Raw genomic sequence first — 230686 nt, 5'->3', positions numbered from 1 at the left:
ATATATCCTGTGGAGGAGAGTGCCGGATTGCTGTTGGCCAAGACCTGAAGTCCCCAGAGAATGCTGATGCTGCCCATTATCAAAACAAGGGCCGGCCATTGTTTCCGTTCAGCCTTTGTATAGTTGTTGCGTATCTGGCGGACGATGGTTGCAACCAGCGCCACTAAGCTGGAACAGATACAAGCAAGTCCTGCCATGACATGGCCTGCTACATAATATGCATTGTGCTCGCTGCTTTTTGACAATAGCCAGAAGGCCCATATCCATGCCATTACTGCCATAAGGGTGGCAACTGCTATCAGGATATATCCCTGGGAGGAATTGAATGCATCGGCAGGTTGTAGCTGGTCGGTACGTTCCGAGTTGGCGGGAATGAGGGTGAAGCGGGTGGAGGCTGTGGCTGTGGTAGCTACACAAGCTGTGATGAAACCGACTCCGCAAATCACGTGTCCTGCCACGAAATTGCTTGCCGTGGCAGTTTCGTGCATATAATTCCAACCATAGATTACTGTGAGTACGGCTGCCAGGTAACCAATAACCGGAAGTGCGTATCTGGCTATCGGATTGTAGGTATGAATAATTTGTCTAATGATTGTTGCCGCTGTGGCGAACAAGGCAATGCAAATCATCCCTAAGGAAAATACTACCGGACCGGCCACAAATTTTGCCGAATCCAGTCCTTCGTGGAGCACAAAGGCTCCGTAGCCGAAACAGAAAAGGGCCATCAACAAGGGTATAGCCCTGAAAAGAATACTGATACCGTAATTCATAACTGTTGTTTTTAGAGTTTCCCCTTCAAACAGCGTTTCTGTGGCTTTGTTCCTCCTTTTAAGATTTATTTGTGATGAGAAGTGTTTCCCTGTCCGTATTTAGGGAGCCAGCCTCTCCTTTTTCCAGCTGCCATCCGCTTGTTGGGAATAGAGGAAACGGTCGTGTAGCCTGCTTTCCCGTCCTTGCCAGAATTCAAAACGGAAAGGGGTGACGGCAAAACCTCCCCAGTTGTCGGGACGTTTGATACTTTGCCCTACCCATGTTGCCGCTTCGCAGACGAACGCGCGCATTATTTCCATACGGCTGCCGATGACGTGACTTTGGGGTGAAATCCTCGCCCCGATTTTACTTTTGTAAGGCCTGCTTGCAAAATAGGCGTCAGAATCGGCAGGAGCGCATCTTTCAGCTTTTCCTTCAATGTGTATTTGCCTTTCCAGTTTGTGCCATACGAAAGATAAGGATATATACGGATTTGCAGTCAGTTGCCGGCCTTTCCTGCTTTCGTAGTTGGTGAAGAAGATGAACCGGCCATTTTCCACCCCTTTCAGCAACACTGTGCGTGTAGAGGGATGTCCGTCTGACGAGACTGTAGCTACCGTCATGGCGGTGGGCTCGTACTCATCACTATGGATAGCATCGTTCAGCCAATGGTCGAATTGCTCAAAGGGATTGTCGTTGAGGTTACCCGGTGTCAGCCTGCCTTTCTTATATTCTCTTCTGATGTCAAAGAGTTGTGATTTCATTATCGTGTGGTTTTATCAGGAGTGATATATTGTTTTTCTATGTAACAGTCTGAGAGGGCTGAATGTTTTTGTTTTTCTGCGGAAAGAAAAATATGGAAGAAGGAAATGGCTGTGTTGATACTTAAAAAAATGGGGGTGTGTCAAAATTCACCACAGATTACACGGATTAACACAGAATGAGCTTAATCTACTGATAATCAAAGATGCTTATCTGTGCAAATCTGTGTAATCTGTGGTGAATACCAGTTTCGACACACCCTCGGATATTGGAGATTACCTTATGAAGACAAGTGGAAAGTGGACACTGGCATGTCTGCTATTGTAATTTAAACATTACGGGAACTGTGAATTTACAACGGACCGGTTTGCCTCGTTGCTCACCGGGTTTCCATTTGGGCATGGTGGAAATCACACGGATAGCTTCTTTGTCCAGATAGGGATCTACGCCTCTTACTACTTTTACATCTACGATGCTGCCGTCTTTGTTGACAACGAATTGTACTATTACGCGCCCCTGGGTTCCGGTCTCTTGTGCAATAGTCGGGTATTTTATACTCTTACCCAGATATTGCATCAGACTCATGCCATTATAAGAAAACTCGGGATTCTTCTCTACAACTTCAAAAATCTCATCCTCTACCGGAATCTCTTCATCTACGGTTGGAGATATGGGTTTGATGATTACAGCTTCACCGATTTCTTCGGAAGAGGCAATGGCTGTTTCTTTCACATTGTCATTATCATCCACAATTGTCAATACCTCGGCAATTGCAGGAGCTTGAGGGGGTGGCGGAGCTACTAATTCGGGTTGCTCCGTGATAGGAATTTCAATTTCCTGCTCAAATACGTTCTCGGTAATAGCACCGCTCATGTCAATCCTAACATCACGCTTCGACCATTCAAATGCAACGAACATGAAGACCAGCACAATTACATAACCTACAAGTAGCCAACTTGACTTCTTGTTTTCCAGGCTTGCTTTGGATGTTTTCTTGATTTCCATAATTTACAAGATTATTACCGTATAATGGTTGTCGCGAAACTAACATTATACAGATGTGATTAGTAAAATCATAAAACATGCGTGCCCACTTGTTTCTGTATTAAAGATAAGAAAATGAATGTTATGTTGGTGTTTGATATGTAGTTATATATAGTTTTTTAAATTTGCTTTGATAATTTTTCTGCTTGTGGATTAAATAGTGTTGATATGTAAAAAGCACTTCCAACGTTCGCTTACGGAGGAAGTGCTTCACACAAAAACTAAACTAGACTTAACTAAACTATTCTATTGGGGGAGTTTCACAACTCCTATCTGTTCGGTGCAAAGATAAAAAAACATATTTTAATATGCAAAAGGATTCTATAATAAATCGACGGTTTTTCCGATTTTATCGACGGATTGGTCGATTTTTTTAGCTTCTTTGGTCTAAAAATTCTTGAAAAGCCAGTTTATAGCTGTCGCTTATCGGGATGTAATTCTTTCCGAACACGATGCGGCCACGGTCTATAATACGTATTTTATTCTTCTGAACAATGTAGGAACGGTGGACGCGCATGAAACGCGAAGCAGGCAGAAGTTCCTCCATTGCCTTCATGCTCATGAGAGACAAGATAGGCTTGGGAGAATCCTCCTCGTAGATTTTGAGATAGTCTTTCAGCCCCTCTATGTACAGAATTTTACTCAGTTCGATTTGCACCAGCTTATACTCGCTCTTTACGAAGATGCTCTGAATCTCTTCCTTGGGCTGTTGCAGCAATTCAAACCATTGCACAGCCTTGTTGGCAGCCTGCAGAAAGTCGACGTAGGAGATGGGTTTCAGCAGGTAGTCCAGCGCATTGACTTTGTAGCCGTCTATGGCATACTGGTCGAAGGCGGTGGTAAAGACAATGCGGGTGCCGGAATCGACCATCTTCGAAAATTCCAGTCCGTTCAGTTCGGGCATCTGGATGTCGAGGAAAAGCAGGTCGATGTGCTTCTCGGGCAACTCCTTGATGGCTTGCACGGCACTGGAGTATTTACCGACCAACTCCAGAAACGGGGTCTTGTTGACGTAGCTTTCCAGCAACCCCAGGGCGAGGGGCTCGTCGTCTACAATGGCGCACTTCAGATTCATATCTTTATAATTAAAATAGATTTATACTCTTTCATGTCCTCACTCACTCCTTGCTGCCAGTCGTAATGGCCGGGATAGGTCAGCTCCAGACGCTTGCGCACTTGTTCCAGCCCGATGCCGCTTCCACTCTTGTCTGCCACGCTTTTGGGATGATAGCTATTGGTTATTTCGCAACGTATCTCTCCGGGGCTTTCACTGAAGTGGATACGGATAAAGCTGGGCTCGGTGGGGGAGATGCCATGCTTGAAGGCATTCTCTATGAGGGAAATAAAGATGAGCGGAGCTATTTCGGTACGGCTGTCCGGTCGGACGTCTATCTTTGTTTCCACACGGACGTTGGCGGAGAGACGGATGCGCATCAGTTCGATGTAGTTGCGGATGAAGTCCATCTCCTTGTCCAGGGTGACGAAGTTCTGCTGATTGTCATACAGCACATGGCGCAGCAGTCGGCTCAGTTCCTGCACGGCAGTCTGTGCCTTGTCGGCATCGAAGGCGATGAGGGCGTAGATGTTGTTCAGCGTATTGAGCAGGAAGTGCGGGTTGAGCTGGTTGCGCAGGTTCTTCAACTCGGCTTCCGTGCGGCTTTTCTCGGCTTCGCGGCGGGCGGCGTCCATCTGCGCCCAGCGGCGGCTCAGCTTGATGGCAGCGCTGAGGCCGGCGGTGAGAATCATGGTCGAGACGTCGCGCAAGATGAATATCCATTTGGGAGGCCCCATGTGCTGACCGTCATCATCGCCGCGCATATGGTTTTGGAATGTGTATTCTTGCCAAAGGTGGGCGCCGGTGGTAATGCAGATGATGAGCAGTGTGTTCAGCAGGAGATACTGCCGGATGCGTCCCTCGAACAAGTAGCGGGGAATGAGGAGGCAGTAGTTGATGTAGAATACAAGGAAGAATGAGAGGGTACTGCTGCTACCGTGGCGCAGATAGTCCGCAAGGCTGATATTGAAGCCGCTGCGTGTCATCATCAGAAAGGGGAAACCGATGACGATACCCCAGACAATGATGTGTATCAGGGTTTCGATGCCGCGGCGGCGTGGGTTAGGGAGCTGTTGTTTCATCATGATACAAAGATACGGATTTTAGGTGGATATTGGAAATATCCGCCGCCTGCGAAGCAAATCTCTGTTCGCAGGTTGCGGATAAGCGTTTCCAGGTTGCGGATATGTATCCCAAGCTTGCGGATGTCTATCCCAAGGCTTGGGATAGAGATTATCCTTGGTTTCGCATAACTTTTTTCCCTATTGCCGGAAACTTTTTTCCTAATACTTAAGAACTATTTGGCTAACTTCCGGCAAGGGAGAAAAGGTTATTCGTAGCGTATGGCCTCTATCGGGTCGAGGTCCGCAGCCTTCTTGGCGGGATACCAACCGAAGAACACTCCGGTGACGGTACATACGGCGAAGGAGAGGAATACACTCCACGGCTGGATGAAGATGGGCCAGTGGGCAACGCTCTTCACTATCCAGCTGGCTCCGCATCCGATGATGACGCCGATGATGCCTCCGGTGATGCTGATGAGGATAGCTTCGATGAGGAACTGGCTCAAGATGTCGACACCGCGGGCGCCTACACTCATGCGCAGGCCGATTTCGCGCGTGCGTTCCGTCACCGATACGTACATGATGTTCATAATGCCGATGCCGCCCACTACGAGCGAAATGCCGGCTATGCAGGCAAGCAGCGTGGTCATCAGGTCGGTGGTGGAGTTCAGCATGGTGCTGAGTTCCTGCTGGCTGCGAATGGTGAAGTCGTCGTCGTCACTCTCCTTCAGCTTGTGGTTGCGGCGCAGTATCTCGGTGATTTCGTCGGTGGCATTGTCCGTCATGTCCTCGGTGAGGGCGGAGGCGAAGATGCCGCTAAGGTAGGTCTGTGCCAGCAGGCGTTTCATCACGGTGCTGTAAGGGGCAAGCACTACGTCGTCCTGGTCCATGCCCATGGAGTTGTAGCCTTTGGACTTCAGCACGCCCACCACGCGGAAGGGCACTTGGTTGAAGCGGATGATACGTCCCACAGGGTCCTCTCCTCCGGGAAAGAGGTTGTCTTGGATGGTCTTTCCGATGACGCACACCTTGGCAGAGGTCTGTATGTCGGCTTCGGTAAACATCTCGCCGTTCTCCACGCTGAGCTGCCGGATTTCGAGATAGTCCGTGCCCACGCCGCTCACGGAGGAGGGGTAGTTGTTGTTGCCCGCGATGAGCTGCCCGCTGGAGGAGACATTGGGGCTGACGGCAGCCAGAAAGTTGGTTTCGTTTCGCAGGGCTTCGTAGTCGGTCAGCTTCAAGGTCTGCATGGCGCTGGGGTCTTGGCGGACACCGCCGCGCATGTCGGCACCGGGGTGAATCATAATCATGTTGGAGCCCATCTCGGAGATTTGCGCCTGGATGCTTTTCTTCGAACCTTGTCCGATGGCAAGCATCGTGATGACGGACGCCACGCCGATGATGATGCCCAGCATGGTGAGGAATGCGCGCAGCTTGTTGTTGTTCAAGGCTCGCAAGGCTATTTTGAAAAGGTTTGTTCCGTTCATATCGTTTTAATGGAAAGTTTAAAATTAATCCCTAATCCTTAATCCCTTATCCCTCATTCCTCCTCCTCTTGTTTAGGCAATGCTGCCAGGGCTTCGGCTGCATTCTGGATTTGGGTGTTGACGGTGTCGTCCTTGATTTGTCCGTCGCGCAGCACGATGTTGCGGCTGCTGTACTGGGCTATTTCGGGGTTGTGGGTGACGAAGATGATGGTGCGTCCTTCGGCATGCAGCTTTTGGAACAGTACCAGAATCTCGAAAGAAGTACGGGTGTCCAGGTTACCCGTAGCTTCGTCTGCCAGGATAACGGCGGGATTGTTCACCAAGGCGCGGGCGATGGCTACGCGTTGCATCTGACCGCCGGACATCTGATTGGACTTATGTTCCAGTCGGTCGCCCAGCCCCACGGCTTGCAGGGCTTCGATGGCACGTCTCCGCCTTTCGGAAGCCGAGACGGAGGAGTTATACATCAGCGGTAGCTCCACATTTTCCACGGCAGTGGTTTTGGGCAGCAGGTTGTAACTCTGGAATACGAAGCCGATTTTACGGTTGCGTAGTACGGCGCGTTGAGGCTTGCTCATGGTGCGTACGGAGATACCGTCCAGCAGGTATTCGCCGCTGGTGGGCGTGTCCAGGCAGCCGAGGGTATTCAGCAAAGTCGACTTTCCGGAGCCCGATGTACCCATGATGGTGACAAACTCGCCTTCACGGATGGTGAACGAGACGCCGCGCAGGGCATGCACGGTTTCGTCCCCCACCTGGAAGTTGCGTTTGATATTTTGAAGTTCAATGACTGCTTTATTCATAATTCTTTTTTTGTATTATTTTCCGCTCTTCTTCTTACTTCCCGGAGGGCCAGGCATGAACGGACTCTTCTCGCCGCCGGGAGCTTCCTGGCTCATGGCCGGAGCGCCGCTACCGGGCATGCTGCCGATGGTGGCTTCGGTCACCACTACGGTACCTTCGTTAATGCCGCTGATAATTTCCGTGTTGACTCCGTTGGAGATACCTATCTTCACCGGATGGGCGGTAAAGGTGTTGCCTTCGCGGGTCCAGAGTTTATGTTCCCCTTCGCAATCCTTCACGATATCATTGTCGCCGATAAGCGGTTTTTCGGGGTTGAAGCGCAGGGCACGGGCAGGAGCGCACAGTACGTCTTTGCGGTCGAGGGTGAAGATGGTGACGTTGGCTGTCAGGCGTGGTTTCAGTTTCAGGTCCGGGTTGTGGGCGGAGATGACTACTTCGTAGGTCACAACCGTGCTGGTGCTGGTGCTCGACGTGCTACTTGAGCTGGCATCTCCCAGACGAATTTGTGTGACCACTCCTTCGAACACGTCATTCGGGTAGGCGTCTACGGTAAACGTGGCGCGCTGTCCCTCTTCCACACCGCCTATGTCCGCTTCGTCCACGTCGGCCACAACCTGCATCTGCGTCAGGTCGGCAGCGATGGTGAACAGTGTCGGTGTCTCGAAGCCGGAAGCCACGGTCTGTCCTGCTTCCACGTCGCGGCTGATGACCACACCGTCGATGGGAGAGGTGATGGTGGCGTAGGAGAGGTTGCGTTCAGCCTTTGCCAGTGATGCCTGGCTGCTTTCGTAGTTGCTCTTGGCCTTCTCGTAGTTATAGACGGACTGCTCATAGTCCGTGGCGGCGATGAGCTGCTTTTCGTTCAGCGTCTTGTTGCGCTCGTAGAGTTTTTTCTGGTACTCGTATTCGGCCTTTGCACCGTTGTAGGCGGCGCGTTGCGAAGCGAGTTCGCTTTGCAGTGTCACGCGGTCCATCTCGGCAATGAGTTGGCCTTTGGTTACTACGGAATTGTAGTCTACATGAATCTTGTCGATGATACCGCTCACCTGGGTACCCACTTCCACTTCCGTCACCGGTTCGATGGTCCCCGTGGCGGTTACGGATTCGGAAATCTCGCCTTTATGGATGGTTGCTGTGGCGTAGGTCACCTTGTGCTTGGCCTTGGCACCACCGAAGAGCCATACGCCGCCGCCCACTATGATTACGGCAGCTACGGCAATGAGGATGATTCTTTTTTTGTTCATATATATATAAGGTATTATAATTCGATTTTTTCTCCTTGATAAAACTTCAGTAGCTGCATATTCAGTATGGCCATGTATTTGGCTTGCAGTGTCTCCTGCTGTGCGCTGAGCAGATTGCTTTTCTCAGTCAGCAGTTCTACGGTATTCTTCATGCCCAGGTTGAACTGCTCTTGAATCAGTTCATAGCTGGTCTGCGTACTTTTCAGTTTCTCTGTGGCGGCGGCGTAGCGCTGCTGGGCGCTGTTGGCATCGAGCCAGAGGGTTTCGATGGTCTTGTACAGCGTTTTTTGGTCGTCCAGCAGGTCCAGTTCGCTGGTCTGCTTCTGAATCTTGGCTTTCTCTACGGCACTCTTGGTCTGCCGGTTGCTGAAGATAGGCACGCTTACGGTGAAGCCCAGCGAGTTGTTCCAGTTCTGTTTGACTTGCTCGCTGAAGGTGAAGTCATTGCCGTTGGCATGGCTGGTTCCGATGCCGGCGCTGAGGCTCAGCGTAGGCAGATAGCCAGCGCGGGCAATTTTGATGTCGAGGTCGGATGTCTGTATATTCAGTTTGCCGGCTTCTATTTCCGGACGGAGCACGAGGGCAGAACGGTAAACGTCCGTTTTGGTGGGCAGGGGTGCCAGTACGTTTTCCGTGCCGAGTGTGGGGATGTAGAGGTTCATCTCGGATTCGCCGTCCAGTTCCAGGAGTTGTTTCAGTTGTAGTTTGTAGTCTTGCAGGGTGGCTTGTGCTGTCACCAGCTGGTACTTGTCGGTACTCACTTGCGCTTCCAGTTGTGCCAGGTCGCTTTTGGCTATGCTTCCTGCTTCGAGAAGTTGGCGGGCGCGTTCGCATTCGGCCTGGCTCACTTCCAGGGTCGATTCGTTCACTTTCACGGCTTCGGCGGCGTAGAGTATCTGTACGTAGGTTTGTGCGATACTTTCTTCGATGCTGTTCTCGCTCTGTGCTACGCTAAGTTCGGCAATGCGGTTGTTCAGTTGCTGTTGTTTGATGGTGTTGAGGCGTTTCCCGCCGTTGTAGAGGGTCCAGTTGGCATCGATGCCGTAGCTGCCGTTATAGGAAGTCTTGCTCTGGCTGCTGGTGATGTTGTCGCCGTCGATGATGGTGTTTGTCTCGCTCTTCGGGCGATTCACGACACGCTGGCTCACACTGGCCGAAAGGCTGGGGAAGAGAGCGGCTCGGGCGGTCTTTACATCTACCTGGGCACTTTCCGCACTGAGGCGGTTCTTGCGGATGGTGATGTTTTGCTGCAAGGCATAGTCGATGCACGCTTGCAAGTCCCATTGGGCGGGCAGGCTGTCGGCTGGCTGCTCGGAACTGCCGGGTATCTGCGTGGAAGTGCCGTTTTGGGCGGCCACTCCCATACAGCTTGCCATACATAGCGCTATCACTGTCAATCTTTTTACGTTCGTCATATCTTCGTTATTCTATGGTTTTACATTTGCAAATGTAGTAGGGTGGAGAAAGGATTGCAAAAGTGATAGACGTTGGGGAAATTTTCCTCGCCTAAAATCTTTTTTGTACCGATGAATGGGAGAAGTCTTTTTTCTGTTCAACTTTTCACCTTTTTATTTGTTCTTTATATAAAAGTATTTTATATTTGTAATCATTATAATTTTATCGGCATGAAACAGACTGCGGTAAACATTTGGCGTTTTTATTTGGAAGGTTTTCGAAGTATGACGTTAGGGCGTACTTTGTGGCTTATCATTCTTGTGAAGTTATTCATCATGTTCTTCATTCTCCGCCTTTTCTTCTTCCCACGGTTTCTGAATACCCCCGTGGTGGGCGATGACAAGGAAGGCTATGTCAGTAATGAGCTTATCCATCGGAGTCTGGGCGACTAAACACGGAGACACAGAGTTTATTTCCTTGCCCTTATAAATTCTCCGTGTCTCTCTGTTCTTACCCGATAACTTAAAAACTTAATAACTCATAACTTATAACTCATAACTCATAACTTGATTCTTATGCTTGGACACATTGACACTTCCCTGATTGACTGGTCGAGAGCCCAATTTGCCTTGACCGCCATCTATCACTGGATTTTTGTGCCGCTGACACTTGGACTGGCGGTAATTATGGGCATCATGGAGACAGCGTACTACCGTACGGGTGACGAATTTTGGAAACGTACTGCCAAATTCTGGATGAAGATTTTCGGTATCAACTTTGCTATTGGTGTAGCAACCGGTATTATTCTGGAATTTGAATTCGGTACGAATTGGAGTAATTACAGTTGGTTTGTGGGCGACATCTTCGGTGCGCCGCTTGCCATCGAGGGTATTTTGGCTTTCTTTATGGAAGCAACGTTTATCGCCGTCATGTTCTTCGGCTGGGATAAGGTGAGCAAGCGTTTCCACCTGGCATCTACTTGGCTCACGGGGTTGGGCGCCACGATTTCTGCCTGGTGGATTCTGGTTGCCAATGCGTGGATGCAGAATCCCGTAGGTATGGAGTTCAATCCCGATACGGCACGCAACGAGATGGTGGACTTCTGGGCTGTGGCAACTTCGCCGATGGCTGTCAATAAGTTCTTCCATAGCGTGCTGTCCGGCTGGGTGCTGGCTGCCGTGTTTGTAGTAGGCGTAAGCTGCTGGTATCTGTGGAAGAAGCGCGAGAAGAAATTTGCGCTGGCAAGTGTAAAGATTGCCGCATGGGTAGGTCTGTGTGCCGCTGTGCTCTCTGCCTGGACGGGTGATGGCTCGGGCTATCAGGTGGCGCAAAAGCAGCCGATGAAGCTGGCTGCTATGGAAGGCTATTATGAAGGGCGGCAAGGTGCCGGATTGGTAGCGTTCGGGCTGCTGAATCCTGCCAAGCAGACACCGCAGGACGGAGTAGACCCATTCCTTTTCCGTGTGGAAATTCCGAAGATGCTGTCGCTGCTTGCCGAGCGCAAGATGGATGCTTTTGTTCCCGGCATCAATGACCTGCTGAAAGGCGGATATCCGTTGAGGGACGGTACCGTAGCGCTTTCGGCAGAAGAGAAAATAGAAAAAGGAAAAACGGCCATCGGTGCGTTTGCCGCCTATCGTGCAGCCAAGGCTGCGGGCAATGAGGCGGATGCAGAGGTGGCTGCCAAAGTGTTGAAAGATAATGTAGCCTATTTCGGTTACGGTTATATCAAGGACGTGAACGAGCTGGTGCCCAATGTGCCCCTTACGTTCTACATGTTCCGTGTGATGGTGATGTTGGGTGGATACTTCATCCTCTTCTTTATTGTGGTGCTGTTCCTGGCCTATAAGAAAGACTTGTCGCGGATGTCATGGATGCATTGGGTGGCTATGCTCACCATTCCGCTGGGCTATCTGGCTGGACAAGCCGGATGGGTGGTTGCCGAGTGTGGTCGCCAGCCGTGGGCCATCCAAGATATGCTGCCCACGAGTGCCGCCATCTCTAAGCTGGATGTAGGCTCCGTGCAGACCACGTTCTTTATCTTCCTGGTACTTTTCACTGTCATGCTGATTGCTGAGGTGGGAATTATGCTGAAGGCCATTCGCAAAGGTCCGGAAACCGAAACGCACACACCGTCACATAACTCATAACTTATAACTCATAACTCACAATGAATGCTTATATATTTCTTCAACACTATTGGTGGTTTGTAGTCTCCTTGCTGGGAGCACTGCTGGTATTCCTGCTGTTCGTGCAGGGAGGTAATTCGCTTCTGTTCTGTCTGGGGAAGACGGAGGAGCAGAAGAAGATGATGATTAATTCTACGGGACGGAAGTGGGAGTTCACGTTTACAACGCTCGTCACGTTTGGAGGCGCGTTCTTTGCTTCGTTTCCGTTGTTCTATAGTACGAGTTTCGGAGGAGCCTATTGGCTGTGGATGATTATTCTGTTCAGCTTTGTGTTGCAGGCTGTCAGCTACGAGTTTCAGTCCAAGGCGGGAAATCTGCTGGGCAAGACAACGTATCGCACATTCCTGGTGATAAACGGAGTAGTAGGTCCGGTATTGCTGGGTGGGGCGGTTGCTACGTTCTTCACGGGGTCTAACTTCTATATCAATAAAGGGAATATCGCAGATGCGGCAATGCCGGTTATCAGCCAATGGGCTAACGGCTGGCATGGGTTGGATGCGCTGCTTAATCCGTGGAATGTGGTGCTGGGGCTGGCTGTGTTCTTTCTGGCACGTATCTTGGGAGCGCTTTATTTTATTAATAATATCAATGAGGATGATTTGGTGAAACGCTGCCGCCGGGCACTCTGGGGAAATACGGCGTTGTTCCTGGTATTCTTCCTGGCCTTCGTCATCCGCACGCTGCTTGCCGACGGCTATGCTGTACGCCCGGAAACGGGAGAGGTGTTCATGGAGCCCTACAAGTATCTGACGAACTTCCTGCAGATGCCGGTAGTGCTGCTTGTATTCCTGGTTGGTGTGGTGGCTGTGCTCTGGGGCATTATCCGCACGCTGTGGAAGCCGGCATTCGACAAGGGTATCTGGTTTGCCGGTGCAGGGACGGTGCTTACGGTATTGGCACTGCTGCTTGTGGCAGGCTATAACAATACGGCCTATTATCCTTCTACCCACGACCTGCAAAGCTCACTCACGTTGGCAAACAGTTGCTCGAGCCAGTTCACACTGAAGGTTATGGCTTATGTCTCTATCCTTGTTCCTTTCGTTCTTGCCTACATCTTCTACGCTTGGCGCAGCATCGACAATCGCAAGATTGATGCGAAGGAGATGGAAGAGGGAGGACACGCGTATTAATTAAAAATTAAGAATTAAAAATTAAAGGAGGATGTGTCATCTGTGTGCTATTAACTGTTTTGATACATCCTCTTCTTATTCTTTTGTCCGCTTCTCATTTAGCTGGAATTTGGGTACCAGTTTCATCAATCGTAGAATCTGTCCTTGCCTTTTCTTTATGTAAGGGGAGGGGTGTGCTGAGTCGAAGCGTATGGGGTTGGGCAATGTTGCCGCTATTAGTGCGCACTGTCCGGCAGAGAGCTTGGCGGCGGTGGTCTTGAACTTGTATTTGGCGGCAGCTTGTGCACCATAGATGCCTTTCCCCATTTCGATGGAGTTGAGATAGACCTCCATGATACGTTCTTTGGACCAGAAGAACTCTATTAGTACGGTGAAGTAGACTTCCAGTCCTTTACGTACCCAGGAAGACTGGGGCCATAGGAATACATTCTTTGCCGTCTGCTGGCTGATGGTGCTTGCGCCCCGTTTCCGTTTTCTTGTTTCATTCTCCTTTATCGCTTTTTGTATCTCGATGAAATCGAATCCGTTGTGTGTGGCAAACCGGTTGTCTTCCGAGGCAATGACGGCCATAGGCAGGTGAGGGGATATCTTGTCGGAAGATACCCAAGTGTGGTGCCAGCATGGACTTTCACCCTTAAAGACCTGTTGCACGCTGCGAATAACCATCAGTGGCGTGATGTAGACGGGTACAAAACGATAAGCCACTACCGCTAGGATAGTGGAAATAAAGAAGAATAATATGATGTTGCGGAGGAACCGCAAAGGCTTCGGGAGTTTCATGGAGAGAGTGCCAGTGTGATTAATGTGCTAATATGCCAATGTGATCAATGTGCCAATGTGCTAATTGGCACATTAATCACATTAGCACATTAATTATTCGCCTCCGCATTCTTAATCATCTGTTCGCTGGCATACATATATACCTCTACGCGTCGGTTCTGGTCGGCAGACAGACTTTCGTCGTATTCGTTGTATCCCACGCCTTCCACTTTCTTGAACTGGGCCGGAGATACGCCGCAATCCTGCAAATAGTTCTCTACGGCATAGGCGCGGTTCTTGGAAACTTTCATGTTGGCTTCGTAAGTACCCACTTTGTCGGTATGGCCGATGATGGCGATATCGGTTGTCGGGTCTTCCTTCAGAATCTGTGCGAGTTCGCGCAGGGAAGCCTTTGCCTCGTTGCTCAGTGCTGCGGAGTTGAAGCCGAAAAGAATACCTGCCGCAAAGGATACTTTGACAGCCGGCAAGCCGTTTGCATCCGTCACCTGCTCCACTTGGGCGCCTTCAATCTTGGCAGCTTCGGCAGCCTTCTTGTCCATCTTGTGTCCGATGGCAACGCCGGCACCCGTACCTACTGCAGCACCTACCGCAGCTCCAATGGCTGCCCCCTTGCCTTTACCTATCAGTCCGCCGATAATGGCACCTGCTGCTGCACCGGAGCCACCGCCGATTATTCCACCTTTGGCCTTGTTGTTCATTGTGCCGCAACTGCCCAGCAGCAATGCGCCGCACAAAAGTAATACTGTAAATTTCATCTTCTTCATAACTCTTTTTCTTTAAAAGTTGACTTTATCTTTAATGTTGCAAATTTATGTATATAATAACCATATTCTTCTTTCTAAAGTTCGCCAGTTCTGTCCTTTTTTAGAGAATTTTCCTTTTGATGAGGACGAACCAGGCTGTCAGTATAAGACCTTTGGCAACGGTCGTTCCACTTACTGCCCACCAGATGGCATCCACTCCCATACCCATGTGCACCAGCAATAACGCCACCGGAATACGCATGTAATTGCATCCGATGCTGACAATGGCAGGCGGCACTGTCCGTCCCAGTCCGTAGAACACGCCCTGCATGGTAATTTCCATCATCATGAACATTTGCGAATAGCCGTCGATGCGGAGGAAATCTCCGCCCACACGGTAGGCTTCGGCCTCGGGTACGAAGATAGAGAACACCTCGCTGCCGAAGAAGATGAACAGTAGTGAGCAGAGGCTTCCGAATACGCCCGTCATCCACATGGTGGTGCGCCATGCTTGCTTCACGCGCGACTTCTGCCCCGCGGCATAGTTCTGGGCGATGAACGTACTCAGCCCCGTGGAGAATCCTTGCGAAGTATTCCAGGTAATGGCCTCGATTTGTCCACCGGTGGTGAATGCCATCAGTCCGATGTGTCCTCCCTGCTCCGAGGCGGTGCGCGAGAGGAACATATTGACGAAGGCAAATAGCGTGTTCAGCGTAGCCACGGGCAGCCCGAGCTTGAAGATGCGCCGGGTGTACTTCTTTTTCAACGGAACGATAAAGGAGAAACCTCCGAGCACGGCGCTTTTCTCCCGGAGCTTGTAGACGAAGATGCCGAATACTGTAGCTTCGGAAAGCCATGTGGCAAGTGCCGCGCCCACTGTTCCCCAACCGAAGCCGAAGATGAACAGAGGGTCGAGGAGGATATTCATAATCAGTCCCGTTCCGCTGATGTAGAACGGAATCTTGCTTCGTCCTGCCGCGTTGTAGATGCCCGTGAAGGCAGCGGAGAGAAAGACAAACGGCAGTCCCGTCGACACGATGCGCAGATAAGTCACGGCGGCGTCCGTGATATGCTGTTTCAGCTCGAAGATGTTCAGAATGGGGCGGGCGAAAAGGAAGAGCAGACCTCCCCAGCAGACGGAGATGAGCAGGGCAATCGTAATGTTGTGCGAAGCAAAGCTGCGTGCATCCTCTTCGCTGCGTGCACCGATGGACTGGCCTACGCTGACTTCGGCGCCCACTTTATTGAGCAAGGCGATGGAGCCGGACATCCACGTCAGTATGCCTACCGCACCTACTGCAGCCACGGACTCACTGCCCAGACGCCCTACCCATGCCATGTCCGTCAGGCTGTAGGCCATCTGGATGAACGAGGTGGCCATGATGGGCATTGCCAGCGTGAAAAGCTGGCGGTTGATGGGGCCTTGTGTCAGATTCTTTGTTCCTTGCACGTTGACGGGTTTTTAGGTAAACAATGTGTTGTTCATCCCCTTTTCCGCTTTCTGCGGAGACGGTGGCGGCGTTTCTGCTTGTACTTTCGTATCTTGGCATATACCAGCCAGATGAAGAGCAGACCGAAAACGGCGAAGATGAGCAGCACGATGCCTGTGTTGAGATTGTCACCTTTCACGCGGCTCCACATCTCGAGCACCAGTTCCGTGCGGTCGCCGAAGTCGCGTATCATGGCGCAGCGTTCCACTACACAGCGGTCAGGGTACTGGACCGGGTCTATCTGCAGGCTGTCGGCTCCGGGCAGGGGGCCGAAGAAGTAGCTGAGGTCGGAGTGCACGTCGAGCGTGGTATCGGTCTTGGCCTCCATGATTTCCGGTGTGGCTACGGCGCTGACGTAGCCGATAGCATCCATGTTGCGCAGTGCCACGGAAGGCTGGCAGAGGTAGTTGATGAAATAGCTTGCCGCCTTCACGTTGCGGGCGTAGCGGGGGATTACCCAGCCGTCGTACCAGATGTTGCTACCTTCGCGGGGGACGGTGTAGTCCAGTTCCACACCCACGGCATCGGCCTCCTCGATGGCCCAGACGGCATCGCCGCTCCAGGTGAAGTTAATCCACGCCTTGTTCTTGGTCATCATTTCCTTGCCGAAGTCGGCTTCCCAGCCGGCGATGTTGGGTTTCATCTCCTTGAGGCGTTGCTCGGCCAGAGCGATGGCCTGCGGGGAGTTGTCGTTCATCAGTTGCTCTACGGTGACGGTGCTGTCGGCCAGCTCCCGGGCGTGGGCGTAGATGATGGCGGTACCGTAGGCATCGCGGTAGCTGTCCTTCATCAGTATTTTGCCTCGGTTTTTGGAGTCCCAGAGGATGTCCCATGTGCCGGCCTCTTCGGCGGTAATAAACTTTTTGTTGAAGAGGATGCCAGCGGTGCCCCACATGTAGGGTACGGCATAGTCCTCGGTCTGGCGTTCCGGTTGCGAGGTCTTGTTCAGCTCGTGGCGAATGTAGGGCGACACGTTGGGGATGTAGTCCGGCGTGTGGCCGAAGTTGCGGTCGATGGGTAGCAGGAGGTCTTTGCGAAGCATACGTTCGATGATGTACTCCGAGGGGCATACGACGTCGAAGTCCTCGTGCCCGCGCTCAATTTTGGTGAGCATGATTTCGTTGATATCGAACACCTGGTAGATGATACGGAGGTCTTCGCCCGTCTGCTGCTTGTACCAGTCGGGAAATTCGGCAAGCACATCTTCATCGATGTAGTCCGCCCAGTTGTATATCTTCAGTACACGGCTGCGCTCTTCTGTGGAGTTTCCACAAGAAGAGAGGGATGCGATACAGCACAGTAGAATCAGTATGTTTATTATCCTTTTCATCATCTTGTTCTTGACAATTGATAACTTATAACTCATCACTCACATCAATCGTTTTTCGTCCGTTCGGCCCGCTTGTTGATTACAATCAGCAGCACCAGCACTGTCACGAAGATGATGGTGGAGAGTGGCCGCAGTTCCGGCGTCAGTCCACCTTTGCGCGCATCGGCGTAGATGTAGGTGGAGAGCGTTTCCAGCCCCTGGTTGCCGATGGTGAAGATGGTCACGGCAAAGTCGTCGATGGAGAGCGTGAAAGCAAGGATGAATCCGCTTATCATACCCGGAAATATCTCCGGAAGAATAACCTTGCGCAGTGCTTGGAACGGTGTGGCGCCCAGGTCGAGTGCCGCCTCGTAGACATTCTGGTTCATCTTTTTGAGCCGGGGCATTACGCTGAGCACCACGTAGGGCGTGCAGAAAGTGATGTGTGCCAGTACCACTGTGGTGAATCCTTGCGATATGCCGAAGCTGACGAACAGCAGGAACAGCGACACACCGGTGATAATGTCTGCATTCATCATCGGGATGGCATTGGCGAAGTTCATTACCTGCCGTGTGCGCGAGCGCAGATTGAAGATGCCGATGGCTGCAATGCTGCCCAGCGCCGTACTGGCGGTGGCGGCAAGCAGGGCAATGGCGAATGTGTTCCAGATGGCATTTATCAGCGAGTGGTGCATCCCGCCCGTAAACAAGGAGCTGTACAGCTTGGTGGAGAATCCCGTCCAGTTGCCCAGCACCTTTGCCTCCGTGAAGGAGAATATCATAATAATTAAGATGGGCGAGTAGAGCAACGCCAGCAGCAGCCACAAGTAGCCGCGGGTTAAGATTCGTGTCATCATATCACACCTCCGCTTTCATTCGATGCCCCGTCCTCCTCGTTGGTAAAGAGGATGGTGATGCCTATCAGCAGCAGCATGATGAGCGAGAGGGCGGCACCGTAGTTCCACATTCCGTTGTAAATATTCTCTTGCACCGTGGTGCCGAACAGTTTGATGTTGTTCATTGTCAGCAACTCGGCAATGGCAAAGGTAGAAACCGTAGGCATAAACACCATCACTATGCCGCTCATCACTCCCGGCATGGAGAGCGGCAGAATCACCTTGCCGAATACGCGGGTAGGAGAGGCTCCCAAGTCCTGCGCAGCCTCAATCAGATTGTGGTCCATCTTCTGAAGGGTGTTGTAAATGGGGTATATCATGAACGGCAGGAAGTTGTAGACCATACCGAACACAAGGGCACCTTCGCCTAGCGGCAGGTTCAGGAAGTCGAACAGCGCCACTGTGGCAAGCGTACGTATCAAGATATTCACCCACATGGGGAGGATGAACAGCACCACCATGGTGCGTGAGGTGTTGAATTGCTTCTGGCTCAGGATATACGCTGCCGGATAGCCCAGCAGCAGGCAGACCAGCGTGGTGATAACGGCTATTCCGATGGAGTAGACAAACGTGTTCATCGCTTCGGGGTGCATCATGAACTTGCGGAAGTTGGCCAGCGTAAACGCTCCTCCGTCGTCCGTAAAGGCGTAGAGCACGATGAGCAGTAGCGGTACTATGACAAATACAAGCAGAAACAGCGCGTAGGGTACCGTCCAGTTGCGCCGGCGCATAAAGAAATGGGATAACTTATTGAGCACTTCCTTCCTTATTAAGAGATTGAACAATCCGTATATTTTGAGGGGCGATGGTGATACCTACACGGTCGCCGTCGTCCCACACGTCGTTGGTGTCGACAAAGATATCTTCGTCCCAGTCCGTAAACACGGTCAGGTGGTAATGGTTTCCTTTGTAGAGTATGAATTTCACTTCACCCGTCAGTCGGCCGTCCTCTTCGTTGTCCTCGAGGATGACGTACTGGAAGTCCACTTCCACTTGTACGCTACTGCCCGGTTCGATGCCTTGCACGGGCAGGCACTCGAAGTTGCAGCCTAGGAACTCTACATGTGTCTCGTCCACCAGCTTTCCTTCGAAGGTGTTGCAGGTGCGTTCCTTCTTCATCACATGGATGTCGAAGGGCTTCACCAGCAGACCGACTTCGCGTCCTGCCTCGAAGGCATGGTAGTCCTGCACCATCAGCTCGTAGCCTTCGCGCGTCTGCACCAGCATTTCGTAGTGCACACCCTTGAAGATGCAGCTGGTTACGGTGCCCGTCAGCTGTGCGGCGTCGGATACGTCGAAGATGTAGATGTCTTCGGGGCGAATCACTACGTCTACCTGCATCTGCTCGCCAAATCCCGTGTCCACGCATTCAAATTCGTGTCCGCAGAAGGTGACGGCTTTATCCTTTATCATAACTCCGTTCAAGATGTTGCTTTCACCAATGAAGTCTGCTACGAAGGAGTTGATGGGTTCGTTGTAGATGTCCGTCGGCACGCCTATTTGCTGGATGCGTCCTTCGCTCATCACGACGATGGTATCGCTCAAGGTCAGTGCCTCTTCCTGGTCGTGGGTCACATATACGAAGGTGATGCCCAGCTTCTGGTGCATCTCCTTTAGCTCCATCTGCATGTCCTTGCGCATTTTTAGGTCCAGGGCGGCAAGGGGTTCGTCCAGTAGCAGCACTTCGGGTTCGTTGACGATAGCTCGGGCAATGGCTACGCGCTGTTGTTGCCCGCCGGAGAGGGAGTCTACGTCGCGGTCTTCATAGTCCGTCATGCCCACCATGCGCAGGGCTTGCTTTACCTTCTTCTCGATGGTGGCACCGGGCAGCTTCTTCAGCTTCAACCCGAAAGCAATGTTGTTGAACACGTTGAGGTGGGGGAAGAGGGCGTACTTCTGGAACACGGTGTTCACCGGACGCTTGTGCGGCGGTGTCTGCGTGATGTCCTTTCCGGCAATGGTTATCACTCCTTCCGAGGCTGTCTGAAAGCCTGCAATGAGGCGCAACAGTGTTGTCTTTCCGCAGCCGGACGGTCCCAGTATTGTTACAAACTCGCCCTTACGGACAGACAAATTCACATCATTCAGCACGGCCTTATCTCCGAAAAATTTCGATACGTGCTCCACACCGATGATGCAATCGGACTTTTGCATAAGCGTCTTTTACTTTATCCAAACGAATTAAACAAATCTCAGAAGAAAGCTGAAATAAAATCAAAACAGTTTCTCGGGCTTTCAAAAAGCGGGTGCAAAGTTACATAATTTATCGGGATTTTTCGCCTTACTCTAAAATTCATTATTCCTATGAAGTTAAAATAATAAGTAATACCTTTGTTGGCAGTATTGATATTAAAACTTAATAACATGATGGAAAAGAAGATTGTACTCATCACCGGAGCCTCCTCGGGAATAGGGGAAGGCTGCGCGCGTAAATTTGCCATGAACGGTTACCGGCTTATACTCAATGGCCGTAATGTGGAGAAACTGAATGCTGTAAAGAAAGAATTGTTGGAGAAATATGGAGCCGATGTGTATCTGCTTCCTTTCGATGTCCGCGACCGGCAGGCTGCCCGTGCCGCCCTCGAATCCCTTCCGGAGGAATGGAAGGCGGTAGACATACTGGTGAACAATGCCGGACTCGTCATTGGGGTGGACAAGGAACATGAAGGTAACCTGGATGAATGGGACATTGTCATCGACACTAACGTGAAAGCCTTGCTTGCCATGACCCGCCTCGTGGTTCCCGGTATGGTGGAGCGAGGCCGTGGTCACGTTATCAATATGGGGTCCATTGCCGGAGATTACGCTTATCCGGGAGGCAGTGTGTACTGTGCCTGCAAGGCTGCCGTCAAGGCCCTTTCCGACGGACTCCGCATCGACCTGGTGGATACCCCGATACGCGTAACGAATATCAAGCCGGGGTTGGTGGAAACCAATTTCTCCGTCGTCCGTTTCCGTGGTAACCGGGAGGCGGCCGATAATGTATATAAAGGTATACGCCCGCTGACCGGCGACGATATAGCCGAAGTGGTCTATTTCGCCGCTGCCGTCCCCGAGCATATCCAGATTGCGGAAGTGCTGGTGATGCCTGCCAACCAAGCCACGGGGACAATTGTCAGCCGGAAATAGAATTTGTATAAGGATATGATAAAATGATACTATTTTATCTTCGGGGAAACGCCTACGTTTGCTCACAGCTAAATGAATATAGAATCTAAACAAGAAAAGCATGAATTTCAAGAAACGAACAAATTTTCTCTTTGGAGCACTGCTGCTGACCGGCAGTTTGTTGGCTCAAAACGTATGTGTATCCACTCCGAAAACCTCTTTGGTGCTTTCGGTTCCTGAAGGCGGTACACTGAGACACTTGTATTATGGTAACAGACTTTCTGAAGCCGACTTGCAGAATATCTCTGCGGCAGAAGCGAACCATGCAGCCTATCCCGAATATGGATTGAATGCTCCCGTGGAGACGGCCCTCGCTGTGAAGCATGCCGACGGTAACATGACCCTCCAGCTCGAAGTATTGAACGTGACTACCGAAAAGGAAGGGAATGCCGTGACGACTGTCGTGGCACTGAAGGATAAGGTGTATCCCTTCTTCGTCAACGTCTGTTACCGTGCCTGGCAGGATGCCGACGTGATAGAATCCTGGACTGAAATCTCCCATCAGGAGAAGAAGCCGGTGGTGCTCAATCAGTTTGCCTCCGGCTATCTGCCCATCCGCCGCGGCGATGTATGGCTGTCCCATCTCTCCGGTTCCTGGGCCAATGAAGGGGTTTTGACGCAGGAACCTCTCACTCCGGGCATGAAGGTTATCAAGAATAAGGACGGTGTGCGCAATTCCCATACTGACCATGCCGAAGTGATGTTCTCCCTCGACGGTCGTCCGCAGGAGAACACGGGCAACGTGATTGGTGCAGCCCTCTGTTACAGCGGCAACTACAAACTCCGCATTGAGACACACGATGATGAATACCACCATTTCTTTGCCGGAATCAACGAAGAGAACTCTACTTATTCCTTGAATAAGGACGAGCTTTTCCGCACTCCCGAACTTGCCCTGACTTATAGTAATGAAGGCTTGAGTGGCGGCAGCCGTAACTTCCATCGCTGGGCACGCCTGCACAAACTGGCGCACGGCACTACCCCCCGCAAGATTCTTTTGAATAGTTGGGAAGGCGTGTACTTTGACATCAACCAGCAAGGTATGGATCAAATGATGGCGGACATTGCCTCCATGGGTGGCGAGTTGTTCGTGATGGACGATGGCTGGTTTGGCGACAAGTATCCCCGTAAGAACGACAGCTCATCACTCGGCGACTGGGTGGTGGACAAGAACAAGCTTCCGAACGGCATTGGAGGCTTGCTGAGTGATGCCAAGAAACATGGCGTCAAGTTTGGCATCTGGATTGAGCCGGAGATGGCGAACACTACCAGCGAACTCTACGAGAAGCATCCCGACTGGGTACTTAAGGCTTCCGAACGTGACGTTGTGTTGGGACGCGGCGGCACGCAGGTAGTGCTTGACCTTGCCAATCCTGCCGTGCAGGACTTCGTTTTCGGTGTGGTAGACAACCTGATGACCTCTTATCCTGAAATAGATTACATCAAGTGGGACGCCAATATGTCTGTCCAGAACCACGGTTCGCAATATCTGACGAAGGATAATCAGAGCCACATGTACATCGAATTCCACCGCGGCTTCGAGAAAATCTGCCAGCGCATCCGTGCCAAATATCCCGACCTTACCATCCAGGCATGTGCCAGTGGCGGCGGTCGTGCCAACTACGGAGTGCTGCCTTACTTCGACGAGTTCTGGGTAAGCGACAATACCGATGCCCTGCAACGTGTCTATATGCAGTGGGGAACTTCCTATTTCTTCCCCGCCATCGCTATGGCATCGCATATCAGTGCTGCCCCCAATCATCAGACGTTCCGCACCATCCCTCTGAAATATCGGATAGACGTTGCCATGAGTGGTCGTTTGGGTATGGAAATCCAGCCCAAAAATATGACGGAAGAAGAAAAGGCTCTTTGCAAGAATGCCATTGCCGAGTACAAGACCATTCGTCCCGTAGTACAGTTGGGAGACATTTACCGCCTGCTCTCTCCTTATGACAAGCAAGGTGTGGCTTCTCTGATGTACGTGGCTCCGGAGAAGGACAAGGCAGTCTTCTATTGGTGGAAGACGGAACATTTCTGTAACCAGCACCTGCCGCGTGTGAAGATGGCAGGGCTCTGTGCCGACAAGCAATACCGGGTACATGAGCTGAACCGTATAGATAATGTTCCCTTGAACTACGAAGGAAAGAGTTTCAGTGGTGCCTACCTCATGGCAAACGGGCTGGAGATTCCCTACAACCATAAGGTGGACTATCACAAGCAGAACGACTATTCGAGCCGTGTGCTTTATCTGGAAGAGGTGAAGTGACATAAGCAAAGGTGAGGTTGGGCCGTGTAAAGGTGAACTTGAGCGGCGTAAAGGTGAGGTTTATGGGTACAGTGGGTACAGCGTCTCTTCTATCTCACACACGCATGTATATAGATAATGTACGCGTTATGAAGTAATGTACATAAGCACATGTGTGTGAAGCAGAAGAGGCGCTGTACCCACTGTACCAATTGTACCACTGTTTGGATGTCCAACTTTTCTTTTCGTACCCTTTTGGGACTTTCAGGTAAGATGGAAACATAAAAAAAGTCCCACAATACATTGATATTGTAGGACTTTTTTCTTTTTGTCGCCTTCTGACTTTGTTTCTATGTGAACCGCTTGGGGCTCGAACCCAAGACCCCAACATTAAAAGTGTTGTGCTCTACCTGCTGAGCTAGCGATTCAATCCTTCATTGCTGTTAAGCGGATGCAAAGATAGATACTTTTTTGAAAATTGCAAAATAATATCATCTTTTTTCTTATCTTTGTCCCCATTAATCCTTGATATTAATCATTATCACTGAACATTAATCATTAAATACATGGCAACAGTAGACGATAAAAAGATTATCTTTTCTATGGTTGGGCTGAATAAAACCATTCAGCAGAACAACAAGCAGGTACTGAAGAACATTTACCTCTCGTTCTTCTACGGGGCAAAAATCGGTATCATCGGTCTGAACGGTTCGGGTAAATCGACCCTGCTGAAGATTATCGCCGGATTGGATAAGTCCTATCAGGGCGAAGTGGTGTTCTCGCCGGGATATTCTGTGGGATATCTGGCTCAGGAACCGTACCTCGACCCCACCAAGACCGTGAAGGAAATTGTAATGGAAGGCGTGCAGCCCATTGTGGACGCGCTGGCAGAATACGAGGAAATCAACCAGAAGTTCGGCTTGCCCGAATATTATGAGGACCAGGACAAGATGGACAAGCTCTTCTCCCGTCAGGCCGAATTGCAGGACATCATCGACGCGACCGATGCCTGGAACCTCGACAGCAAGCTGGAGCGTGCCATGGATGCCCTCCGTTGTCCGCCCGAAGACCAGTCCGTAGAACATCTTTCCGGTGGTGAGCGCCGCCGTGTGGCCCTTTGCCGCCTATTGTTGCAGAAGCCCGATGTGCTTCTCCTCGACGAGCCCACTAACCACCTTGATGCCGAATCTATCGACTGGCTGGAACAACACTTGCAGCAGTACGAGGGTACGGTGATTGCCGTGACGCACGACCGTTATTTCCTTGACCATGTGGCAGGCTGGATTCTTGAACTGGACCGTGGCGAGGGCATCCCCTGGAAGGGGAACTACTCCAGTTGGCTGGAACAGAAAACTAAGCGCATGGAGCAGGAAGAAAAGACAGCCAGCAAGCGCCGCAAGACACTGGAACGCGAGCTGGAATGGGTACGTATGGCTCCCAAAGCTCGTCAGGCAAAGGGGAAAGCCCGTCTGAACTCCTACGACAAATTACTGAACGAGGACGTGAAAGAGAAGGAAGAGAAGCTGGAAATCTTTATCCCGAACGGCCCCCGTCTGGGCAACAAGGTGATTGAAGCCAAGCAGGTGGCAAAGGCGTTCGGCGACAAACTGCTGTTCGACGACCTCAACTTCATGCTTCCACCCAACGGCATCGTGGGTATCATCGGCCCCAACGGTGCCGGTAAGACCACGCTTTTCCGCCTTATCATGGGACTGGAAAAGGCAGACAAGGGCGAGTTCGAGGTAGGGGAAACCGTAAAGGTGGCCTACGTGGACCAGCAGCATAAGGACATCGACCCTAACAAGAGTGTATATCAAGTCATTTCCGGTGGAAACGACCTGATTCGCATGGGTGGACGCGACATCAATGCGCGCGCCTATCTGTCCCGTTTCAACTTCTCCGGTGCCGACCAGGAAAAGCTCTGCGGAGTGCTTTCCGGTGGTGAACGCAACCGCCTGCACCTGGCGCTCTGCCTGAAGGAAGAGGGTAATGTGCTTCTGCTGGACGAGCCTACCAACGACATCGACGTGAACACGCTCCGCGCCCTCGAAGAAGGTTTGGAGGACTTTGCCGGATGTGCCGTGGTTATCAGCCACGACCGTTGGTTCCTCGACCGTATCTGTACGCACATCCTCGCTTTCGAAGGAGATTCCAATGTGTTCTTCTTTGAAGGTTCTTATTCAGAATATGAGGAAAATAAACAGAAGCGCCTTGGGAAAGAAGAACCCACCCGTGTACGTTATAGAAAGTTGATGAATGACTGATTTGAGTATTTCAAAGAACAAATAGGAGAGAGGGAGGTCAGCCATAAGGCAAACCTCCCTCTCTCTTCTTATTATCTACTCGTCACTCAGGGAGTGTGTAATATACCATTATTCATGTTCAGATTCACGAATATTCATTCGTAGCACATGATACTACCAGGCCCAATCGGTGAGATTATAGCTACTCTCCACTTCATCCTCAATATAATCGGGAAGATTGCAGAAGAAGTCTATGCCAGTCTTGCTTTCAAGTTCATCAATGCTGATGGCATTTGCTTTGGTGTCATCCCTATTCAGCGGATGTTCAAAAGTATAGCCGTAGTCATCACGATGTTCCACCCAAAAACCTATGGTCTGATAGGATGTAGCTATGTCAACGGGCTGATTGGCACGATGAGCCAATACGGCAATGAAGTAATATTGTGGAACAGGCAATCCTTTTGATGTGAAACCCTTTGAGTCAGTAGCGGGCATCACTCCATCTCCTCCTGCCTTGGTTCCCTTATAATCTATCAATAGCTTGTCGAGCGTTCCACCTTTTGCCACATAGATTTTATCGTACACACTTCCAAAGGCATTGTCCTTGCGCACCCATGAATTGAGTAACTGCTCGAAGGTAACCCAGTAACCGCCATTGAATGAGTTGAGTTGTGGACTCATGTTGCTGAAGTAGAAAGTCTGCTTATTGGCTTCTGTAGAAAAAGAACGGTCATCGGAAGCACAGAGGTGTCCTCGGTCGAATCCGTCATTGGTATGCCAGCTATTGTCAACCCTCATACTCTCCGGCAGCAATGGGTCTACTGCCCAGGCGTCATCACTTCTGGTTACATTTTTCACCCCCGTAATGGCATCGTAGCTATAGGCCACCCAGCGAGAATGTTTCATGTGGTCGTTCCATTCCATTGCATAGTTAAGCACCTTGTTGCCACCGGCCGTAACTTCATGCTCCACGTAGGTATTGCCCTCCATCAGATGTGGCATTTCGTATTCTGTCACGTAATTTTGTCCTTGGGCGGATACATTCGCATTTTTGTTTTCTATCACAATTTTTTGGGCTGCATTATGCTCCACTCCTACATTTATCCCATCAACGTATGCGATGCGAAGTTTGAACATGGCAACTTGTGAAGGAAGCTGATAGCGTACCCAATAAGAAGTTTTTGCTTTGGCCACAGCCTTGTCACTCCATTGCTTTACGGTGGAGTAATCGGGAAGTGACGATAGATTATCAGTATCAAATTCTTCTGAAAAGGTGAATCCGTCACCGGAAATAGTCTTATTGGCTGCAATACTGATTTGCGAACGGATTGATTCATCCAATGTCAAGCCTTTGCTACCATCAATAGCATATAGTACTTCACGCTTGGAACCTTGTTCAGTGAATTGAATGTCATTGATAGTGGGATGTTCATTCATTTCTGAAGAATCATCTGAGCTACATCCACAGAACAATGGCAGCAACAGGCAAATCGCTAAAATCAAATTGTAATATCTTTTATTCATATCATATATAAAATTGAAAAAGAAATCCGCAATGTCATCTACATATACTGTGATGGCAGTGCGGATTTTACTTTATTATAAAAAATTCTTTATTCAGTCACTTTAGAAATGAAGAATGCGCTTCCCACTTGATCGGAATCTTTGTAGCTGGTACGAACACCGCATATAGTAATCTTATCACCTTCAACAATACCCAGTGATTCGAACTGTTTGCTTGCGCCTTTCCAGCCTGTAAGAAGACCATAAACATATACCTTGCCGCTTTCATCTGTAATATCAAAATTACCATAAAGGGTACTTGCGATATTTGATACAGTACCGGTCAACTGGTAATATTGTGAAGGGCTTTCCTCTGCTGCAAGGAAATCAGCAACAGTAACTGTTTTTACACTCTTCACGTCCTCTGCAACGGCATTGGTCATCTGCGGAGTACCTTTGTATTCGGCACGTGGACCAACGAGAGTTACAATGTCACCTTCCTTGATATTAGAATCAGCAAAATCTTTGATGCCATGGATATATACATCACCCGAGAAATCCTTGATGTAGATATTGCCATATTGGGTATTAGCAATCTTGGTCACTACACCACTAATGCGGTATTGTGTAGCACCAACCTCGGCGGCAATGAATTCAGCAACAGTAGCTTCAACGATGGCGCCCTGCTGTGAGAGTTCAGTCTTGCTTGTGTAATCTTTTTTACCGTCAGTAGTGCGGAATGTAATGCTGGTTGAACGGTCACCACCTTCGTTTCGGGCAGCCTGGAACTTCACGCAAGCATCTGTTCCTTTCTGGTCGATAGAGACAATAGACAACCATTCTTTGGCATCCTCAGGAATTTCTACAGAAACGCCGTTGCCTTTGGTTATGATGTATGCCTCAAAGATACCACCCTCAACCGGAAGTACATCATTGTAGACAGAGTCGACCTTGATGAGCGATTTGTTAATCTTGAGCACAGTAACATCAACAAGCTCAACTGTAGTACCGTAGGTGGTTTTGGGACCTTGTATTGTTACCTCATCGCCTTCTTCCAGACCCAGGCTGGCAAAATTCTTCGTATTGCCTTTGGCGTCCAAAGTTCCATAGACGTAAACCTTACCGGTGGCATCCACAATGTCCCAGTTGCCGTAAACGGTGTTGGAAATATTTGAAACAACACCGGTCACTTTATAAGTCTTCTTGTCGGGACCGGCTATTACCTCGGCACAAGTAGCTTCCGAAATGACTGGCAAGCCTTGCATGATAGTCAAGTTCTGAGTTTCATTGGCGCTGCTCAGCTTCAGTTCCACTGAACGGCCATCCACAGCTTCATCAGCAGAGAATGTGATTTTGCTTTCGCCTTGAGGACCTTGAGTTGTAGAGATGGTAAGCCAATCGGCCTTGTCGTTACCTGTGATAATCCATTCGGACTTCGATTCAATTGTAATGTCAGTGCTACCTCCTTCAACCGGCAGCGCAACGTACGACTGTGAAACCTTCAATCCTGACAAGCCTATTGCTGCATCATCTTCAGCACAGCTTGAGAAAAGGGAAATCACAGCAGCAAGTACTATAAATAGATATTTTTTCATATTCTTCGATTATATTTAAATTGATAATCAGTTAAAGCAATACTTAATACCGATAGAAGCATACCAGCACTGACCAATAGCATGGTTGAGAGTCCAAGTCTTGGTGTTGCCATTTATAGACTCCGGAGTTGAGAATGTAGCAAAACCTTCAGCGTCTACACCTTCATACTTCAAGATACGGGCTTCGTTACCGATAGCAGGATTCAAATGCTTACTTACTCCCCAGCTTGAATTGAAGAAATTAAGCACGTTCTTCATATCAAAGCTCAGCTGCAATTTGTGCTTGGCACCACATACATTCAAGTTGAAATCGTGCTTATAAGAGAAATCTACACGGTGTACCCAAGGAGAATAAAGACTGTTGGGCTCAGCATATTTACCCTGATTATTCTTAAGGTATGAGTCGTTGTGTACATAATCCATGAAGCGTGTCTTGTCATCCTCGCTGACGAAACGGAATGAACCATCGGCAACCTGCTTGTCTGTAGGGATATAAATGGCATCGTAGTTGTAACCGTCACCGTTCATGTCGTTGGCAAGCATGTAAGAGTAATTGTAACCGCCACGCCAAGTCTCGTAAATCAAACTAAAGTGGTTGCCGCTCTTGTCGTTGATAGTGGCACTTGCAATGAAACGGTCGGGAGTAACGTTTAGGCCATTGTGCAAACGGAAGTTGTTGACACCTTCGTATGTAGAAAGGTAGTTGAGTACTGAAGAAGCATTGGAACCCGGAAGTGAAGTCACCTCCTTAGATACTGTATGCGTATAAGCAGCCATCAAATTGATCCATTTGGCAGGCGCTGCGTTCACGGTAACGCTGGTCGACCATCCGTAACCGCGGCTTGTATTCTCAAGCATGTAAGCACTGGGCAGACTCTTGCCCGCCTCGTCCGTATAAGTAGCGTCAGACGGGAATACAGGACGGTTATCAGCACCATTGAAGCGTGTAAAGCCGTTTATATCTTTCTGGCTCCAGTCTTTCAACATGGCGGCATTAAGTGTCTTGTTATAGATTCCTTCTACCGTCACGTTCAATGGGAATGATACGGGTACTGTATAATCCACGGCAATTGAAGACTTCCAGACCTGTGGCATTTTAAAGTCGGGATCGACGCCGCAAATGCTTGAAGGAACTGTACCGTCTTCCGGTTTGATTGTCTGAGGATAACCCAAATCATAAAGCTTTTGTTTCAGAGCTTCTGTAGAAAGGATTCCACCTTTGAATTCATCCATAGTGAAACCTTTGTCTTTTGCATTCTTGGCATTGACTTGCGCCTGATATTGAATCATACCGCCATTGGTAGGCATATTGGTAAAGAATACCAAAGGCAGACGTCCGGAGAACAAACCGCTACCACCACGCAGCTTCAAAGTATTGTTGCCAAGTATATCCCAACTGAAACCTATACGAGGAGATACTGTCAATGAGTTTCCGGGCCATTTGCCGGTATCGATATGACGACCGTTGTAGTCAAGGTCAAGAATAGCATTGTTGGTCATCAAGTCACCATTATCAAAGAAGAGTCCGTCGAAGCGCAGACCGGCTGTAACCTTGAAATCGGAACGTACGTTCCATTCGTCTTGCAAGTAGAAGCCCAATTTATTGTACTGAACACGTGATGCAGGTTCGTTTTCACCGTTATAGCCATAAGTCAAACATACAATTTCCGGAGCAGCTCCTTGAACAAAGTCATCCAGGCTGGTATAGCGATAATATCCTGTACCGTTACGGAGATACTGGTTGTCGGCCATTTGATGCTCATAGTTCAAGCCAACCATGATTTTATGATTGCCGGTATAGTAAGTTACGTCATCTTTTATATTCCACACTGTGTTGTGGACTGCGTTATTGTAAGTGAAAAGTTCTTCACCAAAAGAGATGTAGTTTTGATTGTCTTTCAAAATATCGACAAATGGGAAAATACTGGAATTAGTACCACGTACGTCATCCAACTTGGAGAATGTTGCCAAAAACTGGTTGGACAAGGTAGCAGAGAAGCGGCTGTTAAGGTCGAAAGACAATGAATGTACCAAGTTATCCAAGGAATACATGGAGTTGGCATACGACATGGCATACTGTGAAGTACGACTACCCGACATACGAGTACCACCGTCCATAGAGGAAGCGTTAGGGGCATTCCATACGGTATTCTTGGTATAGTTATAACGCAAAGCCAAGCGATGGTTGTTGTTGATGTTCCAGTCTATACGTGCCAATAATTTAGTGTTCTTATTGTCAGACGGGAAGCTGCTGAATGAACCGGTGTCATAGCCATATCTTTCTTTCGCTATATCGGACACATTCTGAAGATCGGCAACGGTTGCACGTGAGATGTATGCATCTGCATTGGCCACACCGTCTTCGGAAGCACGCCAGCGATTGGCAATTGCAGGAGTATTCTGCAGCTCGCCGTTTGCAAAGAAGAAGAGCTTATTCTTGATTATCGGACCGCCAATAGTAAAACCATATGTAGTTGACTGGTCTTTCTCGCGAGCACCTAAGATTGTTTCACGATCAATGGCATCACCGCGCATGTTTTCATTCTGGTGATAAATATAAGCTGTACCTTTGTAAGTATTGGTACCTGATTTGGTAATGGCATTGATACCGCCACCGATGAAGTTGGTCTGGCGTACATCAAACGGAGATATGACAATCTGAATTTCGTCAATCGCCTCTATAGAGACCGGATTACCGCCACCAGGCAGGTTGGAACTCAAACCGAAGTTGTTGTTGAAGTTGGCACCGTCGATTGTGAAGTTGGCTGTACGACCGTCAGATCCGGCAAACGACATCCCATTACCACCGTAAGCAGACAAACGAGAATAGTCGGTAATGCTACGGCTTACAGAAGGCATGCTGGCAATCTGTGTATTGGAAATGTTGGTTGTTGCTCCGGTCTTTTCGGAAGCAAATTTAGTCTTTTGAGCTGTAACAACTACTTCCTCAAGAAGCTCTGATGATTCTTTCATCTGTACATTCAAATTGTAGACTTCACCTAATTGAAGAGTCACATCCTTGTACATCATTGTTTGGTAGCCGATGTAAGAGACTTCCACACTGTAAGGCCCGCCTGCCCGCATACCTTGAATGGTATAACGACCATCAATGTTTGTAATTGCGCCATATCGTGTCCCGGAAGGCTCGTGTATAGCCTGAACTGTTGCACCGATAATGGCTTCTTTGTCTGGGTCTGTTACCTTTCCACTTAATGAGGAGGTAGTCACCTGAGCCTTAGCTGTCATTGCGACTATCACCATAATTGTGGAAAGAATGAATCGCATTCTTTTTGCCATGAGATTTTAATTAATATGATTAAACTATTAAAAAACGTTGCAAATTTAAACAATAACTTTCAGATTACCGTTACATATCAATTACAATTTTATATTATATCTTTGGCATAAAAATGTATTTGTCAAAAGAAAACGGTGATTTTGTCAAGGACGTGCTCAATCAACCTGTTTCCTCAGGTAGATTGAGCACGTCCTTGACAACCTCAATATCTTTACTTCCCCAAAATTAAAGTGGGAGAAAACGACTTTAATTTTCTCCTATTCGATTGACGGGCATGTCATGATTTTAGGTAGCTTTCTTAAAAGCTGTTTTCGTTTTGATGGAAACTGACTTCTTATCCGTATCTTTGCATATTGATTAAAAAAAGAGATATTCATGGAACTTTCGGATATACTTCATAATTTGAAGATACAAGAACTTACTCCGATGCAGGAGGCTGCTAAGGAAGCCTATCAATCAGCTAAAGATTTAGTACTTCTTTCGCCCACCGGTTCGGGTAAGACACTGGCTTTTCTCCTTCCGCTGGTACAGACCTTGAAAGCGGATATACAAGGTGTGCAGGCTCTTGTACTAGTACCTTCACGCGAATTGGCTTTGCAGATAGAAACTGTGTTCAAGTCTATGGGAACTCCTTTCAAGGCTATGAGCTGCTATGGCGGACGCCCTGCTATGGAAGAACACCGGACAATGAAAGGCATTCATCCCGCCGTCATTATCGGTACTCCGGGACGTATGAGCGACCATTTGAGGAAAGAGAATTTCAATGCCGCCACTGTCGTCACTCTGGTGATAGATGAATTCGACAAGTGTCTTGAGTTCGGTTTCCATGACGAGATGGCAGAGGTTATCGGGCAGCTTCCCTCACTGAAAAAGCGTGTGCTTCTCTCGGCCACCGATGCAGAGGAAATACCGCAATTTGCCGGAGTAGGAGGTGATTCCCCGTCTTCCGTCTCCCGGCTCATGAAGCTTGATTTTCTTGCTCCGGAAGCCCTTGCTCCGCGTCTGCGGCTGCATAAGGTCGTTTCTCCGGAGAAGGACAAGCTGGAGACCCTCTATAACCTGCTTTGTACTCTCGGCTATCATTCCACTCTGGTATTCTGCAATTATCGTGAAAGCGTGGAGCGTGTTGCCGGGTACCTGCAAGCCAGGAAGTTCCCTTGCGACATGTTTCATGGCGGTATGGAGCAACCCGACCGCGAACGTGCGCTTTACAAGTTCCGTAATGGCAGTTGCGCCGTGCTGATATCTACAGACCTTGCCGCCCGCGGACTGGATATTCCGGGTATTGAGAATGTGGTGCATTACCATCCTCCCGTAAACGAGGAAGCCTATACACACCGTAATGGACGTACCGCCCGTTGGGAGGCATCGGGAAATGCATATCTTGTCCTGCATGCCGAGGAGCGGGTACCCGAGTACATTTCTGAAGACATCGAAACGTACGAGTTTCCGGAGACGCTTCCCAAACCGGCCAAGCCCCGATGGGCTACCTTATATATAGGTAAAGGGAAAAAGGATAAGTTGAACAAGATAGATATTGTCGGCTTCTTGTATAAAAAAGGAGGGATGGCGCGTGAAGATGTCGGGCAGGTGGACGTAAAGGAACACTATGCCTTTGTAGCCGTGCGCCGCAGTAAAATGAAACAATTGTTGACGCTGGTACGCGGTGAAAAAATCAAGGGAATGAAAACTGTTATCGAGGAAGCAAAATGATTTATCTTATAAATATTCATTTTATTTGCGCTTATTCTTTTGAATATGAAGTAATGAAACCGCCTTGCTTTTAGTTTCTCTAAAAGTATTATCCTTGATAAGTAAAGATAACAAAATGGTGTATATATCTTGTATAAACCATTAAAAAGTAAGCTAAATGCGGCTTAAAAATAGAATTTCATCAGGAAAGGTTTGTTTTGAAGAAATATTTCCGTAATTTCGCAAAGTCGAAAGACATTAATGAACGAAATTGTATAACCAAAACAAACTTCAAATGAAAAAGCATAATTTCAATGCAGGACCTTCTATCCTTCCTCGTGAGGTGATTGAGAATACGGCACAAGCTATTCTTGATTTCAATGGCTCAGGCCTCTCACTGATGGAAATCAGCCACCGTGCCAAAGACTTCCAACCCGTTGTGGACGAAGCTGTGGCATTATTCAAAGAATTGCTCAATATCCCCGAAGGATATTCGGTACTGTTCTTGGGCGGTGGTGCCAGTTTGGAATTCTGCATGGTACCCTTCAACTTCCTTGAAAAGAAAGCTGCTTACCTGAATACGGGTGTATGGGCCAAGAAAGCCATGAAAGAAGCTAAGGCATTCGGTGAAGTAGTTGAAGTCGCTTCTTCCGCTGAATCTACTTATACTTATATTCCGAAGGACTATACAGTGCCTGCTGATGCAGACTATTTCCACATCACTACCAACAATACAATCTACGGTACGGAACTGAAAGAGGATTTGGACGTAAACGTTCCGATGGTGGCCGATATGTCTTCTGATATTTTCTCCCGTCCCATCGACGTATCCAAATATATCTGTATCTATGGTGGTGCGCAGAAGAATCTGGCTCCTTCCGGTGTTACATTCGTCATCGTGAAGAATGACGCGCTGGGTAAGGTATCCCGCTATATCCCGACCATGCTGAACTATCAGACGCATGTGGATAGCGGCTCTATGTTCAATACTCCTCCCGTTGTCCCCATCTATGCAGCCCTGCAGACATTGCGCTGGATTAAGGCAGAGGGTGGCGTGAAGGAAATGGAACGCCGTGCCATCGAAAAGGCCGATATGCTGTATGCTGAAATTGACCGTAACAAAATGTTTGTGGGTACGGCTGCCAAAGAAGACCGTTCACGCATGAACATCTGCTTTGTGATGGCTCCCGAATACAAGGAACTGGAAGCTGACTTCCTGAAGTTCGCTACCGAAAGAGGTATGGTAGGTATCAAGGGACACCGTTCTGTAGGTGGATTCCGTGCATCCTGCTACAATGCCATGCCAAAGGAAAGCGTGCAGGCTTTGATTGACTGCATGCAGGAATTTGAGAAACTTCATTAATAATATTGTTTTTCACCACAGATTACGCAGATTTGCACAGATTGTTTTTATGATTAAACTCTGTGATAATCTGTGTCATCTGTGGTGAGTCTTTTTAATATCATGAAATTATGAAAGTATTAGTTGCAACAGACAAACCGTTTGCCAAAGTGGCAGTAGACGGTATCCGTAAAGAAATAGAAGCAGCAGGTTACGAACTCGTGCTGCTGGAAAAATATGGTGAAAAAGCCAAGCTGCTGGAGGCTGTGAAAGATGCCAACGCTATCATTATCCGTAGTGACATCATTGATGCTGAAGTGCTGGATGCCGCCAAGGAACTGAAGATTGTGGTGCGTGCCGGTGCCGGTTATGACAATGTGGACCTGGAAGCAGCTACTGCCCACAATGTATGTGTAATGAATACTCCGGGACAGAACTCCAATGCTGTGGCCGAGTTGGCTTTCGGCTTGATGGTGATGGCTGTCCGTAATATGTATAACGGTACTTCCGGTACTGAACTGATGGGCAAGAAACTGGGTATCCACGCTTATGGTAACGTGGGGCGCAACGTAGCCCGTATTGCCAAAGGCTTCGGTATGGAGATTTATGCGTTCGACGCTTTCTGCCCGAAAGAAGTAATCGAGAAGGATGGAGTGAAGGCTGTGGGTTCTGCCGAAGAGCTTTACTCTACTTGTGATGTCGTTTCCCTGCATATTCCTGCAACTGCCGAAACGAAGAATTCCATCAATTATGCATTGGTGAACAAGATGCCGAAAGGTGGACTGCTGGTGAACACAGCCCGTAAGGAAGTCATCAATGAAGCCGAGCTTATCCAGCTGATGGAAGAGCGTACCGACTTGAAATACATGACCGACATTATGCCTGCTGCCAATGAAACATTTGCAGCCAAGTTTGCCGGACGTTATTTCTCTACACCGAAAAAGATGGGTGCCCAGACTGCCGAAGCCAATATCAACGCAGGTATTGCCGCTGCCAAGCAGATTGTAGGCTTCCTGAAAGACGGTTGCGAGAAGTTCCGCGTAAACAGGAAATGAGATGAATAGTAAGACTACCTATAAATGTTCAGTTCTTTATTTAGCAATAGGTGCTGGTATATTTTCATTAAGTAGTATATTCAGAAATGAATTGTCAGATTTCGCCCTCGGTTTTTGCGAGGGCGTATCTATTGTACTGATATTAGGTAGTGCAATTTATCTGGTAAGATATTTCGTGAAAAAGAAACCTCAATAATCCATATAAAACACTCTCTTATGGCTATAATTAAACCCTTTAAAGGGATTCGTCCCCCTCAGGATTTGGTGGAACAAGTAGCGTCCCGTCCTTACGACGTATTGAATTCTGCAGAAGCACGTGCAGAAGCGGAAGGTAATGAAAAATCCCTATATCATATTATCAAGCCGGAAATAGATTTTCCCGTCGGTACGGATGAGCATGACGAACGTGTTTATCGGAAAGCTGCAGAGAACTTTCGTATGTTCCAAGAGAAAGGCTGGCTGGTGCAGGATGATAAAGAAAACTATTACGTCTATGCCCAGACCATGAACGGCAAGACACAGTACGGTCTTGTTGTCGGTGCCTATGTTCCCGATTATATGAACGGTGTTATCAAGAAGCACGAGTTGACTCGTCGTGATAAAGAGGAGGACCGTATGAAGCATGTCCGCGTGAACAATGCCAACATTGAGCCCGTGTTCTTTGCCTATCCCGATAATGCTGCGCTGGATGCCATCATTTCCCGTTATACAGCCGGGAAACCGGTATACGACTTTATCGCTCCGGGTGACGGTTTCGGTCATACCTTCTGGATTATAGACAAGCAGGAGGACATTGATGCCATTACCCAAGAGTTTGCCCAAATGCCCGCCCTCTACATTGCCGATGGGCATCATCGCAGCGCCGCTGCCGCTTTGGTGGGTGCGGAGAAAGCCAAGCAAAATCCCAATCACCGTGGTGACGAAGAGTACAACTACTTCATGGCTGTGTGCTTCCCTGCCAACCAGTTGACTATTATTGACTATAACCGGGTGGTGAAGGACTTGAACGGCATGACTCCCGAAGAGTTTCTGGCTGCTGTGGGCAAGAATTTCATCGTGGAGGAGAAAGGTGAGGACATCTATAAGCCGTCCGAACTGCATAACTTCTCCCTCTATTTGAACGGAAAGTGGTACAGCCTTACTGCCAAACCGGGTACTTATAATGATAACGACCCCATTGGAGTACTGGATGTAACCATCTCCTCCAATCTGATACTGGATGAAGTGCTCGGCATCAAAGACCTCCGTTCCGACAAGCGTATTGACTTTGTAGGCGGCATCCGTGGTCTGGGAGAGTTGAAGAAGCGGGTGGACAGTGGTGAGATGAAAGTGGCATTGGCCCTCTATCCCGTTTCCATGAAGCAGCTGATGGACATCGCCGATACGGGCAACATCATGCCTCCCAAGACAACTTGGTTTGAGCCGAAGTTGCGTTCGGGACTGGTGATTCATAAACTGGACTAAATGAATTGATATAAACTGAAACGGGGATGTCTTCCACTAAAAGACATCCCCGTTTTTCGTTCAGAACTCTGGAAGCTTAGGAGTGTGATGTTTGAAATACAGTTTTCTCATCCACCGGTCAAACAGGATGAAAAGCGGAATGGTCAGAATCAGTAGGAGATAAAAGCAAGGAATCTGGATACTTTCTGACTGTGGGAGGGTGGTGGGCGTAAAGGCTTCCCGGATGCTGTCTCCGAAGTACAGAACCAATCCTGTCCCACTGACACCTATCAAGAAGATAGCAGCGGCAATAGTTGCAAGCAGAATTCTTCTTTCTGATTTCTTCTCGCGCAGACGTATGGCTTCTTCTACCTTCTGCATGGTGCGGTAGGTAAAATTGGACGGCAGGCGGAAAGTAGTCTGTTCTCTTACCGCCTTTTTCAATCCTCTATCTTTTAGTTCTTCGTTCATACTTTTTCTTGTTTCATCAACACATAAATCTTTTTACGTATACGGTGTAGCTTCACTTTTGCGTTGCTTTCCGTCAGTCCCAGGATGAGAGCGACCTCATTCAATGTTTTTTCTTCATAATAGAACAGGCTTATCAGTGCCTGTTCCTCGGAATCGAGTTGCTCCATGGCTCTGTTCAATTTGGCAATTTGCTCTTCCCCTTCATCATTTAAGGCTTCATCTACTTGTGTATCGGATATGTTGGCAAGCAGTGTATCATCCATGACAAAGGTATCAAATTTCTTTTTCCGTGCACTCGAGATGGCCGTATTATATGCAATCGAATAAATCCACGTCGAAAAAGAACTGGTGCCCTTGAAAGACGAGAGATGCTGGAAGGCTTTCAGGAAGACATCTTGGGTCAGTTCTTCGGCATCTTCCTGGTTGGAGACGATACGGGCCACCAGGATGAATACCTGCTGGCCGTATGTGTTGAGAAAATGCTCGTAAAGAGCAGTCTCTCCCCTCAAGATGCGCTGGATGATATGTCTCTCGTCGTCTTTCATTTTGTCTGTTAGACGCAAGTTTGTTTGGTTGGTTACAGATTTTCGGAAGAAAAAATATTTTTCCGGAAAAGTGTAACCTCATGTAAACTGCCGCGTCTAAAGGGTACAAAGAAACGAAATTACTAATTTAAATTGAAACGAATATGATGGATTTTATTATGGTGCCTGCGGTGATGACAATCATTACTTTAGGAGTTTACAAATTGTTTGAGCTGTTTGTTTGTAAGAAGGAAAGAATCATGCTGATTGAGAAGATGGACGAGCGGGGACTACTCCCTCAGATGGATACGCCTAAATTACGTGGAAGTAGCTTTTCGTTCTCTGCCCTGAAAATAGGATGTCTGTTGGCTGGTATGGGACTTGGGTTATTGCTGGGTTATCTTATCTGCTATGCGACGATTCCCAATTACTTTACTGCGGACAGAGACTGGATGTATAGGGAGACTGTTTCCCTTATTTATGGGGCTTGTGTGCTGGGTGTTGGTGGAATCGGACTGATAGTGGCTTTTATTACAGAACTAAAACTGAACAAGAAGTAAGGTTATTATGTAGAAAATGCCGACCTTTGCTGAAAAATTAAGAGTATGCAATGAAGGTATTGATTCTTAACGGTAGTCCTCGTCGTCATGGCAACATGTCGAAAATGTTGGAGCTGATGAAGCAGGAACTTGAAGGCTGCGGAGTTGGAACAGTTTATATAGACGTTCCACAGTTGCAGGTACATCCCTGCATCGGTTGCATGAAGTGTCGCAGTTCATTGAAGTGTTGTCTGCCCGAGGATGGGGCACAGAGAGTGTTGCAGTCTATGAAAGAAGCCGATGCAGTGATAATCGGTGCCCCTTGCTATTGGGGAAACATGCCGGGAGAAGTGAAAGTGCTTTTCGACCGTATGGTTTACGGTATGATGGGGGAGAACTCCTGGGGAATGCCCCTTCCGCTTCATAAGGGCAAGAAAGCGATTGTGGTAAGCACTTGTACTACCCCTTATCCTTTCAATATTCTCTATAATCAGACGCACGGTGTGGTGAAAGCTTTCAGGGAGATTCTGAAATGGAGTGGTTTCAAGATTGTGAAAACCATTGAGAGGGGAGGTACTAAGAAGCATCCTGAGCTGACGGAAAAGGATATGCGGAACTGCAAGAAAGCAGTGCACAAATTATTGTAAAGTATTGAAAAAGTCAATATGAGTAGAAAAGAAGAATATAAATTGCAGAACGAACAGTTTCTGGAGCAGTTGCGTACGGCAGAAGGAATCAAGGAATTGCCTTGCGGCATACTTTATCGGGTATTGGAGGAAGGCAGAGACGGTCCGACACCACGTCTCAACAGTGTAGTATCTGTGCATTATAAAGGCACGCTTATTAATGGGCGTGAGTTCGATAATTCGTGGAAACGGAATTGTCCGGAGGCTTTTCGTCTGAATGAAGTGATTGAGGGCTGGCAGATTGCCTTGCTACGAATGCATCCCGGAAGTCGTTGGATTGTATATATCCCTTACACCATGGGATACGGTACACGTACCAGTGGACCCATTCCGGCGTATTCCACACTGATATTTGAAGTGGAATTACTAAATATCTCGTGACACTGCTGAACAATTTGCTTTTTTATCTTGTTCTCATATAAGAATTTAGAAAAACTCAATAGGTATGAATATAGATAAGAAAGCAGGGCATATTGACCCGAAAGTAGCATTGTCCCAGGCAGAACATGAAAAGGGAACAGTACCCGGACAACAGATTGGCCTTTACGGTAATGCAGACAAGAGAGATGTTCGTCAGGTCGTAAAGATTCTGAATCCTGACAAAAACAGTATGGAGAGCAGAGGTTAACCCTCTGCTTTTTTTATTACATGCCTCTTTCTTCGTCGAGTCCAGATGATTTGTTGGAGGGTTTTGTATCTTTGTACCCGGAAATGAAACTCTTAAAAACAAAAGCAGGATGCTACGGAAAGGAGACCTCACCCAAGGAGGCATAACCGGTACTTTATTACATTTTACCCTACCCATGATGGTAGGGTCTTTTTTGCAGCAATGCTACAACATTGCAGATACGCTCATTGTAGGCCAATGCATTGGTGCAGGGGCGTTGGCGGCGGTCGGTTCGGCATACACATTGATGGTTTTCCTTATATCCGTTTTGCTGGGACTGGCGATGGGCAGTGGCACTGTGTTCTCTTTACATTATGGTGCCGGAAACCATGTAGCACTGCGTCGTAGCATATTCAGTTCGTTTGTACTGATAGGTATCGTGACACTGATACTGAATGTAGCCGTTTTTATCTGGCTCGGTCCTATTCTCCGGCTGTTGCAGGTTCCGCAAGACATATACGGCATGATGCACAGCTACTTGTGGATAATCTTCTGCGGTATAGTTTTCACCTTTATCTATAACTTCTACGCATCTCTGCTGCGTGCAGTAGGGGATTCTGTCACTCCGCTTTGGTTTCTGGCAGTTTCTGTCGTTCTGAATATAGCGCTCGACTTGTTTTTTATCCTACAACTGGATTGGGGGATTCAGGGTGCGGCTGCGGCCACTGTCCTCGCTCAAGGAGTAGCTGCTCTGGGCATCATCATTTATACTTACAGAAGGCGTCCGGAACTGCGATGGCATCATGAAGATATGTGTTTTGACCGTACTTGCTTGAAGGAAATAGCTTCCTTCTCTACACTGACTTGCGTCCAACAGTCGGTGATGAATCTGGGAATCCTGATGATACAGGGACTTGTCAACAGCTTTGGAACAGCGGTAATGGCAGCTTTTGCGGCAGCTGTGAAGATTGACTCTTTCGCCTATATGCCCGTGCAGGAATTTGGGAATGCCTTTTCCACCTTTATTGCACAGAACTTCGGGGCCGGACGTTACGACCGTATCCACCGGGGTGTTCGCAGTGCATTTGTCACGGCTGTTGTTTTTTCGCTCCTTGTGTCCGTATTGGTTTTCATCTTTGCCAAACCGTTGATGCTTATCTTTGTCCGTCCGGACGAAACGGAGATTATTGCGGTGGGAGTGGCGTACCTACGCATCGAAGGTGCTTTCTACTGTGGCATCGGCATCTTGTTTTTGCTGTACGGATACTATCGGGCCATCCGTATGCCGGGCATGTCTGTTGTGCTGACCGTGCTGTCACTGGGCACCCGTGTAGTTCTTTCTTACTGGCTTGCTTCGATACCTGAGATTGGGGTGACGGGCATCTGGTGGTCCATCCCCATCGGCTGGCTGATTGCTGACGTGGTCGGTATCTGGTGCTATCGGTATGTTAAAGGAGTTAGAGGGAGTTAAAAGAAAATCCGGCAAATTTGCTCCACTGTCCTTCGGATATTTTCTTGAGCAAATTTAGGCTGCATGGCCTGCTCCAAAGAGACGGGAGAGGGGGTAATGGAGAATACGCCCCGGAATCCGGCTGCATTCAGTATCCCGGCATCCTCTATCGCTCCTGCCAGCAGGATGACGGGAATATGTTGCCTTCTTGCTTCCTGCAAGATGCCCGAAGGCACTTTCCCCATAAGAGTCTGCCGGTCCGATTTCCCTTCTCCAGTGATGATGAGGTCGGCATCCTTAATCTTTTCTGCAAAGTCCAGAGTTTCCAAAAAAAGCTCTATGCCGGGTTTCAACTGTGCATCCAAAAATGCGTGGAGACTGCCGCCCATGCCGCCTGCCGCACCGGCACCGGGATGCAAGGATACGTCTTTGCCGGTAGTGTGGAATATGACGTCTGAAAGATGCTGCATAGCAACATCCAGTTCCTTTACCATATCTGCGTCTGCTCCTTTTTGGGGAGCGAATATGTGGGCTGCTCCATTGGGACCGAAGAAAGGATTGCGTACATCACACGCCGCCGTAAAACATGCCTTTTTCAGTGCGGGATGGGCGGAAGAGCTGTCAATGGAGCTGATTGCCGATAGAAGGGCACCGCATAGGGCGATGCCTTTTTTCATGCTTCCCACTTCGTGTCCTTCTTTATCGAAGAAACGGAATCCCAATGCTTGCAGCATTCCCAGACCGGCATCGTTCGTGGCGCTCCCTCCAAGTCCGATGACGAAACGGAGGCATCCCCGTTCCAGGGCATCGCGTATCAGTTCGCCCGTTCCGAAGGTGGTGGTTTTCATCGGATTCCTTTTGTCGGCAGGAACCAGAGGCAGTCCGCTGATGGCGGCCATCTCTATGAATGCGGTATTGCCGTCTCCGGAGATGCCGTAACTGGCATCGCACGGTTGCATCAACGGGTCGTGGGCACGGACGGTGATACGTTTTCCGTTACTGGCTGCAAGCAGGACGTCGAGCATGCCTTCTCCACCGTCGGCCACAGGGAGCACGATGGTCCGGCATTCGGGATATGCGGCATGTACCCCTTGGGCGGCAGCTTCTCCGGCTTCTGCCGAGGTGAGACATCCTTTAAAGGAATCAAGGGCAATCACTATCTTTTTCATAAATGCGGTCTTTTATAATTTCGTCATGCTTCGGATGACAAGTTGTACAATTACAAAGGTATATACAAAATTTCATTTCTTTTTCATGCAAGCATGAAAGTTCTCTCTTCGGTTTGCATTATCTTTGCAGCATGAGCGAAGATACGTATAAAACCATCGTTGCCCCTTCCGAGGGCATTTACACTGAAAAGCGCAGCAAGTTCATTGCTATTGCCCTGCCGGTGCGTACAGTAGAGGAGGTGAAGGCGCATCTGGAAACTTACCAGAAGAAATACTACGACGCCCGCCACGTGTGCTATGCCTACATGTTGGGCCATGAGCGGAAGGACTTCCGTGCCAACGACAACGGCGAACCATCGGGTACGGCAGGCAAGCCGATTCTGGGACAAATCAATTCCAACGAACTGACGGATATTCTCGTCATCGTAGTGCGCTACTTTGGCGGTATCAAGTTGGGTACGAGTGGACTGATTGTAGCTTATAAGGCTGCTGCCGCCGAAGCCATTGCCGCTGCCACCATCATTGAAAAGACGGTAGATGAGGAGGTGACTTTCCTCTTCGAATACCCCTTCATGAACGATGTGATGCGGGTGGTGAAGGAGGAGGAGCCGGAAATTCTGGAACAGTCGTATGATATGGACTGCCGTATGACGCTCCGCATCCGTCAGTCCATGATGCCGAAGTTGCGGGCACGGTTGGAGAAAGTAGAAACATTAAGGTTTGAATAATACAACAAATGGGATAAGAGCCCCTTTTAATAGGGAAGTTGTTCGTTTCCTTTAACGGAACAAGTTGTTTTGTCCTTCGGAACAGACTGTTTTCTTTGCGGAAACGGTACCACTTCTTATGAAAGGCTGACTCCCCCCCTTTAAACAAAAGAAAGTTTATGGCATTTAGTGCAACAAAAAGAGAACTGGGCGAGCTCTACACCTTCTTTCGCCTGCTGGCGGATGGAGCCGTGTCACTGGGTACACCGAAAGCTGAAAAAGACGAAACCCTGCGCTGGCCTGTTGCCTTGATACAGAGGGAAGAGCATGACGGTACGCGCCGTTACTATATCGAAGCGCAGGAAGTGCGCGTTGTCAGCGGAACTGCCGGGAAGGACGGTTCGTTTGTTCCGGGCGAGAAGGAGGAACTGCGTTTCCCCCGCGAAGACTTTGGTGATGCGGCAGAGTTGGTTCTGCATCTGCTGAAGAACGTTTCGGGCGAGGAAGTGGAAGTGACTGAAGGCTTGGAAGCCTTTCTGGATGCTGTCAATATCTTCGACCTGGAAGCAAAGACGGAGGACCGTACCGACTTCTCCGTTGCCTTCTGGCATCCCGAAGCACCTCTAACGGGCTTCAATGTCCGTTGTCGTCTTACCCCGATGAATCCGTTGCTGGACGGAGGGCGCACGGCGAATCTGAAGCTGGAGCAAAGCGGTGTCAAGTTTGCCGTGCCCACGGTGAACAAGGTGAATGCCCTGCCGGAATCTCCTACGGAAGTGGCAGAACGCATGATGATGATTGAGCGACTGGGCGGCGTGCTGAAGTATGCCGACGTTGCCGACCGCGTGTTCCGCTGCAACTTGCTGATGATAGACCTCCACTTCCCCCGCATGCTTGCCGAGATGGTGCGCTTGATGCACTTGGACGGTATCACCCGCATCAGCGAATTGACGGAGCGCATCAAGGAGATGAATCCGTTGAAGATAAAGGACGAGTTGATAAACAAGCACCGCTTCTACGAGTTCAAGATGAAGCAGTTCCTGCTGGCACTTGCCCTCGGCATGCGCCCTGCCAAAATTTATAACGGTACGGACTCTGCCGTCGAAGGCATCTTCCTGACGGACGGTAGCGGGCAGGTACTTTGCTACCACAAATCCCGTCCGCAGGTCTTTGCAGATTTCCTCTATCAGAATACGCGTTTGGAGAAAGGTGCCGTAGAGAAAGATAAATACGGCTTCTTGGAGCGCGAGAACGGCGTCTGGTACTTCAAGCTGAATGTGAAGATTGGACTGGTGAAACGATGAAACAGCCCTACTGAATACGCACCGATTTGCATTATCAATAATCAACTATCAATTCTCAATTAAACAAATGAACGAGACATTACAAACTATCAAGGCACGCCGTAGCGTCCGTGCCTATATGGAACAGCAGGTTTCCGCAGAAGATTTGAATCTTATCCTTGAGGCGGCTACTTATGCCCCCAACGGTATGCATTTGGAGACGTGGCACTTCACTGCCATTCAGAATAAGGAAGTACTGAAAGAGTTGAATGATAAAATCAAAGGCGCCTTTGCCAAGAGTGACGACCCTCATACACGGGAACGTGGACATAGCCAGACTTATTGCTGCTACTATCATGCCCCCACGCTGGTCATTGTCTCCAACGAGCCTACCCAATGGTGGGCTGCTATGGATTGCGCTTGCGCCTTGGAGAACATTTTCCTTGCAGCCAAGTCCCTCGGCATCGGTTCCTGCTGGATTAACCAGTTGGGGCAGACCTGCGACGACCCCGATGTCCGCGCTTTCTTGACAAAGCTGGGTGTACCCGAGAGCCATAAGGTATATGGCTGCGCAGCCCTGGGATATGCTCCCGCCGATGCTCCGGTGAAGGAGAAAAAGGTGAAGGAAGGTACGGTGACCATCATCCGCTAAACAGAGATACCCGCAGGAGAGGTGGCGGTCAGGTAATTAATCATACATGAAGCAACATAAAGTATAATTCCGTCACTCTCCGTTGGGCTTCCTCTTCATAGAGGAAATGGGTTATCGCTGCATATTGATGATGCCGCTGTCCGTATCACTGTTGTTCAGCCCCTTGTTGCCTGCCTTGTGCTTGCGTCCGAACTCGAATGTATAGCCCACGCGCAGCACGACCATCTGTCCCGTTTCCCTGACGAATGTCTCGGAACGGAAAGGAGCCACTTCACTGATTCTTTCTTTTCCCACCTTATAGTTATTGGTGAAAGGAAACATAATGCCGATTCCCGCCTGAAGGTTCCGCCGGGTGTACATTGCCATGAATGCCGTCTGGTTTTCGTTCTTTTTAATGGTTTCGCCGAAGAAATTGTTCTGCACTTTCCGGAACTGCCCGAGCAGCGAGAGGCCTTTATATTGCACTTGCGCCATCACGCTGTAATAGAATTCATCGTACATATGGCTATAGTTCAGGCCTTCCGACCAACTGCGCGTATATCCTCCCGAAGCATAAAGCGTCAGGAAATCTTTCAGTCCGAACAGTGTAGCGCCATTTATGCCGGCCATCAGTTCCGTATTCAGGCTTTGGAACGACCGCTGGTTTTCATCCTTCAGTATCAGTTTGCCGTCCTCCACGAAGATGCTTTCCATGATGGGATTGTCATAATACTGGTGGCGCACGCTCAGATTGGCATTGAACTGCTTCTTCGAATAGCTGTAAGACAAGGAGTTCGTGAACTGTTGATACGTTTTCAGCAACGGGTTTCCGCGGACTATCTGTATCGTGTCCATCGCCTGCTCCACATCAGTCAGCGAGCCGAGCGACGGTATGGCAGGACTGATGTTGAACCGGTAGCGCAGGAATCCCGCCTTCTTCAGATTATAGCTCAACCGCACGGTGGGCGTGAAGGTATAGTAAGCATGGTCTTCCTCACTTTCCTTGAACCAGGCACGTGTCATTCCTACACTGCCCGCATAGCTGAAGTCCTTTACCTTGCCTTGCACCTCGAAGAAAGCGGATGTCTGCGACTGGTCCATCTTCGAAGTGGTAGGGTTGGAACCTTTATACTCATTCTCTGTCCGCATCTGATAGTGGCGGGCACCGCCGCTCAGCTTCACCTCCTTGAAGCTCTTTTCATAGATGGCTTCGCCGATGACGGAGCGCTTGTCGCCGTCCACTAATGTCTGGATGTCTGCCAGCGGTGCGTTCTCGTCCTTGTACTCCTTGTATTTCCGGTTGTTCTTGGTATGGATGAGCGTTCCCGTCACATTCATCTGGATGCTCTGCTGATGGGGCAGGGTATGCTGGAAGTAAAGGTCGAGCGCCGGAGAGTAGCTGGATGTGTGGTTGTTGACGTACGAATAGATGGACTCCGTGCTGCCCACTGCCCACATCTTGTTCAGTTCATTCTGGTAGGGGGCATTGCTGAGGTTGTTACGGAAGATGGCATTGAATACATATTTGTCCGCTTTCGTCAGATTGTACGTCAGATTCAGGTTGTTGATGAAGCTCAGAGAGGGCGACTCGTCTTCGATGCCTTCCTTGATGCGGTCGATGGTGCGGTCGCCCAGATAGAAGGTTTCGTGGGATTCGAGGCGGCTGTGATACTTGCCGTTCTTGTTGAAGTAGTCGATGCCCCATTCGGAGTTCTTGTAATTGAACTTCGCGCTCAGGAAATTCTCTCCCCATAGGGTGTGGGGCGAATCGGAGAGTTGGAAGTTCACAACACCGCCCGTTTCGCGGCGGCGCAGGATAATGTTGACTACGGCGCCCAGCTCATCGTCTCCGTACTGCTTGCCGGGGTCTTCGATGAACTCCACACGCAGTACGTCTTTGGCTCTGACGGCCGCTATCTCCTTGTCTGTCACTTTAATGCCGTTGATACGGGTTTGTACGGCCCCGCCACCGCTGACGCTCATGCTGTTGCTCAGATTGTCCACTTGCAGACGGGCAATGCCGAGATTGTTCAGCAGGTCGTAGGCACCGAACGAGCGTTTGAGCTGGCTTTCGGAAGGCAGGATGATTTGCCGGTCTACCCGCTGCAGCACATTGCTGGCAGATACCGTCACTTCACCGAGGCTCACGGCATCTTCCTGCAACTGTACATCGCCCAGGTCGAGGCTTTTATTCAGTTTCAGCAGTATGTTTTCACTTTGGAGGCCGATGAAGGAGATGGAAAGGCGGTAATCGCCTGCCTTGATTTTAGGGAGGGCGAACTTGCCTTGTGCATCCGAGGTTACTCCGGTCACCAAAGTAGAGTCTATGGTCCATAATGACACATTGGCGGCTATAACTGCTTCTTGCGAGGCGTCCGTGACGCGTCCTTTGATGGAGAGGCTCTGTGCCTGCGTACGGAGTACGGAGAGGGCAAGCAATAGTAAAAAAAGTTTGGTTTTCATAATCGTTTGTATTAGTCTGTTACTGTTGGATAGGGATGTAAAAGTCACTCTTCCCGCTAAGGGAAGATGCTGAAGCTTGTATATCAGTTGTTTATACTTTCCTCGTCTGTCCGATGAAAGTTAGGAATGCATGAAGGAATAAATCTCGTACATCAGTGTCGAAACTTTGACAATCGTAAGTCCGAAGAGGAGTCCGAAGGTAATCCATAATGCAGTCTTTGCGTATCTCTTCATGAACCGTCTTTTTTAAGTTTGTTATATCGTTCTGTTATTTCTTCTATACTGATGCCGAGCAGCTCCATGCTGTGGAACATGTCGGCAAGCTGGTTGTCAAAAAACTCTTTCTTCTGTATTCGCATCACTTTCTTCACCGCATCTTTGGAGAGGTAGAACCCCATTCCCCGTTCCGGGTAGATGATGTCCTCCGTCTGGAGGTATTCATAGGCCTTCAGCACGGTGCGCGAGTTCACTGCCAGTTGTGTGGAGAGCTCCCTCACGGATACCACCCGCTCTTCTGCCCGCCATTCGCGGGTGAGAATCTTGCTGAAACAGAAGTCTACAATCTGCTGGTATATCGGTTTGTTGGTCTTGAAGTCCATAGGCTAAAGCTGTTTTTCTTTGAGCAGGAAGTAGCTCGATACCCATGAACCGAGCAGCACACTGATAGGAGCCGCATAATTGCAGAAAGTCACGATGGCTTGTGCACCGGCCGACAACGGATAGTTGGTGTTGGGCCATGTGGCAATGTTATCCATCCAATATCCGTCCGCTCTGGCTTCGGGCATGAGGGAGGCCACAAAAGTTACAATTCCTATGCAGACGGCAATGGAGCCTACAAAGATGGTAAAGCTTTTCAGCAGGACTTGCCGGCTGAAGGCGAAGTAGCCGATGAAGGCGGAAGCATGCAGGATTACATAGGTCAGTATCTGGGTGTTGTGTATCCGGAACATCGTGATGTGCGTTGCGAAATACTGCAGGAACTCGCTGCCGCTTAAGGACAGCAGACCTTTGAGGCAGGCTATCAGTAGACCGCAGAATAGGGGAAGCAGCAGCAGGTATTTTATCCAGACATGCAGGAACTTCTCGAATGCCGATGCCGGCAGCAGTATATCGAGAGTGGAGCTGCGTTTGCTGAAATTTGTTTCCAGCAGGCAGGGGGCCATGAGGATAAACCATAGTACGTAGCGGGAGAATTCGGTGGCAGAGGTATGTTTGCCGTAGTAACTTCCACCGCGGTTTATGTCGTAGAGGATGCACAGGATGCAGATGAACGATACAACGGCTGCCGACCAAAGCAGGTGTCTGCCGGTCTCATTCCTTTTATATTGTTCCAGTAGCAGGAAGCGTTTCAGATTAAAAGTTGCGTTCATAGTTCTGTTTGTATGATAGATTTTCATTGAAACATGCTCTGTATCTTTTCCGGTTGTTGCAGCACCGCTTTATACAGCAGCTCGATGTCCGGTGTGTTCTCCTCTCCGTCCTCGTTGGGAATGATGGAGAAATAACCCGATAGATTCTCTTCGCTGTAGATGCTTTCTTCCGGCAGAATGCTTGTCCGGGCAAAGAGAAGCCGGTTACTGATTTCGTCCAGCGAACGGTTCAGTAATATTTCGCCTTTGCCAAGGATGATGAGGTGGTCCAGCAGGTTCTCGAAATCGTGTGCCTGATGGGTGGAGATGAGCAGCGTGCTTTCATCGTCCATGCTGCGGCTGATGATACGCTTCAAGGCTTGGCGAGAGGTGATGTCCAGCCCGTTTGTCGGTTCGTCGAGTAGGATGTATGGAGTATGCAGGGCAAAGGCGTATGCCAGCATTGCCTTCTTCTGTTGTCCGTAGGAGATGGAAGAGAGTTTTTGTTTCCGGTCGATTTTCAGTTCTTCCAGGTTCAGCTCGAATTCTTCTTGATTGAAATGTGGATAGAATACGGAATGGCGTGCAGCGAAGCTGGCGATACTCTCGGTTGGCATCTGCAACTCTTCGGGCAGGAAGAAGTAACGGTTCAACCCTTCGGGCTGTCTCTCCGCCGTGTTTCTTCCGTCTATACTGCACTTTCCGTTTTTGGGGAAGAGTAGTCCGCAGATGAGATGCATCAGCGTCGTTTTGCCTACACCGTTTTCCCCCAGAAGTCCATATATACCGTTTCCTATTTCCAAAGATATATTGTTGAAAATAAGTGGATTGGACTTGTAACCGTAGCTTGTGTTCTCTATCGTTATCATAACTTTATTGGTGTTGTACTGATGTACAACACTGCAAACGTAGGGTAAGTTATGGAGAAAAGCAAGGGGGAGAGATGCTTATTAACTTCTTTTAGCAGTTGTGCGCTTGTCGTTTGCTTACAGCATCTTCACCAGTATGTCCCATACAGCCACCATGTGGCAGGCTGAACCGCCCAATACAAAGAAATGGAAAACCGAATGCATGTACCGTGCCTTGCGCAAGGAGTAGAAAGCAGCTCCCGTGATGTAGCATACTCCTTCGGCAATAATCCAGTAGCAGGCTGTAGGGGAGAGGGCGAAAAGCTGCTTGAATACTACCAGTACGGACAGTCCCATCAGGATGTAACACACTGTTTCCACGTAACTGTGCTCCTCCATCTTGCGGAAGCTGACAACAGTACCGATGATGGCGCATAGCCAGACGAAGCCGAAAAGTCCCCAGCTCCAACCGCCGTCCTCTCTCAATGCAATGAGTGTGATGGGGGAATAACTGCCTGCAATGTGCCAATAGATGGCTGCATGGTCCCAATGCCGCAAGCGTCGTTTCCACGGATTATGATGTTTCAGGGAGTGGTAGAGTGTGGAGGCAAGATAGGAGCCGCCCATACCGAACAGATAGAGCCATACACCGAATGCTGCCCAAAGATTCTGTGCTTGGTAGCATTTTATCAGGAATAGTGTACTTACAATTACTCCCATGGCAATGCCGATGCCATGGGAGATGGAATTGATGGTTTCTTCTTTTTTACTATAAAATAGTCCGTTACGCTTTCTTTTCATCAGTCGAAGCATCCATAGCATGTAGGCAACAGTTTACGGTCTCCCAACGTATTATCCACGCGTGCCACGTTCACCCAGAACTTGTTTTCGCGTACGCTTTCTATCGGGTAGGCTGCCTTTTGGCGGGTATAGCTGTGCTCCCACGTATCGGCTACCACTTCGTATTCGGGATGCGGGGCATTCACCAGCACGTTGTCCGTCTTGTCGGCTTCGCCGTTCTTCACTTCCTGAATCTCGTCCCAGATGGTCAGCATCACCTGCACGAAGTTATCCAGTTCGGCAAGGCTTTCGCTCTCCGTCGGTTCAATCATCAGCGTGCCGTGTACCGGGAAGGAGAGGGTGGGGGCATGATAGCCGTAGTCCATCAGACGTTTGGCGATGTCGTTTTCGCTGATGCCCGTCTCTTCGTGCACCTTACGGCATTCCAATATCATTTCGTGTCCTACGAAGCCGGTAGCACCGCGGTAAACGATGCCGTATGTATCCTTGAGGCAGGCTGCCAGGTAGTTGGCGCTGAGGATGGCTATCTTTGTGGCCCGTGTCAGCCCTTCTGTTCCCATCATGCGGATATAGCCATAAGTAATGGGGAGGATACCTGCACTGCCGAAGGGGGCTCCGGACACCTGGTTGGCTGCATTGCCGAACAATTTGTGTCCCGGAAGGAACGGAACCAGATGCTCTGCCACGCAGATGGGGCCTACGCCCGGTCCGCCGCCGCCGTGAGGAGAGGCGAACGTCTTGTGCAGATTCAAGTGGCAGACGTCCGCACCGATAAAGCCGGGATTCGTCAAGCCTACTTGGGCATTCATATTGGCACCGTCCATATATACCTGCGCACCGCAGGCATGTATGATGTGGCAGATTTCCACTATTTCCGTTTCAAAGATACCGTGTGTGGAAGGGTAGGTAATCATCAGGGCGGCGAGGTCATCCTTGTTTTCTTCCGCTTTGGCACGCAAGTCGGCCATATCCACATTGCCTTGTGCATCGCAGGCGCAGGTCACGGTGGTGAAGCCAGCTTGGATGGCGGATGCCGGGTTGGTGCCGTGTGCGGATGCCGGTATCAGCACCTTGTTGCGGTGTCCTTGCCCGATGCTTTCCAGATAGGCGCGGATGACGCGGAGTCCGGCATATTCGCCTGCCGCACCGGAGTTTGGTTGCAGGCTGACGCCGGCAAAGCCGGTAATTATTTTCAGCTCTTCACTGAGGTTGCTTATCAGTTCGCGGTAACCTTCGGCCTGGTCTTCGGGCACCAGGGGATGCATGTTCATGAATTCCGGACGGCTGAGCGGCAGCATCTCTGCGGCAGCGTTCAGCTTCATGGTGCACGAGCCGAGGGAAATCATGGAGTGTGCCAGTGAGATGTCCTTGCGGTCGAGACGCTTGATGTAGCGCATCATCTCCGTTTCCGTATGGTATTTGTTGAATACTTCATGTGTCAGATAGGTGCTTTGGCGTTTCATCTCCGCGCTGATGCTGCTTGCCATGGGTACGTCGCTTGCCTTTTCCCAATCCCTTCCGGCGGCAATGGCAAAGATGGAGAGCAGTACGTTGACGGCAGTGATGTCCGTAGTCTCATCGATGCTCATACCTACGTCCCCATTCTTGAAATAACGCAGGTTCACTTCCTTGCTCAAGGCGATGGTACGTATCTGCTGTGCCGAAATGGTGTCGGGCAGTGCAAAGCGGAGCGTGTCGAAATATTGTACATTGACCTGCTTGTATCCCAGTCTGTTGATGCTCTTTTCCAAGAATACGGCAATGCTGTGGATGCGTTCTGCAATGGTGCGGATGCCTTCCGGACCGTGATATACGGCATAGAATCCTGCCATTGTAGCCAGCAGTGCCTGCGCGGTACAGATGTTAGAAGTCGCCTTTTCACGCTTGATATGTTGCTCGCGGGTTTGCAGCGCCATGCGGTAGCACAGCTTGCCGTATTTGTCTTTCGACCAGCCGATGATGCGTCCCGGCATATTGCGCTTGTACTCGTCACGGGTGGCAAAGTAGGCTGCCGACGGCCCTCCATAGAACATCGGGGTACCGAGCCGTTGTGTGGTTCCGAAGACGATGTCAGCTCCCCATTCTCCCGGAGGGGTGAGCAGGGCGAGGCTCAGAATGTCGGCGGCAACGGCCACTTTGCAGTTGGCTGCATGGGCTTTTTCCACGAAGGCGCGATAATCTTCCACGTTGCCGGCGGCGTTGGGATATTGCAGTACGCAGGCGAAGATGTCCGGTGTGAATTCCATTTCATGGTATTTTCCTATACGCAGCTCGATACCTTGCGGAATGGCGCGGGTAGTCATTACCGCCAGTGTCTGCGGGAAGACGGCTTCGTCTACAAATACCACGTTGGCACCCGATTTCTGCATGTCGCGCGGACGCAGGGCGTACATCATCGTCACGGCTTCGGCTGCGGCAGTCGCTTCATCCAGCAGGGAGCAGTTGGCAAGGGGCATGCCGGTGAGGTCACATGCGGCAGTCTGGAAGTTCATTAGGGCTTCCAGGCGTCCTTGTGAGACTTCGGTCTGATAGGGGGTATAGGAAGTGTACCAAACGGGGTTCTCGAATACATTCCGTTGGATAACGGCAGGAGTGATGGTATTGTACCATCCCATACCGATATAGGTTGTGTAAAGTTTGTTTTTGGCAGCCAGTCCTGCAATGTGCTGTCCGAATTCATACTCCGTCATTGTCTTGGGCAGAGCCAGCGGTTCTTTCAGGCGGATGTTGGCAGGAATGGTTTTATCAATCAGCTCGTCCAGGCTTTTCACTCCTATTTTTTGGAGCATCTTCTCCTCGTCTTTTTCGCTGATGCCGATGTGGCGGTAGGCCAATAGGTCGTTTTTCATGGCTGTAATGATTTAAAAGTTTGCTGTATATTTACCGGAAGAACGGATTCTCCGCTTTCTCTATTCCTATGGTAGTCGGTGCTCCGTGTCCGGGATAGACAATCGTGTCGTTGGGCAGGATGAACAGACGGCTGCAAATATGCTCTATCAGTTCGTCGAAGTTGCCGCCGGCAAGGTCGGCACGGCCGATGCTGCCTTGAAACAGCACATCTCCCGAGAACATGCAGTGGTCTGCCGCGCAATAGTACACCAGGCTGCCCGGCGAGTGTCCCGGCACATGGATGGCTTCCAGTTTAGTATTGCCGAAGGTGATGATGTCTCCATCGTGCAGGTAAGTGCCCAGGGGCACGGGGGCCTCCTGCAGTTGGAAGCCGAACATGCGGCTTTGTTTCGGCGCTTCGTCAATCCAGAATTCATCGGCCTGGTTGGCTTCGGCCTTCAATCCGAACTCTTTCAGCATGAAAGGATTGCCGAAGATATGGTCCAGATGCAGATGGGTATTCAGCAGATGTTTCACATTCAGCCCATTCTTGATGATGAAGTTTTTCAAGGCCTGCTTTTCTTCTTCATAAAAACAGCCCGGGTCAATGACGACCGCTTCATTGGTTTCGTCCCAAAGCACATAACAGTTCTCCGGGAACATATTAAACTCAAATCTCTTTATTTTCATATTATGTATTTAGATTTATCCCCCTACATATACTACTTTCTTTGTCTCGAAGAACTCCTCTTCAAAGAACTCCTTCAGGTCCCACAACGTGGTCTTGTTCTTGACGGGCATGGTTTCGTTCCCCAATTCGCCCCCCTTGAGGCAAATTAGTCCGTTGGGCAATGCATTCTGCTGTTTGGAGGAGATGTTCTTGCGGATAATCTTCAGTAGGTCTGTCAGTGGCATCACGGCACGGCTCACCACAAAGTCGAACTTCCCTTTTTCCTCTTCTGCGCGGGCATGGCGGAAGGTGACGTTTTTCAGCCCGATGCTGTTGGCTATTTCGGAGGCTACGCGTACTTTCTTTCCGATGCTGTCCACCAGATGGAATTGTACTTCGGGGAAAAGGATGGCAAGCGGGATCCCCGGAAAGCCTCCTCCCGTGCCGAGGTCCATAATTTGTGTCCCCGGTCTGAACCTGATTACCTTGGCTATGCCCAGAGAATGCAGCACATGGTGTTCGTACAAGTTCTCTATATCTTTGCGTGAAATGACATTAATCTTAGAGTTCCAGTCCAGATAGAGGTCGTAGAGTGCGGCAAACTGCCGTTTCTGTTCTTCCGTCAGGTCCGGGAAATATTTGAGTATTAAATCCATTGTGAATTTTATGTTGATAGACAATTGATTACAGTTCCTATTCACCGTCTGCCTTTATAGCACTGCTCAAGGTGATGAATTCACCGTTCATCAGATGGGCTATGTCCTCATAAGACAACGTGATTTTGGTTGCTCCCATTACGTATGGGGCAATTTCATATACATTATAATAGAAGGTGATTCCCGTTGGGTCCAGATAGAAATTCTCGATGGGCTCCAGATCGCCGGTGGTGGCGTAACCCATGTCCTCCAGCTCTTGGCGGGTGCTGACGTTGTTGTCTGCCATCAGCTGTTTCCAAAGCAAGTCGGTCAGCGCTTCCTTATAGTCGCCTTCAAAGAGGTCGTCCAGGCGGATGGGGCTTAGGGTCTTTAGGTCGAGGTTGAGGAAGGTGGACATATAGATGCCGTGTGCGCCGCCGGTATATTCGTTGTAATCTATACGGTAGGTCAGTATCAAGGTATTGCACAACTGCACATGGCTTTCGATTCCTTTATAATAGGAATACCAAGCTCCTATGCTTTCTTCGTCCTCCTTGTCCTGCTCATCCTTTTTGTACATCGGCTCCAGGTCATTGCGGTAGTCGCCGACATATTTCTCCGTATATTTCTTGACAGCTTCTTCGGGTGTCATCGCCATGTACTTGTCGCCGAAGCAAGCAGAGAGGAAGAAGGTGTTCAGACTGTCTTTCAGCCTTACGTCGGATGACTGGCTGGCGTAGGCAAAGTTGAGGATGAGGTTGCAGGCCGGCTTGGCTGTGTCTCCGAAGAGATGTGCGGTTTCGTTTACTTGTATACTGTCGAACTCCAACGCATATGCGTTTTTGTTCACGGTGTTACCGCAGGAAAAGAAAAAGCCGCTTGCCGCAAGCAGAAGGACAAGTAGGCTGACAGTTTGCTTTTTCATATTGAGTTTCGTTTATAAATCAACATATCAATCAAAAAACTTTATCGACAAATATAGAACTTATTAACGAACTGCACACATAAAAAAGGAAAAATTAATTCCGGCAAACGGTTAAAACTTTCTATCTTTGCAACGCTTATGAAGGAACTCCGTTACATACTGGCTGTACTCTTTTCCTCCCTTATCATTATAAGCGGAGTGGGGATTTCTGTAGTTCAGTATTGCTGTGCCGGATGCGAGACGACGCAAAGCTGCTGCACTTCCGGCTGTTCCAAATGCCATAATACACATCGTGCCTCACGGCAAACATGCAAGGGTACCGGCTGTACAGCCGTCTACTACAAGGTGGATTTCGTGAAGTATGCACACGAGTCTGCTTCGTTCGTGCCATTCCTTACACTGTTTTGCGAGCAACTGCCGCTGTTTGATCACTCCTTGCCGCAGGTGGCTTGTACTCCGAGAGTTGTTTCAGGAGCACCGCCATATGTCGTCGGCTCGCGTCATTATCTGGCGCTCTATTCCACGCTTCTCATTTAGTGTTGTTTTATACGGGGCAATGACCTGGATTGCCCGGAGGGAACTGTTTGTTTTTTAATCACTTCTTTAAGTATAAAACAGAAATGAAATATAGTTTGATAGCCATTCTTTTGTTCTCTTTCACCGCCTTGCAGGCGCAGGTAAAGGGAACGGTAAAGGATAATTTGGGCGACCCGATTGCGGGTGCCAACCTCTTCTGGCAGGGAACTACTCAAGGCACCACCACTTCGGTGGACGGTACTTTCTCCTTGTCCAAACCCAATGACAAGCATATGCTTGTAGTCAGCTTTATCGGTTTTGAGAACGATACGATACACGTCAGTAACCGCAATGAGACGCTCGACATTGTCTTGCGCGAAGGGGTGGAACTGAGCGAGGTGAATGTGGTCAGCCGTAAGTTGGGCACCATGAAGCTGCGTAACAGTGTGATGAACGAAGATATGATAAGCAGCGCCGAGTTGAGCCGTGCCGCTTGCTGTAATTTGGGAGAGAGTTTTGTGACTAATCCCTCGGTGGACGTCACTTACTCTGACGCCGCCACCGGTGCCAAGCAAATCAAGCTTCTCGGCTTGTCCGGTACGTATGTGCAGATGATGACGGAGAATATCCCCAACTACCGCGGCTCTGCCGCCCCCTACGGACTGGGTTATGTACCCGGGCCATGGATGCAGAGTATTCAGGTGAGCAAGGGCAGTTCGTCCGTGAAGAACGGCTATGAGGCCATCACGGGACAAATCAATGTGGAATTCAAGAAACCCCAGTTGCCCGAGGCCGATTGGTTCTCCGCCAACCTCTTTGCCAGCAGCACCAACCGCTACGAAGCCAATGCCGATGCCACGGTGAAACTCTCCAAACGCTGGAGCACCTCTTTGCTGGCGCATTACGAGAATGAGACCAAAGCTCACGACAGCAACGACGACGGCTTTGCCGACATCCCCCGTGTGGAGCAGTACAACCTCTGGAACCGCTGGGCATACATGGGCGACCGCTACGTCTTCCAGGCAGGCATCAAAGTGCTTACGGAAGACCGCAACAGCGGGCAAGTCAGCCATGGCAAAACGTCCCTGGCAGACCCTTATAAGATAAGTATAGGTACCGACCGCTACGAAGCTTTCACCAAGAACGCCTATATATTCAACAAGGAGAAGAACACTAACCTGGCATTGATTCTCTCCGGCTCCCTGCACAAGCAGGATGCCTTGTACGGACGGAAAATCTACGATGTGGACCAGCACAACGCTTATGCCTCCTTGCTGTTCGAGACGGAACTGACCAAGCGTCAAAGTCTTTCTGCCGGACTGAGCTTCAACTATGACTCCTACGACCAGCACTACCGCCTGGACAATGACGCCGCACAGCCTTTGACGAAGAAATTCACCAAAGAAGCCGTCCCCGGCGCCTACGTGCAGTACACCTACAACTGGGACGATAAACTGGTGCTGATGGGTGGCATCCGCGGCGACCATAGCAGCGAGTACGGCTATTTCGTCACCCCGCGTTTCCATGTGAAGTACAATCCCAACGAGTATGTACATTTCCGTCTTTCGGCAGGAAAAGGATACCGCACGAACCATGTGCTGGCCGAGAATAACTATCTGCTGGCAAGTAGCCGCCGGATAGACATCGCCAAACGTCTTGACCAGGATGAGGCCTGGAACTATGGCGCAAGCACTTCCGCCTATATTCCCTTGTTCGGCAAAACCTTGAACCTGAATGCGGAATACTATTACACGGATTTCAGCAAGCAGGTGGTGGTAGACATGGATACGGACCCGCATGCCGTTCTGTTTTACAACCTTCACGGCCGTTCCTATTCGCAGGTAGTGCAGGTGGAGGCAAGCTATCCGTTCTTCCCGGGTTTCACCTTTACCGCGGCTTACCGTTGGACGGATGCCAAGACGAATTACAACGGAGAGCTGATGGAGAAACCCCTTACCAGCAAATATAAAGGTTTGCTGACGGCTTCCTATCAGACACCTTTGGGATTGTGGCAGTTTGATGTAACTTTGCAACTGAATGGTGGCGGGCGCATGCCGGCTCCATACGAACTGACAGACGGCAACTGGTCGTGGGAAAGGCATTATGGCGGCTTCGAGCAGTTGAGTGCCCAGGTGACGCGCTATTTCCGTCGCTGGTCTATATACGTCGGTGGCGAGAACCTGACAAACTTCAAGCAGAAAAACCCCATCATTGATGCTTCCAATCCCTGGGGAAGCAACTTTGATGCTACGATGGTTTGGGGACCCATGCATGGGGCAAAAGCCTATGTAGGTGTCCGTTTTAACTTGCCGAGAATATAATATTATTTATTAAATCAATAGCGAAACAATGAAAACAAGAAGATTTTTAATGACTTTGGCAGTTGTACTCTTCTGTGCATCTGCCGCAATGGCAAAAGACATCCGTACAGCCGTGTTCAAGGTGGCACAGATGAAGTGTGAGAACTGTGTAAGGAAGATAAACAATAACATCCGTTTTGAGAAGGGACTGAAGGACTTCCACACAGACCTGAAGACAAAGACGGTAACCATCACGTATGATGCCGACAAGACCAGTGTGGAAAAGTTGAAAGAAGGTTTCGAAAAGTTCCATTATGAAGCGGAGTTTGTCAAGGAAACCAAGCAGGACGATAAGAAGTAATTGAACAAATGGCTCATTCCGGTTGTTGCTTTATTAAAGCGGAACAACAACCATCTAAAAAATAAATCGAATGAGCAATATAATTACTAAGGCACATCCCGTGCTGGATATGCACAGCACGGGATTGCGCGTCGTCGGTGCATGGCTTTTTGCCATCGTACTGATACTGTTTTCTACAGTCTTTGTGCATATACCCTATACCCGTGAAATACAGATGGTACTGGCAATTCCGGTACTGCTGTTTTTCGGCGCTCCTTTTTATGCCGGTGCCTGGAAGGGGACCCGGTCGGGCCGCAACAATATAGACCGTCTGGTGGCGCTTACCACCTCTGTGGCTTTTCTGTTCAGTGTGTTCAATACTTTCTTCCCGGATTATTGGCTGGGCATCGGGCTGGAACCGCATGTCTATTATGGGGTTGCCGCCGTCATCATCGCCTTTTCCCTGACCGGCGAGTTTATGGAGGAACGTGCCCGGCGAAATGTGTCGGCGGCTATCCGCCGGTTGGGAGGCTGGCAGCATAACGCAGCCCGCGTACTGCCGGAGAAGCAACGCATTGACGACCGTGTTGCCGAGCTTTTTGTCCCGGTCATTCTCATCATTTCCCTGCTGACCTTTTTTATATGGGTGTTCTTCGGAGGCATAGATGTAGTGTCACACGGTCTGTTTGCCGCTTTGTCCGTATTGGTGGTGGCTTGTCCGTGTGTGGTAGGGCTGGCCACTCCAGTAGCTTTGGCGGCGGGCCTTAATAAAGCTGCCCGCAATCATATCCTAATCAGAGACACTTCCGCTTTAGAGCAGATGCGCAATGTGGATGTGGTGGTATTCGATAAGACCGGGACTCTGACAGAAGGGCATCCTACGGTAATAGGCTGGCTGTGGGCGCAAGGGCAGGAGGAGCATTATAAAGATGTATTGCTTGCCGCCGAGTCTACTTCGGACCATCCTCTGGCAGAAGCAATCGTTACGGCCCTGGAAGGGGAGGAGCAGGTTATCCCTGCCCACCTGGACGGTTTTGAAAACATTACCGGAAAAGGTGTCAGAGTGGCCTATCAGGGTGCGGAATATTGGGTAGGAAGCCATAAACTGCTGAAAGATTATCAAGCCAATTTGTCGGATATCCTGGCCGATATGCTGACACAATATGAATCGGACGGAAACAGTATTGTCTACTTTGGGCGTGAGAACGATTTGCTTGCCGTTATTGCCATCAAGGACCAGTTGAGGGTGACTTCTATGGAAGCTATCCGGGAACTGCGTATCCAGGACATCGAGATATGCATGCTTACGGGAGACGGTGAGCGTACGGCTTCTTCCGTGGCCGGCAGTTTGGGTATCATGCGTTTTGTGGCCGATGCCATGCCCGATGACAAAGAGGATTTCATCCATAAGCTGCAGCTTCAGGGTAAAACGGTCGCCATGGTAGGTGACGGCGTGAACGATGCGCAAGCCTTGAGCTGTGCTGATGTAAGCATTGCCATGGGAAAGGGGACCGATACGTTGATGGACACCGCCATGATTACTCTCAGGACTTCAGACCTGCTGCTGTTGCCCAAAGTTTTCCGGTTGTCTCGCCAGACTGTGAGCCTCATGTACCGGAATCTGTTCTGGGCTTTCATCTATAATACAGTGGGTATCTTTGTCGCGGCCGGAGTACTCTATCCCGTTTATGACATTCTGCTGAGTCCTGCGCTGGCAGGTGCTGCCATGGCTCTTTCCTGTGTATCCGTGGCTTTGAGCAGCCTTCGTCTGAGTTCCAGGTTCTGACGGCTGTATTCTCAGCTGTTCCTATACTCCAGCGGACTCATGCCCATGTGCCTCTTGAAGTATTTTCCAAAGAAAGAAGCACTGGGGAAGTTCAAGGAATAGGCAATCTCCTGAATGGTCATGTTGGTTGATTTCAGCTTGGCTTTCACGTCTACGATGACGACGTGGGCGATGATGTCCAATACATTTCTGCCGGTCACTTGCCTCACGGTGGTGCTGAGGTGTTGCAGGGAGATGCCCAGTTTGTCGGCATAGAATTGCGCGCGGCGTTCGCGGGTATAGTTTTCGATGACGAGCTGCACCAGTTCGCGGCATATTTCCTCTTTCCGGCTCTTGTTCCCTTTTTGCATCTGCGGACGGTGGCAATACATTCTGTCTATGCCGCTGAGGAGCATGCTCAGAGTGCTTTGAGCCATTTTTGTATCGGGAGGATAGGGACCGGTCGTGATGCGTGCCCATAAGGCAAAATAGTCCTTGAAATAGGAGGCGACGGTAGGGTTGACAGCCAGTACCGGATACTCCAGTATGTTGGAGAAGGAACTTAATGTAGACTGGATGAGGTTGACTCCATTGAGGCAATGGGAAGAAAACCCCACGAATCCCAGGCATACTTTTTCCTTTTGTTCGTAAAACTGTATGATGGTTCCGGGAAGCAGGGTAATGAAATCCCCTTGCTTGATTTCCGTATCCATCAGATTGATGGATACCGTGATGGAACCTTCTATACAAAGTGCAAAGATGCATGCTTTCAGACGGCAAGACTGTTTGTATATGTTTAGAATGTCTTCCGTTACTTCAGTCCATGCAATCATGTCTACTGGCAGGTCGACTTGAGGAAATTCCATACGCTTTGTCGTTTAGAGTTCGCACAAAGGTAATTCTTTTCCGGGAAAAAGTAACGGAAGACATTCTGTTTTTAAAATGAAATGTTCTTTTTTTAAAATGTAACGTCCATCTTTACGACGAAAGTACGTGGCGCGCCCACTGCCATGGGACGATAGCTGTACTCCTTGTTCAGCAGGTTGTTTATCATGAACTGGAAAGCTACTTCCTTGGTGGCTTTCACCCCGAAGCGCATGTCCACTGTGGCATAGTCCGTATTATGCTTTTTCCAATAGGATGCCAGGGTTTCCCCGTTGGACGAGCCGAAGAGGATGCCGCGCACGTAGTCCAGCAGGTCAGGTTCACTTTTGCTGCGTTCGTCCAGCATAATATAGTCCACGGCAAGTATCTTGCTTTTCCAGTTTACGTTGGCACCTATGTTGATGCGTTTCCACTGAAAGTCCAGCGTGGCCTTGAAACTGTGTTTCGGACGATATTTCAAGTACTTGCCGTCATTGCTTTTCTCCTTCATCTGAAGCGGGTCGGTATAGGTGTTCTCCAGGGCATTGCGTTTCTTGTAGTCGGCATCCCTCGGTTCGGTATATACATATCCCAGGTTATAGAGCAGCTTGGCGTTTTTGTTGAAGGTGTACATGCCGTTGGTGCTGATTTCCATTCCATAAATCTGTGCTTTGGACACGTTGTGGAACTGTGCCCCGATGCCGAAACCCTTGCCGTTCTTCAGCATTTGTATGGCGTCTGTAACGCTGTTTATCATGCTCAGGTCCGCATTGTTGAATAGGCCGAACTGGAATTCCACCATATCCTTGTATTGGGTATAGAAAGCGGCGACATCTGCAAATCCTTGTAAATTGCCTGCCTTGTACCCTTGCTTGAATCCCAGCTCGGCATTGAATCCTTTTTCCGGCTGTACGTTGTAGTTGGGATATACACCTACACCTCCGATGTCTTTGCGAAGGTATTTCTCGGTGATGGAGGGATTACGGTAACCCTGGCCGAAGCTGGCACGCAGGAAGCTGTAATCGGCTAGCTGGTAGTTCAGCCCGGCACGGAACACGGGGCGGAAAGGAATCTTGCTCCCGAAAACCTTTGTGTCGGCTTCCCGGTAGTGCTTGTCTATCCGGTAGTATTCGGCACGTACACCGGCCGATACGCTGAGGCGGTCCCAGAAGCGCTGGTCGTATTGCATATAGGCGGCAACATTGTCACTTTGATGTACTTCTTCCGTTTCGCCGGAGAAGGTGCGGATATGTTCGTAAGTCAGACCCGTGGTGATTTGTGCGCCGCCGTCCCATTTCTTGTTGAACTGATAGTCCAGATAATAGTCGTAATTCTTGTCCGTCCGTGTTGGTGATTGATTGCGCTTCGGATTGAGTACACCGGATAGCCAGGGAACCAGGTCGCTGGGTAGTTTCCCTTCAAGCAGTCCTCCCATGTCAGACGGCAGGCCGTTGCTCATTACCCAAGAGATGAGGTCGCAATAGTCGGCAGTGGTGGCATTGGGGAATATGTTGTCCAGAGAGCCGAAGACACCGTCCATCAAATCACTCAGCTTGTCGCTTCCCAGCCATTTGATAACTCCGGTCATCAGTGGCTGGAGGGCTGTGTAGTCTCCATTGGCAATGTTCTGGATGACTTGTGCGTCGGTGCCCATGTTGCCCAGAATATCCGTAATGGAGGCGGATTGTGTAGGGCGTACCACATTGTCCGCACTGTAGTAGAAACGGCCCTTTACTTTGTGTGAAGTACCTCTTTCAGGATTGGTGAAGTTGAAGAAAGGGTCAATGCGGAAGTTGTTGGACTCACGTCCCATATTAGTAAAGGGAGAGGGGCGGTAGGCCTCGCCGGGCGAGCGCCAGATGAAGAAATCCCCGTACTTGTTGGAAAGGAAATCCACGTTGAAACCGTAGTTCATCAGTTTCATACCCATATCCGGCTGATAGTAGGTGAGGTTTCCGTTGATGTGGAAACGTTTGTTGTAACCTTGTTGGCGGTAGCCCTCGTCGGTAAAGAGATTCAGTCCGCCGCTGACGTCAAAGTTACCGATGCGGCGGGAGTGGGTGAGGTCGAAACCTTCGTAGAGCGGATTGCGTACACCGCTGAAAAGGCTGTTGCGCAACAAGGGCTTTACCGGATATTTGTCCTCTTTCCAGAAAGATTTGTCACTCCATTGGTAATCGCTGTTGTCGGGGTCGTCATAGATTCCTACATAGGCACTGAAACGGGTCTGAGGGGTCAGTCCCGGCCGTGCGGTGCGTATGTTGATGATGCCGTTCAGGGCCGACGAACCATAGAGCACGCTGGAGGCTCCTTTGATGACCTCTACCTGCTGCACATTTTCCAGAGGTACGCTGTTCCAGTTGATGACTCCGTTTTGGGGGCTGAGCACGCTCATCCCGTCTACCAGTACCAGGCTGCGGGCACCTACGCTGTAAGTCCAGCCGCCACCGCCTCGAATGCTGGGTTGCTTGTCGATGATATCCACCCCCGGAATGGTCTGCAGTGTCGAGGTGATGTCTGTGGGAGCCTGGCGGGCAATGTCACTGGCCTTTATCAAATCCATGGAGACCGTCACATCGCTCAGCTTCTGTTCAAACCGTCCGGCCGAGACCACGACATCTTCCAGCAGGTTGGTGCTTTCCTTCATGTACACGTCTTTCTGCATAATGTCTCCTTTGCTGATGACGATGGGCATTGGCACATCCTCATATCCCACGTAGCTGAATACCAAATCTACACCTCCCGCCGGCAGGTGTACTTCGTATGCACCGTTTATGTCGGTCACTACGCCTTGCGTGTCTTTCAGCTTGTAGGTGACCGATGCCCCTGCAAGCGGTTCATTGGTCGTTGCATCATATACGTGCCCCTTCAATATCTGTGCAGATATGGAAAAGCTGAACAGTAACGCTGCGAATAGCGTTATTAGAATTCTTTTTTTCATAAGTCTGTCTTTTTGTGAATAGTTATATCAGAATGTTTGCAAAGTACGTGAGATATTATCAGATTATCAAGGTGTATTTTTATGAATTGATGCTACATATTTAAGATAAATTCGGGGAGTGAATTCAAAAAAGTGCTATATTTGCTTGCATGAAACTGGAAATATCAGATTGGAACATGATTCCTTATGCCGGAGCATGGAGCCGGCAGACGGAATGGTTTGACGCACTTGTACATGCCAAGCAGGCAGGAGAGTGCTATGTCAATCATATTGTGCTCTGCGAGCATCCCCATGTCTATACATTGGGGCGTAGCGGAAAAGAAAGGAATATGCTGCTGGGAGAAGAACAACTGCGCAGGATAGGGGCTACGCTCTATCATATTGACCGTGGCGGAGACATTACGTATCATGGTCCGGGACAGTTGGTCTGCTATCCTATTCTGAACCTTGACGACTTTTCTTTGGGGTTGAAGGAATATGTGCATCTGCTGGAAGAGGCGGTAATCCGTGTTTGTGCTTCGTTTGGCATCGCGGCCGGACGTCTGGAGAAGGCAACGGGCGTATGGCTGGAGGGCGATACTCCCCGTGCCCGTAAGATTTGTGCCATCGGCGTGCGCAGCAGCCATTTTGTCACCATGCATGGATTGGCACTGAATGTGAATACCGATTTACGTTATTTCAGCTATATCAATCCCTGCGGATTCATAGACAAGGGTGTCACTTCTTTGCAGAAAGAGCTGGGACACGAGGTGTCGATGGAGGAGGTGAAGGAGCGTCTTTGCAAGGAGCTGGTAAATCTTTTGTCATGAACTATCTGGCACATATATTCCTTTCCGGTTCGAACAGAAAAGTACAGTTGGGCAATTTTGTAGGCGATGCCGTAAAGGGAAGCTCCTATAAGAATTATCCGCCGGATATAGCCAAGGGTATTCAGCTTCACCGCGCTATTGACGACTATACCGACCATCATCCGGCAGTTTGCGAGGTGGTGCATAGGCTTCAACCTGAATTCGGACGGTATTCGGGGGTATTGCTGGATATTTGTTTCGATTATTTGCTGGCTTCCCGTTTCGAGTCGTTCTCCGGAGGCTCCTTGAGGAAGTATACCCGGAATTTTTATCTTTCCCTCCTTATCAATTACCGCTATCTTCCGCTACGGTTCAAACGTTTTATCTGGCATTTTATCCTGACCGACCGTTTGCGGAAATACGCCACTCTGAACGGAATAAGAGAGTCTTTGAACATCATGGTGGAATATCATCATATTGATATATCCGTAGATAAGGCAATTCGATACCTTGAAGAGCACGATGAGGAACTGTTTGCTGTGTTCCAGCCATTTTTTATTGAATTGCAGAGGTTTTGCGCTGAATATCAGCATAATTATAAGTCACAATTTTAAGGACGAAGAAGGAATGAATATCGTGTCGGCAAGGAATTAATATCCTGCCGACACGATATTTGTTTTTTGTATCACACGTTATTGATTTCCTGCATGACATGTTATTGATAGCTTGTGCCCTGTGGAATCAGCTTCCCGTACTCCGCTTCTCTCTTGCCAGTACCGAGATGATGTACCCTCCCTTGCTGTTCACCTTGCTCCAGTTCGTCCCATTGAATATTTTCCAGACGTAGTTTCCCAGCCTGCCGTAGTCCGATAACTTCAGAATCTTCCTGATTTCCTCCCGGTCGGTGATGTAGAGCTTTTCCAGATTCAGCATGAGGCATTCCAGGTTGTGCGTATTCCTGTTGTAGGCATATCCGGGAATGTCTAAATCAGGATTTCCCTGCGCTCCTCCGCTTTCCCCGGGGGGAGTAAGAGGGGGAAGTGCTCTACTTTCTTTTGCTTTGCTTTCTTTTACTTTGCTTTCTTTGCTTTGTTTGGAATTGCATGCATTTTCGGGGAAAATGTCTGCATCCTGCGTGCAATTTTCCCGTTTTTGCGTACAAGTCTTGTCCTTGTCCGGCTTGTCCTCTTCCGTCTCTACCAGCAGATAGGGCAAGGTGGTGAGGTCTCTTTTCCTCCGTTTGGTGGCTTCCAGCCATACCTTCTGTATTTCGGTAGAGGTCAGCACCCCTTGTTCCTTATAGGTTTTGGGGTCGAAAAAGACTTTCTCCACCAGGATGTCCACGACTCCCTGCATCTCCTGTTCATTGATGTCCCTTCCTGCCTTGTTGGTGAACAGTGTGCATTGCTCCGCGTTCCATTTCAGGTAATATCCGTTTTCCTTATGTATCTTGCACAGCAGTTTCATTACCGCTGCGGTTCCTTTCAGTCCGAACTTGGCTTCCACCAGTTCCACTGCTATCTCTTCGAATAGATTTACTTTGAGGGGGAAATATAGCATTCCCCCATACATCATGGCCATTGTTTTTAGTGTTTAATGATTGGTGATTAATGGTTAGCATATGGGGCTCCATTCGAGGAAGTTCTCCAGCTGGAAGGTTTTCCATGCCTGCAGTTCCACGTCCCAGAAGGCTATGGTGCTTGTCACTCTTGTGATGTCATAATCTCTTCTGAAGTCTGCCTTGTAGGGCAGTAAGGTGGCTTTCGCCAGCCTAAATGTCCCGTCCTGCTTGTGGTAGGCTATGAGTGCGTGTCCGTATTGCATGTGGTCTATCAGGCTTTCTATCCGTTGGGTCATCCATGTGGCGCATGTTTCCGTATAGTTCTTTTCCAGCATGATACGTATTTTCCATAGGTTTCTCAGTGCCTCGTGAAGTGGGGCGTTCTTTGTCGACTTTCTCATCTTGTTGTCTTTAAAATTAATAATTGTATTAGTTTGGCAGGAGGTACGCTTATATATAAAAAAGATGCCGCATTCGTTGAGAAAGCGGCATCTATAGGCGGTGTGGCTTCATCCTTACCAAAGTGGCGGCAAAGATAAGTGGTTTATTCCTTAAGTTGTTTATATTTAATTATTGTCAATAAGTTTCGTGGTTTCTGCCCTTTTTTGTTTTATTCCCTATATCTCTCCTGCTACCTTCATTTCCCGCCACACTTCACCGAACTCTTGTATTATAGTGTTTTCTGACAGTCTTTTATAGTCTGGCGTTCTGAAGTCGAAATGTGAGTATGCCCATTGTGCCAATGCCTTGTTGCTTGTCGGCTTTTCTTCTATAAAGTATCTTGATTTTTTCCATAGGATGATGTCTTTAATGACTTCTTTCCTATATTGTGGCAATATTCCCATAACCTCCCCGCTTGAGGGACGTCCTACTCCTGCTTTAGGAGCTGATATGCCGTGCTTTACATTCGTTTCTAGGGGGGCTCTTTTTGTTTTTTTTCCTTACTTTGGAGTGTCTCTTTTGCCTTCATTTTTCTAATGTTTTTGGGTTAATAATTAAAATTACTGTAGTTTGTAAAATAAATGCAAAGGTATATCAAGTTTTTTGTTTTTGTGGAGTAAGGATGGAGATAAAAAGCTGGGTTTTATCTTTATGATGGGTTAATGCGTTGATATATAAATGGAAATGACTTTGACTTGGAAGTGTTTTTTAAACGTTCGTTTAATGGACGCAAAGATAAGACTGTTTTTTATATCCTCAAAATGTTTAATAAAAATATTTTGGAAAGCCCATCATATTCCAGTTTAATATACAGTAATTCAGTGTATTAAGTATCTTATTTAATATTTAAAATTTCCATTCCCTTTTATTAACTTATTCCCTATTTCATTTCCTGAAATTTGACGTTCAAAAAACGAACGTTTAAAAAACGCTTTTTGTTTGTAATCCGTTCGTTTATAGTCTCTTACCAAAAGGTAATGACGAACTGCAAAAAAACTGTTGGCAAGAAGGGCACAATGCTTGCTGTATTTTACATAGGGTGCTCGCAAATGATTGGATACCAGGTATATACCGAGGGTTCAAAGCCCCAGAGGAACACTCTTTTGTGAACAAAACAACGAAAATGGAAACGGATAACGAGGTTGAAGTCTGGCATGCCATGCGTGCCACATACCGCAGAGAGCTTGATGCGGTGCATCTTCTCGAGAAGGAGAGCCTCGGCTGTTTTGTCCCCATGCAATATAAGGTAAGTATCCGTAAGGGTAAGAAAGTCCGTACTTTGGTTCCCGTCATCCGTAATCTGGTTTTTGTCCATGCACGTCCTTCCGACGTACAGCGTGTTAAGTCTCAAATTACTTATTTGCAATATATAACCGATACCCGCAGTGGTCAGAAGATAATTATTCCCGACCATGAGATGCAGCGCTTCATCGCCGTTGCCGGAACCTATAACGACCATTTGCTTTATTTCCAGCCCGAAGAGTTGAATCTGTCGAAGGGAACTAGAGTCCGTATTACGGGTGGTGACTTTGCAGGTCAGGAGGGTATTTTTCTGAAAGTAAAGGGGGCACGTGACCGCCGTGTGGTTATAGAGATACAAGGTGTCATTGCTCTTGCCATGGCCACTATCCATCCGGACCTTATAGAAGTGATCAAATAACGATCACTATGTAGGATGTGGCGAAGTATCTTTTTTCCTCTTTAGAATCTAAAATCATAAATCTGAAATAATATGTCTCTTTTAGAAGAAGCACTCCTCCTTCAGCGTGCTGCGCACGATCTGATGTATTTGGGTATGGACGGGAGTCCTATTTATAGTGATGACTTGTCGCGTCGTAATGGTGAAGTTTATCGTTTGACTACAACTTTATATAATTCCGGCACTTGGGGCACTACAGTGGAGGAACAAGCCAATGTATGTCTCGCTCTTTTAATGGGTTACAGTGCCTCGTTTGTCGACCACGGTGAGAAACAGCAGCATGTGCAGGAGGTTCTGAACCGTTGTTGGGATATTCTGGATACTCTTCCCGCATCTTTGCTGAAGCTCCGTCTGCTCACTGCTTGTTATGGAGAGGTTTTCGATGAGCCTTTGGCAGATGAAGCTCACTCCATCATTGCCTCTTGGAATGCTGCATTGCTGACCGCCGAACAGCAGGAAGCTGTTGATGAGTTTCAGAATGTGATGGAGAATCCTTATCCGTGGGAGGAAGTGAAAGACTAAGCGTCTCGCAATGTTCCCATTTGATGACCATTCGTAAGCACTCAAATTAGAGCTCAAAAATGAAATACCTATCTTCGCTGCGAACTAAAATTTCCGAATTATGTATAGTAGCGAAGATCTTGAAAGATTTTATTTTCAGTACCAAACGGAGGCCGTCCCTCATGGTGTGTCTCTTCAGTCATTCTGTTCAACGCATAACGTTCCTTACAACCTTTTTCATAAATGGTACAAGGATACCCGCAGAAAAATAGTAGAAGTTCAGGTGGATGGTGTTCCCCCGGTTCCGCCCTCGGATTCCGTTCCGTCTTCTCCTTCAGTGGAAAACCCGGTCAAGAAGGACATTCCTTCCCCGCAGGCAGGGAACAATCACCGGAATCCGTGCCAAGGGGCGCGTGTGCTTCCCGTGCGTATATGCTTGGATCTAACCTTGAGCAATGGTCTGCATATCCTCCAAAAAGATCTGGATTATCCTGGTCTGTACCGTCTGATTCAAAAGCTGGAGGTGCTATGTTGAGTGTGACCGGCATGAACCGCTTCTATTACCTGCGTGGCTTTACTGACATGCGTTGTAAGCATTCCCGTGTTCTGTCCGTCATCCGTGAACAGTTGCACCGTGAGCCCTCAGACGGTGACATTTATATCGTGATGTCTAAAGACCGGCGTATCGTTCGGCTGTTCGCCTATGATCACCGTTCCTATAGTCTTTTCGAGAAAAAGTTTGTTTCGGGCTATCAGTTTATGCGTATAATCAAAGACGACGAAGGTAACGAGGTCGCCTACCGGATAGACTGGAAGGACGTGGTCCTCCTGTTGGAGAATCCCGTGATTAAATCGTTAAAAATAAGATAATTATGTTCCGTATTTATATGGTTATATCAAATTTTTTCCGTATATTTGATGTACAAAAAGCAGGATATGGATACGGACGAATTACGACAGTTTATAGTTCAGAAACGCGAGCTTCTGGCGCGTGAGACCTTCTCGCGTCGTGCTTTTAACCGCTGTGAGAATATGTCCGATGAGATGAAAAACCGCTATGTGGAATACCTTATCGAGCGTCTGGAGAACGCGGAACTGGATAACCGCGCGATGAAACTGGTGTTGGAGGACCTGACTAAAGAGTTATCCCGTTCCAACCGGATGCTGGAAAAATTGAATGAGCTGCAATCCCTTCTTGAGGAAGAACGCGAATCGCGTAAATCCCTGGAACGTGAGAATACAAAGCTGAAGGAACAACTCAAATCTGCCCGCAGGTAGCGTTTCGGTTCGAAGAGACAGTCCGTAAAGAAGGATGATTCCGGTAGTGATGATGATCCTGTTGACCGTGAGAATGAGAAAGATGGCTTTGACGGTACGGACGAATCGTTGGATACCCGTTCCATACCGGAGTCGGAAACACAGGAATCCCACCCCTCCTCTCCGAATCCGAGGGATCTCTCCAACCGTCCGGAAACCTATCGTACCATGGGCGTGAACGGAACTCCTGTCAGGTACTTGTCGGATCTCTCCAAGGTTCCCGGGCGTATCCTTGACCGCAAGCTGGTGAGGACCTTCCGTCTTGACATCTGTCTTGTGGAAGAACAGTTCGAGATGGTACAGTACGTGGAGAAGGGCCGCAAGCCGCGCTGGGGGTATTTCCCCAAGGAAGGACACCCGCAGGTGGTAACTCGGTTTGACGGTACCAAGATAACTCCTGGGTTCCTGCAGGCCATCGCCTATGAGGTATACGTGAAGAACGTGACCTTCGGCCTGCTGCACCAATGGCTTGGGGATATGGGAATGACCGTCTCGGAGAATACCTTGCGCAACTGGCTGAAGAAAGGCAGGAAATACCTCGACCGTATGGTGGTGGAACTGAAGAGGATCGCGCTGGAGAAGGATGCCGTTGTCAATTGTGACGAGACCTGGTGCAAGGTCCGTAAATATGACCGTTACAAGAAATGCTACATGTGGGTCCTGGTGAACAAGGCTGAACGTATGGTTATCTTCTTCTACGAGGACGGTTCCCGTGGGCGTGACGTGCTGACGAACTTTTTAGGTGATGCCGGGTTGAAAGCTCTTATGTCTGACGGTTATAACGCTTATGTCTTTATCGGTGACGAACTGAAAACCCACAGGTATAAGGATACAGACCATCAGGTCTGTCTGGCGCACGTGCGGGCGAAGTTCGTGAAGGCCCGGATGGAAGGAGGCGACAAGAGGGCGGATGTTTTCCTTGACAATATCAACCGTCTCTTCCGTTTTGAAAGGGAGTATGACAGGGAGATGATTACGGATGAGGAGCGTACCCGGCGACGGCAGGGTTTGCCGACCCTGGAGGCGATGATAAACCTGCGGGCAAACCTGCTGCAGGAGTTGAAAAGTGAGGGGGAGCATACAAGTTGTTATATGCGTGAGGCCCTTAATTATCTCCATAAGTTTTGGAAGGAGGCTTTCACTTATATCAAGGACGGGCGTTATCCGATCTCTAACAATCTTGCAGAACGTGCTGTCCGTCCCTTTACGACCAAACGGAAGAACTCGCTGCACTTCGGCAGCGACGAGGGGGCTGAGATTGCCGCCGTATACCATAGCATAATCAGCACGGTGAAGCTGCAAGGCAGGTCCACGTGGGATTATCTTGGCAAATTTTTTACCGGAATTTTTAACGGTTGCAGAGATTTTTTGAGTCTTGCACCGCAAAATATAGACTTGGCTGTATGCCAATAGTTAAAAATCAATCGAATTTAATAGCAATTTTTTGTGAGGCACCCATTCTGGTGCCTTATAAAAAGGATATGCTCTAAATTGAGTATTAACACCACTTATGGAAAAGAACTCTTTAATGCGTTTGTATCGTGTGATGCACTATTTGTATAAAAAGAAAATACCGTTTTTCCCAGGATTTATATCTCGTTTAATTCGAGTTATTTATTCTTGTGAACTGCCTCCTAGTGTACAAATAGGAAGGAATACTTTGTTTGTCCATAATGGCTTGGGATGTGTGATTCATCAAGATGCTATAATTGGAGATAATTGTAAGATATATCAGAATGTTTCAATAGCAGGTAGAAATAATAGAGGGGTTCCTGTTATAAAAGATAATGTTATGATTGGGTGTGGGGCATGTGTCTTAGGAGGTGTTATTGTTGAGGATGATAGTATGGTTGGTGCTAATGCTGTGGTTATTCATGATGTGCCTATTGGATGTACTGTGGTTGGTGTTCCAGCTATGGTAGTAAATAAATGAAAAGGAGAAATAGATTTGTTAAATGAATAAGGATTTTTTGGTATTATATACGCCATTTCCTATATGGGAAAAATATATGGGGAATAACAATGTGGACATTTGTGCTCCCTATAAAAATATGGGAATAATTACTCGAATATTGAAAAAGGTATTAAAGAGTTTGGGTATATTGGATAATAAATTGATAGCTATCTTTTTAGGAAATTGGAAAAAGAAATTAAATACATATAAATGCGTAATTATTTTTGCTTACAATCATGATTATTCATATGGAGTAATCAAATATGTATGTAAAAAAATGATGCATGGTAAAGTTATAGTTTGGTATTGGAATCCTGTTATTGCTGCGAAAAACTCAATTTTGCCCTCTGTTTTGTGGAAAATGGGATGTCAGTTATGGTCTTTTGATAAGGCAGATTGTGAACGCTGGAATATGCAATATAATACAGCTTTCTATTTAAAGGAATTGGTTCCTGAAAAGATTGGGAGAAAAGAGTATGATGTATTGTTCTGTGGTCAAAATAAGGGAAGAGGAGCGTTGTTGAATACCTTACGTGAGAAATTCATATCTCTAAATATGAATGTATTGTTTTATGTAGTTGACGAAACATTGCCTAAATCGCAGCGACTTCCTTATTTGGAATATGAAATATACTTGGATTATGTAAGTAAGTCAAATATTTTATTGGATATAGCCCAACCAGGACAAAGCGGTTATACTTTAAGGGTAATGGAAGCATTTTTTTTCGGAAAGAAATTAATTACAAATCAAAAGTCAGTGAAAGAAGCGGATTTTTATGATCCGAATAATATATTTATTATTGATATGGATTCATGGGATGAATTGGATGCTTTTTTGCAAAAGGATATTGTTCCTTTATCTTCGAGCATAGTGGAAAAGTATACATATCAATCTTGGCTAAGACGTTTTGGAAAATGAGAGAATTGATTCTGAATTTTTTTTCATATAGTTTTGCCGTTGCTTTAGAGCGGCTATGCTCTTTTCTTTTAATCCCGTTATATGCTTCAACTTTTACTGTTGCTGAGTTTGGGGTAATTGACATTGTACAAACGACAATTGGTGTTGTGTTGATATTTGCCTTTTTGCAATTGGAGACATCGTTACAAAGATATTATTATGAATATGAGAGTAAAGAGAGAAAAATTTTTGCTTTTACTATATTTTCTGTCATACTTTTATTGGTGCTATTGCTTGTTTTGTTGGTATGTATTTATGCGGAAACATTAAGTGTTTTATTGTGTGAAAATACTCAGTATGCATATGCTTTCAGAATAGCTGCGATACAAATGCCTTTTTCAGCACTTTCAACATTGTCTTTAATTCTATTAAGGTTTGAAAATAAGGTCTTTTTATTTGCAACTTCCGTGATTATAAAATCCATATTGTTGATAGCTTTGATGTTTGTCTTTTTGAGATTTTCAGGTATGGGCTTGCAAGGTTTTTTCATGTCTCAACTCTTGGCTGTTTTTTTCTCTTCTGTATTATCCTTGATTTTTATTCGCAAATTGTTAGCGTTCTCTTTTTCAAAAACAGCTTTTCTGAAGTCTTTACGATATGCAATTCCACAGTTCCCAGCACGTGTAGGAGTTTCTATAAACTCTTCTTCTAATCGTTTCTTTATATTAGGATACTTGGATACATATACTTTAGGAATTTTTTCAATGGCATTGAAGTTCGGGTCGATTATGCAACTGTTTCAACAAACTTTTATGATGGCTTGGAATCAATTCTTATTTAAGATTCTGCAAAAGGAAAATCATAAAAAGATGATACAAAGTATGTTGGATTTATTATCCCCGCCATTGTTCTTTTTAGTATCATGTATTACCGTTTTTTCACAAGATTTGATAAAGGTTATGGCTGATGATAAATATTTGGACTCGTCTAAATATGTAGGTATGTTAGGATTGAGCATCTCTTTTCTGGTATTGACAGAGATAGTAAATGTAGGGCCTAAAATTGTGCAGAAAACTCAATATATTTCGATTAATTTTTTTATGTCATTGATTGTTAATATAGTAACTTTGTTTTTGGGAGTTCGATTTTTTGCTTTGCCAGGAGTTGCCTTTTCAATGTTTTTAGCAAATGCTGTTTTATGTGCCATTAGTTTGATAACTACAGAATATTTATATAGAGTGGATTTTCATTGGAGGTTATTATTGTTTACTTTAATGCCGGTTTTAGCATTATCTTTATATGTAATGCTTGGAGGGGATCTTACATTGGGGATGAAATGGATATGTGTATTTACTTTATTATTGTTATATATACCGTTTTTTATGAGTGCATATACTCGATATAAGAAGATTATGCTATGATTTATTTCTTCGTATTAACTCTAACCCTTTATTTTGTATTCCGTTATGATATCTGCAAAAAAAAGAAAGGGCTTGTTCTGTCTTATAAGTTATTGCTTATACTGGCAGTTTTGATAATGGGATGTCGTTATGTGGTAGGGGGAGATACTGTGCGATATATTCGATATTTCGATTTTTATCCGAAACTGGGGGATGAAATGAATCTCTTTTCTTACGTGTTTTTTGATCCTGGTTGGTTACTTTTAAATTCTATTATTAAAACGGTTTATGATGATTTTATATTTTTTCAATTTGTACATGCTGTCCTTTTGAATGGCTTTGTATTCTTTTTTATTTGGAAGAAAACGAAATATCGTTTTACAGTAGTGCTTTTTTATTTTTTATATCAATATTTATATTTTAATACAGAAATTCTACGTGAATCATTGGCTGTCATTTGTTTCCTTTTTGCATCAGATTATTATATTGATAAGAAATGGAGTAAGTACTATTTGGTTGTATCAATAGCATTTTTATTCCATTCTTCTGCTTTTATATTGTTTCTTTATCCTTTTTGTCGGTATATCCGTTTCTCTTATCTGAATATATTTTTAATGTTGGTGGGAAATATATTGCTATGGGGGTATCTGAACGATATATTTTCTTATTTATTTGTCAATCCTCTTATTGCTCAGAAGTTTGAATATTATCAAGGTTTGGGCATGAACATTAATGGGAAAATATTACGGTTTGTTGAGTATGTATTATTTCCATTTATTTTAGTTTATTACAATAGAAAGAAGTTGCTTGGCAAAATAGATAAATATGACCCCATTTATATGCTTTATTTTTTCATTGCTACAACAATGGTTGCCAATACTGCTATTGCGGGACGTATGATAAATTATATCGTTTTTTATATGTTACTTTATTATGTTGATGCTTTATACCGTTTACGCTTGCCGCAAAACTTATTGGCTTTTGTCTTTTTTTTCACCCTTCCTATATTGCCTAATGCCAATTATTATGCAGGAGATTTGTCTTATGTGAGAAGTGGATTGAAATTTTATCATCGTTGGTATCCATATACTGATATATTTCATCGTTTTGACAAAAATCAGAAAAACATAGTGGAGCAGCGTATAGAAGATGCGGATAGGGCTATGGAGTTAGAAACATCTTTTCGGAAATAATATTTAGTAAATTTAGATGAAATGAAAATTGCTTTTGTTTTTGATTCTATGTTTTATGGAGGCATTCAGCGCGTGGGGATAGATTATATCCATTTATTAAAATCACGTGGCTATGAAGTGGATGTTTATATTCTGAATCCTAAAAAAACGGATGAAATAGTCAATGAATTGCCTGAAGATTGTGAAATAAAAAATATGCCGTTGCCTTTGGCACTTTGCCCTGAAGCGTATTGGAGGGTTGCCAAGCAATATTGGTGGGGGAAATATGCTTTTCCTATAATCTTTTTATTGTTGAGGATTATTTTGTTTGGTTATAAATGCATCATAACACCTCGAAGAAAATATGATGTGGCGATTGCTTTCTCTGGTCATTTGAATGATCTGTCTTTTGTTGCATATGACTTTCTGAAAGCGAAAAAGAAGTGTTGTTGGTTGCATGGGGGGCTTTATTCTTATATGGTAATTGTACCAGGTTTTGAAAGGTTATATATGAAAATAAAGAATCTGGTGGTGTTGACCGATGTTTGTCAAAAAGAGGTCTTGTTTTTCAATAAGTTCCTTCATCTGAATATTGAAAAAATTTATAATCCTTCTTTTATAAGACAGAAACCTTTGAATGAACAGAAGATAAGTGAATTGAGAGATAAATATGGTGATTTTGTATTGATGGTAGCAAGGTTATCTCCTCAAAAAAACCATAAAAGCCTCATCAAGGCCATGGCATATATTAGAGAAAAATACCATTATTCGTGTAATTTGTTGATGGTAGGTGAAGGGGAACTTGAAGAGGAACTTAAAATTTTTGCTGTAGAGAATGGAATGGCAGATGTTTGCTTTTTCGAGGGTAACCAGCCAGAACCTCAGAATTATTATGCAGCAGCACATTTGTTCGCTTTTTCCAGTTTTTCAGAAGGATTACCTACCGTATTGATTGAAGCGGGTAGTTTTGGACTTCCATTAGTGTCATCGGACACATCGGTACGTGAGATATTGGGTAATAGTGAGTATGGGCTTGTTTCTCCTATTGATGATTTCGAGGCATTGGGAGAAAATATATATCGCATACTTTCCGATAAAGAAATGTATCGAAAATATTCAGATTTGGCATTGGAGAAAAGTAAACAGTTTGTTCCGGAAGTGATATTAGAAAGAGTGGAAGCCTTTTTACTGAATCTATATTAATATAAAATGTAGTGTTAATGAAAGATTACAAAATAGTATCGTGCGCTAGCTTTGGAAGTTCAGGGTCGGGTGTAGTGACCGATTATTTATCAGAATTTGAGAATATTAATAATTTCGGTGATTTTGAGTTTAGATTTCTTCAAGATTTTGGTGGAGTAACTTCGTTGGAAGATACATTGGTGAATAGTTATCATCGATTGAATTCTGATATTGCTATTCAGAATTTCATCAATTATGTGGAATGGCAAGCGGGCGATATTTTTAATAAGAGATATGAACAATTTTTCCATGGGCAATTTAAAAAAATATCTTATGATTTCCTATCGAAACTGTTGGATGTAACATGGGATGGTTTTTGGGGAGAATATTTGGTGATGGCGCCTCGATGGAAGTCTTATCTTTTATATAAAATCTATCCTCATTTCATGAGATTATTAGGTGGAAACCGTAAGTATATTGCGCACTATATTCCGCATCGAGATATGTATTTTTCTTCTCCAACAAAAGTATATTTCTGTGAATGTGTGAAATGGTATCTCACAGCATTGTGTGAAGTAATAGATCCGTCTAATAAATATGATTATATTTATTTTGATCAATTGCTACCGCCTACTGGCATAAACCGTTATTTCGATTATTTTGAAAAGATGAAAGCAATAGTGGTTGATCGTGATCCTCGTGATTATTATTTGGAAAATGTTGTGCGCTGGGGTGAGGGTTGGGTACCTAAGGATGTAAATAAATTTGTGGTGTTATATCGTAAACAGCGTGAACAAATCAATCGAGAAAAAGATTCGGAAAATGTATTGAGAATTCGTTTCGAAGACGCTATTTATCATTACGATGAATTTTCAAAGCGTGTAAATCATTTTTTGAATCTTGATGAGAAACTGCATAGTAAAGATCCCAAGTTCATGCCTTCAAGATCGATTAACAATACAATGCTTTGGAAGAAATCTATGTATGTTAAGGAACTTGAGAAAATAAAATTTATAGAATCAGAATTGGAAGAGTATTTATATCCTTTCGAATAGTTATGAATGAACCATTAGTGAGTGTAATTGTCACAACACACAACCGTGAGGATAATGTGATAAGAGCCGTTAATTCTGTTATAAACCAATCTTATCGAAATATAGAGATTATCGTGGTGGATGACCATTCTTCTGATGATACTGCAAAAAAAATCGGGCAGTTGATAGAGAAGAATGATAATCTTTTTTATTATGCATTGCCAGATCCTAATCGGGGAGCTTGTGCTGCTCGTAATTATGGAATAAGCCAAGCTCATGGAATGTATATTGCAGGGTTGGATGATGATGATGAATTTGTGCCGGAGAGAATTGAGAAAATGATGGCTGCGATGTCGGATGAGGTGGCTTTTGTATGTTCTGCCGGGGTAATTTGTGATGAGAAAAATAGAAAGAAGATTGTTCGCTATTTTTTTAAAGATCGGTGTTTCTCTCTATATGATTTGTTGTGGTGTAATGTGGTGGGAAATCAAGTTTTGGTAAAAAAAGAATTGATACTTCAAGCAAATGGTTTTGATGTAGAGATGCCTTGTAATCAAGATTGGGATATGTGGACACGTTTGCTTAAAGTTAAACCAAAGGCTATATATCTGACGGATATTCTTCAGATTATACATGTGGATAAAGAAGCTCCTTCTATTACGAAATTGGCAAATAGGAAACTGGGACTTTATAAATTCTATTGTAAAAATGGTGAGAATATGACATTTTGGCAAAAGCATTTCTTCCGTTATAGAGAATATCGGTTTGGATTGAGAAATTTTTCTTTTTGGATGTTTTTTTCTTGTATAAGGTATTTTTTTTATAAAATAATGTAATTATGAATATAGCAGTTGTAGGCACAGGCTATGTAGGATTGGTTTCCGGTACATGTTTTGCGGAAATGGGTGTTCGGGTAACATGTATTGATGTTGATATAGATAAAATAGAAAAGTTGAAGAATGGTGAGATGCCCATTTATGAACCTGGATTAGAAGAGTTGGTACGACGTAATGTAGAATATGGACGTCTGAACTTCTCGACAAATTTATCAGATGTCATTGATGAGGCGGCAGTTGTTTTTTCAGCAGTGGGAACGCCACCTGACGAAGATGGTTCTGCTGATTTGCAATATGTATTGGCGGTAGCTCGTGAATTTGGAAGGAATATTAATAAATACACTATACTTGTAACAAAGTCCACAGTTCCTGTAGGCACTGCTCAAAAAGTAAAAATGGCTATTCAAGGAGAATTGGACAAGCGAGGTTTGCAAATTCCATTTGATGTAGCAAGTAATCCGGAATTTTTGAAAGAGGGTGCTGCCATTAAGGATTTTATGAGTCCGGATCGCATAGTTATTGGAATAGAAAGTAAGCGGGCGGAAGAGATCTTGACTAAGCTTTATAAACCCTTTCTGCTTCAGAATTTTCGGGTGATTTTTATGGATATTCCCAGTGCAGAAATGACTAAATATGCAGCCAATGCAATGCTTGCAACACGCATTTCATTTATGAATGATATTGCAAACCTTTGTGAAAGGGTAGGGGCTGATGTGGATAGTGTGCGTAAAGGAATTGGAGCAGATGCCCGTATTGGACAAAAATTTCTTTATGCAGGTTGTGGATATGGTGGAAGTTGTTTCCCAAAAGATGTTAAAGCATTGATACATACAGGTGTTGAGAATGGTTACCACATGGAAATAATTGAAGCTGTAGAACGAGTTAATGAGAAGCAGAAGAGTATCGTATATGAAAAACTTGTAGCTTTAATATCCGCTGAAGATTCCTTGAAACAGGCTTCTGAAAGTTGTTTGAAAGGAAAGACTATTGCACTTTTAGGTCTTGCGTTTAAACCGGAAACTGATGATATGCGGGAAGCACCGGCATTGGTCGTGATTGATAAATTATTGAAAATCGGAGCTCAAGTTAGAGTATTTGATCCCATTGCCATGGATGAATGTAAACGCAGAATAGGTGATTCAGTGACTTATACTTCTAATATTTATGATTGTGCGGACGGAGCAGATGCATTATTATTAATGACAGAATGGAGACAGTTCCGTTTACCTGCTTGGAATGTTATTGATAAAGTGATGAAGGGGAAAGTGATTGTGGATGGTCGAAATATTTGGAATAGAGTTGATATAGAGAAAATGGGATATAAATATACCAAAATAGGGGAGAAATAATATTTCTTTTTTAGAGCCTGTTTGGATATATGCCGTCTATGTAGAGTATTGCAATTATGAAAATGTTAATCATTTGTTTTTTAAGTGCTTAAAATAGGCTGACATATATATTTAAGTAAGCACTCAAATTAGGGCTTCAAAATGCTATCTATATCTTTGTAGGAAATAAAATCTAACACTTATGTATATAGCGAAGCTCTTGAAAGATTTTATTTTCAGTACCAAACTGAGGCCGTCCCTCATGGAATGTTTCTTCACTCATTCTGTTCAAAGAATAACGTCTCTTACAACATTTTTATAAATGGTATAAGGGTACCTGCAGAAAAATAGTGGAAGTTCAGGTAAAGAGTGTTCCCTTTGGATTATTTTGGCGTTTTTTTTACTGGAATTGTTCTAAATAGAGTCTTGACAGATAATATCGTAATAAATGAAAAGGCAATGCGAAGCAAAAAAACTTATTCTATTGAACGACCACTTAGTAATCAGGAAATATTGAAAATAATATAATTAGTGATAAATATTTACAGTAGAAATGAGAAAGTTTTTTCTTACATTATCATTGCTAACAATTTCGATTGCTTCTTTCGCACAGGAAGTCGTGTACGTTCATGATACAGTCTATATCGCACAGGTTGTTGTTAAGGAAACCGTATCAACTCCAGTAGCAAAGGCTGGGCTTCCTGCAAGGAACAACTGGAGCGCAAAGCTAAAGGCTTCGAACTTCCACTTGGGCCTTGATCTTCAGACCAAGTATATGTGGAGAGGTATGGAGATGATTCCTGAGGAGTCTGCACCTGTGCTTTTCCCTTGTGTGAACTATAGTTGGAATGGTCTTTATGTATACGCCATGGGTGGTTATGCTTTTAATGGTAAATATGCAGAGGTTGACCTTGGTTTGAGCTATACTTGGAAGGGCTTGACCGTTGCCTTCAACGACTATTATTACCCTACTATTGGAAGTAAGGGCGATGAGTACTTTGGCGGTAAGCACAATGGTCACTGGTTAGAGGCTTGCATCACCTATACTCCTGAGAGAGTACCTCTTTGGATTACTGCCAGTAATTTTTTTGCAGGCGATGATGACAAATACGAGGATGCCGATGGCAATCTGAAGCAGGCATACTCTACCTATCTGGAGATTGGTACTTATTACGATTTCCTCAATAACAACCGCATCTCGCTGGCTGTTGGTATGACACCAACTAGGTCTTGTTACACCAATTACGAAAAGAAATTCGCAGTCTGCAACATCGACCTGAAATATACTTATAATGTAAACTTCAAAAATGGATGGACGCTTCCTCTGAGTGCAGAGTATATCTACAATCCGGTTTTTGATAAGCCATACATCAACTTCATTGCAAATATCTCATTCTAATGACAAAACGTAATGCCATCATTATGGCTGCGGGTACTTCATCGCGCTTTGTACCACTCTCTGTTGAACGTCCAAAAGGATTGCTGGAGGTGAAAGGTGAGGTGCTCATTGAGCGCCAGATTTGTCAGTTGAAAGAGGCTGGCATTGAAGACATCACTCTCGTTGTGGGGTATAAGGCAGAAATGTTTGCCTATCTCAAGAAGAAGTATGGCGTCAGCATTGTGTGCAACGAAGATTATGCTTGTTACAACAATACTTCGTCAGTAATACGTGTAATCGAAAAACTGGATAATACGTTCGTGTGTAGTTCAGATAACTATTTCCCAGATAATGTATTCGTAAAGGAATCGGCTGAAAGTTATTATTCTGCTCTCTATGCAGAAGGCGAAACTGGTGAATATTGTCTGACCACCAATGACAACGGTCAGATTACCGAAGTAAAGATTGGCGGTCGTGATGCTTGGTATATGGTAGGGCATGTGTTTTTCAATCATGAGTTCTCGGAGGCTTTCCGTAAGATTATGATTGAGGAATACAAGAACGAAGAAACCAAGCAAGGCTATTGGGAGGATGTCTATATCCGTTATATAGACCAACTGCCAAAGATGAGAATCAACCGCTATAAGGAAGGGGAGATTCTTGAGTTTGATTCGCTTGACGAATTGCGCCAGTTTGACGAAAGCTATAAAGATGATACATGTTCGTCGGTAGTTAAGCAGATTTGCCAACAGCTTGAGGTGAAAGAGGCAGATGTTTATGCCTTTAAGAATATCAGGCACAAGGGCGACTACCTGCACTTCCGGTTTATGGTAGGTGAAATCCCATACGAATACAATTCCGAAAAAGGTGTAGAGATTAAGAGAATATGAAAACTGCCGTAATACTTGCAGCCAGACGTGAGAAGGATTCTGAAATACCCTATCCTCTGATGCCGTTTGCCGAAGGTCTTTGCTTGCTTGACAGAACTTTGGGAATCCTTCGCGACCTCCATTTCAGTAATATTGTGTTAGTGGTGGGCTACAAAGCTGAAATGTTCCAGAAATATGCAGCTGAAGATGTAAAACTCATCAAAAATGAGGACTATGAGTTTACGGCATCTATGGGTTCGCTGGCATTGGCAAAAGATGATATCCAAGAGGATTTTCTGCTTATAGAAAGCGATACTTTCTATGGCAGAAGAGTTCTGGAGGAACTCGCTGCCAGAACCGAAGGCAATTGTCTCTCAATGACTGAGGAAAGTGGTTCGGGCGACGAGTGCTTTATGGAAACAAAGAATGGTTTTGCTACCAAGATAACAAAAGATCGCCATCGTGTGTGCCATTTTGAGGGTGAGATGATAGGTGTGAGCCGTATCAGCCTGGACACTTATAAGCATCTGATTGAAGCCTGGGAGCATGCCAGCAATCCGTATCTTAACTATGAGTATCTGCTGATGGATGTGACCGATCCGCTTGATCGTCCTGTCATAATGTTCAAGAATCTCATTTGGGGCGATGTGGATTGTGAAGAGGATTTTAAGAAGTTACAGAACGATATTTATCCTCGTCTCAGAAGACGCGAAGATCCGTTTGATTACGATAACCTGATGATGCATCTGCAGAGCATCTTCTCAGGAGAAGATGTCAGCAAGGTTGAAATCATACAGATTGGCGGTATGAGCAATAAGAACTTCCGAGTGAATTTCGAAGGTAAGAGTTATGTACTTCGTGTTCCAGGAAATGGTTCGGAGGGAATGGTGGAGCGTGCTAACGAAGAATTTAATGCCATCGAAGCCTGCAAGATGGGTGTGACTCCGGAGATTCGCTATTTCAATGCAAAGACCGGAATTAAACTGGCAGACTTTGTAGAGAATGCTGAAACCCTCAATGCCGCTACTATCCAGCGTCATGACAATATGAAGAAGATAGCCAAGATTTATCAGACGGTTCATGGTTCGCATATTCGGCTGAAGAACGAGTTCAATATTTTTCAGGAGATAGAAAAGTACGACCTGTTGATACAAAAGGCAGAGGCTATAATGTATGAAGGATGGGAGGAGGTTCGTCCGCAGGTGATGGCACTTGAAGGCTATTTAAATGAATTGGGTGTAGAACTTTGCCCATGTCACAATGATGCTCTCTACGAGAACTTCATCAAGGCAATGGATGGAACAATCTACCTCATTGATTGGGAGTACTCAGGTATGAACGACCCGATGGCAGATTTTGCAGCTCTATTTATAGAAGCAGACTTTACGAAAGAAAATCAGGATTACATTCTTGACAAGTATTTTAACGGAAATGTACCGAAGAATTCCTTTAAAAAGATTCTCTGTTATATGATTCTTTGGGATTACCTCTGGGCACAATGGACAATCATCAAGGAGGCAAAGGGAGATAACTTTGGGACCTACGGATACGACCGTTACAATCGCGCGATAAGGAACTTAAAGAACATCAAAAGATAGTATACAGATGGAAGTCAAAAATAGAAAAATTGATTGGAGCACGATGCTAATCCCCTTTGCTATAGTTATAGCATTGATGGCAGTATTTATGATAGTGCCCGATAAGTCAAAATCAGTAGTCGATATAATGAGGGGATTTTTGGGTGATACCATCGGACTCTATTATTCTATACTTGCTATTGGTAGTGTGGCTTGTGCACTCTATGTAGCTCTTAAGCCAAAGTATGGAAACATCAGATTTGGAAATCTAAACAAGCCTGCTTACAGTAACTTCAAGTGGGGTACAATGATCTTCACTTCCACTATGGCAGCCGACATCATGTTTTACTCACTTATTGAGTGGGCACTCTATGGCGCAGAAACTCATGTAGTAGAAAAGGGCTCTATGCAGATGTGGGCTCCTACTTTCACTTTATTTCATTGGGGACCTTTGGCTTGGGGCTTTTATGTGATTCTTGCTGTTTGTTTTGGCTTCATGATGCATGTTCGCAAGCGTGAACGACAGCGTTTCTCAGAGGCTTGCCGTCCGCTCCTTGGCGATAAAGTGGATGGTATCTGGGGTAAGATGATTGATGTGATTGCCATCTTTGCTGTGGTATGTGCTACTGCTACTACCTTCTCGTTGGCAACTCCTCTGCTTACCAAAGCTATGGGTTCGGTATTCGGTTTTGAGGTCAATACAGCCATCACCATCTGTGTGCTTCTGCTTATCTGCTCTATCTACACGATTACCGTACTCTTCGGTGTGACTGGTATCAGCAAACTTGCAGGCATCTGTTCATATCTGTTTTTCGGTATCTTGTTTTACTTCCTTTTCTTGGGTGGTGAAACTCGTTATATCGTTGAAACAGGCTTCCAATCATTGGGCAACCTCATTCAGAACTTCATCGGTCTCTCTACTTATATGGATCCTCTTCGTGAAAACGGTTTTGCTCAGAACTGGACTGTCTATTATTGGGCATACTGGCTTGTTTGGTGTGTGGCAACTCCTTTCTTCATCGCTTTGATTTCAAAGGGTCGTACTATCCGCAACACGGTCTTCGGTTCGTTTGGTTGGGGGCTCGCAGGAACCTACATGTCGTTTATTATTCTTGGTAACTACGGGCTTGCTCAGCAAATGAAGTATGGTCTTAATGTGACTGGCTTCATTAGCAATGGTGGTGAGATGTACGATGCCATTCTGATGATTTTTGACACGCTCCCTCTTCCTGCAGTTGCCTTGATATTGCTTGTGATTACTATGATTGCTTTCTATAGTACTACACTTGATGGCATCACATATGTCACTTCATCTTACAGTTACAAACAGATTGCTGCCGATGAAGAACCTTCACGCAAGATTCGTGGATTTTGGGCGCTTTTGCTCATTTTTCTTCCTATCGGTCTTCTCTTTGCTGAGAATTCCCTCTATAGTCTTCAGGGCGTAACCATTATTGCGGCTTTCCCTGTAGGGATTCTTCTCACAATGATTGTTATTAGCTTCTTCAAGGATTGTAGAAAGTGGCAAGAAGGTAAGTAAAAATATGTTGCTTTATAAAAATGAATATTCTACATGTAGTAAATATTTATTTCGTTCTTCCATATTTCATCGGAGATCAGTTCAAATACTTCAAAGAAAAGGGTTATAATATGAATGTAGCTTGCAGTCCGAGTGAGTATTTGGCAGACTTTGCTAAGGAGCAAGGATTCGCGTATATTGAGACTCCTGTGAATAGAAGTATCTCGATAAAAGAGGATTTTACTTCGATACGGAATATCTGCAAGTTTATCAAAAAACAAAAGATTGATATCATTGTTGGGCATACGCCTAAAGGTGGGTTACTAGCTATGATTTCGGGTTGGTTGATGCGTGTGCCTAATCGCATTTACTTTCGTCATGGATTGGTGTATGAGACTAGTTATGGATTGAAACGTTTCATACTGATGACGGTGGACAGATTGGCTTCGTTTTGTTCAACTAAGGTGGTGTGTGTAAGTCCATCTGTGCTTAGAAGGAGTATTGAAAATCATTTGGCTCCTGCAAAAAAGCAAATCATTTTAGGTAAGGGTACATGCAATGGAGTGGATACTGTCAATCACTTCAATCCCGCTATTATTGATCAGACGAAGGTTGCTGCATTGAGAGCAAAGTATGGCATTGAGGAGGGTAACTTTGTAATTGGTTATTCAGGTCGTTTGGTACGTGATAAGGGCATTATTGAACTGGTACGTGCTTTTGACCGGTTGCAGGATGCGGATAACTGCAAGTTGTTGCTTGTAGGCATGTTTGAGGTGAGGGATGCTTTGCCTAAGGACATTCAGGAACGGATTAAGAATGATAAGCGTATTATTTTCACAGGCTTTATCAATGGCGGTATGGAGTATTACTATTCGTTGATGAATGTGTATGTACTCGCATCTTATCGTGAGGGATTTCCTACGGGTGTGTTGGAGGCGCAGGCGATGGAGAAACCTGTCATTACGACTCGTGTAACAGGTTGTTGTGACTCGATTATTGACGGTAGGACAGGTTTGTTCGTGGATATTGCTCCTGAGGATTTGGTGAGAAAGCTTGATATGATTCGTAAGGAAAATGTCATTGATGGAAGAAATGGACGAAAGTGGGTCGTTGAGAACTTTGACAGCCGATTGGTTTGGAAAGAAATAGAGAAACTCTACTAATTGAACGAATGAAGAAAATATTAATAACTGGCGCTGGTAGCTATGTGGGCGAGAGCGTCAGAAAATATATATTGTCTAAGGACTCATCGTATCAGATTGATGCGGTGGATACGATGGACGACAACTGGAAGAAGGCTGATTATACAAAGTATGATGTGGTCTTTCATGTGGCTGGTATTGCACATGTAAATGCAGATCCGAAAATGGAGCCGCTTTATTATAAGGTGAATCGTGACTTAACGATTGAGATTGCAAAACATGCTAAGGCTACGGGCGTGAAGCAGTTTATCTTTATGTCGAGCCAGATAGTGTTTCATGAAAGCCGGTCGCTTAAGGCTGAAGTCTTGACGGCAGAAACGAAACCGGCTCCGAATGGGTTCTATGGTGACTCGAAGTTACAGGCAGAGAATGGACTGTGGGATCTTGTTAAAAATCAGGAGGAAGATTCTGCTAAAACTAAAGGTGGAAATCAGATGAAAATCTGTATCCTTCGTCCTTGTATGATTTATGGTCCAAATGCGAAGGGGAATTTCCCTCGTTTGGCGAAGTTGGCTTGTAAGACTCCGGTATTTCCAGAGTGGCACAATAAGCGTTCGATGCTCTATATTGACAATTTGGCTGAGTTTGTGAAGCAGGCGATTGAACGTGAGTTGGAGGGTACGTTTTATCCGCAAAATCGCGAGTTGGCTGATACGGTGGAGATTGTCCGTTACTTCGCTAAGGTTGCTGGTCACAAGGTTTGGATAACCAAGTTGCTGAACCCGTTTGTGTGGTTGGGTAGCTTTGTGTTGCAGCCTATAAATAAGATGTTTGCGACCTACTATTACAATCCAAAGATGAGTAAGATGGAATTTGATTATCAGCTGGTAAGCTTTGAAGAGTCTTTAAAACAGGTTGCAGACAGTTTGAAGTAGTAAAATAAGTTTGTATTTATGTATTATCTGATAATTTTAGTTCTGTTATTCGTGGCAGAACTTTTTTATTTTAGGGTGGCTGATAGGTGCAATATCATCGACAAGCCCAATGAGCGCAGTTCCCATACGAAAGTGACTTTGCGTGGTGGTGGGATTATCTTTTATTTCGGTGCGTTGGTCTATTTCCTGACGAGTGGCTTTGAATATCCCTGGTTCCTGCTTGCCTTGACACTGGTGACGTTCATCAGCTTCGTGGACGATATAAAATCCACCGGACAGATGACAAGACTGCTTTTTCATTTCTCTGCCATGGCTTTGATGTTTTATCAGTGGGGACTGTTCTCCTTGTCCTGGTGGTGGATAGTCATAGCCTTGATAGTCTGTACGGGTATCATCAATGCCTACAACTTTATGGATGGTATTAATGGCATAACCGGCGGTTGTTCTCTGGTTATTCTTGCTGCGTTGGCCTATATCAATAAGGAGGTTGTTACTTTTGTGGAAGCGGATTTCATCTATACCGTTATCTGTTCCGTTCTTGTCTTCTGCTTCTTCAATTTCCGCAAGCGTGCCAAATGCTTTGCGGGTGATGTGGGTTCGGTGAGCATTGCCTTCATCCTTCTTTTCCTGATAGGCAGGCTCATCATTGAAACGGAAGATTTCAGTTGGATTGTCCTTTTATCCGTTTATGGTGTGGATAGTGTACTGACTATCATTCACCGCCTGATGCTTCATGAGAATATCGGACTACCGCATCGCAAGCATCTGTATCAGATTATGGCGAATGAGCTGAAGATTCCTCATGTAATGGTTTCTTCTATTTACATGGCAGTGCAGGCAATCATAATCGTAGGATATATAATGTGTTTGGATTCAGGCTACTGGTATCTGCTATGTACCATCCTCTTGTTAAGTCTTATTTATATCTGTTTCATGAAGAGGTATTTTGGATTACATCAATCAATTTGAAATAAGCTTTCCTTTTCTTGATTAAGTTGGCTTGCCTAATCTGTCGACTTGTAAATCAATACTTTATGAACTTATCTCAGAAAACAGCTTCAGCGAGGCTGTTTTCTTTGTTTACAGGCAAATATATCCTCACCTTTGCATTGTTGATCAACAATACGAGATGAAAAACCATGTTGAATTAAAAATGTAAAAAGGAGAAAGAAAGTATGCCTTTATTTTATTATGCAAGACAGTCGTCTCTGGCGACGAAAGAGGGTGCCAAACTTTGGCATCTGAGTTTGAAGAAAGTGGGAAGAGCTGTGGATGCGCAACAGCTGGCTGAGGTGATTGCCGAGAAATCTTCCCTGACTCCGGGTGACGTACATAATGTAATCCGTAACCTGATGACGGTAATGAGGAGCCAGTTGCTGAACAGCCGTACGGTGCGTCTGGATGGCCTGGGCACATTCACCATGAAGGCCCGTACGCGAGGTAAGGGAGTGGTCAAATCTGAAGACGTGAATCCCAATCAGGTGACTGCTTTGCGCTGCCAGTTTACTCCGGAATACACGCGCCCGGCTGCCATCGGCACTACGCGTGCCCTGCTCCAGGGTGTGGAGTTTGAGAAATGGACGGGAGTGGTTACGGATGGTAAGGATGATGCCGGTGATAGTGGTAATTCCGGTGGCGGTTCCGACGGTGACCAGGGAGAGAACCCGTTAGGATAAGATGTATTTACTGATTTAGAAAGATTAAAACTATGAAAAAGAACGTTTGGGACAAAATTTTGAAGGTAGTGATAGCTGTTGCTTCTGCCATATTGGGAGCTTTAGGTGCCAATGCAATGAATGTATAAATTGTAGATTTATATAGAATATTAGGAGAAAGGCGGTGAAGGAAAAGCACTTCATCGCCTTTTTGTTATTTTCTTCATTTATAATTCCCTGCCAACCAAAAAATCTTATTACCTTTGCAGGTCACTTTTGGAAACAATAAAAATATAATGATATGAATATCTCTTATAATTGGTTGAAAGAGTATGTCGATTTCGATTTGACACCGGATGAAGTTGCTGCGGCACTGACCTCCATCGGACTGGAAACGGGAAGTGTGGAAGAGGTGCAAACCATTAAAGGCGGACTGGAAGGACTGGTCATCGGTGAAGTGCTGACATGCGAAGCTCATCCCAACTCAGACCATATGCACGTCACTACGGTGAACCTGGGACAAGGTGAACCCGTGCAGATTGTATGCGGCGCTCCGAATGTAGCTGCCGGACAGAAAGTGGTAGTAGCCACGTTGGGTACAAAACTGTATGACGGTGACGAATGCTTTACCATCAAGAAATCAAAACTTCGTGGCGTGGAATCTGTCGGCATGATTTGTGCTGAGGATGAAATCGGTATCGGTACGGACCACGCAGGTATCATCGTACTGCCGGAGACAGCTGTTCCGGGTACGCTTGCCAAGGACTACTATAACATCAAGAGCGATTACGTGCTGGAAGTGGACATCACTCCCAACCGTGCCGATGCTTGCTCACATTATGGGGTGGCACGCGACTTGTATGCCTACTTGATACAGAACGGTAAGCCGGCTACTTTAAAGAAACCTTCGGTAGACGCTTTTGCGGTAGAAAATCACGACTTGGATATTAAAGTAACTGTAGAGAACAGCGAGGCATGTCCCCGATATGCAGGCGTTACGGTGAAAGGGGTTACAGTGAAAGAAAGCCCCGAATGGTTGCAGAACAAGTTGCGTATTATCGGCCTGCGTCCTATCAATAATGTGGTGGATATTACCAACTATATCGTCCATGCTTTCGGCCAGCCGCTGCACTGCTTCGATGCAGATAAGATTAAAGGCAGTGAGGTGATTGTAAAGACCATGCCGGAAGGTACTCCGTTTGTAACTCTTGATGGCGTGGAACGTAAATTGAACGAACGCGACCTGATGATTTGCAACAAGGAAGAGGCGATGTGTATTGCCGGTGTGTTCGGCGGTCTGGATTCCGGTTCTACGGAAACCACCAAGGATGTGTTCCTTGAAAGTGCCTACTTCCATCCCACATGGGTACGCAAGACAGCCCGTCGTCATGGATTGAACACAGATGCTTCTTTCCGTTTTGAAAGAGGTATTGACCCGAATGCCACTATTTACTGCCTGAAGCTGGCTGCTTTGATGGTAAAGGAACTTGCCGGAGGTACCATTTCTTCTGAAATAAAAGATGTGTGCGCCGCTCCTGCCAAGGATTTCCGTGTGGAACTTGCCTATGAGAAAGTGAACTCACTGATTGGTAAAGTTATTCCGGTGGATACCATCAAGAGCATCGTGACAAGTCTGGAAATGAAGATTGTAGACGAGACAGCCGAAGGGCTTACACTGGATGTTCCTCCTTACCGTGTGGACGTGCAGCGCGATTGCGATGTAATAGAGGATATCCTGCGTATCTACGGATATAATAATGTGGAGATTCCGACTACCTTGAAGTCTTGTCTGACTACCAAGGGTGAATATGATAAATCCAACAAACTGCAAAACCTGGTTGCCGAGCAGCTGGTGGGCTGTGGTTTCAATGAGATTCTGAACAACTCGTTGACGCGTGCCGCTTACTATGACAACTTGGAGTCTTATCCGTCGAAGAATCTGGTAATGTTGCTGAATCCGTTGAGTGCAGACTTGAATGCCATGCGTCAGACACTGCTTTTCGGTGGATTGGAAAGCATCTCGCACAACGCCAACCGTAAGAATGCAGACCTGAAATTCTTTGAATTCGGTAATTGTTATCACTTCAACGAGGAAAAGAAGAATCCGGAGAAAGTGCTTGCCGCTTATTCCGAAGACTATCATCTTGGTTTGTGGGTGACTGGCAAGAGGGTGGCCAACTCATGGGCTCATCCGGACGAGAACAGCTCGGTATATGAGCTGAAGGCATACGTTGAGAATGTCTTTGCCAGATTGGGGCTGCACATGCATGATTTGGTTGTCGGCAATCTGACTGATGATATCTATGCTGCCGGTTTATCCGTACAGACAAGGGGTGGAAAGCGGTTGGCTACTTTCGGTATTGTAACAAAGAAGCTGCTGAAGGCATTCGATATTGACAACGAGGTTTACTATGCCGATTTCAACTGGAAAGAATTGCTGAAGGCTATCCGCAATGTGAAGGTGAGCTATACGGAAATCTCCAAGTTCCCTGCCGTGAAACGCGACTTGGCGTTACTGCTCGACAAGAAAGTGCAGTTTGCGGAAATCGAGAAGATTGCCTACGAGACAGAGAAAAAACTGCTGAAGGAGGTTTCTCTCTTCGACGTTTACGAGGGTAAGAATCTGGAAGCCGGTAAGAAGAGTTATGCGGTGAGTTTCTTGCTGCAGGATGAGAATGCCACGTTGAACGATAAGCAGATTGACAAGATTATGTCCAAACTGGTGAAGAACCTGGAGGACAAGTTGAATGCCAAGCTGCGTTGATTCATTATTTAGAATTTATAATTCATAATTTAAAATACAGTTCCAATGGGAAGAGCGTTTGAATATAGAAAAGCTGCCAAATTGAAAAGATGGGGTCACATGGCAAAGACCTTTACAAGACTGGGTAAACAAATTGCTATTGCGGTGAAGGCCGGTGGTCCGGAGCCGGAAAACAACCCGACACTGCGTTCGGTTATCGCTACTTGTAAGCGTGAAAACATGCCGAAGGATAATATTGAACGTGCTATCAAGAATGCGATGGGTAAGGACCAGAGCGACTATAAGGGTATGACTTATGAAGGATACGGTCCTCACGGTGTAGCTGTTTTTGTGGATACACTGACCGATAACACTACCCGTACAGTAGCCGATGTGCGTTCCGTGTTCAACAAGTTCGGTGGCAACTTGGGAACAATGGGTTCACTGGCTTTCTTGTTTGACCACAAGTGTGTGTTCACTTTCAAGAAGAAAGACGGTATCGATATGGAGGAACTCATTCTTGACTTGATAGACTATGACGTAGAGGAAGACTACGAAGAGGATGAAGAAGAAGGTACTATCACTATTTATGGTGACCCGAAAAGCTATGCAGCTATCCAGAAACATTTGGAAGAGTGCGGTTTTGAAGATGTCGGTGGAGAGTTTACCTATATCCCGAACGATATGAAGGATGTGACTCCCGAGCAACGCGAAACCATCGACAAGATGATAGAGCGTCTCGAAGAGTTTGATGATGTACAGACGGTTTATACTAACATGAAACCGGAAGAAGGCGGAGAATAATGACATATACATACAAGACGCAAGGTACGTGTAGCAGTAACATCGAACTGGATGTGGAAGATGGTATTGTGAAAGAAGTGGCATTTTGGGGTGGATGTAATGGAAACCTGCAAGGACTTTCACGTTTGGTGAAAGGCATGCCGGTAGATGCGGTGATTGCCCGTTTGGAAGGAATTCGCTGCGGAAGACGTTCCACTTCCTGCCCCGACCAATTGTGCAAGGCATTGCACGAGATGGGGTATTGAGCCTCCTGCCTGAAAGAATGGATGAGAGCCCCTGACATTGAAAGATGCCAGGGGCTTTTTTTGAACCTAACATGGAGGTATTTGTTATTATTTGAGTATTTTTATGCTCTTAATTGAACAGACACAATGAAGAATATTTTTAAAGACTTGAAACGGAGAGACCACAAACGCTATCTGGGCGGTCTGGACGTTTTTAAATATATAGGTCCCGGACTGCTGGTGACTGTGGGCTTTATTGACCCGGGGAACTGGGCATCTAATTTTGCGGCAGGGTCTGAATTTGGCTATTCGTTGCTGTGGGTCGTGACTTTATCCACTATCATGCTGATTGTATTGCAGCATAATGTGGCGCATCTTGGCATTGTAACCGGCTTGTGCTTGTCCGAAGCCGCTACCAAATATACTCCTTCCTGGGTGTCGCGTCCCATATTGGGTACAGCAGTGCTGGCTTCCATCTCGACTTCGCTGGCAGAGATATTGGGAGGTGCCATCGCTTTGCAGATGCTGTTTGACATTCCCATCATATGGGGCTCTGTCTTGACTACCGTATTTGTAGTCGTCATGCTTTTCACTAATTCCTACAAGAAGATAGAACGTTCCATCATTGCTTTTGTTTCGGTCATCGGGCTCTCCTTTATCTATGAGCTGTTTCTGGTGAAGATAGATTGGCCGCTGGCCGCACAAGGGTGGGTGACACCTTCGTTCCCGCATGGGAGCATGCTGATTATCATGAGTGTGCTCGGTGCGGTGGTGATGCCGCATAATCTGTTTCTGCACTCGGAAGTGATACAGAGCCATGAATATAATAAGAAAGATGATGCATCCATCCGTAAGGTGTTGAAATATGAATTGTTCGACACGCTGTTCTCTATGATTGTGGGATGGGCCATCAACAGTGCCATGATACTGCTGGCAGCGGCAACTTTCTTTAAAAGCGGTATTCAGGTGGAAGAGTTGCAGCAGGCCAAATCCTTGCTGGAGCCGTTGCTGGGGAGCAGTGCTGCCGTGGTTTTTGCATTGGCATTACTGATGGCGGGTATATCTTCCACGATAACCAGCGGTATGGCGGCAGGTTCTATCTTTGCCGGTATTTTCGGAGAATCCTATCATATCAAAGACAGTCACTCGCAGGTGGGTGTGATTCTGTCGCTGGGCATTGCACTGCTGCTGATTTTCTTTATCGGAGACCCGTTCAAAGGACTGCTGATTTCACAGATGATACTGAGCATCCAGCTGCCGTTCACGGTTTTCCTGCAAGTAGGACTGACTTCTTCGCGCAAAGTGATGGGGCAGTATGTAAACAGCAAATGGAGTACATTTGTACTTTATGCCATTGCTGCGGTGGTCACTGTGCTGAATATCATGCTGCTGGTATCCGAGTTGACATCTTGAATAATTCATTTTTAAGAAATCAAATAAGTAGTATGAAGATTATTACATATAACGTAAATGGGCTGAGGGCTGCCGTGACAAAAGGTTTTCCCGAGTGGCTGGCACAAGAGCAGCCGGATGTGCTTTGTTTGCAGGAAACAAAGCTGCAACCGGAACAGTATCCGGCAGAGGCGCTGGATGCTTTGGGGTATAAGCATTACCTGTATTCTGCACAGAAGAAGGGGTATAGCGGAGTCGCTATTTTGAGCAAGCAAGAACCGGACCATGTGGAATATGGTATGGGTATTGAAGAATACGATAACGAAGGGCGCTTTATCCGTGCCGACTTCGGCGATGTGTCCGTTGTGAGTGTTTATCATCCTTCCGGTACCAGCGGTGATGAACGCCAGGCCTTCAAGATGGTCTGGTTGGAGAAATTCCAGGAATATGTATTGGAGCTGGAACGTACGCGTCCTAAACTCATTCTTTGCGGCGATTATAATATCTGCCATGAGGCAATAGACATTCACGACCCTATCAGGAATGCCACCAACAGTGGCTTCCTGCCTGAAGAGCGGGAGTGGATGACGCGCTTTCTCAATGCGGGATTCATAGATTCCTTCCGTTGGCTTCATCCCGACAAGCAGGAATATACGTGGTGGAGCTATCGCTTTAATTCACGTGCCAAGAACAAAGGGTGGCGCATTGATTATTGCATGGTGAGTGAACCGGTGCGCCCGATGTTGAAGGAGGCGAGAATATTGGGTGACGTTGTTCATTCGGACCATTGTCCGATGTTGTTGGAAATTACAGAATAATGATGATGGAAACAAAAGACAGAATAGAAAAAGCTGTGGAGCTTTTCAAGAGTGGCTATAACTGCTCGCAGTCGGTAGTGGGAGCTTTTGCAGATATGTATGGTTTTACAGAAGAGCAGGCTTTCCGGATGTCCGCCTCTTTTGGTGGTGGCATAGGTCGTATGAGGCAGACATGCGGTGCTGCATGCGGCATGTTCCTATTGGCCGGATTGGAAAAAGGAGCTGTGGAAGGCAAGGACCGTGAAGGTAAGGCGGCAAACTATGCGTTGGTGCAGGAGCTGGCTGCTGAGTTCAAGAAACGAAACGGCTCTTTGATATGTGCTGAATTGTTGGGGTTGAGAAAACCGGAAGGTTCGTCCGTTCCGGAAGCCCGTACCGAGCAGTATTATGCTAAACGCCCGTGTGCCAGGATGGTAGAGGTAGCTGCCCAAATTTGGACCGAATACCTGGAAAAAATGTCCTCAAAGTAAGAAAAAAGAACTTTTTTACCCCTTAGTAAGAAAAAAAGTGCCTAATAACGTGTTGTATAACATAAATATACCTATCTTTGCAGCGATATAAAAACACCGACATCTCTATCTTTGGAGATGAGGATAACGTTTAACTAAAAGCAAATAGAAATGTTAAAAGAAAAAGCTGGTAATGTTGCAGGACAGATTTGGACTGCACTGAATGGCACAGATGGCTTGACTCACAAGCAAATCAAGAAAGCAACTAAACTGATCGACAAGGACTTCTTCCTGGGATTGGGCTGGTTGTTAAGAGAAGACAAGGTCTCTACTTCTGAAGTGGAAGGCGAATTGTTTGTAAAGCTGAACTAAGCGAGGAATTGATTGGAATGTTATAAAAAGATGCGTTGGTACATGAATATGTTATCAACGCATTTTTTTTATTTGCTCTGTTTTCACTATCTTTGCGCACCCAATTAATAGATAGTTATTGACAATGAAGAATATACGAAATTTTTGCATTATTGCCCATATCGACCACGGTAAATCAACTTTGGCAGACCGTCTGCTGGAATTTACCAATACTATACAAGTAACTAACGGACAGATGCTGGATGACATGGACCTTGAGAAGGAAAGAGGTATCACCATCAAGAGCCATGCCATACAAATGGAGTATACCTATAAAGGTGAAAAGTATATTCTGAACTTGATAGACACTCCGGGACACGTGGACTTCTCGTACGAGGTGTCACGTTCCATTGCCGCTTGTGAAGGAGCCTTGCTTATTGTAGATGCTTCGCAAGGAGTGCAGGCGCAGACCATTTCAAACCTCTATATGGCGATTGAGCATGATTTGGAGATTATTCCCGTCATCAACAAATGTGACATGGCAAGCGCCATGCCCGAGGAAGTGGAGGACGAAATCGTCGAACTGTTGGGCTGCAAGCGTGATGAAATTATCCGTGCTTCTGGCAAAACAGGCATGGGAGTGGAAGAGATTCTGGCTGCGGTCATTGAGCGTATCCCTCACCCGGAGGGTGACGAGGAAGCTCCGTTGCAGGCGTTGATTTTCGATTCTGTCTTCAATTCTTTCCGTGGTATCATTGCATATTTCAAGATAGTGAACGGTGTGATTCGTAAAGGGGATAAAGTGAAATTCTTCAATACAGGCAAGGAATATGATGCGGATGAAATCGGAGTGCTCAAAATGGAAATGATGCCACGTCCGGAGTTGCGTACGGGGGATGTGGGCTATATCATCTCGGGTATCAAAACCTCTAAGGAAGTGAAAGTAGGTGATACGATTACGCATATTGCCCGTCCTTGCGAAGAGGCCATCGCCGGTTTTGAGGAGGTAAAGCCGATGGTTTTTGCTGGTGTGTACCCCATCGAGGCAGAAGATTTTGAGGACTTGCGTTCTTCTTTGGAGAAGTTGCAGTTGAATGATGCTTCGCTGACTTTCCAGCCTGAGTCTTCATTGGCTTTGGGCTTTGGTTTCCGTTGCGGTTTCCTTGGGCTGCTCCATATGGAGATTGTGCAGGAACGCCTTGACCGTGAATTTGACATGAACGTTATCACCACCGTGCCCAACGTTTCCTACAATATCTATGACAAGCAGGGAAATATGACTGAAGTGCATAACCCCGGCAGCATGCCCGACCCTACCATGATAGACCGTATTGAGGAGCCTTATATCCGCGCCTCGGTGATTACCACTACTGATTACATCGGCCCTATCATGACTCTTTGTCTGGGCAAGCGTGGCGAGCTGGTGAAGCAGGAATATATTTCAGGTAACCGCGTAGAAATATACTATGACATGCCTCTTGGCGAAATAGTTATCGATTTCTATGATAAATTGAAGAGTATCTCTAAGGGATATGCCTCTTTTGACTATCATCCCAACGGTTTTCGTCCTTCCAAACTGGTGAAGCTGGATATTTTGCTGAACGGTGAGCCGGTGGATGCTCTTTCTACCTTGACACACTTTGACAATGCCTACGAATTGGGACGCCGGATGTGCGAGAAGTTGAAAGACCTGATTCCGAGACAGCAGTTCGATATCGCCATTCAGGCTGCTATCGGTGCCAAGATTATTTCCCGGGAAACGATTAAGGCTGTGCGTAAGGACGTAACGGCCAAATGTTATGGAGGTGACGTGAGCCGTAAACGAAAATTGCTTGAGAAACAGAAGAGAGGTAAGAAGCGTATGAAACAGATTGGTAATGTGGAGGTACCTCAGAAAGCGTTCCTGGCAGTCTTGAAGCTGGATTGATGTCGAAAGGATGAAATCTTAAATCAAATATACTTCTTTATGATTATTTTACGTACTGTGAAAAACTTCTCGTCGCTGAATATAGCGGCGAGCATCTTGCTGTTTTTGATGGCTATTTTGGCGGCCGTTATTGCTAATTCGCCGATGGCTCCGCTGTATCAGGGCTTTCTTTTGCAGGAACTGCATCTGCGTATCGGAGACTTCAACTTGTTCTCCCATGGCGGTCATCCGTTGAAAATGATTGAGTTTATAAACGACTGCCTGATGACTGTTTTCTTTCTGGCTGTGGGGTTGGAGATAAAGCGGGAACTGCTGGTGGGTGAACTTTCTTCCTTTCGTAAAGCCTCTTTACCTTTTGTAGCGGCGTGTGGCGGTATGCTGGTGCCGGTCATTGTCTATTCACTTCTGGTCGTTCAGGGCACTCCGGAAACGCGCGGCATGGCTATACCGATGGCTACGGATATTGCTTTTTCATTGGGGGTACTCAGTCTGCTGGGTAAGCGGGTGCCTCTGAGTCTGAAAATTTTTCTGACGGCATTTGCAGTAGTTGATGATATTGGCGGTATTCTGGTTATTGCCATTTTCTATAGTTCCGAAGTGGCATACGGATATCTTATTGTAGCTGCTGTCCTTTATTTCTTCCTTTACTATATGGGGAAATTCGGTATGACACAGAAGATATTCTTCCTGCTTATCGGGGTAATTATTTGGTATTTGTTCCTTCAGTCGGGCATTCACAGCACTATTTCCGGAGTGATACTGGCCTTTGTAATACCGGCCCGTCCCCGTTTGGATGCCGGGAAATACATTAAACGCATCCGCGACATTATCGGTGATTTTCCGGTTACCAAATCAGATAATATTATATTGACCAATGAGCAGATTGCCACTCTAAAACAAGTGGAGCGCGCTTCTGATCATGTAATTAGTCCTTTGCAATCCCTGGAAGACAATTTGCATGGTGCGGTAAACTTTGTGATACTGCCGCTCTTTGCCTTTGCCAATGCCGGTGTGGTGTTCAGTGGAGGCGGTGGCGTTGTTGGAGCTGTTAGTATAGCGGTGGCTGCAGGATTGCTTCTTGGCAAGTTTATCGGTATTTTTCTGTTTACCTGGCTGGCGGTCAAGAGTGGTTTGTCCTCAATGCCTCCGGGAATGAATTGGAGAAGTGTTGCCGGAGTATCCTTGTTGGGGGGGATTGGTTTTACGGTATCTTTATTTATAGCCAACCTTTCTTTTGCAGGAGAATATCCGGATCTGCTGAACCAGGCGAAGTTTGGTGTATTGCTGGGAACGATTGTTGCCGGTATGTTGGGATATATGGTACTGAATGCGGTGTTGCCGAAGGTCAAGGACAAATAGACCTCCACTTTGGAATACTGGACGAAGAATCGGTTCTTTAGGGATATTCGGTAAATCCTCTGAAAGATAAGTTGGGATGTGTCAATGATTTAAGAAAACGTATTCTTTGTTACAGAAACAGAAGAAATAGTCCATTATTCTTAAAAAACATTCGTATCTTTGCTGGTACAAGTCGAAAAGGACCTTCCGGATATGAAGCACATAAAGGCAGTTGCCGGATACATATTGATTCTTTCTCTCTGCCTCGTGTGTGCACACCCTGCCCATGCGGAGACACGGCGTATTGCGCTGATACACTCTTTCGAGCCGGGCTATCCGCCTGCTGCGAAGGCTCTGGAACTGTTGCAAAAAGAGTTCAGCCTTCTCGGCTTGGACTGCGATGTACGCGAATACTATCTGGACTGCGACCGCTACATGGAGGAGGCAGAAAACCTCCGTATGGCCGGTTTCGTGGACGACCTCTCTGCCTGGGGAGCCGAGTTGATAGCCGTGCTCGACGACCAGGCTGCCTATGCGCTGATGGCATGCAGACACCCGTTGGCGCATGAAATACCCGTTGTGTTCAGCGGTGTGAACTATCCCAACATATCTCTGCTCCTGCAATACCCCAACATCACGGGCTATGCCGACACGCCCGATTACTTGCGTACCATACGCATGATAGAGAGTATCATGGGAAAGTCGCGCATCTGCCTGATGAACGGACAAGTGTTTCTGGACCGCAAGATATGGCATGCGTTGAATGAGCAGTGTCGTGGGCAGGGGTTCGCCATCGTGACCTCTACCGAGGGTGCTTACTTTGCCGGTTCCTCCTATCACCGTGTGCGCGAGAGGGAGACTATCAGCCCTATACTGAAACGGCAGAACATAGACGTGTTGCTGGACACCACGAAGATTGTGCGCATGACGAGCGACTCCATAGCGATACGCCATCTGATGTGGCTGGGACGCGGCGACAATACGTTGCTGCTCTACACCAAGCGAGACTATACCACCAAGCGTGTGGGCATGCTCTTCGACAATCCCACGTTTCAGACCATCAACGAGGGCTTCGGCTTTGCCGACTACTTGCTGGGAGGATATTTCACTCCACTGGAAAGCCAGATAAGATACATGGCGACCGGTATCAAGGAACGCCTCGAAGGGCGGATGCCCCGGCAGCAGGTGACGGAATGCGCCAAGCAGTACGTGCTGAACTGGCATGTGCTGCAGAAGTATGGCATCCCGCTCGAGAGCATTCCGGCAGAGTACACTGTGATGTATATCCCTTTTTCGGAGCGCTACCGCTATCCTATACTTATCGGTTCCATCTTGGGCGCAGTCTTCGTGCTGACGGTGATAGTCTTGCTCTCCTTCAGCCTGCTGCGCGAACGCAGACGCAAGCGTGAGGCACTGCGAAACCTCCTCTACGAGCATGAGACCCTCTGCCTGGCCATCGAAGGAAATTCTACCTACGCCTGGCGACTGGAGGGAGATTCCGTGTCCTGCGACTCGCAGTTCTGCGAGCTTATTCACCACCGCTCCGGTCGTCTTCTGCTCAATGAAATCACTCCCTACATCCATCCCGGCGACTTACCCGTTTTCCGCAAGAACATAGCGTCAAGGCACGAACGTACGCACCACAAGGGACAGTACCGCTGTAACTTCACCGGCGAGTTCCAGTGGTGGGAGTTCAGCTACAATACCATCCACACCCCCGGACACGCACCCATCATAGCCGGACTGCTGCAGAACATCCAGGAACTGAAAGACCACGAGCAGGAGTTGATAGAGTCCCGCGAGCTTGCGGAGCAGGCCGAACTGAAACAGTCGTTCCTCAACAACATGAGCCACGAGATACGTACTCCGCTCAATGCCATTGTAGGCTTCTCGGACATGCTGGCCAACGAACCGGAGTTCTCCGACGCAGAGCGGCAGGAGTTTGTGGACATCATCAACACCAATACCAAACTGCTGCTGAAGCTGGTGGGCGATATACTGGAGTTGTCGCGTATCGAGTCGGGCAACCTCTCGTTCACTTTCCAGCATGAGAGTGTGCGTAAGCTGCTCGATGACGTCTACCAGACGCATAGCCTGCTCATCCATCCTCCGTTGCAGTTCGTCAAGGACTTCCCGGTCTGGGATGTGCAGGTGGACGTGGACTCCATGCGTCTGACGCAGGTGCTCACCAACTTCCTGAACAATGCCAACAAGTTCACCGAGACCGGCAGCATCCGACTGGGTTACTGCTGTCCGCCCGATACGGGCGAGGTACATCTCTATGTGGAAGACACCGGCGTAGGCATTCCGCACAGCGAGCAGAAGATGATTTTCGAGCGTTTCTACAAACGCAGCGAGTTCTCGCAAGGCGTAGGACTGGGGCTGTCCATTTGCGTGCTCATTGCCGAAAAGATGGGGGGACGCATTGAGCTCCGTTCCGAAGAGGGCCGTGGAAGCCGTTTCACAGTGATACTTCCTTGTGTTGAATAGATTCTTAAAATTTGTAATCGTAATGTAACCTTTTTATATATAAATTTGCGTATCTTTGCCGGTGTTTTAAGAAATATAACGTTTTAAAGAACTAATTTAAAGACATTATGTTAAAGAAGGTAAGAATTATACTGACAGCGCTACTGCTACTGGCTGCTGTAGGTGTAAATGCGCAGGTCACCACCGCCTCTATGGCAGGTAAGGTGACGGATGCAAGTAATGAGCCCATTATCGGCGCCACTGTCCAGGCTGTTCACCAGCCTTCCGGTTCGCGCTACGGAACCGTGACCAACGTTGACGGACGCTATTCCATCCAGGGTATGCGCACCGGTGGTCCCTACCGGGTGGAGATTTCCTACATCGGCTATCAGACGGTTATTTATAAGGACATCACCCTTCAGCTGGGTGAGGTATACAACCTGAACGTAGAGATGAGTGAATCTTCCGAGTTGCTGAACGAAGTGATTGTGACGGCTGCCAAGACCAAGTTCACCGCTGAAAAGACGGGTGCCACTACCAATATCTCGTCTGCACAGATGACGCAGCTTCCCACCGTGAACCGCAGCATCAGTGACATTGCCCGCCTTTCTCCCTATGCTAACGGCATGAGTTTTGCCGGCGGTGACGGACGTTCCACGAACTTCACTATCGACGGTGCCAACTTCAACAATAACTTCGGACTTAGCTCCAACCTTCCCGGCGGCGGCAACCCTATCTCCATGGATGCCATCGAAGAGGTGCAGGTAGTGGTGGCTCCCTTCGACGTGCGCCAGACGAACTTCATCGGCGGCGGCATCAATGCCATCACCAAGAGTGGTACGAACACATTCAGAGGTACTGCCTATACCTATTACCGCAACCAGGACATGCGCGGTAACCGCATCAACGGCGAGGACCTGGGAGCACGTTCCGACGAGTCCAAGACTACCTACGGCTTCACGCTGGGTGGTCCCATCATCAAGAACAAGTTGTTCTTCTTTGTGAACTACGAAAAAGAGAAGACTCCGGGAGAGGTTATAAAGTATCGCGCGCGCGAGGACGGTGAAGATGCGAAAGGTATGGTGTCCCGTACACTGAAGTCGGACATGGAGAAGGTGTACAACCATCTGAAGGACAAATACGGCTATGATGCAGGCTCCTACACCAATTTCCCTGCCGACGAGGAGAACACCAAGCTGCTGGCCCGCATCGACTGGAACATCACGGACCGCCATCGCTTGAGCCTCCGCTACAACAATACGAAGAATACGGCTTGGAATGCCCCGAACGGCAACTCTTCCGATACGGGATATCGCCTGAACAATACTTATCGCGTAGGTACGCAGTCTATGGCGTTTGCCAACAGCATGTATTCCATGGACAACAAGGTGCAGTCTTGGGCGGCAGATTTGAACAGCCGCTTCACCGATAAGATTTCCAATCAGTTGCTGTTCACCTACACCAATATAGAGGACATGCGCGGCACCAATTCTTCTCCTTTCCCCTTCATCGACATCATGGCAGGCAAGGACGAGAATGGAAACCAGATTCTGGAACCGTACATGAGCGCCGGTTACGAGTTGTTCACCTACAACAACGGTGTGAAGAACAAGATTACGAACATTACCGATAACTTCACCTTCTTCACCGGTAACCACAAGCTGACGGCAGGTCTTAGCTATGAGCACCAGTTTGCCAACAACGCCTATATGCGTAACGGTACGGGATATTACCGCTATAACAGTCTGGAAGATTTCCTGAGTGGCGCAACTCCCGAATCATTCGCTTTGACTTATGGCTTCAACGGTGTGGCCAACCCCAATGCTCAGGTTACCTTCAACCAGCTTGGTTTCTATGCCCAGGATGAATGGAACCTCGGCAACAGTCTGAAACTGACCTACGGTATCCGTTTCGACAACTTGATGTTCGACAACGACGACCTCCAGAGAAACGATGCCATCTATGAGCTTGACTTCGACGGGCAGCACATCGACACTGGCAAGTGGCCGGATTCCAGATGGCAGATTTCTCCCCGTATAGGTTTCGTTTGGGACGTGTTCAAGGACAAGTCGCTGAAAGTACGTGGAGGTACGGGTGTGTTTACCGGACGTCTGCCGTTGGTTTTCTTCACCAATATGCCGACCAATGCTTCTATGGTACAGAACTCCGTTACCTTTAAGACCCAATATGACAATGGAAAGGTGGTGGGCCATGATTCCCGTCTGGACCAGTTGGCAGGTGGCATGATTACGGACATGAACCAGATAATCGACAAGTTCAACCTCCCTACCACGATTGAGAAACACGTGGCGGGAAGCAAGATTTCCGGTGTGGCTCAGGACTTCAAGATGCCGCAGGTGTGGAAGTCGTCTATCGCGGTGGACTATCAGGTACCCGTATCTTTCCCCTTGACCGTGACGGGAGAGTTCATGTTTACAAAAAATGTGAATGCCGTTACCATCAACAACATCAATATCAAGAACCCCGACGAATGGAAGTACAATAAGCTGACCACCGTCAAGGGCGCTGATGGAAAAGACGTGACAACTACGGAACTGCTGCATACGGGTATGCAACGTTTCAATGGTGCGGATAACCGCATGGTGTACTCTTATTCTCTTTATGACAACCCCGACAAGAATGTGAAATATGCAGGCGACTTCGTGCATTACAATGGCAAGAATGCCGTGGTACTCGACAATACATCCAAAGGCTACGGCTATACGGCAAACATCACGGTGAATGCCCAGCCGGTGGATGACTTGATGCTGATGCTGGCCTATACGCACACGGAGTCCAAAGAAGTTTCCGGTCTTCCGGGCAGCGACCCTATCTCCACTTGGCAGGGATTGAACACGATTGATGGTTCCAATTATGTGGATGCACAACGGTCACAGTATGTGGTTCCCGATAAGGTGATTGCTTCTGTGGGCTACTACATCCCCTTCAGACACAAAGGCCTGCTTCGCGGCACACACCTGAATCTGTTCTATTCCGGCTATTCTTCCGGCGGTTACAGCTTCTGCTACACCAACGACATGAACGGCGACGGTATCAACAACGACTTGATGTACATTCCGAAGGACGATAGTGAAATCAACTTCAAGACAGAGGAAGACCGCGTTGCCTTCTGGAAATTCGTAGAGCAGGATTCGTACTTGAAGAATCACAAAGGACAGTATGCCGAGGCTTATGCTGCCCGCGCTCCGTGGGTGCACCGCTTTGACTTCCGTTTACTGGAGGATTTCGAATTCAAGATTGGCAAGACCAAGCATTGCTTCCAGTTGAGTTTCGACATCATGAACGTGGGTAACCTCATCAACTCCAAATGGGGTATCTCCAAGACCAACACCGTTTCCAACAGCAACCGAATCCTGAAGTATGAAGGGGTGAAGAGCGCCACTGACCTGACTCCGGTATTCTCCATGTATAAGGTGAACGGTGAATATCCTACCAAGACTTACGACACCTATCAGAACTACAGCGAATGCTGGAAACTGCAAGTCGGTATCCGTTACGTGTTCAACTAATCGGGTGCAGATAACCTCCGCTGAATGGCAGAATATGATAAGGCAAGGGCTGTTCCGGGATTTCCGGGACAGCCCTTATTGTTTTTGGCTTTCTTTACTTTATTGTATTTCAACCTCCATAATCACTGGATTGTGGTCGCTGCACAAATCCAGGTCCGGAGAGTAGTATGCAATACCCTTCAGGCTGGGGGAGTGGAAGATGTAGTCAATACGCAACATGCGTTTGGCATAGCGGTAGGTGTACATGTATCCGTTTCCGGCAGTGCGGAATCCGTCTTTGAGGGTTTTCCTCAAATGATGGTAGGTGTAGGAGGAAGGTATTGAGTTGAAGTCGCCGCATAGCAGCACGGGATAGGGGCTGGTCTTGGCGTAGTGGCTGATGACGTAAGTCTGCGTGGCCCGCTTCATGAAGTTTTCGTGCAGGGTGCCTGCGGCATCTTTGGCTGCCTGGACTTCGCGGCGGGTGTCGTCGGTGGCCAGCTCGCGTTCCCACTTCCTGCGCTTCTGGCTAACGCTGGTGGTCTGCAGGTGGTTGTTTATCAGACGTATGGTATCCGTACCCATCGCTACATCGCACATCATGCTACAGTTGGAGCTTTGCTGGTAAGTGATGAAACGGTGGTTCGCCAATGGATAGCGGCTGAATACGGCGATAGGCAGTACGCCCTTGGAGTCTTCGGAAGGGATGAGCGCGTGTGACCAATGCGAGAGTATGCGCCGTATGCTGTCTGTGGGGAAGTCGCTGTTGTCTCCGAACTCCTGGAAGCACAGCACATCCACGCCTTCCTGCTGCATGTACCGGGCTATCTCCTTGCAGGAATAACCGGTAATCTCACCTCCGAAGTTGTGTATGTTGTAGGTGGCTATCTTCAGATACTTGCCTGCCGGGGTTTTGTCTTTCGGCAGGTGGAGCTGGAAGACAGACGTCAGATATCCCCAGTTGCAGAAGAATGCCACCAGCGGAACCAGTGCCCAGCGCTTACGGGCCAATGCCCAGCAGAGTGCCGTTATTAGATTGGCAATCAGGAGTACGGGCACTGCCAGCCCCAGTAATGGCATGATGACGGAATCGACCGGAGCCATGTTTCCTGAGAAGGCTGCCACTATGGTGATGGTGGCCAAGACGAATGTCGCTGCTATCAGACAGATGTAGAACAGACCTTTTACGGCGGACTTTCCCATGTTGTTTGCTTATTTATTCACTACGTTCACCGGCTTGCCGTCTTGGTAGGCCTTGATGTTCTCGAGCATAATCTGCATGAGGCGTTCGCGCGCGGCGGTGCTTGCCCAGGCAATGTGCGGAGTGATGTAGCAGTTGCGGGCAGAGAGCAACGGATTGTCGGCACGGGGAGGTTCTTGCGAGAGTACGTCTACGCCGGCGGCATAGATGGTACCGTTGTTAAGTGCGTCGGCAAGGTCTTGTTCGTTGATGAGCGGGCCGCGTCCGGTATTGATGAGGATGGCGGTGGGCTTCATCAGTCGGAGCCGTTCTGCATTTACCATCTCGCGGGTGGAGTCGGTGAGGGGACAGTGCAGGCTGATGATGTCACATTCGCGGAATAGCTCGTCCAGCTCCATCTTGCGGATTTCGGGAGGAAGCTGGAAGTTGGTCTTGGAGGTGTAGGCACATACCTTCATACCGAAGCCGATGGCGATGCGGGCGGTGGTGAAGCCAGTGTGGCCCAGGCCTACGATTCCGAGCTTCTTTTCGCGCAGTTCGATGAGCGGCGTGTCCCAGAAACAGAAGTCCTTGCTTGCTGTCCAGCGGCCCCGGTGCACCTCTTCGGAGTGGTGTTGCACTTGCTGGGTGATGTTTAGGATGTGGGCAAAGACCATTTGGGCTACGGAGTCGGTGCTGTAGGCGGGAATATTGGTGACAATGATGCCGCGTTCTTTGGCAGCGGCGGTGTCTACGATGTTGTATCCGGTAGCCAGCACACCGATGTATTTCAGTTCGGGCAGTGCCGCCATGTGCTCGGCGGTGAGCACGGTTTTGTTGGTCAGCAGGATTTCTGCACCAGCGGCGCGTTCCAATACTTCCGCAGGGGCGGTGCGGTCGTAGATGGTGCACTCGCCCAAGGCTTGCAATTCGTCCCAGCAAAGGTCACCGGGGTTGGCGGCATAGCCGTCTAATACTACTATATTCATGGAGTTATGAGTTATAAGTTATTTGTTGTGGGGATTTTCTGTATCCGACTTTTAATCTCTAATTTTTAATTTTAATTGATAGTTTACCATTTCTTTTCCTCTCCCCAGAGTTGCTGCATCCGTTCCTTGTGCTTCTGCTCGGCAGGGTTGAGTTGTGGCTCCCAGATACGGCGGTCTTTCAATTCGTCGGGCAGGAATTGCTGCTTGACGAAGTTGCCGGGGTAGTCGTGAGCGTACTTGTACTTCTCGCCGTAGCCCAACTGCTTCATCAGCTTGGTAGGGGCGTTGCGCAGGTGCAGGGGGACGGGGAGGTTGCCCGTTTCGCGTACCAGTTCCAGGGCATTGTTGATGGCCATGTAGGCTGAATTGCTCTTGGGGCTTGTGGCAAGGTATATGGTGGCTTCTGCCAGGGGGATGCGTCCTTCGGGCCATCCCACTTTCATCAGCGTGTCGAAGCAGGCGTTGGCAAGCAGCAGTGCGTTGGGGTTGGCCAGTCCGATGTCTTCGGAGGCGGAGATGACGAGGCGGCGGGCTATGAAGGCAGGGTCTTCACCTCCTTCGACCATGCGCGCCAGCCAGTAGATGGCACCGTCCGGGTCGCTGCCGCGAATGGATTTGATGAAGGCGGAGATGATGTCGTAGTGCATCTCGCCGTCCTTATCGTAGGCAAGAGGGTTCTGTTGCAGGCGTTCGGTCACCATGTCGTCGGTGATGAGGACAGGGTCTGCGGCTTCGGAGTCTACCACCAGCTCGAGGATGTTGAGTAGCTTGCGGGCGTCTCCTCCGCTGAAGCGGAGCATGGCAGTGGTCTCTTTCAGTTCTATCTTCCGTTCCTTCAGCACGGTGTCTGTGGTGATGGCGCGTTGCAGCAGTTCCAGCAGGTCGTCCTTCTCCAGTGACTTCAAGGTATAGAGCTGGCAGCGGGACAGCAGCGGGCGGATGACCTCGAACGAAGGGTTCTCCGTGGTGGCGCCTATCAGCGTCACGGTGCCTTGCTCCACGGCTCCCAGCAGTGAGTCTTGCTGCGATTTGCTGAAGCGGTGTATCTCGTCAATGAAGAGGATGGGACTGGCTTGCGAGAAGAAACGGTTGCTCTTGGCGCGCTCTATCACGTCGCGCACGTCCTTCACGCCGCTGGTCACGGCACTGAGCGTATAGAAAGGAGTTTCCAGCTTGTTGGCGATAATCTGCGCCAAGGTTGTCTTTCCCACTCCCGGAGGACCCCATAGGATAAACGAAGAGATACGTCCTGCATCAATCATCTTACGCAGCACTGCACCCGGTCCCACTAAATGTTTCTGACCGATATATTCATCTAATGTTCTTGGTCTAAGCCGTTCTGCTAATGGTTGCATAGTATGTAACTCTTAAAATATCATTAATATCATGAAGCGTATACCGCCCTTCTTCACTCCCGGTATGTCCGTATAGGTCAGCCTACGTACATATTCTATGTGGAGCAGCTTGAAGATATTGTAGATACCTACACTGGCTTCCACATAGGGAGTCTTGCCCATGACGTGGCTGGTGGGTACACCGTCGCGCATGGGGAAGAGGAACAAGTCGGGATTGTTGCTCTTGTATGGGTTGTTCTTGTCCGTCAGCGTGCCCCACAGACCACGGATGCGGAACATCTCACGCCACTTCAGCTTCTTGATGAGCGGGATGCGGTTGAAGAGTTTTCCGTTCATGTCGTAGCTTAGGTTGAGGGAGGCGTAACGGTCGTTCAGGAACTCCATGTTGTTGATGAGGTTGAAGGACTCGTTGTTCTGCGTGATGTACGAGAGGTTTGCCATCGGTAGGTTCAGCAGGGGGAAGGGAACGGTGTTCCATTGCGCACCGGCACGTGCCGTTACGTCCAGCTTGCCCCACGAGCCGAGCCAGAAGCGCTTCCGGATGCTGGCTTCCGTCAGGTTGAAGTTGTACTCTCCACCCAGCACGCCCTTGAATCCGGCGGTGTGGGAGAGGGTGAAGGTGGGCGCATCCAACGATACGGGCACGCGGCGCTGTTTGGTGTTGACGAAGGTTTCGCCGGGAGCGTAACGCAGGGTCACACCCAGCTCGGTAGTGGTGATGTCGTGCACCAGCGTATTCTTTTCATCCCATTGTCCGGGGGTCTCTCCGTTGTTCTTCCAGTATTGCAGTTGTCCGGCAGGCTGGTCGTTGCGGTGGCGTGCCATGGCCTGGACGGAGAAGCCGGTATTGGTCTCCAGCTCGTAGGTCAGCGTGGCGTCGCGCATGTAGGACATCTGGTCTACCGTGGTCCATTTCCAGCCGACAAACAAGTTGTCCTTGTCCGTGGCGAGGTACTTGTCCATGGGAGACATCACGTCGTTGGTGTACTTGAAGGCGATGTAGTGCTTCGGGAACTCCCACAATACGTATTCGCGTTTGTTGAAGGAGTAGGCCACCTGCCCGGAGTAGAACCATTTCTTGTCCTTGGTTCCGTAGGCGCCGTAACCGCTCAGGCTCCAATGCGGGTCGAGGTTACCGGTTGTCATACCGCTCAGACGGAAGCGCGTGCCGTTGACGTAGTTGCTGGTTATCATTGTATTGATAGGACCGAAGTCGAACTTGCTGGGATGGTTCTTGCTGCCCGTTTCCACGAAGTTCTCAATCAAGGCTTTCGCTCCGAAGATGACGTACTTGAAGCCGGGAATCTGTTCGATACGGTTCATGAATACGTCCATCGTGCTCTCCTTCTTGGTGAGGGGCACTTGGCGCACTTTCGCCCAATACTCGTCGCTCTTGGCAAGCATGTTCGCCTCCTTGATGACGTTTCCTTTCAGGCGGAAGAGGCGGGGTTCTATCTCCGTGAACTGATAGTCGCTGTACTTGGTGGTCCGCTGCACTTCCAGGCCTTGGATGCCTTTCACAAAGTGCAGTTCCACGGTCATGTCGTCATCGGTCAGCACCCAGTTTCCGTCGGGCAGTTGTTCGAACTGCTGCACGATGTCGAGGTTTTCCACGAAGTTGACACCCGTCTTCTTGGGTAGGTTCATGGTACATTTCTTCACGGCATAGGTGGAGTCCTTCACCACGTAGAGGTGCCCCGTGAAACCGAAGTCCTGCGGGTTCTGCGGAACGAAAGTCAGATGCACGCACTCCTGCTTGTCCACCATGAGTGTGTCCATCAGATAGTACTTGTAGAAGCTGATGGCTCCGCGACCGATGGGGCTGACGAAGCGGCGTTGCAGCAGGCGGATGTCGTCGTCGTAGATGTTGATGTCGGAGAATACGTCCGTAAGGATGGTCCCCAGCATGTCTCCGGTGTTGAAGAACTCTTCGATACCAGTGGAGTTCATGCCTTCGATGATGGTCTTTTCGCTCTTGGGGCTTTTACGGAAAATGGTCTTGCTCGCCGTCTCCTTGATGGAGATGGGTAGAATCATCTTGTTGGTCTTGGGCGATACCTCCACCTGGTCTTTGAAGAAGGAGAATTTCTTGTAGATGCCTTTCTCCATTTTGTCAGGGGTGACGTCGTTGAGCGACATCTTCATCTTTTCGTACTTCTGGTACTGGTAGTAGTCGTTCTCTTCCAGTTTCAGGGCCTTCTTGTTCTCGATGACCTTCTTCATAAACTCCACGGCGGGGTTGTTCTTGCGGGAATATTTCTCCTTCTTGGGCTTCACGACGACCTCGGAGAGCATGATGTCATCCGATTGCAGTTTGACGTTCAGCACCCGGGTGCCGGGTTTCAGTTTTACTTTCTTGGTGATATAGCCTACGGCGGAGAACGTCAGCTCATCCCAGCCTTTGCGGGTTTCCACCTGGTATTCACCGTTTGCGTTGGAGATGCCGCCTACACCTTTCCCTTCATACTGTACGGTGATGTACATCAGTGGTTCGTTCGTGAGGGAGTCTGTGATGACACCCTTTATCTGGGCGGATGCGCTGATGGAGACGAACAGTGACAGCAGGAAAAGGGCGTAAATTGTATATCTTTGCTTCATAAGTTACAGATAATTCGGGCGCAAAGTTAACAAATTAAGGTTAATCAAGAAGCAAATATAGACTAAAGAAACGGGAGATATGGTTAAATGAACGTGAAAGTCGTATGTCTTGTTTGCCGGATACAGATAAAAAACGTACAGAATCCTTATAGAAAAGTTGCCGGATATAAAGGATAAAGTTGCACAACGTATGGAGAAAGTTCTATCCCAAGCCTTGGGATAGAAAGACCCAAGCTTGGGATAAGCGTCCGTAGGTTTGGGATAGACGTTTGCAAGCTTGGGATAGAATTTATGGAGGATTATGAATTGTTGCCGTTCAGTAGTGTCTGTACGATGCGTTCCGCCGTTCGTCCGTCCCAGCGGTCGGGCAGGGTGGTGTGCTTCCATTCTCCGTGCAGCAGCTTGTCGAGCGAGGCGGAGAGAGCGAAGGAATTTTCGCCTACCAGCTCGTTGGTACCGATGCGCCAGGTTTCGGGATGCTCGGCATAGGTATTGAGGGTGATGCAGGGGACGTCGAGGAAGGTAGCTTCTTCGGCGATGTTTCCCGAGTCGGTGACGATGCCCCGTGCCTGGTTGATGAGGAATCCGAAGTGCAGGTAACTCTGCGGAGGCAGGATGTGCAGGTTGGGAGCATTCACTTCCAGCGACTTCACCGCCTTTTGCACGTAGGGGTGTAGCGGGGCGACGATAGGCATGCCGCCGGCCTTCTCGATGACGGTCTGGAGCAGGGAGTGCAGTACGGCTTTCTTCTCCAGCAGGTCGCGGCGGTTGAGGGTGAGCAGCAGGTAGTTCCCTTTCCGCAGGCCGAGGCTGGAGAACCACATGGGCTGCACCAGGCGGTGGCGGTTGAAACGGATGGTGTCAATCAGTATGTTGCCCACGTAGTGGATATATTCGGGTATCATGCCCTCCTGGTTGAGGTTGCGGTTGGCCACCATGCCGGCGGTGAAGAGATAGTCGGAAATGGCGTCCACGATGGTGCGGTTCACCTCGCGGGGCATGTTCATGTCGAAAGAGCGTGTGCCGGCTATGACGTGCGCCACCTTCAGTCCGCGCTTCTTGGCGACGATGGAGCAGCTCATAGTGGCGGTCATGTCATCTACCACCAGTACGACTTGTGCCGGATGCCCGTCCAACTCCCGCTCGAAGGCGAGCATGATGGAGGCTGCCACCTGCGAGTGGTTGTGTCCGGTGACACCGAGGTAGGCATCCGGTTTCCTCATGGAAAGGTCGGAGAAGAGCGAGGCATCCAGGCTGGTGTCATCCTGCGGACCGGTGTAGACGATGCGGTAGGAGATGTTCTTTCCTGCCTCTCTGGCGGCGTCGATGGCGCGGCAGATGGGGGCTATTTTCATGAAGTTGGGGCGTGCGCCCGATACGATTGTTATTCTCATTGTCGTAGTTGGTGAAAAATGATACGACAAAAATACGTTTTCTTAGGGAAATTATTTGTTACTTTGCCTATTATTTTCAGAGTGTCTGTTGAAAATACACACTTATTCAATGTTTAATTTATAATTTTTAATTTTTAATTCTCAAAGTGATAATGCCAACATTTGTTCAGATACTCGATTTCATTGGCACATTTGCCTTTGCCATCAGTGGCATACGCCTGGCCTCGGCCAAGCGGTTCGACTGGTTTGGAGCGTATGTGGTGGGTTTTGTGACGGCCATTGGCGGCGGTACGATACGCGACCTGTTGCTGGACGTCACCCCGGGCTGGATGACGGATCCCATTTACTTGATTTGTACCGGACTGGCCTTGTTGTGGGTCATCCTCTTCGGTAAACATCTCATCCATCTGCACAATACGTTCTTCATATTCGACAGTATCGGCCTGGCACTGTTCACGGTGGTCGGCGTGGGCAAGAGCATCGCGCTGGGCTATCCCTTCTGGGTGGCCATCATTATGGGCAGCATCACCGGGGCTGCGGGAGGTGTGATACGTGACGTATTCATTAACGAAATTCCGCTGATATTCCGGAAGGAGATTTATGCGATGGCTTGTGTGGTGGGAGGAACCTTCTACTGGATGTGCCATCTTCTGGGGATGGAGTCTTTCGTGTGTCAGATTGTGGGCGGTGTGACGGTGTTCGTTACCCGCATACTGGCGGTGAAGTATAGGATTTGCCTGCCTATCCTTTCGGGCAATGAAGAGGAGCAGGAAGGGTAGTCCGTTATCTGCTGTCTGAGAATCTCAGGGATTTTCCGGTGAAATTCCGGGCAATGTGCAAAAGAACTTCAGGTGTTAAATATAAGATTCCCCGGCATTTGGAACCGAAATGTCGGGGAATCTTTCATATTCCTCGTTCCCCTGATAAGGGGGAAAGAGGATGGGATTGCTAAGGGGATAAAACAAGGTTAGAACAATGCATCCTTCGTGTTGAAAAGTTTGCGTTCGTTCAGTTTCACTACCTTGCCGAATTTTTCCAGCCGCTTCAGGTCAATGTTCTTAGGGTTGCCCATGATGGAAATGCAGTAAGGTTTGTCTTTGATGTTCTCTTCGTAGAATTTCACGATGTCGTCAAAGGTCAGTGCATCTACTTTCGGCAGGTTTTCCTTTGCTGGGTCGTCCGTGTAGCCTCTGTAGCCCAAGTCTACCAGTTCCATGGCTTTGTTGCGGAAGCTGGGGTGACTGGTCAGCATGGCTTGGCGGAGGTAGCTCTTGATGTTGTCGATACGTTCCGGATTCTTCGGCATGTCGTTGACGAGACCCATCAGCACGTCCAGTGCATCGTTTGCCTTGTCGTTCTGGGTACCGATATAGCCGCGCAGATAGCTTGCTTTTCCGGCTATGCCTTGCGTGCCGACGAATGCGTAGGCTGTGTAGGCCATGGAGCGTTTTTCGCGGATTTCGTTCAGAACGATGCCGGTGAAGTCAAGGCCGAAGTATTGGTTGAATGCGCTACGCAGCACGTCGTCCTTTTTGTCAGCCTTCTGCATCGGGATGTAGAGGTGGATTTGGGCTTGTTCTGCATCGTTGTTAGGCAGGAAGTAGACGGTGTTTTCGGTCACCGGCATCATGTCCTTTGCCTGCGGGGAGTTGGACGGGCGTTCGTTGGCCACCAACGGGAGGTTCTTGCTCAGAATGTCGTATACTTGGTCGAAGGGGAGTGTTCCGGTAAAGAACACCTTTGCCTCGTAGTTGGAGGCACGGTTGATGTCGCCCGTCAGTTCTGAAATCTGTAATTCGTAAATCTCCTTGTCGGTCAGCTCCTTGATGTAGTCTGATTTCTCTCCGTAGAGCATGTACTGTCGCAGTGCTTCGTTCAGGATGCTGACGTTGTCTTTGCGCTGCTGGCGCATACCCATTGCCGAACCTTTCAGACGTGCCAGTTGCTTTTCGTCCAGTTTTGGCATCAAAATCTGGCGTGAAAGTAGCTGGCAGGCTTGCGGCAGGGTGGCTTCGTAGCCCTCCATGATGATGTAGAGGTTGTCATCATCGGCTGTCACGTGGCAGGTTGCGTTCAGCTTGCTGAGTTCTTCTTTCAACTCTTGCGGTTCGTAGGCCCCCATGATGCCTGCGTTGTTCATCAACTGGGCGGCATAGCCAAGTTTTGGGAATTCGCGTTCACCGGCTCCGTATTGTACAACCAACTGGAATACGTTATTCTCCTTGTTGGGTGTGTAGTACATCTTTGAACGGTCGTTCAGTTGCTTGATTTGCACTTCGCCGTAGTCTGCGAATTTCTCCTCCATCTGTCCGATGGGCAGGTTTTTGAATTGTGTTGCATAGAGCGATTCTTTTCCTATCGGAGGTTCTACGGGTTTGTAACCCGGCTTCTCAATCTTGGCGTTCTTGTCAGGCTTTCCTTTTTCGATATATAGGGCCAGGTAATTGTCTGACAGATATTTCTTGGCTACTCGCTTGATGTCGTCAGTGGTGATGGCCATAATCTTGTCCTTGTAATTGAGTATGTCGCCCAAGTCCTGCTCGTTGTAGAAGGCGTTCATCAGTATCATGGCCTTGTCCTCGTTCGACTCCATTTCCAGGTCGAACTGGCGGCATTTCTCGGCTTTGATGGCATCAATTTTCCAGTCCTCGAATTCTCCGTTGGCGATTTGCTGGATGGCTTTCAAGGCTTTCTTTTCGGCGCTCTTGGTAGACTCGAAACGGCGCTGGTTTTCGTCGTAGAGGGGAATGGCCGCTACGATGGCGCGTCCTTGTTCGCGGAAAGTACGGGTGTAGGCTCCGGCGCTGGTCAGTTCACCGTCCAGTACCAGCTTGTCCATAGTTCCGGTCTGACTGTTGTTGTTCAGCAGTGCCAGGGCGATGTCCAGAGCGTCTTCGTCGGGATGTCCGGCAGGTACTCCATTGAATACCATTGCCACTTGCGGGTAGAATCCTACTTTAGCCGAATACTGTTTGCGGCCCTTTATTTCGAGGTTCTGGTAGACCTTGCGCTCGGGTGCGGGCTTGGCAGCCAGACGTCCGAAGGCGGCATTGATGCGTCCGCTGATTTGTTGGGCTTTGATGTTTCCTACGAGTACCAGTACCATGTTTTCGGGGACATACCATTGTTCGTAAAATTCAATCAGCTTGCTCAGGCGGGGATTCTTCAGATGTTCGGGCAGGCCGATGATGGAACGGGAGTAAGGATGTCCCTCAAAAGCTTTCTCCATCACGAACTGGTTCTGTGCACGTCCCTGGTCATCTTGTGAACGGTTATATTCTTCGTACACGTTTTCCAGCTCCGACTGGAAGGAACGGAATACGGGATGCAGGAAACGTTGTGAGGAGATTTCCAGCCATTTGTTTATCTGATAGGCAGGGAAGGAGCTGTGATAGAAGGTCCAGTCATAGTAGGTGCCTGCATTCACCCCTTTGGCACCCATGCTTTCCATCAGGTTGGAGTATTCGTTGGGAAGTCCCAATTTTCCAGCTTTGACGGTCAGCTCATTGATTTCCTTGCTGATGGCTTCTTTTTTTGCCGGGTCGGCTTCTTCGGCCATCTGGTCGTACTTGGCGATGATTTCCTTGTAGATCGGTTCTTCTTCCGTCCAGTTCAGCGCGCCTATCTTGTCTGTTCCTTTAAACATGACGTGCTCCAGGTAGTGTGCAAGTCCCGTGTACTCTTCGGGGTCGTTGATGGAACCGGCACGTACGCCTACCAGTCCGAACACGTCCGATTTGGATTCATCTTCCCATATATATACGGAAAGACCGTTCTTCAGCTTGAAAGCCTTCAGTCCTTGTCCAAAGGAGGGCAGGGAAATGATAAGGGCAGCCAGCAGAAGAAGTGACTTAAATTGAAATGATTTCATAAAATAAAGTGTTTTTATGTAATAAAAGTGTTTTCCTATATGTAGGCAAAGCTATAAAAAAATCACGTAACATTTACGAAATCTTCGGAAAAATGATGGTTTTCAGTATATAATATCACCCGCAAACTATCAGAGAGGGGGGTGTAAACTGTCAAATGATAGTTTTCACCCCTAATAAAAATCGTATTCCGTCCCCCGGGGCTTCAAATCTTCCTTATACTTGCAATCGTAAAACCTAAACCATTATTAACTATTTAAAAATTGAGCAAAGTATGAATACTTACAGTTTTAGAAAAGATTTACTTGCAGTGCAAGAAGAACTGCTTCGCTTTGCATACAAGTTGACAGCCGACCGGGAAGAAGCGAATGATTTGTTGCAAGAGACATCTCTCAAGGCTTTGGATAACGAAGACAAATTTGAACCCGACACCAATTTCAGAGGTTGGATGTATACCATTATGCGCAACATCTTTATCAATAATTACCGGAAAATAGTTCGCGAACAGACTTTTGTGGACCAGACGGACAATCAGTATCACCTCAGCATGCCCCAGGACTCTGGTTTTGCCAGTACCGAGGGTGCCTACGACCTGAAAGAAATGCATCGCATCGTCAATGCCCTTCCACGCGACTATAAAGTCCCTTTCTCCATGCATGTGTCCGGTTTCAAGTACCGCGAGATTGCCGAACGCCTCGGCCTTCCGCTCGGAACGGTGAAAAGCCGCATCTTCTTTACGCGCCAGAAGTTGCAGGATGAATTGAAAGATTTCATCTGATAATAATTTGATAGTAGCAATATGATATATAACATATTGCTTATGATGAATTTTTAAGGGTTGTTCTTGACTATATGTCAGAATAATCCTTTATATTTGTATATGTTAAGTTAACCGAAGGAAAATCTCTTATTATTGACTATGATGAAAAAGGAAATTAAATTCAGTCTTGTTTACCGGGACATGTGGCAGTCGTCCGGTAAGTATCAACCCCGGGTAGACCAGTTGGTACGTATTGCTCCGTTGATAGTTGAAATGGGTTGTTTTGCACGCGTTGAAACAAACGGAGGAGCTTTTGAGCAGGTAAACCTTCTGTATGGTGAAAATCCCAACAAGGCTGTACGCGCCTTTACCGCACCTTTTAGGGAAGCAGGCATACAGACGCATATGCTCGACCGCGGGCTAAATGCACTGCGCATGTATCCCGTTCCGGCAGATGTGCGCCGGCTGATGTACAAGGTGAAGCATGCCCAGGGTGTGGACATTACCCGTATCTTCTGCGGATTGAACGAGACGCGGAATATAATTCCTTCTATCAAATATGCTCTGGAAGCGGGCATGATACCGCAGGCTACGCTCTGCATCACGTATTCTCCCGTCCATACGGTGGAATACTATGCCAGTATTGCCGACCGGTTGATTGAAGCCGGGGCACCTGAAATCTGCTTGAAGGATATGGCGGGCATCGGACGTCCGGGTATGCTGGGACAGCTTGTCAGAACCATTAAGGAGAAGCACCCCGATGTGCTGATACAATACCACGGGCATAGCGGTCCCGGACTTTCCATGGCTTCCATTCTCGAAGTCTGTGAGAACGGTGCCGACATCATCGATGTGGCGATGGAACCCATGTCGTGGGGCAAGGTTCATCCGGACATCATCTCCGTGCAGGCCATGCTGAAAGACCTGGGTTTCCAAGTGCCCGACATAAACATGAAAGCCTACATGAAAGCCCGTGCCATGACGCAGGAGTTCATTGACGAGTTCTTGGGTTATTTCATGGACCCCACCAATAAACATATGTCCTCACTCTTGCTGAAGTGCGGTTTGCCGGGTGGCATGATGGGCTCCATGATGGCCGACTTGAAGGGAGTGCATTCCGGCATCAACATGATACTGCGCGGTAAGAACGAGCCGGAACTCAGTCTGGACGACCTGCTCGTCATGCTGTTCGACGAAGTGGAATATGTATGGCCCAAGCTGGGTTATCCTCCTTTGGTGACTCCTTTCAGCCAGTATGTGAAGAATGTGGCTTTGATGAACCTCATGCAGCAGGTAAAGGGAGAGGAGCGTTGGACGATGATAGACAACCATACGTGGGACATGATTTTGGGCAAGAGCGGACGCCTCCCCGGTACTTTAGCGCCCGAGATAGTGGAACTGGCCAAGTCCAAAGGCTTTGAGTTCGTGGATACGGACCCGCAGCTGAACTACCCGGATGCTCTGGATACATACCGGAAAGAGATGGACGAAAACGGTTGGGAATATGGCGATGATGACGAGGAACTCTTCGAGCTTGCCATGCACGACCGACAGTATCGCGACTATAAATCCGGCGTTGCCAAGAAACGTTTTGAGGATGACCTGCAGCGTGCCAAGGATGCGGCAATGGCCAAAAACGGATACTCGGAAGAAGAAATCAAGAAGCTGAAGCGTGCCAAGGCAGACCCGATAATCGCGCCTTCCAAGGGGCAAGTGCTTTGGGAGGTTTCCGTCGAAGGTCCTTCTTCTGCTCCTTTCATCGGACGCAAGTACCAGCATGATGAGGTGTTCTGCTACATCTCTACGCCGTGGGGCGAATACGAGAAGATATGGACCGGATTTACCGGACGTGTGGTGGAAGTCTGTGCCAAGCAAGGGGATGTGGTCAATAAAGGGGATGTGATTGCTTATATCCAGCGAAGTGATATTTTTGCATAAAGTGGAGGATGACTGTTTTTCAGTCATCCTTTATCATCCAGCCATTTCTTGATGGTTTCCTTCAGCACTTCTTGAGTGAAGGGTTTGGTAAGGAAGTCGTTGCAACCTGCTTCCAGGGCAGCTTGCTTGTCGTGCTCGTAGGCATAGGCTGTAAGGGCGATGATGGGGACGTCCGGTACCAGTTCACGGATGATGCGAGTGGCGTCGATTCCGCCAAGGTTGGGCATTTTCATGTCCATCAAGATGAGGTCGGGGTGGACTTCCTCGAACATCGTTACGGCTTCCATGCCGTCTTTGGCATGTTTCAGCCGATAGAGTCGGCCTAAAATGGCGTTAATTAGGATGAAGTTGCTTTCTGTATCTTCGGCAATCAGGATGGTCTTGAAAGGAGGGGTAGGGAGTGCTCCGACCTCTTCATTCTTCGGGGAATCTCCGGGGGCTGCATTTTTGCCCCTCTGCTCTGTGGAGTGTGTCTCTGCTGTCGTTTCCTGGTTGTCCTCTTCTTTCTTTTCCGCCTCTGTTTTGCTGGTGGATTCCAGCGGGAGAACAAAAGTAAATGTGGTGCCTTTACCCACCTCTGAAGTGACGGATATGTTGCCACCCAGACGTTCGATGATGGTTTTGCAGATAGAAAGTCCCAATCCGGTGCCCTGGGCAAAGTTGTTCACCTTGACGAAACGTTCGAATACCCGGTCCACCTTGTCCGGTGCAATGCCCATACCCGTATCGGTGACGTGGAATGCTACATACTTGCCTTCCCGGCGATACCCGTAACTGATGTGCCCGCTGGTGGTGAACTTGAAGGCATTGCCTATCAGATTGGAAATGACCTGGAAAATCCGGTTCTTGTCTCCGTCAATCACGATATTCTCGTCAGAGGGTTCGTATATCAGTTCCACTCCTTCGGGACAGCGGAAAATATGTGCGTCGTGTATCTCCTTGCAGAGTGGATGGAGGCGTACGGGCGTGATGGTGAACTCCACGATGCCCGATTCTATTTTTGATAAGTCGAGGATTTCGTTAATGAGCTGGAGCAGGCGTTCGTTGTTCGATTCCACTATTTCGTAATAGCCTAGCCGTTCTTCCTCGTCGGTACTTTCGGCAATAATTCGTGAGAAGCCTACAATGGCATTGAGCGGTGTGCGTATCTCGTGGCTCATGTTGGCGAGAAAGGCAGATTTGAGCCGGTCGGAGGTCTCGGCTTTCTCCTTGGCTACGAGCAGTTCCCGTTTCATCTGTTCCATTTCCGTGATGTCCCATTCGATGTTCAGCAGGATGGGGGAGAAGTCGTTGCTTTCAATCTTCATCTTCCGTTTGTCCAGATAGATGGGATTTCCGTTTCCGTCGCGTTCTTCCGCAATCCAGTGCATCTCTTTGCCGGTTCTGGCTATTTCGATGTCTTGCGCCCTCTTTTCCTGAGCAGTCTCCAGAGGATAAAAATCGAAGTCGTCCTTTCCCAATGCCTCTTGTATGGGGATTTCGCGGTTATACGATTCGCGGTTGCGGTAGAGGTACTTGAAGTTGTTGTTGATGTCCTTCACAACAATGCCTGCCGGGAGGTTTTCGATGATTTTGTCCAAAATCAGGTAGAACTGTTTGATTTGTTGCTCATGCCGGATGCGTGTGGATACATCCCTTCCGAAAGTCCAGACCGTCCCTTCGCCTTTGTCACTCGTCACCCAATAGGCGTTTCCTTCTATGGCGAGTACTTCCGGACGCAGTGGCAACGGATTGTGAACAATATAGCCTTGGGAGGTTTCTCCGCGTTTGACACATTCTGCAAATTCTTTCCACGATTTTTTGTCTCTTCCATACGAAGGCAAGTCGTATATTTTCAGTTTCGTGATGTCTTGGGTATTGCCGATGCCATGCCGCTCCTTGAAGCAGCGGTTGCCGAATATCAGTGTACCGTCTTCGTGTGCCGAGTAAATATCTTCGGTGGAGTTGTCGATGGCATGCGTCAGCAGGTTGATGTCGTTGCGCCGTTGCTGAATGTCGGTGATATTCTGTATATATCCTTCCAGAATGGTATTTTTGTCTTTATGATATTCGCGTGCAAAGGCCTTGAGACGTATATAGAAAATCTTTTCCTGGAGCAGGATGCGATAGTCCACACTGTTTTCCATTTTCCCTTTCAGGTTTTCTTTCAGCCAGTTGGTGAAAGATTTCCGGTCTTCGGGAAGTATCAGTTTCAGATAGTCGTTCAGATTGATTTCTTGTGTCTCCTCTGTGCATAGGATATTGGTGTGTCCGGCATATTTGAAGTTCTTGGTGTCTGAATCGTATTGCCAGTTTCCGATAAGCGCAGCTTTTTGGATTTCATTCAGCTCTTGGTTTTTTCTTTCGAGTTCCAGCTTGCGCTGGCTGCGTTCCGTGATGTCGCGGTATTGGCAGAGTACCATTCCGTCAAAAGGGGACATGATGCACTTGAAAAAATAATTGGTACCGTTTAGGGCCATTTCGTAGTTATGGATAGAGCGTATTTTGTGCGTCAGTACTTTTTTAAAGTCCGGATAGATTTGGTTATAAGTGGATAAGGGCATTAGTTGGAACAGATTCTTGCCCAGCAACTGGTCTTCCTTCAAGAACCAGAGATTGATGTTGTAAACTGCAATATCCACACAAATACCGTCTTTGTCCAGAAGAATCATGGTGTCGGACGTCAGCTTCAACAGTCTCTCAGCGTTTTCAGCTTGTTTCAAAATGTTTTTCATTCTTACAGTATTAGTTTCATGCCCTTCTGGCCTTCTCCCATGCGCCGCTTGCATTGCCTGTGCGCTTGTGCAGGTAGTTGAATCCTCGTATGACGTTGACGTTCATGAAGAGGAAATAGTAGGGGATGAAAAGTATCTTGTTTTTTATATGCTTCATTGAAAGGTAGTACCCCCAACTTCCCATGAGGTAGAAAAGAGCTTGTAACAGCCAGATGATGGCATACAGTAATGGCGTGCTTGTCGTAAAGATGAGAATTGTGTTGAGGGGAAGCAATAGGAACAATAGGATAGGAGTGAGCGACCAGCGCAGCACCCGGTGGGAAATATATTGGAAACAGAATGTGCCGTAACGGAATGGGTTGAGCAGCGGACGCAGCCGCCAGATGGACTGCAAGCCCCCGGCAGCGATGCGCACCTTGCGCTTTTCTTCCTCGCGCATGTCTGCCGAGCCGCTTTCTACGGCATAGGCATTGGCACAATAGGCAATGGTGTGTCCCTGCATGACGATGCGCAGGGAGAGTATGAAGTCGTCGAGCAGCGTATCTGTCTGCATTTCCTCGAACAGCTCGCGGCGCACGGCAAACAGTTCACCCGCTGCGCCTACTGCCGAATAGAGGCGTGCGTCGAGCGCTTTGAGGGTGGATTCGTATTTCCAGTATAGCCCTTCTCCCCCCGAGGCAGCATTGTCCTTGCTTTGCACGGCGATACGTTTTTCGCCTGCCACGCATCCCACTTTAGGGTCGGTGAAGGCGTGCACTATCTCCCGCAGGGCTTCGCGGTTGAGGTGAGTATTGGCATCGGTGAACACGACAAGGGGCGTTTCTACGAAATGTATACCGCGGTTCAGGGCGGCTGTCTTGCCTTGGCGTTGGGGTTGGTGGAGGACGATGGCTTGCGGCCAGTGGGAGAGGCGTTCGTTGGTATGGTCGTTGCTGCCGTCGGTCACCCAGAGGATGCGTAGCTTGTCGGCGGGATAATCCAGCTCCAGGCAGTTGTGCATTTTTTCATCCACTACATCTTCTTCGTTGTAGGCGGCGATAAATAGCGTCAATGGGGGTAAAGCATCGTCGGCAGGCATCGGACGGGGCGCAGGCTTACGGAAACATTCTTTTATCTTGACCAGGATATATAATAGTATACCATATCCTATATAAGTATAGAACACTATGAATAAACTTATCCAGAAGAGTACTTCAAGGGCTTTCATGTATCCGCTCGTTTGCTTTCTTTTTTGATAAAAAGAAATGTGATTGCCAAAAGTATGGATAATCTTTTACCGATGCAAGAAAAAGAAAAGAAAAATAAAATGTTTGTTTCTCAAGGTGTTCCGATGTTATAAGGAAGTGGGCTTCCTATAGAGGTGAGCTTGAATAACCTTGTGAGTGAGAGGCGATTAAAGGCTTTCAATCATCATTCTCCATAGGAAAGGGATGGGCAGGTAGGCAGGGCGTTACTCAAAACGCTTCTGTCATATTGAAGTAAAACAACATCTGGTTGTTTACCGTGTTTTTGCCTAAATCCAGGCGGACGTTCATGCGTGGCTGTACCTCAATGCGTAGACCTACACCATAGTTGGGCAGTACACCCTCTATCTTGCCGGGAGTGGGGCCCATGAAGCCGCAGCCGGTCCAGGCTACAAAACCTATGTGGTTGAGCATCCGCTTCACCCAAGTGCTGCGGTCGGTATTGAGCATCTGTCTGTACTCTGCCATGACCACATGCGAGGACTTGTCGCGATATTGCCCCATGTAGTAGCCGCGCAGGTCGAAAGGCGTTCCGGTGAGGGCATATTGCGTCAGAGGGACGTCACCGAACACGTTCTTGGTCTGTGCCGTCCACGCGAGCACCCTGCGCTTGCCCAGTGACTTGTATTGGCGGTAGTCTATCTCTAGGCGGTAGAAGGTCTGGTCGCTGCCGATGAACTTGGCGTACATCATGCCGCGGAAATCCAGATACATACCACGGTAGGCGTTGGCAGGGACGTCACGGCTGTCGTATGTCAGCAGGAAACCGAGGCCGGAGTTGAAGTTGTTATAGCCATTAGCCGTACCGCCTGCCTCTTTGTACGAGGGTTCGTCCACCAAGAACTTGCCGGGCTCCGTCAAGTGGTCGTAATTGATGTCGATTTGAGGTCCGGCAAAGATATTGCTGTTGCCCAGTCGGAAAAGGAACCAGGGGTTGATTTGCACGCCGCTGTACCGGTATTTGCTGGTACTGTCGCTTCGTACATAATCTTTATTGGTATTATAGCCGATGCCGTAAAAGTTTTCTTCCGTATTTTTATAGCTGAACTTTCCGAAGATACGGAAACGGTCGCCCTTAAAGAAGAGTTGCGGTTTGGAGAAGAGATTGATGCCACCGTTGAACATGAAGGCGATGGCCATGGGCACTACGGAGCGCAGCTGCGTGGTGTCGCTGGGGTTCATACGGAAGGTCATTAGGGCGCTTCCTCCCAGCACGGCACCGAAGTCGGGGGTGTAGCTGGGTCCGCCCAGAATATTGTAATGCAGATTCCGACGCGCTACCTTTTGCTTGCGTAGTTCTTTTTTGGTCAGTGCAGGAACGCTGTCGTTTGTGGCGGCCGCAGTCTGTTCCTGGGCATAAAAGGTGGTGGCGAACAGCACCAGTGCGATAATGCTTAGTATATATCTTTTCATGTCGTACGAAATGTGGGTGCAAAGGAAACTATTTTATCCCGAATAGTTTTCACTGTAATAGATAATAAATCTAAAGATGTCACTAAAATTATCAAAAAAGACATTACTTTTGTCTGCTTCACGAAGCAAGACATCAATAACTAAAAACACATAATCTGAATGAAGAAACGATTTTTATCTGTAATTGTTCTGAGTGCCGCACTGTTCTCTGTGCAGGCACAAGAGGGAAAAGGGGGTATCAGCCCCGAAATGCTTGGACAAATCAAGCAAAGTTATCAAGGCACGGCTGCCGACAAGGCGCTCCGCAATGCCATAGGCAATAATGACATCCGTAAACTGGCACTCAACCAGGAGAATATGCAGGGCATGGATACCCACTTCTCCATCAAGGTAGAATCCAAAGGCATCACCGACCAGAAGTCGTCTGGCCGCTGCTGGCTGTTTACGGGGCTGAATGTGATGCGTGCCAAGACTCTTGCCGAATACGGTTTCCAGTCTTTCGAGTTCTCCGAAGTCTATCCCTTCTTCTGGGACCAGTTGGAGAAGGCAAACCTCTTCTTGCAAGGCATCATCGACACCTCCAAGAGTCCCCTGACTGATAAGACCGTAGAATGGCTCTTCCAGCATCCGCTGAGCGATGGGGGTACCTTTACCGGTGTGGCCGACATTGTTTCCAAATACGGCCTTGTTCCCAAAGATGCCATGCCCGAAACAAACAGCAGTGAAAATACCTCCCGCATGGCCAACCTCATCTCTCTGAAGCTGAAAGAGTATGGTCTGCAACTGCGTGACATGGCTGCCGCCGGTGCCAAGCCCGAAGCTCTGGAGAAGGAGAAAACTACGATGCTCGGAACCATCTACCGCATGCTGGTGCTGAACCTCGGTGTACCTCCCACGGAGTTCGACTATGTCCGCCACGATGCCAAGGGTAATCCTGTGGAGACAGAGCATCACACTCCCATGTCTTTCCTTGAGAAATATGGAGACAAACAACTGCTGACCAACTACGTAATGCTGATGAACGACCCCAGTCGCGAGTATTACAAGTGCTATGAAATAGACTATGACCGCCACCGTTACGACGGCAAGAACTGGACTTATGTCAACCTGCCCGTAGAGGACATCAAAGAGATGGCCATTGCCTCCTTGAAGGACAGCACCATGATGTACTTCTCTTGCGATGTGGGCAAGTTCCTGAACTCCGAACGCGGTCTGCTCGATGTGAAAAACTATGACTACGAATCACTGATGGGCACCACCTTCGGGATGGACAAGAAGCAACGTATCCAGACTTTCTCCAGTGGCTCTTCCCACGCCATGACCTTGATGGCCGTTGACTTGAACAAAGACGGAAAGCCCGTAAAATGGATGGTAGAGAACAGTTGGGGAGCCGCTTCCGGTTATCAGGGACATCTCATCATGACCGACGAGTGGTTCAATGAATACATGTTCCGTCTGGTAGTGGAGACAAAGTATGTTCCCGCCAAAGTGATGGAACTGTTTAAACAAAAGCCCGTCTGCCTGCCGGCATGGGACCCGATGTTCGCTGAAGAAAAGTGATGATAAGGATTAGGGGTTAGGGATTAAGGATTAAGGATTAGTGGGCTGCACTATGATTCCGCAGGGTATTAATCCCTAATTCTTAACCCCTAATCCTTGTTCTCGTGTTCGTTAACGAAAGGGATTACGGAAATTTCTCCGTAATTCCTTTCTTTTTTACTCTTTATTCACGTTCTTTTTTGCTACTTTTGCGGCAAATTAATGAAACCATTATTTTAAATAAACGCATGGCAAATGTAATTAAGTTACGTAAAGGCCTTGACATCAACCTGAAAGGCGCTGCTGCCCAGGAACTTGTGTCTGTTAAGGAACCGGGATTCTATTCGCTGGTTCCCGATGACTATACAGGCATCACTCCGAAAGTGGTGGTCAAAGAGCAGGAATATGTGATGGCCGGGGGACCCTTGTTTATCGACAAGAATCATCCTGAATTGAAATTTGTTTCGCCCGTTAGCGGCGTAGTGACAAGCGTGGAGCGTGGTGCACGCCGCAAGGTGCTGAACATCGTCGTAGAGGCTGCCACTGAGCAAGACTATGAGGAATTCGGCAAGATGGACCCGTCCAAGATGAGCGGCCAGCAAGTAAAAGAAGCTCTTTTGCAAGCAGGTATGTTCGCTTTCATCCGCCAACGTCCGTACGACGTTATCGCTGATCCGACGGTAACTCCGAAAGCTATCTTCATTTCGGCTTTCGACAGCAATCCGCTGGCTCCCGATTTTGAATTCGCGCTGAAGGGAGAAGAAGCAAACTTCCAGACGGGACTCGACGCTTTGTCAAAGATGGCAAAGACGTATCTGGGTATTAGTGTAAAACAAAAGTCTGCTGCTCTTGTGCAGGCAAAGAACGTTACCGTAACAGCTTTTGACGGACCACATCCGGCAGGCAACGTGGGTGTACAGATTAACCACATCTCTCCGGTAGTGAAGAGTGAAACGGTCTGGACCATCAGTGCCGAAGCCGTACTCTTCATCGGACGTCTGATGAATACCGGTCGTGTGGACATGACCCGTACGGTGGCTGTAACGGGTTCCGAAGTGTTGAAACCCGCTTATTGCAAGCTGAAAGTCGGCGCTCTGTTGACGAACGTTTTCAAAGGTAACGTGACTACCGACAAAGACCTCCGCTACATCAGCGGCAACGTGCTGACCGGTAAGAAAGTTTCTCCGAACGGCTTCCTCGGCTCTTTCGACAGCCAATTGACCGTTATTCCCGAAGGAGATGAAATCCATGAAATGTTGGGTTGGATTATGCCGCGTTTCAATCAGTTCAGCGTCAACCGCTCTTACTTCAGCTGGTTGATGGGCAAGAAGGAATATGTGATAGATGCCCGTATCAAGGGTGGTGAACGTCACATGATTATGTCCAACGAATACGACCGCGTATTTCCGATGGACATCTTCCCCGAATACTTGGTGAAAGCAATCATTGCAGGTGACATCGACCGTATGGAGGCTCTGGGCATCTACGAAGTAGCTCCCGAAGACTTCGCTCTCTGCGAATTCGTATGTTCTTCCAAAGTGGAAGTGCAGCGCATCGTACGTGCAGGGCTCGATATGCTTCGTGCCGAAATGGCATAATCGGGGCGTATGGCAAATCGTAAATTGTAAATCGTAAAATCGTAAATATATTAATGAAAGCGTTAAGAAATTATCTCGACAAGATAAAGCCGAACTTTGAGGAAGGCGGCAAATTCCACGCATTTCGTTCGGTGTTTGATGGCTTCGAAACATTCCTGTTCGTGCCCAATGCCACTTCGAAATCGGGAACGCATATTCACGACTCCATTGACAGCAAACGCATCATGTCGATGGTGGTCATTGCGTTAGTACCGGCGCTGCTGTTCGGTATGTATAACGTAGGTTACCAGCATTTCCACGCTACCGGTGCTGCCGGAGGCTTCTGGGAAATGTTCATCTACGGTTTTCTGGCTGTATTGCCAAAAATCATTGTATCTTATGTAGTAGGTCTCGGCATTGAGTTCGTAGTGGCTCAGTGGAAGAAGGAGGAGATTCAGGAAGGCTTCTTGGTTTCCGGTATCTTGATTCCGATGATTGTTCCGGTAGACTGCCCGTTGTGGATTCTGGCGGTGGCTACTGCATTCTCTGTAATTTTTGCTAAGGAAGTATTCGGTGGTACGGGTATGAACGTGTTCAACGTAGCTTTGATTACCCGTGCATTCTTATTCTTCGCCTATCCTACGAAGATGTCCGGTGATGCCGTTTGGGTATCGGGCGACAGTATCTTCGGTCTGGGACAGTCGGTAGATGGTCTGACGGTAGCTACTCCGTTGGGTGCAGCCGCTACCTCGGGCGCCGTTCCGGAGTTCTCCTGGGACATGGTGACCGGCCTTATTCCGGGTTCCATCGGTGAGACAAGCGTTATCGCCATCGCTCTGGGTGCCATTCTGCTGTTGTGGACGGGCATTGCAAGCTGGAAAACGATGTTCTCCGTATTCGTAGGCGGTGCCTTCATGGCATGGGTGTTCAATGCAATCGGTCCCGACACTCCGATGGCACAGATGCCTTGGTACGAACACCTCGTGCTGGGCGGTTTCTGCTTCGGTGCCGTGTTCATGGCTACCGACCCCGTTACATCGGCACGTACAGAGACTGGTAAGTACATCTTCGGATTCCTGATTGGTGCCATGGCTATCATTATCCGTGTGCTCAATCCCGGTTACCCCGAAGGTATGATGCTTGCCATCCTGCTGATGAATATCTTCGCTCCGCTGATTGACTACTGTGTGGTACAGGGTAACATCAGCCGTCGCGAAAAACGTGCAATCAAGTCTAACAATTAAATACCGGAAAAGAAATGAATACCAATAGTAATAGTTATACTATCATTTATGCTTCGGTAATGGTTGTTATCGTTGCATTCCTGCTGGCATTCGTAAGTTCTTCCTTGCGCGAGACGCAGAACAAGAATGTGGAACTTGACACGAAGAAGCAGATTCTTGCTGCACTCAACATCAAGGACGTGAAGGATGCCGAAGCTGAATATAATAAATATGTAAAGGGCGATATGCTGATGAACGTTGACGGTACTCTGACAGAGAATACCGGTGCATTTGCTACCGCTTACGAGAAGGAAGCCAAAGAAAATAACCGTCTGCACGTATTCGTGGCAGAGGTTGACGGTGAGAAGAAATATGTATTTCCCGTTTACGGTGCCGGTCTTTGGGGCGCTATCTGGGGATATGTTGCGCTGAACAGCGACAAGGATACCGTTTATGGTGTTTACTTCTCTCATGCCAGTGAGACTCCGGGTCTGGGTGCCGAAATCGCCAGCACGCATTTCCAGGGAGAGTTCTCCGGCAAGAAAACGTTGGAGAACGGCGAGGTAGTCCTCGGTGTTGTGAAGAACGGCAAGGTAGAGAAACCTGACTATCAGGTGGACGGCATTTCCGGTGGTACCATCACTTCTGTAGGTGTGGATGCCATGTTGAAGGCTTGTCTGAGCAGCTACAAGAACTTTTTAACTAATAATAATGAGGAGGAATAAGAATATGGGACAATTGTTTTCAAAGAAGAATAAAGAAGTATTCTCTACTCCGCTGGGACTGAACAACCCCGTTACCGTGCAGGTATTGGGTATCTGTTCTGCTTTGGCTGTTACTGCCAAACTGGAGCCTGCCATTGTGATGGGGCTTTCAGTGACGGTGATTACAGCATTCTCCAATGTAGTGATTTCACTGCTGCGCAAGACGATACCCAACCGTATCCGTATCATCGTTCAGCTGGTGGTTGTTGCCGCGTTGGTAACTATTGTAAGTGAGATTCTGAAAGCTTTTGCTTACGATGTAAGTGTGCAGCTTTCTGTATATGTAGGTCTGATTATTACCAACTGTATCCTGATGGGACGCTTGGAAGCATTTGCCATGCAGAACGGTCCCTGGGAATCTTTCCTTGACGGTGTGGGTAATGGTTTGGGATATGCCAAGATTCTGGTAATCGTAGCCTTCTTCCGCGAGCTTCTGGGTTCGGGAACGCTGCTCGGTTTCAACATCTTGAACTATGAACCTCTGCAGAAGTTGGGCTATGTGAACAACGGCTTGATGCTGATGCCGCCAATGGCGTTGATTCTCTGCGCTTGCATCATCTGGTATCAGCGTGCACGTCACAAAGAATTGCAGGAAAAGCAGTAATAAATAAATGAAGAATGAAAAATGAAAGAATGAAAAATGGGCTGCTCTGCTGCAGTACAAGTTCTCATTGCTTTAATTCTTTAATTCTTTAATTCTTAATTTATCGAAGAGATATGGAACATTTAATAAGTTTATTCGTCCGCTCTATCTTTGTGGACAACATGATATTCGCGTTCTTCCTCGGTATGTGTTCTTACCTTGCCGTATCGAAGAATGTGAAGACTGCCGTAGGACTGGGTATCGCCGTAACTTTCGTGTTGGTGGTTACGCTTCCGGTCAACTATTTATTGCAGACAAAGGTGCTGGCTGCCAACGCAATCATTGAAGGCGTTGACCTCAGCTTCTTGAGCTTTATTCTTTTCATTGCTGTAATCGCAGCTATCGTTCAGTTGGTGGAAATGATTGTAGAGCGTTTTAGCCCTTCGCTGTATGCTTCACTGGGTATCTTCCTGCCGCTGATTGCTGTAAACTGTGCCATCATGGGTGCTTCTCTTTTCATGCAGCAGCGCATCACGCTGGGTGAGAGCGACCCGAAATTCATCGGTGGCATTGCTGATGCTGTCTCTTATGCGTTGGGCTCCGGTATCGGTTGGTTGCTGGCTATCGTAGGCTTGGCTGCCATCCGTGAGAAAATGGCCTATTCTGACGTTCCGGCTCCACTGAAAGGACTGGGCATCACGTTTATCACTGTAGGTCTGATGGCAATGGCATTTATGTGTTTCTCTGGTTTGAACATCTAAAAGAAAGGAATAAAACAATGGATATGAATATGATATTAGCAAGCATTGGAGTATTCCTCGTGGTTGTCATCCTGCTTGTTGTTATCCTGCTGGTTGCCAAGAATTTCTTGGTGCCTTCGGGTAATGTAAAACTGACTATCAATGGCGACAAGGAACTGGACGTAGCTTCCGGTTCTACATTGCTGAATACGCTGTCTGTAAACGGTGTGTTCCTTTCCTCCGCTTGCGGTGGTAAAGGTTCCTGCGGACAGTGCAAATGCCAGGTAATGGAAGGTGGGGGTGAAATCTTGCCTTCTGAGACTCCGCACTTCAGCCGTAAGCAAATACAAGATCACTGGCGTCTGGGTTGCCAGGTGAAAGTGAAAGGCGATATGGCCATCAAGGTTCCCGAAAGCGTACTGGGCGTAAAAGAGTGGGAGTGCGAGGTTATCTCCAACAAGAATGTGGCTACGTTCATCAAAGAGTTCATCGTTGCATTGCCCAAAGGCGAGCACATGGATTTCGTTCCGGGTTCTTATGCGCAGATTAAGATTCCTAAATATTCGATGGATTATGATAAGGACATCGACAAGAGCCTTATCGGTGATGAGTATCTGCCTGCATGGGAGAAATTCGGTCTGCTGGGCTTGAAGTGCCGCAATGACGAAGAAACCATCCGTGCCTATTCTATGGCCAACTATCCTGCCGAAGGCGACCGCATTATGCTGACGGTACGTATCGCCACGCCTCCGTTCAAGCCGAAAGACCAGGGCCCGGGCTTCATGGATGTAATGCCGGGTATCGCTTCTTCTTATATCTTTACCCTGAAACCGGGTGATAAGGTAACCATGAGTGGCCCTTACGGAGACTTCCATCCGATATTCGACTCCAAGAAGGAGATGATGTGGGTCGGCGGTGGTGCCGGTATGGCTCCGTTGCGTGCACAGATTATGCACATGACGAAGACGCTGCACACTACAGACCGCGTGATGAATTACTTCTACGGTGCACGTGCATTGAATGAAGTGTTCTATCTGGAAGACTTCCTGCAGATTGAAAAGGATTTCCCCAACTTCAAGTTCCATCTTGCACTGGACCGTCCCGATCCGGCAGCCGATGCAGCGGGCGTGAAGTACACTCCGGGCTTCGTACACAACGTAATTTACGAGACTTACTTGAAAGACCACGAAGCTCCCGAAGACATCGAATACTACATGTGCGGTCCCGGTCCGATGTCGAAAGCTGTTGAGAAGATGCTCGACGACCTCGGCGTTCCGGCTCAGAACCTGATGTTCGATAACTTTGGCGGATAATCTTCCTTGTCCGTCTTGAGATAAAAAAACTCCGGCTTGTCCTTCAGGGCTTTGCCGGAGTTTTTTGTTCGGGGCATTTCCTCTCTAATGAAAGAAAGTGGAGTGGATTCTTCGTCGCTTTTTCTTTATTCCTTGATATGAATCAGTGCATTTGCCAGAATGGCTGTTACTTCTCCGGTGGTACTTCCTGCTGACACAGACCTCGTATGAACGGTTCTTGGTGAAGGAGAATGCGGTCTTTCAGAGTTTTCATGTTGGATGTTTTATTGAATGTTATTGTTTTCCTCTTCTGTTTCTTCTTGAATGGTGTCTTTGGGCAGCAATCTTGGAGAAATGCGTTTCTTGGGAGTGAGGCTCATGCCTTTCAGCATTTCGGCTTGGCGCACTACGCTGCCGTTACCGTCCGAGAGCTGGTTGAAGGCTTTGTCGTAATCCCTTTGCAGACTGGCCAACCGGTCGCCGATACCGAGGAAGGTATCGGTAAAGCCTGCAATCTTTTCATATAAGATGGTGCCGCGCTTGATGATGGCCTGCACATTCTTTACCTGGTTCTCCTTCTTCCAAAGGTCGAGCGAGAGGCGCAGGGCACTAATCAGGTTGGTGGGGCTCATCAGTACCACCTTTTTGTTGTAGGCATATTCCCAGAGGTGGGCATCACTTTGGATGGCGAGGAGGTAGGCACCTTCGGTGGGGATGAACATCATAACGAAATCCGGTGATTGGGCGTCATAATGCGAGTAGTCTTTATGGCTGAGCTCGTCGATATGGGCGCGGACGGATTGCAGGTGTGCTTTCAGGAAGTGTGCCTGCTCCTCCTTGCTTTCGGCAGAGGTGTAGGCAGCATAGGCAGTCAGCGACACTTTGGAGTCGATAATCATTTCCCGTTCGTCGGGGTACTTCACGATGATGTCGGGCTGCATCTTCTGCCCGCTTTCCTCGTTGATGATGGCTTCGCCCCGTTCGTCTTTTAGAAACTCCTGGCGGAAGTAGTGTTCGCCTTCAATCAGTCCGGAGGCTTGCAACAGACGTTCCAGAATCATTTCGCCCCAGTTGCCTTGCATTTTGGAGTCTCCTTTCAGGGCACGGGTCAAGTTGTTGGCATCTTCGCTGAGGCGGTTGTTCAGCTCCATCAGTTCCTTGATGCGTTCACCCAGCGAGAAGCGTTCTTTGGCTTCGGTGCTGTATACTTGTTCCACCTTTTGGCGGAAGTCCTTCAGGTTATCGCCCAGCGGGCGGAGCAGATTGCCCAGGTGTTCGGTATTCAGCCTGGTAAAGTCTTCGGCTTTGCTCTGGAAGATACGGTTGGAGAGATTCTCGAACTCGGTGTTCATGCGCTTGTGCAACGCTTCGGCTTCTTCCTTCTGCAGCTTCAATAATTCTATTTCCTTCTTTGTCCCGCTGATTTCTGCCCTCAGTGCGGCAGACTTGCGGTCTGCCGCCAGATAGCCGACTACGGTTCCGATGATTATCCCTATAATCAGTAATACTATCTCCATAGGTGTTTTGAAGTGTCCGCCTTATTGTGTCAATATTTCGTTTCCGTCTTCAGTAATCAGGATTTGGCTTTCCCATTGGGCAGAAGGCAGTCCGTCGTCTGTGCAGACGGTCCATCCGTCGGCTTCGTCGATAAAGACTTCGTAGCTTCCCATGTTAATCATCGGTTCGATGGTGAACGTCATGCCCGGCACTATCAGCATGCCCGTACCACGTTTGCCGAAGTGTTCCACATCCGGTTCTTCGTGGAACTTGACGCCGCAGCCATGTCCGCAGAGGTCGCGTACCACGCTGTATCCGTTCTTTTCCGCATGCTCCTGGATGGCGGCGCCTACGTCACCGAGGCGTGCCCAGGGCTGTGCGGTCTGTATGCCTATGTCACGGCATTCTTTGGTGACCTGTACCAGTCTCTGCATGTCGGGGCTGACTTCGCCAATCATGAACATGCGTGATGCGTCGGCAAAGTAACCTTTGTAAATGGTGGATACATCGACATTTACAATATCACCGCTTTTCAGGAATTCCCTGGTGCTGGGAATGCCGTGGCACACTACATCGTTGATGCTGGTACACACACTTTTGGGGAAGCCTTCGTACATGAAGGGGGCGGGGATGGCGTCGTGGTCTGTGGTGAAGCAATACACCATATGGTCAATTTCAGCTGTGGACATGCCTTCGCGAATGTTCTCGGAGAGATAATCCAGCAGGGCAGTGTTGATTTTAGCGCTTGCGCGGATACCGGCCAACTGCTCCTCGGTGCGGAGTGCGCTTCGCATCGGCAGTTTATATCCTTCTTTCTTATAATGTTGAATTTTGGCTTCTACTTCGTCGGAATAGTTTTTAGGAGTAAACCGGACTCCTTTCATGAACTTTTTCATTGTCTTTTCTTTTTTATGAGACTGCAAAAATACACAATAATGCAAGTGCTTGTACTATCAAGAGCCGAAAAAACATTCGTTTTCTTTATCCCGATACCAGCTTAGAGGATATTCACCACTTCTATTTCGCTTCTTGAACTGTCTATCCTCCGTACTTGTATCTGGGTCTTTATGCGCTCTTTCAGTCCTTCCACGTGACTGATGATGCCTACCTTCTTGCCGCCCATCTGGTGCAGTTTTTCCAATGTGTCCATCACGGTGTTCAGGTAGTCGCTGCTCAGTGTGCCGAAACCTTCGTCGATGAACAGTGTGTCTACCGAGAGGCTCTGGCGGCTGAGGGAAGAAAGTCCGAGGGCAAGTGACAGAGATACTAGGAAGCTTTCGCCGCCCGATAAGGTGCATGCCGGACGTGCCGCACCTCCTTGATGGAAGTCGCGCAGCAGGATGGTGAGCGAACCGGCCTGGCATTCCAGTTCGTAGCGGTCGGTCAAGCGTTGCAGATAGAAATTGGCGCCTGCCAGCAGTTCTTTTAAGACGAAGCTCTGGGCTATGTTGCGGAAGTTCTTTCCCCGTTCGTCACCGAAGTGGTGGCAGAGGCGGTCCCACTTCAGATACTCTTCGCGTAGCCGGTCGGCACGTTCCTTTTCTTCCTTTATCCGGTCGATGTTGCGAGTGTTTTCTTCCAGGCGTAACTTCTGCTGGCCGATGGATTGGTTGCCGGCGGTTATCTTTTCTTCGAGATTTGCGATGAGTGCATCCAGGGTTTCGAAGTTCTCGTTTTCTTCTATTTCGGGCTTCCGGCCGATGTGCTCTTCCATTTGTTCGGTGGCCAGATGAAAGGCGGTCGATGCAGCTACTTCTTCCTCTTTAAGTGTCTGCAATGAGGCACGTAATGCTTCTATCCGGGAGCCGGACCAAGCGGATAGGACGGTGATACGCTCCTCGTCGAGAGTGGGGTTGGCGGCATAGAACCCGGTTAAATCCTTTTGCAGCCTTGCCATTTGTTCTGCGGTGGAGGATATGCTTTGTTTCAGTCCGCTTGCTTGTGTATTCAGATTATTCCAGGCAATCCCCAGGTCCTTGATTTCCATTTCCTGTGTTGCTGCAGGTGCGTTGCGCCAGTCGGGGAATGCGGCATCGATGCTTTCCTTGTTGATGTTTATCCCTTCCAGCTCTTTGTGGATAAGGGCAATGGCGGATTTCAGTTCTCTTTGTTTTTCCTGCGCCAGCCGGTAGTTGCGCGTAGCTTGCGTCAGGCGGTCAATAAAGGAGAGGGGGGAGTTCTCCCATTCCGTGTTCCATCCTTCCCAGAGGATGTGGGGAGTGACGCGGTCCATGGTGGCACGTATGTTCTCCTTTTCGTTGGCGGTGAGCGACTCGTAATTGACGATGCTGTTTTTCAGCTCATTCAGCACTCTGTCGGCAGAGTTGAAGGCTTGGCGTGCAGCGTCCACATGTTTTTGGCATTCGTCCTTTTGCCGTTGCAGAGCTATGATTTGTGCGCTGAGCTTTTGAACTTCCGTGAGCTTTTCGTTCAGTTTGTCTGCTTCCAGCTTGTTCTCTTCCAGTAGCTTCTTCAGGGTTTCGCCGGTGGTTGTGGAGAGGCCGATGCCGTTGCATTGGGCGCATTTGGCTTGCGCGTCAGTACGGGCAAGGTTGTAGCTCCGGAGTGCTCTTGCTGTGGACTGACGGGCATTCTCTGCCAGCGTTCCGTAGGTCTTGGATTCTGTCCGGTTGTTGTTCAATGCCTGCTCGGCTTCCTTGTATTCTTTCTCTTTTGTTTCCAGGGAGGTGCGTATGGGAGCAAGGACAGACTGGAAATCTTCATCTTTGCAAAGCGATTTTATTTCTTGTCCGCACACGGGGCAAGTATCTCCGACGGCAAGCCGGGAGCGTGCTTCCTTTGCCCACTCTTCTACGGCTTCCTTTTGCTTGTCGTAGAGGGTGCGGATGTCATCATAACTTGTTTTCTTGCTGTCGAATGCCGTTTGCAGGAGGACGTATTGCTTTTGGCACGCCTCCACTTTGGCGTTCAAAGCCTTTTCGTTTTCCTTTGCCTCGTTCAGTGTCCTTTCCGTTTCAGCCAGTAAAGACAAGGCGCTCAAGGCTTGTAGCAGGTTCTCCCGTCCGGCATCGAGTTTGTTTTTCTTGTCTTGCAGGGCAGGGCGGTCCATGGTTTCAAGCTGCTTGTTCCGGAGGTTTATTTCGTTTTGCAATGTATGGTTCTCTTGTTCTTTCCGGGTGAGGGCAGCTTCCTTGTCGGTACGCTCCTTGACTTTTACGGGTTGTTGCGCGGCAAGTCTTTCAAGGTACGCGTTGTAGGTGCCGATGCGTGTTTGGGCATCGAGTGCGGATTTCAGGCCGGTAATGATGGATTGGCTTTGCTCGAACATGGGCAGTAAGGGCGAATGCTCTTGCAAATACTTCTCGGCACGATGCAGCTTGTCTTCTTGCTCTTTCAGGAAACCGCATAGCCACTTGCTTCCTCCGTCCAGCCGGGCAAAGGATGCTCTCAGTATCCCGGCTTGTGCATGGTTCTGTTGTTGCTGCTGTTGCTGCTGTTTCAAGGTAGAGAGCCAGTTGCGGGCATCGGCGGTGGCGTTCCATTCCTTAATCAGCAGTTCTTTCTGTTTGAATTCGTCCGATTGCAGTTGCGCTTGCTTTCCTTCCCACATCTTCTTTTGCTGTTCACGGGTGAGGAGGAGTTCGGAGTATTTCTTCAGCCATTCCCGTTTTGCGAGGACGATGGTTTTCTGCTCATTGGCTTCCTTGACTCCGGCATTTTGCGTGGCTATGGCTTCCTTGATTGTGGCGACTTCTTCTTCTGTCAGGATGTGGATGCCTTCCAGCTTCCGGTTCTGGTTTTCGTATTCCGTCCGTCTTTCCTTGGTGGCGGCATATATTTCGGCACCTATTTCGGAGTAGATACTTGTACCGGTCAGCTTTTCCAGAATATCCGATTTTTCGCTTTCCTTGCTTTGCAGGAACTTGGTGAAGTCGCCTTGCGCCAGCATGGTGGTGCGGCAGAATTGTTCGAAGGTCAATCCCACTGCAGCTTGTATTTCTGCCTTTATCTCGTTCTTTTTGTTGAGCTGTGCGCCGCTTTTCTTGTTTTCCAGTGTCCAGCGCACATCCTGCACAGCTCCTGAAATCTTGCGGTGTGCCCGTGCCACGTACCATCGGGCGGTGTAGGGCGTTTCGTTCGAGCCGGTAAACTCCAGCTCCGTCCATGCTTCACTGGTGTTACGGCGCATCAGTTGCCGGCTGTCGTTGATGGCAACATCTTCCTTTTTGGCAGAGAAAGTCTGGCTCAGGTCTTTGTATTTTTCGTTCTCGGCATGGTCCATGCGAGGTGTTTCGTTGTAGAGTGCCAGGCAGATGGCGTCGAGAATGGTTGTCTTCCCTGCACCCGTCTCGCCGCAGATAAGGAAGAGGGATTCTTCGCTCAGCGGTCCGTTCTCAAAGTCGATGACGGCATCTTCTATGGAGGCAAGGTTCTTTATGGTCAGTTTCTGGAGTTTCATGTTCCGGACAAATGATTAGGAGTTGTTCTTGCTTTTCACTTTTTGCACGACAGTCTCCATCAGCTGGCAAAGTTCTGTGTCCATCTCTTCTCCTTCGGTTTCTCGGTAGTAGAGTCTGGCTATTTCCAGGGGAGACATTTCTTGCATCTCTTGGATGGAGATATGCTTGTTTCCGTTAGTGTCGGCCTGCCGCTCCCGGGTGGTCTTGATGTAGCAATATTTGCATGCCTTGCCTTTGGCGGCGTTCGAGGCTTTTTCGTTGCAGTCGGGTGGCAGGTAGCCTTTTGTCAGTACATTCAGGCGAATATAGGCGGCTTGTTCTTCAGGATACTCTTCCAGCAACTTCAAGGCGTCTTCAAAAGGCACCGGGTCATGAGGCAGTGTGACGAGAGGGACAGGGTTTTCTATCTTCCATGTACTTATCCGTGGCTCTGCCCCTTTCTTCAACTCGATGACGGAGACGGAATGGGGATAGGTTTCATCGAAGCTGACGGGGAGGGGAGTGCCGCAATAGCGTGCGTGGTGATGACTGCCTTTGATGTCCTGCGGGCAGTGGATGTGCCCGAGGGCGAGGTAGTCGTACCCTTCTCCCATAGCGCTGAGGGGAACATACTCTATTCCGCCGATACTCTCATCGTGCCCGCTACGGTCGCTGCCTTCAATGGAGAGATGGGCCATGAGGACGACGGGAAGCTGTGCCGTATTCCGTTTCTTCACTTCGTCCAGCAGTGCCTGGAAGAAGCGTGCCTGCCGTTGGTCGCGCGGTGTTTCAGTGTCCAGCAGGGGGAAGTTTTGCGGATAGACGTGGGGCACGGCAATGACGTAGCCTATTGTCTTTTTTTCATTGTTTATCTCGATGATATGCTTGTTCAGATTCACTTCCTCGGCTGTACGTTCGATGTTTCCCACAACGTTCAAGCCGAAGTGCTGCCAGAGGCTGCTGTCTATCTCCAATTTGGAGCTGCTGTCGTGGTTTCCGGCGGTGACTACGATGGCCATTCCGGGGCAGGCTTGGTGAATGTTCAGCATGGCGTCGGTGTACATCTTCTGCGTGGCGGCAGCGGGAGAGGAGTAGTGGTAGATATCTCCGCTTACCACCATGGCGTCGGGCTGCTCTTCGGTTACTATGCGGGTGAGTTGCCGTAGGAAGGATTGCTGCTCGGCGGTGCGGTCGTAGTTGTAGAGGGTGTGTCCCAGGTGCCAGTCGCTGGTATGTAGTATTTTCATTGTTTTTGTTACTTCAATGGATGTGGGTTATGGTTTCCTTAGAATATAAATCTTGTGTGTTCCTCGTCCTTTGTAGTCGATGCCCGATTCGGGATTGGCTATCCATTCGCGCAACTCGCGGGAGGCGGCGGACTTCAATAAGCCGGTCAGTTGGCAATAGTCGGCTTGGGTCATGAAGCTGTTCTTTTCCAGGTATTTTTTTGCCCGTTCCAGCCGTTCCTGCGGAGAAAACACTTGTGAGGAGCGTTGGAATTTGTCGGTGGAACGTTTCAGGTGGCAATGGCGAGCGGTACGGTACAGTAGTTCTTTGTCCACCTTGAAATGTATGTCCTTCAGGCAGATGCTGACGGCGTTTCGCTTGGTGTCTCCTTCTTCGCCCGTCTCCCGTTCACGGTCTTGCCGCAGACCGAGGGCAGGGGTGAATACTCCTAAGTTGTCAATCTTCACGGAGTAACCTTGCCCCATTTGGTAGGCTATTTCGTCGGTGATGGCTTGCACCAGTCCGATGATGTCTCCTCGTGTGAAGGATGAGGCGTATGCTATCTTTTCGGTGATGGTTTCCAAGTCCACCTGCCCGTATAGTTTCATTCGTGGGTAGAGAATGCGTTTGCCGTCTTCTCCCGGCAGGTTCAGTTCCTGCATGTTGTATTCTGCCATGATGGTAGCGTTGTTATGAGGTTCGTTTGTTTATTGGGGCTTACAAAGTTTGTCCCAAGGTTGCGGATGTGTATGCCAAGGTTGGGGATTTCTATCCCAAGGCTTGGGATAGACAAACCAAGGGCGAAGGTAATTCTTTATCTCTATACTTGCAAACTTTACTATTAGTAGTTAGGAAGTTTTTTATTGGTAGTCGGGAAGTTTTTTGTTATAGGTTTGAGAGAGGAATTGAAAAAAACGTTATCTTTGTTACATAAGAGAAGTGCATGAATGATGAACAAAACTAAAATTAAGCGATATATGAAACATTATCCGGACTTATTATTGTTGTTTGCCTTATTGTCCGTTACCACAATGATTAAAGCACAAATATCGATAAGACCTTATAGCGAATGGGAAGCAACCCAGTTTGTTGCAGTGAACGGACATCAGCCCGAAGACTATGTAACGCCAGATAATAATTGGGAAATACTATACAATTTACGGACTCCACGTACTCAAGCCGAACTTCGTGAAATGGGTATTAAATGCTCTGATAGCCAATTATTGTTATTGGAAGTAGGTGGACTTGTCAGTAAAACAAAAGGAAAATGGAAAGCTACTATACCCATTCTCGACAAAGAACAGACCAATTCTCTAAGAAGCTTAAGTAAGGAGATTGCTGAATCCATGTATGTCAAAACAAAGGCAGACTTTATATCATTGGCACAAACTATCAGTGAAATGGGATTCAAGAACAATGTACTCTCACTTGTTTTTTCATACCTTCTGGATGGAAAAATGTGGACAAAGTTAGTCTTGTTTGAGGATGTTGACAATTATACAAGCTGGAGTGGCTGTTACTGGGTATTATACGAATCAAGAAATGGCTTTGCATGCGGTACGAATGGTTTCGGAGAACAGAATTTGATTTTGACTTATATCAATAGCGGCATTGCTCCTGACAACGACATTATGGACCATTGTGCTGATGAAATAGCACAATTCGGAAAAGTAACAGATGCCAAACTCGTTTCTCAGTTAAAACCTTATGGGCTGGTAGATGATAATGGAGATGTATTATTTCCTATTATAAAGAAACGGCAAGACCGCTTTCATCAAATAACTGAAAAATTGGTAAACTCTATCAGTGCGGAACTAAAGAATAATTGTGGCTCCTTAGCAAGCCAATATGGTATTGACAATGAAAAAGTGGCAATGGTGATGCTGTACCATGAAGTCATGTGGGATTTGGTAGATAATCTGATTCAAGATAGGATAATCTTCACTCCAGCTATTTTCAAAGATGAAGAATCGAATAAAGAACGATTGAATGAAGTCGTTTTCTTCATAGAAGGAGGATTAATGCAATAATAATTCGATAGAGAAAAGGACATTTGACTTTGAAGAGTTTTCTGTAAATGCATTTCAAGTGCATAGAAAATAGCCAATTAAAAATAAAGAATTATGTACGAATGGGCCAATGAAATGAACTGTGCCGTAACTGTATGCGACACAAAGGGAATCATCCTATATATGAACGAGAAAGCATGCCGTACGTTTGCCAAACACGGTGACCTGATAGGCAAGAATCTCTTTGATTGCCACAACCCGCAATCGCAAGCCAAGATACGCGAACTGCTGGAGACGGGGGGAGTGAATGCCTACACCATTGAGAAGAACGGTGTCAGGAAAATGATTTATCAGACGGCATGGAAGCAGGACGGAGTGGTCGGTGGCCTGGTGGAGATTTCGATGGAAATACCCGGAGAGATGCCACACTATATGAGAAAATAACAAAATGATATATGATATGAAAACACTTTCTAATTCAGAACTGACAATTAAAGTCTCCCCACATGGGGCCGAGTTATGCAGTATCTTGCATGATGGAAAAGAATATCTTTGGCAGGCAGACCCCGCTTTTTGGAAACGGCATTCTCCGGTGCTTTTTCCCATTGTAGGCAGCGTTTGGGAGAATGAATACCGCCACGAAGGCGTTTCCTACGCATTGACGCAACACGGTTTTGCCCGCGATATGGATTTTGAATTGATGCTTGAACTGGAAGATGAGGTACGCTATCGACTGGTTGACAGTGAGGAAACACGCAAGAAATATCCTTTCCCGTTTTGCCTTGAGATAGGCTATCGGATAGAGGGAAAGAAGATTGAGGTGCTTTGGAAAGTCATCAATACCGGAACACGCGAAATGCACTTCCAGATAGGGGCCCATCCGGCTTTCTATTACCCGGACTATGATACGGAGACAACGGACCGTGGATATTTCGGCTTTGATAAGACGGAAGGTTTGCACTATATCCTTATCTCCGAGAAAGGATGTGCCGCTCCGGATAAGGAATATTTGCTTGAGTTGACAGATGGCCTGCTGCCTTTGGACATACACTCCTTTGATAAAGATGCCTTGATTCTGGAAAACAGTCAAGTGAAAGAAGTTACATTATATAATAAGGAAAAGAAACCCTATCTCAGTCTGTATTTCGACACTCCGGTGGTGGGGCTGTGGTCGCCTCCGGCCAAGAATGCTCCGTTTGTCTGCATCGAGCCGTGGTACGGGCGTTGTGACAGTGCCCATTATAAAGGTGAATATAAGAATAAGGACTGGATGCAGCACTTGATACCGGGAGAAGTCTTTAATGGTGGGTATACAATTGATATAAGATAAAAAATGAAGAAGGATACTGAAAATAATTCGGTATCCTTTTTATTTGGAGAATGCAATGTCATTATCTTTGCGCCCGGTAAAAAATATAGGTTGTTTTTTTAAGGTATGAAGAAGAGTCTTATTGCATTGGCATTCGGTACATTGGGGCTGGGGATTGCCGAATTTACGATGATGGGTATTTTGCCCTATGTGGCTACTGATTTGGGAATCAGCATTCCCGTGGCCGGTCATTTCATTTCTGCGTATGCGTTGGGTGTCTGTTTTGGTGCACCCATGCTGCTCCTGGCCCGCAAACGTCCGTTGAAGCAGATTCTGCTGGTCTTGATGACATTAATGATTGTGGGTAATATTTGTGCGTCTATGGCACCCAATTATTGGGTCTTGCTGTTGGGACGTTTTGTTTCCGGACTTCCTCATGGCGCTTATTTTGGGGTGGCTTCCATTGTTGCGGGAAAATTGGCTGATAAGGGGAAAAGCTCGGAGGCGGTTTCAATTATGATAGCGGGAATGACTGTGGCCAATCTGTTTGGGGTGCCGTTGGGTACTTCGTTGAGCCATACACTGTCTTGGCGTGCCACGTTTCTGCTGGTAGGTGCCTGGGGATTGATAACATTGTACTACATTTGGCGTTGGGTACCGCAGGTCGAAGGACTGAAAGACACGGGATTTAAAGGACAGTTCCGTTTTTTGAAGAAGCCGGCGCCGTGGCTCATATTGGGAGCTACGGCTTTGGGCAACGGTGGCGTATTCTGCTGGTATAGCTACATCACCCCGTTGCTGACCGAGGTTTCCGGTTTTAGTGCGGAAAGCATTACAGCGCTGATGGTACTGGCAGGATTCGGAATGGTTGTCGGCAATCTGGTCAGTGGGCGCATGTCCGACCGGTACACTCCGGGGAAGGTCGGTACGGTGGTGCAAGGGATGATATGTGTTATTTTATTATTGATATTTTTACTCTCGCCCCATCCGTGGTGTTCGGCAATATTGATGACACTCTGTACGGCAGGTTTGTTTGCCGTCTCCAGTCCGGAGCAGGTGTTGATGATTCGTGTGGCCCCTGGAGGAGAAATGTTGGGAGGCGCTTGTGTGCAGATGGCCTTCAATTTGGGGAATGCTATCGGAGCCTATATCGGAGGTCTTGCCTTGAGTGGAGGATACCGTTATCCCGCATTGGCAGGCGTACCGTTTGCACTGATGGGATTTATTTTATTCCTTGTCTTCTACAAGAAATTCCAGGATAAGTATTAAGTGTTTCATTTTTTTTGTGTATGTTTGTCCGCAAGTATTAACTAAACTCGATAACTTATGAAGACTTTGAATTATGTGAAGATATTGCTGTTGTGTGTATTTACGATTGGGCTGGCGTCTTGTGGGGATGATGTATATTATACCATGCAGAATAGCGACGACAAATTGTGTGGGAAGACGTGGATAGAAGAATATCAGACGGAAAACAAAGATGGAGTTGAAGTGTTATGCAGTCATCAGCTGAAGTTTGCCAAGGCTGATAATTCTGGACAGGAAATCTGGGAGTATTATCGCGGAGGCGAGTCCCGTCCCTATGAAACGACTTCACGTACTTTTACTTGGAAATGGATGGATAAGTCTATGGAGGGGTTGACTCTGAATTATGGTGCCGGTGAAATCAAGTACTTTGATAATGTATGGGTGCGCGAACATTATTTATCCGGTAAACTGGATGGAGTGGTTGTTATGATGGTAGATGCTAATTATAAATAAAGTATGGCTTATGAATAATATGTTGAAATACACAAAAATGTTATTGTTGTTTGTCCTTGTATTAGGATTGACATCATGTGATAGTGAGGAAGAAACGGAATATAATCTGCCCGGTGAATGGTATACATCTGAAGAAATAGATTTCGGGGCATATACTTGGGGTAGGGGGACGATTATGACCTTTAACGCGCGCAACCAAGGTACTATTGGTTCATATGGCGACCCGAATTATTTGCTTTTCAGATGGAATTGGGTTAGTGGGGCTTACAATCTGATGGAATTGGAATTCTATGATGGTGGCAGCATGGCTTACATTGAAGGAGCCATGGCTGATTCTTATTCTTTCAGTGGTACTTGGTATAATAGCTGGAGGGAATATCAAGATAATATTCACGGACAGCCTTTTCGTATGCGTCGGCAATGACGACATGCTTATCAATAAAAAACGGAGCAAATCAATTGCTCCGTTTTTTATTGTATGTCAGCTTTTTACTTATTCTTCAAAACCAATTTCTTGAACTCTCCCGGATAAGGTGTTTCAAACCGCATCAGCTCTCCCGTGACGGGATGATAGAAACAGAGTTTGAAAGCATGCAGGGCCAAGCGTCCGATAGGATTTACGTCTTCCAGTCCATAGCGTCCGTCGCCGATAATAGGATGCCCCAAATCCTGCATGTGTACACGTATCTGGTTTTTTCGTCCCGTTTCCAGGTTCAGTTCAACAAGAGAGTATCCATTGGCTCGTTTGATGGTACGGTAATGCGTAATGGATTCTTGTCCCCCGTCATCTGTCGGACTTGAATATACATACAGTTTGCGGTCCGTCAACCAAGAAACTACGGTTCCTGCATCTTTTTCCATCTCGCCGACCACTACGGCTACGTATCGCCGGTCTGTTACAATGTCATGCCAGTTATCGCGTAGTGTACGTTGGGTCTTCTCGTCTTTGGCAAACATCATCAAGCCGGAGGTGTCACGGTCCAGGCGGTGCACGATGTGTACACGGTGCTGCTTGCCCGAGCGTTGCACGTATTCATTCAAGATGGTATAGGCGGTACGTTCCTTTTGCCGGTCAGTGTTGACGGACAGCAAACCCTGCATCTTCTCTATCACGATGATATAGGCATCCTCGTATACAATCTTCATCAGTTTATGGTTGAACTCTTTACGTCCCTTCTCACGGCTGATTTGTACTTTCATACCCGGTTTCAGGGGAAAATTGTATTGTGTAGTGATAACGCTGTCCACATATATAATGCGTTTGCTCAGCAATGATTTCAGCTTGGTGCGGCTGGCGTCCGGCATTTTAGCTGCCAGAAACTCCATGAGCTCCATCGGTTCCTTCACCATGTAGTCCGTATATTGTGTGCGGGCTCTTGCTGTAATTTTTTCTTTTGCCACGACTGGTTTTAATTTACGATTAGACAATTTACAATTTACGATTGAAAACTACTTGGACTTTCAATCTTTTAATTCCAATAATACTACGTTTTCCACATGGTGGGTGTGCGGGAACATGTCTACCGGTTGAACGGCCTTCACTTTATATTTCGCATCGAGCAGTTGCAGGTCGCGCGCCTGCGTAGCCGGATTACAGCTGACGTATACGATGCGTTTGGGTTCGGCAAACAGAATGACATCCACTACATCCTGGTGCATTCCGGCACGGGGAGGGTCGGTGATGATGACATCGGGACGGCCGTATTGGTTGATGAAGTCTTGTGTCAGCATGTCTTTCATATCTCCGGCAAAGAACAATGTATTTTTAATTCCGTTAATCTCGGCATTGACCTTGGCGTCTTCAATGGCTTCGGGCACATATTCTATGCCGATTACCTGGCGTGCGTGCTTGGATACGAAATTGGCAATGGTACCCGTGCCGGTATAAAGGTCATAAACAAGCTCGTTACCGGTCAGTCCGGCAAAGTTGCGTGCTACTTTGTAGAGGTTGTAGGCTTGTTCGGAGTTGGTCTGATAGAAAGATTTGGGACCTACCTTGAAGCGCAGTCCCTCCATTTCCTCGAAGATGTGGTCTTTTCCCTTGAAGGTGTGTACCTCGAGGTCGGTGATGGTATCGTTGCACTTATTATTAATAATGTATAGCAGGGAAGTGATTTCGGGGAATGTATCTGCTATGTATTGCAGCATTTGCTTGAACAGAGCCATTTCCTCCTCTTTCTCTATCTTGCAGATAAGGATTACCATCAGTTCGCCGGTGGTAGAGGTACGCACAATCATATTGCGTAGCATTCCTTCATGCGTACGCAGGTTGATGAAGGAATAGTTGTGCTGGTAGGCATAGTCGCGTACCGCATTGCGGATGCAGTTGGATATATCGTCCTGCAACCAGCACTTTTCTATGGCAAGCACTTTATCGAAAGCATTGGGAATATGGAAGCCTACGGCATTCATCTGTTCGTACACTACATTCTGCTGAACCTCTTCTGTCGTCAGCCAACGTTTGTTGGAAAAAGTGTACTCCAGTTTATTCCGGTAGAACTGAGTTTTTTCTGAACCTAATATCGGAGAGATTTCCGGCAATTCGATTTTGCCGATGCGGGTGAGGTTGTCCGTTACTTGTTTTTGCTTATACTTGATTTGCTCGGAATAGGGGAGAACCTGCCATTTACAACCGCCGCATACACCATAATGTTGGCAGAATGGAACTGCCCGTACTGCCGAATATTCATGGAATTTCACAGCCTCGGCTTCAGCATAATGATGCTTTTTTCTCTTAATTTGCAGGTCAACTACATCGCCGGGGACGACATATGGTACGAAAATCACCAAATCATTGACTTTTGCGATGGCTTTTCCTTCGGCAGCCACATCCGTAATTGTCACCTTCTCCAGTAGGGGAAGTTCTTTTCTCTTTCTTGCCACTTTTACACCAATCTAATAAATTCTTCGGCAAAAATAGACATTTTTTCGGGATTTCTCTCTATGAAATGAAATATTAAAGATTGCAATGTCGAAATTGCATTTTAGCATAAAGTTTTTTCTGAAAAAGTTTTCTAGTCTGCGAAATATACTTAGATTTGCGAACAGAAAAAAGAGAAAATCACTATCAAAAACTTTAAATTTATATTATGGACAAAAAAAGAGTTTATACCTTTGGTAACGGCCAGGCAGAAGGAAAGGCCGATATGAGAAACCTTTTGGGTGGGAAAGGTGCCAACCTTGCAGAAATGAACCTTATAGGGGTTCCGGTTCCTCCGGGCTTTACAATAACGACAGAAGTTTGTACGGAATATTATGAAATGGGGCAGGATAAAGTCGTTGCTCTGTTGAAGAATGAAGTTGAACAAGCCATTGCCCATGTGGAAACACTGATGCGTTCCAAATTCGGTGATGTGGAGAATCCGTTGCTGGTTTCCGTACGTTCGGGTGCGCGCGCTTCCATGCCGGGCATGATGGACACTATCCTGAATCTTGGCTTGAATGACGAAGTGGTGGAAGGCCTGACGCGCAAGACGGGCAATGCACGCTTTGCATGGGACTCTTACCGTCGCTTCGTGCAGATGTATGGCGACGTGGTGCTGGGCATGAAACCGGTGAACAAGGAAGATGTAGACCCGTTCGAGGCTATTATAGAAGAGGTGAAACATGCTAAAGGCGTGAAGCTGGATAACGAGCTTGAGGTGGAAGACCTTAAGGAACTCGTGAAGAAGTTCAAGGCTGCGGTGAAAGAACAAACCGGAAAAGACTTCCCGACTTGTGCCTACGAGCAGTTGTGGGGTGCCGTTTGTGCCGTATTCAACTCCTGGATGAACGAACGCGCCATCTTGTATCGTAAGATGGAGGGAATTCCTGACGAATGGGGTACTGCCGTAAGCGTTCAGGCTATGGTATTCGGTAATATGGGCGAGAGCTCTGCTACGGGTGTTTGCTTCAGCCGCGATGCTGCTACCGGTGAAGACCTTTTCAATGGCGAGTATTTGATTAATGCACAAGGTGAAGACGTGGTTGCCGGTATCCGTACTCCGCAACAGATTACAAAAATCGGTTCTCAACGTTGGGCTGAATTGGCCGGTGTAAGCGAAGAAGAACGTGCCAGCAAGTATCCTTCCATGGAGGAGGCTATGCCGGAAATCTATAAAGAATTGGATGCTTTGCAGACGAAGCTCGAAAACCACTACCGTGATATGCAGGATATGGAGTTTACCGTACAAGAGGGTAAACTCTGGTTTCTCCAGACCCGTAATGGTAAGCGTACCGGTGCCGCTATGGTGAAGATTGCCGTAGATTTGCTGCATCAAGGTATGATTGACGAAAAAACCGCATTGATGCGTTGCGAGCCCAATAAGTTGGACGAATTGCTCCACCCGGTATTTGACAAGACAGCGCTGAAGCAAGCCAAGGTATTGACCCGTGGTCTTCCCGCTTCTCCGGGTGCCGCTACGGGACAAATCGTATTCTTTGCCGATGATGCTGCCGAATGGCATGCTGCCGGCAAGCGTGTGGTGATGGTACGTATCGAGACTTCTCCGGAAGATTTGGCAGGTATGGCAGTTGCCGAAGGTATCCTGACTGCCCGCGGTGGTATGACTTCGCATGCGGCAGTGGTTGCCCGTGGTATGGGTAAGTGCTGTGTGTCCGGTGCAGGTGCCTTGAACATCGACTACAAGGCGCGTACAGTGGAAGTGGATGGTGTACTGTTGAAAGAAGGTGACTATATCTCCTTGAACGGAAGCACCGGTGAAGTATATAAAGACAAGGTGGAGACAAAAGCGGCTGAGCTGTCCGGTGACTTTGCGGAACTGATGGATTTGGCAGACAAATATACGAAGCTGCAGGTTCGTACCAATGCGGATACTCCTCATGATGCCGCAGTAGCACGTAATTTTGGCGCTGTGGGTATCGGTCTTTGCCGTACGGAACACATGTTCTTTGAAGGCGAGAAGATTAAAGCCATGCGCGAGATGATTCTGGCAGAAAATGCAGAAGGGCGCCGCAAGGCTTTGGCTAAGATTCTTCCCTACCAGCAAGCTGACTTCAAGGGAATTTTCAAGGCAATGGAAGGCTGTCCGGTGACGGTGCGTCTGCTTGATCCTCCTTTGCATGAGTTTGTTCCCCATGACCTGAAGGGACAGCAGGAAATGGCAGATACGATGGGCGTGAGCCTCCAGTATATCCAGCAACGTGTTGAGGCACTTTGTGAGCATAATCCGATGTTGGGTCATCGTGGTTGCCGTTTGGGAAATACATATCCTGAAATTACACAGATGCAGACGCGTGCCATCCTGGGTGCTGCTTTGGAATTGAAGAAGGAAGGTGTTGAAACCCATCCTGAAATCATGGTGCCTCTGACCGGTATCTTGTATGAGTTCAAGCAGCAGGAAGAAGTGATTCGTGCTGAGGCTGCCCAGTTGTTTGAAGAAGTGGGTGACAGCATCGACTTCAAGGTAGGTACAATGATTGAGATTCCGCGTGCCGCCTTGACTGCCGACCGCATTGCTTCCTCTGCCGAGTTCTTCTCATTCGGTACGAACGACTTGACTCAGATGACATTTGGTTATTCACGCGACGATATCGCTTCCTTCCTCCCGATTTATCTGGAGAAGAAGATTCTGAAAGTAGACCCGTTCCAGGTACTCGACCAGAATGGTGTAGGACAGTTGGTGCGCATGGCTACTGAAAAGGGACGTGCTATCCGTCCGGATTTGAAGTGCGGTATCTGCGGCGAACATGGCGGTGAGCCTTCTTCTGTGAAGTTCTGCCACAAAGTTGGCTTGAATTATGTCAGCTGTTCTCCGTTCCGTGTGCCTATTGCACGTCTGGCTGCGGCGCAGGCTGCCATTGAAGGCTGATTTCAATAATACTGAATAATGACATTTATGGGCTGCATGCTTTACTTGGTAATGGCATGCGGCCTATTTTGTTGGAAAAAACTGTAGTTTCTATTAATTTATTTGTATTTTCTTTAGTATATTTGCTTCCCATAATTTTATAGTTTCCAATAAGCAAGCAAAAAACGATGATATTGACAATTACGGCAGCATACGATGTTTGGACGAATGACTTCTATCAGAATAATGAAGCATTGGTATATAGTTTTGGGATAATTGTCATTCTGCTTTTGGTCATCATGATAATCATTTCCATCAGCAAGAGCAAAAGGTTGAAGACGTTGCAGCGCATCAATGAGGTTGCCGAAGAATCCAACCAGCTGAAGAATGCTTTCATCGCTAATATGACTCACGAAATTCGTACTCCTTTGAATGCCATTGTAGGCTTTACAACTATGCTTGCCGAAATGGATAATTTGGACAGAGAAACCCGTATGGCTTTTCTGAAGGAGATTAATGATAACAAGGACTCGCTGCTGCAACTGGTCAATGACTTGCTGGACTATTCGAAGATTGAGGCAAATACTCTGGAATATAACGATGGAGAAGTGGATGTAAACGCGCTGATTGATGAAGTCTGTACGACGGAGAATATGCGCTCGCATCCCACGGGCATTCAGGTGGAGTTTGTAGAACGGCTGCCTCAATGCCGTTTGGTGGTAGACCGCGTGCGTTTTGCCCAAGTCATAGGTAACTTGGTGAGGAACGCCTTGAAGTTTACGGAGATGGGCAGTGTGAAAATCGGTTGCAGGAGATTGAGCAACCATAACTTCTATTTTTATGTGGCAGATACAGGCTGTGGTATCGATGAAGTGGGAAGACATGCCATCTTTGAACGGTTTGTGAAGATGAACTACAATATCAAAGGTACGGGGTTGGGGCTTTCCATCACCAAATCTATTGTGGAGCACTATGGGGGAGGTATCGGTGTGGAGTCTAAGAAAGGGGAAGGCTCCACCTTCTATTTCACGTTGCCTGCCGGTATTGAATACAAAGAGTACGGTAAATTTTGATTTGCCAGTCCAAGAAGGCTCAATCAGCCATTTTCTTCAACTTCTTGAAGTGGCGGATTACTTCCAGATAATCGCGGTCGGTGCAGGCATTGAATTTATTCCATAAGTCACCCATTACAACGGCACCACCGAATCCGTAATCCTTAATCTCCAGTATGTTGTCGGGAGTAATGCCTCCCAAAGCCATGACTCTACTGTCTATGACCTTACTTTTTCCTGCTTGCCGCAACTCTTCGGCTGTGAAGCCGGACGTGACTCCGGACTTTGTGATGCAATTATATATCGGGCTTAGGAACAGATAGTCATAGAAATGCTTCTTGTTCTGCACTTCGTCCAGTGAATGGCAGGTGCAACTGATGTGGCCCGAATAGTCGTGGGGCTCTTTGGGATTGCGGGTGTTTAGATGAATCCCCATCAGGCTGAACTCTTCCTGCAGGTAGAAGTGCTCATGGGTAATGATGCGCTTATGGTATTTTTCGGGTATCAGCGTTAAAAGCCGTTCTGAATACATGGCGGGAGTTTCCGGCTTCCTCAGATGTAGAATATCCAGCCCCTCTTCGAATAGTGCCGTGATAATCTTGTCTTCTTCCACAAAAAATGTGGGTGCTGTTACTACGATGAGTTTCATTTCTTTTGTTTAACTTTTAAGTTTAGCAAAGTTAATGAATACTTATGGTAGAAGCCAAAGAATTTCTTTAAAATATGTTAGATGGCTATTTTAAACAAGAAAACGCATTCTTGAACCTTAGTTGCTCAAGAATGCGTCATTAACATGTTTAGTGGGACCTTGTTACTTATTTCAGTCTTTTACCTACTACATCCCAGTCGATGATGCTCCACAGTTCGTTCACATGGTCGGCACGGCGGTTCTGGTAATCAAGATAGTAGGCATGTTCCCACACGTCGAATCCGAGTAGCGGAACAAGACCGGCGCGTACCGGATTGCTACCGTTGGCTTCTTTGGTGATGTGGAGTTTGCCGTTCTTGTCGGCAGACAACCAAGCCCATCCGGAGCCGAACAAGCCGACAGCTGCCGCGTTGAATTCCTTCTTGAAATTCTCAAAGCTGCCGAAGTCGCGTTTGATGGCTTCTGCCAGCTTGCCGGTAGGCTCGCTGTGGGCAGGCTTCGGAGCAAACTGTAAGAAGTATAATGTGTGGTTCAACACTTGTCCTGCATTGTTGAAGATGGCACCGTCCGGTGCTGTGGCAACAATGGTTACCAGGTCTTTGCCTTCAAATTCCGTTCCCGGAACGAGGTTGTTGAGGTTGTTCACATAGGTTTGCAGATGTTTACCGTAGTGGTAATCTATGGTTTGCTGACTGATTACAGGTTCCAGTGCATTGTTGGTGTAGGGAAGTTTTGGCATTTCGTAAGTCATAACTGTTATCATTAAAATCGTTAATATTGTATTCATAAGTTTCAATTATTTAATTTTGGAACTTTACTATATAAACACTATAACCTATAGAAATGTTCGTACGTCTCCGAAGCTTTTTTTATCTTTGCCTCCGTAAAAACAAAGGAAGAAAAAATATCATCATTTTAAGATTATACGGATATGCCCGATTATATAGAGGAACTGAACGAAGGACAACGGAACGCGGTGTTATACAATGACGGTCCGTCACTGGTGATAGCCGGTGCCGGTTCGGGAAAGACGCGCGTGCTGACCTACAAGATTGCTTATCTGCTGGAGAATGGCTACCAGCCTTGGAACATTCTGGCATTGACCTTTACCAACAAGGCGGCGCGCGAAATGAAGGAGCGTATAGCCCGTCAGGTGGGGCCGGAGAGGGCGCGCCATCTGTGGATGGGAACCTTTCACTCCATGTTCCTGCGCATTCTGCATGTCGAGGCCGGGTATATCGGCTTCACTTCGCAGTTTACCATTTACGATACGGCAGACAGTAAAAGCTTGATACGTTCCATTATCAAGGAAATGGGGCTGGATGAGAAAGTGTACAAGCCGGGGATGGTGCAGGCGCGTATCTCGAATGCCAAGAATCATCTGGTTTCTCCGGCAGGCTATGCCAACAACAAGGAGGCTTACGAAGGAGACCGTGCAGCCAAGGTTCCGGCGCTTCGCGACATCTACCAGAGATATTGGGAGCGTTGCCGGCAGGCAGATGCGATGGACTTCGACGATTTGCTGTTCTACACATTCCTGCTGTTCCGGGACCACCCCGAGGTGTTGGCGCGTTATCAGGACCAGTTCCGTTACATTCTGGTGGATGAGTATCAGGATACCAATTTTGCACAGCACAGCATCGTGCTGCAACTTGCCAAGAACCATCAGCATGTCTGTGTGGTGGGGGATGATGCACAGAGTATCTACTCCTTCCGTGGTGCCGATATTGACAATATTCTCTATTTTACGAAAGTATATCCCGATACGAAGGTCTTCAAGCTGGAGCAGAATTACCGTTCCACCCAGACCATTGTCCGCGCGGCCAACAGCCTGATAGAAAAGAACCAGTGGCAGATACGCAAGGAAGTGTTCTCGGAAAAGGAGAAGGGAGAGGCCATTGGTGTGTACCAGGCATACAGTGATGTGGAAGAAGGGGATATTGTGGTGAATAAGATAGCTGAACTGCGGCGTGAAAAGCGCTATGCCTACTCTGATTTTGCGATACTCTACCGTACCAATGCGCAGAGCCGTATCTTTGAGGAAGCCATGCGCAAACGCAGTATGCCTTACCGTATTTACGGAGGCTTGTCGTTCTATCAACGCAAGGAAATCAAAGATGTTATTGCTTACTTCCGTCTGATAGTGAATCCCAATGATGAAGAGGCTTTCAAACGTATTATCAATTATCCTGCACGGGGTATCGGAGATACGACAGTGGGAAAAATCATTGCTGCCGCCACCGGGCACAATGTAAGTTTGTGGACCGTGCTTTGTGAGCCGTTGGCGTATGGCTTGAACTTCAATAAAGGTACGGTGGGAAAGTTGCAGGCATTCCGCGAACTTATATCTGCCTTTATCACAGATGCTGCGGAGAAGAATGCCTACGAGATTGGTGCCGACATTATTCGCCAATCGGGCATCATCAATGATGTGTGTCAAGACAGCTCTCCCGAGAATCTGAGCCGTAAGGAGAATATAGAGGAGCTGGTGAACGGTATGAGTGATTTTTGCGCCCAACGGCAGGAGGAAGGAAACCCTAACGTGTTGTTGGGTGACTTCCTTTCGGAAGTTTCCCTTCTTACCGACCAGGATTCGGATAAGGATGGGGACGATGAGAAGATAACCCTGATGACTGTACATTCGGCCAAGGGATTGGAGTTCAAGAATGTGTTTGTAGTGGGGATGGAGGAGAATCTTTTTCCCAGCAGCATGGTGGGTGACTCTCCCCGGGCATTGGAGGAAGAACGGCGGCTGTTCTATGTAGCCATCACACGTGCCGAAGAACACTGTTTCCTATCGTATGCAAAGACGCGTTTCCGGTACGGCAAGATGGAGTTTGGCAGTCCCAGCCGTTTTCTGAAGGATATAGACGTACGGTTCCTGCGCCTGCCTCAGGATGCGGGAATGTTCCGCAGGGTAGAGGAGGAAGCTACCGTTTTCCGCAGGGAGAACGCCAGAGGCTTTGCGCCTGATAAGGAAGATGCTCCGTATGGAGGAAAAGAGCGTGTGTCTGTACGACCGAAGCAGCAGATTATTGCGCCGACCGTTCCACGTAACCTGAAACGGGTGGCGCCTTCTGCAAATACGGCAAGTACATCGCCTTCTGCCGGCGCGTCTGCCAACCGTGTACAGCAGGGACAACTGATAGAGCACGAACGTTTCGGCCTGGGTGAAGTTTTGAAAGTGGAGGGCGAAGGAGACAATGCGAAAGCCACCATCCGCTTCAAGAATGCGGGAGACAAACAACTTTTGCTGCGCTTCGCGCGTTTCAAAGTTATAGGGTGATGAATATTGTTTACAAAAGAATGACTTTGCAGAAGGGCGGCATCTGTTTTACTAAATATTCCCCGGAGAATTACTAAAATGAGGAGGACGATTTAGTAAATCTTCTCCGAAGTTTTACTAAATCGTTGGAGAGGGCTTGTCAACCCCTTGTGGCGTGTTTATTAGGATGGAATCATAAATGGTAAAAAAAATATATATAAAATGACAAATAAAGACTTTTCCCTTTTCCCTTCTCCCTGCTATATTATGGAAGAAGGATTGCTGAGAAAGAACCTCGTACTGATAAAAAGTGTGGCCGACCGCGCAGGTGTGGAGATAATCCTCGCTTTCAAATCATTTGCCATGTGGCGTTCCTTTCCCATTTTCAGGGAGTATATAGACCACTCTACGGCAAGTTCTGTCTACGAAGCCCGTCTGGCATTGGAGGAGTTCGGAAGTAAGGCACATACGTACTCGCCTGCCTATACCGAGGCCGATTTTCCGGAGATAATGCGGTGCAGCAGCCATATTACTTTCAATTCGCTTTCGCAGTTCCACCGCTTTTATCCGGTAGTGGTGGCGGAGGGAAGCGGCATTTCCTGCGGTATCCGTATCAATCCTGAATACTCTGAGGTGGAAACGGAGCTTTATAATCCCTGCGCACCCGGTACCCGCTTCGGTGTAATGGCCGACCAGCTTCCCGAAGAACTTCCGGCGGGTATTGAAGGTTTTCACTGTCATTGTCACTGCGAGTCTTCTTCCTACGAGCTGGAACACACATTGGAGCACTTGGAAGGAAAATTCTCCCGCTGGTTCTCACAGATTAAGTGGTTGAATTTAGGAGGCGGGCATCTGATGACGCGTAAGGATTATGATGTAGAGCATCTTGTCCGTCTGTTGCAGGGCTTGAAGGGGCGCTATCCACATCTTCAAATCATTCTTGAGCCCGGTTCCGCTTTTACTTGGCAGACCGGTGTGCTGAGCTCGGAGATAGTGGACATCGTGGAAAACCGCGGCATTCGTACCGCCATTCTCAACGTTAGCTTTACGTGCCACATGCCGGATTGCCTGGAGATGCCCTATCAGCCTGCAGTGCGTGGAGCGGAGATGGGCGATGCGGGCCCTTACGTCTATCGCCTTGGAGGAAACTCCTGCTTGAGCGGCGACTATATGGGACTGTGGAGTTTCGACCATGAGCTGCAGATAGGGGAGAGAATCGTCTTTGAGGACATGATACATTACACCACTGTAAAGACGAATATGTTCAATGGAATTCACCATCCGGCCATTGCAATGTGGACAAAAGAAGGAAAAGCTGAAGTTTTCAAGCAATTTTCTTATGAAGATTATCGTGGGCGAATGAGTTGATAATCAAAAGTCTGCTTGTATGCCTGGCGAAAATGTACACTTTTCTGTGTGAAAAAAGTCTGCGGAATGTTTGCAGGTTTAAGGAAAATATCTACCTTTGCATCCGCAATCGCGGAAATAGCTCAGTTGGTAGAGCATAACCTTGCCAAGGTTAGGGTCGCGAGTTCGAGTCTCGTTTTCCGCTCAACGCAGTTTAGATTGCAATTACCTATGCCCAGGTGGCGGAATTGGTAGACGCGCACGTTTCAGGTGCGTGTGTCGAGAGGCATGCAGGTTCGAGTCCTGTTCTGGGCACCAAGGTAAAGCAGTCGGTTCTTTGAATTGTTGAAAGTAAGTTGGAGAGGTGGCGGAATTGGTAGACGCGCTACTTTGAGGGGGTAGTGACAATTATGTCGTGGGAGTTCGAGTCTCCTTCTCTTCACGCTTTTATACATTGCGGAAATAGCTCAGTTGGTAGAGCATAACCTTGCCAAGGTTAGGGTCGCGAGTTCGAGTCTCGTTTTCCGCTCTTTCAGATGTATTGAAGATGACTTATGCCCAGGTGGCGGAATTGGTAGACGCGCACGTTTCAGGTGCGTGTGTCGAGAGGCATGCAGGTTCGAGTCCTGTTCTGGGCACTTTACTCCTCAAAAAAGGAGAGTCATCCAATGCGGAAATAGCTCAGTTGGTAGAGCATAACCTTGCCAAGGTTAGGGTCGCGAGTTCGAGTCTCGTTTTCCGCTCTTTTCAGATAAAAAAATCCCGCAAGCATTGTTCGGTGCTTGCGGGATTTTTTTGTTGTATGGAAGTTGTTGTTACAGTTTCTGTAATGAGAATCCGAGCATCATTCCGTCGTAGCTGTTGGCCAGCGAGCCGATACTCTTCAGAGTGGAGTTGCTGCTTTTGCTGGAGAGGAAGGTTATCAGTTTCAGTAGCTTGTCCGATTCGAACAGCAGGTCCATAGTTGTGGAGGTAGCGTTGACCTTGGCATTCATACCTATCAGCTTGGCGAATTTCAAGTTGACCTTTTGGGTGGATGCATCGTAGGAGTAGCTTCCCTTCATGCTCTTTTGCCCTACTTTGGCGCTGAATGTGCTGTCGGCGTTGAATGTGAATGACATTTGCCCGGCTTTGATGCCTACTTTGGCAAGCTGTTCGTCCAGTTTCTTTTCTGCGGCTGTGGCGGCAACGGCACCGCCGGCTTTCTGCAGCAGGTTGTCCGATTCGAATTCAATGGCGGAGCCGGTATACGACCAAGTGCCGGTCATATCCGCTGTTGACTTGCCGGTCACGGCATTTACCGCCTTCTCTATATTTTCTTTGTTGAACAAATCCTTGATGGATTGTGCATGACTATTGCCGGTCAGCAGTAGTGCGGCAACAAACAGTTGCCAAAAAACTAATCTTTTCATTTTACTTATGTCTATTGTTTGCTATTCAGGCTTTTGTTGATACTTTCGATATAGTCCAGCAGCTCTTTCCGTCCCATGCGGTTTTCAGAAGAGGTGATGAAGTAGGGAGGCAGCTCTTCCCACTGTTCCTTCAACTGTTCCAGGTATTCGTTGATGTGGGTGTTCAGTCTGCCGCCTTTCAGTTTGTCGGCCTTTGTGAAGACGATGGCAAAGGGTACGCCGTTCTCGCCCAGCCATTCCGTAAACTCGAGGTCGATGGCTTGGGGAGCCAGCCGGCTATCTATAAGAACAAACAAACAAGTCATCTGTTCGCGTTGCAGTATATAACTTTCTATAATACGTTTGATTTGTTCCTGCCCTTTCTGTCCCCGTTTGGCATAGCCGTATCCCGGAAGGTCTACAATGTACCAGCTCTTGTTGATGAGGAAATGGTTGATGAGCATGGTCTTTCCCGGTGTGGCAGAGGTCATGGCAAGCCCTTTTCTCCCGGTCAGCATATTGATGAGACTGGATTTTCCTACGTTGGAGCGTCCGATGAAAGCATATTCGGGAAATGTGCCTGCGGGGCATTTCCGCACGTCTGTGTTACTGATGACGAATTCAGCGTTTGTAATATCCATTTTGTTGCCTTTTTGGGGTTTTACGTGTGGCAAAGGTAGCACTAATTTCATAAGTTTGCACTATCTTTGCCCAGAAAGCGAAGATAGGCTGCACCTCAGCATAAAAAATGAACGAGTTCATTTTATTCTGCATTCGGTTTGCACTATCTTTGTGGCCAATAGGAGAATTTTAAGTATGAATGGACAGTTTCCCTCTACATTATTGGAGAAGGCGGTAAATGAGTTTGCCAAGTTGCCCGGAGTGGGACGCAAGACGGCTATGAGGCTGGTTCTTCACCTGCTCCGCCAGGATACGGCAGTGGTGGAAGCGTTCGGCAATGCCATCGTGACGCTGAAGCATGAAGTGAAATATTGCAAGGTATGCCATAATATATCAGATACGGAGACGTGCCGCATCTGTTCCAGTCCGCAACGGGACGCTTCTGTGGTTTGTGTGGTAGAGAACATCCGCGATGTGATGGCTGTGGAAGCCACACAACAGTTCCGTGGTTTGTATCACGTGCTGGGAGGTGTCATCTCGCCGATGGATGGCATTGGCCCCGGAGACTTGCAGATAGAAAGCCTTGTGCAGCGGGTAGCCGCCGGCGGCATCAATGAAGTGATTCTTGCGCTGAGCACGACGATGGAGGGAGATACCACCAACTTTTATATCTACCGCAAGCTGGAAAAACTGGGCGTGAAGCTCTCTGTCATAGCCCGTGGCATTTCCATCGGCGACGAATTGGAGTATACGGATGAAGTGACTCTGGGACGCAGTATTGTGAACCGCACTCCATTTTCCGGAACTGCCTGATTGTTTGGGCCATTATCAATTATTCATTATCCACTATCAATTTACTAAATGGAAGAACAAATAAAGAAGACCGCAGCGCGTGTCCGAACAACTTTTGCCTATTTCTGGATGCTTCCCATCCTGCTCGTTCTACTTGGAGAAACCGGAGGCGGATGGGTAGGTATGTATGCCGGAGATGTACGTGTCACCTATATGGCTGAGACGGTAACCATTCTGCTGGCTGCCTCTTGCGTACCCATAGCCTTGAAACTCTTTTCATGGGTATTAATCCGGAAAATAGATGTAGTGACGCTTCCCGAAGCCCTCCGCCTCTATGCGCTGTGGAGTGGCGTGCGGCTGGCATTGCTTGCCATACCGGTGCTTGCAGGCTTTTTCACCTATTATATCATGTTGAGCAGTACGGGTGCACTGTGTGCACTGATAGGACTGACGGCTTCTCTGTTCTGCCTACCGGGTGAGGGACGCCTGCGTAAAGAACTGCATATCAATAAAGAAGAAGAAATGTAACCGACTGGAAGATATGAATAAATCTTATTTCTGCAGTGAAAGGGTGCGTCTCCGTGCTATGGAGCCGGAAGATCTGGAAGTGATGTATGCTATGGAGAATGATTCCCAGACTTGGGATGTGACGAACTTCACCGTGCCCTATTCCAGATTTGTCTTGAAACAATATATTGAGAATTCCGAGTGCGATATGTTTGCCGACCGCCAGCTGCGTATGATGATTGTACGTGCAGAGGATGATGTGGTGATAGGTACCATCGATATTACAGAGTTTTCTCCCATGCATGCCCGGGGAGAGGTGGGTATTGCCATACGGAAGGAGTATCAGGGCAATGGTTATGCCAAGGAAGCGCTGCGTTTGCTGTGCGACTATGTTTTCAGTTTCCTATATCTGAAACAGTTGATAGTCCATATCTCGGTGGATAATGAGGCAAGTATCTGCCTTTTTGAATCCTGCGGTTTTGTGCGTTGTGGGCTTTTGAGGGAGTGGTGGCGCGTAGGAGGGTGCTATAAGGATGTTGTACTGTTGCAACTTCTCCGCAGCACTAATTGAATGTTGGAATCTGGGGGAAGCGCGACCATATTTCATATTTTGCTCCCAGCTTGCACAATGCCTTCTTCCAGAGTGTGCCGCTGGCCGCCTCGTCCATTAGCGAACTGATGTTTTCTTTGCCTACCAGCCAGGTGTTTTCTTCAATTTCCCGGCCCAGCTGTTCGTACTCCCAGCCGGAGTATCCCAAAAAAAATCTGATTCTGCCTTTAACGGGATTTCCCTGCATGATGTAGTTTTTAATGGCTTCAAAGTCACCGTTCAGGTAGAAGCCTTTGCCGATGGACAGCGCTCCGGTAATACCCTCGAGCGTGTGCAGATAGAACAATGTATCTGTGCTGAGTGGTCCTCCTTTATAGATAGGTATACTTTCCGGGCAGTCGAAGTCTTTCAGCACATCATTCAAGAATAGGGGGAGCGGTTTGTTCAGAACCAGTCCCATTGTGCCGTCATGTGTATGGTCCACCAGTAGAATGACGGATCGTCCAAACATATGGTCACACAAAAAGGGTTCGGAAATCAAGACCTTTCCCCGGGCAGGAACCACATGGTTTGTTTCTATCTTGAATAGATTTATATTGCTATACATGCCCCTAATATACATAATATTCCACAATAAACCAAAGTTCTTCGCTGTTTTTCATTTTAAAAGTTTCTTTTCTCAGATTTTATGGCTTTTTTTATTCGGAGAAAATACTTAAGTTTGCAAGTAATTGGCAATTTAATGCAATGAAATATACTACATTATATACGTTAATTTTAGGGCTGTTTTCTATAGGATGGACGGATTGCCCGGAGGATTTTATGGAGCGTATGCAGCGTCCGGGACATTCTGAAATACAGCTTTCTAAAGTGACGATAAGTGGCCGTGTGCTGGATGAAAGCGGGTTTCCGTTGGCCGGTGCCACTATTCAAGAGAAAGAAACTGCCAATGGTGCGATAGCGGATTCGGAAGGAAAATTCACTCTGGTGGTTGCCGATAATGCAGTGCTTCGTGTTTCGTTTATCGGCTACATGTCCCAGGATATTGAGGTGGAAGGACATTCGACCTTTCATATCACACTAAGAGAAGATATGATAGAGCTGGATAACGTTATTGTTACCGCTTTGGGTATCGAAAAGAAAGAAAATTCTCTTTCTTACGCCACAGATTTAATAAAAAACGAGGAGTTGACGCGAGTAAAAATGCCCAACTTAATTACTTCGTTGACCGGTAAGTCGGCAGGTGTGCGTGTCAATCAGGTTTCTTCCGGTCTGGGAGCCTCAGCCAAAGTCAGTATCCGTGGAATCCGTTCGGTGGCGAGTGACAACCAACCGCTGTATGTGATAGACGGTGTTCCCATTCTGAACTCCACTTCCGAGCAAGCATACTCTGCCATAGGCGGAACGGCCAATGCCGGCAACCGTGACGGAGGAGACGGCATTTCCAATCTGAATCCTGAAGATATAGAGAGTATCAGTATCCTGAAAGGAGCTCCCGCGGCAGCTTTGTATGGTAGCCAGGCTGCCAATGGGGTGATACTGATTACTACAAAGAAGGGGCAGTCGCACGGGCAGCGCAGTGTTTCTTTCTCGACGAGCCTAATGTTCGACAATGCTTTTGCGCTACCCAAGATGCAGAACCGCTATGGAGTAAGTGACGGTGTGGACAGTTGGGGAGAACGGGCAAACCTTCCCGAATACGATAATCTGAGAGACTTCTTCTCTACTGGTGTCACCTCCATAACTTCCATCTCCTTGAGTCACGGCAATGAGAAGTTGCAGAACTATTTCTCCTATGCTAATACTACGGGGCATGGCATCATTGGGAAACATAACCTTTCGAAGCACAACCTCACTTTCAGAGAGACTTCCGTTCTATTGAATTCCCGTCTGAAGTTAGATGGCAGTATGAACCTGATGCGCCAGGTGGTGAAGAACAAGCCTACCGTGGGTGGTTTCTACATGAATCCTTTGGTGGGGCTCTACCGTTTTCCACGGGGTGAGGATATTGCTTATTATAAGGAGAACTTCGAGGTTTATGATGAGGGTAGAAACTTGAACATACAGAATTGGCATACCTCCTACGAGGATTTTGAGCAGAATCCCTACTGGATTACCAATCGCATATTGAGCAAGGAGAACCGCATGCATGTCATAGTCTCCTTATCCGCCAATCTGAAGATAAACGATTGGTTAAGCCTGCAGGCCCGTGGCAATGTAGACTATATTAACGACAAGGTGCGCCAGCAGTTCTATGCCTCTACCGCTCCGGCGTTGGCGGGAGCCAATGGGCGTTATATCGAGATGGACTATCAGGAAACCCAATATTACGGAGACGCCATACTGATGATGAAAAAGCAGTGGGATGCATTCTCTCTCAACGCGGCGCTCGGTGTCAGTATCAATGACAAGACTGTGAACTCCACCCGCTATGACTCTAAAACAGCTTCGCTGAAATATGCCAATGTGTTCAATCTGGCCAATATCATCATGAATGGTTCTGCCGGGCTGGACCAGAAGATTGATGCGCGGCGCCAATTGCAGTCCTTGTTTGCGACGGCACAACTGGGCTACAACGAGTTTGTCTATCTTGATTTGTCGGCCCGTAATGACTGGTCTTCCACGCTGGCTTATACATCTCATGAGAAAAGCGGGTTCTTCTATCCCTCCGTGGGATTTTCGCTGATATTCAATAAGCTGATGACTTTACCCCAATGGGTGTCACTGGCAAAGATAAGGGGGGCATACAGCATGGTGGGCAATGATATTCCCATGTTCATCACAAATCCTTCCTCGCATATCACGGCGGGCGGAGAGTTCCTGGCAAGTGATGCCGCGCCGTTCAAGGATATGGAACCGGAGATGACGCACTCCTTTGAGGTGGGTATAGAAGCGCGTTTTTTAAAGAACCGCATTGGTTTGAATGCCACTTTCTATAAGACGAATACCCGGAACCAGTTCTTCAAGCTTCCTACTCTGTCGGGCGATAAATATGCCTACCGTTATGTCAATGCGGGTGATATACAGAATGTGGGGTGGGAGATTTCATTGGATGCCGTTCCTTTGCTGACAAACCATTTCAAGTGGAAAACAGAGGTGAACTTCTCCACCAACCGCAACAAGATAATTTCACTGCACGAAGCGCTGAAGGAGTTTCTTTACGGTCCTACCAGCTTCTCGTCCAGTTATGCCATGAAATTGGTGAAAGGGGGCTCTATCGGTGACATCTACGGAAAAGCTTTTGTACGTGACGATGCGGGCAATATCGTTTACGGCACGGAAGGAGACAATACCGGCATGCCTTTGGTGGAAGGTGATGGCAATACGGTGAAAGTGGGCAATGCCAATCCAAAACTGATGCTGGGCTGGAATCATATGCTGTCTTACAAGAATTTTTCTTTCTATTTTCTGGTGGATTGTCGCTTTGGAGGCGATATTTTGTCCCAGACGCAGGCGGATATGGATATGTATGGCGTTTCTGAAGTCACGGCCCGGGCCAGGGACAAAGGTTATGTAATGCTTGAAGGTAACCGGATAGATAATGTGAAAGGATTTTATAAGAATGTTGTAGGCGGACGGGCCGGGGTGACGGAATATTATATGTATGATGCCACGAACATCAGGCTGCGTGAGCTGTCCGTGGGCTACCAACTGCCTGCTGCCTGGATGGAAAAGACCAAAGTCCTCAAGCGGGCACAACTGTCCTTTTCGGGACGCAACTTGTTCTTCTTCTACAAAAAGGCGCCTTTCGACCCTGACCTGGTACTCTCTACGGGCAACGATAACCAGGGAATTGAAGTCTACGGTATGCCTACCACGCGTAGTTGGGGATTTTCTTTGAAGTGTGAATTTTAAGAGGGGGAGGGAGACTTGATATGAAGAGGATTATAGTACTGATTGGCATGGTTTTCGTGTTTCTGGCTTGTACGGGAGACTTTAAGGAAATCAATACGGACAAGTCCGGCGTGACGGACGAGGACTTGCAGGCCGACTATAACGAACATGGCATCCGTCTTGGAATCATCCAGCAAGGCATCTATTTCAATTACGACTACGGAAAGGGGAAGAACTGGCCTTTTCAATTGACCCAGAATTTGAATGCCGACATGTTCAGCGGTTACATGCACGATGCCAAGCCTCTGAATGGAGGTTCGCACAATTCGGACTACAACTTGCAGGATGGATGGAACAGCGCCATGTGGGGACATACCTATGAGTATGTTTTCCCGCAGATATATCAGTCGGAGAATGCCACACGTGATCGCATGCCTGCCTTTTTCGGCATTACCAAGATACTGAAGGTGGAAGTGATGCACCGTGTCACGGACTATTACGGCCCTATTGTGTATAGTCATTTTGCCGATCTCGAAGCCCGTTATATGCCCGACACGCAGAAAGAGGTCTATAATGCATTTTTCTGTGAACTTGATACGGCTGTAGCTGTACTTTCCGATTATATTGTCGAGCATCCGGGAGCTTCGGAGTTTGCGCGTTTCGATATGTTGTTGGACGGTGATTATGACTCTTGGATAAAGTTTGCCAACTCGTTGAGGATGCGGCTTGCCATGCGCATTGCGGTAGCCAGTCCGGAGAAGGCAAAAACGGAATTCCGTAAAGCGATGGATAATGAATACGGAGTCATTCGGGAGGCGGACGAGTCGGTGGCGGTTTCCACGGCGAGTGGATATACCAATCCGTTGGGCGAGATAAACCTTGTTTGGAATGAAGCTTATATGGGAGCGCCGATGGAGTCCATACTGAACGGATATGAAGATCCCCGTCGTGAAATCTATTTTGCCACTTGCCAGAATGAACAGTTTGCAGGCGAGTATCGCGGCATTCGTCAGGGTACATGCTTTGCACATAACTATTATAATACACTCTCAAAATTGAAAGTCACCCAGCAGACTGATGCAGTGTTGATGCCGGCAGCAGAAGTCTGGTTCCTGCGTGCCGAGGCTGCCCTACGGGGATGGACCGATGAGTCGGCGAAAACCTGCTATGAAGAAGGGGTAATGGCTTCTTTCCGTCAGTATGGCATCTTGCAGTCCGACGCTTATCTGGAGAGCGACTTGTTGCCTGCCGATTTTGTGGATACCTACGATATGGAGAATGATATTACTGCCCGTTGCCAAGTTTCGCCACGCTGGCTGGAGTCAGCGGATAGGGATACGAAACTGGAGAAGATTATTACCCAAAAATGGATTGCCATGTTTCCCGAAGGGTGTGAGGCTTGGGCTGAACAGCGCCGGACGGGGTATCCCCGGCTATTCCCCGTACGCTTTAATCACAGTAAAGACGGGTGCATAGATACTGAGACAATGATTCGCCGTCTGAACTTTCCCGGCGGACTGAAGACGGAGAATGCCGAGCAGTATGCCGCTTTGGTAGAGGCACTGGGTGGGGATGACAATGCCGGTACCCGATTGTGGTGGGATACCGGCATCAACTGGTAGAGATACCTTATTTATATAGGGATATTTTTTATTGGATGGGGTGATTCTCGGCAAAAATTGCCATACGTTCGTCCAACTGGTCGTACTGATGGTCTTGGATAAAGGAAGTGCAGGCACGCAATCCTTCTTGATGGCTTCCGGTGGTCACCAGCGAAATGGCGCTTACACCGTAGTACATTAGTTCCCGCGCAAGTTCTCCGCTACTCATGCCCGGATAACCGATGGTGAAATAGAAACCGTCGGCAACGGGATCACCCAAATCATTGTCGTATACCAAGTGGAAACCGTGGCGCAAGAAGATTTCTTTCAGGCGGCGGGCACGCTCACCGTATACTTTCACTTCATCAAGGAAGTTGTATTGACCTTCATTGGCTGCTTTAAGCATGGCGGCAAGAGCATACTGCGCAGAGTGGCTGGTGCCGGAGGAGAGCGCATAGAGTACGCGGTGGATGAATACTGTGCCGAAGGTGCCGCCGCCGTAGCGTTGTGTCAGCCCGGGATAGGCCCGGTGATACAGTTTGTCCGAAATGCAGCTGACACCGATACGTTGACCGGCATAGCTGAAAGCTTTGGAACCGGAAATGAGCAGCACGTAATAGTCCGTATAGTGTGCCACAGAAGGTTGGTAAGGCGCTTGGAACGGTTTGCTCAAGTCTTGGCGGAAGTCCATGGCAAAGTAGGCGAGGTCTTCCAACACAATGACGTCATATTGGGTTGCCAGTTCGCCGATGATGCGCAACTCTTCTTCTTTCAGGCAAATCCAGCTGGGGTTGTTGGGATTGGAATAGACGATGGCAGAGATATTGCCTTTGCTGAGGTAACTTTCCAGCTTCGCTTTCAACTTGTCGCCACGGTAGTCATATACGTCAAAGGTTTCATATTTCTGTCCCATCACGACCAGCTGCTGCTTCTGTACCGGGAAACCGGGATCGATGAAGAGAATGGTATCCTTTTTCTCATCGCACTGGCTACATGTGAGGAATGAAGCGAAAGTTCCTTGCATGGAGCCGGTAACTGGTACACAACCTTCGGGGGCTACATCTACATTGATAAAGGCTTTGATAAAACGTGCTGCTTCCTCTTTCAAGGCGGGAAGTCCGTTAATGTCCGGGTAGAGGCTGGCAATACCATTCTGCAATGCCTCCACCTCGGCCTTTACGCCGACGGCTGAGGGGGGGAGTCCGGGTACACCCATTTCCATTTTTATGAATTCCACACCCGATGCCGCTTCGGCATTGGCTGCAATGGCTTTTACTTCACGGATGGTTGCTTTGGCAAAGTCTGTGATATGAAAATCTGCGATAGTTTCATCTATCAACTTACGTTCAATAGGAGTATTTCTCATGATTTCAATATTAATTTAGTTTTGCAAAGGTAACATAAATCTCTTATAATCAAGCTATGTTAAAAAAAAGATGATTTTTTTTCTTTCAAGCTATTGCAGATATAAGAATTTTGTCTACCTTTGCAACCGCAATCGAGAGAGATAGCAACGAAAGAATGAAATAATGGTGCGTTAGTTCAGTTGGTTAGAATACATGCCTGTCACGCATGGGGTCACGGGTTCGAGTCCCGTACGCACCGCGAAAGTAAATAATAAATTAAAGCAAAGCTCTGAAATTCAAGGATTTCAGAGCTTTTTTTGTTTTCTATATCGGCAGAGAATAACGATTAAAAACAAATCATGCGTGGGATTATTCGTGGGATTTCTGCCAGTCTTACTATACTCATCTGATGAACTTGAACTTTCTTGCGGTATAATCGGGAATTCGGGTACAAATATCCGTAAATCATATACACCTTCGCTTGTGCTATCGCGGTACCTTTGTCATCAGAAGTTTAGCAAGAAAAATAGAGTAATATAACGTATGACAAAAACAATTTTAGGAGTTCTGTCACTGCTTGTCATAATGTCGTGCAGTATTCCCGTAAAGGAGAACACCGTTCAACCCAATATAATGGAAACGAACAAGAAAAATCTCGGAAATCTGTTGGCGCTCTATCCCAAGCCGATGACGGTTGTTGGGGCGGAGGTTGAAGGGAAAGTAAACTGGCTAGTGGTAGGGCATACGGGTGTTATTGGACATGACCGGATACTCATCAGCATGAGTAAAAGCCATTACACTAATCAAGGGATAAAGGACTCAAAACGACTTTCCGTCAATCTAGTGAGTCGTGAAATATTGCCGAAAGCTGACTATGTGGGAAGTGTAAGCGGTGCGACGGTCGATAAGTCGGAGGTGTTTGCCTACCATATTGGCGAAAACAGTACCCCCGTTATAGACGCATCACCCCTCACCATGGAGTGTGAGGTGGTAGACATCTATGAAACTGAAGGTTTCGACAATTTCATTTGTGCGATAGTCAATACATACGCTGCTCCTGAAGTGCTTGATAATAACGGGAAACTTGACTATACGAAGCTGAAACCCGTATTGTTTGAATTTCCGACCTATTCCTACCTTGCCACGGGAGAGATTATCGGCAAATGCCTGAATCTGGATAAGCAGCCGGGTATGTGCGCCAAAGAGCCGATGAGTGCTGACGGTATCGTGCGGTTGTCGAAAATCGAGGTTTATCCGCAGTATCTCGACGAGTATATGAAATACGCAACCGAAGTAGGCGAAATCTCTCTGCGTACCGAATCGGGCGTACTGACTATGTATGCGGTCGGCGAGAAGGAGAATCCCTGTAAGGTGACTATTCTCGAAACCTATGCGAGCCATGCGGCTTATGAAAAACATATTGCATCAGAACACTTTCAGAAATACAAGCAAGGAACGTTGCACATGGTCAAATCATTGGTCTTGTCTGACCAGACGCCACTTAATCCGGCTAACAAGCTCAATAACTTCATGCAATAAATAGAACGACTATGAACAAGATTTTTTTAATTTCAGTATTCAGCATTTTAACACTCAATGTTATGGCACAAGAAAAGATAGTACAGACAGCAGGACGCACCCAGTTGGGTGAGTTTGCTCCTAAATTTGCGGAACTAAACGACAATGTCCTCTTTGGCGAGGTCTGGAGCCGCACCGACAAACTCGGTCTGCGTGACCGTAGTTTGGTAACTATAACTTCTCTTATCAGTCAAGGAATCACGGATAATTCGCTCGTGTTCCACCTTCAGTCGGCAAAAAAGAACGGCATCACCCGTACGGAGATTGCTGAAATCATCACCCATATCGGATTCTATGCCGGTTGGCCCAAAGCGTGGGCAGCGTTTAATCTGGCCAAAGGCGTATGGGCAGAGGACACCGCCGGTGAAGATACCAAAGCCGCGTTCCAGCGTGAAATGATTTTCCCCATTGGAGAACCGAACACAGCATACGCACAGTACTTCATAGGTAACAGCTATCTTGCTCCCGTTTCACGTGAGCAGGTTTCCGTCTCTAACGTCACTTTCGAGCCTCGTTGCCGCAATAACTGGCACATACACCGTGCTACTAAAGGCGGTGGACAGATGCTTATCGGTGTTGCCGGTCGTGGGTGGTATCAAGAAGAAGGCAAGCCGGCAGTAGAGATTCTACCCGGTACGGTTATCCATATCCCTGCAAATGTGAAGCATTGGCACGGTGCTGCTTCTGATGGTTGGTTTGCCCATCTTGCTTTCGAAGTTCCCGGTGAGGATACTTCTAATGAATGGCTAGAGCCGGTGACGGATGAAGAATACGATAAACTTAAATAACACCACCCACACTCCCGTAATTCAAGCGATTACGGGAGTTTTTGTTTTATGGAGCTATGATTTAGTAGCTGGAGGGGACAGCATAATCCGTAATTTGGGTATAGATACCGGGGATTTATCTACACGGCATATGACGGATACCGCCTATTTTTGCATTATCATTAATTTGGTAATAAAAATTAAATAGGAGAAACTATGACTACGAACGAATTCAAAGAATATGTAAAGACGCGTCAAGCGCTTAATACGGAGGAGATACACCGTTTTATGGACGAAATGAGCAGTGAAGCCAGGCGTATCACTTTCCGGCTGAACACCGCATACTATACGCCGGACGAAGTACGTGAGTTGCTATCCGAATTGTTCGGTTATCAAGTTCCGTCATCGTTCCGAGTATTTCCGCCGTTTTATGCCGATTTCGGGAAGAATATAACAGTGGGCGAAGGCGTATTTATTAATGCCTGCTGTCATTTTCAAGACCATGGTGGTGTGATAATCGGCGACGGATGCCAAATTGGGCATAATGTAGTCTTTGCAACGCTCAATCATGGTTTGCCTCCGGCTGAACGCCAAACTACCTATCCGGCACCAATTGTACTAGGCAAGAATGTCTGGGTAGGTTCTAATTCAACGATTCTTCAAGGAGTGACAATTGGTGACAATGCTGTGGTGGGAGCTGGAGCGGTCGTGACGAAAGATGTGGAAGCAAATACAATAGTAGGTGGTGTCCCCGCAAAATTGATAAAGAGAATAGAATAATAAAATTGAAAACAAGATGAAAATAATATCAAATACAGCATTTGGCGGAGAAAGACCTTTGTTCGAATCGCATGACTTACGTATGGAGAATGTAGTTATCCGTGCTGGAGAATCAGCCATCAAGGAATGCAGCAACATCGAAGCTGTTGATTGTCGGTTCGAAGGAAATTATCCCTTCTGGCATGTTCACGGATTTGTTATCGACCGTTGTTTTTTCGATGTCGGCGGGCGTTCGGCACTGTGGTATTCCGACCATCTGAAAATGACTGATACGCGTATCGATGCACCCAAAATGTTTCGCGAGATGCACGACATCGAAATAGAGAATGTAGAGATAAACGATGCCGATGAGGTGTTCTGGCGTTGTAAAAAACTGAATATCAAAAATCTGAAACTGCATGGAGGAACTTATCCGTTCATGTTCAGCAGCGACATCCGCATAGACGGATTGGAAAGCGACAGCAAGTACGTTTTCCAGTATGTGAAGAATGTGGAGTTGCGCAATGCCAAAATCACTACGAAGGATGCCTTCTGGGAGGTGGAGAATGTGACAATCTACGATTCTGAACTCAGCGGCGAATATCTCGGCTGGCATTCGCACAATCTCCGGTTGGTGAATTGCCATATAACCGGTGAGCAACCGCTCTGCTATGCCCACGACCTCGTACTGGAGAATTGCACCTTTGGTCCCGACTGCGACCGGGCTTTTGAATATAGTTCGGTGCAGGCAACCATCAAAGGAACAATAGGCGGGGTGAAGAATCCACGGACAGGCTGTATCACTGCCGAAAGCTATGGGGAAATCATTCTCGACGAAAATATAAAGGCGCCTGCCGATTGTGAGTTGAGGCTTTGGGATGGTAACTGGATTTATAAATTATGAAATACGATTTCGATACAATCATCTCGCGTCGCGGGACGAATTCTTATAAATGGGATATTCCCGAAGAGGAGAATGTACTGCCCATGTGGGTGGCGGATATGGATTTTCGTACAGCACCCGCTATTATCGATGCCTTACAAAAGCGGGTGGCGCACGGTATTTTCGGTTATACAAAAGTACCCGAAGCCTATTATGATGCGGTTGTCCGGTGGTTCGATGACCGGCATCGCTGGCAGGTTGATTCCCGGTGGATTATCTATACGAGTGGTGTCGTGCCGGCTCTGTCAGCCATTATCAAAGCCTTGGCCATGCCGGGTGATAAAGTCATCGTTCAGACTCCTGCCTATAATTGTTTCTATTCATCTATCCGTAATGACGGATGCGAGTTGTTTGCCAATAATCTCATTTATCAGGATGGCCGCTACGTAATCGACTTTGCCGATCTTGAAAGGAAAGCTTCCGATCCGAAAGCAAAAATCCTGCTGCTGTGCAATCCTCACAATCCGGTCGGACGGGTCTGGACTCCGGAAGAACTGCAGCATATAGGTGATATTTGTTTACGGAATGAGGTGTTTGTCGTGGCGGATGAGATTCATTGTGAACTGACTTACGAAGGATATGACTACACACCCTTTGCCTCCTTGTCTGAACGCTTTTTGCAAAATTCCGTTACTTGCGTTTCGCCGAGCAAGGCGTTCAACCTTGCCGGGTTGCAAATCGCCAATATCATCGCAGCCGATGAAGAGGTGCGCCGCCGTATTGACAGAGCCATCAATATCAACGAGGTATGCGACGTCAATCCGTTCGGCGTAATCGCCACAATGGCAGCTTATAACGAAGGTGGGGAATGGCTCGATGCCTTGCGGAAATATCTGCGGGGGAATTACGAATACCTCTGCCGCTTTTTCAAGGAACGGTTACCACAATATCCCGTGCTGCCACTCGAAGGAACTTATTTGGTTTGGATAGACTGCAGTGCCTCTGGTATCAACTCAGATGCTGTCGCCTTGCGTTTGCAAGAACAACAGCACTTGATGGTCAATTCCGGTACGATGTACGGTCCCGGTGGAGAGGGCTTTATCCGGCTGAATATCGCTTGCCCCCGGGCTCTGCTTGCTGATGGACTGGAACGGATGGCCCGTTTATTCTATCGTGAAGTCTTCTGATTTAAATCCGCTGTAATACCTACCGGCGAAGGCGGTGAACTTCAGGACACAATAATCGGGATCAGTCACTCCTTCGGGGTAGTACATAGTGTCGCCTTCCTGCCATATCATTTCCTTACTGGTGCTGTCCGTCAGTATCTCCATCGTGCCGCGCAGCATTACGCCCTTGAAGAAGCGTGTGTTGCAGACGTAAAGGCATGCCCGGTTATTTTTGAGAAATTGCGAAACGCGCATCGACGAGGTGTTCGTTGATAGGTAAATGTGTTTGATCCCTTCCCTTTTGCGGGTTTGCAACATGGCCTTGATGTTGGGAAAGCCTTCGGCATCCATCGAACCGACAAAGATGTTTTTTTCCTTGTCAATCATGTTTCCTACTGTTTTTTCTGCATTTCTCATTGTTTGTTTTTTTATGGGTTATTGTTTCAAGGGCAAAGATAGCCGGTAAGTGGAACTTTTGTACAATAAAAAAGAAGGAGGATATGTCACTTTTCACGGTTTCTCCATTTTCCGGTAGGCGAGGGGAGTATACCCTATACATTGTCGGAAACTACGTACAAAGTAGGAGACGGTTGAGAAATGAAGTTCGGAGGCTATTTCTGAAATGGGGAGGTCGGTGTAGGTGAGCAGACGCTGGGCTTCGTCTGTAATCTTGTTGAGTATGTACTGCTTGGCATTGATGTTTATGGCCGAAGAGAGGATTTCGTTCAGATAGTTGGGAGTGATGCATAGTTTATCGGCATAGAATTGTACAGAATGCTGCTCCCGGAAGTGCTCCCCAACCAATTCGAAGAATCGGCTGAGGTGGAAGCTGCTGATATCTTTATGTGGCTCCTTACCCGTCTCCGGAGGGATAGAGGTGCGGTAGGCACGGTTGAGTAGCATGAGGACTTCGTAAAGTAAGGCGCGTAATATGCCCGTATCGTGTGGGTGGAAAGAGTCGATTTCGACCTTTATGTCGTGCAGAAGTTGGAGTATCCGTGCATAGAGCCCGTTCGGCAGTTGGAGTTTGTCTGCCGTTTTTCCCATTCGGAAGAACGGGAGGTGCTGCACGAATAGTGGGTCTTTGAAGAAAGAGGTCAAAAAGGTATCCTCAAAAATTAGAGCATGACCGTTGCCGATACGGTCTGTGTCCCAACTGCGCACCTCACCTGGTTTGGAGAAGAATACATCACCGGGAGCTGCCAAGTGTGTCCGGTTACCGATAGTGAATTCTCCTTCTCCTTCTGTGATGAAGGTGATGTCATAGTAGGTCAGAATATGTACTTTTCCCTGGGTCAAGAATTTCCGGGTATACTGCAAATCAACGACATCTATCAGAAGTTCGCTTCCGTACTTAGTTTTGTAGAAATTGTATCGTGGGATGGCATTTTTCATGGCTTAACATTGTATGATGGCAGTAAAGTTAGAGAAAAAGCTGCTCCGTACAATAGCGAATAGGAAAATGTTGGGTAAAGACCGGGAGTTTTGTTTATCTTTGCACCCGCAATTATCAATCGCCTTGCAACGATTGTCTGGAATTATCATATTATGAAACAGAAACGAATACCATTGGTGGGCAGACAATACCTTGTGCCCTTCATTTTGATTACCTCTCTTTTCTTTTTGTGGGGATTTGCCCATGCCATTCTGAATGTACTGAACAAGCACTTTCAAGAGATACTGGATATCACGAAGACACATTCGGCCTTTATACAGATGACGATGTATATGGGATACTTCATTATGGCCATTCCTGCAGGACTTTTCATCAGTCGCTTCGGATACCGCCGGGGTGTGGTATTCGGTCTGTTGCTCTACGGCGTCGGTTCGCTGCTCTTTATCCCCGGGCAGCATTATCTGTCTTTTAATCTTTTCTTGTTTGCATTGTTCGTGATAGGCTGTGGACTGACGTTTCTTGAAACTGCCGCCAATCCTTATGCCACAGAATTGGGCGCAAAGGAAACTGCTGCCAGCCGGCTGAATTTCGCGCAATCCTTCAACGGTCTGGGATGTATCTGTGCACCGGTACTGGCTGGACTGCTGCTCTTCTCGAAGGATGGGCAGATGGGCTCGGGTAATGTCGCATTGCCCTATATCTGCATGGGGGTAATTGTGTTGCTGGTAGCACTGGTCTTTTCAAGAATCAAGTTGCCCGAGATTGAACATAGTGTGGAGGTGGACGAAGCTGGTAATAAGGTCGGATTGTGGTCACACCGGCTTTTCATTTTCGGGCTGATAGCCTTGTTTGCCTATGAGGTCGGCGAGATTTCCATCAACAGCTTCTTCATCAATTACGTGGTGGAGCAGAATTGGATGAATGCCCGCGAAGCTTCCGTAGTGCTTTCTTTCGGTGGACTGGGATTATTTATGTTGGGACGTTTTGCCGGTAGCTGGATTATGGGACGTGTGCGTGCCGAGAAAATGTTGCTGGTGTGTGCTACGGGGACAGTAGTGACTACTTCGTTGGTACTGCTGGATGTAGGGATGATATCGCTTGCAGCTCTGTTGTGCGGATATGCGTTTGAGGCTATTATGTTTCCCACGATTTTTGCCCTTTCCTTGCGCGGGCTGGGCAACCATACCAAGAGGGCTTCCTCTTTCCTGATGATGTCTCCCGTGGGAGGCGTGGTAGGTCCGCTGTTGATGGGACTGGTGGCAGACCATACGACGATGGTGTGGGCGTTCATTGTACCGCTGGTTGCCTATTGCGTGGTATGGGCATATGCTCGCAAGATGGTGTCCGTCTCTACCGCTTCCTCAATATAGAAGGAATCCTGCGATTCCGGCAAGGATTATCAGTAAGATAGGGTGGAGGTGCCACTTCCACGTCACGCCGAAAGCGGCTGCAAAGATAAGTATGCTTTTGTAATCTATGAAATTTTCCTTGTTCATCAGCAATAGGGCAGCAGCAGCTATCAATGATACGGACATGGGCAGTAGTCCAGACATTGCCGCCTTGATGTATTTGTTGTCTTTGCATTTCACGAAGAAGTAAGAGATGAGCAATACCAGGATGAACGAGGGAAGGCATACTGCAACGGTGGCCACGACAGCTCCCCACACGCTTTGAGTAACTGCATAGCCCACATAGGTGGCACTGTTGATGCCTATCGGACCGGGCGTCATCTGCGAGATGGCCACCACGTCCGTGAATTGTTGCAGGGTGAGCCAGTGATGGTGGTCCACCACCTCGTATTGGATGAGGGACAACATGGCGTAACCGCCTCCAAAACCGAACATTCCGATTTTCAGATATACCAATATCAGCTGCCAATAAATCATATCTGTAATTTTCTCAGTTTATCTTTTAACCATAATGTATAGAGCATTCCTCCTGCAATTCCTGCAAGGACAATGTATACGGGGGATAGCCCGAATTGCCAGATGAGTATGGTGGCGATGGCTGGAAGCACCAGTTGCCAATACTTCAGCTTCAGTGCCCGTGCAGCCGAAATGCAGGGTATCACAATCAGTGCGACTACTGCCGGACGGATACCGTTAAAGATGCGTATCATCACCTGGTTGTCCTGAAAATGAGCGAAGAACATGGCTATCAGCATCATGATGACAAAAGAGGGGAGGATTGTGGCAAGTGCACACACCAGGCTACCTTTTACTTTATGCAGCTTGTAACCGACGAATATGGATATATTGACAGCAAAAACACCGGGAAGTGACTGGGTCAACGCAAACATTTCCATGAAATCTTCTTTACTCATCCATCTCTTTTTTACGATTTCCCGTTCAATGAGAGGTATCATAGCGTATCCGCCACCGATAGTGAACATTCCTATCTTGGCAAAGGTCATAAAAAGCAGTAAATATTTCATTATTTCTCTTCGGGTGACTTTCTTTTGCAAAGAAACCCAAATTAATCAACATATACAAATTAGGGGGATAATATTTATTTATTAATATTTTATATTACAGGGCTATATTCTTAAATCTATTTAAAAGGAGAATATTCCGTCGTAAATAAGCTTTATCTTTAACACGTAATTACAAATAATATAAATGTAGATATGATACAGATAGTGCAATTACATGGTACGGATAAAAAGCTGTACGAGCTTGTAGCCCCTTTGGTTATGAGCCCGGAAGTGCTGAAACAGAACTACAATTACCCTTTCCGGACATCGGAAGAGTACGAGTGGTTTGTTGCTCTGGATAATAAACATGTTGTAGGTTTTGTGCCGGTGGAGCACAAGAAGTATGAATGTGTCATCAACAACTATTATATTAAGGAAAGGAATGTTGACACGCTAAAATTGCTTCTGGAAAAGGTACTTGAGAAGCAGGGCGAGGAGAGTAGTCTGACGGCTGTTAGCTTTGTTGAAGATAGGGATGTCTTCAGCGAGCTGGGCTTTTGGGAAGACAAGGTATGGACCCGTTATGTGAAAATGAAGAAAAACAGATAATTATGGCTACACCCAAAAATGTGTATGAACTGGCGCAAGAACGTCTTGATGTGATTTTTAGGGAATTTGACACGATATGCGTCTCTTTTTCGGGAGGAAAAGATAGTGGAGTGTTGCTGAATTTGTGCATAGACTATATCCGCCGGAACCGGCTGAACCGTAAACTGTGTGTATTCCATATGGACTATGAGATACAGTACAGCATGACCATTGATTATGTGGACCGGGTATTGGAGGCGAATAAGGATATATTGGAGGTGTATCGTGTTTGTGTGCCTTTCCGTGTAACGACTTGTACGTCGATGTACCAGAGTTACTGGCGTCCGTGGCAGGAGGATTTGGAGGACATTTGGGTAAGGAAGATGCCGAAAGGCTGCCTCACTAAAGAGACGTTTCCTTTCTACACTCCCGAAATGTGGGATTATGAGTTCCAGATGCACTTTGCCAAATGGCTGCATGAGAAGAAGGATGGAGTGCGTGCCTGCTTTCTCATAGGCATCCGTACGCAAGAGAGTTTTAACCGCTGGCGCAGCATCCATCTGAACCGGAAGTATCAGATGTACCACAATTACCGCTGGACCTCGAAGATAGGCAATGACATTTTCAATGCTTATCCCATTTATGATTGGAAGACGACGGATATCTGGACGGCCAATGGCAAATTCGGCTTTGACTATAACCATTTGTATGACCTATATTATAAAGCCGGAGTCAATATCGAACGCCAGCGTGTGGCAAGCCCTTTTCTTTGTGAGGCACAAGAGAGCCTGAAGCTGTATCGTGTCATCGACCCGAATACTTGGGGAAGAATGATAGGGCGGGTCAACGGGGTGAACTTTACCGGTATTTACGGAGGGACGCGTGCTATGGGGTGGCAGACGGTCCGACTGCCCGAAGGGTATACGTGGAAAGGCTTTATGCAGTTCCTGCTTTCCACCTTGCCGGAAGAGACCCGGAGGAACTACTTGAAAAAGCTTACCGTCAGCATTGAATTCTGGCGTACAAAAGGGGGGTGTCTGGCTGACGAGACCATCCAGAAGCTGAGGGATGCAGGAGTGTCCATTGAAGTGATAAATATCACGAATTACAAGACAAACAAGAAGCCGGTGCGCATGGATTATCTGGATGATATTGACATCGCGGAATTCCGGGAAATTCCCACTTATAAGCGGATGTGCATATGCATCCTGAAGAATGACCATGCCTGCAAGTACATGGGTTTTGCCTTGAACAAGGAAGAGGCATACAAAAGAGACAAGATAATGGAACAATTCAAAAATATGATGTTATGAGCGTAGATAAAAGTCCGGTATATAACGTAAGGGCAATTCCAATAGAGAAAATACAAGCAAACGATTACAATCCGAATGTAGTGGCACCGCCCGAAATGAAGCTTCTGGAGCTTTCCATCTGGGAAGATGGTTTCACCATGCCTTGTGTCTGTTACTATGATGAGGAAGAGGATAACTACATCCTGGTGGACGGTTACCACCGTTATCAGGTGTTGAAGACATCCAAAAGAATTTATCAGCGCGAAAACGGGTTGCTTCCCGTGGTCGTGATTGACAAGGAACTTTCCAACCGTATGGCGTCCACTATCCGTCATAATCGTGCCCGTGGTACGCATAATATCGAGTTGATGTGCCATATTGTTGCGGAATTGGACAGAGCCGGTATGTCTGATGAATGGATAATGAAGAATATCGGAATGGATCGCGACGAAGTGTTGCGTTTAAAGCAAATTTCGGGTCTGGCAGACTTGTTTGCGAACAAGAACTTCAGCATTCCGGATAAGAAAGAAGAGTATGTGGCGGATAAATAAATGAATATTTCAGGGGTGGATTTTTTAATCTGCCTCTTTATATTCATTAACAAGTGAAATATTTCGTTGCAAACTTGCATAATTTAGTCAAATCGCCTACATTTGTCAGCATCAAAACAAACAGAATAGGTCCTATGTGCTTTAAGGCACTATAAAAAACATTACATGAAGAAAATTTTGGTTAGTGGCGGTGCTGGTTTTATAGGTTCTCATCTTTGTACCCGATTGATAAACGACGGGCATCAGGTGATTTGTCTGGATAATCTTTTCACCGGTTCGGAAGGAAATATCACTCATCTGAAGAGCAATCCCCGCTTTGAATTTGTACTGCATGATGTGGAAACCCCTTATGAGGCAGATGTGGACGAAATCTATAATCTGGCTTGTCCTGCTTCTCCCATCCACTACCAATATGATGCCATTAAAACCATCAAGACTTCTGTATTGGGCGCCATCAATATGCTGGGACTGGCCAAAAAGACGAATGCCAAGATATTGCAGGCTTCTACCAGCGAAGTGTACGGTGACCCCGTTATTCATCCCCAAGTGGAAAGTTATTGGGGAAATGTAAATCCAATTGGCCTCCGTTCTTGTTATGATGAAGGGAAGCGTTGTGCCGAGACATTGTTTATGGACTATCACCGCCAGAATGGAGTGCGGATCAAGATTATCCGTATATTCAATACGTACGGTCCTCGGATGCTGCCGAATGACGGACGGGTGGTTTCCAATTTCGTGGTTCAAGCATTGCAGAACCAGGATATTACAATATACGGTTCGGGTAATCAGACGCGAAGTTTCCAATATGTAGATGACTGTATAGAAGGTATGGTGCGGATGATGAACACGGAGGACGATTTTATCGGTCCGGTAAACTTGGGAAATCCGAATGAATTCTCCATATTGGAACTGGCGGAAAAGGTCATTAGGCTGACGAATTCCAAGTCGAAACTGATTTTCAAGCCACTGCCTCATGATGATCCCAAACAGCGTCAGCCGGACATCACTCTGGCAAAGGAAAAGTTGGGCTGGGAACCGACTATAGAGCTGGAAGAGGGTTTACAGTATATAATAGAGTATTTTAAGGAATATCGTTCCTAACTAAATAGTAATTTTGATAACGGGAAAAACAATATAGAAAGATGAACATGGAAATAAATCCTTCCGAATACAAGATTCTCATCGTTGACGATGTGATGTCAAACGTTTTATTGTTGAAAGTGCTTTTGACAAATGAGAAATTCGCGATTGCTACTGCAAGTAACGGGCGGCAAGCGTTGGAACAGGTGGAAAAGGAAAATCCTGATTTGGTTTTGCTTGACGTAATGATGCCGGACATGAGTGGTTTTGAAGTAGCTCAACATTTAAAGTCAAATCCGAATACAGCTGATATTCCAATCATCTTTCTGACCGCACTGAATAGTACGGCAGATATTGTGAAGGGGTTTCAGGTTGGCGCGAATGACTTCATCTCTAAGCCTTTCAATAAGGAGGAATTGATTATCCGTGTTACCCACCAAATATCTTTGGTAGCTGCCAAACGGTTGATTTTGAGTAAGACGGAAGAACTGCAACGTACTATTGCCGGGCGTGACAAGCTTTATTCGGTGATTGCCCATGACTTACGTTCTCCGATGGGATCCATCAAAATGGTGCTGAATATGCTGATATTGAACTTGCCATCTGAGAAAATTGGCGCCGAAATGTACGAGCTTCTGACGATGGCTAATCAGACTACGGAGGATGTGTTTTCATTGCTGGATAACCTGCTGAAATGGACAAAGAGTCAAATCGGTAAGTTGAACGTGGTTTATCAGGATGTGGACCTCGTCGAAGTGACAGACGGTGTCATTGAGATTTTCAGTATGGTGGCAAGCCTGAAGAAGATAAGAATCCGCGAGATGAAACCGGAAAAAATGATGGTCAACGCTGATATTGACATGCTGAAGACAGTGGTCCGTAACTTGTTGAGTAATGCCATTAAGTTCAGTAAGGAGAATTCAGAGGTACTGGTGAAGATGGAGGAAGTAGATGGTATGGCAGTTGTCAGTGTTCAAGATCATGGCTGTGGCATCAGCGAGGAGGGGCAGAAGAAGTTGTTGCATACTGATACGCATTTCAGCACGTTCGGCACGAACAACGAAGAAGGCTCGGGACTGGGCTTGTTGCTATGCAAGGATTTTGTCGTGAAGAATGGCGGTAAACTGTGGTTTACTTCCAAGGAAGGCGAAGGCTCCATATTCAGCTTCTCTATTCCGGTGAAGAAGTGATAACGAAGAAAATAGAACGGATGGTCCGTTGAAGTAAAACAGACCATCCGTCAGACTCAAATAGACCGTCTGTTACGGTCGTGCAGACCATCTGTTTCTTATGAACGGATGGTCTGTTTTTTTATCTCTTACACAGACTGCGGAAATCGCAATATTCACATTTCCGGGTATCCTCTGTTTGGCTGAATGTTTCTTCTTGGCTGAATATCTCCTGCAGGAGTCCGTGCAGCCGTTCGCGAAACTCGTCTTCGAAGAAAGCGAAGTTGTTGACCGGTACCTTGGGTTGTCGCGGCGCTCCCATTTCGATGACCGGGGAGTAGCTTTCGGAAGCTGCCCGGTGGATGTAAAGTAGGGAAGGGGCTACCTTCAGCGATTGCTTGCGGCAGAGGATGGCGGCGTACAGAAACGTCTGGAAAATATAGTTGGGACGGTTGTCGGCGGGAGTAAACAGTTGTTCTATATTTTCAGGAGTCTTGGGAGTACCGCCTGTCTTGTAGTCCACGATACGTAGCGTGTCTCCTTTGCTGTCCAGGCGGTCGATGGTACCGCCTATCTGTAAGGCAAGCTTTCCTTGCGGAGTATCTATTTCCATCATTTCTCTGACGTCCTGTTCCATACCCTCCATACGGAACGGGGCATATTGCAGGTCATTGCGCAGAAGCTGGCGCAGGTAAGAGGCAATGACTTTGGAATGGATAAGCTGCGTACCGTTATATTCCGGTTGCTCCGTAAGGGGCACATGGAAGAACTTTTCTTTAAAAGCATTGTCCACATAGGCTTGCAGGCGGACATCGTCTTTCAGTAACTGTTCCAGGTCTTCTTTACGTATTTCCCGTCCGTTGGTTGTCAGTTCGTTGTACACCAGTTCGGCAGAACGGTGGAAGATGGTGCCGAAGAGGGTGGAGTCTATTTCGGCGCTTACTTCATCGAGAGCCTTCAGGCCGGCTACGTATCGGTAGTAGAATTTCAGCCGGCAGTCCAGATAGGCATTGAGGGCAGAGGGGGAGAAGAACGCTTTGGGACGTCGGTGGATGTCGTAGGCGTCGAACATCTGTTGCAACATCTCCGGTGTCTTGTGAATCTCAATTTCCAGGGCTTGTTGTGGAGATTGTCCGGCTTCAAGGTACTCAAGGGAGATGTTGTGCGGCGACTCTACCAGGAATTGCAGCATGAAGCGGGACATCTCCCCGCGGTTCAGTCCGTCCGAAGAGATGTTATATAATAAGGTGACGTTTTCTGCCCGTTGGATGAGGCGGTAGAAGTAGTAGGCATAGACGGCATTCTTGTGTTCTATGGTGGTCATGCCGAAGGCCTTCCTCAGGTTGTAGGGAATGAAGGAGGAGTCGCCTCCGGCTTTGGGCAATTGCCCTTCGTTGAGGGAGAGCATGATGAGGTTACGGAAATCGAGGTTACGCGTTTCCAGCACCCCCATTACTTGCATGCCGATGGCGGGTTCTCCGTGGAAGGGAATGTTGGCAGAGGTAAGCAAGCGGTTCAGCAGTCGCTTCAGCGTGTCTGTGCGCACACCACTCAATTCGCCGGTCTCTATCAGGCTGAGCAGGCGGTTGACGAGGGTGTAGCTTTTGAACAGAGACTCGCGGTACAGCTGGTTGAAGATGTCTTCCACGTCTTTTTCCTGGCGGTAGAGGACGGCCACTTCGCGAAGCAGTTCGGTGAGGTAGCTGCATAGGGCGGCGATGCCGTTCTGTGGTGTAAAGACTTGTTCAAGGAATGCGTCCTGCTTCAGCTCCGAGGGAAGGGGATAGAAGCGGTTGTCCCGGGTAAGCTGTTTTTCCAGTGTTTCGGCATTGGGGGAAAGTTGCCGGGTGTAAGGGTGTTTCAGCAGCGTGATTACGGTTTCGTAGATGTATCGTCCGGTACCTGCATGGTAGCCGGTAGTCTGTAGCTCTACAAGGGCGTTGATAAAACTGTACACCGGAGTTTGGGCAAGGGGAAATCCCATTGTGATGTTGACGTTCTTTACCTCTGCCGGAATGGAGTGGAGGACGGGAAGCAGTAGGGATTCGTTGCAAAGGACAACGGCAGTGTCTTTGAATGAAGAAGGGGTTCTTAATTCTTCATTCCCCCTAATCCATTGCGGCAAGTAGCGGGCTTGTGCATTTTCGGTAGAAGCGGAGATAAAGCGTACGTTCTTGGGTTTCCGCAGTACATCAAAAGAAGTTTCGGGCAGTTGGTTGGGAAACAGCTTTAGGTTGCGGAGGATGAATTCGCCTGCTTCGTGGGTATAGGGCGGCTTTTGCTCAAGGGGAAGACGGGTGTAGAACACGTCGTAATCCCAATAGAACATTGCTTTCCCGGCATCCTGCAAGAGCTGGAAGAAACGGGTTTCTACTCTATTTAGCACGTTGAAGCCGACAAATACATAGCGGTCGTAGCGCAGTCGGTCGGTGTCGAGTTGCTCCATGACATTGCGGTACATCATGCCTTCGTAGGCGATGCCCAGTTCTGTAAGATTGCGGCGGTAGTGGCGGTAGATGTCGCCCAGTTTATCCCAGAGGGAGATGAATTTGGCTTTCAGCTCCGTGCGCTTTTCTATGGAAAAGTTCTGGAAGAACTGGCGGATGGCTTCTTCTTGTTCTTGGTCGAGGAAGTCGTAATTGTCCATAATGTTCTTCAGTTCTTGCAGGTTGCTGAAGAGTTTGTCGGCATCTACAAGGTTTTTGTCTACGTCATCGAAATCGCTGATGAGCAGTTCTCCCCAGAAGTAGAAGTCATCCAGAGTTTCTTCGCTGCGGGTCTCTTCGCGGAATACCTTATACAATTCGCATACCAGACGGATAGGGTCACCGGACTTCAATGGAGAGAGTTGCCGGAACAGTTCGCTGATGCTGACGTAGGCAGGCGACCACAAAGGGCGGTCCGTTTCAGTTGCCAGATATTCGTTGAAGAACAGACTGGCACGTTTGTTGGGGAAAACGATGGCGGTGCGCGAGAGGTCGTTTCCTATTTTGGCGTAAAGGTCGCGGGCGACCAGTTGGAGGAATGTTTCCATGATTTAGTTGATAATTGATAATTAATAGTGGATGGGGAGTGAGTTATACCGGTTCTATGTTGTTCTCCTCTACATACCACAAGTAACCCCGTATATTTTCTGCGACATACCCCATGCGGACCAGCAGTTGCATGTATCCCTGCACCTGCTTGTTGTACTTCTTGTTTGGCTTTCCGAACTTGAAGTCCACCACTACGATTTCTTCGCCACGCATCATCACGCGGTCCGGGCGGCGTGTCCGCAGTTCACCGTTTTCCTGCCAGATGATGTCGCATTCATTGAATAGCTGCCACGTTCCTGAATACCAGTCCTTGACTTGAGGCAGGGAGAAAGCGCGTTGGGTGAGATTGCGTATTTCTTCTTCCGTCTCACTCCGTCCAATCACACCTTCAAAGACGAGCTGGCTGATGGCATTGTCAATGTCTTTTTCCGTTTCGATGGCAGAGAATAGGGTATGCAGCAAACGTCCCCGGTTGATGAAGCGCTGGCTGGACTCTGCTTCGTCCACTCCTGCTATGAAGTCTGCCGAACGGTTGGATTGCCGGAACTCGATGTCGTGGAGCATGCTCTCCATGTGGACGGGCAGTTTGACCGGCTTTTGCGAAAGTCTGTTGACTGGTTGCTGTTCGTAAACCTCAGGTTTACGTTCGCAGTATAGAGGTTTCTGTTCGTAGTATAGAGGTTTAGCTTCGTCGTTAGCAGGGTTGTCTGCGTCATGCTGTGAGACGGGGACGGGGGAAGGGCAAATCTTGCCGTTCTCATATATGGAAGCCTCTTCGTCCCAACTGCCTGCTCCGTCTTTGGCTATGTGGGGCAGGGTGTTGGCAAGGAGTTCGGATATGGTTCCCTTCTGTTCCTTCCGGCTCCAGAGGATGAGGTTCTTGCCGGCACGGGTAAAGGCCACGTACAGCAGATTCAGATTGTCTACCCACAGCTGAAGACGTTCGTGCAGATAGTCCTGCCGATATATGGATTCCGCCATGGTGGTGGAATAGTTCACCGGTACTAAGCTGATGGCATTATAAGGCTCTTCCGGTGGGGCGCACCACACCAGCTGGTTGTTGGTTTCGTTCTCCAGCTTCCAGTCGCAGAAGGGAATCAGTACGGTATGGAATTCCAGTCCTTTGGACTTGTGGATGGAGAGGATGCGTATGCCGTCCATCTCACCGCTGGGGATGGTTTTGCTGCAAAGGGTTTCGTCCCAGTAGCGGATGAAGCTGGCCAGTTCGGAAGAATTGCTTTGCAGATACTCCGTCACAGCATCGAAGAAGGAGAAGAGGTAGGCATCCTGCTTTTCAATGCGGCTCATGCCGAAGATGCTGAACAGTTCTTCCAGTAACTCATACAAAGGCATCAAGCGCAGCGTTTCCCGTCGGGAGGTAAAGGTTTCGGGCAGGGGAGTGGCTATGATGAATCCCGACTGCTCGTCATTTGTCATTTGTAATTTGTAATTCTTCATCAGCGCAGCCTCCGCAATCTTGTTCTCCGGATTCGATAGGCAGCGCAGGGCATCCATCAGCATGCAGATGGCAAGGGAGGCATCCAGACGGAAAGCTTCGTCGGACACGACAGAAAGATGCAGTTCTTTGTCAAAATAGTCGGCTATCGGCGGGATATTCTTGTTCTTGCGGACAAGGATGGTGATATCATTCAGTGTTACGCCCTCTTCCAGCAGCCGTTGCACCTCTTCTCCTAAAGCGAGAAGGGTCTGCTCTGTATAGTTGTGTTCATCGTCCGGTTCCAGGAAGGTGGCTTTTACGTAGCCGTACTCCGTGCTCTTGGGCGATTCCTGCACTACGTCGGCATAAGCGCGTTTCAGGGGTAGGCAATCCTCTTTCAGTTCGTTCAGGTGTAATGCATTGAGGTAGTCTATGGCAGCGGTAAATACCTGGTTGTTGAAACGGATAATGTTGGTTTCGCTACGCCGGTTTGTTTTTAGGGTTTCCACACGGACGGGGAAGGAGTTTAAGTTTAATTCTTTATTTCCCAAGCTGTTCAGTATTCCCCAGTCCCCGTTCCGCCAGCGGTAGATGGACTGCTTCACATCTCCCACAATCAGACTGTCGGCTCCTTGCGAAAGTCCTTCGAGCAACAGCAGACGGAAGTTGTCCCATTGCATGCGGCTGGTGTCCTGGAATTCGTCAATCATGACGTTGCGTATGTTGGCGCCGATTTTCTCGAAGACGAACGAAGAGTCACCCTCGCGCACCAATTTGTGCAGCAGGGCGTTGGTGTCCGAAAGTAGAAAGCGGTTATGTTCTCGGTTCAGTGTACGTACCTCTTCGTCAATATGGTTGAGGAGTTGTAGTTTGTTGAGATGCTGGAGCGAGAGACGGCAACTGTTCAGGGTGCGGTTGCGTTGCGGACGCATTCTTTCGGCTTCCTGCAGTAGAGGTATCAGGCTGGTTTTTGCCAGACAGATGATGTCGTCCTTCCGTGAGGATGTTTTCGTTGCCCAGTTTTTTGCATCTGCCAGGCTGTTTTGCAGGGTGGCGTTCAGCACATCTTTGTCAGACAGTCTGCCGTCGCGCAGTTTGCGGAAGTAACTGCCGATGCCTCGGGCACCTCCTTTCAAGTCTTCGGGAGTGAGGGCATGCCCTTCCAGTTCGCCTTCAAACTGGTCGTAGAAACTTTTCATCTGTTCCAGAGCCTCGGTTTCCATATCGCGCAGCACATCCCGGTAGAGTTTCAACGTGTTCGGAGTACGAAGGCATTGCCGTAGTTTTTCGCCGCGTTCTATGTAGCTTTCATCGAAGATGTTTCGTCCGAAACTTTTCACCTCATTCGATACGTTCCAGCGTTTGTCGTCGCGGATGCGCTCGTCGATGTAGTCCAGGAGCCATGCCAGCACGGGAGAAGTGGGGGTAAGCTTCTCGATGAGGCTGTCTACGGCATCACTCAGCACTTCACTGTTGTTCAGCTCTATGTTCAGGTTAGGACTCAGTTCCAGTTCGCGGGCAAGGTTGCGCATCACAGATTGAAAAAAGGAGTCGATGGTTTCCACGCGGAAACGGCTGTAGTCATGCAGCATGTATTGCAGTGCCATGCCGGCCCGTTGACGAATCTCCCCGTCCGTCAATCTGTCCCCGCCTTCTTCTTTAATTTTTAATTTATAATTTTTAATTCTCTCCAAGTATGCTTCGGAAGAAGGTGCTCCCTTCCAGATACCGTAAAGCTGTGTCAGTATGCGCTCCTTCATCTCTGCCGTAGCCTTGTTGGTGAAGGTTACGGCAAGTATCTGCCGGTAGGCGCGTGGATTGATTATCAAATGCTTGATGTATTCCACAGCCAGCGTAAAGGTCTTGCCTGAGCCGGCAGAGGCTTTGTATACTAATAATTCCATGTAAATTGCTGCATTGAGTATGTATCTGCAAACGTACACAAAAATAATGAGAAAAATAAATGCTTCCCTGCTTTCTCTTATAGAAAGAAGTGGGAAGCATCCATTATTGAGGGGCTATGTGTAGGGGCTGTGCTACATTACCGGCGTCTGGAAAAGAAATACAAATCCTTTGCTGTCTTTCAAATCCTTTATGGCATCTCCGGCATAGATTTCTCCGTTTGTCAGTGAGAGTTTCTTGATTCCTGCATTCGGGCTAAAATCGATTTTCTTCAAGTCGAGCCAGAACAAGTTAGGGGTCAGTGTGGACTCAAAATAATATACTTTGTTCTTCTGGTCGGATACAGAACGCCAACGGGTGGAGGAGATATGGGGCTTGTCCGGTGTGGTGATACCGAACGGTACAGAAACATTGCGCATTACGCTCAATACACTGGGTACAGCAATCTTTGCATCCGCTGTTTGCGGAATGGCATTGATGTAGAACGATGCGCGTACAAAGCGGTCACTGGAGCGGTTGGTTCCCGGCAACATATTCAGTCCGCCTACCTCTTTCCAATAGTCGTTGATAGCCAGCTGGAGTTCATATTTGGGAGAGTTGGTCATTACTTGATACTGCTTGCCTTCATGTATCTCAAGGTTTCCGTCTATGTATTCCAGGATAGCCGTGTTTCCGGTTTCATCTGTGATGGCCAGATGCAGGGTGGAAGCGGCTCCGTTGGGCAGGTCTGGTGCATCAATGCGGAAGGATTCTTTTTTCAGTTCATCCACAGCTTCGCGTACGGTTGCAAAATTGTCGAGTACGTATTGCGTCCAGATACTGATGCCCATAATCGGGCGGTTGTCTCCCGGGCGGTGGTAAACGGACTCCGGAAGGAAGAGCAGGCTGGCAACCAGACCTTTCTCGTTCATACCGTCGCAGGTACCTATGTCATAACCGGCGGCAATGACGCTACCGTACTTGGAAGTCCAGTTCACTGTATTCCCTTTGTTGTAGCCTGCCCTTTGCATGCCTCTTGGGAATACATAGATGTTACTCATAAGGTCTTCTTTCCAGTCCATCGTACGTCCTGTAATGACTGTATTGTCAGGACCGATGTAGGTGGCTCGGGTACACGCTTCTGTTTGTTGCACACTCATGGAGGCTATGGCAGCCAGTGCAACAGCTATTGTCTTTATTGGTTTATTCATCTCGCTTTTGTCTTTATGAATTAATACTCTGTTTCATAGAATAACAAAAGGAGGGGAGTATAGTTTGAGAAAAAGAGGTGAAATCCCTTACTCGTCTTTTTCTTTCAGCAATTCCTCCATCTTCAGCACCTCGTCCCGATACTGTGCGGCTTCGATAAAATCGAGTTTCTTGGCAGCCTCCTGCATAAGCTTCTTGGTACGTTCAATACTCTTTTCCAGTTGCTTGCGGCTCATGTACTGTACTATAGGGTCGGCAGCCATCGTAGATGTACTTTCTTGTTCCACATAGGGGCGGGGAGTGCTGGAAGTGAACTTCTCGCTGCTGAGGACGGCTTCGCCGGAAGCCTCGTTGGTGGCAAACACATTGAGGTTCTTTGCTTTCTTGATTTGCTGTGGCGTGATGCCGTGCTCTTCGTTGTACTTCAACTGCTTCTCGCGACGGCGGTTGGTCTCGTCGATGGTCAGTTGCATGCTGTCCGTTATTTTGTCGGCATACATGATGACCATACCGTTCACGTTACGGGCGGCACGTCCGGCAGTCTGTGTCAGTGAGCGGTGGGAACGAAGGAAACCTTCCTTGTCTGCATCGAGAATGGCAACGAGAGAGACTTCAGGCAGGTCGAGTCCTTCACGCAGCAGGTTGACACCGACAAGTACATCGTAAACGCCCTCGCGCAAGTCACCCATAATTTTCACACGTTCCAAAGTGTCTACGTCGCTGTGGATATAATTACACTTCACGTTGTTGTTCAGCAGATATTCCGTCAGTTCTTCAGCCATTCGTTTGGTGAGGGTGGTGACGAGAGTTCGCTCGTTCTTCTCGATGCGCAGCTGTATCTCTTCCATCAGGTCGTCTATCTGGTTGTGGCTGGGACGTACCTGGATGATAGGGTCCAAGAGCCCGGTCGGACGGATGACCTGCTCTACTACGATGCCTTCGGATTTCATCAGTTCGTAATCTGCCGGTGTGGCGCTGACGTAAATCACTTGTTTGGCCATCTCTTCGAATTCATCGAATTTCAGCGGGCGGTTGTCCATGGCTGCCGGCAGCCGGAATCCGTACTCCACCAGGTTTATCTTGCGGGCGCGGTCACCTCCGTACATGGCACGTATCTGCGGGACGCTGACGTGGCTTTCGTCAATGACTATCAGGAAATCTTCGGGAAAGAAGTCCAGCAGGCAGTAGGGGCGGGTACCGGCAGCACGCCCGTCAAAGTAGCGCGAATAATTCTCAATGCCGGAGCAATGTCCCAATTCGCGTATCATTTCCATATCGTAGGTCACCCGTTCCTGCAAGCGTTTGGCTTCGAATGGGCGACCTTCGTTTTCAAACCATTGCACCTGCTTGTGAAGGTCGTCCTCTATTTCGTGGATGGCACGCAACGTGGCTTCTTTGGTGGTCATGAAGAGGTTGGCGGGATAAATCTTATAAGCGTCGAACTTGGCAACAGTTACGCCGCTCAGAGGGTCTACCTCTTCAATGCTGTCCACCTCGTCTCCCCAAAAGGTGACGCGCAGCAGGTTGTCGGCGTAAGCCAGATAAATGTCCACCGTATCGCCTTTCACGCGGAAATTGCCGCGGTTCAGGTCAATGTCGTTGCGTACGTAAAGACTGTCCACCAGGCATCGCAGGAAGACATTGCGACTGAAATTCTTGCCTTGCTGTACTTCGATGACGTTGTTGTAGAAGTCCGCCGGATTCCCCATGCCGTATATGCACGAAACGGAGGATACCACCACTACATCTTTCCTGCCCGAAAGCAGGGCAGAGGTGGCGGCAAGGCGCAACTTGTCTATCTCGTCGTTGATGGCGAGGTCTTTTTCTATATAGGTGTCCGATGATGGCAGGTAGGCTTCGGGCTGATAGTAGTCGTAGTAGGACACATAGTATTCCACGGCATTGTTCGGGAAGAATCCCTTGAACTCGCTGTACAACTGGGCAGCCAGCGTCTTGTTGTGGCTCAATATCAGCGTTGGCTTGTTGATGTTGGCGATGACGTTGGCTATGGTGAATGTCTTTCCGGACCCGGTGACACCGAGCAGTGTCTGTGCGGGAAGTCCCTCGCGCACGCCCTCGGTCAGCTGTGCGATGGCCTCCGGCTGGTCACCGGTGGGCTGGTAAGCGGATGTCAGTTCGAATTTGTTCATTTTCTCTTCTTAGGAGTGGCAATATTCGGTAAAATCTTTGAGATAAACAAAATTTTTTTGTTTACTTTGCAGCTATATTGATAACAACCATTAATAATTGTAATACAACGAAGAACATGATTTGGAATGAAAGCATCGAATGCATGGATCGCGAAAGCCTTCGTAAAATCCAGAGCATTCGTCTCAAAAAGACTGTGGAGCGTGTGTATCATGACACTCCTTTTTATCGTAAGAAAATGCAGGAACTGGGAGTTACTCCCGATGACATAAACAGTATAGATGATATTGTAAAACTGCCTTTTACTACCAAGTACGACTTGCGGGACAATTATCCCTTCGGCCTCTGTGCCGTACCTATGAGCCAGATTGTGCGTATTCATGCCTCTTCCGGCACAACCGGAAAACCCACTGTGGTAGGCTATACCCGAAAAGACCTTTCAGCATGGTCCGAATGCCTTTCACGGGCCTTTACCGCCTATGGTGCCGGTAGCTCGGATATTTTCCAGGTGTCCTACGGTTACGGACTTTTTACCGGCGGACTGGGTGCGCATGCCGGTGCCGAGAATATCGGCGCTTCCGTCATCCCGATGTCCAGCGGCAATACGGAGAAGCAGATTACACTGATGCATGATTTCGGTTCTACCGTACTTTGCTGCACGCCCTCATACGCCCTCTATCTGGCAGATGCCATCAAAGACTCCGGTCTTCCCCGTGAAGAGTTTAAGTTGAAAGTGGGAGCCTTCGGCGCCGAGCCATGGACCGAAAGTATGCGTCGGGATATTGAAACCAAGCTGGGTATCAAGGCATTTGATATTTATGGGCTTAGTGAGATTGCCGGTCCCGGTGTAGGTTACGAATGCGAGTGCCAGCACGGTACCCACCTCAATGAAGACCATTACTTCCCCGAGATTGTAGACCCGAAGACCCTCGAGCCGGTTGCTCCTGGTCAGACCGGCGAATTGGTGTTCACTCACCTTACCAAAGAGGGGATGCCGCTGTTGCGCTACCGTACCAAGGACCTCACCGCCCTGCACTACGATAAGTGCTCCTGCGGACGTACACTGGTTCGTATGGACCGCATCTTGGGACGTAGCGATGACATGCTGATTATCCGTGGTGTCAACGTGTTCCCCACTCAGATAGAGTCCGTCATCCTCGAAATGCCGGAGTTCGAGCCTCACTACCTCTTGCTGGTAGACCGCAAGAACAATACCGATACCATGGAGTTGCAGGTTGAGGTTCGTCCTGAATACTATTCCGACGAAATCAACAAGATGCTGGCTTTGAAGAAGAAGCTCGTAGCCCGCCTGCAGAGCGTACTCGGTCTCGGTGTAGATGTTCGTCTGGTAGAACCACGCAGTATTGAGCGCAGCGTAGGCAAAGCCAAGCGCGTCATCGACAACCGCAAATTGTAATTGCCAAATTGTAAATTGTAAATTGTCAAATAGTAAATGAACCTATGGTAGCAAAACAACTTTCCATTTTTCTGGAGAACAAGTCCGGCCGCCTCACAGAGGTGACTGAAGTTCTTGCAAAAGAAGGTGTCAACCTTTCTGCTCTATGTATTGCAGAGAATGCCGATTTCGGTATCCTTCGTGGCATTGTTTCCGAACCGGATAAAGCATATAAGGCTTTGAAAAATAATCACTTCGCTGTGAACGTAACGGATGTGGTAGGCATCAGTTGTCCCAATATCCCCGGCTCATTGGCGAAAGTGCTCCGTTTCCTCTCCGATGAAGGCGTGTTCATCGAGTACATGTATTCCTTTGCCAATGGTGAAACGGCCAATGTCATCATCCGTCCCAACGACATGGATAACTGTATCCGTGTATTGACAGAAAAAAAGGTCGATTTGCTGGCGGCAAGCGAACTCTATAAACTGTGAAAACGAAGGATTAGGGAGGAAGGATTAGGGATGAGGACTATGCAGTTGATAGCACAGTCACTAATCCCTAATCCTTCACCATTCATCCCTAATTCCTGCCCGTTCGTCTGGTTTTTGAAAAATTAAGGCTCGTATCGTTGCTTTATTCGATGCGAACCTCTATCTTTGCGCATTATTTGAACAAAAGTAATGAAGAAGAACATCCTAATAACTCTGCTTGCAGCATTGCTGCTCTCCTCGTGTGGAGAATACAACAAATTGCTGAAAAGCACAGATTACGAATACAAGTACGAAGCGGCAAAAAATTACTTCGCAAAAGGCCAGTACAACCGTGCTGCTACTTTGCTCAATGAATTGATTGCCATTCTCAAAGGTACTGATAAGGCGGAGGAATCCCTCTATATGCTGGGCATGAGTTACTATAACCAAAAGGATTATCAGACTGCTGCGCAGACTTTCATTCAATACTACAACGTTTATCCCCGCGGCACATTCACTGAACTGGCACGTTTCCATGCCGGTAAAGCTCTATATTTGGATACTCCGGAGCCGCGTTTGGACCAATCCGGTACGTATAGCGCCATCCAGCAGTTGCAGATGTTTATGGAATACTTCCCGCAAAGCTCCAAGAAAGAAGAAGCGCAGAACATGATATTTGCCTTGCAGGACAAGCTGGTGATGAAGGAGTATCTGTCTGCAAAACTTTATTATAATATGGGTAATTATCTGGGCAACAACTATCAGGCTTGCGTTATCACTGCGCAGAATGCTTTGAAGGATTATCCCTATACCAACCTACGTGAAGATTTATCCATTCTTATCTTGCGTGCCAAGTATGAGTTGGCTGTGTATAGTGTGGAAGATAGAAGAGCCGAACGTTACCGTGAAGCGGTGGATGAATGTTATGCCTTTAAAAATGAGTTCCCCGAAAGTAAGTATATGAAGGAAGTCGACCGAATCTTTAAGGAAGCACAGAAAATGCTGGGAGAAGGAAGTGAAGAGCAATAATATAATAATACAATAGATAAATTTATGGATTACAGAAAGACAAATGCTCCTACTACTACGGTGACCCGTGATATGATGGAGTTGTGTGAGGATACCGGTAATGTATACGAAAGCGTAGCGATTATCGGAAAACGTGCCAACCAGATTAGTGTGGAAATCAAGAATGACCTTTCCAAAAAGCTTGCTGAGTTTGCCTCTTACAATGATAATTTGGAAGAAGTGTTCGAAAACCGGGAACAGATTGAGATTTCCCGCTATTACGAAAAACTGCCGAAGCCGACATTGATTGCAACGCAAGAGTATGTGGAGGGTAAGATTTACTATCGTAACCCGGCTAAGGAAAAAGAAAAATTACAGTAATGATACAACGTATTCAATCTGTTTATTTGTTGTTGGTAACTATCCTGTTGGTTGTGGCAATTTGCATGCCTGTAGGACAGTTCATCGGAGCGGACGGAGTGACAGCACATGTTTTCAAACCTCTGGGAGTGGCTTTGGCCGACGGAGGATTTCAGTCTACTTGGGGCTTGTTCGGGATATTGTTGCTCAGTGCACTTGTTGCCTTCTGTACGATATTCCTTTTCCGTAACCGTATGTTGCAAATACGCATGACGATTTTCAGCAGCATTCTGCTGATAGGCTACTACATAGCCTTCTGTGTATTTATGTTTATTTTGAAGGGTGATTTGGATGCAATGACTTTCCAGTTGGGATGGGCGCTTTGCCTTCCGGTGGTAGCCATCATCCTCAACTATCTGGCCTTCCGTGCCATCTACAAAGATGAGGTGATGGTGAAGGCGGCAGACCGTTTAAGAAGATAAGAAGGTTTATCTACTTGATAATAACAAAAGGCAGACCACGTATTTCATTCGGAATACGTGGTCTGCCTTTTTTATCGTTTCCTCTTGAGGTTACAGTCGTTCCATTATACTGTTCCCATTAGAGGAAATTGTCGTTCCTACGTGTGGAAACGGGTGTTTCCTATAAGCATTACTTCTTCAAGTCGAAGAGATAAGTTATCTTGGCCGTAATGACTCCGTGTGCGGAGCGTGAGAAAAAGTCCTTCTTGGTGCTACCATAGAAATCGGATAAAGCATAGTAGTATCTTCCTTCTACGATGAAATTGCCTGCCTTGGTGCGCAGCTCTATGCCTGCTCCACCTGCAATGCCGTAGTCGAATTTGTTGTCTATGGCCTTGCCGTGCTGTTCCACGGTGATGTTGGTGTAGGATTCTGCTACAGTGCCGTCCCAGTCGCCGTCTATCTTTTCGCTGTCGCCAAGCAGGAAACCTATCTGCGGACCGGCATGGATGAAGAATTGCAGACCGCGGTCCTTGCCGAATGCCAGATGTGCCAGGAACGGTATTTCCACATAGTTCATGGTGCGGGTGTAGCTCAGTGTGGGATAGTCCTCGTAATACTCGTCCCAACCGTGCTGTGAGAAGTTCAGCTCGATTTGTGCACCGCAAATCATACTGAAATATTTCTCGGAAATGTATCGGGCTGTCACACCACCGTTGATGCCCATCAGATTCTTCTGCTTGACAGAGGGAGAGAAGCTTACGCTATTCAGATTGATGCCTCCATTGACGCCCACAGCGAAGTTGTGGCGTTGCTCGCCCACCTGCGCATGCAGGGACAATATACATGCACACACCAGCAGGGCGAATATGATGATTGTTCTCAGGTTCATGCTATAAGTTATAAGTTACGAGTTACAAGCTACGAATTAATAGTTATATAGTGGATTATCAGATGATTAATCCCTAATCAAAGTCCAACTTCACCAGCTCAAAGTTCTTGGTGAAGTGCACGAAGAACACCTTCTTGTTGATGAAGCCTCCCCAGTTGTTTACCCGTTGGAACTTGAAGCCGGTCTGGATGGGCACCAGGTCCAGTCCCTGCATGTTCTTCTCGAAGGAAGAGCCATAGCGCGCAAGTCCTTTCAGGAAGAAATAGCCGGTATCGAAGCCCAACATTCCGAATTTGGGATAGCGCTCGTCCATCTCCTTGCCATACCATCTGCGGTAGTTTTTGGTAAAGTTGATGGCGGCAGGCAGCAAATTGTTGGTATAAAAAGAGGAATAGAAATAGGTGTCCAGTTCAAAGAAGGCTTCCAAGTGGTCTTTGGTGTAGGTCTGCCATTCCGGATAGCCGAACAGATGGATACGGCTTTCGGGTTGTTCGCGCACCAATAAGGTCAATTGGGGAAGTATCTTAATCAATGTCAGGTTACTGCCGGATGTGGGGATAAAGATATTCTCACGGTCCGTGCGTAATACTGTTTTCAGGGATTCTACGGTGACATCCTCTTTCAGGCTCTTCATCGGGATGGAACGGTTGCGCAGTTCGTCTTTCAGTCCCTTGATGAATTCTGCCTTGTCCTTGGTGCCCTGGCTGGCTTCAATGAAGATGACGTTGGCATTGGGGAACTGGCGCACAAAGTGGTCGTACACCTCGGAGTACAGATAGGATTGGGGGGTATTTATCTGATAGACCGCCGGATTCTGGAATACCGTGTTGTCTTTCGATGTGAATGGTATCACCAGGCGTGTGTCTTGTTTCTTGGCAAACTCGGCCAGCGGTTTGATGTGCTGTTGGTACAGAGGCCCGAAGATGATGTCCATGTCCTTCATCTCGCTTTTGCCCAGGATGGAGTTCAGCGAGGCACTTTCGGGACCTGAATTGTAAGTGTACAAGTCAATGGAAGTGCCAGTACGTTTCAAGCTGTCTACGGCCATCAGTAGGCCTTCGTAGTATTCCACCATACGGGAAGACTCGCTCTTTGATACCCCGTCCAGGAAGGGAAGGATGACGGCAGCCTTGATGGTGCTGAAGCGTTCTGTCTTTTTCCGGTTTTCACGGAACAGCTCGCTGTCGGTAGGTATTACCTGCGACTGGATATTTTGCTCCGTCTGTGCTTTGGGATAGGGAATGCAGAGGAAGGTTCCCTTCTTTATTTTGTTTTCGCCTTTTAATTCCGGGTTGGCGGCTATCAGTTCGGCTTCGCTGATGCCGTATTCACGGCTGATGCTGAATACGGTTTCTTTCCGCTTCACTTTATGCATGTCACGGCATCGTGACTCTACGGGGCCGAGAATATTGTTGTTGGCAACTACAGTGCTGCTTTGTGTCTCAGCCGGGACCATGGTTTGGGTCTCGGTTGTGGAAGGGATACGGATTACTTGTCCGATACGGAAATTCTCGGCGCTCAGTCCCGGGTTGGCGTCACAGATGGCTTTGGCAGATACATTGTATTTCACGGTCAGCCGGTAGAGGGTCTCACCGGTTTCGATGGTATGGTATGTTTCTTTTTGTATGTTGGCAGCGCTGCGTGGAATACGCAATGTGCGTCCGATGAATATTTTCTCGTCACTGCCGGGGTTCAGTTTGATGATGTCCGACTGGCTGACGCCGTACATGCTGGCGATGGAGTAGAGACTTTGTCCTTTTTCGATAGTATGCAGAAAATAAGATTGATTCTCTTGTGCTATTGCACCGATACTGCATGCACTGGCAAGCAGCAGGGAGCAGATAATGCGGTTAATCGTTTTCATTCAGTAATCGTTGGTTTATGTTTACAATTTCCCAAAGTAGCTGCAAAGGTACGAATATTGTGGCATTCAAACCAAAGGATTGCGTTAAGAAATAATATTGTGCATTTCAAAACTGAAAAATAGCGCTTTTCGGCTGATATTCGGGGGGAAACAGTTATTTTTGCAGTTAAAACGATAGGATAAATCAACATGCAAGAAGAAACAGAATATATCAATGTATATGGTGCGCGCGTGCACAACCTCAAGAATATCGATGCCGAGATTCCCCGTAACAGCCTGACTGTGATTACAGGCCTGAGCGGAAGCGGCAAGTCCTCTTTGGCATTCGATACTATTTTTGCCGAAGGGCAGCGCCGCTATATCGAGACCTTTTCAGCCTATGCCCGTAATTTCCTGGGAAATCTGGAACGTCCGGACGTGGATAAGATAACGGGACTGAGCCCGGTTATCTCCATCGAGCAGAAAACCACGAATAAGAATCCACGTTCCACGGTGGGTACAACGACAGAGGTTTATGATTACCTTCGTTTGTTGTATGCCCGTGCAGGAGAAGCTTATTCTTATCTCTCCGGCGAGAAGATGGTGAAGTATACCGAGGAACAGATACTCGACCTTATCCTGAAGGATTACAAAGGAAAACGCATTTATATCCTTGCTCCGCTGGTGCGCAGCCGTAAGGGGCATTACAAGGAGCTCTTCGAGCAGGTGCGCAAGAAAGGCTATCTCTACGTACGTGTGGACGGTGAGGTACGCGAAGTCTTGCCCGGCATGAAGCTGGACCGCTATAAGAACCACGATGTGGAGGTGGTGATAGACAAGCTGGTGGTGACGGACAAGGATGACACACGCCTGAAGAACAGCGTGGCCACTGCCATGCGTCAAGGTGACGGATTGCTGATGATACTCGATGCGCAGACGGATAGCGTGCGCCATTACAGCAAACGGCTGATGTGTCCCGTGACGGGGTTGTCCTATCGGGAACCGGCGCCGCACAACTTTTCCTTCAACTCCCCGCAGGGCGCATGCCCTAAGTGCAAAGGGCTGGGGGTGGTGAGCCAGATTGACATCGACAAGGTGATTCCCGACCGCGAGCTCTCCATCGCCGGAGGTGCCATCGCACCCTTGGGGAAAGCCAAGAACAGCATGATTTTCTGGCAGATTACCGCCTTGCTGGAGAAGTATGAGGCAACGCTGAAAACTCCGGTGAAGGAGCTGCCGGAGGATGCACTGGACGAGGTGCTCTACGGCTCGGACGAGCGCATCAAGATAAAGAGTTCGCTGATAGGCACCTCTTCCGACTACTTCGTGACGTTTGAGGGTGTCATCAAATACATTCAGATGTTGCAAGAGAAGGATGCTTCCGCCACGGCGCAGAAGTGGGCGGACCAGTTTGCCAAGACTGCCGTTTGTCCGGAGTGCCATGGCGCCAAGCTGAACAAGGAAGCGCTTTCGTTTCGCATCCACGACAAGAACATCTACGAACTGTCCACAATGGACATTAGCGAGCTGTATGACTGGCTATCTGCCGTAGACCCGCATCTCAGCAGCAAGCAGCAGCAGATTGCCGGTGAAATCCTGAAGGAAATCCGTACGCGGCTCAAGTTTTTGCTCGATGTCGGTCTGGATTATCTTTCGCTGAACCGTAGTTCCGTCAGCCTTTCCGGTGGTGAAAGCCAGCGTATCCGCCTGGCTACGCAGATAGGTTCACAGCTGGTGAATGTGCTGTATATATTGGATGAGCCGAGTATCGGCCTGCACCAACGCGACAACCAGCGCTTGATACACTCTTTGAAGGAACTGCGTGACATTGGCAACTCCGTCATTGTGGTGGAGCATGACAAGGATATGATGCTCGCCGCCGATTATGTCATTGATATGGGGCCGAAAGCCGGTAGGCTGGGAGGGGATGTTGTCTTTGCCGGTACTCCCCGTGAAATGCTACGGACGCATACGCTGACTTCCCAATACTTGAATGGTGAGCGTGCCATTGAGGTGCCTGCCAAGCGTCGCGAGGGCAATGGACACAGTCTGTGGCTGCGTGGCGCCAAGGGTAATAATCTGAAGAATGTGGATGTAGAGTTCCCGCTGGGCAAGCTGATTTGCGTTACCGGTGTTTCCGGCAGTGGCAAGTCCACGCTTATCAACGAGACGTTGCAGCCTATTCTTTCGCAGAAGTTCTACCGCTCCCTTCAAGACCCTTTGGAGTATGACAGCATTGAAGGGTTGGAGCATATAGACAAGGTGGTAAATGTGGACCAGTCTCCCTTGGGACGTACGCCGCGCTCCAATCCTGCCACCTATACGGGTGTGTTCTCGGATATCCGCAATCTGTTTGTCGGCCTGCCCGAAGCGAAGATACGCGGGTACAAGCCGGGACGCTTCTCCTTCAACGTCAGTGGCGGACGCTGCGAGGCTTGCCAGGGCAACGGCTACAAATGTATTGAGATGAATTTCCTGCCAGATGTGTATGTGCCTTGCGAGGTGTGCCACGGCAAACGCTATAACCGCGAGACGCTGGAAGTGCGCTTTAAAGGCAAGTCCATTGCCGATGTGCTGGATATGACCATCAACCGTGCGGTGGAGTTCTTCGAGAATGTGCCCCAGATATTGAATAAGATTAAGGTTATCCAGGAAGTGGGATTGGGCTATATCAAGCTGGGACAGTCCTCCACCACGCTCTCCGGAGGTGAGAGCCAGCGCGTAAAGTTGGCTACGGAACTCTCTAAGCGTGATACGGGCAAGACACTCTATATCCTCGACGAACCTACCACCGGACTTCATTTTGAAGATATCCGCGTACTGATGAATGTACTGAACAAACTTGTTGACAAAGGAAACACCGTCATCGTCATAGAGCATAATCTCGATGTCATCAAGATGGCGGACTACATCATTGATATGGGTCCCGAAGGTGGCAAGGGGGGAGGGGAACTCCTCTCCTGCGGAACACCCGAAGAGGTGGCGAAGAGCGAGAAAGGCTATACTCCGAAATTCCTGCGTGAAGAGCTGGGGGATAATTACTAATTTTGTAACTTGTTATGGTGAAAATTAATAAGACGAATGCAGCGCGGCTGCTCGACAAAGCCAAGATAGCCTATGAACTCATTCCCTACGAGGTGGATGAGAACGATTTGAGCGCCGTACATGTAGCCGCCAGTTTGGGCGAGGACATCAACTGCGTGTTCAAGACACTTATTCTTCACGGCGATAAATCCGGCTACTTTGTCTGCGTCATCCCGGGTGAGCACGAAGTGGATTTGAAACTGGCGGCAAAGGCATCGGGCAACAAGAAGTGTGACCTCATTCCGGTTAAGGAACTTTTACCTCTGACTGGCTACATCCGCGGAGGCTGTTCGCCCATCGGCATGAAGAAGTCTTTCCCTACCTATATCCATGAAACGTGCCTGCGGTTTCCGTATATCTATATCAGTGCCGGACAACGTGGTTTGCAGCTTAAACTGGACCCGAAGGATTTGGTAAAAGAAGTGCGTGCAGAAGTTTGTGTTCTTTTTAATGAATAAATCTTCTATTTCTGCCGAGATATTTTAATTTTATAAGGAAATATTCAATAGAATTTATATATTTGCAGGAATTATTCAAGAAATCAATCCAATTACTAATTCTAAAAACTAATTTTTATGTTCAACAAACACCCTAAAGGTCTGATTGCCGCATCCTTTGCTAATTTGGGCGAGCGTTTCGGCTTTTATACCATGATGGCCATTCTTGTACTTTTTCTGCAAGCCAAGTTCGGACTGGATGGAAAAGAGGCAGGTTTGATCTACTCAACATTTTATTTTTCTATTTACATTCTTGCATTGATAGGTGGTATTATTGCCGACAGAACCCGTAATTACAAAGGTACCATCTTTACTGGCATTGTCTTGATGGCGGTAGGCTACTTGATGCTTGCCATCCCGTCTCCTACACCGGTTGCCAATAAAACCTTGTTTTTGGTGATTACTTGTGCGGCCTTGTTTGTCATTGCTTTCGGAAATGGTCTTTTCAAGGGAAATCTTCAAGCGCTGGTAGGGCAGATGTACGACAATCCCCAATATTCCAGCATGCGTGATTCTGGTTTCTCCTTATTCTATATGTTCATCAATGTAGGTGCCATCTTTGCTCCGTTTGCCGCAGTAGGCGTACGTAACTGGTGGCTGTCCACATTCGGCTACAATTATGATGCCGACCTGCCTGCCCTTTGCCACGGACATCTGGCAGGAACGCTGACTCCCGAAGCTGTGGACACTTATAGTGCACTGGCAACGAAAGCCACTATTTCCGGAACACCCGTAACGGATATGACGGTATTTGCCAATGAATATCTGAACGTGTTTACCACCGGTTTCCATTATGCATTCGGTGTAGCTATCTTGGCTATGGTTCTTTCTTTGGTAATTTTCGTCATTAACAGAAAGAAATTCCCCGATCCCAGCAAGAAGGTGGCTGCAAAAGCGGGCGATGCCACTGCAGTGGAGATGAGCGCACAAGAGGTAAGACAGCGCATGTATGCATTGTTTGCCGTATTCGGTGTGGTAATTTTCTTCTGGTTCTCGTTCCATCAGAATGGGTTGACACTGACGTATTTTGCCAAGGAATATACAGATTTGAATTTGTTCGGCATGGCTATTTCCGCTGAGCTGTTCCAGTCTTTGAACCCGATTTTCGTTGTATCTCTGACACCGGTCATCATGGCTGTCTTTGCAGCACAGCGTGCCAAGGGTAAAGAGCCTTCCACTCCGCGGAAGATTGCCATCGGTATGGGTATTGCTGCCACCGGCTTCCTTATAATGGCTATCGGTTCTTATGTAAGCAACTTGCCGATGCACAAGGATATAATCGCTTTGGGTACCTCTCCGGTGAAGGTGACTCCGCTGTTGCTGATGGTTACCTATCTGATATTGACTGTTGCCGAATTGTACATTTCTCCGTTGGGCATTTCATTCGTGTCCAAGGTGGCTCCTCCCAAATATCAGGGTATCATGCAGGGCGGTTGGCTCGGCGCTACTGCCATTGGTAATCAGTTGCTCGTTATCGGTGCTATCCTCTACGAAAGTATTCCTATCTGGATGACGTGGACGGTATTTGTAGTAGCGTGCTGCATTTCGATGTTCACCATGCTGTTCATGCTGAAATGGCTTGAAAAGGTGGCGAAGTAATCGGAAACGAAAGATAAAACTAAAGGCTGCGCAATGTTCGTAATGAACTGCGCAGCCTTTAGTTTTTGGAGGGCTTTTAATGCCGGGACTCAGATTTCCAGTCCCATGATGTAGTCATTCATGTAATATCCGTTTCCTATCGGGAAATCCCCTTCACGGAGTTTCCGCATTCCCATATGTTCGTAAAACTGCAGTGCCTTGTTGTTACGGTTCACATTCAATTCCATCAGACAAGGGCCGGGATGCACTTTCTTGATGTACTTGATGGCTTCGCGAAAGAGGAAACTGCCGCAATGTGCACCCTGGTAATAGGGGAGTACATAAATCTTTTGCAGGTGGAATAAATTTTCTCCTTGCTGCTGTACGGACACATAGCCCGCGGCTTCACATTCTTCGTAGGCCAGGAAGTAGACGTGACCTTCCTCTTCCATTTGCTTGCGGATATTGTCCAATGAATACATCCATTCCATCATGTAGTCGGTCTGCTCGGGAGTAAGGATATCCTTATACGTGACGAGAAATATTTGCTGCGCAAGTTTCTGAATCAGTGCGCAGTCTGCTGTCGTTGCTTTTCTTATGGTAAACATATCGGTTGTATTTATACTGTTTGGGGTGTAAAGTTAAGCCTTTTTTGTGAAACAATCGTTATCTTTGCAGACCGTTACCGAACTAACTAATTCTGATTTTAAAAATTATGGCATTTACGAGCAACATTATGATTGTCCGCCACAGATTGCTGAAGGAACTGGTAAAGCTGTGGAATAACAACGAACTTGTGGATAAAATAGACCGGCTGCCTATCGAGCTGAGTCCGAAGAGGTCCAAGCACGCGGGACGCTGCTGTGTGCACAAAGAGCGCGCGGTGTGGAAGTACAAGTCATTGCCGCTTCTGGGACTCGATATGGAGGATGAGACGGATGAGTTGACCCCCTTGTCGGAGTACGCTGCCCGTGCACTGGACAGAGCGGAAAATGGCAGGCCGAAAGATAACATCATGTGTGTGATTGACGAAGCTTGTTCGGCATGTGTGCAGATTAACTACGAGATTACGAACCTCTGCCGCGGATGTACGGCACGCAGTTGCCAGGTGAATTGTCCCAAGAAGGCAGTGCATGTCAAGGAGAGCGGCCAGGCATGGATTGACCATGATGAATGTATCAGTTGCGGTATCTGCCATAAGAGTTGTCCTTATCATGCCATCGTTTACATTCCTGTACCTTGCGAGGAAGCTTGTCCCGTGAAAGCCATCAGCAAGGATGAGAAGGGGATAGAGCACATCGACGAAAGTAAGTGCATCTACTGCGGAAAGTGCTTGAACGCATGCCCATTTGGAGCTATCTTCGAGATTTCGCAAGTGTTCGACGTGTTGCACAGAATCCGTAAGGGTGAGCAGGTGGTGGCTATCGTGGCTCCGTCCATTCTGGGGCAGTTCAAGACGACTATTGAACAAGTGTATGGCGCACTGAAACAAGTGGGCTTTACGGATGTCATCGAGGTGGCGCAAGGTGCGATGGATACCGTCAGCAACGAGGCGCACGAACTGATTGAGAAGTTGGAAGAGGGACAGAAGTTTATGACGACTTCCTGCTGCCCGTCTTATATAGAACTGGTGAACAAGCATATTCCTGCCATGAAGCCCTACGTGTCGGGCACCGGTTCGCCGATGTACTATGCCGCACGCATTGCCAAGGAGAAGTATCCGGATGCAAAGGTGGTCTTTATCGGTCCGTGCGTAGCCAAGCGTAAAGAGGCGCAGCGTGACGAAGCGGTGGATTTCATTATGACTTTCGAGGAGATGGCTTCCGTGTTTGCCGGACTGGATATTCAGATGGAGCAGGCGAAGCCCTATTCCATGAGTTTCACTTCCGTGCGCGAGGCACATGGCTTTGCCCAGGCAGGCGGTGTGATGGGTGCTGTGAAGGCTTATCTGAAAGAAGAAGCGGATAAAATCAATGCCGTGCAGGTGGCTAATCTGGATAAGAAGGCTATCGGTTCGCTGCGTGCTTATGCCAAAACCGGTAAGGCTCCGGGACAGTTCATCGAAGTGATGGCATGCGAGGGCGGTTGCATCACCGGACCGTGTGCACACAATGAGATAGCTGCCGGAAAGCGTCAGTTGACACAAGAGTTGGCTAAGAGAGAGGAAACGTATTGAAATATTTGATTGACAAACTGCGGAGCAATCGCAGGCTGGATGCCGAAGAGTATAAAGCCTTGCTTCTTTGCCGGGACACAGAACTTGCAGCCTACCTGCAGGAGCTTGCCCGGGAAGAAGTGCTTACCCGCTTTGGCAATAAAATCTTCATTCGCGGACTGATTGAGATAACCAACCGTTGCCGCAATAACTGCTACTATTGCGGCATACGGAAGGAGAACCGGAACATAGTCCGTTATGAGCTGGCGCAGGAGGAGATTCTTTCGTGTTGCCATGAAGGCTATCGGTTGGGCTTCCGTACCTTTGTGCTGCAAGGGGGCGAAGCGCCGGTGGTGAAGGATGAGGGGATGGTGGAGACAGTTGCCGCCATCCGGCAATCCTTCCCGGATTGTGCCATTACCTTATCCTTGGGCGAGAAATCGCGGGAAGCCTACGAACGTTTCTTCCTGGCAGGTGCCAACCGCTATCTGTTGCGGCACGAAACCTGCAACGAAGGGCATTATCACCGGCTTCATCCTGCGGAGATGTCCCTTTCCCATCGGTTGCAATGCTTGGACTGGCTGAAAGAGATAGGCTATCAAGTGGGAACCGGAATCATGGTGGGCAGTCCTTATCAGACGGTGGACCATTTGGTAGAAGACATTCTCTTCATCGAACGGTTTCAGCCGGAGATGATAGGCATGGGACCTTTTCTTCCACATCACGATACTCCGTTTTCCTCTTTTCCGCCGGGAGATATGGAGTTGACGTTGAAGTTGCTTTCTATCTTCCGGTTGATGCATCCCGCGGCACTGATACCTGCTACCACTGCCCTGGCCACACTTGCTCCGGACGGACGGGAACGGGGAATATTGGCTGGCGCCAATGTCGTGATGCCTAATCTTTCGCCTTCTCATCAGCGGGCGAAGTACTCCCTCTATGATAACAAAGCTTCTGCGGGTGCCGAAGCGGCAGAAGGTTTGCTAAAATTGGAGGAACAACTGAAAGGGATAGGCTACGAGGTATCAAAAGAGAGAGGAGATTATGAGAATGGAGAATTGACCGTTGATAATTGATAATTTTCAAATCTTCATTCTTTATTTTAATTACCAATTATCAATTTACGAAGTGTATAACATAAAGTCAAGACAAGCGGAAGAATTCATCAATCACCAGGAGATATTGGATACATTGGAGTATGCGCAGGCAAACCGCAACAACCGTCCGCTCATCGAAAGTTTGATTGACAAGGCTGCTTTGTGCCAGGGGCTTTCCCATCGGGAGGCGGCCCTGCTGCTGGAATGTGACGAGCCGGAACTGGTGCAGCGCATCTATCATCTGGCACGTGAAATCAAACGGAAATTCTATGGCAACCGCATTGTGATGTTTGCCCCGCTTTACCTTTCCAACTATTGCGTGAACGGTTGCGTCTATTGCCCGTATCATGCCAAGAACCGTACCATCCCCCGCAAGAAACTCTCGCAAGAGGAGATACGCCGCGAGGTTATCGCCTTGCAGGACATGGGGCATAAACGCCTGGCGCTGGAAGCCGGAGAAGACCCTCGAAACAACCCTATCGACTATATCTTAGAGTCTATCCGCACCATCTACAGCATTCATCACAAGAATGGGGCCATCCGCCGGGTGAATGTCAACATAGCCGCCACTACAGTGGAGAACTACCGGCTGCTGAAGGAGGCTGGCATCGGCACTTATATCCTTTTTCAGGAGACTTACAGCAAAGAGCATTACGAAGCCTTGCATCCCACGGGACCGAAAAGTAATTATGCCTACCACACCGAAGCGATGGACCGTGCTATGGAGGGTGGCATCGACGATGTAGGTATCGGTGTATTGTTTGGTCTGAATACCTATCGCTACGACTTCGTAGGATTGCTGATGCATGCCGAACATCTGGAAGCTACCTTTGGCGTGGGTCCGCATACCATCAGCGTACCGCGCATTTGTCCGGCAGATGATATTTCGACCGAGGATTTTCCCGATGCCATCTCGGATGAGATGTTCTGCCGTATTGTGGCGGTTACCCGCATTGCGGTGCCTTATACGGGAATGATTATTTCCACCCGTGAGTCGGAAGCCGTACGCCGTCGGGTGCTCGAACTGGGCGTTTCGCAGATAAGCGGCGGTTCGCGCACCAGCGTGGGAGGCTATGCCGTGCCGGAAGCCAAAGAGGAAGATTCCTCCCAATTCGATGTGAGCGACCGGCGCACGCTGGATGAAGTGGTGAGTTGGCTGCTCGACCTGGGGCATATCCCCAGCTTCTGCACCGCCTGCTATCGCGAGGGACGTACCGGAGACCGCTTCATGTCGCTCGTCAAGCGCGGACAGATAGCAAACTGCTGCCAGCCCAATGCACTGATGACATTAAAAGAATATCTGGAGGACTATGCCTCCTCCGAAACCAAGGAGAAGGGCATGCGGCTGATTCGTGAGGAGATGGAGCATATCCCGAACCCCAAGATACGGGCGATAGCCGAACGTAATCTTCAGGAGATAGGGGAGGGGAAAAGAGACTTTAGATTTTAGATTTCGGATTTATGAATAATACACCTCGTTCCAACCGCCTGCACATTGCCGTCTTTGGACGACGGAACAGCGGAAAGTCCAGCCTTGTCAATGCCTTGACCGGGCAAGACACGGCATTGGTATCCGCAACGCCCGGCACTACTACCGATCCCGTGACCAAAGCCATGGAAGTATATCCTTTGGGCCCGTGCCTCTTTATCGATACCCCCGGTTTTGATGATGACGAAGGCGAACTGGGCGGTATGCGCGTGGAGCGTACCTTAAAGACGGTGGAGAAAGCGGACATCGCCCTCTTGCTTTATGAAGCTGACGGAACGCTGGAACAGCAATGGCTAAAGCTGCTGGCTGCGCGCGAAATCCCCGTGATACTGATACTGAATAAAGCCGATTCCCGTCAAGACACCGCTTCCGTGGTTCTTCGGATTGAAAAGGAGTGCGGGCAGGCTCCCGTTGTGGTCAGTGCCAAAGAGGGTACCGGCATTCAAGGCATTTTCGATGCTATTCTCGAAAAGCTTCCCGAGAATTTTGGTGAGCAGACCATCACGGGAAACTTGGTAAGTGAAGGAGATGTCGTCCTGCTGGTGATGCCCCAGGATATACAAGCCCCCAAAGGTCGTCTCATTCTTCCGCAAGTGCAGACCATCCGCGAACTGTTGGATAAAAAGTGCTTAGTGATGAGCTGCACCACCGACAAGCTGCAAGCCTCCCTGCAAGCCCTTGTCCGTCCGCCTAAGCTGATAATCACCGATTCACAAGTATTCCCCATCGTCTATCAACAAAAGCCTGCCGAAAGTAGTCTTACTTCCTTCTCGGTTCTTTTTGCCGGTTACAAAGGAGACATCAATGCCTTTGTAGAGGGAGCTGCCGCTATTCATAGCTTGATACCCCAATCGCGTGTACTGATAGCCGAAGCCTGCACCCACGCCCCGCTGACCGAGGACATCGGCACCGTCAAAATTCCCCGCCTGCTACGAAAGCGCATCGGCGAGGAATTGCAGATAGACTTTGTATCTGGAAATGACTTTCCCAAAGACTTGTTCCGATATGATTTAATTATCCATTGCGGCGCTTGCATGTTCAACCGGAAGTACGTTCTCAATCGTATAGCCCATGCCCACGCACAGCACATCCCCATAACCAACTACGGAGTAGCAATTGCGAGTCTGACCGGTATATTGGATAAAATTGTTATCCATCGGTAAATATCCCTCTTCCTCTCTGTTCACGTTACTGATGTTATAGAGTAGCGTGAACTACTTTTCTTGTTAATAATGTTTAATATAAAGTACTTTGTAATGCAAGGTACTGGTATAATACATATATTTGTGCCATACAAGGAACAACAATAGAATGAATAAGGACACTCATTACTCTATTGCGCAGCCAAATAGTAAATCGTAAATTGTCAAATAGTAAATACTATTATGGATGTAAACAATGTAAAGTCGCAAATGCGCAAGGGCATGCTTGAATATTGCATCATGCTGCTGCTTCACAAAGAGCCGGCTTATGCTTCGGATATCATTCAGAAGTTGAAAGAAGCCAGACTGATTGTGGTGGAAGGTACACTTTATCCGTTGCTCACTCGTTTGAAGAACGACGACCTTTTGGGGTATGAATGGATTGAGTCTACACAAGGTCCTCCCCGTAAATATTACCGGTTGACGGAAAAAGGAGAAGTCTTTCTCGGTGAACTGGAAACATCCTGGAAAGAGTTGAACGAGACGGTGAATCACATTAGCAATTCTTGAAATGACCACAGAGAATATGCTGCATTCGCCGAATGGTAAATAGTAAATCGTAAATAGTCAAATTGTAAATAAATAGTGTGTTATGAAAAAGACATTAACTGTAAATTTAGGTGGAACCGTTTTTAATATTGATGATGACGCATACCGCCTTTTGGATAATTATCTGAGTAATCTCAAGATACACTTCCGTAAGGAAGCCGGTGCCGACGAGATTGTAGATGATATAGAACGCCGCATTTCCGAACTCTTTGCCGAGAAATTGTCGGCCGGTTCGCAAGTAATCACGATAGCCGATGTGGAAGAGGTGATTGCCCGCATGGGAAAGCCGGAAGATATGGAGGCGGAAGGAGAGAGTGCTAGTGCCGATTCCGGCAGCACGAGTGCCGGGGGCGGCTATGGTGCCGGTGCTTGGAACAGCAATACCGCTTATGGCACTACACGCCGTCGTCTATACCGCAATCCGGATGACAAAATGCTGGGTGGTGTCATCAGTGGAATGGCTGCCTACCTGGGATGGGATGTAACTTTACTTCGACTGTTACTGCTTGTCATCTTGATTTGTGGGGTAGGGACATTGATACCGGTCTATATCGTGTGTTGGCTGGTTATACCGGAAGCCCGCACAGCAGCCGAGAAGTTGAGTATGCGTGGCGAGGCCGTTACGGTAGAGAATATCGGAAAGACGGTGACGGACGGTTTTGAGAAGGTTGCCAATGGGGTGAATGATTATATGAGGTCGGACAAACCCCGTACTTTCTTGCAGAAGTTGGGAGATGCATTGGTGATGATTGTCGGCTGGTTCTTGAAAATCTGTCTGGTGATATTTGCCATTATCTGCAGTCCGGTACTGTTTGTATTTGGAGTGGTATTTGTGGCGTTGTTGTTTGCTGCGATAGCGGTGGCTGTTGGTGGCGGTGCGGCTCTCATTTCCTTTTTCCCGATGGCTGATGTGGTACTGCCTACTTCTCCGTTGTCTGCCATTGTGATGTACATTGCAGGAATCTTGCTGGTAGGAATTCCTTTGGTCAGTCTTGTATGGGCCATCTTCAGTCAGATATTCAAATGGCAGCCGATGAATTCCGGTTTGAAGTGGACGCTGGTTATTCTTTGGATTGTAAGTGCGGCTTGCTTCGGAATCTGTTTTGCAGTGCAAGGGGCTACTTTCCCGGAATTGGGTATCTTTAACTTCTGAGAATAGTAATTTCTTTTTTAATTGATATCGTGTTTGTAGGAATCTGATTTCTATAAACACGATATTTTTTATTTCAATGTAATTATTTGTTATACAGTGGAATATTTCGTTTGGAAAAGGTGTTTTTTAAACGTTCGTTTAATGAACGCAAAGATAACGTGTATTTTTGAATCTCGCAAAATGTTTAATAAAAATATTCTATAAATTTCTTTTTAGTGAGTATAATACTTTGTCAGTAAGCCTATTGCATTGTATTTCTCTAACTTCTTCCTTTTACTAATTTTTAAGTAATCTTCCCTCTTTAGTTTTCTTAAATATTGACGTTCAAAAAACGAACGTCTATTGAACGCTTTTTGCTTGCAATAGATTCGTTTACAGCATTTTACCTGACAGGTAATGAATGACTGCAAAAAATCTGTTGACAAGAAGGGCATAAAGCTTGTCGTATTCTACATAAAGTGTCCGCAAGTAATTGAATTTCAAGTGTATGCAAGAGGTTCAAAGCCCCAGGAGAACACCCTTGTCTGAACAAAAGCATAAAAATGGGAATAGAGAAAGAGGTCGAAATCTGGTATGCTATGCGTGCCACCTACCGCAGAGAACCGGATGCCATGCATCTGCTCAAGAAAGAAAATTTGGGCTGTTTCATTCCTATGCAATACAAGATATGTATAAAAAAAGGGAAAAAAGTCCGTGCTCTGGTTCCGGTCGTTCATAATCTGCTTTTTGTCCATGCCCGTCCTTCCGATGTGCAGCGTGTAAAATCTCAAGTCACTTATCTGCAATATATCACCGATACCCGCAGTGGGCAGAAGATTATTGTCCCAGACGGTCAGATGCAGCGTTTCATTGCCGTATCCGGCACTTACGATGATCATCTTCTTTATTTTCAACCGGATGAATTGAACTTGTCCAAAGGTACCAAAGTCCGGATTACCGGCGGTGAATTTGAGGGGCAAGAGGGTGTGTTTCTGAAGGTGAAAGGCGCACGTGACCGTCGCGTGGTTATCGAAATACAAGGTGTCATAGCTGTTGCCATGGCCACTATCCATCCCGATCTTATAGAAGTAATCGGCTGAACTTTAATTTTTAATTCTTAATTCTATAATTGCTTATGTCTCTTTCCGAAGAAGCAATCACTCTTCAGCGTGCTGCGCACGAACTGATGTATTTGGGTATGGACGGCAGTCCCGTCTATAGCGATGACTTGTCACGGCGGAACGGTGAGGTCTACCGTCTTACCATGGCTTTGTACCGGTCGGGTGTAAAAGGCACTACCATCGACGAGCAGGCAAATGTCTGTCTTGCCCTTCTTATGGGTTACAGCGCCTCTTTTGTGGACCATGGCGAAAAGCAGCGGCATGTCCAGAAAGTGCTGGACTGTTGTTGGGATGTGCTCGATGCCCTTCCCGCTTCCTTACTGAAGCTCCGCCTGCTTACCGCCTGTTACGGTGAAGTGTTCGACGAGTCTTTGGCCGACGAAGCCCGCGCCATTATAGCCTCCTGGGATTCTGCGTCACTCACTCCCGAGCAGCAGGAAGCCATTGCTGAATTTCAGAACGTGGTAGACAATCCCTATCCATGGGAATACATAGATGAATAAACAAGTTACACTATAATGCTTAATAACAAATCCGTATTGATTACCGGAGGAACAGGTTCCTTCGGCAAGAAGTTTGTGGAAACCATACTTCGTGATTATCCTCAAGTAAAGAAAATCATTATTTACTCTCGCGATGAGCTGAAACAATTCGAGCTGAAGCAGAAGTATTCTGAGAAAAACTATCCGCAGATGCGCTACTTCATCGGTGATGTTCGCGACCTCGAACGCTTGACGCGTGCTTGCGAAGGAGTGGATGTGATTATCCATGCAGCTGCCATCAAGCAGGTAGATACCGCTGAATACAATCCTGAAGAATGCATTAAAACCAATGTGCACGGTGCGCAGAACGTGATTAAAGCCGCCCTTGCTACCGGTGTTCAACACGTAGTGGCACTCTCCACCGACAAGGCTTGTGCCCCTATCAACCTTTACGGCGCCACCAAGCTCACATCGGACAAGCTCTTTACTGCTGCCAACAACATCAGCGGTTCCAAGGACATCCGCTTCTCCGTGGTTCGCTATGGCAATGTGATGGGCTCCCGCGGTTCCGTGATTCCCTTCTTTATCAATAAGCGCGACAGCGGAGCTACCGAGCTCCCCATTACCGATATGCGCATGACCCGCTTCAACATCTCGCTCGAAGCCGGTGTGGCACTGGTGATGTATGCCATCGGCCATCATCTGGGCGGTGAAATCTTCATTCCGAAGATTCCTTCCTACCGCATCAAAGATATAGCCACCGCCATCGCTCCCAATCTGCCGCAAGTAGAAGTGGGCATCCGTCCGGGCGAGAAGCTGCACGAAGAGATGATTACGGTGACCGATGCCCTCGATACGATAGACTTGGGCCGGTATTACGTCATCCTTCCCTCTGTATCCTATAAGCACAATCGTGAGACGTATCTCAAGCATCACAATGCAGTGCCCGTGCCCGACGGCTTTCACTACAGCAGCGACAACAATGTAGACTGGGAAACCGTAGAGTCCATGCGCGAGAACATCAAGAAATACGTCGACCCTAATTTTGAGGTGAAATGACCGCAAAGCCTATTCCTTACGGCCGCCAGCATATCACCGACGAGGATATCCGGGCAGTTATCGAGACCTTGAAGAGCGATTACTTGACGCAAGGTCCCAAAATAAAAGAATTTGAAACGAAGTTTGCCGGATATGTAGGCGCCAAGTTTGCCGTAGCCGTAAACAATGCCACTTCCGGACTGCACCTTTCTGCTACGGCTCTGGGCGTAAAGCCCGGAGATAAGGTTATCGTCACCCCGATGACTTTTGCTGCCAGTGCCAACTGCATCCGTTATTGCGGTGGCGAGGTGGTGTTCTGTGATATCGACAAGGATACCTACCTCATGGATATCCACAAATTGGAGGCCATGCTAAAGGCTGCCCCCCGCGGCACTTACAAAGGCATTGTTCCCGTTGATTTTGCGGGCTATCCTTTGGATATGGAAGCATTTAAGAAACTGGCCGACGAATACGGCCTATGGATTCTCGAAGACGCCTGCCATGCTCCCGGAGGATATTTTCTGGATAAAAAAGGAAACGAACAATACTGCGGCAATGGCAATTTTGCCGACCTCGCCGTGTTCTCCTTCCACCCTGTGAAGCATATTGCTACGGGCGAGGGTGGAATGGTTACCACCAACAGCAAGGAGCTTTACGACAAACTCTGTCTGTTCCGTACCCACGGCATCACCAAAGACCCCGCTTTGCTGCACGAGCATCAGGGTGGTTGGTATTACGAGATGCAGGAGTTAGGCTACAATTACCGGCTGACTGATTTTCAGGCTGCATTGGGTATTTCTCAGTTAGAGCGTGCGAAAGCAGGTCTTGAACGCCGCCATGAAATCGTGAAACGCTATAATGAAGCGTTTTCCGGAATAGATGGCATCAAGACTCCATTCAATGCTGCCGATGCTTATCATGCCTATCATCTCTATGTCATTCAGGTAGCCAACCGTTTAGGTCTTTACAATTACCTGCACGAAAACAATGTTTATGCTCAGGTGCATTATGCCCCTCTCCATCTGATGCCTTACTATCAGCAGTTGGGTAATAAGAAAGGAGACTTGCCTGTAGTGGAAGAGTATTACGAGCACTGTTTGAGTCTGCCGATGTATCCCACGCTGACGGATGAGGAGCAAGGATATGTAATAGAGAAAGTGATTGAATTTGTAACAAAATGAATTACGCAAATAAACTTGTTCTCGGTACGGTACAGTTCGGGCTTGATTATGGCGTCAATAATCAGTCTGGGCAAGTTCAGCAGAGTGAGGTCAATAAGATTCTGCAATTGGCAAAAGAGAGTGGAATTAAGAAAATTGATACATCTTCTGCTTACGGAACCAGTGAAAGCGTATTAGGTAAATCGCTTTCAGAGAATAACCTTCAGTTTCATATTATCTCCAAATACCCTCAGTCCGAAAATAGTGTTGCTGCCATATTTGCTTCTTCTTTAGAGAAACTCCAACAGAAGAAGTTATATGGATATCTTGTACATCATTTCGAGTTCTATCAGTCTCATCCGCAATTATGGGAAAAAATGAAAGATCTCAAAGCAGAGGGAAAGATAGATAAAATAGGTTTTTCACTCTATAATACTGATCAACTGCAATATTTGCTGGATAATGAGGTTGTATTTGACGTTCTGCAGTTTCCTTATAATCTCTTTGATCGTCAGTTTGATACCTATCTTCTCTATCTCAAACAATGCGGAGTAGAGATACACACTCGCTCGGTGTTTCTGCAGGGACTTTTTTTTAAAAACGTGCGTAAATTGACAGACAAGTTGCTGCCAATGAAAAAATATTTGGAGAAACTGCATGAATATTGTGGCATCAGTGGTATTTCTATGGAACAGCTGGCTTTGAACTATGTAGTTTCTCATCCAAATATTGATGGAGTTCTTATAGGAGTGGATAATTGTCAGCAATTGCAAGCAAATGTTGATGCTTTACAAAATGGGCTTCGGCAGGAAGATATTGATTTTATTTCATCAATCAACGTATCAGAAAAAGAACTATTAAACCCAGTGAATTGGAAATGAAAATATTAGCAATAACTCAGGCCCGTTATGGTTCTACCCGTTTACCGGCCAAAATCTTGAAAGAGGTGTGTGGAATGACCTTGTTGGAAATCCATTTACACCGTATTCTGCAATCAAAACTTATCTCGAAACTAAAAGTGGCTACGACCACGGAAGAAGGTGCCGAATATATTATCAACATTGCCGACAAAGTAGGTGTTGAATCCTATCAAGGTTCAGTCAATGATGTATTGGACCGTTTCTATCAAACAGCAAAGCCAGAACATCCTGATTATGTGGTTCGTATTACTTCAGATTGTCCTTTGATAGATCCTGAGATAATTGACAAGACAATTGCAGCTTGTATTGAATCAGGGTGCGATTATGTATCCAATACTTTGATGCTGACTTATCCGGATGGAATGGATGTGGAAGTATTTAAATATTCTGTTTTGGAAAGAGCGTGGCAAGAGGCAGCTTTGCAGAGCGAACGTGAGCATGTCACGCCGTACATCTGGAAAAACTCGACAGTCAAGGGAGGTAAGCTATTCAAATCCATAAATGTAGCTAATGATGAGGATTGGTCAAAAGAGCGCATAACAGTAGATACTCCTGATGACTTTGCATTGGTGAAGAACCTGATAGAGCAATTGGGTATAGAGAAAAGTTGTGCGGACTATGTAGCTTATCTCGATTCTCATGAAAACATAAAAGCCATAAACCAACACTACTCTCGTAATGAAGGCTATGACAAGTCATTATTGAACGATTAATTAATTTTATTATGGGAAAAGGACAAGACCTTTACAAGAAAGCAAAACAGATGATTCCAGGTGGAACCATGTTGTTATCAAAGAGACCTGAACAACTGTTGCCTGAGAACTGGCCTTCATATTTCAGTAAATCAAAGGGATGTGAAGTATGGGATCTTGACGGTAATCATTATTATGACTGTTTCTTGATGGGCGTTGGCACTAATACTCTTGGCTATGCCAATGATGAAGTGGATGAAGCTGTCATGAAAGTAGTTAAAGACGGAAATTTGACCACTTTTAATTGCCCTGAAGAAGTATATTTGGCAGAAAGAATGATTGAATTGAATCCTTGGGCTAGCGGTGTTCGCTATACACGTGGTGGCGGCGAGGCCAATGCCGTTTGTGTACGTATTGCCCGTGCCTTCTCAGGCAAAGATAAAGTAGCTATTTGTGGTTACCACGGTTGGCACGACTGGTATGTTTCAGTAAACCTTGGCGAATCGGATGCACTTGCTGGTCATCTTCTTCCTGGCATTCCGACTGACGGTGTACCCAGGGGGTTACGTGGAACTTCCATACCTTTTCATTATAATAATTTTGATGAATTACTTGATATAGTGAATAAGAACCCCGATTTGGCAGCCATCAAGATGGAGGTGTGCCGTAACTTCGGTCCGGAAGACAATTTCCTGCAGAAAGTCCGAAATCTTGCTACTGAACGTGGCATCGTACTCATTTTCGATGAATGTACGAGTGGATTCCGTGAAACTTTCGGTGGCTTATATCTTAAATACGGTGTTGAACCGGATATGGCCATTTTCAGTAAGACGTTGGGTAATGGTTATGGTATCTGTGCAGTTGTCGGAAGAAAGAATATCATGGAAGCTGCGCAAGGTTCATGGATTAGCAGTACATTCTGGACGGAACGTATCGGCCCGACTGCTGCATTGGCAGCTTTGAAAGTTATGGAACGTACCAAATCTTGGGAAATTATTACTGAGATAGGTAACGACAACAAGAAACGTTGGCAGGAGCTGGCTGATAAATATGGCCTACAAATAGAACAATGGGGTATTCCTGCTTTAGCCGGCTATACCTTCAAGAGCAAGAATTATCTAGCATATAAGACTTTTGTCACTCAAGAAATGCTGAAAAAGGGATATTTGGCAGGGACAAGTATGTACACTTGCATTGCCCATACACCTGAAATCATAGACGGATATTTCTATGAATTGGATAAGGTTTTTGCCCAAATCCGTGAGTTTGAAGATGGTCGTGATGTAATGAAAGCATTGGAAGGTCCCGTTTGTCAATCCGGATTCAAACGTTTGAATTGATTTGAAATGTGGTTTTGTTATTTAAAAATCTTATTTTTTAGACCATAAAAGGTTAAGATAAAATAGCAAAAGCATGAAAACAACGTCTGAATACATTGCTCTTCTACGTAAATATATGGCTGAAAATGCCTATAAATATGGCATTATGCGTATGGGAATATTTGGCTCCGTGGCACGTGGTGAACAGACGGCGGAGAGCGATGTGGATGTTTGTATTGAATTGCAAACACCCAGCATGTTCAGTTTGGTTCATATTAAAGAAGAGCTTCAACTCTTATTTGGCTGCGCGGTAGATATCGTAAGATTGCGTGAAGATATGGACGGAATATTGAGACAGAACATTATGGAGGAAGGCATTTATGCATAAAAAAGAAGCATTCTTCTTTTGATGTTTTCTTCATTTGTTTTTTTGTAGCAAAAGAAACTCTATATGGACGAAAAAGAATGCTTGAGTAAGTTGTCACCCTTTTTGTACTGGGACATTGATATGTCTCAAGCTTCTATGGATGCCTGCCCTCAACAAGTGGTTCAGCGAGTACTTGAGTATGGCAATCTTGATGATTGGCGTTTGATACGTGCGTATTATGGTTTGCATCGCATTGTAGAGTTATGTAAGCAGATGCGGACACTTGATCCGGTTTGTCTTTCTTATATTTGCCTCTTGTCCGGCACGTCAAAAGAAGAATATAGATGTTATCATACGGCACAGTCGAAGCCCACACTCTGGAACTCTTGTGCCTGATGTGGTGAAGAATTTCCAATAATTTCAATTTAATTCATTTCCCTTCCTTGAGAAAAATCTACTTCCGTGCCGATGCAAGCGCTACTATCGGTTACGGCCATTTTATCCGTACCTTGGCTTTGGCCGATATGTTAAAGGATGATTTCGATTGTACCTTTTTTACTTGTCATCCTACCCCTTATCAAGTAGAGGAGATGGAGAAGGTATGTCCTTTCATCCCCTTGCAGGAAGAAACGCATTCTGCTGATTTCCTTTCCCATCTGCAAGGTGATGAAATCGTGGTGCTCGACAATTATTTCTTCACTACCGATTACCAGCGTGCCATCAAGCAAAAAGGCTGTCGCCTGGTGTGCATTGACGATATGCACGACAAGCACTATGTGGCCGATGTTGTGATTAATCACGGAATAACCAATGGAAATTTATTTAGTACAGAACCTTACACGCAGTTGTGCTTGGGTTATGCTTGGGCACTGTTGCGCTTGCCGTTTCTACAATTGCCACAAATACAGCGGAAAAATAGAAAGATAGAAAAAGCCATTGTCTGTTTTGGTGGTTCCGACAAGAATGATTTGACCACTCGCTTTGTATCTTTTTTGCAAAAAGAAAAGACTGTGAAACAGATAATTGCGATAGTAGGTGATAAATACCAATTGGATACATTGCATTGCTCTTCAAAGGTTTCTTATCAGCACAATTTGTCTGCATCCGAGATGTCAGAGCTCTTTAGACAATCAGATATTGCTTTTGTGCCGACCAGCACAGTGTGCTTGGAAGCATTGTCCCAACAATTACCCGTTGTTGCCGGATATTATGTAGACAACCAAAAGGAAGTTTATGCTGAATATGCCGCAAATAATTTAATATATCCTTTGGGGAACTTGTTGAATTTGGACTTTGCAGAGATGAATTATTCTTTGATTGTAGAAAAAATCAATTCTTTGCATACAATGGATTTTTCTTTAGTGTCATTGCGTTATAGAAGGCTGTTTCAAAATATGTTTGTTCCTATAGAGATAAAGAAGAATGGACTGAAATTTGTTGATTATAGAATTTTGGATAAAGACAAGCAATTATTGATATGGCAGGCAAGAAATGAAGAAAAGGTGCGTATTCAAATGGCGCATACGGAGCCTATTCTTTGGGAATCCCACCTGAAGTTTGTAGACAGCCTGAGTGTTCAGTATAAGAAGATATATATGGCCGTTTATCGGGAAGAACAACTTCTTGGTTCTGTAAATATAGAATATAGTTCAGCCACGCATTTGGAGCGCGGGCTATTTATATTGCCGGAGTTTTGGGGAAATGGAGATGCTGTGTTGATTGAAAACACCTTGTCTGAATTTCTTCAGGAACAGCAGGTGACTTCTGTTATGGCAAAGGTATTGAGGAGTAATAGCCGGTCGTTGCACTTTCATTTGAAATTGGGGTATAGACAAATATCCAATGATGATGAATATGATTATTTAATTAAAGACTTGAACAAATAGATGAGTAAGGTAATGATAATAGCAGAATTATCTGCTAATCATAATGGAAATAAGCAAATAGCTATAGATACTATCGTTGCTGCCAAGAAATCCGGTGCCGATGCCGTAAAGTTGCAAACTTATACGGCTGACACTATAACGGTGGATTGCCGTGCTGATGATTTTAAGATTAAGCAAGGTACAATCTGGGATGGAACTCGTTTGTACGATCTTTATAAGCAAGCCTATACCCCTTGGGAGTGGCACGAAGAATTGTTTCGTGTGGCCAAGGAGGAAGGACTTATCTGTTTTTCATCACCGTTTGATAAAACTGCGGTAGATTTCTTGGAGTCCTTGGGCAACCCTATTTATAAGATTGCCTCTTTTGAAATTACGGATATTCCTTTGATAGAGTATGCCGCCAAGAAGATGAAACCGATGGTGATGTCTACCGGCATTGCCACTGAAGAAGACATTCAGTTGGCTGTAGATACTTGCCGTGCGGCGGGCAATGATGATATTACGCTGTTGAAATGCACCTCCTCTTATCCTGCCCCCATTGAGGAAGCCAATCTGTGCATGATAAAGGATTTAGCCGAGCGCTATGGAGTGAAGTCCGGTTTGTCCGATCATACCATTGGCAGTGTGTCTGCCGTAGTGGCTGTGACACAAGGTGCAACCATGATTGAAAAGCATTTTATTATCGACCGTAGTATTGGCGGCCCCGATGCCTCATTCTCAATGAACGAGCAGGAGTTTGCCCAAATGGTGAAAGATATACGCATGGCCGAAGCGGCTATCGGCTCAGTATCGTATGAACTTACTGATAAGATGAAGTCGGGAAGGGAGTTCTCCCGTTCGCTCTATGTAGCCGAGGATATGAAAGCCGGAGAAGTGATTACAGAGCAGAACGTTCGCTCCGTTCGTCCGGGCTTCGGTTTGCACCCTAAGTATCTGAAAGATATATTGGGAAAGAAAGTAAATCAGGATTTGGAGAAAGGAACGAGATTTGCATGGGAGTTCGTGAATAGTTAGAGGTCATCAAAAAAGAGAATATTGTTACTGCAATTCTTAAAAATAAAACTATCTTTGCGGTAGTCTAAACACTAAAAACATAGTCTATATGAATCGCAAGGAATTGGTGAAGCGTCTGAAATATATGATAAAGAGTGTTGCTCCCAACTCTCAGACTATTCTTTATGGTTCTGAGGCACGTGGAGAGGCAAAACAGAATAGTGACATTGATATTCTGATTTTAGTGGATAAAGATACAGTTTCTCCTATGGAGGAGGATGTCATTACTGCTCCAATATATGATTTGGAAATAGAAACAGGTACTATTATTAGCCCGATTGTGATGACTCGTAAAGCTTGGGAGGCAGCAAAGAGAAAGACTGTATTTTATTATAATGTAATGAAAGATGGTGTGTTGCTGTGATGGAAGAGGATATAAAGCGTGATATTGTCAATTATAGGCGTCAAAAGGCATGTGACTTGATGCATGATGTTGATGTCTTGATAGATAATGAACTATGGAATTCTGCTGTAAATAGGATGTATTACGCTTGTTTTCATATGGTTTCAGCATTGTTGATTTTGCATGGAATTGAAGTGAAAAGTCACATGGGAGTTCGACAAGCTTTTGGACTTCATTTTGTAAAGACGAATTTGTTGTCGTCTGAATGCGGGCGCATCTTTTCTAAAATTTACGATAAAAGGCAGTCAAGTGATTATGATGATTTCAAAGAGTTTACCAAAGATGAAATTGATAATTTGTACCCTCAGATTTCATTTTTGATAAGTGAAGTTGATAGATTGATTACAGAAAAATAGATTTCCTTCTTCCCCTCTTTTTTTAGTATCTTTCATCCCCCTTCGTTAGCAAAATACGAACAGATTTTGTTCCTTTGCAAGTAAACAATGCCCCTACGGAACGAATGACAAATATCACCCCATTGCTTTACCAAAGCGGGTATGTGACGATAAAGAATTATTCTCCGCTTACACATCTTTATACGCTGGATATCCCCAATAAAGAAGTGCGCATGGGGTTGATGATTTTGGATATAGAATAAAAAAGGGAGCCTTTTACAGCCCCCTATACTCCCTTTCCGCATCGAAGCACGGACAAGCTTTCACCGGATTCAAGTCGTGATGTCCAATAATCAGTGCCCGTGGAAAGATGCGTTTCAACTCGCGTAGCAGTGCCAGCAACGAAGCCTTCTGCTCCAAAGTGCGGGTATCAGCAGGACAGCCTTCGGCATCCAACCCTCCTTCGTAACAGATGCCGATGGAGTGGCGGTTGTGATTGAGGCAATGCGCACCTATTTTTTCCAACGGGCGGCCGCGGTGTATTTCGCCGTTGCGGGTCAGATAGAAATGATAGCCGATGTCACGGAAGCCGCGGTGGTGGATGTGGTCGCGGCGGCAATCCTCAAAGCCCAGGGCCACGCCTTGAGGCGTGGCTGAGCAATGAACAATGAGCAGGGTAATCGTACGCATGGCTATTTGCAAGCGCCCAGACCTAAAGCTCCCGCTATGGCGGTAGCTACGGTGATGATTACTTTGAGGACAATGCCCCACACGGATTTTGACTTTTTGTCTTCACTCATGATGATTGGTAATTGATAATTAGTAATTTGTAATTATTCTCATCCTAACGGATTCTCGCCTTGATCACCGTCACTTCCTCCGGAACCGCCGTCGGAACCACTGCCATCGGGAGCTTTTCCGCCTACGGTGTACAGGGAAGATTCCTTCAGCTGTCCATCCAGGTTGATTTGGGCATTACTCAGTTCGCCGGTGGCACGGGCGCGGAGCTTCAGCCCCTTCACGTTGTTGGCCAGCGAGAAGTCGGCAGCAGATTGCGCCCCTTTCTTGCTGACGATTCCTACGGAGAAGATGGCAAGGTCGTCCAGTTTCACGTTCTTGCCGTCCAGAATCAGCTCCTTGGTGCAGGAAACCATGTCGGCCAGTACTCCCTTGATGACACCACTCGAATAGGGGGTGTTGTGATTGGACATGTGCTTGGCCAGCTTTTCGATGTCGAAGGTTTCTTCGATTACGGGGCGTGCATACCAGAGGCCTTTCAGTGGGCTGTCTTCGCCCGTCACTTGATACTTTTTGTAACGAATCATACGGATTAAAAATTAAAGGTTAAAAGATAAAAACGTTTGCTGTGTTGAACTCAACGATGCAAAGATAAGGGTGTGGATACGGGCGTTTGTCGGTTCCGGTCGGTTCCGGTCAGTTTCGGTCGGTTTTAGTTGGTTATTTACGCTTGTATGTTTGATAATGTCATGATTTATGGTTACTTTTGATGAAATATAAATCATAACTGTCAACTATGGATTGTTTTGTCATACGTACATACGGGCGTACCGAATTGGCCCAAATCTATTGCCCCAATCTTTGTCCGGAAGCTGCCTTCCGCAAACTGAAACACTGGATAGACCTTTGTCCCGACCTGCGTGACGGGCTTTCCGCCTTGGGCGGTTCTTCCCGTTCACGCTCCTATACGCCTGCCCAGGTGAGGCTGATAGTGGCTGCACTTGGAGAACCTTAAACCTGAGGTTGGGCAACGTAAAGGTCAGCTTGGGAAGCGTAAACCTGAGGTTGGTACACTTGGTACAGAGGTTCATTCGTCCCTTTGCTTCACACACGGGTGCGCGTATATAAGGTGTTTCGGCATTCATATTCTTCATCCTCTCTGCGTTGGTTTGTGGTAAGTGCCCTTGCCATCCACGCTTTCCACCAGCCCGTGCTTCTGCATACGCTTCAGCCAGGTGGAGGCCGTTTCGGGCTTGATGCCCATTGCTTCGGCTTTCTGCAGGAAAGAGGCCCGTGTGAATTCTTCCTCCATACTGCCTACCAGCGCATCCCGGTCGGCATTGCCGCGGCTTGTCACTTCGGTCTTGGGCAGGAAGGAGAGGATGTGGGTGGTGTGCCGGTAAAGGCTCTCGGCCAGTGAAAGCACGGCATGAAAGTCGTCGGGGGTGATGTAGAGGTCCCAAAGAGTGATGATGCGGTCTTTCAGATTATCCGGAGAGGTGCCCCGGTCGGGCGATACGTGAGGCGAGGAGGCTATCTCTCCCTGCTCCAGCACACGGAGCATGGCCACCACTTCCATGATGCGGCAGATGTTGATAGCCAGACGTGCCACGCTGCTCGACATCTCGTTGCCGTTGGCCAGTCCGGAGCGCACGAAGAGGTTGGAAAACAGTTGGTTGAATTCCTTCTTCTGGCCGTCGGTGAGGCGCAGGGTGAACAGCCCGCCCATGACAATGGCCTTCAGCTTGTCCTTCCACTCCAGGGCCAATGCGGTGAAGGTTTCTTCGAGGTCGCTGTCGTTGCGGTCGAACTGGTTTTGCCAGTGGTGTATGGCAGGCATGTAGTAGAAAATTTGGCGAGAGAAGAGCCCGTTTTCCGAAGTGGGTATCAGCGGTTTCACCTGTGCCGGAGTGCCCGACAGAAGTACGGAAAGATAAGTCTTTTTCACTTCGCGGTATTCTTGGTCGGTGCGCCGGTTGTACGACAGCCGGTCGTGGTCGAAGGCTTTGCGCATGGTGTCGCTCCAGTGTCCGTACTCCGAGCCGATGGCGGTGGAGATGGTATCGGCTTCGCTTTCGCATATCAGGCCGGTGCCGTCAGAGTCCATCAGGTTTTGCAGGATGCCCGTTCCGGTATTGTTGCCCGATATGAGGAACATCTTGTTGGCCGGCATCACGGGAGTTTCGGTTTTCCCGCGTTCTTTGCCCAGTGTGTCGTACTTTGCTTTTTCACGGCGGTAGCATGCCATGCCTTCGGCCACCTGCTTGCGTATTTCATCGTGTATGGGTTCGGCCAGCAGGCGCACCAGCGACAGCACACCCTTGCCCGATGCGGGCGGTGCCACCACAAAGGTTTGCAGGCAGGGCGACATCATTTTTCCGCCATAGGAACTTCGCACATGCTGTCCCATACCGGCACCCAGCACGGTGATGGCCCCCAGCAGAAGCACGTCGTATTGAGCACGGGAGGTACCGCATTTTGCGATGCACTCCAGCGGATGGGGCCAATGGATGCGTTCGTCGAAAGTGGGCAGGGGCGCCAGCGGATCGCTGTCGGGCGCAGGGTCGTCCTCGCGTACGCGTGTGTGTGAGGAAGAAGAGCCGGGTGAACCTTGTGTACCAAGTGTACCAATGGCGGGCGGAGTTTCCGGATGTACCTTTACGCCGCAAAGCTCGGCCAGGTGGAATACGGAGCCTATGTGCACGTCGTTGCGTCCGGTCTTCAGTGCATTGCTGAAGAGCTTGTCGGCCGCTTGCGGGTCGTACTTCGGAGACGGGCTGCACAGAGCCAGAAAATCAGGACGGCCTGCTTCGCCGCAGTCGTTGGCAATGGCAAAGGCCAGTTGGATATACTCTTGATAAGTGGGAGCAATGTCGGCTCCCGCACTCCTTACGGCTTCGGCCAGGAGATGTAGTGATGAGATTGATTCCATTGGAATTTTTGATTTATAGTTTATGATTTATAGTCATTCAGAGGGCTTTAGCCCGAAGAATCTACTCTCTTTGTGAATAGGAGAAGAGATGCTTCACTACGTTCTGCATGACAGACTATACATTAGCGTAAAAAATAGAAAGATGTTTTGAGCGAAGCTAATGATATGCTTGTAAGAGTCTTGACACAGCCTCTGCCCGAAGGGCGGGGTAGTAGTTGAGAAAGAAAATCCTTTGATTATTCATTGATTCTGAGCAGCGCCCCCGGGTCGTGACAGAGGAAGCAAGCCCGCACGGGGTCTTTGCCCGATGTATCCACACCCTTTCCGGGTTGCCGGTAATCAGCATCGTACATGCAGTGCACGTAGCTCATGGCCCAGCCAATTCCTTCGGAGGCCGTTTGCCCGGAGGCATAGGGCACGAAGGCTTTCACACCCCGTCCGGTGGGACTGACGAACACCAGTGTGGGGCTAAGATAAGAGTCTACGAATAGCTGTTGTTTTAGATTTTCGGCTTCCTCGGCCGATTCGAGGTGGTCGATGTCCACCACCACCAGTCCCGACGGCTCCATCAGGCAGTCGCTCCGGCGGCGGGTGAATACTCCGCAGGGAGTGACGTAAGGCAGTGTTTGCTGCTTCAGGCGTCGGCAGGCGTTTTCGTCGCCTCGCAGTGCGGCGTCTCTTACAGCAAGTGTCAGCGTGGCAAGGCGTTCATTGGAGGTGATTAGTTTGTACACTTCCTCGAGACTCATAGTCCGCAGCGGAGTCAGCGTGGCGCTTTTCACGGTTTTTCCGGTCGCCGCATCCTTTACCGGTGAGATGGGCGGCATGAATAGCGACATTTTAAGAGTGTTTTTCATCGTATTTTTCTTTAAAATTATTGTGCAAAGTTAGGTAACTTATTTCACCCAATCTTTTCCGTATACGGAAAAGATTTTAAGCACGCTAAAGCATAAATAACAATCTATAACATTATAGAAACTATTATACAATTCACATAACCGAAAATTGACATGAATGAAAACTGTATGCACTCTTCATTGGGTGCTTTTATCGAAACTTTACGTAAAATGAGAAAGATTACTATCGCGGAACTTACTTTGGAAGCTCATATCAGTACAAAAACGTATATCCATATAAAAAAGGGCTCGATGCAAGACTAAGCGCCTACTTGTCGCTGATTTTCTACTATTTCAGGGATTTGGAGGATGAGGAAATCAGGCGGGTGATTAATGGGTGGCTGGATGAATGGTTTAAGGTGAGAAAGAGGGAATAAGAGAAGGTACTCTAATTTGAGTACTAAAAAGGGAAATACAAAAATAACATTCAAAGATAAAGATTAAAAATGTTTACTTTTCAACAACTTAAAAGGAATTTGAAGCGGGATGCTGCCTCGCTCTCAGTGAAGAAACTTGCGCTTTTGGGCGATACTGCCACCCAATTTCTTGCCATTGCCTTGCGTGGTATGGGTGTAGAGCATGGCTATCATATAAACCTTTTCGAGGCGGAATATAATCAAGTAGAAAGACAAGTGTTGGATCTCTCGTCGGATTTCCATACCTTTAATGCTGACTACATTGTGGTGTTTCAGTCTACCCACAAACTCCTTGAAAAATATAGCTTGATGCCCACTGGACAGCAATCCGGTCTGGCTGACGGGCGTATTGACTTTCTGCGTTCCTTAGCTGACATTGTGCAAGGCCGTATCATTGTCTATAACTATCCTGAAATAGAGGATACTGTGTTCGGTAGCTATGCCAATAAAGTTTGTTCATCATTTACTTACCAAGTGCGTAAGCTCAACTTTGAACTGATGAATCTGGCCCAAGAATATCCCAATCTTTTCATTTGTGATATTGCAGGTTTGCAGAATAAATTTGGCCGTAATTTTATGTTCGACAGCATGGTATATGTGAGTACCGAAATGGTTCTGAGTATTGATGCTTTGCCTTATGTGGCTGCACGTACTTTCGATATTATATGTGCTGTCGAAGGGAGATTTAAGAAATGCCTTGTTCTTGATCTCGATAATACGATATGGGGTGGCGTAGTCGGTGATGACGGATGGGAGAATATTCAGGTAGGGCACGGACTGGGTATCGGCAAAGCCTTCACTGAATTTCAAGAATGGGTAAAGAAGCTTAAGAACAGGGGTATTATCATTGCAGTATGTAGCAAGAATGATGAGAGTAAAGCCAAAGAACCGTTCGAGAAAAACCCTGAGATGGTCCTCAAACTTGATGACATTGCAGTTTTTGTTGCTAACTGGGAGAACAAGGCAGATAACATTCGCACCATTCGGGATATTCTTAACATAGGATTTGACTCGATGGTGTTCCTTGATGACAATCCCTTCGAGCGCAATATGGTGCGCGAACATGTTCCAGATGTCACCGTACCCGAGTTGCCCGAAGATCCGGGTGAGTATTTGGAATTTCTTTATACACAGAATTTATTTGAGACAGCCAGCTATAATGAAGGTGACAAAGATCGTACTAGACAATATCAGGTAGAAGCCAAGCGTGTATCGCTACAGAGGAGCTTTACCAATGAGGCCGATTTTTTGAAGTCACTCAATATGGTGAGTGAGGTAGGTGGTTTCAATAAATTCAACACTCCTCGTGTGGCGCAGCTGTCGCAACGCAGCAATCAGTTCAACCTTCGTACGGTACGCTACACAGATACCGAAATTTCTGCCATTGAAGCGGATGAACGCTATGTTACTTTCTCATTTACCTTGTCCGACAAGTTTGGCGATAATGGGTTGATTTGTGTTGTCATCGGTGAGAAGCAGGACATGGGAACACTCTTTATCAACACCTGGTTTATGAGTTGCCGTGTACTGAAGCGTGGCATGGAGAACTTTACACTTAATACGATTGTGGATTACGCTCGTACTCATGGTATCTTCCGTATTGTGGGTGAATATCTGCCTACTGCTAAAAATCAGATGGTAGAGGAGCATTATCCACGTTTGGGATTCTGCAAGATAGAGGGTGTCGAAACTGCACAGTACGAACTGTTGGTAGAAAGTTATCAAGTAAGAGAGTGCTATATAAAATCAAATAATTCGAAATAGATTAACAAATTGGAGCGAAATAGCTCCTCTACTTTCCATATTAAAAAATCATCTAAAAAACAAAGAACAATGGAGAAAACTGAAATTTTAGTGAAGGTGCAGGACATCTTCCGCGATGTCTTGGATAACGAAGAGATTGTATTAAATAATGATACTTCTGCCGATGACATTGAGGAATGGGACTCATTGAGCCATATCCAGCTTATTGTAGCCATTGAGAAGCATTTTAAAATTAAATTCACCTCAAAGGAAATACTCTCTTGGAACAATTTGGGAGAGATGATTGCTTGTATTGCCACTAAATAATCATAGCAAAAACAAGGGACAATAATGGTCGTTAATTCAATCAGCTTCCTTCTCTTTTTTGCAGTAGTTTTCATTGTATATTACCTGCTGAAGGGAAAGGATGGAAAAAGACAAAATCTATGGCTGCTTGTTGCCAGTTACTTTTTTTACGGGTATACTGAGTGGCGCATGCTTCCACTGCTCATTTTTACTACCTTATTCTTCTATGGTCTGGGTATTGCGATAGGATATTATAATGAAAAAGATGAAAAGAAAGCTTCTTTTTTGACTACTTTTAGTGTATTGGGAGGGATAAGCATTCTTCTTTACTTTAAGTACCTCAACTTCTTTGTTGAATCATTTAGCAACTTTTTTAATGCAGTCGGCCTTCATACCAATGGGTATGCTTTTTCTATTATAATGCCGCTTGGTATAAGCTTTTTTACCTTTAAGCTTATCAGCTATGTGATAGAAGTTCATCGCCGACACATAGAGCCTTGTCGTAATCTTGTAGCTTTTGCTACTTACATTGGTTTTTTCCCTACTATCTTGTCCGGTCCGATTGACCGTCCCAAACAGTTCTTAGGACAACTCTCTCATAGTCGTACGTTCGACTATGCTATGGTTGTAGATGGAAGCCGCCAAATTCTGTGGGGGATGTTTAAGAAGATGGTGATAGCCGATAATTTGGCCATGATTACTTCCGGTGCATGGGGTAATTATGAGAGTTTACCAGGAAACTTGTTGTTTGCGAATGCTTTACTCTACACCTTTCAAATGTATACAGATTTTTCAGGCTATTCTGATATGGCTATTGGTGTAGGTAAACTTTTGGGTATCAAAGTTGCGAAGAACTTTAATTACCCCTTTTTCGCCCACAATGTTGCAGAATATTGGCGTCGTTGGCATATGTCGCTCACTTCATGGCTTACTGACTATGTCTTTATGCCTTTAAATATACGTTTTCGAGATTGGGGGCTCAAAGGCATATTGTTGGCGGTTATCATAAACTTAATGGCAGTAGGAATGTGGCATGGTGCAAACTATACCTTTGCACTTTTCGGTCTCTATCACGGTTTGCTTTTCATTCCTTTGGTAATGAATGGTTCCTTTATGAAAAAACGCAAGGAAATAGTGGGTAAATATGGCTTGCCCCGATTACAAGATCTCGGAAAGATGTTAGGCACCTATCTGCTCGTTACTCTGGGTTTGATAATCTTTGCAGCACCCAGTGTAACCGTGGCGGGTGATTATGTGTGGCGGATGATAACAGAGATGGCTACAGTACCTAATCACGGAATAATTGGTCAATTTATTATTTCGGAAAAGACATTGCTTGTTCCTGTACTTACTTCATTGGCTCTGATAGTTATTGAATGGAAGAATCGAAAGAGGGAGTATGGGCTTTGCCTGGTAACGGATGTAAGCAATAAATATGTACGTTACCTGATTTATCAAGCAATCATTCTTGCCATCCTTTTCTTCCAAGGTGTAACAGCCACCTTCATGTATTTCCAATTTTAAACTATACAAAGAATGATGAAACAATATATATTTAAGTTGCTATGGGTCGCTGTTCCGGCGTTGATATTTTGTGTCTTTTCATCGTGGGTGCTGTATAAGGGTGGTGAACTCAAAACACTTGATAGAGTAGTAGAAGAGATGGCGGAAGCTCGTAAACAAGGTATTGAAAAACTTGTAGGTTGGGGGTATCAAGACAATGATAAAGCTTTTAAGTTGAGGATGTCTAATAAGTTGCATCCCGATATCCTTGCAGTGGGTACTTCGCGTGTAATGCAATTTCGGGAAGAGTGGTTTGCTGATGAATATTCTTTCTATAATGCAGGAGGTTGTGTGTTTCGATTAGATGAGGTGCGACCCTTTCTGGAACGTCTTACTTTTACACCTAAGGTAGTTATATTTTGTTTGGATCAATTCTTTTTTAA

General features: G+C 47.5%; 199 protein-coding genes, 8 tRNA genes and 2 pseudogenes (2 of these 209 only partly in view). 134 read left to right on the top strand and 75 right to left on the bottom strand.

Annotation, left to right across the window (positions count from 1 at the left end; all coding sequences use genetic code 11):
• From DW947_RS02130 to DW947_RS02090, 9 genes are all read right to left on the bottom strand, one after another.
• Window positions 1-770, bottom strand: partial view of a DUF2776 family protein gene (locus DW947_RS02130; RefSeq protein ID WP_117962794.1) — the 5' portion only. It extends 274 nt beyond the left edge of the window; 770 of the gene's 1044 nt are visible here — the first part of the coding sequence; its start codon is at window positions 768-770; its stop codon lies off the left edge, out of view.
• Between the two features lie 99 nt (window positions 771-869).
• Window positions 870-1514 (bottom strand): pyridoxamine 5'-phosphate oxidase, encoded by a 645-nt coding sequence (gene pdxH / locus DW947_RS02125; RefSeq protein WP_117962796.1) that lies wholly within the window; start codon window positions 1512-1514, stop codon window positions 870-872.
• Between the two features lie 316 nt (window positions 1515-1830).
• Window positions 1831-2517, bottom strand: a complete 687-nt coding sequence (locus DW947_RS02120; RefSeq protein ID WP_005828058.1) for an energy transducer TonB — start codon at window positions 2515-2517, stop codon at window positions 1831-1833.
• Between the two features lie 412 nt (window positions 2518-2929).
• Entirely contained in the window at window positions 2930-3631 is a 702-nt protein-coding gene (locus DW947_RS02115) for a LytR/AlgR family response regulator transcription factor (RefSeq protein WP_005828060.1), read from the bottom strand.
• On the bottom strand, window positions 3628-4695 hold the full coding sequence (locus DW947_RS02110) for a sensor histidine kinase (protein WP_118940768.1): 1068 nt from the start codon (window positions 4693-4695) through the stop codon (window positions 3628-3630). Before DW947_RS02110 ends, DW947_RS02115 begins: the two co-directional genes overlap by 4 nt.
• Before the next feature lie 245 nt (window positions 4696-4940).
• The gene (locus DW947_RS02105; protein ID WP_005836280.1) at window positions 4941-6161 is read right to left on the bottom strand and encodes an ABC transporter permease; all 1221 of its coding nucleotides are present in this window, start codon (window positions 6159-6161) and stop codon (window positions 4941-4943) included.
• A gap of 53 nt (window positions 6162-6214) precedes the next feature.
• Window positions 6215-6964, bottom strand: coding sequence for an ABC transporter ATP-binding protein (locus tag DW947_RS02100; RefSeq protein WP_044467527.1), 750 nt, complete (start codon window positions 6962-6964; stop codon window positions 6215-6217).
• A 15-nt stretch (window positions 6965-6979) separates the two neighbouring features.
• On the bottom strand, window positions 6980-8209 hold the full coding sequence (locus DW947_RS02095) for an efflux RND transporter periplasmic adaptor subunit (RefSeq protein ID WP_117866122.1): 1230 nt from the start codon (window positions 8207-8209) through the stop codon (window positions 6980-6982).
• Between the two features lie 14 nt (window positions 8210-8223).
• Entirely contained in the window at window positions 8224-9624 is a 1401-nt protein-coding gene (locus DW947_RS02090; RefSeq protein WP_057088295.1) for a TolC family protein, read from the bottom strand.
• Between the two features lie 210 nt (window positions 9625-9834).
• Here DW947_RS02090 and DW947_RS02085 point away from each other — a divergent pair, with 210 nt between their 5' ends.
• From DW947_RS02085 to DW947_RS02075, 3 genes are all read left to right on the top strand, one after another.
• The gene (locus DW947_RS02085) at window positions 9835-10056 is read left to right on the top strand and encodes a DUF4492 domain-containing protein (protein WP_005836288.1); all 222 of its coding nucleotides are present in this window, start codon (window positions 9835-9837) and stop codon (window positions 10054-10056) included.
• 123 nt (window positions 10057-10179) lie between these two features.
• Window positions 10180-11754, top strand: coding sequence for a cytochrome ubiquinol oxidase subunit I (locus DW947_RS02080; RefSeq protein WP_118930859.1), 1575 nt, complete (start codon window positions 10180-10182; stop codon window positions 11752-11754).
• Between the two features lie 20 nt (window positions 11755-11774).
• Entirely contained in the window at window positions 11775-12923 is a 1149-nt protein-coding gene (locus tag DW947_RS02075; RefSeq protein ID WP_005828073.1) for a cytochrome d ubiquinol oxidase subunit II, read from the top strand.
• 75 nt (window positions 12924-12998) lie between these two features.
• Here DW947_RS02075 and mtgA read toward each other — a convergent pair whose 3' ends face one another.
• The 7 genes from mtgA to potA all read right to left on the bottom strand — a co-directional run bounded on the left by mtgA (window position 12999) and on the right by potA (window position 20295).
• On the bottom strand, window positions 12999-13703 hold the full coding sequence (gene mtgA, locus DW947_RS02070) for a monofunctional biosynthetic peptidoglycan transglycosylase (protein ID WP_005828075.1): 705 nt from the start codon (window positions 13701-13703) through the stop codon (window positions 12999-13001).
• Window positions 13704-13792: 89 nt separating this feature from the next.
• The gene (locus tag DW947_RS02065) at window positions 13793-14467 is read right to left on the bottom strand and encodes an OmpA family protein (RefSeq protein WP_035448184.1); all 675 of its coding nucleotides are present in this window, start codon (window positions 14465-14467) and stop codon (window positions 13793-13795) included.
• A 100-nt stretch (window positions 14468-14567) separates the two neighbouring features.
• Window positions 14568-15896 carry an MATE family efflux transporter gene (locus DW947_RS02060; protein ID WP_118930848.1) on the bottom strand — a complete coding sequence of 443 codons (1329 nt, stop codon included), beginning with the start codon at window positions 15894-15896 and terminating at the stop codon, window positions 14568-14570.
• 32 nt (window positions 15897-15928) lie between these two features.
• Window positions 15929-17266, bottom strand: coding sequence for an ABC transporter substrate-binding protein (locus DW947_RS02055; RefSeq protein WP_172685028.1), 1338 nt, complete (start codon window positions 17264-17266; stop codon window positions 15929-15931).
• A gap of 44 nt (window positions 17267-17310) precedes the next feature.
• A complete protein-coding gene (locus DW947_RS02050; protein ID WP_008663130.1) occupies window positions 17311-18102 on the bottom strand; it encodes an ABC transporter permease in 792 nt (263 codons plus the stop codon).
• Window positions 18099-18872, bottom strand: coding sequence for an ABC transporter permease (locus DW947_RS02045; protein WP_005828083.1), 774 nt, complete (start codon window positions 18870-18872; stop codon window positions 18099-18101). Before DW947_RS02045 ends, DW947_RS02050 begins: the two co-directional genes overlap by 4 nt.
• A gap of 16 nt (window positions 18873-18888) precedes the next feature.
• Window positions 18889-20295, bottom strand: a complete 1407-nt coding sequence (potA, locus tag DW947_RS02040; RefSeq protein ID WP_016273499.1) for a polyamine ABC transporter ATP-binding protein — start codon at window positions 20293-20295, stop codon at window positions 18889-18891.
• Window positions 20296-20508: 213 nt separating this feature from the next.
• On the opposite strand from potA, the gene DW947_RS02035 reads away from it, so the two are divergent.
• Together DW947_RS02035 and DW947_RS02030 are read left to right on the top strand one after the other, a co-directional pair.
• Window positions 20509-21270 (top strand): SDR family oxidoreductase, encoded by a 762-nt coding sequence (locus DW947_RS02035; protein WP_005836294.1) that lies wholly within the window; start codon window positions 20509-20511, stop codon window positions 21268-21270.
• Between the two features lie 100 nt (window positions 21271-21370).
• Window positions 21371-23575, top strand: a complete 2205-nt coding sequence (locus tag DW947_RS02030) for an alpha-galactosidase (RefSeq protein WP_119958432.1) — start codon at window positions 21371-21373, stop codon at window positions 23573-23575.
• Window positions 23576-23909: 334 nt separating this feature from the next.
• Here DW947_RS02030 and DW947_RS02025 read toward each other — a convergent pair.
• Window positions 23910-23982 (bottom strand) — tRNA-Lys (locus tag DW947_RS02025).
• A gap of 138 nt (window positions 23983-24120) precedes the next feature.
• Here DW947_RS02025 and ettA point away from each other — a divergent pair.
• Window positions 24121-25818, top strand: a complete 1698-nt coding sequence (ettA, locus tag DW947_RS02020) for an energy-dependent translational throttle protein EttA (RefSeq protein WP_016273502.1) — start codon at window positions 24121-24123, stop codon at window positions 25816-25818.
• Window positions 25819-25971: 153 nt separating this feature from the next.
• On the opposite strand, the gene DW947_RS02015 is transcribed toward ettA, so the two are convergent.
• The 3 genes from DW947_RS02015 to DW947_RS02005 form a co-directional block, all read right to left on the bottom strand.
• Window positions 25972-27300: a DNA/RNA non-specific endonuclease gene (locus DW947_RS02015; protein ID WP_016273503.1), complete on the bottom strand. Its 1329-nt coding sequence runs from the start codon at window positions 27298-27300 to the stop codon at window positions 25972-25974.
• Window positions 27301-27410: 110 nt separating this feature from the next.
• Window positions 27411-28895, bottom strand: a complete 1485-nt coding sequence (locus DW947_RS02010; RefSeq protein WP_119958431.1) for a BACON domain-containing protein — start codon at window positions 28893-28895, stop codon at window positions 27411-27413.
• Window positions 28896-28922: 27 nt separating this feature from the next.
• Window positions 28923-32192 carry a TonB-dependent receptor domain-containing protein gene (locus DW947_RS02005; RefSeq protein ID WP_117704041.1) on the bottom strand — a complete coding sequence of 1090 codons (3270 nt, stop codon included), beginning with the start codon at window positions 32190-32192 and terminating at the stop codon, window positions 28923-28925.
• 376 nt (window positions 32193-32568) lie between these two features.
• Here DW947_RS02005 and DW947_RS02000 point away from each other — a divergent pair, with 376 nt between their 5' ends.
• The 4 genes from DW947_RS02000 to DW947_RS01980 all read left to right on the top strand — a co-directional run bounded on the left by DW947_RS02000 (window position 32569) and on the right by DW947_RS01980 (window position 37746).
• On the top strand, window positions 32569-33906 hold the full coding sequence (locus DW947_RS02000) for a DEAD/DEAH box helicase (protein ID WP_119958430.1): 1338 nt from the start codon (window positions 32569-32571) through the stop codon (window positions 33904-33906).
• Between the two features lie 274 nt (window positions 33907-34180).
• Window positions 34181-35248 (top strand): 3-phosphoserine/phosphohydroxythreonine transaminase, encoded by a 1068-nt coding sequence (gene serC / locus DW947_RS01995; RefSeq protein ID WP_005828105.1) that lies wholly within the window; start codon window positions 34181-34183, stop codon window positions 35246-35248.
• Window positions 35249-35358: 110 nt separating this feature from the next.
• Window positions 35359-36282: an NAD(P)-dependent oxidoreductase gene (locus tag DW947_RS01990; protein ID WP_035448197.1), complete on the top strand. Its 924-nt coding sequence runs from the start codon at window positions 35359-35361 to the stop codon at window positions 36280-36282.
• 216 nt (window positions 36283-36498) lie between these two features.
• Window positions 36499-37746, top strand: coding sequence for a DUF1015 domain-containing protein (locus DW947_RS01980; RefSeq protein WP_005836312.1), 1248 nt, complete (start codon window positions 36499-36501; stop codon window positions 37744-37746).
• Between the two features lie 60 nt (window positions 37747-37806).
• Here DW947_RS01980 and DW947_RS01975 read toward each other — a convergent pair whose 3' ends face one another.
• Both DW947_RS01975 and DW947_RS01970 read right to left on the bottom strand, forming a co-directional pair.
• Window positions 37807-38196: a hypothetical protein gene (locus DW947_RS01975; protein ID WP_016273509.1), complete on the bottom strand. Its 390-nt coding sequence runs from the start codon at window positions 38194-38196 to the stop codon at window positions 37807-37809.
• Window positions 38193-38741, bottom strand: a complete 549-nt coding sequence (locus DW947_RS01970) for an RNA polymerase sigma factor (RefSeq protein WP_035448201.1) — start codon at window positions 38739-38741, stop codon at window positions 38193-38195. Before DW947_RS01970 ends, DW947_RS01975 begins: the two co-directional genes overlap by 4 nt.
• Window positions 38742-38884: 143 nt before the next feature.
• Here DW947_RS01970 and DW947_RS01965 point away from each other — a divergent pair, with 143 nt between their 5' ends.
• The 5 genes from DW947_RS01965 (at window position 38885) to DW947_RS01945 (ending at window position 42023) form a co-directional block, all read left to right on the top strand.
• Entirely contained in the window at window positions 38885-39280 is a 396-nt protein-coding gene (locus tag DW947_RS01965) for a DUF6249 domain-containing protein (RefSeq protein ID WP_016273511.1), read from the top strand.
• Window positions 39281-39330: 50 nt separating this feature from the next.
• Window positions 39331-39906: a flavodoxin family protein gene (locus DW947_RS01960; protein WP_005828115.1), complete on the top strand. Its 576-nt coding sequence runs from the start codon at window positions 39331-39333 to the stop codon at window positions 39904-39906.
• Window positions 39907-39924: 18 nt separating this feature from the next.
• Window positions 39925-40326: an FKBP-type peptidyl-prolyl cis-trans isomerase gene (locus DW947_RS01955; protein ID WP_008663162.1), complete on the top strand. Its 402-nt coding sequence runs from the start codon at window positions 39925-39927 to the stop codon at window positions 40324-40326.
• A gap of 64 nt (window positions 40327-40390) precedes the next feature.
• Window positions 40391-40573 carry a hypothetical protein gene (locus tag DW947_RS01950; RefSeq protein WP_005828120.1) on the top strand — a complete coding sequence of 61 codons (183 nt, stop codon included), beginning with the start codon at window positions 40391-40393 and terminating at the stop codon, window positions 40571-40573.
• Window positions 40574-40682: 109 nt separating this feature from the next.
• Entirely contained in the window at window positions 40683-42023 is a 1341-nt protein-coding gene (locus DW947_RS01945) for an MATE family efflux transporter (protein WP_119958429.1), read from the top strand.
• On the opposite strand, the gene DW947_RS01940 is transcribed toward DW947_RS01945, so the two are convergent.
• Window positions 42020-43171 (bottom strand): glycerate kinase, encoded by a 1152-nt coding sequence (locus DW947_RS01940; protein ID WP_119958428.1) that lies wholly within the window; start codon window positions 43169-43171, stop codon window positions 42020-42022. The two genes, DW947_RS01945 and DW947_RS01940, sit on opposite strands and share 4 nt — an antisense overlap.
• A gap of 131 nt (window positions 43172-43302) precedes the next feature.
• Here DW947_RS01940 and DW947_RS01935 point away from each other — a divergent pair, with 131 nt between their 5' ends.
• From DW947_RS01935 to DW947_RS01925, 3 genes are all read left to right on the top strand, one after another.
• Window positions 43303-43899, top strand: coding sequence for an IMPACT family protein (locus DW947_RS01935; protein ID WP_009036892.1), 597 nt, complete (start codon window positions 43303-43305; stop codon window positions 43897-43899).
• 158 nt (window positions 43900-44057) lie between these two features.
• On the top strand, window positions 44058-45182 hold the full coding sequence (locus tag DW947_RS01930; protein WP_119958427.1) for an HpaII family restriction endonuclease: 1125 nt from the start codon (window positions 44058-44060) through the stop codon (window positions 45180-45182).
• Between the two features lie 67 nt (window positions 45183-45249).
• The gene (locus DW947_RS01925) at window positions 45250-45813 is read left to right on the top strand and encodes a nitroreductase family protein (protein WP_009036894.1); all 564 of its coding nucleotides are present in this window, start codon (window positions 45250-45252) and stop codon (window positions 45811-45813) included.
• Window positions 45814-45924: 111 nt separating this feature from the next.
• Here DW947_RS01925 and DW947_RS01920 read toward each other — a convergent pair whose 3' ends face one another.
• From DW947_RS01920 to DW947_RS01880, 9 genes are all read right to left on the bottom strand, one after another.
• Entirely contained in the window at window positions 45925-48255 is a 2331-nt protein-coding gene (locus DW947_RS01920; RefSeq protein WP_119958426.1) for a TonB-dependent receptor, read from the bottom strand.
• A 230-nt stretch (window positions 48256-48485) separates the two neighbouring features.
• The gene (locus tag DW947_RS01915; protein ID WP_016273519.1) at window positions 48486-48854 is read right to left on the bottom strand and encodes a GntR family transcriptional regulator; all 369 of its coding nucleotides are present in this window, start codon (window positions 48852-48854) and stop codon (window positions 48486-48488) included.
• A gap of 3 nt (window positions 48855-48857) precedes the next feature.
• Entirely contained in the window at window positions 48858-49652 is a 795-nt protein-coding gene (locus tag DW947_RS01910; RefSeq protein WP_016273520.1) for a hypothetical protein, read from the bottom strand.
• Window positions 49649-50473 carry an ABC transporter ATP-binding protein gene (locus tag DW947_RS01905; RefSeq protein ID WP_016273521.1) on the bottom strand — a complete coding sequence of 275 codons (825 nt, stop codon included), beginning with the start codon at window positions 50471-50473 and terminating at the stop codon, window positions 49649-49651. The genes DW947_RS01910 and DW947_RS01905 overlap by 4 nt, the downstream gene beginning before the upstream one ends.
• 117 nt (window positions 50474-50590) lie before the next feature.
• Entirely contained in the window at window positions 50591-51253 is a 663-nt protein-coding gene (gene trhA / locus DW947_RS01900) for a PAQR family membrane homeostasis protein TrhA (RefSeq protein WP_229084508.1), read from the bottom strand.
• Window positions 51253-54102 carry an aminomethyl-transferring glycine dehydrogenase gene (gcvP, locus tag DW947_RS01895; protein ID WP_118940763.1) on the bottom strand — a complete coding sequence of 950 codons (2850 nt, stop codon included), beginning with the start codon at window positions 54100-54102 and terminating at the stop codon, window positions 51253-51255. Before gcvP ends, trhA begins: the two co-directional genes overlap by 1 nt.
• A gap of 31 nt (window positions 54103-54133) precedes the next feature.
• On the bottom strand, window positions 54134-54772 hold the full coding sequence (locus DW947_RS01890) for an MBL fold metallo-hydrolase (RefSeq protein WP_009036901.1): 639 nt from the start codon (window positions 54770-54772) through the stop codon (window positions 54134-54136).
• 15 nt (window positions 54773-54787) lie between these two features.
• A complete protein-coding gene (gene rsmG / locus DW947_RS01885; RefSeq protein ID WP_009036902.1) occupies window positions 54788-55408 on the bottom strand; it encodes a 16S rRNA (guanine(527)-N(7))-methyltransferase RsmG in 621 nt (206 codons plus the stop codon).
• 37 nt (window positions 55409-55445) lie between these two features.
• On the bottom strand, window positions 55446-56312 hold the full coding sequence (locus DW947_RS01880; RefSeq protein ID WP_119958425.1) for a DUF3298 and DUF4163 domain-containing protein: 867 nt from the start codon (window positions 56310-56312) through the stop codon (window positions 55446-55448).
• A 138-nt stretch (window positions 56313-56450) separates the two neighbouring features.
• On the opposite strand from DW947_RS01880, the gene DW947_RS01875 reads away from it, so the two are divergent.
• The 4 genes from DW947_RS01875 (at window position 56451) to DW947_RS01860 (ending at window position 61254) form a co-directional block, all read left to right on the top strand.
• Window positions 56451-56849: a hypothetical protein gene (locus DW947_RS01875; protein ID WP_034528716.1), complete on the top strand. Its 399-nt coding sequence runs from the start codon at window positions 56451-56453 to the stop codon at window positions 56847-56849.
• 83 nt (window positions 56850-56932) lie between these two features.
• A complete protein-coding gene (locus DW947_RS01870) occupies window positions 56933-59149 on the top strand; it encodes a TonB-dependent receptor domain-containing protein (RefSeq protein ID WP_009036905.1) in 2217 nt (738 codons plus the stop codon).
• 28 nt (window positions 59150-59177) lie between these two features.
• Complete coding sequence (locus tag DW947_RS01865; protein WP_009036906.1) at window positions 59178-59489, top strand: heavy-metal-associated domain-containing protein; 312 nt, start codon at window positions 59178-59180, stop codon at window positions 59487-59489.
• A gap of 70 nt (window positions 59490-59559) precedes the next feature.
• Window positions 59560-61254 carry a heavy metal translocating P-type ATPase gene (locus DW947_RS01860; RefSeq protein WP_009036907.1) on the top strand — a complete coding sequence of 565 codons (1695 nt, stop codon included), beginning with the start codon at window positions 59560-59562 and terminating at the stop codon, window positions 61252-61254.
• Window positions 61255-61265: 11 nt separating this feature from the next.
• Here the strand turns inward: DW947_RS01860 and DW947_RS01855 are convergent, their stop codons facing one another.
• Both DW947_RS01855 and DW947_RS01850 read right to left on the bottom strand, forming a co-directional pair.
• Window positions 61266-62099, bottom strand: coding sequence for a helix-turn-helix domain-containing protein (locus DW947_RS01855; RefSeq protein ID WP_009036908.1), 834 nt, complete (start codon window positions 62097-62099; stop codon window positions 61266-61268).
• A gap of 92 nt (window positions 62100-62191) precedes the next feature.
• Window positions 62192-65038 (bottom strand): TonB-dependent receptor, encoded by a 2847-nt coding sequence (locus DW947_RS01850; protein WP_008663188.1) that lies wholly within the window; start codon window positions 65036-65038, stop codon window positions 62192-62194.
• A 137-nt stretch (window positions 65039-65175) separates the two neighbouring features.
• Between DW947_RS01850 and lipB the strand changes: the two genes are divergently transcribed.
• A complete protein-coding gene (gene lipB, locus DW947_RS01845; RefSeq protein WP_227186948.1) occupies window positions 65176-65847 on the top strand; it encodes a lipoyl(octanoyl) transferase LipB in 672 nt (223 codons plus the stop codon).
• Window positions 65844-66440, top strand: a complete 597-nt coding sequence (locus DW947_RS01840; protein WP_009036910.1) for an ACP phosphodiesterase — start codon at window positions 65844-65846, stop codon at window positions 66438-66440. The genes lipB and DW947_RS01840 overlap by 4 nt, the downstream gene beginning before the upstream one ends.
• Window positions 66441-66567: 127 nt before the next feature.
• On the opposite strand, the gene DW947_RS01835 is transcribed toward DW947_RS01840, so the two are convergent.
• The 3 genes from DW947_RS01835 to DW947_RS21495 form a co-directional block, all read right to left on the bottom strand.
• A complete protein-coding gene (locus DW947_RS01835; protein WP_034528720.1) occupies window positions 66568-67407 on the bottom strand; it encodes a DUF4373 domain-containing protein in 840 nt (279 codons plus the stop codon).
• A 33-nt stretch (window positions 67408-67440) separates the two neighbouring features.
• A complete protein-coding gene (locus tag DW947_RS01830; RefSeq protein ID WP_009036912.1) occupies window positions 67441-67788 on the bottom strand; it encodes an SH3 beta-barrel fold-containing protein in 348 nt (115 codons plus the stop codon).
• A 216-nt stretch (window positions 67789-68004) separates the two neighbouring features.
• The gene (locus DW947_RS21495; protein WP_034528723.1) at window positions 68005-68232 is read right to left on the bottom strand and encodes a hypothetical protein; all 228 of its coding nucleotides are present in this window, start codon (window positions 68230-68232) and stop codon (window positions 68005-68007) included.
• A 719-nt stretch (window positions 68233-68951) separates the two neighbouring features.
• On the opposite strand from DW947_RS21495, the gene DW947_RS01825 reads away from it, so the two are divergent.
• The 34 genes and pseudogenes from DW947_RS01825 to DW947_RS01670 all read left to right on the top strand — a co-directional run bounded on the left by DW947_RS01825 (window position 68952) and on the right by DW947_RS01670 (window position 106269).
• Complete coding sequence (locus DW947_RS01825) at window positions 68952-69488, top strand: UpxY family transcription antiterminator (protein ID WP_009036914.1); 537 nt, start codon at window positions 68952-68954, stop codon at window positions 69486-69488.
• 72 nt (window positions 69489-69560) lie between these two features.
• Window positions 69561-70049, top strand: a complete 489-nt coding sequence (locus DW947_RS01820) for a UpxZ family transcription anti-terminator antagonist (protein WP_005828187.1) — start codon at window positions 69561-69563, stop codon at window positions 70047-70049.
• 100 nt (window positions 70050-70149) lie between these two features.
• Window positions 70150-70563: a hypothetical protein gene (locus DW947_RS21785; RefSeq protein WP_009036915.1), complete on the top strand. Its 414-nt coding sequence runs from the start codon at window positions 70150-70152 to the stop codon at window positions 70561-70563.
• A complete protein-coding gene (gene tnpB / locus DW947_RS21490; RefSeq protein WP_009036916.1) occupies window positions 70557-70898 on the top strand; it encodes an IS66 family insertion sequence element accessory protein TnpB in 342 nt (113 codons plus the stop codon). Before DW947_RS21785 ends, tnpB begins: the two co-directional genes overlap by 7 nt.
• Before the next feature lie 66 nt (window positions 70899-70964).
• Window positions 70965-72758: pseudogene (tnpC, locus tag DW947_RS01805) on the top strand (IS66 family transposase).
• A gap of 97 nt (window positions 72759-72855) precedes the next feature.
• Window positions 72856-73278 (top strand): serine O-acetyltransferase, encoded by a 423-nt coding sequence (locus tag DW947_RS01800; RefSeq protein WP_009036919.1) that lies wholly within the window; start codon window positions 72856-72858, stop codon window positions 73276-73278.
• 22 nt (window positions 73279-73300) lie between these two features.
• The gene (locus DW947_RS01795; RefSeq protein ID WP_009036920.1) at window positions 73301-74218 is read left to right on the top strand and encodes a hypothetical protein; all 918 of its coding nucleotides are present in this window, start codon (window positions 73301-73303) and stop codon (window positions 74216-74218) included.
• The gene (locus DW947_RS01790; RefSeq protein ID WP_009036921.1) at window positions 74215-75618 is read left to right on the top strand and encodes a lipopolysaccharide biosynthesis protein; all 1404 of its coding nucleotides are present in this window, start codon (window positions 74215-74217) and stop codon (window positions 75616-75618) included. The genes DW947_RS01795 and DW947_RS01790 overlap by 4 nt, the downstream gene beginning before the upstream one ends.
• On the top strand, window positions 75615-76790 hold the full coding sequence (locus DW947_RS01785; RefSeq protein ID WP_009036922.1) for an EpsG family protein: 1176 nt from the start codon (window positions 75615-75617) through the stop codon (window positions 76788-76790). Before DW947_RS01790 ends, DW947_RS01785 begins: the two co-directional genes overlap by 4 nt.
• 21 nt (window positions 76791-76811) lie before the next feature.
• Complete coding sequence (locus tag DW947_RS01780) at window positions 76812-77972, top strand: glycosyltransferase (protein ID WP_034528727.1); 1161 nt, start codon at window positions 76812-76814, stop codon at window positions 77970-77972.
• A gap of 17 nt (window positions 77973-77989) precedes the next feature.
• Window positions 77990-79006 carry a hypothetical protein gene (locus DW947_RS01775; protein WP_009036924.1) on the top strand — a complete coding sequence of 339 codons (1017 nt, stop codon included), beginning with the start codon at window positions 77990-77992 and terminating at the stop codon, window positions 79004-79006.
• A gap of 2 nt (window positions 79007-79008) precedes the next feature.
• Window positions 79009-79821: a glycosyltransferase family 2 protein gene (locus DW947_RS01770; RefSeq protein WP_009036925.1), complete on the top strand. Its 813-nt coding sequence runs from the start codon at window positions 79009-79011 to the stop codon at window positions 79819-79821.
• Window positions 79822-79823: 2 nt separating this feature from the next.
• On the top strand, window positions 79824-81170 hold the full coding sequence (locus DW947_RS01765) for a UDP-glucose dehydrogenase family protein (RefSeq protein WP_009036926.1): 1347 nt from the start codon (window positions 79824-79826) through the stop codon (window positions 81168-81170).
• A 165-nt stretch (window positions 81171-81335) separates the two neighbouring features.
• A pseudogene (locus DW947_RS22080) lies at window positions 81336-81526 on the top strand (hypothetical protein); the annotation flags it as partial.
• Between the two features lie 176 nt (window positions 81527-81702).
• Window positions 81703-82548 (top strand): hypothetical protein, encoded by an 846-nt coding sequence (locus DW947_RS01760; protein WP_133303531.1) that lies wholly within the window; start codon window positions 81703-81705, stop codon window positions 82546-82548.
• Window positions 82548-83417, top strand: coding sequence for an NTP transferase domain-containing protein (locus tag DW947_RS01755; protein ID WP_009036928.1), 870 nt, complete (start codon window positions 82548-82550; stop codon window positions 83415-83417). The genes DW947_RS01760 and DW947_RS01755 overlap by 1 nt, the downstream gene beginning before the upstream one ends.
• Entirely contained in the window at window positions 83414-84994 is a 1581-nt protein-coding gene (locus DW947_RS01750; protein WP_009036929.1) for a phosphotransferase, read from the top strand. Before DW947_RS01755 ends, DW947_RS01750 begins: the two co-directional genes overlap by 4 nt.
• Window positions 84995-85001: 7 nt before the next feature.
• A complete protein-coding gene (locus DW947_RS01745) occupies window positions 85002-86513 on the top strand; it encodes a BCCT family transporter (protein ID WP_009036930.1) in 1512 nt (503 codons plus the stop codon).
• 20 nt (window positions 86514-86533) lie between these two features.
• Window positions 86534-87655 carry a glycosyltransferase family 4 protein gene (locus DW947_RS01740; RefSeq protein ID WP_009036931.1) on the top strand — a complete coding sequence of 374 codons (1122 nt, stop codon included), beginning with the start codon at window positions 86534-86536 and terminating at the stop codon, window positions 87653-87655.
• A gap of 8 nt (window positions 87656-87663) precedes the next feature.
• Window positions 87664-88569, top strand: coding sequence for an NAD-dependent epimerase/dehydratase family protein (locus DW947_RS01735; RefSeq protein ID WP_009036932.1), 906 nt, complete (start codon window positions 87664-87666; stop codon window positions 88567-88569).
• An 18-nt stretch (window positions 88570-88587) separates the two neighbouring features.
• Complete coding sequence (locus tag DW947_RS01730) at window positions 88588-89538, top strand: MraY family glycosyltransferase (protein ID WP_119958422.1); 951 nt, start codon at window positions 88588-88590, stop codon at window positions 89536-89538.
• A 206-nt stretch (window positions 89539-89744) separates the two neighbouring features.
• Window positions 89745-90245 carry an HU family DNA-binding protein gene (locus tag DW947_RS01725; protein WP_009036934.1) on the top strand — a complete coding sequence of 167 codons (501 nt, stop codon included), beginning with the start codon at window positions 89745-89747 and terminating at the stop codon, window positions 90243-90245.
• Window positions 90246-90277: 32 nt separating this feature from the next.
• Entirely contained in the window at window positions 90278-90373 is a 96-nt protein-coding gene (locus tag DW947_RS21485; RefSeq protein WP_005828262.1) for a smalltalk protein, read from the top strand.
• 152 nt (window positions 90374-90525) lie between these two features.
• Window positions 90526-92988, top strand: a complete 2463-nt coding sequence (gene pheT, locus DW947_RS01720; RefSeq protein ID WP_009036936.1) for a phenylalanine--tRNA ligase subunit beta — start codon at window positions 90526-90528, stop codon at window positions 92986-92988.
• Between the two features lie 45 nt (window positions 92989-93033).
• On the top strand, window positions 93034-93771 hold the full coding sequence (locus tag DW947_RS01715; RefSeq protein ID WP_005828265.1) for a YebC/PmpR family DNA-binding transcriptional regulator: 738 nt from the start codon (window positions 93034-93036) through the stop codon (window positions 93769-93771).
• Window positions 93771-94016 carry a TIGR03905 family TSCPD domain-containing protein gene (locus DW947_RS01710; protein WP_005828266.1) on the top strand — a complete coding sequence of 82 codons (246 nt, stop codon included), beginning with the start codon at window positions 93771-93773 and terminating at the stop codon, window positions 94014-94016. The genes DW947_RS01715 and DW947_RS01710 overlap by 1 nt, the downstream gene beginning before the upstream one ends.
• Before the next feature lie 126 nt (window positions 94017-94142).
• Entirely contained in the window at window positions 94143-95408 is a 1266-nt protein-coding gene (locus tag DW947_RS01705) for an Nramp family divalent metal transporter (RefSeq protein WP_009036937.1), read from the top strand.
• Window positions 95409-95440: 32 nt separating this feature from the next.
• Complete coding sequence (locus tag DW947_RS01700) at window positions 95441-96205, top strand: exodeoxyribonuclease III (protein ID WP_005828268.1); 765 nt, start codon at window positions 95441-95443, stop codon at window positions 96203-96205.
• Window positions 96205-96675 carry a C-GCAxxG-C-C family protein gene (locus DW947_RS01695; protein ID WP_034528735.1) on the top strand — a complete coding sequence of 157 codons (471 nt, stop codon included), beginning with the start codon at window positions 96205-96207 and terminating at the stop codon, window positions 96673-96675. Before DW947_RS01700 ends, DW947_RS01695 begins: the two co-directional genes overlap by 1 nt.
• Window positions 96676-96825: 150 nt before the next feature.
• Window positions 96826-97026 (top strand): winged helix-turn-helix domain-containing protein, encoded by a 201-nt coding sequence (locus DW947_RS01690; protein WP_005828272.1) that lies wholly within the window; start codon window positions 96826-96828, stop codon window positions 97024-97026.
• A 124-nt stretch (window positions 97027-97150) separates the two neighbouring features.
• Window positions 97151-98932, top strand: coding sequence for a translation elongation factor 4 (lepA, locus tag DW947_RS01685; protein WP_005828274.1), 1782 nt, complete (start codon window positions 97151-97153; stop codon window positions 98930-98932).
• A gap of 39 nt (window positions 98933-98971) precedes the next feature.
• The gene (gene nhaA / locus DW947_RS01680) at window positions 98972-100291 is read left to right on the top strand and encodes a Na+/H+ antiporter NhaA (protein WP_008663230.1); all 1320 of its coding nucleotides are present in this window, start codon (window positions 98972-98974) and stop codon (window positions 100289-100291) included.
• 192 nt (window positions 100292-100483) lie between these two features.
• Window positions 100484-102760 carry a sensor histidine kinase gene (locus tag DW947_RS01675; RefSeq protein WP_118940772.1) on the top strand — a complete coding sequence of 759 codons (2277 nt, stop codon included), beginning with the start codon at window positions 100484-100486 and terminating at the stop codon, window positions 102758-102760.
• Between the two features lie 107 nt (window positions 102761-102867).
• The gene (locus DW947_RS01670; RefSeq protein WP_118940712.1) at window positions 102868-106269 is read left to right on the top strand and encodes a TonB-dependent receptor; all 3402 of its coding nucleotides are present in this window, start codon (window positions 102868-102870) and stop codon (window positions 106267-106269) included.
• Window positions 106270-106368: 99 nt separating this feature from the next.
• On the opposite strand, the gene DW947_RS01665 is transcribed toward DW947_RS01670, so the two are convergent.
• The 5 genes from DW947_RS01665 to DW947_RS01645 all read right to left on the bottom strand — a co-directional run bounded on the left by DW947_RS01665 (window position 106369) and on the right by DW947_RS01645 (window position 113764).
• Window positions 106369-107451, bottom strand: coding sequence for an endonuclease/exonuclease/phosphatase family protein (locus DW947_RS01665; RefSeq protein ID WP_117962873.1), 1083 nt, complete (start codon window positions 107449-107451; stop codon window positions 106369-106371).
• 9 nt (window positions 107452-107460) lie between these two features.
• Window positions 107461-108417: a D-2-hydroxyacid dehydrogenase gene (locus DW947_RS01660; RefSeq protein ID WP_035448286.1), complete on the bottom strand. Its 957-nt coding sequence runs from the start codon at window positions 108415-108417 to the stop codon at window positions 107461-107463.
• 83 nt (window positions 108418-108500) lie between these two features.
• Window positions 108501-109772, bottom strand: a complete 1272-nt coding sequence (locus DW947_RS01655; RefSeq protein ID WP_009036942.1) for a replication-associated recombination protein A — start codon at window positions 109770-109772, stop codon at window positions 108501-108503.
• A gap of 12 nt (window positions 109773-109784) precedes the next feature.
• Window positions 109785-112370 carry a DUF5686 and carboxypeptidase-like regulatory domain-containing protein gene (locus DW947_RS01650; RefSeq protein WP_117962875.1) on the bottom strand — a complete coding sequence of 862 codons (2586 nt, stop codon included), beginning with the start codon at window positions 112368-112370 and terminating at the stop codon, window positions 109785-109787.
• A gap of 299 nt (window positions 112371-112669) precedes the next feature.
• Window positions 112670-113764 (bottom strand): UDP-N-acetyl glucosamine 2-epimerase, encoded by a 1095-nt coding sequence (locus DW947_RS01645; RefSeq protein ID WP_022401058.1) that lies wholly within the window; start codon window positions 113762-113764, stop codon window positions 112670-112672.
• 152 nt (window positions 113765-113916) lie between these two features.
• Here DW947_RS01645 and DW947_RS01640 point away from each other — a divergent pair, with 152 nt between their 5' ends.
• Window positions 113917-114543, top strand: a complete 627-nt coding sequence (locus tag DW947_RS01640; protein ID WP_005836440.1) for a trimeric intracellular cation channel family protein — start codon at window positions 113917-113919, stop codon at window positions 114541-114543.
• A 188-nt stretch (window positions 114544-114731) separates the two neighbouring features.
• Here DW947_RS01640 and DW947_RS01635 read toward each other — a convergent pair whose 3' ends face one another.
• Window positions 114732-117635 carry a M16 family metallopeptidase gene (locus DW947_RS01635; protein WP_005828298.1) on the bottom strand — a complete coding sequence of 968 codons (2904 nt, stop codon included), beginning with the start codon at window positions 117633-117635 and terminating at the stop codon, window positions 114732-114734.
• Window positions 117636-117907: 272 nt separating this feature from the next.
• Between DW947_RS01635 and DW947_RS01630 the strand changes: the two genes are divergently transcribed.
• Both DW947_RS01630 and DW947_RS01625 read left to right on the top strand, forming a co-directional pair.
• Window positions 117908-118411, top strand: coding sequence for an RNA polymerase sigma factor (locus tag DW947_RS01630; RefSeq protein ID WP_005828302.1), 504 nt, complete (start codon window positions 117908-117910; stop codon window positions 118409-118411).
• Window positions 118412-118555: 144 nt separating this feature from the next.
• Window positions 118556-120331, top strand: coding sequence for a biotin/lipoyl-binding protein (locus DW947_RS01625; protein ID WP_025835515.1), 1776 nt, complete (start codon window positions 118556-118558; stop codon window positions 120329-120331).
• Between the two features lie 23 nt (window positions 120332-120354).
• On the opposite strand, the gene DW947_RS01620 is transcribed toward DW947_RS01625, so the two are convergent.
• The 3 genes from DW947_RS01620 to DW947_RS01610 all read right to left on the bottom strand — a co-directional run bounded on the left by DW947_RS01620 (window position 120355) and on the right by DW947_RS01610 (window position 125702).
• Window positions 120355-123045, bottom strand: a complete 2691-nt coding sequence (locus DW947_RS01620; RefSeq protein WP_005828305.1) for an ATP-binding protein — start codon at window positions 123043-123045, stop codon at window positions 120355-120357.
• Between the two features lie 16 nt (window positions 123046-123061).
• On the bottom strand, window positions 123062-124252 hold the full coding sequence (locus DW947_RS01615) for a glycosyltransferase family 2 protein (protein WP_005828306.1): 1191 nt from the start codon (window positions 124250-124252) through the stop codon (window positions 123062-123064).
• Between the two features lie 247 nt (window positions 124253-124499).
• The gene (locus DW947_RS01610) at window positions 124500-125702 is read right to left on the bottom strand and encodes a BamA/TamA family outer membrane protein (RefSeq protein ID WP_005828308.1); all 1203 of its coding nucleotides are present in this window, start codon (window positions 125700-125702) and stop codon (window positions 124500-124502) included.
• 159 nt (window positions 125703-125861) lie between these two features.
• Here DW947_RS01610 and DW947_RS01605 point away from each other — a divergent pair, with 159 nt between their 5' ends.
• The 7 genes from DW947_RS01605 (at window position 125862) to nqrF (ending at window position 133441) form a co-directional block, all read left to right on the top strand.
• On the top strand, window positions 125862-127262 hold the full coding sequence (locus DW947_RS01605; protein WP_005828311.1) for a C1 family peptidase: 1401 nt from the start codon (window positions 125862-125864) through the stop codon (window positions 127260-127262).
• A gap of 227 nt (window positions 127263-127489) precedes the next feature.
• Window positions 127490-128839 carry a Na(+)-translocating NADH-quinone reductase subunit A gene (locus DW947_RS01600; protein ID WP_008663256.1) on the top strand — a complete coding sequence of 450 codons (1350 nt, stop codon included), beginning with the start codon at window positions 127490-127492 and terminating at the stop codon, window positions 128837-128839.
• 53 nt (window positions 128840-128892) lie between these two features.
• Window positions 128893-130062 (top strand): NADH:ubiquinone reductase (Na(+)-transporting) subunit B, encoded by a 1170-nt coding sequence (locus DW947_RS01595; RefSeq protein ID WP_005828314.1) that lies wholly within the window; start codon window positions 128893-128895, stop codon window positions 130060-130062.
• Window positions 130063-130076: 14 nt separating this feature from the next.
• Window positions 130077-130766, top strand: coding sequence for a Na(+)-translocating NADH-quinone reductase subunit C (locus DW947_RS01590; RefSeq protein WP_008663259.1), 690 nt, complete (start codon window positions 130077-130079; stop codon window positions 130764-130766).
• A 4-nt stretch (window positions 130767-130770) separates the two neighbouring features.
• Window positions 130771-131409, top strand: a complete 639-nt coding sequence (locus DW947_RS01585) for an NADH:ubiquinone reductase (Na(+)-transporting) subunit D (protein ID WP_005836455.1) — start codon at window positions 130771-130773, stop codon at window positions 131407-131409.
• 113 nt (window positions 131410-131522) lie between these two features.
• The gene (nqrE, locus tag DW947_RS01580; protein WP_005828321.1) at window positions 131523-132149 is read left to right on the top strand and encodes an NADH:ubiquinone reductase (Na(+)-transporting) subunit E; all 627 of its coding nucleotides are present in this window, start codon (window positions 131523-131525) and stop codon (window positions 132147-132149) included.
• 17 nt (window positions 132150-132166) lie between these two features.
• On the top strand, window positions 132167-133441 hold the full coding sequence (gene nqrF, locus DW947_RS01575; RefSeq protein WP_016272690.1) for an NADH:ubiquinone reductase (Na(+)-transporting) subunit F: 1275 nt from the start codon (window positions 132167-132169) through the stop codon (window positions 133439-133441).
• Between the two features lie 263 nt (window positions 133442-133704).
• On the opposite strand, the gene DW947_RS01570 is transcribed toward nqrF, so the two are convergent.
• The 5 genes from DW947_RS01570 to DW947_RS01550 form a co-directional block, all read right to left on the bottom strand.
• Window positions 133705-134937 (bottom strand): DNA recombination protein RmuC, encoded by a 1233-nt coding sequence (locus DW947_RS01570; protein WP_008663263.1) that lies wholly within the window; start codon window positions 134935-134937, stop codon window positions 133705-133707.
• A gap of 21 nt (window positions 134938-134958) precedes the next feature.
• On the bottom strand, window positions 134959-135813 hold the full coding sequence (gene map, locus DW947_RS01565; protein WP_005828329.1) for a type I methionyl aminopeptidase: 855 nt from the start codon (window positions 135811-135813) through the stop codon (window positions 134959-134961).
• A 101-nt stretch (window positions 135814-135914) separates the two neighbouring features.
• Window positions 135915-139337: an AAA family ATPase gene (locus DW947_RS01560; protein ID WP_117866875.1), complete on the bottom strand. Its 3423-nt coding sequence runs from the start codon at window positions 139335-139337 to the stop codon at window positions 135915-135917.
• A 15-nt stretch (window positions 139338-139352) separates the two neighbouring features.
• Window positions 139353-140564, bottom strand: a complete 1212-nt coding sequence (locus DW947_RS01555; protein ID WP_044467953.1) for an exonuclease SbcCD subunit D — start codon at window positions 140562-140564, stop codon at window positions 139353-139355.
• Between the two features lie 27 nt (window positions 140565-140591).
• Window positions 140592-141221, bottom strand: a complete 630-nt coding sequence (locus DW947_RS01550; RefSeq protein ID WP_005836463.1) for an HU family DNA-binding protein — start codon at window positions 141219-141221, stop codon at window positions 140592-140594.
• Window positions 141222-141491: 270 nt separating this feature from the next.
• On the opposite strand from DW947_RS01550, the gene DW947_RS01540 reads away from it, so the two are divergent.
• The 6 genes from DW947_RS01540 to DW947_RS01515 all read left to right on the top strand — a co-directional run bounded on the left by DW947_RS01540 (window position 141492) and on the right by DW947_RS01515 (window position 146047).
• A complete protein-coding gene (locus DW947_RS01540; protein WP_034523156.1) occupies window positions 141492-142574 on the top strand; it encodes a hypothetical protein in 1083 nt (360 codons plus the stop codon).
• A 93-nt stretch (window positions 142575-142667) separates the two neighbouring features.
• Window positions 142668-142997, top strand: coding sequence for a PAS domain-containing protein (locus tag DW947_RS01535; RefSeq protein WP_035448305.1), 330 nt, complete (start codon window positions 142668-142670; stop codon window positions 142995-142997).
• 16 nt (window positions 142998-143013) lie between these two features.
• Window positions 143014-143883 (top strand): aldose 1-epimerase family protein, encoded by an 870-nt coding sequence (locus tag DW947_RS01530; RefSeq protein ID WP_044468911.1) that lies wholly within the window; start codon window positions 143014-143016, stop codon window positions 143881-143883.
• A gap of 105 nt (window positions 143884-143988) precedes the next feature.
• A complete protein-coding gene (gene araJ / locus DW947_RS01525) occupies window positions 143989-145131 on the top strand; it encodes an MFS transporter AraJ (protein ID WP_117963689.1) in 1143 nt (380 codons plus the stop codon).
• A 57-nt stretch (window positions 145132-145188) separates the two neighbouring features.
• Window positions 145189-145623, top strand: a complete 435-nt coding sequence (locus DW947_RS01520) for a hypothetical protein (RefSeq protein WP_005828348.1) — start codon at window positions 145189-145191, stop codon at window positions 145621-145623.
• Window positions 145624-145633: 10 nt separating this feature from the next.
• Window positions 145634-146047 (top strand): hypothetical protein, encoded by a 414-nt coding sequence (locus tag DW947_RS01515; protein ID WP_008663282.1) that lies wholly within the window; start codon window positions 145634-145636, stop codon window positions 146045-146047.
• Window positions 146048-146112: 65 nt separating this feature from the next.
• Here the strand turns inward: DW947_RS01515 and DW947_RS01510 are convergent, their stop codons facing one another.
• The gene (locus DW947_RS01510; protein ID WP_008663283.1) at window positions 146113-147024 is read right to left on the bottom strand and encodes an RluA family pseudouridine synthase; all 912 of its coding nucleotides are present in this window, start codon (window positions 147022-147024) and stop codon (window positions 146113-146115) included.
• Window positions 147025-147084: 60 nt separating this feature from the next.
• The gene (gene rlmD, locus DW947_RS01505) at window positions 147085-148506 is read right to left on the bottom strand and encodes a 23S rRNA (uracil(1939)-C(5))-methyltransferase RlmD (RefSeq protein WP_057281204.1); all 1422 of its coding nucleotides are present in this window, start codon (window positions 148504-148506) and stop codon (window positions 147085-147087) included.
• Window positions 148507-148712: 206 nt separating this feature from the next.
• Here rlmD and ppdK point away from each other — a divergent pair, with 206 nt between their 5' ends.
• Window positions 148713-151433, top strand: a complete 2721-nt coding sequence (gene ppdK, locus DW947_RS01500) for a pyruvate, phosphate dikinase (protein ID WP_117963688.1) — start codon at window positions 148713-148715, stop codon at window positions 151431-151433.
• 167 nt (window positions 151434-151600) lie between these two features.
• Window positions 151601-152485, top strand: a complete 885-nt coding sequence (locus tag DW947_RS01495; protein WP_005828359.1) for a sensor histidine kinase — start codon at window positions 151601-151603, stop codon at window positions 152483-152485.
• A gap of 19 nt (window positions 152486-152504) precedes the next feature.
• On the opposite strand, the gene DW947_RS01490 is transcribed toward DW947_RS01495, so the two are convergent.
• Both DW947_RS01490 and DW947_RS01485 read right to left on the bottom strand, forming a co-directional pair.
• Window positions 152505-153113 carry a thiamine phosphate synthase gene (locus tag DW947_RS01490; RefSeq protein ID WP_005836515.1) on the bottom strand — a complete coding sequence of 203 codons (609 nt, stop codon included), beginning with the start codon at window positions 153111-153113 and terminating at the stop codon, window positions 152505-152507.
• A 166-nt stretch (window positions 153114-153279) separates the two neighbouring features.
• Window positions 153280-153900, bottom strand: a complete 621-nt coding sequence (locus DW947_RS01485) for a superoxide dismutase (protein WP_005828364.1) — start codon at window positions 153898-153900, stop codon at window positions 153280-153282.
• A gap of 144 nt (window positions 153901-154044) precedes the next feature.
• On the opposite strand from DW947_RS01485, the gene DW947_RS01480 reads away from it, so the two are divergent.
• The 8 genes from DW947_RS01480 to DW947_RS01440 all read left to right on the top strand — a co-directional run bounded on the left by DW947_RS01480 (window position 154045) and on the right by DW947_RS01440 (window position 158468).
• Window positions 154045-156399 carry an ATP-dependent helicase gene (locus DW947_RS01480; protein ID WP_057256011.1) on the top strand — a complete coding sequence of 785 codons (2355 nt, stop codon included), beginning with the start codon at window positions 154045-154047 and terminating at the stop codon, window positions 156397-156399.
• A gap of 201 nt (window positions 156400-156600) precedes the next feature.
• Window positions 156601-157746 carry a carboxynorspermidine decarboxylase gene (gene nspC / locus DW947_RS01475; RefSeq protein WP_016272665.1) on the top strand — a complete coding sequence of 382 codons (1146 nt, stop codon included), beginning with the start codon at window positions 156601-156603 and terminating at the stop codon, window positions 157744-157746.
• Window positions 157747-157857: 111 nt separating this feature from the next.
• Window positions 157858-157930 (top strand) — tRNA-Gly (locus tag DW947_RS01465).
• Window positions 157931-157958: 28 nt separating this feature from the next.
• Window positions 157959-158043 (top strand) — tRNA-Leu (locus DW947_RS01460).
• A gap of 40 nt (window positions 158044-158083) precedes the next feature.
• A tRNA-Leu gene (locus tag DW947_RS01455) sits at window positions 158084-158167 on the top strand.
• 14 nt (window positions 158168-158181) lie between these two features.
• Window positions 158182-158254: transfer RNA gene (locus tag DW947_RS01450), tRNA-Gly, on the top strand.
• 27 nt (window positions 158255-158281) lie between these two features.
• Window positions 158282-158363, top strand: a tRNA-Leu gene (locus tag DW947_RS01445).
• 32 nt (window positions 158364-158395) lie between these two features.
• Window positions 158396-158468 (top strand) — tRNA-Gly (locus DW947_RS01440).
• Between the two features lie 72 nt (window positions 158469-158540).
• Here the strand turns inward: DW947_RS01440 and DW947_RS01435 are convergent.
• Window positions 158541-159137, bottom strand: a complete 597-nt coding sequence (locus DW947_RS01435; protein WP_087332535.1) for a DUF4923 family protein — start codon at window positions 159135-159137, stop codon at window positions 158541-158543.
• 11 nt (window positions 159138-159148) lie between these two features.
• Window positions 159149-159757 (bottom strand): ribosome biogenesis GTP-binding protein YihA/YsxC, encoded by a 609-nt coding sequence (gene yihA / locus DW947_RS01430; RefSeq protein ID WP_009036961.1) that lies wholly within the window; start codon window positions 159755-159757, stop codon window positions 159149-159151.
• 175 nt (window positions 159758-159932) lie between these two features.
• Here yihA and recR point away from each other — a divergent pair, with 175 nt between their 5' ends.
• Genes recR through DW947_RS01415 form a run of 3 tightly spaced genes read left to right on the top strand, consistent with a single transcriptional unit; the run spans window position 159933 to window position 161607 of the window.
• Window positions 159933-160550: a recombination mediator RecR gene (gene recR / locus DW947_RS01425; RefSeq protein WP_035448317.1), complete on the top strand. Its 618-nt coding sequence runs from the start codon at window positions 159933-159935 to the stop codon at window positions 160548-160550.
• Between the two features lie 48 nt (window positions 160551-160598).
• Window positions 160599-161057, top strand: a complete 459-nt coding sequence (locus tag DW947_RS01420; RefSeq protein WP_016272662.1) for a hypothetical protein — start codon at window positions 160599-160601, stop codon at window positions 161055-161057.
• A 13-nt stretch (window positions 161058-161070) separates the two neighbouring features.
• Window positions 161071-161607, top strand: coding sequence for a GNAT family N-acetyltransferase (locus tag DW947_RS01415; protein WP_117963687.1), 537 nt, complete (start codon window positions 161071-161073; stop codon window positions 161605-161607).
• Here the strand turns inward: DW947_RS01415 and DW947_RS01410 are convergent.
• Entirely contained in the window at window positions 161600-162208 is a 609-nt protein-coding gene (locus tag DW947_RS01410) for a YqgE/AlgH family protein (RefSeq protein ID WP_080707056.1), read from the bottom strand. The genes DW947_RS01415 and DW947_RS01410 overlap by 8 nt on opposite strands.
• A gap of 125 nt (window positions 162209-162333) precedes the next feature.
• Between DW947_RS01410 and DW947_RS01405 the strand changes: the two genes are divergently transcribed.
• Window positions 162334-165441, top strand: coding sequence for a SusC/RagA family TonB-linked outer membrane protein (locus tag DW947_RS01405; RefSeq protein ID WP_057256003.1), 3108 nt, complete (start codon window positions 162334-162336; stop codon window positions 165439-165441).
• Between the two features lie 20 nt (window positions 165442-165461).
• Window positions 165462-167042 (top strand): SusD/RagB family nutrient-binding outer membrane lipoprotein, encoded by a 1581-nt coding sequence (locus DW947_RS01400; protein WP_057256001.1) that lies wholly within the window; start codon window positions 165462-165464, stop codon window positions 167040-167042.
• A 28-nt stretch (window positions 167043-167070) separates the two neighbouring features.
• Here the strand turns inward: DW947_RS01400 and DW947_RS01395 are convergent, their stop codons facing one another.
• Complete coding sequence (locus DW947_RS01395; protein WP_057255999.1) at window positions 167071-168387, bottom strand: aminotransferase class I/II-fold pyridoxal phosphate-dependent enzyme; 1317 nt, start codon at window positions 168385-168387, stop codon at window positions 167071-167073.
• A 165-nt stretch (window positions 168388-168552) separates the two neighbouring features.
• Here DW947_RS01395 and DW947_RS01390 point away from each other — a divergent pair.
• From DW947_RS01390 to DW947_RS01365, 6 genes are all read left to right on the top strand, one after another.
• Window positions 168553-168626: transfer RNA gene (locus tag DW947_RS01390), tRNA-Asp, on the top strand.
• A gap of 284 nt (window positions 168627-168910) precedes the next feature.
• Window positions 168911-169906, top strand: coding sequence for a flavin reductase (locus tag DW947_RS01385; RefSeq protein ID WP_057255998.1), 996 nt, complete (start codon window positions 168911-168913; stop codon window positions 169904-169906).
• A gap of 11 nt (window positions 169907-169917) precedes the next feature.
• Complete coding sequence (locus DW947_RS01380; protein WP_005836544.1) at window positions 169918-170733, top strand: carboxymuconolactone decarboxylase family protein; 816 nt, start codon at window positions 169918-169920, stop codon at window positions 170731-170733.
• A gap of 195 nt (window positions 170734-170928) precedes the next feature.
• Window positions 170929-171492 carry a sugar O-acetyltransferase gene (locus DW947_RS01375; RefSeq protein WP_009038624.1) on the top strand — a complete coding sequence of 188 codons (564 nt, stop codon included), beginning with the start codon at window positions 170929-170931 and terminating at the stop codon, window positions 171490-171492.
• A gap of 16 nt (window positions 171493-171508) precedes the next feature.
• Window positions 171509-172375 carry a DUF3737 family protein gene (locus DW947_RS01370; protein ID WP_117958655.1) on the top strand — a complete coding sequence of 289 codons (867 nt, stop codon included), beginning with the start codon at window positions 171509-171511 and terminating at the stop codon, window positions 172373-172375.
• On the top strand, window positions 172372-173541 hold the full coding sequence (locus tag DW947_RS01365) for a MalY/PatB family protein (RefSeq protein ID WP_117962370.1): 1170 nt from the start codon (window positions 172372-172374) through the stop codon (window positions 173539-173541). The genes DW947_RS01370 and DW947_RS01365 overlap by 4 nt, the downstream gene beginning before the upstream one ends.
• On the opposite strand, the gene DW947_RS01360 is transcribed toward DW947_RS01365, so the two are convergent.
• Together DW947_RS01360 and DW947_RS01355 are read right to left on the bottom strand one after the other, a co-directional pair.
• Window positions 173518-173937, bottom strand: a complete 420-nt coding sequence (locus DW947_RS01360; RefSeq protein WP_117878183.1) for a pyridoxamine 5'-phosphate oxidase family protein — start codon at window positions 173935-173937, stop codon at window positions 173518-173520. The two genes, DW947_RS01365 and DW947_RS01360, sit on opposite strands and share 24 nt — an antisense overlap.
• A gap of 93 nt (window positions 173938-174030) precedes the next feature.
• Window positions 174031-174915 (bottom strand): AraC family transcriptional regulator, encoded by an 885-nt coding sequence (locus DW947_RS01355; protein ID WP_117599485.1) that lies wholly within the window; start codon window positions 174913-174915, stop codon window positions 174031-174033.
• 153 nt (window positions 174916-175068) lie between these two features.
• Here DW947_RS01355 and DW947_RS01350 point away from each other — a divergent pair, with 153 nt between their 5' ends.
• Window positions 175069-176286: a sugar MFS transporter gene (locus tag DW947_RS01350; protein ID WP_117878222.1), complete on the top strand. Its 1218-nt coding sequence runs from the start codon at window positions 175069-175071 to the stop codon at window positions 176284-176286.
• Here the strand turns inward: DW947_RS01350 and DW947_RS01345 are convergent.
• Complete coding sequence (locus DW947_RS01345) at window positions 176278-176802, bottom strand: chromate transporter (RefSeq protein WP_117599487.1); 525 nt, start codon at window positions 176800-176802, stop codon at window positions 176278-176280. The genes DW947_RS01350 and DW947_RS01345 overlap by 9 nt on opposite strands.
• Window positions 176799-177350, bottom strand: coding sequence for a chromate transporter (locus tag DW947_RS01340; RefSeq protein ID WP_005825383.1), 552 nt, complete (start codon window positions 177348-177350; stop codon window positions 176799-176801). The genes DW947_RS01345 and DW947_RS01340 overlap by 4 nt, the downstream gene beginning before the upstream one ends.
• Before the next feature lie 192 nt (window positions 177351-177542).
• On the opposite strand from DW947_RS01340, the gene DW947_RS01335 reads away from it, so the two are divergent.
• The 5 genes from DW947_RS01335 (at window position 177543) to DW947_RS01315 (ending at window position 182030) form a co-directional block, all read left to right on the top strand.
• On the top strand, window positions 177543-177938 hold the full coding sequence (locus tag DW947_RS01335; protein WP_117962372.1) for a hypothetical protein: 396 nt from the start codon (window positions 177543-177545) through the stop codon (window positions 177936-177938).
• Window positions 177939-177940: 2 nt separating this feature from the next.
• Window positions 177941-179230, top strand: a complete 1290-nt coding sequence (locus tag DW947_RS01330; protein ID WP_005836560.1) for a DUF3440 domain-containing protein — start codon at window positions 177941-177943, stop codon at window positions 179228-179230.
• On the top strand, window positions 179227-179760 hold the full coding sequence (locus DW947_RS01325) for an IbrB-like domain-containing protein (RefSeq protein ID WP_005825377.1): 534 nt from the start codon (window positions 179227-179229) through the stop codon (window positions 179758-179760). Before DW947_RS01330 ends, DW947_RS01325 begins: the two co-directional genes overlap by 4 nt.
• Before the next feature lie 165 nt (window positions 179761-179925).
• On the top strand, window positions 179926-180861 hold the full coding sequence (locus tag DW947_RS01320; RefSeq protein WP_005825375.1) for a UDP-glucuronic acid decarboxylase family protein: 936 nt from the start codon (window positions 179926-179928) through the stop codon (window positions 180859-180861).
• A 41-nt stretch (window positions 180862-180902) separates the two neighbouring features.
• Window positions 180903-182030: a response regulator gene (locus tag DW947_RS01315; RefSeq protein ID WP_118940785.1), complete on the top strand. Its 1128-nt coding sequence runs from the start codon at window positions 180903-180905 to the stop codon at window positions 182028-182030.
• 121 nt (window positions 182031-182151) lie between these two features.
• On the opposite strand, the gene DW947_RS01310 is transcribed toward DW947_RS01315, so the two are convergent.
• The 4 genes from DW947_RS01310 to uvrB form a co-directional block, all read right to left on the bottom strand.
• The gene (locus tag DW947_RS01310) at window positions 182152-185043 is read right to left on the bottom strand and encodes a PD-(D/E)XK nuclease family protein (RefSeq protein WP_005836564.1); all 2892 of its coding nucleotides are present in this window, start codon (window positions 185041-185043) and stop codon (window positions 182152-182154) included.
• 43 nt (window positions 185044-185086) lie between these two features.
• The gene (locus DW947_RS01305; protein ID WP_117962376.1) at window positions 185087-188386 is read right to left on the bottom strand and encodes a UvrD-helicase domain-containing protein; all 3300 of its coding nucleotides are present in this window, start codon (window positions 188384-188386) and stop codon (window positions 185087-185089) included.
• Window positions 188387-188518: 132 nt separating this feature from the next.
• A complete protein-coding gene (locus tag DW947_RS01300; protein WP_044467629.1) occupies window positions 188519-189574 on the bottom strand; it encodes a linear amide C-N hydrolase in 1056 nt (351 codons plus the stop codon).
• Window positions 189575-189661: 87 nt separating this feature from the next.
• Window positions 189662-191722 (bottom strand): excinuclease ABC subunit UvrB, encoded by a 2061-nt coding sequence (uvrB, locus tag DW947_RS01295; protein WP_117962377.1) that lies wholly within the window; start codon window positions 191720-191722, stop codon window positions 189662-189664.
• A 116-nt stretch (window positions 191723-191838) separates the two neighbouring features.
• Here uvrB and DW947_RS01285 point away from each other — a divergent pair, with 116 nt between their 5' ends.
• From DW947_RS01285 to DW947_RS01265, 5 genes are all read left to right on the top strand, one after another.
• Window positions 191839-193137 (top strand): phenylacetate--CoA ligase family protein, encoded by a 1299-nt coding sequence (locus DW947_RS01285; RefSeq protein ID WP_057087770.1) that lies wholly within the window; start codon window positions 191839-191841, stop codon window positions 193135-193137.
• 44 nt (window positions 193138-193181) lie between these two features.
• Entirely contained in the window at window positions 193182-193607 is a 426-nt protein-coding gene (locus tag DW947_RS01280; RefSeq protein WP_061411883.1) for an amino acid-binding protein, read from the top strand.
• 189 nt (window positions 193608-193796) lie between these two features.
• Window positions 193797-194615 carry an outer membrane protein assembly factor BamD gene (locus DW947_RS01275; protein ID WP_005825357.1) on the top strand — a complete coding sequence of 273 codons (819 nt, stop codon included), beginning with the start codon at window positions 193797-193799 and terminating at the stop codon, window positions 194613-194615.
• A gap of 24 nt (window positions 194616-194639) precedes the next feature.
• Window positions 194640-194975: a DNA-directed RNA polymerase subunit omega gene (locus tag DW947_RS01270; protein WP_005825356.1), complete on the top strand. Its 336-nt coding sequence runs from the start codon at window positions 194640-194642 to the stop codon at window positions 194973-194975.
• On the top strand, window positions 194975-195436 hold the full coding sequence (locus tag DW947_RS01265) for a DUF4293 domain-containing protein (protein WP_005825355.1): 462 nt from the start codon (window positions 194975-194977) through the stop codon (window positions 195434-195436). Before DW947_RS01270 ends, DW947_RS01265 begins: the two co-directional genes overlap by 1 nt.
• A 169-nt stretch (window positions 195437-195605) precedes the next feature.
• Here DW947_RS01265 and DW947_RS01260 read toward each other — a convergent pair whose 3' ends face one another.
• Together DW947_RS01260 and DW947_RS01255 are read right to left on the bottom strand one after the other, a co-directional pair.
• Window positions 195606-196307 (bottom strand): porin family protein, encoded by a 702-nt coding sequence (locus DW947_RS01260; protein ID WP_117962379.1) that lies wholly within the window; start codon window positions 196305-196307, stop codon window positions 195606-195608.
• A 73-nt stretch (window positions 196308-196380) separates the two neighbouring features.
• Complete coding sequence (locus DW947_RS01255; protein WP_117962381.1) at window positions 196381-198171, bottom strand: LysM peptidoglycan-binding domain-containing protein; 1791 nt, start codon at window positions 198169-198171, stop codon at window positions 196381-196383.
• Window positions 198172-198360: 189 nt separating this feature from the next.
• On the opposite strand from DW947_RS01255, the gene uvrA reads away from it, so the two are divergent.
• The 3 genes from uvrA to DW947_RS01235 all read left to right on the top strand — a co-directional run bounded on the left by uvrA (window position 198361) and on the right by DW947_RS01235 (window position 203330).
• Window positions 198361-201195, top strand: coding sequence for an excinuclease ABC subunit UvrA (uvrA, locus tag DW947_RS01245; RefSeq protein ID WP_117962383.1), 2835 nt, complete (start codon window positions 198361-198363; stop codon window positions 201193-201195).
• Between the two features lie 17 nt (window positions 201196-201212).
• Entirely contained in the window at window positions 201213-201692 is a 480-nt protein-coding gene (gene ybaK / locus DW947_RS01240; protein ID WP_034532800.1) for a Cys-tRNA(Pro) deacylase, read from the top strand.
• Between the two features lie 117 nt (window positions 201693-201809).
• On the top strand, window positions 201810-203330 hold the full coding sequence (locus DW947_RS01235; RefSeq protein WP_057252567.1) for a peptide MFS transporter: 1521 nt from the start codon (window positions 201810-201812) through the stop codon (window positions 203328-203330).
• Between the two features lie 89 nt (window positions 203331-203419).
• Here DW947_RS01235 and DW947_RS01230 read toward each other — a convergent pair whose 3' ends face one another.
• A complete protein-coding gene (locus DW947_RS01230) occupies window positions 203420-203917 on the bottom strand; it encodes a GNAT family N-acetyltransferase (RefSeq protein ID WP_117962385.1) in 498 nt (165 codons plus the stop codon).
• A 107-nt stretch (window positions 203918-204024) separates the two neighbouring features.
• Between DW947_RS01230 and DW947_RS01225 the strand changes: the two genes are divergently transcribed.
• The 20 genes from DW947_RS01225 to DW947_RS21480 all read left to right on the top strand — a co-directional run bounded on the left by DW947_RS01225 (window position 204025) and on the right by DW947_RS21480 (window position 221972).
• Complete coding sequence (locus DW947_RS01225; protein ID WP_057252565.1) at window positions 204025-205485, top strand: monomeric [FeFe] hydrogenase; 1461 nt, start codon at window positions 204025-204027, stop codon at window positions 205483-205485.
• Entirely contained in the window at window positions 205482-206540 is a 1059-nt protein-coding gene (gene hydE, locus DW947_RS01220) for a [FeFe] hydrogenase H-cluster radical SAM maturase HydE (protein WP_117962387.1), read from the top strand. Before DW947_RS01225 ends, hydE begins: the two co-directional genes overlap by 4 nt.
• Window positions 206541-206592: 52 nt before the next feature.
• Complete coding sequence (gene hydG, locus DW947_RS01215; protein ID WP_117588774.1) at window positions 206593-208011, top strand: [FeFe] hydrogenase H-cluster radical SAM maturase HydG; 1419 nt, start codon at window positions 206593-206595, stop codon at window positions 208009-208011.
• An 11-nt stretch (window positions 208012-208022) separates the two neighbouring features.
• The gene (gene hydF / locus DW947_RS01210; RefSeq protein ID WP_117962389.1) at window positions 208023-209213 is read left to right on the top strand and encodes a [FeFe] hydrogenase H-cluster maturation GTPase HydF; all 1191 of its coding nucleotides are present in this window, start codon (window positions 208023-208025) and stop codon (window positions 209211-209213) included.
• A 222-nt stretch (window positions 209214-209435) separates the two neighbouring features.
• Entirely contained in the window at window positions 209436-209762 is a 327-nt protein-coding gene (locus DW947_RS01205; protein WP_005825341.1) for a PadR family transcriptional regulator, read from the top strand.
• Window positions 209763-209844: 82 nt separating this feature from the next.
• A complete protein-coding gene (locus tag DW947_RS01200; RefSeq protein WP_117713474.1) occupies window positions 209845-210954 on the top strand; it encodes a PspC domain-containing protein in 1110 nt (369 codons plus the stop codon).
• A 542-nt stretch (window positions 210955-211496) separates the two neighbouring features.
• Window positions 211497-212033, top strand: coding sequence for a UpxY family transcription antiterminator (locus tag DW947_RS01195; protein ID WP_005825336.1), 537 nt, complete (start codon window positions 211497-211499; stop codon window positions 212031-212033).
• A 35-nt stretch (window positions 212034-212068) separates the two neighbouring features.
• Window positions 212069-212557: a UpxZ family transcription anti-terminator antagonist gene (locus DW947_RS01190; RefSeq protein ID WP_117713475.1), complete on the top strand. Its 489-nt coding sequence runs from the start codon at window positions 212069-212071 to the stop codon at window positions 212555-212557.
• Between the two features lie 15 nt (window positions 212558-212572).
• Window positions 212573-213595, top strand: a complete 1023-nt coding sequence (pseB, locus tag DW947_RS01185) for a UDP-N-acetylglucosamine 4,6-dehydratase (inverting) (protein ID WP_057255978.1) — start codon at window positions 212573-212575, stop codon at window positions 213593-213595.
• Window positions 213592-214755, top strand: a complete 1164-nt coding sequence (pseC, locus tag DW947_RS01180; protein WP_057255976.1) for a UDP-4-amino-4,6-dideoxy-N-acetyl-beta-L-altrosamine transaminase — start codon at window positions 213592-213594, stop codon at window positions 214753-214755. The genes pseB and pseC overlap by 4 nt, the downstream gene beginning before the upstream one ends.
• Window positions 214752-215615 (top strand): aldo/keto reductase, encoded by an 864-nt coding sequence (locus DW947_RS01175; RefSeq protein WP_057255975.1) that lies wholly within the window; start codon window positions 214752-214754, stop codon window positions 215613-215615. The genes pseC and DW947_RS01175 overlap by 4 nt, the downstream gene beginning before the upstream one ends.
• Entirely contained in the window at window positions 215612-216367 is a 756-nt protein-coding gene (locus DW947_RS01170; RefSeq protein ID WP_057255973.1) for a cytidylyltransferase domain-containing protein, read from the top strand. The genes DW947_RS01175 and DW947_RS01170 overlap by 4 nt, the downstream gene beginning before the upstream one ends.
• A gap of 11 nt (window positions 216368-216378) precedes the next feature.
• Complete coding sequence (locus DW947_RS01165; protein WP_057255971.1) at window positions 216379-217686, top strand: aminotransferase class III-fold pyridoxal phosphate-dependent enzyme; 1308 nt, start codon at window positions 216379-216381, stop codon at window positions 217684-217686.
• 73 nt (window positions 217687-217759) lie between these two features.
• The gene (locus DW947_RS01160) at window positions 217760-218053 is read left to right on the top strand and encodes a nucleotidyltransferase family protein (protein ID WP_117713476.1); all 294 of its coding nucleotides are present in this window, start codon (window positions 217760-217762) and stop codon (window positions 218051-218053) included.
• 63 nt (window positions 218054-218116) lie between these two features.
• A complete protein-coding gene (locus DW947_RS01155; protein WP_081028963.1) occupies window positions 218117-218428 on the top strand; it encodes a DUF6922 domain-containing protein in 312 nt (103 codons plus the stop codon).
• Between the two features lie 47 nt (window positions 218429-218475).
• Entirely contained in the window at window positions 218476-219918 is a 1443-nt protein-coding gene (pseG, locus tag DW947_RS01150; protein ID WP_117681553.1) for a UDP-2,4-diacetamido-2,4,6-trideoxy-beta-L-altropyranose hydrolase, read from the top strand.
• Window positions 219919-220932, top strand: coding sequence for a pseudaminic acid synthase (gene pseI / locus DW947_RS01145; RefSeq protein WP_117681554.1), 1014 nt, complete (start codon window positions 219919-219921; stop codon window positions 220930-220932).
• Window positions 220933-221011: 79 nt separating this feature from the next.
• Window positions 221012-221335: a nucleotidyltransferase domain-containing protein gene (locus tag DW947_RS01140; RefSeq protein ID WP_371413541.1), complete on the top strand. Its 324-nt coding sequence runs from the start codon at window positions 221012-221014 to the stop codon at window positions 221333-221335.
• Window positions 221335-221730, top strand: a complete 396-nt coding sequence (locus DW947_RS01135) for a HEPN domain-containing protein (RefSeq protein WP_034529826.1) — start codon at window positions 221335-221337, stop codon at window positions 221728-221730. The genes DW947_RS01140 and DW947_RS01135 overlap by 1 nt, the downstream gene beginning before the upstream one ends.
• A 74-nt stretch (window positions 221731-221804) precedes the next feature.
• On the top strand, window positions 221805-221972 hold the full coding sequence (locus DW947_RS21480; protein ID WP_153881083.1) for a hypothetical protein: 168 nt from the start codon (window positions 221805-221807) through the stop codon (window positions 221970-221972).
• 13 nt (window positions 221973-221985) lie between these two features.
• Here DW947_RS21480 and DW947_RS01130 read toward each other — a convergent pair whose 3' ends face one another.
• From DW947_RS01130 to DW947_RS01125, 3 genes are read right to left on the bottom strand one after another with little or no spacing between them, the layout of a single operon-like run.
• Complete coding sequence (locus DW947_RS01130; RefSeq protein WP_044468502.1) at window positions 221986-222399, bottom strand: N-acetylmuramoyl-L-alanine amidase; 414 nt, start codon at window positions 222397-222399, stop codon at window positions 221986-221988.
• A gap of 2 nt (window positions 222400-222401) precedes the next feature.
• Window positions 222402-222509: a smalltalk protein gene (locus DW947_RS21475; RefSeq protein WP_005829485.1), complete on the bottom strand. Its 108-nt coding sequence runs from the start codon at window positions 222507-222509 to the stop codon at window positions 222402-222404.
• Window positions 222510-222548: 39 nt separating this feature from the next.
• On the bottom strand, window positions 222549-223034 hold the full coding sequence (locus tag DW947_RS01125) for a DNA-binding protein (RefSeq protein WP_009038578.1): 486 nt from the start codon (window positions 223032-223034) through the stop codon (window positions 222549-222551).
• Between the two features lie 209 nt (window positions 223035-223243).
• Here DW947_RS01125 and DW947_RS01120 point away from each other — a divergent pair, with 209 nt between their 5' ends.
• Window positions 223244-223462: a DUF4248 domain-containing protein gene (locus DW947_RS01120; protein WP_057087746.1), complete on the top strand. Its 219-nt coding sequence runs from the start codon at window positions 223244-223246 to the stop codon at window positions 223460-223462.
• A 135-nt stretch (window positions 223463-223597) separates the two neighbouring features.
• Here DW947_RS01120 and DW947_RS01115 read toward each other — a convergent pair whose 3' ends face one another.
• Window positions 223598-225379: a DUF3987 domain-containing protein gene (locus DW947_RS01115; protein WP_117713478.1), complete on the bottom strand. Its 1782-nt coding sequence runs from the start codon at window positions 225377-225379 to the stop codon at window positions 223598-223600.
• 236 nt (window positions 225380-225615) lie between these two features.
• A complete protein-coding gene (locus DW947_RS01110) occupies window positions 225616-226236 on the bottom strand; it encodes a BT4734/BF3469 family protein (RefSeq protein WP_172679966.1) in 621 nt (206 codons plus the stop codon).
• Window positions 226237-226721: 485 nt separating this feature from the next.
• Here DW947_RS01110 and DW947_RS01105 point away from each other — a divergent pair, with 485 nt between their 5' ends.
• The 4 genes from DW947_RS01105 to DW947_RS01090 all read left to right on the top strand — a co-directional run.
• On the top strand, window positions 226722-228455 hold the full coding sequence (locus tag DW947_RS01105) for an HAD-IIIC family phosphatase (protein WP_117713479.1): 1734 nt from the start codon (window positions 226722-226724) through the stop codon (window positions 228453-228455).
• 69 nt (window positions 228456-228524) lie between these two features.
• The gene (locus DW947_RS01100) at window positions 228525-228761 is read left to right on the top strand and encodes an acyl carrier protein (protein ID WP_057255960.1); all 237 of its coding nucleotides are present in this window, start codon (window positions 228525-228527) and stop codon (window positions 228759-228761) included.
• A 24-nt stretch (window positions 228762-228785) separates the two neighbouring features.
• On the top strand, window positions 228786-230264 hold the full coding sequence (locus tag DW947_RS01095) for an MBOAT family O-acyltransferase (RefSeq protein WP_057255958.1): 1479 nt from the start codon (window positions 228786-228788) through the stop codon (window positions 230262-230264).
• A 12-nt stretch (window positions 230265-230276) separates the two neighbouring features.
• Window positions 230277-230686 carry the 5' portion of a hypothetical protein gene (locus tag DW947_RS01090; protein WP_117962391.1) on the top strand. The gene runs 712 nt beyond the window's last position, so 410 of the gene's 1122 nt are visible here — the first part of the coding sequence; it begins with the start codon at window positions 230277-230279; its stop codon lies off the right edge, out of view.

It is taken from the genome of Bacteroides sp. AM44-19 (genome assembly GCF_003603395.1).
Classification (GTDB): domain Bacteria; phylum Bacteroidota; class Bacteroidia; order Bacteroidales; family Bacteroidaceae; genus Bacteroides; species Bacteroides uniformis.
Note: the sequence above shows the minus strand (reverse complement) of the source record. Positions and strands in the feature narration are given on the sequence as shown.

What these genes read in the sequence shown, in the direction of transcription:
- hydF (WP_117962389.1), top strand. Translation starts at nt 208,023, where the DNA reads ATGAATAATACACCTCGTTCCAACCGCCTGCACATTGCCGTCTTTGGA.
- DW947_RS01585 (WP_005836455.1), top strand. Translation starts at nt 130,771, where the DNA reads ATGGGACAATTGTTTTCAAAGAAGAATAAAGAAGTATTCTCTACTCCG.
- nqrF (WP_016272690.1), top strand. Translation starts at nt 132,167, where the DNA reads ATGGATATGAATATGATATTAGCAAGCATTGGAGTATTCCTCGTGGTT.
- DW947_RS01120 (WP_057087746.1), top strand. Translation starts at nt 223,244, where the DNA reads ATGGATTGTTTTGTCATACGTACATACGGGCGTACCGAATTGGCCCAA.
- DW947_RS21785 (WP_009036915.1), top strand. Translation starts at nt 70,150, where the DNA reads ATGTATAGTAGCGAAGATCTTGAAAGATTTTATTTTCAGTACCAAACG.
- DW947_RS01520 (WP_005828348.1), top strand. Translation starts at nt 145,189, where the DNA reads ATGAAGACTTTGAATTATGTGAAGATATTGCTGTTGTGTGTATTTACG.
- DW947_RS01675 (WP_118940772.1), top strand. Translation starts at nt 100,484, where the DNA reads ATGAAGCACATAAAGGCAGTTGCCGGATACATATTGATTCTTTCTCTC.
- DW947_RS21495 (WP_034528723.1), bottom strand. Translation starts at nt 68,232, where the DNA reads ATGGGAATATTGCCACAATATAGGAAAGAAGTCATTAAAGACATCATC.
- DW947_RS01970 (WP_035448201.1), bottom strand. Translation starts at nt 38,741, where the DNA reads ATGAAAGACGACGAGAGACATATCATCCAGCGCATCTTGAGGGGAGAG.
- serC (WP_005828105.1), top strand. Translation starts at nt 34,181, where the DNA reads ATGAAAAAGCATAATTTCAATGCAGGACCTTCTATCCTTCCTCGTGAG.
- DW947_RS01820 (WP_005828187.1), top strand. Translation starts at nt 69,561, where the DNA reads ATGTCTCTTTTAGAAGAAGCACTCCTCCTTCAGCGTGCTGCGCACGAT.
- DW947_RS01825 (WP_009036914.1), top strand. Translation starts at nt 68,952, where the DNA reads ATGGAAACGGATAACGAGGTTGAAGTCTGGCATGCCATGCGTGCCACA.
- DW947_RS01275 (WP_005825357.1), top strand. Translation starts at nt 193,797, where the DNA reads ATGAAGAAGAACATCCTAATAACTCTGCTTGCAGCATTGCTGCTCTCC.
- DW947_RS01790 (WP_009036921.1), top strand. Translation starts at nt 74,215, where the DNA reads ATGAGAGAATTGATTCTGAATTTTTTTTCATATAGTTTTGCCGTTGCT.
- DW947_RS01325 (WP_005825377.1), top strand. Translation starts at nt 179,227, where the DNA reads ATGAGCGTAGATAAAAGTCCGGTATATAACGTAAGGGCAATTCCAATA.
- DW947_RS02120 (WP_005828058.1), bottom strand. Translation starts at nt 2,517, where the DNA reads ATGGAAATCAAGAAAACATCCAAAGCAAGCCTGGAAAACAAGAAGTCA.
- DW947_RS01740 (WP_009036931.1), top strand. Translation starts at nt 86,534, where the DNA reads ATGAATATTCTACATGTAGTAAATATTTATTTCGTTCTTCCATATTTC.
- DW947_RS01600 (WP_008663256.1), top strand. Translation starts at nt 127,490, where the DNA reads ATGGCAAATGTAATTAAGTTACGTAAAGGCCTTGACATCAACCTGAAA.
- pseI (WP_117681554.1), top strand. Translation starts at nt 219,919, where the DNA reads ATGAGTAAGGTAATGATAATAGCAGAATTATCTGCTAATCATAATGGA.
- DW947_RS01830 (WP_009036912.1), bottom strand. Translation starts at nt 67,788, where the DNA reads ATGAGAAAGTCGACAAAGAACGCCCCACTTCACGAGGCACTGAGAAAC.
- DW947_RS01935 (WP_009036892.1), top strand. Translation starts at nt 43,303, where the DNA reads ATGAGCGAAGATACGTATAAAACCATCGTTGCCCCTTCCGAGGGCATT.
- gcvP (WP_118940763.1), bottom strand. Translation starts at nt 54,102, where the DNA reads ATGAAAAACGACCTATTGGCCTACCGCCACATCGGCATCAGCGAAAAA.
- DW947_RS01930 (WP_119958427.1), top strand. Translation starts at nt 44,058, where the DNA reads ATGGCATTTAGTGCAACAAAAAGAGAACTGGGCGAGCTCTACACCTTC.
- DW947_RS01360 (WP_117878183.1), bottom strand. Translation starts at nt 173,937, where the DNA reads ATGAGAAATGCAGAAAAAACAGTAGGAAACATGATTGACAAGGAAAAA.
- DW947_RS02030 (WP_119958432.1), top strand. Translation starts at nt 21,371, where the DNA reads ATGAATTTCAAGAAACGAACAAATTTTCTCTTTGGAGCACTGCTGCTG.
- DW947_RS01155 (WP_081028963.1), top strand. Translation starts at nt 218,117, where the DNA reads ATGGACGAAAAAGAATGCTTGAGTAAGTTGTCACCCTTTTTGTACTGG.
- DW947_RS02105 (WP_005836280.1), bottom strand. Translation starts at nt 6,161, where the DNA reads ATGAACGGAACAAACCTTTTCAAAATAGCCTTGCGAGCCTTGAACAAC.
- DW947_RS01855 (WP_009036908.1), bottom strand. Translation starts at nt 62,099, where the DNA reads ATGGAATTTCCTCAAGTCGACCTGCCAGTAGACATGATTGCATGGACT.
- DW947_RS01560 (WP_117866875.1), bottom strand. Translation starts at nt 139,337, where the DNA reads ATGAAACTCCAGAAACTGACCATAAAGAACCTTGCCTCCATAGAAGAT.
- DW947_RS01670 (WP_118940712.1), top strand. Translation starts at nt 102,868, where the DNA reads ATGTTAAAGAAGGTAAGAATTATACTGACAGCGCTACTGCTACTGGCT.
- pheT (WP_009036936.1), top strand. Translation starts at nt 90,526, where the DNA reads ATGAATATCTCTTATAATTGGTTGAAAGAGTATGTCGATTTCGATTTG.
- DW947_RS01965 (WP_016273511.1), top strand. Translation starts at nt 38,885, where the DNA reads ATGATGGATTTTATTATGGTGCCTGCGGTGATGACAATCATTACTTTA.
- DW947_RS02085 (WP_005836288.1), top strand. Translation starts at nt 9,835, where the DNA reads ATGAAACAGACTGCGGTAAACATTTGGCGTTTTTATTTGGAAGGTTTT.
- DW947_RS21485 (WP_005828262.1), top strand. Translation starts at nt 90,278, where the DNA reads ATGAAAAAGAACGTTTGGGACAAAATTTTGAAGGTAGTGATAGCTGTT.
- DW947_RS01870 (WP_009036905.1), top strand. Translation starts at nt 56,933, where the DNA reads ATGAAATATAGTTTGATAGCCATTCTTTTGTTCTCTTTCACCGCCTTG.
- DW947_RS01285 (WP_057087770.1), top strand. Translation starts at nt 191,839, where the DNA reads ATGATTTGGAATGAAAGCATCGAATGCATGGATCGCGAAAGCCTTCGT.
- DW947_RS01690 (WP_005828272.1), top strand. Translation starts at nt 96,826, where the DNA reads ATGTTAAAAGAAAAAGCTGGTAATGTTGCAGGACAGATTTGGACTGCA.
- DW947_RS01905 (WP_016273521.1), bottom strand. Translation starts at nt 50,473, where the DNA reads ATGATAACGATAGAGAACACAAGCTACGGTTACAAGTCCAATCCACTT.
- DW947_RS01175 (WP_057255975.1), top strand. Translation starts at nt 214,752, where the DNA reads ATGAATTACGCAAATAAACTTGTTCTCGGTACGGTACAGTTCGGGCTT.
- nhaA (WP_008663230.1), top strand. Translation starts at nt 98,972, where the DNA reads ATGATTATTTTACGTACTGTGAAAAACTTCTCGTCGCTGAATATAGCG.
- uvrB (WP_117962377.1), bottom strand. Translation starts at nt 191,722, where the DNA reads ATGAACAAATTCGAACTGACATCCGCTTACCAGCCCACCGGTGACCAG.
- DW947_RS01350 (WP_117878222.1), top strand. Translation starts at nt 175,069, where the DNA reads ATGAAACAGAAACGAATACCATTGGTGGGCAGACAATACCTTGTGCCC.
- DW947_RS01610 (WP_005828308.1), bottom strand. Translation starts at nt 125,702, where the DNA reads ATGAAAAGATATATACTAAGCATTATCGCACTGGTGCTGTTCGCCACC.
- DW947_RS01655 (WP_009036942.1), bottom strand. Translation starts at nt 109,772, where the DNA reads ATGCAACCATTAGCAGAACGGCTTAGACCAAGAACATTAGATGAATAT.
- DW947_RS01615 (WP_005828306.1), bottom strand. Translation starts at nt 124,252, where the DNA reads ATGAAAGCCCTTGAAGTACTCTTCTGGATAAGTTTATTCATAGTGTTC.
- DW947_RS01420 (WP_016272662.1), top strand. Translation starts at nt 160,599, where the DNA reads ATGGAAGAACAAATAAAGAAGACCGCAGCGCGTGTCCGAACAACTTTT.
- DW947_RS01370 (WP_117958655.1), top strand. Translation starts at nt 171,509, where the DNA reads ATGAAAATAATATCAAATACAGCATTTGGCGGAGAAAGACCTTTGTTC.
- DW947_RS02010 (WP_119958431.1), bottom strand. Translation starts at nt 28,895, where the DNA reads ATGAAAAAATATCTATTTATAGTACTTGCTGCTGTGATTTCCCTTTTC.
- DW947_RS01940 (WP_119958428.1), bottom strand. Translation starts at nt 43,171, where the DNA reads ATGAAAAAGATAGTGATTGCCCTTGATTCCTTTAAAGGATGTCTCACC.
- DW947_RS01835 (WP_034528720.1), bottom strand. Translation starts at nt 67,407, where the DNA reads ATGGCCATGATGTATGGGGGAATGCTATATTTCCCCCTCAAAGTAAAT.
- DW947_RS01415 (WP_117963687.1), top strand. Translation starts at nt 161,071, where the DNA reads ATGAATAAATCTTATTTCTGCAGTGAAAGGGTGCGTCTCCGTGCTATG.
- DW947_RS01270 (WP_005825356.1), top strand. Translation starts at nt 194,640, where the DNA reads ATGGATTACAGAAAGACAAATGCTCCTACTACTACGGTGACCCGTGAT.
- ppdK (WP_117963688.1), top strand. Translation starts at nt 148,713, where the DNA reads ATGGACAAAAAAAGAGTTTATACCTTTGGTAACGGCCAGGCAGAAGGA.
- DW947_RS01960 (WP_005828115.1), top strand. Translation starts at nt 39,331, where the DNA reads ATGAAGGTATTGATTCTTAACGGTAGTCCTCGTCGTCATGGCAACATG.
- DW947_RS01540 (WP_034523156.1), top strand. Translation starts at nt 141,492, where the DNA reads ATGATGAACAAAACTAAAATTAAGCGATATATGAAACATTATCCGGAC.
- DW947_RS01405 (WP_057256003.1), top strand. Translation starts at nt 162,334, where the DNA reads ATGAAATATACTACATTATATACGTTAATTTTAGGGCTGTTTTCTATA.
- DW947_RS02110 (WP_118940768.1), bottom strand. Translation starts at nt 4,695, where the DNA reads ATGATGAAACAACAGCTCCCTAACCCACGCCGCCGCGGCATCGAAACC.
- DW947_RS02115 (WP_005828060.1), bottom strand. Translation starts at nt 3,631, where the DNA reads ATGAATCTGAAGTGCGCCATTGTAGACGACGAGCCCCTCGCCCTGGGG.
- DW947_RS01595 (WP_005828314.1), top strand. Translation starts at nt 128,893, where the DNA reads ATGAAAGCGTTAAGAAATTATCTCGACAAGATAAAGCCGAACTTTGAG.
- DW947_RS01840 (WP_009036910.1), top strand. Translation starts at nt 65,844, where the DNA reads ATGAACTATCTGGCACATATATTCCTTTCCGGTTCGAACAGAAAAGTA.
- DW947_RS01710 (WP_005828266.1), top strand. Translation starts at nt 93,771, where the DNA reads ATGACATATACATACAAGACGCAAGGTACGTGTAGCAGTAACATCGAA.
- DW947_RS02000 (WP_119958430.1), top strand. Translation starts at nt 32,569, where the DNA reads ATGGAACTTTCGGATATACTTCATAATTTGAAGATACAAGAACTTACT.
- DW947_RS01555 (WP_044467953.1), bottom strand. Translation starts at nt 140,564, where the DNA reads ATGAAAATACTACATACCAGCGACTGGCACCTGGGACACACCCTCTAC.
- DW947_RS01400 (WP_057256001.1), top strand. Translation starts at nt 165,462, where the DNA reads ATGAAGAGGATTATAGTACTGATTGGCATGGTTTTCGTGTTTCTGGCT.
- DW947_RS01230 (WP_117962385.1), bottom strand. Translation starts at nt 203,917, where the DNA reads ATGTTTACCATAAGAAAAGCAACGACAGCAGACTGCGCACTGATTCAG.
- DW947_RS01745 (WP_009036930.1), top strand. Translation starts at nt 85,002, where the DNA reads ATGGAAGTCAAAAATAGAAAAATTGATTGGAGCACGATGCTAATCCCC.
- pdxH (WP_117962796.1), bottom strand. Translation starts at nt 1,514, where the DNA reads ATGAAATCACAACTCTTTGACATCAGAAGAGAATATAAGAAAGGCAGG.
- DW947_RS01340 (WP_005825383.1), bottom strand. Translation starts at nt 177,350, where the DNA reads ATGAAATATTTACTGCTTTTTATGACCTTTGCCAAGATAGGAATGTTC.
- DW947_RS02035 (WP_005836294.1), top strand. Translation starts at nt 20,509, where the DNA reads ATGGAAAAGAAGATTGTACTCATCACCGGAGCCTCCTCGGGAATAGGG.
- DW947_RS02100 (WP_044467527.1), bottom strand. Translation starts at nt 6,964, where the DNA reads ATGAATAAAGCAGTCATTGAACTTCAAAATATCAAACGCAACTTCCAG.
- DW947_RS02080 (WP_118930859.1), top strand. Translation starts at nt 10,180, where the DNA reads ATGCTTGGACACATTGACACTTCCCTGATTGACTGGTCGAGAGCCCAA.
- tnpB (WP_009036916.1), top strand. Translation starts at nt 70,557, where the DNA reads ATGTTGAGTGTGACCGGCATGAACCGCTTCTATTACCTGCGTGGCTTT.
- DW947_RS01785 (WP_009036922.1), top strand. Translation starts at nt 75,615, where the DNA reads ATGATTTATTTCTTCGTATTAACTCTAACCCTTTATTTTGTATTCCGT.
- DW947_RS01170 (WP_057255973.1), top strand. Translation starts at nt 215,612, where the DNA reads ATGAAAATATTAGCAATAACTCAGGCCCGTTATGGTTCTACCCGTTTA.
- DW947_RS01300 (WP_044467629.1), bottom strand. Translation starts at nt 189,574, where the DNA reads ATGAATAAACCAATAAAGACAATAGCTGTTGCACTGGCTGCCATAGCC.
- lepA (WP_005828274.1), top strand. Translation starts at nt 97,151, where the DNA reads ATGAAGAATATACGAAATTTTTGCATTATTGCCCATATCGACCACGGT.
- nqrE (WP_005828321.1), top strand. Translation starts at nt 131,523, where the DNA reads ATGGAACATTTAATAAGTTTATTCGTCCGCTCTATCTTTGTGGACAAC.
- DW947_RS01755 (WP_009036928.1), top strand. Translation starts at nt 82,548, where the DNA reads ATGACAAAACGTAATGCCATCATTATGGCTGCGGGTACTTCATCGCGC.
- DW947_RS01130 (WP_044468502.1), bottom strand. Translation starts at nt 222,399, where the DNA reads ATGCGTACGATTACCCTGCTCATTGTTCATTGCTCAGCCACGCCTCAA.
- DW947_RS01665 (WP_117962873.1), bottom strand. Translation starts at nt 107,451, where the DNA reads ATGGGAAAGTCCGCCGTAAAAGGTCTGTTCTACATCTGTCTGATAGCA.
- pseB (WP_057255978.1), top strand. Translation starts at nt 212,573, where the DNA reads ATGCTTAATAACAAATCCGTATTGATTACCGGAGGAACAGGTTCCTTC.
- DW947_RS02045 (WP_005828083.1), bottom strand. Translation starts at nt 18,872, where the DNA reads ATGCGCCGGCGCAACTGGACGGTACCCTACGCGCTGTTTCTGCTTGTA.
- DW947_RS01860 (WP_009036907.1), top strand. Translation starts at nt 59,560, where the DNA reads ATGAGCAATATAATTACTAAGGCACATCCCGTGCTGGATATGCACAGC.
- DW947_RS01775 (WP_009036924.1), top strand. Translation starts at nt 77,990, where the DNA reads ATGAAAGATTACAAAATAGTATCGTGCGCTAGCTTTGGAAGTTCAGGG.
- uvrA (WP_117962383.1), top strand. Translation starts at nt 198,361, where the DNA reads ATGCAAGAAGAAACAGAATATATCAATGTATATGGTGCGCGCGTGCAC.
- DW947_RS01380 (WP_005836544.1), top strand. Translation starts at nt 169,918, where the DNA reads ATGAACAAGATTTTTTTAATTTCAGTATTCAGCATTTTAACACTCAAT.
- DW947_RS01310 (WP_005836564.1), bottom strand. Translation starts at nt 185,043, where the DNA reads ATGGAAACATTCCTCCAACTGGTCGCCCGCGACCTTTACGCCAAAATA.
- DW947_RS01725 (WP_009036934.1), top strand. Translation starts at nt 89,745, where the DNA reads ATGCCTTTATTTTATTATGCAAGACAGTCGTCTCTGGCGACGAAAGAG.
- recR (WP_035448317.1), top strand. Translation starts at nt 159,933, where the DNA reads ATGAATGGACAGTTTCCCTCTACATTATTGGAGAAGGCGGTAAATGAG.
- DW947_RS01515 (WP_008663282.1), top strand. Translation starts at nt 145,634, where the DNA reads ATGAATAATATGTTGAAATACACAAAAATGTTATTGTTGTTTGTCCTT.
- DW947_RS01190 (WP_117713475.1), top strand. Translation starts at nt 212,069, where the DNA reads ATGTCTCTTTCCGAAGAAGCAATCACTCTTCAGCGTGCTGCGCACGAA.
- DW947_RS01950 (WP_005828120.1), top strand. Translation starts at nt 40,391, where the DNA reads ATGAATATAGATAAGAAAGCAGGGCATATTGACCCGAAAGTAGCATTG.
- araJ (WP_117963689.1), top strand. Translation starts at nt 143,989, where the DNA reads ATGAAGAAGAGTCTTATTGCATTGGCATTCGGTACATTGGGGCTGGGG.
- DW947_RS02095 (WP_117866122.1), bottom strand. Translation starts at nt 8,209, where the DNA reads ATGAACAAAAAAAGAATCATCCTCATTGCCGTAGCTGCCGTAATCATA.
- DW947_RS01485 (WP_005828364.1), bottom strand. Translation starts at nt 153,900, where the DNA reads ATGAATACAATATTAACGATTTTAATGATAACAGTTATGACTTACGAA.
- DW947_RS01735 (WP_009036932.1), top strand. Translation starts at nt 87,664, where the DNA reads ATGAAGAAAATATTAATAACTGGCGCTGGTAGCTATGTGGGCGAGAGC.
- DW947_RS01480 (WP_057256011.1), top strand. Translation starts at nt 154,045, where the DNA reads ATGCCCGATTATATAGAGGAACTGAACGAAGGACAACGGAACGCGGTG.
- pseC (WP_057255976.1), top strand. Translation starts at nt 213,592, where the DNA reads ATGACCGCAAAGCCTATTCCTTACGGCCGCCAGCATATCACCGACGAG.
- DW947_RS01365 (WP_117962370.1), top strand. Translation starts at nt 172,372, where the DNA reads ATGAAATACGATTTCGATACAATCATCTCGCGTCGCGGGACGAATTCT.
- map (WP_005828329.1), bottom strand. Translation starts at nt 135,813, where the DNA reads ATGAAAAAGTTCATGAAAGGAGTCCGGTTTACTCCTAAAAACTATTCC.
- DW947_RS01125 (WP_009038578.1), bottom strand. Translation starts at nt 223,034, where the DNA reads ATGATTCGTTACAAAAAGTATCAAGTGACGGGCGAAGACAGCCCACTG.
- DW947_RS21475 (WP_005829485.1), bottom strand. Translation starts at nt 222,509, where the DNA reads ATGAGTGAAGACAAAAAGTCAAAATCCGTGTGGGGCATTGTCCTCAAA.
- DW947_RS01730 (WP_119958422.1), top strand. Translation starts at nt 88,588, where the DNA reads ATGTATTATCTGATAATTTTAGTTCTGTTATTCGTGGCAGAACTTTTT.
- DW947_RS01135 (WP_034529826.1), top strand. Translation starts at nt 221,335, where the DNA reads ATGGAAGAGGATATAAAGCGTGATATTGTCAATTATAGGCGTCAAAAG.
- DW947_RS01760 (WP_133303531.1), top strand. Translation starts at nt 81,703, where the DNA reads ATGAGAAAGTTTTTTCTTACATTATCATTGCTAACAATTTCGATTGCT.
- DW947_RS01910 (WP_016273520.1), bottom strand. Translation starts at nt 49,652, where the DNA reads ATGAAAATCTATCATACAAACAGAACTATGAACGCAACTTTTAATCTG.
- ettA (WP_016273502.1), top strand. Translation starts at nt 24,121, where the DNA reads ATGGCAACAGTAGACGATAAAAAGATTATCTTTTCTATGGTTGGGCTG.
- DW947_RS01195 (WP_005825336.1), top strand. Translation starts at nt 211,497, where the DNA reads ATGGGAATAGAGAAAGAGGTCGAAATCTGGTATGCTATGCGTGCCACC.
- DW947_RS01700 (WP_005828268.1), top strand. Translation starts at nt 95,441, where the DNA reads ATGAAGATTATTACATATAACGTAAATGGGCTGAGGGCTGCCGTGACA.
- DW947_RS01635 (WP_005828298.1), bottom strand. Translation starts at nt 117,635, where the DNA reads ATGAAATCATTTCAATTTAAGTCACTTCTTCTGCTGGCTGCCCTTATC.
- DW947_RS01260 (WP_117962379.1), bottom strand. Translation starts at nt 196,307, where the DNA reads ATGAACCTGAGAACAATCATCATATTCGCCCTGCTGGTGTGTGCATGT.
- DW947_RS02065 (WP_035448184.1), bottom strand. Translation starts at nt 14,467, where the DNA reads ATGAAGAAGATGAAATTTACAGTATTACTTTTGTGCGGCGCATTGCTG.
- DW947_RS01435 (WP_087332535.1), bottom strand. Translation starts at nt 159,137, where the DNA reads ATGAAAAGATTAGTTTTTTGGCAACTGTTTGTTGCCGCACTACTGCTG.
- DW947_RS01620 (WP_005828305.1), bottom strand. Translation starts at nt 123,045, where the DNA reads ATGAAAAACATTTTGAAACAAGCTGAAAACGCTGAGAGACTGTTGAAG.
- DW947_RS02050 (WP_008663130.1), bottom strand. Translation starts at nt 18,102, where the DNA reads ATGATGACACGAATCTTAACCCGCGGCTACTTGTGGCTGCTGCTGGCG.
- DW947_RS01205 (WP_005825341.1), top strand. Translation starts at nt 209,436, where the DNA reads ATGGATGTAAACAATGTAAAGTCGCAAATGCGCAAGGGCATGCTTGAA.
- DW947_RS01640 (WP_005836440.1), top strand. Translation starts at nt 113,917, where the DNA reads ATGCCAACATTTGTTCAGATACTCGATTTCATTGGCACATTTGCCTTT.
- DW947_RS02075 (WP_005828073.1), top strand. Translation starts at nt 11,775, where the DNA reads ATGAATGCTTATATATTTCTTCAACACTATTGGTGGTTTGTAGTCTCC.
- DW947_RS01695 (WP_034528735.1), top strand. Translation starts at nt 96,205, where the DNA reads ATGATGATGGAAACAAAAGACAGAATAGAAAAAGCTGTGGAGCTTTTC.
- DW947_RS01110 (WP_172679966.1), bottom strand. Translation starts at nt 226,236, where the DNA reads ATGAAAAACACTCTTAAAATGTCGCTATTCATGCCGCCCATCTCACCG.
- DW947_RS01865 (WP_009036906.1), top strand. Translation starts at nt 59,178, where the DNA reads ATGAAAACAAGAAGATTTTTAATGACTTTGGCAGTTGTACTCTTCTGT.
- DW947_RS01605 (WP_005828311.1), top strand. Translation starts at nt 125,862, where the DNA reads ATGAAGAAACGATTTTTATCTGTAATTGTTCTGAGTGCCGCACTGTTC.
- DW947_RS01980 (WP_005836312.1), top strand. Translation starts at nt 36,499, where the DNA reads ATGGCTATAATTAAACCCTTTAAAGGGATTCGTCCCCCTCAGGATTTG.
- DW947_RS02090 (WP_057088295.1), bottom strand. Translation starts at nt 9,624, where the DNA reads ATGACGAACGTAAAAAGATTGACAGTGATAGCGCTATGTATGGCAAGC.
- DW947_RS01915 (WP_016273519.1), bottom strand. Translation starts at nt 48,854, where the DNA reads ATGGACTTCAAGACCAACAAACCGATATACCAGCAGATTGTAGACTTC.
- DW947_RS01495 (WP_005828359.1), top strand. Translation starts at nt 151,601, where the DNA reads ATGATATTGACAATTACGGCAGCATACGATGTTTGGACGAATGACTTC.
- DW947_RS01890 (WP_009036901.1), bottom strand. Translation starts at nt 54,772, where the DNA reads ATGAAAATAAAGAGATTTGAGTTTAATATGTTCCCGGAGAACTGTTAT.
- DW947_RS01100 (WP_057255960.1), top strand. Translation starts at nt 228,525, where the DNA reads ATGGAGAAAACTGAAATTTTAGTGAAGGTGCAGGACATCTTCCGCGAT.
- mtgA (WP_005828075.1), bottom strand. Translation starts at nt 13,703, where the DNA reads ATGAAACTCCCGAAGCCTTTGCGGTTCCTCCGCAACATCATATTATTC.
- DW947_RS01160 (WP_117713476.1), top strand. Translation starts at nt 217,760, where the DNA reads ATGAAAACAACGTCTGAATACATTGCTCTTCTACGTAAATATATGGCT.
- DW947_RS01660 (WP_035448286.1), bottom strand. Translation starts at nt 108,417, where the DNA reads ATGAATATAGTAGTATTAGACGGCTATGCCGCCAACCCCGGTGACCTT.
- DW947_RS01570 (WP_008663263.1), bottom strand. Translation starts at nt 134,937, where the DNA reads ATGGAGATAGTATTACTGATTATAGGGATAATCATCGGAACCGTAGTC.
- DW947_RS01715 (WP_005828265.1), top strand. Translation starts at nt 93,034, where the DNA reads ATGGGAAGAGCGTTTGAATATAGAAAAGCTGCCAAATTGAAAAGATGG.
- DW947_RS01880 (WP_119958425.1), bottom strand. Translation starts at nt 56,312, where the DNA reads ATGAAAAAGCAAACTGTCAGCCTACTTGTCCTTCTGCTTGCGGCAAGC.
- trhA (WP_229084508.1), bottom strand. Translation starts at nt 51,253, where the DNA reads ATGAAAAGAAAGCGTAACGGACTATTTTATAGTAAAAAAGAAGAAACC.
- DW947_RS01770 (WP_009036925.1), top strand. Translation starts at nt 79,009, where the DNA reads ATGAATGAACCATTAGTGAGTGTAATTGTCACAACACACAACCGTGAG.
- DW947_RS02005 (WP_117704041.1), bottom strand. Translation starts at nt 32,192, where the DNA reads ATGGCAAAAAGAATGCGATTCATTCTTTCCACAATTATGGTGATAGTC.
- DW947_RS01395 (WP_057255999.1), bottom strand. Translation starts at nt 168,387, where the DNA reads ATGAGAAATACTCCTATTGAACGTAAGTTGATAGATGAAACTATCGCA.
- yihA (WP_009036961.1), bottom strand. Translation starts at nt 159,757, where the DNA reads ATGGATATTACAAACGCTGAATTCGTCATCAGTAACACAGACGTGCGG.
- DW947_RS01765 (WP_009036926.1), top strand. Translation starts at nt 79,824, where the DNA reads ATGAATATAGCAGTTGTAGGCACAGGCTATGTAGGATTGGTTTCCGGT.
- DW947_RS01705 (WP_009036937.1), top strand. Translation starts at nt 94,143, where the DNA reads ATGAAGAATATTTTTAAAGACTTGAAACGGAGAGACCACAAACGCTAT.
- DW947_RS01225 (WP_057252565.1), top strand. Translation starts at nt 204,025, where the DNA reads ATGGCATTTACGAGCAACATTATGATTGTCCGCCACAGATTGCTGAAG.
- DW947_RS01410 (WP_080707056.1), bottom strand. Translation starts at nt 162,208, where the DNA reads ATGTATATTAGGGGCATGTATAGCAATATAAATCTATTCAAGATAGAA.
- DW947_RS01550 (WP_005836463.1), bottom strand. Translation starts at nt 141,221, where the DNA reads ATGGCAGAATACAACATGCAGGAACTGAACCTGCCGGGAGAAGACGGC.
- rsmG (WP_009036902.1), bottom strand. Translation starts at nt 55,408, where the DNA reads ATGGATTTAATACTCAAATATTTCCCGGACCTGACGGAAGAACAGAAA.
- DW947_RS01255 (WP_117962381.1), bottom strand. Translation starts at nt 198,171, where the DNA reads ATGAAAACGATTAACCGCATTATCTGCTCCCTGCTGCTTGCCAGTGCA.
- DW947_RS01625 (WP_025835515.1), top strand. Translation starts at nt 118,556, where the DNA reads ATGAAAAAGGAAATTAAATTCAGTCTTGTTTACCGGGACATGTGGCAG.
- DW947_RS01235 (WP_057252567.1), top strand. Translation starts at nt 201,810, where the DNA reads ATGTTCAACAAACACCCTAAAGGTCTGATTGCCGCATCCTTTGCTAAT.
- DW947_RS01280 (WP_061411883.1), top strand. Translation starts at nt 193,182, where the DNA reads ATGGTAGCAAAACAACTTTCCATTTTTCTGGAGAACAAGTCCGGCCGC.
- DW947_RS01955 (WP_008663162.1), top strand. Translation starts at nt 39,925, where the DNA reads ATGAGTAGAAAAGAAGAATATAAATTGCAGAACGAACAGTTTCTGGAG.
- DW947_RS01200 (WP_117713474.1), top strand. Translation starts at nt 209,845, where the DNA reads ATGAAAAAGACATTAACTGTAAATTTAGGTGGAACCGTTTTTAATATT.
- DW947_RS01925 (WP_009036894.1), top strand. Translation starts at nt 45,250, where the DNA reads ATGAACGAGACATTACAAACTATCAAGGCACGCCGTAGCGTCCGTGCC.
- DW947_RS01630 (WP_005828302.1), top strand. Translation starts at nt 117,908, where the DNA reads ATGAATACTTACAGTTTTAGAAAAGATTTACTTGCAGTGCAAGAAGAA.
- DW947_RS01535 (WP_035448305.1), top strand. Translation starts at nt 142,668, where the DNA reads ATGTACGAATGGGCCAATGAAATGAACTGTGCCGTAACTGTATGCGAC.
- DW947_RS01265 (WP_005825355.1), top strand. Translation starts at nt 194,975, where the DNA reads ATGATACAACGTATTCAATCTGTTTATTTGTTGTTGGTAACTATCCTG.
- DW947_RS01750 (WP_009036929.1), top strand. Translation starts at nt 83,414, where the DNA reads ATGAAAACTGCCGTAATACTTGCAGCCAGACGTGAGAAGGATTCTGAA.
- DW947_RS01795 (WP_009036920.1), top strand. Translation starts at nt 73,301, where the DNA reads ATGAATAAGGATTTTTTGGTATTATATACGCCATTTCCTATATGGGAA.
- DW947_RS02055 (WP_172685028.1), bottom strand. Translation starts at nt 17,266, where the DNA reads ATGAAAAGGATAATAAACATACTGATTCTACTGTGCTGTATCGCATCC.
- DW947_RS01650 (WP_117962875.1), bottom strand. Translation starts at nt 112,370, where the DNA reads ATGAAGCAAAGATATACAATTTACGCCCTTTTCCTGCTGTCACTGTTC.
- DW947_RS01355 (WP_117599485.1), bottom strand. Translation starts at nt 174,915, where the DNA reads ATGAAAAATGCCATCCCACGATACAATTTCTACAAAACTAAGTACGGA.
- DW947_RS01095 (WP_057255958.1), top strand. Translation starts at nt 228,786, where the DNA reads ATGGTCGTTAATTCAATCAGCTTCCTTCTCTTTTTTGCAGTAGTTTTC.
- DW947_RS01105 (WP_117713479.1), top strand. Translation starts at nt 226,722, where the DNA reads ATGTTTACTTTTCAACAACTTAAAAGGAATTTGAAGCGGGATGCTGCC.
- DW947_RS01945 (WP_119958429.1), top strand. Translation starts at nt 40,683, where the DNA reads ATGCTACGGAAAGGAGACCTCACCCAAGGAGGCATAACCGGTACTTTA.
- DW947_RS01375 (WP_009038624.1), top strand. Translation starts at nt 170,929, where the DNA reads ATGACTACGAACGAATTCAAAGAATATGTAAAGACGCGTCAAGCGCTT.
- DW947_RS01305 (WP_117962376.1), bottom strand. Translation starts at nt 188,386, where the DNA reads ATGGAATTATTAGTATACAAAGCCTCTGCCGGCTCAGGCAAGACCTTT.
- DW947_RS01920 (WP_119958426.1), bottom strand. Translation starts at nt 48,255, where the DNA reads ATGAAAACCAAACTTTTTTTACTATTGCTTGCCCTCTCCGTACTCCGT.
- DW947_RS01975 (WP_016273509.1), bottom strand. Translation starts at nt 38,196, where the DNA reads ATGAACGAAGAACTAAAAGATAGAGGATTGAAAAAGGCGGTAAGAGAA.
- DW947_RS01385 (WP_057255998.1), top strand. Translation starts at nt 168,911, where the DNA reads ATGACAAAAACAATTTTAGGAGTTCTGTCACTGCTTGTCATAATGTCG.
- nspC (WP_016272665.1), top strand. Translation starts at nt 156,601, where the DNA reads ATGACAAATAAAGACTTTTCCCTTTTCCCTTCTCCCTGCTATATTATG.
- DW947_RS01850 (WP_008663188.1), bottom strand. Translation starts at nt 65,038, where the DNA reads ATGAAAAAAAGAATTCTAATAACGCTATTCGCAGCGTTACTGTTCAGC.
- DW947_RS01990 (WP_035448197.1), top strand. Translation starts at nt 35,359, where the DNA reads ATGAAAGTATTAGTTGCAACAGACAAACCGTTTGCCAAAGTGGCAGTA.
- DW947_RS01780 (WP_034528727.1), top strand. Translation starts at nt 76,812, where the DNA reads ATGAAAATTGCTTTTGTTTTTGATTCTATGTTTTATGGAGGCATTCAG.
- DW947_RS01115 (WP_117713478.1), bottom strand. Translation starts at nt 225,379, where the DNA reads ATGGAATCAATCTCATCACTACATCTCCTGGCCGAAGCCGTAAGGAGT.
- potA (WP_016273499.1), bottom strand. Translation starts at nt 20,295, where the DNA reads ATGCAAAAGTCCGATTGCATCATCGGTGTGGAGCACGTATCGAAATTT.
- DW947_RS01800 (WP_009036919.1), top strand. Translation starts at nt 72,856, where the DNA reads ATGGAAAAGAACTCTTTAATGCGTTTGTATCGTGTGATGCACTATTTG.
- DW947_RS01320 (WP_005825375.1), top strand. Translation starts at nt 179,926, where the DNA reads ATGAAGAAAATTTTGGTTAGTGGCGGTGCTGGTTTTATAGGTTCTCAT.
- DW947_RS01315 (WP_118940785.1), top strand. Translation starts at nt 180,903, where the DNA reads ATGAACATGGAAATAAATCCTTCCGAATACAAGATTCTCATCGTTGAC.
- DW947_RS01875 (WP_034528716.1), top strand. Translation starts at nt 56,451, where the DNA reads ATGAAGGAACTCCGTTACATACTGGCTGTACTCTTTTCCTCCCTTATC.
- DW947_RS01590 (WP_008663259.1), top strand. Translation starts at nt 130,077, where the DNA reads ATGAATACCAATAGTAATAGTTATACTATCATTTATGCTTCGGTAATG.
- DW947_RS01165 (WP_057255971.1), top strand. Translation starts at nt 216,379, where the DNA reads ATGGGAAAAGGACAAGACCTTTACAAGAAAGCAAAACAGATGATTCCA.
- DW947_RS01490 (WP_005836515.1), bottom strand. Translation starts at nt 153,113, where the DNA reads ATGAAACTCATCGTAGTAACAGCACCCACATTTTTTGTGGAAGAAGAC.
- DW947_RS01330 (WP_005836560.1), top strand. Translation starts at nt 177,941, where the DNA reads ATGGCTACACCCAAAAATGTGTATGAACTGGCGCAAGAACGTCTTGAT.
- DW947_RS01530 (WP_044468911.1), top strand. Translation starts at nt 143,014, where the DNA reads ATGAAAACACTTTCTAATTCAGAACTGACAATTAAAGTCTCCCCACAT.
- DW947_RS01345 (WP_117599487.1), bottom strand. Translation starts at nt 176,802, where the DNA reads ATGATTTATTGGCAGCTGATATTGGTATATCTGAAAATCGGAATGTTC.
- DW947_RS01335 (WP_117962372.1), top strand. Translation starts at nt 177,543, where the DNA reads ATGATACAGATAGTGCAATTACATGGTACGGATAAAAAGCTGTACGAG.
- DW947_RS01645 (WP_022401058.1), bottom strand. Translation starts at nt 113,764, where the DNA reads ATGAGAATAACAATCGTATCGGGCGCACGCCCCAACTTCATGAAAATA.